We start from the raw sequence: 221754 nt of genomic DNA on the forward strand, positions 1-221754 counted from the left end.
ACGGCACGCGCTGCATGACGCATATCCTGGTCGCGACCGATGCGTGGCATCCCCAGGTCAACGGGGTTGTCCGCACGCTGACCATGATGGCAGAGGCGGCGAAATCGCTCGGCGTCGAGGTGAGCTTCCTGACGCCGGACGAGTTCCGCACCTTCGCGATGCCGAGCTATCGCGATCTCCGGCTGGCGCTGCCGTACCAGGCCAAGGTCGCCAGCCTGATCGAGGCGGCCAGGCCCGACAGCATCCATATCGCGACCGAAGGCCCGATCGGGCTGTCGGTCCGCCGCTATTGCCGCAAACACGGCCTGCCGTTCACGACGAGCTTCCACACCCGCTTTCCGGAGTACGTCTCGGCACGCACGCCTGTTCCGGAAGCCTGGGTGTGGCGTGCGCTGCGCTGGTTCCACAGGCCGAGCCGGGCGGTGATGGCCGCGACCCCGGCGCTGGCCGCCGAACTGCGCCAGCGCGGCTTCCGCAACGTGGTCCTGTGGTCGCGCGGCGTCGATACCGCGCTGTTCCACCCGCGCGATGTCGATCTCTGCCTGCCGCAGCCGGTCTATCTCAGCGTCGGCCGGGTGGCGGTGGAGAAGAACCTCGAGGCATTCCTCGATCTCGATCTGCCCGGCACCAAGGTGGTGGTCGGCGACGGCCCGGCGCGGGCGGCACTGGAGCGGAAATATCCCGAAGCCCTCTTCCTCGGCGCCCGTCATGGGGAAGAATTGGCCGAAATCTATGCCGCGGCCGATGTGTTCGTTTTCCCCAGCCGCACCGATACGTTCGGTTTGGTGCTGCTTGAAGCGTTGGCCAGCGGCCTGCCGGTTGCCGCTTTTCCGGTCACCGGTCCCCGCGACGTGATCGGCGCGGCGCCGGTCGGCGTCCTCGACGAGGATCTGCGCCACGCCTGCCTGGAGGCGCTCAGCATCCCGCGGCAGGCCTGCGTCGATTTCGCCGCGCTCCACACCTGGCAGGCGTCGGCCCGGGTGTTCATCGACCGCTGCATGAACGTCCGCCCCGCGGCGCCCGACGGCGAGGGCGAGGCGCTCGAATTCGGCGCCGAAGAGCACCATTTCGCGGCCTTGCCGGCGCCTCAGCCAAACTCACGCTAAAGCGTCTTGCCGGGTTACCCGCCGCCGCGATACAAATCGTGGATGACGGACATCACTCTCAATCCACCCGTCGATGCTGCGGACATCGATGCCGCCGCAAGGGTGGTCGCGCCGTTCGCGGTGCGCACGCCGCTCCTGACTTTCCCCGTTCTCAACGAACGCGTCGGCACCCAGGTCTTCCTCAAGCCCGAGATGCTGCAACGGACCGGATCGTTCAAGTTCCGCGGCGCCTTCAACAAGCTCGCCTCTATACCGCAGGACAAGCGGAGCGGGGGTGTCGTCGCGTTCTCCTCGGGCAACCACGCCCAGGGCGTTGCCGCGGCGGCAAAGATCCTCAACATGCAGGCGACCATCGTGATGCCTGCGGACTCGCCGATCACCAAGCGTGAGCGGACCGAGTCCTATGGCGCCGAGGTCGTGCTGTACGATCGTGATCGCGACGACCGCGAGGCGATCGCCAATGGCATCGCCAGCAAGCGCGGTGCGACCTTGGTGCGTCCCTATGACGATCCCTTCGTGATCGCGGGCCAGGGCACCGCCGGCCGCGAGATCGCCGAGGACATGGCCGCGCTCGGGCTCGTGCCCGACATCGTCGTCGCGCCGGCTTCCGGCGGCGGCCTGATCGCAGGTGTTGCGACCGCGGTGAAGGCGAAATATCCGCAGGCCCAGGTGATCGTCGCCGAGCCCGCGGGCTATGACGATCACGCTCTGTCGCTCAAGGTCGGCCATCGCGAGGCGCATGCGGTTGCGCCGCGCACCATCTGCGATGCGCTGATGGCGATGATGCCGGGCGAACTCACGTTTGCCATCAACAGCAAGCTGCTCGCGAATGGCGTCAGCGTCTCCGACGATGAGGTCGGCGCAGCCGTCGCGTTCGCCTATCGCGAGCTGAAGCTCGTGGTCGAGCCCGGCGGCGCGGTCGGGCTCGCGGCGCTGCTGGCGGGACGGATCGACGCCAAGGGCAAGAACGTCGTCATCGTGCTCTCGGGCGGCAATGTCGACGCCGACCTGTTTGCGAAGCTCGTCGCCTGAGACCAGCGTCTCGAAGAGAAATGGGGGCAGGGCGGTCGTCGCTCTGCCCCCGTTTCGTTGTGGAGCGCGGCTGATCAGTGCCTGAAGCCGCCACGGTGGCTGCCGCCCATTCCGCCGAGAGAGCCGGACGGACTTGGGTGAAACGCTGTATGGCTACCACCCGATCCCGTCCGGTTGACTCGCGTGCTCTGCCGCTCGGCGCGGAAGTGCTGCCCGCTGTTATCTTTCATGATCCGGTTCGACGTGGTGTTGCCGGCATTCGCGGCAGGAAGGCTTGCGACCTTGCCCTTGCCGATTGAGCTTGGCATGCCGACCGGCTTCGCTCCAGGCGCAGGCATGGTCACGATCTTGCCGACGGCACCTTGCGCGCCGGCATTGATCGGCCCGAAGGCTGGACGACTGGAAAGCCGCGTGAACTGCATCAGCGGGATTGCTTTCGGCTGCGCCTGCAGCTTCAACGCCGACTGCGTGTAGGGGCTGTTGCCGAAATTGTCGTGGAAGGTCTTGTAGGCGAACGGCGTGTTGGCGAGCACCGCCTTGTGCCAGGCCGCGACCTGCAACCAGTTCGTCAGCAGGAAGCGAATGCGGTCGCAGAGCGGATCGCGCGGATAGAGCCGGATGAATTCCTCATAGTATTCCGGCCGCCCCTCCGACAGCACGAAATCATAGGCCTGGCGCACCGACCGGTTCGGCAGGTTCGATGCCATCTGTACGACCGGACCATTCGCCGGTGCACGCGCCGACGCGACCGCGGTGTCGCCGAAGAAATAGAAGTCGGAGGTCAGCGACGAACTTTCCCAGGGTGTCTGCCGGCCGTCGGTCGTCGAGTTGACGTCGAGGCGAATGCGCTTGAACAGCTGCTCGATCGGCAGATTGGGCTCGCGCGCCAGACGCAGGAAGGCGTTGGTGTAGGGGCTGTGGCCGTTACTGCCGTCCTGCGCTTCCATGCCGGGCGCGGTCGAATAGCCGACGATCGAGCCGTTCGGGGCATCGACGACGGCAAGGCCGCGGCCGGCATCGCTGACGTTCGGAAACGGGTTGTTGCGGCAGGCATCGAGCACCACGATGCGCATCCGGCTCGGGACGTTCTCGAGCGTGCCCATCACGTCGACGAGGCGCACCGCATTGCCGTCGAGGTCGGACGGCGTTGCGATCTTGGCATCGACCGGAATCAGATAGTTCTCGCCGGCGAGCTGCACGCCGTGGCCGGCGTAATAGATCATCGCGACCGTGCCGGGGCCGCGCGCCGCGACCTTGTCGGAAAAATCCTGCAACACCTTCACCATGTCGCCCTGCCTGAGGTCGGTCGCGGCGATCACCTCGAAGCCGGCCGTGTTCAACAGCTCGGCCATCGACTGCGCGTCATTGCCGGGATTGGCGAGCTTCGGCGCATTCTCGTAGTTCGCATTGCCGATCACGAGCGCGACGCGCTGCTCGGGGCCGCGTCGCGCTGCCGGCGCTGCTGTGGCAGGCGTCGCCGGCGAAGCGGCTTGATCGATCGATTGTGCCGGCGTCTGCGTTGCATTGCCGACGGTGACGCCGCTGGTCTCGGCAGATGCTGTGTCCGATACACCGAGGCTCAGCAGACCGAGCAATGCGGCAGATATCATGATGGATGTCAGGCGGACCATCGCGCGCTCCCAAAAGCTGGTCCCGGTGCAGGACCGGTCGCGGGGAGGCTAGGCGCGGACACGCCCGCCGTACGTGAGCTGGGTCACGCTGCGCGGGTGGTCAATGGCAGAAAACCGCCTCAAGGGAAGCTGCGGATGACTTCGATCGGCCCGACGATTGCAGCATTGAACGCCGGCAGGTCGTCCGCAGGGATCCAGTATTCGAGATGCGCGTGGCCGCCAGCCTCTTGCACATCATAGCGATCGATGAAGCTTCGCTTGACCCGAAACCGTGTGACGAATCCGGTGCCACTTGCGGGCACGTTCCAGTCGCGCGCGATCTTTGCGGCGTACTCTTCCGTCAGGACCGGATAGAAGATCGGTTGATCGGGAAGCCGCGGCGGAAAGGCACGCATGCCACTCTGCTCGATCAGGGCGAGCTCCTGGGGGCCCACAGGTCGCCAAAGAGTGATCGTGTCGGCTTCGTCGGGCATCGGACCGCGCTTACGAGAAGAACGCGATTCTCTCGACCTGGGTCATGCGGCGGATCGGCGCGAGGGGATCGTTGGCTGCGACGCGCGGCTTTTTCAAAAGGCCGCTCGCGATGATGGTCGAACCGAGCGAGACTTCTGCTGCGGGAGCGACGGCAGCCTCCACGGTGGGTGGGAGGGGCGGCGGCACGGCTACCGGAGCCACAGCAATCGGTGCTGCGGCCATCGGTGGCGGCTCGACCTTGACCTCGATCGGCTCGGGCGCCGGTGCGGGCTCGGGCTGAATGGCCGGTGCGACCATCTCGGGCTCGTCAGCCATCGCCTCGGCGACGCGCATCTCCTCGGCAAGGTGCATCTCTTCGGCGATCGCTTCTTCGTCGATCGGATCGGGCGCGCCCATCTCCATCGCGATGAGGTCGAGCACCGCTTCGTCCTGGGCGTCAGCGGCGGCCTCGGTGACGCGGGCGAGCTCTGCGGCTTCGGCTTCGGCCAGCGCAGCCTCCGCCTTGAGCCATGCTTCGTTCGGCTCCGGCATTGCGGCCGCGGTAGCCTCAATGCTCGGCGGTGCAACGGCCTCCTGAGGCGGCGCCGGCGGCGTGGCGGCCATGGTGGCGTCGGGCGCAGCGCTCTCGGCGGCAGCGCTTTCCGCCACTGGTTGCGGCGAGGGGGCAGCAGCGAGCGGTTCCGCCACCGGTGCTTCGGTAACGTCAGGTTCGGCCGCAGGCGTTTCCGCCTTGTCCGGATCGAATTCGTTGAGCCGGCGGGCCAGCGCCGCGAAAGCGGCATCCAGCACGGCCTTGGCGTCGTCCATCGAAACCTGGGTCGCACCGGCCTCGATCGCGCTGGCCTGCGAATCGATGATGTCGCAGATCCGGCCGTCATTGCCGATCTCGCGCAGCCGCCAGGAGATCTCCCGAATCACCCGCACGCCCTTGCGAACCGGCGCGAGGTTTGGCTCGAAGCTGATGCCGTCGAGCGCCGCGATGGCCGAGGCCTGGGCCGCCTCGATCGCGCCGCGCAGGGCGGCCAGCGCCTGCGCCAGCTGCTCGTCCCTGATGGCCGCTGCGGCGGCTTGCCGCTGCGCGCTGAGACTGTCCTCGATCCGCGCCACGGCATCGAGCACCATGCGGGTGTCGGCGTTGCGGTTGCGCTTGGCGTATTCGCCGAGGAACCAGCGGCCCCGCGAGGTCTCCATGAAGGCCGCGCTGATCGCAGCATAGTCCTCCTCGCTCGGCAGGGCGGCGCGGGCGGATATCGGCGACAGGGCGAATGCTTCTTCGGCCATCACAATCTCTCCGCGCAAATCACTGCGCGTTACGCTAACGATCACCACGATATCGCGCGAATCGCAATTGAATTGATGTCTTCCGAATCACAAATCCCCATCGCAGCCAAAGTCGCGCCGCGGCGATTCGCGCGCAGCCTCGCGGCATTCTATGCCACGACGTTCGGGATGACCGGGGTCCACCTGCCGTTTTTCACGGTGTGGCTGAAGGCGATCGGGATCGATGCCACCTGGATCGGCCTCATCACGGCGGTGCCGCCGGTGACGCGCTTCACCGTGCTGCCGCTGGTCACCGCGGCGGCGGAGCGGCGCCAGATGCTGCGCGGCGCGATGATCGCCACGGGATTCGCCACCGCATTGGGCTTTGCCGTGATCGGCACCCAGCACCAGCCGTTGGTGTTGCTCGCGGTCTATGCGCTGACCTGCTGCGTGTGGACGCCGATGGTGCCGCTCACCGACGCCTACGCGCTGCGCGGCGTCAGGCAATTTGGCCTCAGCTACGGACCGCTGCGGCTCTGGGGCTCGGCCGCCTTCGCGGTCTGCGCGCTGATCAGCGGGTTCTTGCTCCGCTATGTCGCCGAGGTCAATTTGATCTGGATCATCACCGCCGTGACGGTGCTCGGCGCTCTCGTCGGACTGACACTGCGGCCGCTCGGCCGCCCAGCGGCCGCAGCTACGCCGGCGGCCGGCGCGCCGCGGCTGCTGCGCAATCCGACCTTCCTCGCGATCATCGTGTCCTCGGCGCTGATCCAGGGCAGCCACGGCGCCTATTACATCTTCGCATCGATTGCCTGGCAGCAGGCCGGCTTCAGCGGCCTGACCATCGCGGCTCTTTGGGTGCTCGGTGTGATCGCCGAGATCGTGCTGTTTGCGGCCTCGCCGCGCTTCAGGTTGCCATCGGCTGTCCTGGTGATGATCGCGGCCGCCAGCGCTGTGGCGCGCTGGGCGATCACCGCGCAGGATCCGCCGCTTGCCGTGCTCGCCGTGGTCCAGCTCGGCCACGGGCTGAGCTTCGGCCTCACCCAGGTCGGCATCATGGGGCTGATGGTGCATCACGTGCCGGTTCATGTAATGGCGCGCGCGCAGGGCTATCTCACCGCCTGCGGCGGCATTGTCGCAAGCACCACGGCGATCGTCAGCGGCGTGGTCTATGCGCGCTTCGGGCTCGGCGTCTACGACATGATGGCGGCGATGGCGGCCATCGGCGGCTTAGTGATGTGGCTGGCGCGGAGGCGACTAACCCATCATCCCCAGAGTGCGGCGTCGGGCGGATAGACCAGGCTGCCCTCGTAGCGCAGGCCGTGGTCGCGGTCCCTGGCCAGCAGCAGCGGGCCGTCGAGATCGACGAAGCGCGCGGCTTGCGCGATCAGCATCGCCGGCGCCATCGCCAGCGAGGTCGCGACCATGCAGCCGATCATGATCTCGAAGCCGAGCGCGCGGGCGGCGGCCGCCATCGCGAGCGCTTCGGTCAGTCCGCCGGTCTTGTCGAGCTTGATGTTGACGGCGTCATAACGGCCGCGCAGGCCCTCGAGTGAGGCGCGGTCATGCACGCTCTCGTCGGCGCAGACCGCAACCGGGCGCTTGATGCGCAGCAGCGCCTCGTCCTTGCCCGCCGGCAGCGGCTGCTCGATCAGCGTGACGCCGGCATCGGCGCAGGCCGCAAGATTGGCGGCGAGGTTGTCCTCGGTCCAGGCTTCGTTGGCATCGACGATCAGTTCGGATGCCGGCGCCGCCTTGCGCACGGCGGCGATCCGCGCGGCGTCGCCATCGCCGCCGAGCTTGATCTTGAGCAGCGCGCGGTGCGCGGCCTTCGCGGTGGCCTCCGCCATCGCCGCAGGCGTCCCGAGCGAGATCGTATAGGCGGTGGTGCGCGGTTCGGGCGCGGGGCGGCCGAGCAGGTTCCAGATCCGCCTGCCGGCGCGTTTGGCCTCGAGGTCCGCCAGCGCGCAATCCAGCGCATTGCGGGCGGCGCCAGCGGGCATGCCGGCCTGCAAGGCGATCCGGTCCATGCCACTGGCGAGCGGCCCCTGCATCGCCTGGATCGCCTGTAGCGTCGCTTCGGGCGTTTCGCCATAGCGCGGATAGGGCACGCATTCGCCGCGGCCGGTGAGGCCGCCCTGGCTCACCTCGGCCACCACGACGACCGCCTCGGTCTTGGCGCCACGGCTGATCGTGAAGGTTCCGGCGATCGGCCAGCGCTCGATCCGCCCTGTCAGGGAAACCGCTCCGGGAGGGGTGGAAGTCATTTTAAAGTCTACTATTTCCTGAACCGTAGCTTGCGACGCGCAACCAACTATGGCTGGTTAGCGGCAGATTCGACAAGCCGATCCGGCAAGCCGCCGGAGATCAACGGCCAGCCGGCTTGAGGGGTAGGCAAAAGGTGAGCGGCGACCCGACACTGGAGCGGATAGCCCAAGGCGAAGGACTGGCGTTGTGTGCGGCGGGCAACTGGACAGCCCGCTTTGCGCCCGCGCTCGAGCGGATCGTCTCCGACGCCGAGAAGCTGCGCGGCAGCCGTCCCCACATCTTCATCGACGTGTCGCAGGTCGCGAGCCTCGACACGTTCGGCGCGTGGCTGATCGAGCGGCTGCGCCGCAGCCTCAGCGATGCCAGCGCCGAAGCCGAGATCGCGGGCCTCTCGGCCAATTATTCCAGCCTGGTCGACGAGGTCCGCCGCGTCGGCCCCGCGCCCAAGGCCGCGAGCGAACCGCTGCTGATATCGGGCATGCTCGAGCAGATCGGGCGCACCGTGGCCGGGGTCAGCGGCACCATCATCGGCCTCGTTGATATGCTCGGTGCGGTGCTGGCCGCGGCCGCCAAGGTGCTGATCCATCCGCGCAGCTTCCGCTTCACCTCGACTGTGCATCACCTCGAGCAGGTCTGCTTGCGCGCGGTGCCGATCGTCGTGCTGATCACCTTCCTGATCGGCTGCATCATCTCGCAGCAGGGCATCTTCCATTTCCGCAGGTTCGGCGCCGATATCTTCGTGGTCGACATGCTGGGTGTGCTGGTGTTGCGCGAGATCGGCGTGCTGCTGGTCGCGATCATGGTCGCGGGCCGTTCCGGCTCGGCCTATACCGCCGAACTCGGCTCGATGAAGATGCGCGAGGAGATCGACGCGCTGCGCACCATGGGCTTCGATCCGATCGAGGTCTTGATCCTGCCGCGCATGCTGGCACTGGTGCTGGCGCTGCCGATCCTGGCCTTCCTCGGCGCGATGGCCGCGCTCTATGGCGGCGGCCTGGTGGCCTGGCTCTATGGCGGCGTCGATCCGGAGGCCTTCCTGCTCCGCCTTCGTGATGCCATATCGATCGACCATTTCATCGTCGGCATGGTCAAGGCGCCTGTGATGGCTGCGGTGATCGGCATCGTCGCCTGCGTCGAGGGACTGGCGGTACAGGGCTCGGCGGAGTCGCTCGGACAGCACACCACCGCGTCGGTGGTGAAAGGGATCTTCTTCGTGATCGTGATGGACGGCGTGTTCGCGATCTTCTTCGCCTCGATCGGGATGTGATCATGGCGGAGCAGGACATCGACGCCATCATCCGGGTCCGCGACATCACGGTCCAGTTCGGCAACACCCGTGTGCTCGACGGCCTCGACCTCGACGTCAAGCGCGGCGAGATCCTCGGCTTCGTCGGCCCGTCCGGCGCCGGCAAATCGGTGCTGACGCGCACGATCATCGGACTCGTGCCGAAAGTCTCCGGCCGCATCGAAGTGTTTGGCGTCGATCTCGATGCCGCGAACTCGGCGCAGCGCCGCGCCGTCGAGCGGCGCTGGGGCATCCTGTTCCAGCAGGGCGCGCTGTTCTCCTCGCTCACGGTGCGCCAGAACATCCAGTTTCCGGCGCGCGAATATCTGCGGGTCTCGCAGCGGCTGCTCGACGAGATCATGGTGGCGAAGCTGGTGATGGTCGGGCTGAAGCCCGAGGTCGCCGATCGCTATCCGTCGGAACTGTCCGGCGGCATGATCAAGCGCGTCGCGCTGGCGCGCGCGCTCGCGCTCGATCCGGAGCTCGTGTTTCTCGACGAGCCGACGTCGGGCCTCGATCCGATCGGCGCCGGCGATTTCGACGAGTTGGTGCGCACCCTGCAGCGCACTTTGGGGCTGACCGTTTTCATGGTAACCCACGATCTCGACAGTCTTTACACGGCGTGCGACCGTATCGCCGTTTTAGGGAACGGTAAGATCATTGCTGCAGGATCGATCGCCGACATGAAGGCATCGCAGCATCCGTGGTTGCAGCAATATTTCAACGGCAAGCGCGCCCGCGCCGTTGTGGCCTAGCCCATGATCCCGAAACGAAAAGACCGGTTTTCGGACGAGATCATGCGCCAACAGGGAATTCGACGGGTTCGAACGCAGGCCGACTGCGCGAGCGCCCAAGAGTGATGAACGCGAGCAATTGATGGAAACGCGGGCGAACTACGTCTTGATCGGGGCTTTCACGCTGGCGGTAATCGCCGCGGCGTTCGGCTTCGTGCTGTGGTTCCAGAGCCTGCACACCACCAAGCAGCGCAGCCCCTTGCGGGTGATCTTCGAGGGGCCGGCGTCGGGCCTGCGCAACGGCGGCAATGTCAATTTTAACGGTATCCGGATAGGGGAAGTGGTCTCGGTCAAGCTCGACAACCCCAGGCGCGTGGTCGCGCTGGCGATGATCGAGAACAACGCACCGCTGCGCAAGGACACCCTGGTCGGCCTCGAATTCCAGGGCCTGACCGGCGTCGCCGCGATCTCGCTGAAGGGCGGCGAGGAGGCCGCTCCGCCGGTGCCGCTGGATGAGGATGGCATCCCGGTTCTGACCGCCGACCCGAATGCGCTGCAGGATGTCACCGAAGCGATCCGCGCTACCCTGCAAAACGTCAACCGCATCGTCGCCGACAATCAGCAGTCGGTGAAGAATTCGCTGAAGAATCTCGAGGTCTTCACCCAGGCGCTGGCGCGCAATTCCGAGAAGATCGACAACGTCATGCTCAAGGTCGACGGCGTGATGGGCAAGGCCGACAATCTGATGCTGGGCCTCAATGCGATCGCGGGCGGCAACAATGGCAGCGAGCTGAACCTGATGGTGAAGTCGATCCGCGAGCTCGCCGACGATCTCGACAAGCGATCCAATCTCCTGATCAACGACGGCCGCCGCACGCTGTCCGACATCAGCCGCGCCGTGAACAATTTCGACCGCAACCCGAGCCGGGTGATCTTCGGCGGCAGCAACAATGCCGCACCAGAGCCCGCGCCGGCTCCGGCCGCAGCACCGGCCGGCCCGCGGCGCCGGCAGCAATAGGCTACGCGCCCTCCGTTCGTCCCGACGATCGTCGCAGTCCTACTGGGGCGCCGCCTCAGATGGCTCGGCTGCTTCAGGAACGAAGCGGCGATAGCGGTCGTCCGGATACGTCTGCTCGGAGTGAATCGTCAGGCTGCGTACGCGGTGGGGATCGGATGCCGCATCGACGACGCCGTTCGTTGCCGGCCATTCGCGACCGGACGCATCGCGAGTCTCACCGCCGGCCGGCCGGACGGGCGTCGTTCGAACGAGAGGCGTGTCGGCTGCCGGCTTGTTCGGCTCCTGTATTTTGATGGTCCGGATTTTGGACGGCTGGATCGGGTCCGCCGTCGCAACCGCGGCGACCCCAATTATCCCGAGCATCGTCAGCGCGACGATGGGCCGCCAGGGTGCGAGCAACATCTGAACCCTCCCAGCTCGTTCTCCCGCAAAACTTAGTCTTGCGGCGGTCAAAAGCAAAACGGAGGCATCGCTGCCTCCGTTTCTTGTACTGCGATGGTTCGAACGCTTACCCCAGCCGTCCCGCGGCGTGGGCAAGCAGGGTGTAGACCAGCCCGGTTTCCGAGGTCAGGTGGCCGCTCAGCTCCTGCTGGCCGCGACCTTCGCGGGCGACTTCGTCGAGCAGGCGCTCGAATTCCGCGATGTAGCGGTCGACCGTCTGCTTGAAGCCGCGGTCGGCGCGGTACTTGCGGGCCACCTCGTCGAAGGCCTTCTGGCCGGCCGGCGTGTAGAGGCGCTTGGAGAACGCCTTGTTCTCGCCGCGCTGGTAGCGATCCCACATCTCGGCCGCAAGCGTGCGGTCCATCAGCCGGCCGATGTCGAGCGACAGCGATTCCAGCGGATTGGCGGTCGGCTGCTGTTGCGGACGCGGGCGCTGCTGGGCGTCGCGGTTCTGCGGGGCAGGCGGCGGCGCGTCGCTGCGGTTGAGCAGGTCGGACAGCCAGCCATCGCCGTTGTTGGGGCCGGCCGGGCTGACCGACGGGGCCTCGGTGCGGCGCGAGGTGGTTGCCATGCCGAGATCCGGCGGCGGCAGCGTCGCGGCGCTGTTGCCATTGTCGCGCACGCTGTCCCGCATGCGCACGTCGGCGCGGCCGCCGGCGGCAGCCATCACCGGCTCCTCGTGGCGGACGCTGGCGCGGTTGGACGAGACCACGTCGAGCCCGCGGCCGTGATGGGCGACGATGCGGTTCAGCTCGGCCAGGGCCTCGATCTGGTCGACGATCACCTTGCGCATCTGCGCAGTGTTTTCGGCGGCCTCCTGCGGCATTTCCAGCACGCCGCGGCGCAGCTCGTTGCGGGTGGCCTCGAGCTCGCTGTGCATCTCGCTCGCCATCTGCTTCATCGCCGTGACCATCGCGGAGAACTTCTCCGTCGATTCCTTGAACATCGCATCGGTCTCGGCGTTGCTCTGCTGGTAGAGGTCGCTCATGGCGTCGACGGTCTGCTGACGCTCGTTCTCGGCGGCCATGCGCACCGCCTCGAACTGCTTGCTGATCGCAGCCGAACCGGCGCCTGCGGTCTCCGCCACCACGCGCGCGATGTCGCGGGCGCGTTCTTCGGCCGCGCCGAGCGATTCATCGAGCAGCCCGGTGAAGCGCGACAGCCGCTGGTCGAGATCGGTGGTGCGCAGATCGATGGTCGTGACCAGCGATTCCAGCGCCGACTTGCGCTCGCTGACGGAGGCCGTCGTTGAGCGGTTGGCCTGTTCGACCACGGCAGCCGCCTCGATCAGCGCCTTGCCATGGGTCTCGAACTGGCTCGACAGTGCGCCGAGATCTTCCAGCGCCTTGCCGGTCTTGCTGTTGAACACCGTGAGCTGGTCTTCCAGCGTCTGGGTCGCCACGCCGTTGCGCGAGGTGACGTCGTTCATGGCGGACACGAAGTCGGCCACGCGGGTCACCAGCGCGCGCTCCAGCGAGTTGAGGTTGTCGTGGGCGCCGGTCAGCACTTCCTGCAGCAGGATGTTGCCCTCGCGCAGCCGCTCGAACAGCGCCACCGTATCGGTGCGCAGGATCTTGCTGGTCTCCTGCATCTCCGTGACGGCCGAGATCGAGACCTGGCGCGACTGGTCGATCGCCGCGCGCGAGGCCTGCTCGAGCTCCTTGAGCGACTTCGCCACCGCGCCGGTCGCCTGATCGCCGGCCGAGGTGATGTTGCGCGCGACATCGCCGCCATGCGCCGCCATCGACTGCGAGAAGGCGAGGCCGCGGGTTTCGATCGCCCTCAGCGCGTCCGCGGTGGCGCGATCCATGTCGTTCGACAGCTGCGTGGTCTTGGCGGTCAGCGCCTCGACCAGCGAGCCGCGGCGACCGTCGACCATCTGCGACAGCCGCTCGGTCTGCTGCTGCACATAGGTGACGATCTCGTCGGTCTTGCCGGTCATCGCCGAGCCGAATGCGCTGGAAGCGGACAGCACCGAACGTTCGATGTCGGCGGAGGTCGTCTTGACCTTGGTCGAGACCTCGTTGGACATGGTGATCAGCGCGGCCTGTGCGTTCTGCGCAGAGGTCTGGATGTTGTCGGTGGTCTTGGCCGTGACCGAACCCAGCGCGCGCTCGATATCGGTCGAGAGCGTGCGGATCTGGGCGGCGGCATCGGCGGAGGTCGCCGCAAACGAGCTCTGGGCCTCGCGGGCGCTGCCCAGGATGGTCTGTGCAGTCTCCGCGCTGGTCGTGGTCAGCGAGCGCTCGATCTCGACCGAGATCGCGCGGATCTGGGTTGCGGCCTCGTTGGACGTTGCCACGAACGAGTTCTGGGCATCGCGGGCGCTGCCGAGGATCGTCTGGGCGGTGTTGGTGCCGACCGAGGTCAGGGTGCGCTCGACATCGGCTGCCAGCGACTTGACGTGGTTGGCTGCATCCGTCGACGCGGTGACGAGGGTGTTCTGCGCCTCGCGCGCGCCGGCCGTCAGCACCTCGACGGTGCCGGAACCGGCCATCGACAGCGCGCGCTGGATATCGGCAGCAAGCGCCGACACCTTTGTCGCAGACTCGGTCGATGCGTTGACCAGCATGCTCTGGGCTTCACGCGCGCCTGCCGTGATCGATTCCGCGGTGGCGGAGCCGGCCATCGACAGCGAGCGCTCCATGTCGGCCGCCAGCGTGCGGACCAGATCGGTGGCCTCGGTGGATGCGCCGGCCAGCGTGCTCTGGGCCTCGCGGGCGGAGGCGACGATGGCTTCCGCGGTGGCCGAGCCTGCCATCGACAGCGAACGCTCGATGTCGGCCGACAGGGTGCGGACCAGATTGGTGGCGTCGGTCGAGGCGCCGGCCAGCGTGTTCTGGGCCTCGCGGGCGGAGGCGACGACGGCTTCCGCGGTCGCGGTGCCGGCGGTCGAGAGCGAGTGCTGCATGTCGGCCGCGAGCGTGCGGACCAGGTTGGTGGCTTCGGTCGACGCGCCGGCCAGCGTGCTCTGGGCCTCGCGGGCGGAGGCGACGACGGCTTCCGCGGTCGCGGAGCCGGCCATCGACAGCGAGCGCTCGACGTCGCTGGCGAGCGACTTCACCTGACCGGTGACGTCGGCCGATGTCGCGATCAGCGTGGTCTGGGCCTCGCGGGCGCCGGTCATGATCGCTTCGGCAGCGGCAGAGCCGGACATCGACAGCGATTGCTCGACATCGGAAGCCAGCGACTTGACCTGGCTTGCGGCTTCGATCGAGGCCGAGACCAGCGTGGTCTGCGCGTCGCGGGCGCCCGACAGCACCGAGGCTGCGGTGGCGCTACCGGCCGCCTGCAGCGTGCGCTCGACGTCCTCCGACAGCGCCTTGATCTGCGAGGCGACGTCGCCGGAGGCGGAGACCAGCGAGACCTGGGCGTCGCGGGCACTGGTGAGGATCGAGTTGGCGGCGCTGGTGCCGACGGCGGTCAGCACGCTCTCGACCTCGGCGGAGCTCTGCTTGAGCTGGTTGCCGACATCCGCGGACACGGTGAGCAGCGCCTGCTGCGCGGTGCGCGCGCCGGTCTGGATGGTTTCGCTGGTGTTGACCACGAGGTTGGTCAGCGAGCGCTCGGCGTCCTCGACATGGGACTTGATGCTCGACGACAACATTTCGGCGCGGGACATCAGGTCCTCGCTCGCCTGGCGGCCGCTGCTCTCGATGCGGCCGGCGACGGCCTCGACGCGCGAGCCCAAGAGGTCCTCGAACTGCGCGACGCGGGTGTCGATGTCACCGGCGATGACGCCGACGCGGCTCTCGATGCCCTGCTGGATGTCGGCGAAGCGCGCCGAGATGGTGTCGGTCAGGTTCGAGCTATGACCGCTGATGGTGTCGACGAGGCGGCTGTTGTGACCGTTGATGGTATCGGCGAGGCGGGTGCTGTGGCCGTTGATGGTGTCGACCAGGCGGTTGCTGTGGCCGTCGATGGTCTCGGTGACGCCGTTGATGCGGTGGTCGACCGCGGCGATCGCCTGCACGGTGCCCTCGGTCAGGGTCGTGGTGAGCAGGCCGAGGCGCGAGTCGATCGAGTGGATCGCCTGGGTGGCGCCTTCGGTCAGCTGGGTCGCGAGCGTGCCGAGATGGCCGTCGATGGTGTCGGTGACCGACTTGGCGCGGCTCTCGAAGGTGACTTCGAGCGTCCGCATGCGGCCGTCGATCGCGTCATCCAGCGACTGCAGGCGGCCGTCGAACGAGCCGATCTTGGTGGCGAGCGATGAGTCGAACGACGACAGCTTGTCGGACAGCGAGGCGTCGAGATTGGTGACGCGGCTGCCCAGCGTGGTCTCGAATTGCAGCAGGCGCTGGTCGAGCGAAGCGGTGATCTCGCCGCTATTGCTGGTGACGCGATTGTCGAAGGTGTCGACATAGGTCTTCAGGCTGTCGGCGATGTCCTGGGTCCGCTGGCCCATGCGCTCGACGATGTCGCCGCCGAACGTCTTCACGGTGCGGTCGAATTCCGAGATGTGGCGGGTGATCAGCGCGCCGAGCGTGCCGGAGTCGCGGGCGAATTTCTCGGCGAGCTCGCTGCCGTGGTTCTTCACCAGGTCGTCGAACGCGCTCATCTGCAGCGACAGCGAGTCGTGCGCGGTCTCGGTCTGGCCCACCACCTTGGCGACCAGCGAATTGACGGTGACGTCGAGCGCTTCGCTCGCCCTGTCGCCGGACGTCATGATCTGGCCGGCGAGGCGGTTGCCGGCGTCGTCGATCTTGCTGACCAGGTCGTTGCTGCGCAGTTCGAGCTCGAGCAGCAGCGAGTCCGCGGAATTCTTCAGGGAGTCGTGGACCTCTTCGGTGCGGTCGGAGATGCCGTCGACGATCGCAGACGAACGCTGCTCGAACTCGCCGGTGATGCGGTCGATGCGCTCGTTCAGCATCTCGTGGACGCGGTCGGCCAGGTCGACGAACTCGTCATGGACATGGCCGGTCTTGAAGTTGAGGCTGGTGGTGAGCCGCTCGGAGGCGTCCATCACCGCGCGCGTGGTCTCGGCGCTGGCTTCCTCGAGGCGGTCGAGCAGGTCGCCGCCGCGCTCGCCGAGCGCGAGGATCATGTTGTCGCCGGCATGGCTCAGCGCAGTCGTGATGTGCTGGCCGCGCTCTTCGAGCGCGCCGGTGATGCTCTTGGCGACCTCGTCGACGCGCGAGGCAATCGCGTCCGAGATCAGCGCGATGTCGTGGCGCAGGTCGATCTGCACGCCGGAGATCGCGCTGCGCACCTGCTCGGCCTGGCCGACCAGATTGTCGCGCTGATGGGCGATGTCCTGCAGCAGCGCGCGGATACGCACTTCATTGTCGGAATAGGCGCGCTCCAGCGCCGCCACCTCGTTGGCAACCAGGGTCTCGAGCTCGCCGGCGCGCGCGATCGCGCGTTCGACGCCGTCGCCCATCGCCGCGACCTCGCGGCGGATCGCCTGGCCGACCGTCACCATGGAATCGGCGGCGGCGTTTTCCGGCTCGGAGAATCGCATTGCGACCTGCGCCATCGATTGCGCGATCATCTGCATGCGCTGACCGTGCGAGGCGAGGCTGGCGAGATAATAGAACAGCAGCACCGGAACGGCGAACAGCGCGGCGAGGCCGGCGAGCACCAGGACGCCGGTGCCCTGGGCCATCGAAGCCTGCAGGGCCGGCCAGAACGCGATGGTGAGGATGACGCCGCCGAGCAGCCAGGCGCCGGAGCAGACGAAAAACAGCGTGAAGGCGTTGCGGGCGCGGCCTCCCTGCAGCGTCTGCAGCATCTGGCCGATGGTCTCGCGATCATCATTGGCGGCGCGGCGCGGCGCGCGCGGCTCCTCGATCGGCTCGAACACCGAACGATCGGTATTCGCACGGGACTCGAACGATGCGGCCGAAAAATCCGGAGCTGACGGCGGCAGGCTCGGCGGCGCGGCGCCGTCGTTGAGGGGGCTGCGGCTCTCCGCGCCTTGCTCGCTGATGTTGAGGGCTTCCTGGATGGCAGAAAGCGCGACTTCGGTGGGATCTTTGACCTTCTTGGGAGTGTTCGCCATGTTCAGTCTGAGCCCTCTCACTATTTTACGCGTCGGCGAGCCTGCGATCGTCCCCACGCAAGCTCGAAGCCGGTGCCCACAAGCGGAGCGCAAGCGCCCCCTCGGCGGCTTGTCCGCTACATCCGCAAACATCCTATTGGGAGAGCGATGCGAATGAAATGCTTGCGATTAATACTTTCTTAATCATCGTTAACAGCTTTGCGCCATAAGGCCTTATGGGTACTCGAAATTCCTGCCGCAGAGGGCCGATTGTGTCCGGAAATTGTCCAGAATCGGGCGGTTTTGCCGATCGTCCCGACAACAATTCGTTAACCAGTTTCGTGATTGGCTGGGCGAACGGTCCGCCGGTGAAGCCCGGCAGAGACGACAGGGACAGGCCATGCCGCTTCATCTCGAACGGGTCGAATGGACGCAATCGCCGCCGCTCGCGCCGGGCGACGGGCCGATCGACGTCGATCACCTCAGGCGGATGACGCTGGGCGACCCGGGGCTGGAGCGGGAAGTGCTGGCGATGTTCTCGACCCAGTCGGCCCGGATCCTTGGCGAGCTGGCTGCCTTGCCGCCGGAGGCTCCGACCCACGCCCACACCCTGAAAGGATCGGCGCGGGCGATTGGCGCCTTCGGCGTTGCCGAGGCGGCCGCCAACCTGGAAACCGCGCTCACCGCCGGTTCCGACCCGGCCCAGCCGCTCGCCGCGCTCGGGGCCGCGATCGCCGAAGCGCGCACGGCGATCGAGCTGATTCTGGGCCGCTCCTAGCCTTATCGGCCCTCTCCACGGCCTGCGGCAACGGGTAGGGCGCCGCCCCTGGCCGGCCGGCAGGTTTTCGGTCTCCGTGCTAGCGCTGTACGGATCGACCCGTTATACGACTGCCGGGACCTTTCCAACCATCGTCCGGCGCATTCCGGCAGCACGAGCAATCATGGCCAAAATACACTTTATCGACCATTCCGGAGAGAAACGCTCCATTGATATCGAGAACGGCGCGACGGTGATGGAAGGTGCGATCCGCAACGCCATTCCCGGCATTGAAGCCGAATGCGGTGGCGCCTGCGCCTGTGCGACCTGCCATGTCTATGTCGATGACGCGTGGCGCGAGAAGGTCGGCGCGCCGTCGCCGATGGAAGAGGACATGCTGGATTTCGGCTTCGACGTGCGTCCGAATTCGCGGCTGTCCTGCCAGATCAAGGTGACCGACGATCTCGACGGACTGGTCGTGTCGACGCCGGAGCGGCAGGCCTGACCTGATTTATTCGCCGTCCGGGTTCACACCGCGACGGACCCAGCGGCGGAAGTTCTCTTTGACCTCCGCCGGCAGCGGTGTCGGTCTGCGCGTGGCCTCATCGATCATCACGGTGACCGCCCTCGCCGACGCCACGCATCTCCCTTCCGAAAATACCACCTGATCGAAAGTGGTCGACGTCCGTCCGAACTTGACGAGACCGAGCCCGAGCTCGATCTGTCCCGGCCAGTGCAGCTCGGCGCGGAAATGGATGTCGAGCCGCACCATGATCCAGCCAAGCCCGGCCGGCATCAGCCCCATGCTGAGGTCCTTCACCAGCGTGACGCGGCCGGTCTCAAAATAGCTCGCATAGACGGCGTTGTTGACGTGCCCGTTCGGGTCGAGATCGGCAAAGCGCACATTGTCGGACAGGCGATAGGGAAAGTCTTCCAGGCGCGGTGCATCGTCGGCGCGGACAGGGGCATTCACGAGGGGGATCTCCGTCGGTTTCCCGCCCATACAGCCGAGTTACGCAGGCTCGGCAAGGGGTTGCCGCGCCAGCCGCTGTCCCTATTATGCATGTCCCGATCCGGCCCACTCGGCTGGACAGGCGAGAGCCGTCCAGTCGATCTCAACTGAAAAGAAGCGGACATGAGCGAAGCGATCAAGACCGATGTGCTGATAATTGGCGCGGGCCCCTGTGGACTGTTCGCCGTGTTCGAACTGGGCCTGCTCGACATGAAGGTGCATCTGGTCGACATCCTCGACAAGATCGGCGGGCAGTGCGCCGAGCTCTATCCGGAGAAGCCGATCTACGACATTCCCGGGATTCCCTTTGTCACCGGCCAGGGCCTGACCGAGCAACTGCTGGAGCAGATCAAGCCGTTCGGCGCGACCTTCCATCTCAACGAGATGGTGGAGAGCATCGAGAAGATCGGCGATCCCCTGTTCCGCGTGAAGACCGATGCCGGCAAGGAGTTCGAGGTCAAGGTCGTCGTGATCTCCGCGGGCGGCGGTTCGTTCCAGCCGAAGCGCCCGCCGGTGCCGGGCATCGAGGCCTATGAGGGCACGTCAGTGTTCTATGCCGTGCGCAAGATGGAGCAGTTCCGCGACAAGAACATCCTGATCGTCGGCGGCGGCGACTCCGCGCTCGACTGGACGCTCAACCTGCATCCGATCGCCAAGCGCATCACGCTGCTGCACCGGCGCGACGATTTCCGCGCGGCGCCGCACAGCGTCGAGCAGATGCGTGCGCTGGTTGCCGACGGCAAGATGGATCTGAAGATCGGCCAGGTCACCGGGCTCGAAGGCGCCAACGGTCAACTCTCGGGCGCCGCGCTGAAGGGCAACGACAATGCGATGTCGACGATCGCCTGCGATACGATGCTGCCGTTCTTCGGGCTCACCATGAAGCTCGGTCCGGTCGCGAACTGGGGCGTAGCGCTGGAGAACAATCTGGTGCCGGTCGACACCGCAGCGTTCGAGACCAACGTTTCAGGCATCTTCGCGATCGGCGACATCAACACCTATCCGGGCAAGCTGAAGCTCATTCTCTCCGGCTTCCACGAGGGCGCGTTGATGGCGCAGAAGGCGCACCGCTACGTGTATCCCGACAAGCGGCTGGTGTTCCAGTACACAACCTCGTCATCAAGTTTGCAGAAGAAGCTTGGGGTGAACTGATTCCACTTCAGCAGCGACCAATGCCGGGGGCATGGGCCATTGCCCGTGCGGCGCGGGTACTGGAACACTCCGCGAAATGGCCGTAGTCTGCTCGTAATCGAGTTTGTCGATTGATCAGGTGATGATGATGCGGAACACGCTATCCAGACTTCGGCTGATCCTGGCGATCGCCACGGCCTTTGCGCTAGCTGCTCCGCTTGCAGCTTCCGCGGCCGAGCTATCGGCGGCCGGACTCTGGCAGAAGATCGAAGACGGCAAGCCCGAAGGCTGGTTCCTGGTGATCGAGCGCAACGGCCTGTTCGAAGGCATGATCGCAAAGATGTTCTCGGCGCCCGACGATCCGCCCAATCCGGTCTGCTCGAAATGCACCGACGATCGCAAGGACATGCCGTGGCTTGGCATTCCCCTGATCCGCGACATGAAGCGCAACGGGCTCGCCTATGAAGGCGGCAACGTGCTCGATCCGCGCAACGGCAAGGTCTACAAGGCCAAGATGACGCTGAGCGCCGATGGACAGACGCTGACCATGCGCGGCTATCTCGGCATCTCGCTGTTCGGCAAGGACGAGGTCTGGACCCGGCTGCCGGACACCGCGCTGGCGCAGCTCGATCCCACAATCGTCGCCAAATATCTGCCCGCACAAGCCGCAGCGATGAAGCCGCCACCGGCGCCCTTGCCCGCGACGAAGCGGCACTAGACATCCTCATTGGGATCACGTTGGTTCGCGGCCGCACGCGTGCGGCGTCGCGAGCGTGCAGCGTTCAGCGTTGCTCCGGTGCCGTCGGCAATGGCGCGACCGGCTCGGAGATCACTTCAGGCACCGTGGTGTTCAATCGCAGCACGGTGGCGGCTGCGGGGACCGCGGCATCGGCCATCGCCGCATGACCTTCGGCGCTGGGATGCACCGCGCCGCCATACACCGCCGACAGGATGCCCCATGTCGCATCGTGGATGTCGGTTGGCTGCATCGAGGACGGCAGGCCCTGCGGGTAGGTCATCGCCGCGAAATAGCTGTCATTGGCATCGCGGATCCAGCGCGCACGCGGCAGATAGGCGCGGTATTCGCCGGCGCTGCGGCCGCATTTGAGCGGCTGGTTGGCCGCGGCGACGATGTCGGAGACGAAGCTGTCGCCGTTGGCGGCGAAGCAGTCGCGGTCGAACTCCGGATCGGTCGACGCGCGTGCGCAGAAGCCGTGGCTTGCAAACGCATCCTGATGCGCATCGACGAAGGTCATGCGTTCGGCCTGCGGACTGCGGCAGATGATGCCGGACTGGCACTGCGCGATCGCCTTGAGCTGCGGCAAGAATTCGTTCTGCACGAAGCCCGAGACCGCCGCGAGCCGCTTCGGATCGGCGTTGAACGAGGGATGGACCTCGAAGCCGGCGCGGCCGCCGGGGCAGGGCGCGCCGCCATTGGCCAGCGCCGGATTGGCGTAGGCGGTGTAGACCACGTGCGAGAGGTCGCCGCCGACCAACGGCTTCAGCGCATCGCGCAGCTTGGCGAAATCGGCCGGCAGGTCGCGCGCCAGTGCCGAACGGGCATCGTCGACGCTGGCCATCGAGCCGCCCTGGCTGAACAGCGCGCGTTCGGTCGGCGTGTCGACGATCACGTTGGCGACGAGGCCGGAGAAATAGATGTCGTTGGCGCCGACCGACAGCAGCACGAGATCGAGCGTGCGGTCCGGCTGCCGGCGCTTGACGGCTGCGAGTGCCGTGCGCAGCTCCGCGATCTGGCCGTTGACGGTGCCCGAGCAGGTGTTGGCGGTTTTCGTCGGCAGACATTCCCGCGCCTGCTGCGAGCCGAGCAGGCCGTCGGCGATGGTGGCGCCGGTGCAGGCCAGCGGCAGATAGGTCACCGCGATGTGCGGGTATTGCACGGCGAGCGCAAGCGCGGTGCGGGTCTGGTAGCTGTACAGCGAACGGTGACAGGCCGAGTTGAGCCACAGCGCGCTTTGGCGCTGCCAGTTGGTCAGGGTGTCGGGCGCTTCGCAGGCGCGGCCGCCTTTGTAGCCGGCGCGGCTCGGCCGGTAGTATTGCGCGCCGCCGAGATAGGAGCGGAAGCAGAACCCTTCGTCGGAGAGGGCGATCGCGCGATCGGGATTGCCTTCGCCGGATGCGATGCTGTCGCCGAGGCCGGCGATCAGCAAATCGCGCACCGCGATCTGGGTCGTCACGCGCTGGTTTGCATCCGAGCCGCTGGCGACGTCGACGGTCGCGACCGTGGTGCGGCCGTAGCGGACGCGCAGATTGACCGGCTCGGCGCAATCGAATGTCGAGGATTGCGGCCCATCGCCGTCGTCGAACGACCAGGCGCAGGTCGCGCCGACCGGAACCGGACCCGTGAGCCGCACCACGATCGGGTGATCGATCGGCGTCAGATAGCTTTCCTTGACGTTGTCGCGGGTGCAGGGCTCGCTGACGCGGCCTTGCAGGTCGATGCAGAGCCGGTTGACCGTGTTGCGCGCCCAGCCGCGGCCGTCGCTTTGCATCTCCAGCGCCTGTTCCGAGGCCAGCACGCTGCGGCCGAGCCCGCTTTCGACATGCAGGCGGAAGTCGCGTTCCTCGCGGAACAGCCGGAAGCGGTTGCGGACCTCCCAGGAGATCGAGAGCTGGCTATCCTGCGCGTCCGCGGCTGAAGCCAATACCGCCGCGAGCGCGCTGCCGAGCAGCACGCTGCAGACCGTTGCGCGAAACGAAAATCGAACCAAAGAGCCAATCATGGCGCGGTTTGACGCGAGTGGTACGGCGAAAATAAGAGAAGCGGCTGCAGAGACCAACAATCCGGGATCGAAACCGGGACTCAAAACAGGGACTTCGGACCGATAACGTTCGCTGTTACCGTCTCAGCCGCCTGATCTGCTGCTGCCGGCTTTCGATCGGTTGCCGCACGGTCGCCGAAGCCGTGCAGGCTTGGCTGAGTCTTTTTCGTTCCTGCCAGGGCCGCACCACGTTGAGCCACAGCTCGCGCATGCCCATGATCGAGATCGAGATCCCGAACGGGATCAGGAAATAGAGGATACGGAACACGACCAGCGTCGCCAGCAATTGCTCCTTGCTGAACTCCGGCAGCGCCACCAGCATTGCAGCGTCGAACACGCCGATCGAGCCGGGGGCGTGGCTCGCAAAGCCGAGCAGCGTCGCCAGGATGAACACCACCGCCAGCGAGACGAAGTCGATATGCGGCTCGGTCGGCATCAGGAGATACATCGCAAGCGCGCAGAAGCCGAGATCGACCACGCCGATGATGATCTGCAGCAGTGTCAGCTTGGCCGAGGGCAGCACCACCTTCCAGCCGTTCTGGCCGAGCTCGCGGCGCTTCTCGCCGGTCAGGAGCCAGACGAAATAGGCGCCGATGCCGGCAAGGCAGCCGAGCGCGATCAGCCGGTTCATCGCCGGCGGCAGCAGGTCCATCGCCGATGCCGCCGCGGGGTGCCAGGCCATGCCGAAGCCGAGCACGAACAAATTGCCGAGCCAGAAGGTCAGGCCCGAGAGAAAGCAGATTTTGGCGACATCGATCGCGGAGAGGCCGTAATCGGAATAGATCCGGAAGCGGATCGCGCCGCCGGTAAAGACGGTGGCGCCGATATTGTGGCCGATCGTGTAGCTGGTGAAGCTCGACAGCGCTGCGATGCGGTAGGGGACGTGGGTCTTGCCGATCGTGCGCAGCGCGAAGAAGTCATAGAAGGTCAGCGTGCAGAACGCCCCGACCACGCAGAGCGCCGCCAGCGCGATCCGGTGCGGCGCGATGTCGGTCAGCGCGGTGAGGATGATACCGGTGTCGACGCCCTTCAGGGTGTGGACCAGCGTCGTGATAGCGAACGCGATGATGAGCACGCTCGCAGCGATCCCGAGCCGTTTCCAGCCGATCTTTTCCTTGAAGCCACGCCCAAGCGTGGTCAGCAGCCGAAGCATTCATCCTCCCGGCAGGGACAATTTCAGTGGGACCCGGTCACGGTCGGCGACGGGTGACGGGCAAACGCACCGTACGCGATGACCCATAAGGCAAAACCGATGCGTTGTGCAGCCCTTGACAATCCAACCTTCGGCTCCCGTTCAGCGTTGTTGTCACATTGGCTACATATGTTCTCGCGCTGCGGAATGTGAGTCGCAGCCATGTCGCCGTCCGCGGCGGGACCACTGCATGTTCCGCCTTCCTTCAGCCGTTCCCAGCGATTTCGTTGGTGTTTTTGCCGATTTTGCCGTCGTCGCAGCGCTGCTGCGGGGCCGTCGGAGCGGAGCGAATAGACGATATGCATCAGCGTGGGGGAGGTCCGGGCCGGCTGCGGCGTTTACCAAAGCGTGAAGTCGATGTGCGCATCTGCGTGATCCGGCTGTGGACCGCCGTTCGGGCCGGAATGAGGCGCCCGGGGGGCGGTCCGTAGGTCTATTGAGGCAAAACGCCGCGCAACATCGCCGTAGCCTCATGGTCCGGCCGGCACGACGATGCAACACTTCGATCCGCAGCGAAGTATCATTGAGAAACGAAGACCTATCTCTCGCATTGGTTGCGCAGAGCGAGGTCAAGACCATGCAACAGACATCCCTGAACCTCCGGCGCGTGCCGGACCAGCGCGCGGCGTCGCATCAGCCGTCGACCGGGCTTGCGGCGACGTTGACGCTCGCCGCGATGAGTCTCGGTTACGGCGTCGTGCAGCTCGACGTCACCATCGTCAACACGGCGCTCGACGCCATCGGCGGCTCGCTCGGCGGCGGCGTTGCCGAGCTGCAATGGGTGGTCAGCGCCTACACCATCGCGTTTGCCGCCTTCATCCTGACCGCGGGCGCGCTCGGCGACCGGATCGGCGCCAAGCGCATTTTCATGGCCGGCTTTGCCATCTTCACCACAACGTCGGTTGCGTGCGCCATCGCGCCTGATGCCGTGACGCTGATCGCCGCGCGCTGCGTGCAGGGGCTGGCCGCGGCCATCCTGGTGCCGAACTCGCTCGCGCTGCTCCGCCACGCCTATGCGGACGAGAAGGCGCGGGGACGCGCGGTCGGCGTCTGGGCCGCAGGCGCAAGCCTTGCGCTGACCGCAGGTCCGTTCGTCGGCGGCGGGCTGATCACGCTGGTCGGCTGGCGCGCGATCTTCCTGGTCAACCTGCCGATCGGCCTGGCCGGGCTGTGGCTCGCCTGGCGCTTTGCCGGCGAAACCACGCGCCATCACCAGCACCGGCTCGATCTGCCGGGGCAAATTGCGGCGATCGCCGCGCTCGGCACGCTGGCCGGCGCCCTCATCGAGGGCGGCGCGCTCGGCTGGGATAACCCGTTCGTGGTCGCAGGCTTCGCTCTGGCGGCCGTCTTCTCCGCGCTGTTCGTCTGGCATGAGGCGCGCACGGCGCAGCCGATGTTGCCGCTCTCGCTGTTTAGCAACAGGATGTTTGCCTTGACCTCGCTGGTCGGCCTGCTGGTGAACGTTGCGTTCTACGGGCTGATCTTCGTGCTCAGCCTCTACTTCCAGCAAGTCAACGGGCTGTCGGCGTTCGTCACCGGCCTCGCATTCGTGCCGATGCTCGGCGCCGTGCTGCCCGCCAATTTGATCGCGCCGCATGTCGCCGAGCGGATCGGCGCGCCGGGGACGATCGCGCTCGGCGCCGCGATCTCGGCCGCCGGATGCCTGGCGATGCTGTTCATCGGTCCCGGTACCGGCTATCTCGCGATCTGCCTGCAACTGCTGGCGATCAGCGGCGGCCTCGGCCTGCTGGTGCCGCCGCTGACATCGGCGCTGCTCGGCAGTGCCGAGCCGCAGCACGCCGGGATCGCGACCGGGGTGCTGAACGCGACCCGGCAGACCGGCAGCGTGCTGGGTGTCGCGTTGTTCGGCTCGATGGTCGGCCGGTCCGCGGCCTTCATCGCGGGCCTGCATGCGGCACTCGTGATCTCCGCGGGCGTATTGCTTGCCGCCGCCGCGCTGATCTGGATCGGCGCATCATCACAAGCGCGGCAATGAGCGAGGCGGTCGTTGCGCGGTCGCGGGGCGGCATCTAACTTTGCGCGATCGGGGACTGTCGCCGAGGGGGCTGATCAGATGCCTGCGCCAATCGACCGTCGTCTGTTGCTGCGCCGCGCCGCGATGCTCGGCGCCTCGCTGCCATTTGCCAACCTGATCGGTCCGGCCCGCGGCGAGGCGCCCGGCCTGATCGCGCGCAGGGTGTTCTTCGACAATCCCGATTACATCAATGTCCGTCTCAGCCCGGACGGGACGCAGCTGTCCTATGTCGCGCCGCTCGACGGTGTGAACAACCTCTGGGTCACCCCGCTGTCCGATCTCAAGGCGGCGCGGCCGGTGACCCGCGTCACCGATCGCAACATCTCGGGCGGCTATCGCTGGGCGCATACCAACCGCCATGTGGTGTTCTTCCGCGAGCGCGACGGCGATGAAAACTGGCGTGCCGCCAGCGTCGACGTCACCGACGGGAAGATTGTGCCGTTGACGCCGGAGACCGGCGTCAAAGCCTTCCTGCAGGAGTCCGACCGCAAATTCCCCGAGGAGATGCTGCTGCGGCACAACCAGCGCGACAAGCGCTACTTCGACATGTACCGCGTCAACATCGTGACCGGCGCCAGCGAACTCGTCTACGAGAACCACGACTATATCGCGCTGATCACCGACAGCACATTCCAGCTCCGCCTGGCGTCGCGCCTGATCGCCGACGGCTCCGCCGAAATGTTCGAGCGCGGTCCGGACGGCAACTGGGGCGCCGTTCATGACGGTGCCGATCGCCGAGACCGATACGACCCAGCTGCTGGATTTCAGCGCTGACGGCAAGACGCTGTACCTGATCGACTCGCGCGGCCGCGACAAGGCGGCGTTGTTCGCCCTCGACATGGCGACGCGCCAGACCACGCTGCTTGCCGCCGATGATGATGCCGACATCGTGCGGGCGATCTTCGACGAGAATCGCCGGCCATTGGCGGCGCTGGCGATCACAGACCGGATGCGCTGGCACGCCGTCGATCAAAGCGTCGCCAACGACCTCGCCGATCTCAGCCGCTATGGCGCCGGCGACATCAGCTTTGTCAGCAACAGCGACGATCTTCGGCTCGGAACGGTCCATTTCGAACGCGACACCGAGAGCGGTGAATACGCGCTGCTCGACCGCAAGACGCGCGAGGTGCGCAAGCTCTACACCCAGCACCGTGCGCTCGACGGTCTCGCGTTGCGCAAGCTCGAGCCGGTCGTGATCCCCTCTCGCGATGGCCTGCGTCTCAACTGCTACCTGACCCGGCCGGCCGAGGCCGCAGCCGGCACGGTGCCGCTGGTGCTGGTGATCCATGGCGGGCCGTATTACCGCGACACCTGGGGGTTCAGCCCGGTCCATCAATGGCTCGCCAACCGGGGCTATGCGGTGCTTGCCGTCAACTATCGCGGCTCGACCGGCTTCGGCAAAGCCTTCATCACCGCCGCCGACCACGAATGGGGCGGCAAGATGCATGACGACCTGATCGATGCGGTCGATTGGGCGATCGCGCAAGGCATCGCCGATCCGGAGCGCGTCGGCTTCTTCGGCGGCAGCTATGGCGGCTATTCGGCGCTGGTCGCCGCGACCAAGACGCCGGATGTCTTCGCCTGCATCGTCGATCTGTTCGGCATCTCCAATCTCGTCACCTTCATGGCGACGATCCCGCCCTATTGGGGCCCGTGGATCAGCGTCTGGAAAAACCGGCTCGGCGATCCCGGCACCGAGACCGGTCGCGCGTTCCTGGTCGAACGTTCGCCGCTCACCCACATCGACCGTGCCGTGAAGCCGATCCTGATCGCGCAGGGCATGCGTGACGTAAGGGTTGTGGCGGCCGAGTCCGAGCAGATGGTCAATGCGCTCAAGCAGCGTGGCGTGCCCGTGACCTACATCACATTCGCCGACGAGGGGCACGGCTTTGTGCGGCCGGAAAATCGGCTTGCCTTCTACGGCGTCACCGAAGCGTTCCTCGCCAAGCACCTCGGCGGTGGTTGCCAGCCGATCGGAAACGATTTCGCCGGCTCGTCGCTCAAGGTCGAGACCGGGGCTGAACTGGTACCCGGACTGCGCGGTTAGGGCCAATTACATCGGCAGATTGCGATTTTCGCTGGTTGTCTCGCGTGCATTCAAGGCTTTTTCACCATGCGTGAAGCCATGCTGCGGTGCGGTTACCGTTCGTACACGAATGCGCTTGTTCTTATAGGTCCATAAATGGGGCCTATAATGTATCGCGTTCTAACCTGTCTCACCTTGGAACATGACTGGCGGTTGGTCGTCCTCGGTGGCGTGATCTGCCTGCTCGCCAGCGCCGTCGCGATCAGCCTGTTTCACCGCGCTCGCGCCGCAGAAGGCCGAGCCCGCGAGATCTGGATCGGTCTCGATGCGGCGGTCGGCGGTTGCGGCATCTGGGCCACCCATTTCGTCGCCATGCTGGCGTACGATCCCGGCGTCGAGGCCGGATACAACATTCCGATCACGCTGCTGTCGCTGGTGCTCGCGGTTGCGATCCTGGCCGTCGGCCTGGCGGTCGCAACGCTCAACGAACGCTGGCAGACGGTCGCCGCCGGTGGCGCGATCGTCGGCGTCGGTGTCGCGGCGATGCATTACACCGGCATGCTGGGGCTGGAACTGCCCGCGCGCATCGTCTGGTCGCCCGGCATCGTCATCGCATCGATCGTATTCGGAAGCCTGTTTGGCGCGCTTGCGCTGGTCGTCGCCACGCGCGGCGAACGCCTTGGCAACACAGCGGCTGCGACCGGTCTTCTGACGGTTGCGATCGTCTCGCATCATTTCACCGGGATGGGTGCGGTGACGCTGGTCCCGGATCCGACGATCGTTCCCGACGGACTTTCGGTCTCGCCACGCGTGCTGTCGTTCATGACCGCGGTGGCTGCCTTCGCGATCCTCGGCCTCTCGCTGATCGCCTCGATCCTCGATCGTCGCGCGAAGACCGAGCTTCACAAGCAGAAGATGGTGCTGGATACCGCGCTCGAGAACATGTCGCAGGGACTGTGCATGTTCGATGCCGATGGCCGCATCATGCTGTTCAACGAGCGCTACAGCGAGATGATGGGGCGCAATCGCGTGCCGCTGCAGGGACGCCTCTTGATCGACGTTCTGCAGGACCTGCATTGCATCGGCGAGTGGGACGGCGATCCCGAGGAATTCTGCAATGCGCTCCTCGCCGAGGCCAGGGCCGGCCACAGCGCGACGCGGATCGTCAGCCGCAACGAGCGCGCGATTCGTGTCGTCGATCAGCCGATGAAGGGTGGCGGCTGGGTCGCGACCTTCGAGGACATCACCGAATGGCAGCAGGCCCAGGAACAGATTTCACACATGGCGCGGCATGACGCGCTGACCAATCTGCCGAACCGGACGCTGTTCCGTGAGCAGCTCGAGAAGGCTTCGAGACTGGCCAAGCGCTCCGACCAGCTGGCGGTGCTCTGCCTCGATCTCGATCATTTCAAGGAGATCAACGACACACTCGGACATCCGATCGGCGACGCGCTGCTGCGCGAGGTCGCGCGCCGGCTGGGCGAATGCGTGACCGAGCACGACACCGTGGCGCGGCTCGGCGGCGATGAATTCGCCATCGTGCAGTTCTGCAGCAACTGCGAGCCGTCGGTGGTGTCGTCGTTGGCAAGCGCGGTGGTCGAACGGATCGCCGCACCCTATGAGGTCGGGGGCCATCAGCTCGTGATCGGCGTCAGCATCGGCATCTCGCTCGCGCCCGAGGACGGCAAGGATCCCGACGAGCTGCTGCAAAAGGCCGATCTGGCGCTGTACCGCGCCAAGGCCGACGGCCGCGGCACCTATCGGTTCTTCGAGACCGGGATGGATGCGCGTGCGCAGGCGCGCCGCCTGCTCGAGCGCGACCTGCGGCTCGCGCTCCAGCGCGATGAGTTCGAGGTCTATTATCAGCCGATCCGCGATGTCGTGGGCGATCGGGTCGTCGCCTTCGAGGCGCTGGTGCGCTGGAATCATTCGCTGCGCGGACTGATCGCGCCGAACAATTTCATTCCGGTCGCCGAAGAAACCGGGCTGATCGTGCCGCTGGGCGAGATCGTGCTGCGCAAGGCTTGCGCCGAGGCGGTGAGATGGCCTGCGGACATCGCGGTCGCCGTTAACCTGTCCCCGGTGCAGTTCAAGAACCCGAATCTGGTGCCGTCGGTGAAGGCGGCGCTGGAGGCGTCGGGCCTGTCGGCGGATCGGCTCGAGCTCGAGATCACCGAATCGGTGCTGCTGCAGAACAGCGAGGCGACGCTCGCGGTGCTGCACGAGCTGCGTGGTTTCGGCGTCCGGATCTCGCTGGACGATTTCGGCACCGGCTATTCCTCGCTGAGCTATCTGCGCAGCTTCCCGTTCGACAAGATCAAGATCGACCGTTCGTTCGTGACCGACCTTGCGACGCGCGAGGACTCGATGGCGATCGTGCGTGCCGTCACCGGTCTCGGCAAGAGTCTCGGCATCGTCACCACCGCCGAGGGGGTCGAGACCGATACCCAGTTCGACCTGCTGCGTCGGGAAGGCTGCACGCAGGCGCAGGGCTATCTGTTCAGCCCGCCGCGGCCGGCGGCTGACGTCGCCAAGATGCTGCGCCGGGTACCGGAACGGTCGGTCGCCTAGTTCCTGCGCTGGGCAAAATAGGCGCCGCAAAACGCCATCACGGCGCCGAGGCACAGCGCGGCGAGACCGGCGAGCACGGCGGAAATGGTCGAGACCGTGCTCGGCGCCGCCGCGGCCTGGCCGGCGCCGGCCAGCATCAGCACGCCGACGACGATCAGGAACTGGCGCATCCGCTGCGGAATCTGGCCGGCCACCGCGCTGTGCATCAGATTGGCGGTGAAGTAGCCGCCCGAAAACCCGACGCTCGCGATCAGCCACCAGGCGATCGCCGCGCCTGCCGGCATGAACTCGTGGGTATCCGAGCGCCAAAGGCCGCCGAGATCGAGCCCATACCGCGCGCCGAGCATGTGCACGGCAAGCGCCAGCAGCACGCCGGATATCATCGCGCCGCCGAGGATGAGGTAACGCGGAAAATAGGTCGTCTCGGGCATGGCTCGCTTGTAGGATAAGCGTGACATCCCATGCAAGCGCGCGGATGTGTCTGAACAGGTGGAACGGCGGATTGCCAACAACGTTGCAGGACCGGCTGGAGGCAGGCGAGGGCACGCCGGTGCGCTATGCCTACAAGGCCTCATTGATCGGCTCGGCGCACCAGTTCGAGCTGACCGACGACGGGTTGTCGTGGCAGATCGCCGGCAGGTCGGGCGTGTGGGATTACGCCGACATCTCCGCCGTCAAACTGTCCTACCGTCCAGTCTCGATGCAGCAGCAGCGGTTTCGCGCCGACATCGACAATGCCAAAGGCGGGCGGATCGCGATCCTGTCGACCACCTGGCAGACCGCGACGCTCGTCGCACCGCAAGGACATCTCTACCGCGACTTCATCGTTGAGCTGCATCGCCGGATGCAGGCGGCGGGCAGCACGGCCAGGCTCGTCGGAGGCCTCGGGCCGAAGACATATACCGCGGCGCTGGCGCTGCTGGCATGCCTTGCGGTGGCAATGACCGGATTGCTGGTGATGGCGCTGCTGGCTGCGAACTGGATGGGCGCGCTGTTCCTGGTCGGCTTTGCCGCGCTGTTTACCTGGCAGGTCGGCGGCTTCGTCACCCGCAACCGCCCGCGGCGCTACCGCTTCGATCAATTGCCTGATGGGCTGTTGCCGAAGCCGGCTCGCAATCAGTGAGGCGGCCGCTCGTGCGACCGGACTGTAAGCGGGCTGTAAGCAACGCGCTGTAAACTCGGCAACCGATTTGCTTCAAGCTGGAGTGTCAGATGACAATCCGGACCCCCATTTTGGCTCTATGCCTTGTGCTCCTGAGCATCTCCCCGGCTCTTTCCAAGGGCAGCGTAGGCAACAAGCATGATCCGCTTGATCACAGTCACGTCGACAATCTGCCGCCCGACGTGCGGCAATACGTTGCCGGAATTTGCAAGGGAACGCCGGTCGCGCAGCACGACTTTGCGACGTACTCACCGCAAGAAAAGCGCTGGCGGATCAACCTGGAATATCTGCAATGCGGCGTGATCGGGGAATATCGCAGAGGCAACCAATGCCTGGATGTGGATTTCGTCTCCGAAGGCGCGCATTTTCGTCTCGTGAGAAAGACGTATGCGGCCTGTGGCTTTTGATGCTCTGGCGTTCCGATCAACGAGAATAGGCCGCTGCGAGTGCAGCGATCGCGAGTGCCACCTGTATTCGCTTCTGGACTGCTGCGCCGCTTCGGAGTGAGCGTGCGCTGTCATTCCGTCGAATCAAAATCCTCCTCGGTCGCGCTCAGCATTCCCGCCAAGGTCCGCAGGCCGAGGTCGAGTTGCTCCATCGGCGGGGCGGCAAGCGCGAGCCGCACCGCATTGGGCGCGTGTCCCGGCGTGGCGGCGAAGGTGGTCGACGGCGTCAGCGCGATGTCGCGGCGTGCCGCGGCCGCGACCAGGGTTTGCGAGCGCCAGTGCGGCGGCAAGGTCAGCCACAGATGATAGGATTTTGGGTTGGTCTGGATCTCGAAATCGGCCAGATGCTTGGCAGCGATCTGCTGGCGGCGGCCGGCGTCGATGCGCTTCAGCCGTGACAGTTCGGCGGCAGTGCCGTCGGCCATCAGCCGCTGCCCGGCGGCGAAGGCATAGCCCGACGCGGTCCAGCCGCCCGAGCGCACCGCGGCCATGATGCTTTCGCGGAGCCGCGGCGGCGGGACGATGAAGCCGAGCGCGAGGCCGGGCGCGACCTTCTTCGACAAACTGTCGAGCACGATGCAGCTGTCCGGCGCGAGCGCGGCCAGCGGCACCTCATCGTCGAGGAATCCGTAGACGCCATCCTCGATGACGACGAGGCCGAGCTTCTCCACCACGCGCAACAGCTCGGCGCGGCGCTCGGCCGGCATCGTGATGCTGAGCGGGTTCTGGATCGTGGGCTGGATATAGATCGCGGACAGATGCGCCTCGCGGTGCGCCTTCTGCACCGCGTCGGGGCGCACGCCGTGCTCGTCCATCGCCAGCGGCACCAGCGCGATGCCGAGCCGTGCGGCAATGCCCTTCACGAACGGATAGGTCAGCGCCTCGACGCCGCAGCGTCCGCCGGGCGGCACGACCGCGGCGAGCGCGGAGGCGATGCATTGCCGGCCATTGGCGGTGAACACGATCTGGTCCGGATTCGGCGCCCAGCTCTTGCGCGCCAGGAATTCCGCGGAGATCGTGCGCGCCGCCCGCGTGCCGAAACTGGTCGCCGGCCGCAGCGCGCCCTCGAGCACCTCGGGCCGCTCCAGCCCTTCGAGACTCTTGGCGATCATCGTCGCCTGATGCGGCAGCAGCGGATAGTTGAATTCGAGATCGATGCGGGCGCCGCGCGGCTCGGTCGGAGCGGCGATGCCGCGGCGCGCCTCGCCGGACACGAAGGTGCCGCGGCCGACTTCACCGACCACCAGTCCGCGCCGCAACAGCTCGGTGTAGACCCGGCTCGCAGTCGAGACCGCGATGTTGCGGTCATAGGCGAAATGGCGCTGCGGCGGCAGACGGTCGCCCGCCTTCAGCGCGCCGCTGGCGATCTCGGCGGCCACCGCATCCGCCAGCTTCAGATATTCGAACCTCGACATTATTGCACCGAGAGCAATGTTTTGCTTGCTCCGAGCAATGTACCGGATCATTTAAGAGGGAACAAGCCCATGATTGCACCGAGGAGCGCGCAGGCGATCCGAGGTTACGACGGCGCAGGTGTCGAAACGGCATTTGCGTCAACGGCATAGCTTTGCCGTTTGGGCATCGAAGGAGATGACAATGACGACGATATACTCAGCTGCGGCATCGCCCGCACGGTCCAGCATGATGGGCGGATTGCTCCGATTGCTCCGAGAGTGGGGCGATGCACTCGCGACCTATTGGGTGCGCCGGGAGGCGATCAAGACGCTGCGCCAGCTCGATGACCGGACGCTGCGCGATATCGGAATCTCGCGCTGCCAGATCGAACCCGCCGTCGCCGGCGACCTCGATATCGAGCTGGTGCGGATCCGCTGAACAGAAGTGTGGTGCGACGGCTTCGCGTGATCGGAGCGGTCGCATCGCAGACGGCCGCGATGGCTCGCTGCGCGGCTTCAACCAACCAGTGCTTGAGCGTGGCGAAGAACTGTTCAGGCTGGATCGCGTCGGGACACTTGGTGCCGGTTGCAGAATTCACCGAAACTACACCAAAGAAGCGGAACACCCCCGGTTTGTCGCCGCCGTCGCTCCAAGGTTGTGGCGCTCTATGCTAGCGTATTGGTTGCGTACGCTAGCGTTGTAGTTGGGGACCGATGGCCGCTCGCAAATTGTCGCAAGGGCAGGCCCCGACCCGGGAAGCGCGCCGCCGCTGGCATGAGGAGCGGTCTCTGCGGTGCGCCATCAGATTGGCCCGCATGGGCTACTGGGAGTCACAGAGCGCCACCGCGACCGATCTCTGGATATCGCCCGAGCTTGCTGCCTTCTACGAATTCGAGACAGTCGACGGCTACATCCCGATCGCCACGGTGCGTGCGCGCTATCTGCCTGAAAGCCGGAAGGTCCTGGAGGCGCATTACGCGGCCTGCTGGGCGGAGGGGCAGCCCTATGCGGTGCGGACGCGGCTCCGCAGTCCCGATGGCAGCCTGCTCGACTGCGTGGTGCATGGCGAGCCGGAATTCGACGCGCGCGGTCAGGTCCGACGCGTGTCAGGCATTGTCCGCGACGTCACGGAGGAGACCTCCGCGCTGCGGCGCCTGACGGAGAGCGAGCAACGGCTGGCCGATTTTGTCTCGACCGCCTCGGACTGGTGCTGGGAGAGCGATGCTGCCCACCGGCTGCTGCCCTATCCCAAATCGCTGGCCGGCAATGCGGCCTTCCAGACGGTGGCATCCGGCGGCAAGGCACGCTGGGAACTGGCTTATGCGCCCGAGGACGGCGAGGCCATGGCGCGGCACCGGGCCGACATGGAGGCCCATCACCCTTTTCGCGACTTCACCTATACGCTGATCGGCCAGGACGGGTCGCGCGTCAGTATCTGCACCAGCGGCAAGCCGATCTACGCCGATGACGGCACCTTTCTCGGCTATCGCGGCACGTCCAGCGACATCACCCAGCTCAGGGCGGCCAAGGCGTTGCTCGACCAGCGCACGCGGGCGCTGGAGGAAGCTCACCGGCTCGGCAAGATCGGCACCTGGAGCTACCGTCTGGACACCGGCCGTACGACCTGGGCGCCCGAGCTCTACCAGCTTCTCGGCTTCGATCCCGACACATTCCAGCCGACCGATGAGAGCATGAGGCCCTATTTCCTGGACGGCGACGCCGACCGCTTCAAGGAGCTGCAGAGGAGGGTCGTTCGCACCCGAAGGACCGAGGCCACCGACCTGCGCATCTTGCACGCGGACGGCACGGCCCGCGATCTGGCTGTGATCTGCAAGGCGGAGGTCGCCCACGACAAGGTCATCGGCATCATCGGCACCGTGCAGGACGTCACCGAGCGCAAGGAGGCTGAGCGCCAACTCGAACTGCTCGCCTATACCGACCCTTTGACCGGGCTCGCCAATCGCGCGCTGTTCACGCGCCAGCTCGCCGCCCTGATCGAGGGCTGCACCCGGCAAGACCGGCGCGCCGCGCTGCTGCTCATCGACCTCGATCGCTTCAAGGAGGTCAACGATTCCCTCGGCCATGCCGCCGGCGACAAATTGCTGATCCAGGTAGCGGCAGCACTGCGGCAGGAGCTGGGGCCGCGCGCCTTCATCGCCCGGCTCGGCGGCGACGAATTCGCCGTGCTGGCGGAGGGATGCGGCATGTCCGACGCCGCGCTGACCGGACTTGCCGATCGGCTCATCGGCAAGCTGTCCGTTCCCGTCGATCTCGCCGAGGGCGAGGCCTTCGTCGGCGCCACCATCGGCATCGCCCGCCTGCCGGAGCATGGGGCGACGGCGGAGACCGCCGTGCGCAATGCGGACCTGGCGCTCTATATGGCCAAGGAGGCCGGGCGCGGCCGGGCGCAACTGTTCGAGCCGGTCTATGCCCAGGCCGTCGATCAAAGGCTCGATCTCGGCCGGCATCTGCGCCACGCGGTGGAGGCCGGCACCCTCGAGGCCAATTACCAGCCGCAGGTGGACCTGAGGACCGGCCGCGTCACCAGCTTCGAGGCGCTGCTGCGCTGGACCCATCCCGAGCGCGGACCAATCTCGCCGGCGGAGTTCATCCCGATCGCTGAAAGCTCCGGGCTCATCGTCGATCTCGGCCTGTGGGTGCTGCGCGAGGCTTGCCGGCAGGGCCGCGCCTGGCTCGATGCCGGGTTGCCGCCGCGTTCCGTCTCCGTCAACGTCTCGCCGGCGCAGATCTGGAACGTGGATTTCGATGCGGCCGTCGCGGCGGTGCTGGCGGAGACCGGCTTTCCGGCGAAGCTGCTCTGCCTGGAGTTGACCGAAAGCCTGTTCGTGGATCATACCGAGCAGCGGATCAGCCGCACGCTGACGGCGCTCTCCGGCCTCGGCGTCCGGCTGGCGCTGGACGATTTCGGCTCGGGCTATTCCTCGCTCGGCTATCTGACGCGCCTGCCGTTCGACTGGCTGAAGGTGGACCGCGCCTTCGTGGACGGCATTTCCACCGCGCCGGAGAAGCGCAAGCTGCTCGGCGGCATCATCGCCCTGTCGCACGGGCTCGGCATGACGGTCGTGGCGGAGGGAGCCGAATTGCCGGCCGAAGTGGACGTGCTCGGCGGGCTCGATTGCGACCTGGTGCAAGGCTTCGTGTTTTCCCCGCCCGTCACCGCCGACAAGGCGCCGCTGGTGGCCGCCAGCATCGAGCGCGAGGCGTGCCGGATCCAGCCAAAACGGAATCGCCTCTAGGCGAACGCCTGCGAAGCCAAGGGCAAGATCACGGAAGACAACTGAGGCGGCCTATCTATTGTCGTTCAGGTTGAAGCCTCTGCGCTGACGAAAACATCGAACACCTCGTAAGCCTGCTGCGGCGTCTTTCCTTCCTTGAATGCGCTTGCGAAACTGAAGATCGCATCCGCCAAAAGGAATTCTTCCGGGACAGGAAACAGGGTGCGAAGTTCGGCGAGCCAGCTCGCGTAGGAAGGTGGGTTGAACTTACCCAAGGTGTAGTTATCGCTGAATGAGCTGCGCATTTAGGTCGGAGCCTTCAGGCCGGGCGAGGAAAGCCACTCGGTCATGTGCGAGGCGGTCTCAATCTGCCGTGCTCTCCGGATCAACCTCTCACGCTCAATACCTGGCGGAGTACCCCTCGCTAGCTTGCGCAGTCGCTCTGCCTCATCGGCAAGGCGGTTGTATAGAGGTTCGCCTTGTGGCTGGTAACGGCGTCGCTGCATGTCGCTGCTCCTCTGTTGCAGAAGGCGGGAGCGCGTGATGGCGTTCTCATCACCGATGGGGCCAATAAGGCGGTGCGGTGACGGGGTAATCTGGCATGTCCGGTAGCCGACATACTGGTCAATATTGATCACATCGACAAAAGTTAACGGCGCACATGAAATGGGACGCCATAACGATAGCCGGTTGCGTCTCGATCGCACTTACCTTGCTGATCCTAATCCTCGTCTTCGCCGTTTCCGGCCGGGAGAATCTTCACGTACGTCCCGCTCTTGTGGATTTCCAGCCAGCCTTGCGCGATGGTGTGCTTGAGGGCGGCGCCATATTCGCAGGTGTGCCCTTGTCCAGGTACAGGTAGGGCAGGTGCGATGCCCGGCGCGTCCGTGCAATTGGCTCTGAAGAGGTTAGTCGCCCCTAACGAGGCGGCGGTTGGCGTTGGCCCGCGACGCTTGAGGCGCAATTTTATCGTTTTACAATTCGCGCTTGATCTCGGGCTTGTCGTACAAGACCGCGTTCAGCAATGAACTGTTGACCTCGATTTTTCCGTTGTAGCTGATGAAGCCGAGCTTGCGGAATCTGTTCATGAAGAAGCTGACGCGGGATCGCGTCGTTCCAATCATTTCGGCCAATGTCTCCTGGCTGATATTTGGACTGATCGGTTGAGGGCTGCCCTCCTTGCCGAAATTCGCCAGCAGGAGCAGCAGGCGCGCCAACCGTTTTTCACTGGAGTTGAAGAGCTGGTCGATCAGGTCCTCTTCAATCCGGCTGTTGCGTGTCAGCAGATAGGCCATGAACAGCTCGGAAAATTTGGGTTCATCGTGCAATGCCGCGACCATGGCGGTCTTCGTTATCGCGGTCACCAGGCACTCCTCCATCGCTGTCGTCGTCGCGATACGCAGCGAATGGCCGTTCATGCAGCCTTCGCCAAAGAACTGGCCGGGCTCCAAAATGCCGACCACGGCTTCCTTGCCTTGCTCGGATATGACAACGACCTTGACCCGGCCTTTCTGGATATAGAAAACCGTATTTGCCACGTCGCCCTGCGCAAAGACGATCTCATCCTTGCGAAACTCAAGGATGGTCTTTCCTTCGCCTACCTTTGCGAGAAACTCCTTAGGATCAAATATTGCGTGGTTGGTATTTTCTGGCATGTCCCGTTTCGTCCCCGCGCGGTGGGACGCCTAGCTTACCATTCAGCCGCCGACGTTCGAAGTAAAAGTGCCGCACAACGGAAGCTTTCGCAGCCAGGATGGGAGCACCGGGCTGCCGACAGGCTGATGGAGCGGTCAGCAGGCGAAGTCCGAGCCGGACCCAACAGATCGCAAATACCGACTAGAGTGGCGGCTAGATCGCAACTGCAAAACTTCCAGTCGTCTTGCATTCCGGGCACTGGAAGGTGCGGACTTCATGACCGGGTTGAGCAGGTTCGATGCAAGCCAACCGCATAGGCTTGCCACACCTGGAGCACGGAAGAATTCCGATCTCCGCGCGACTGTATAGCGGATTTGGGTGGACAGATGACATCATGCTTTCCCCTGTATTGGGCGGGAGCATTACCGATCTCTCCGTCGCCGGTAACTGCCTATTCGGACGGCGATGAAGCCGGTCTAGCCCAATGCGCCAATGCGGGGCTGGTCAATATTGCTCACATCGGAAAAGTTAAACGAAGGCGCACGAAATCAACTCCAGCTCGCATATGAATAAATCCATTGTCGCAGGAACCTCTTATCGACTGACTCTAGTTGCGCTCTGCCTCTAACCGGGAGGTAGACAGATGACGATGGTGACGGTTGCTGTTATCGCATTCACTGCACCTTCATTCGCGCAGCAGGACAAAATCACCGGTCAGCGCCACCATCAGGTGCTTCCTCGTTCTACGTAGCTCAAGATACCGCGACGATGAAGTGTCAAATTGTCAATGCCCAGCCTGCCGCTGGTGGCAACATGAAGGTCATCGGTACGGCACATCCGACACAGGCATCAGCACAAACAGCCTTGATGGCTGATAAGACTTGCAAGGAATGAAGTGACGGCGCGAGTACAGGGTGGGTCTATTGGTTCCACAAAACTACTGACCCGCCCCGCTAACTATGTTGCCCGACGGATGCATTTTCGGACTTGCGCGCGCAGTTGCGAGGTCCGGGTGATACCGATGAGCCGACATCATCAGACCGCTCCCGTAGGTCCGAAGAGGGCCAAGAGGCGAAATGGCATCGCATCAATAGATGAAAGAGCTCGCCAACTTAGGCGGTCTCAGTGCACGATGAAGGCACCCGTAAGCATCACCGCGATAAGCAGTGTGCTGCCGAAAATAGCAATGCCAAGACTGACGCGTGCTGGGATTGAATATGAATCGAAATGGGGCTGTTCGATCATGCTACGCTCCCTTGTCTCTGGGCGGGGAGCGCGAACGCTCTCAGTCACCGGCAGACGCCGTTACAGGGCGGTGATAGCTCAAGGTTGGAACAAGCCGACGTTCCAGGGCTGGTCAATTTTGACCACTCTCGAAAAGAAATTAACGATTTGGGCGCAACTGCCGCGACCCGGAAGGCAAGGCGCGGGGCTCCAGAGCCCGCCTCTCCAGCCCCATAAAGCTCTCTATGACCGCGTCCTCAATGGCATCTTCGCGCGCAATTTCGGAATATTAGAAGAATATCCCTGAGTTGCCCGACGTGTCAAGTCGCCTGGTCGAACGCCGGCAGCCGCCGGTTACTTTGCATGGGGTTGTTTTCGATATTTTGGCAGCGCCGCCTGCGGCGGCCCCAAAACTCATCCCGCTTTAGTGCCGCACCACCAGCACCGAGCATTTGGCGTAGCGCACCACGTGCCCGGCATTGGAGCCGAGGAAGTAGGTGCGCATCGCCGGGCGGTGCGAGGTCATCACGATCAGGTCGGCCTTCATGTTCGCGGCCTCTTCGAGGATCTCGTGATAGATGCCGCCCTGGCGGACCACGCCGGAGATGCGCCCGGGCGCGATGCCGGATTCGCGCGCGACGATGGCGAGCGCTTCTTCCGATGTTTCACGCTGCTGGCTGTCGAAATCCGCCGGGACATATTCGGCGAGCATCACCGGCGTCATCGGCAATACGTTGAGCAGACGCACCGCGCCGTTCCAGGTTTGCGACAGCGTCGCAGCGGTTGCGATCGCAGGCTTCGCCAGATCGGTATCGGCGAGGTCGATCGGCACGAGAATGGACTTGTACATCTGCGCCTCCTGTCCGCGATTGGTCTGGAGCCGTTTGGTCCCTGTGCCGGGACGCGCGCCTTCTTCTTCTTGGATTAGCCTGTCGTGTCGCCGCGAACCGGTCCCCCTGTCGCGCCGAGATCAATATAGCATGGCAGAGCGGCGCTGTCCGCTTGCGTCAGCCGCGCGAGGCCTGCTTCAACAGTTTAGGGCTAACGAACAGCACGAGCTTGCCGCGCCGGAAGGAGACGTCGTTCCAGTCGTCGGTCGCGAAGTCGAAGACGGCGAGCCCCGAGGTCGGCAAATTGTCGCCGAGCGCGCGCTTGGCGGCCTCGTCGCCGCTGCCGGTCAGCGTCAGCGCGAGCTCGTGCATGCCGGGATTATGGCCGATCAGCATCAGCCGCTTTGGGTCGGTGACCGAGGCCATCCGGATCGCGGTGAGTAGATGCGCCGGATCGGCGCCGTAGAGTTCCGGCACGAATTCGACTTTCGGAGCAGGTCCGGCGCCCTTCAGCGCCTCGCGCACGATCTCCCAGGTCTGCGTGGTGCGGGCCGCCGGCGACACCAGCGCCAGATTGGGCAGGGGCGGGTGGCGGGCGATCCAGCCGCCGATCTCCGCCGCATCGCGGTGGCCGCGCTCGTCGAGACGGCGGTCCTGGTCCTGCCCCGAAGGCGCGTCGGTTTCGGTCTTGGCGTGACGCAGCAGCAGCAAACGGCGCATGGACTTCCATCTCGATTCGGTCTGGTCGCACTAAATTCTACAGGCGCATGCCCTGGACAAGGTGACAAGCGCCGCAGCGGTTCGTAAGAAACGACATGAGCGAGACTTCCACAAGTGCGGCGGACGGCCCCGACGAGGCGGCCCGCGACCGGCTGGCGTTCGACCTCGACGTCGACATTTGCGTGGTCGGGGCGGGGCTGGCCGGCTTGACCGTGGCACGCGAGGCGGCGCGGCTTGGCGCCAGCGTCGCCGTGCTCGAGGGCCGCCAGGTCGGCTGGAACGCCTCCGGCCACCATCTCGGCACCGTGATGCCGGGTTTCGGCCTGCCGATATCGGATGTGATCGAGCGCGTCGGCCTTGATGATGCCCGCGAATTGTGGGCGCTGTCGAAGCAGGGCGCCGATTATGTTCGCGCCACCGCCACCGAGGATCTGATCCCGGGCATCAACCCGAGCGACGGCGCGCTGGAGGTCTCCAATGTCGATGTCGGCGAAGCGCTGATCAGCCGTCTGCAGACGCTGGGCGAGGAATTTGCCACCGAAGTCGAAGGCTGGCAGGTCGATCGCGTGCGCAGCGTGCTCAGGACCGGCCGCTATTTCCACGGCATCTATTATCCGAAGGCGTTCCAGATCGACGGCCGCAAATATGTGCACGGTCTCGCCGCGCTGGCGATGCGGGCGGGAGTGCGGATCTTCGAGGAGACGCCGGTCGTCAGCATCGATTTCTCGGGCATCCGCAAACGCATCGTGACGCCGACGGCGCGGCTGCGTGCCAACCATATCGTCCTCGCCGGCAATATCCATCTCGGCGCGCCGCTGAAGCGCTTGTCTGATACGCTGCTGCCGGTGTGGCGCTACGCGGCGTTGAGCGAACCGCTCGGAGAACGGCTGGGGGAGACGATTGCGTTCTCCGGCTCGGTCGTCGACAGCGACGGCATCGACCATTTCCGTGTCGTCGATGGCGATCGCCTGTTGTGGGCCAGTCCCGAAACCACCTGGAACGCGCGGCCGGAGCGGCTTGGTGCAGCGGTGCAGCGTCGCATCGCGACGGTGTTTCCTCAGCTCGGCAAGGTTCCGATCGCCGACACGTTCGGTGGCGCGGTCGGCGTCACCGTGCATGGCATGCCGCAGATCGGGCAGTTGCGCAGGGGCCTGTGGGTGGCGAGCGGCTTCGGCCGGCAGGGGCTCAACACCTCGGCGCTCGCCGGGCAGTTGATCGCGCGCAGCATCCTGTGGGGCGACGACCGCTGGCGGCTGTTTTCGCCGTTCGAGCTGGTCTGGGCCGGCGGCACCACCGGCCGCGTCGCCGGTCATTTCATCAGCCTGTGGGCGAGGGGTGCCGCATCCGCGGCGGGCGTGCTGGCGCGCTACCGCGAAGGTGCTCGTGCGAAGGAGCGCCGCCGCGAGGCGCGGCTAGCCGAGGCCAATCTCAAGGCGGGAACCCGGGGACCGGCGCCCCGCCGCCCGCCGCCGTCGGCCGCGCGGCCGGTACCGCCGCCCGCGCCCCGGCAGGTTGAGGACGGTGAGCCGCCGTCTGCCCATCCCTCGCAAGAAAGTGAGCGGATCTCCGACGGGCGGATGTAACGTCTGGCGGCGGGGTTCGTATTTGGTGACGAGCCAGTTTGCCAGTCTTGTTCGCCAGCTTTGGCCGCCCGCATCGGAGATGATTGATGATCGATCGCCGCATCCTGCTTGCTTCCGTCGCCGGCCTGTTCGGCTTCGCCGCCTTCCGTTGGCTGCGCGCCTCGCCGGCGCAGGCCGCCGAGAAATTCGAGATCGAGAAGACCGACGCCGAATGGCGCGCGCAGCTGACGCCGCAGCAATACGAGATCCTGCGCCAGGAGGGCACCGAACGGCCAGGATCGAGCCCGCTGCTCAAGGAGCACCGCAAGGGCACGTTTGCCTGCGCCGGCTGCGACCTGCCGCTGTTCTCGTCCGAGACCAAGTATGAGAGCGGCACCGGCTGGCCGAGCTTCTGGAAGCCGCTGGACAATGCGGTCGGCACCACGTCGGACCGCACCTTCGGCATGCTGCGCACCGAGGTGCATTGCCGCCGCTGCGGCGGCCATCTCGGCCATGTCTTCGACGACGGCCCGAAGCCGACCGGGCTGCGCTACTGCATGGACGGCTTTGCGCTGGTGTTTCACCCGGCCGCGCCCTCGGCGACCTGACGGCGCCATAGCGTTCTCAAGCGAAGTGGGGTCCCGGTTCGCGTCAAGAGAACGCGTCACAACAGAAGGGAAGGAGCGCGGTCAGAACCGCGCCCCGTCCCGGCAATTGTTGCCTGCCCGGCAATTGTGCCCCGGTTAAACGGCCGGGGCTTTTTTTTCAAGCGCATGATTTTGTTACGTTTCGTTTCGTGGCACGACCCTTGCGTCATGCTCCGCCGATGCGGCCATTCCTGTGATTGCCAGCCGCCGGGAATCGAATTGGAGAACATGTCATGGGTATCTTCGGCGCTCTTACGACGGCGGTCGGTGGCTTGCGCGCAGGGTCGTACGCGCTCGAGAACATCTCCGGCAACATCGCCAACTCGCAGACCACGGCCTTCAAGCGCATCGATACCTCCTTTCTCGACCTCGTCCCGCAGACCGCGCTGACCGCGCAGCTCGCCGGCGGCGTCACGGCGCAGTCGCGCTCGACCAACTCGGTGCAGGGCGACGTGCAATCGGCGTCGGTCGCGACCTTCATGGCGATCAACGGCAACGGCTTCTTCGCGGTGCAAAAGCCGGGCAGCTTCACCGACGGCTCGCCGGTGTTCGACGGCGTCGACCGCTACACCCGCCGCGGCGATTTCCAGCTCAACAAGGACGGCTATCTCGTCAACGGCGCCGGCTATTATCTCGAGGGCGTGCCGATCGACCCGACCACCGGCAACCCCTCGGGCTCCTCGCCGCAGGTGCTGCGGTTCAAGAACGACTTCCTGCCGGCGCAGCAGACCACCAAGATCGACTACCGCGCCAACCTCGCGTCCTATCCGTTGACCACGGCGCACGACACCTCGGTTCCGGGCTCCGAGCTGATCCGGCCGGGCGCGTTCAGCGCCGGACATAACCCGCTGGTGCTGGGCACGCCGGCCGCGCCCTATACCGATTCATCGGTCACCGGCACCGCGCAGAACAACAAGGCGACGCCGTCGGTGGCCAATACCGCAGCGACCTTGCTGTCGGGCGCAGCCGGCAGCGATTCGATCAATGCCAACTTCAGCGCCGGCTCCGCCGGCCCCCCGGTCGTGCCGGCCGATACGATCACGGTCAACGGCACCGTCATCACCTTCGTGGCTTCGGGCGCGACCGGCAACCAGCTGAACGTCACCGACAGCATCGGGACGCTGCTCGCCAAGATCGACTCGATTACCGGCACCGCGACACCGTCGACGATCAGCGGCGGCAAGATCACCCTGCACTCCGGCACGACGGCCGACCTCAACGTGACGAGCTCGAACTCGACCGCCCTCGCGGCGCTCGGCTTCACCGGCTCGGCGGTTGCGACCCGCGGCGGCGGCGGCACCGTGGGCACCGGCCAGGTCGTCGGCAACGACAATTCCACCTTCCTGAACGAATCCGTCTCGGGCGGCGCCGTCACGGCCTACGACGTGTCGGGTGCGCCGGTGAACTTGCAATTCCGCTGGGCCAAGACCGACAGCTCCTCGCTGGGCTCCGGGCATACCGATAGCTGGAACCTGTTCTATCAGGTCAATCCCAATGCAACCGGCACGCAGGTCTCCTGGCAGAACGCCAACATCAACTTCACTTTCGGGGCGAACGGCCAGATGTCGCCGGCGATCTCCTCGGTCGCGCTCAACAACGCCGTCGTCAACGGCGTGTCGCTCGGCAGCCCCGTGATCAATTTCGGCTCCGGTGGCGTGACCCAGTTCGCGGACGCCAACGGCAACGTCCAGGTCAACCAGATCCAGCAGGATGGTTTCCCGGCCGGCCAGCTGCAGTCGGTCAGCGTCTCGACCAACGGCCGCATCGTCGGCAACTACACCAACGGCCGCAACATCGACCTCGCGGAAATCTCGGTGGCGACCTTCAACGGCACCAACTTCCTCAAGCGCATCGACGGCGGTGCGTTCGAGGCGACCGACGAGTCCGGCGCGGCGTTGTTCGGCAAGGCCGGCACCATCGTCGGTTCGTCGCTCGAGAGCTCGAACACCGATATTGCCGACGAGTTCACCAAGCTGATCGTGACCCAGCAGGCCTATTCGGCCAACACCAAGGTGATCACGACAACCAATTCGATGGTGCAGGACCTCCTGAACGTCGTGCGCTGATCGCAGCGGCGACGCACGTGTGAAGCAGTAAAGGCGAGTACACAACATGGGTTTGAGCCAAGCCCTTTCCACCGCAATGTCGGGCCTGCGCGCCACGCAGGCCTCGCTCTCGCTCGTGTCGTCGAACGTCGCCAACGCAGAGACGCCGGGCTACGTCAGGAAGACGCTCAACCAGGATACCGGCACCACCGGCCAGTTCGGGTCGAGCGTTCTCATCACCGGCGTCAACCGCCAGCTCGACGAATTCCTGCAGACCCAGCTTCGCACCGAGACGTCGGGCGCGTCTTACGCCGACGTCCGCTCGAGCTTCCTTGCCAATCTGCAGGGCGTCTACGGCAATCCCGACTCCACCGGCACGATCGAGGACGCCTACAACAAGTTCCTGACCGCGGTGCAGGGCTTGTCGACCAGCCCGGACTCGCAGTCGGCCCGGATCGGCGTCGTCAACGCCGCGCAATCCATGGCGCAGCAGCTCAACGCGACCTCGCAGGGCATCCAGACGCTGCGCGCCAACGCCGAGGCCGGCATCAGCGACTCCGTCAATACCGCCAACAATGCGATGCAGCAGATCGCGCGCCTCAATGTCCAGCTGCAGGCCAACGGCGGCACGACCGATGCGTCGACCGCGGCATTGCTCGATCAGCGCGATCGTTACGTCACCCAGCTTTCGCAGCTGATGGACATCCGCACCGTCACCAACAGCCAGAACCAGGTGACCGTGTTCACCAATTCCGGCGTGCAGCTGGTCGGCACCGAAGCGGCGACGCTCAGCTTCAATGCCCAGGGCACGATGACGCCCAACACGCAGTACAATACCGATCCGACCAAGAGCACCGTCGGCACCATCACCATCAATTTCCCGCATGGCGGCACCTATGACATGGTGTCGACCAACTCGATCCGGTCAGGCAAGATCGCCGCCTATCTCGAGTTGCGCGACAACACGCTGGCGCAGGCCCAGACGCAGATCGACCAGTTCGCCGCCGCGATGTCGAGCGCGCTGTCGGACAAGACGACGGCGGGCACCGCGGCGACGGCGGGGGCGCAGTCCGGCTTCGACCTCGATCTCTCGGGGCTGCAGAGCGGCAACACCATCCACGTCTCCTACAAGGACAACACCACCGGCATCACGCACAATCTGTCGATCGTCCGCGTCGACGATCCGAGCGTGCTGCCGCTGAGCAACACCGCGACCGTCAATCCGAACGACGAGGTGCTGGGCGTGGATTTCTCCGGCGGCATGAGCTCGGTGCTGTCGCAGCTCAACGGCGCGCTCGGCGGTACCGGCCTGCAATTCTCCAATCCGTCCGGGTCGACGCTGCGCGTGCTCGACGATGGCGCCGCCAACAAGGCCGATGTGACCGCGGCCTCGGTCACGTCGACCGTTTCGTCGCTGACGTCGGGCGATCCGCAGCTTCCGCTGTTCACCGACAATGGCGGGCTCTACACCGGCGCGATTACCGCGAACGGCTCGCAGTCGACCGGCCTTGCCGCACGCATCAGCGTCAACACCGCCCTGGTCGGCGATCCCTCGCGCATGGTCGTGTACGCGACCAATCCGCAGACGCCGGCCGGCGACACCACGCGCGCCAACCTCATTCTGAACCAGTTGTCGAACGCGTCGTACAGCTATTCGCCGAAGACCGGCCTCGGCACGTCGGGCGCGCCGTTCACCGGCACGCTGCTGAACTTCGCCAAGCAGTTCATCAGCCAGCAGGGCGAATCGGCGACGGCCGCCAAGCAACTGGCCGACGGTCAGGACGTCGTGCTGAATACGCTGCAGACCAAGATGGACTCGACCTCCGGCGTCAACATGGACGAGGAGATGGCGCATCTGCTGTCGCTGCAGAATGCCTATTCCGCCAATGCGCGCGTGATGTCGTCGATCAAGCAGATGTACGACGCGCTGCTGCAGCTCACGTGAGGGTAACATGTCGATCGACGGCGTAAGCGGCAGAACTTCCTACATCGGCACCACGATCCTCAACCTGCGCAGTCAGCTCAATGACCTGACGACGCAGCTTGCGACCGGCAAGGTATCGACGACCTATGCGGGGCAGGGGCTCGATCGCGGCTTCGCGCTCAGCCTGCGCGCCCAGATCAGCGGCATCAACGCGTTCTCCGACACGGCGACCAACCTCAACACGCGCCTCGGTGTCGCCAACCTCACTTTGCAGGGGTTGTCCGACGTCGGGAGCCAGGTGAAGAACGCCGCGACGACCGCGACGCTGACGCTCAACAACAGCGGGCAGACGTCGGGCCAGATCACGGCGCAGGCCGCGTTCTCCAATGCGGTCGCGATGCTGAACAGCCAGTCCGGCGACCGCTATCTGTTCTCCGGCCGTGCGATGGATACGCCCGCCACGGTGTCCGCCGACACCATGTTGAAGGGCACGGCAACCCAGGCCGGCCTCACCCAGCTCATCAATGAGCGCAAGCAGGCCGATCAGGGCACCAATTTGATGGGACGCCTGAGCGTCTCGTCGCCGCCGGCGACCACGACGGTGACCAGCGTCGCCGAGGACGGCTCGCCGTTCGGCCTGAAGCTGCTGTCGGTGCAGTCGTCATTGACCGGCGCCACCGTGACCCAGCCGGCCGGCGCGCCGAAGTCCGCCTCGGTCGATCTCGGCGCCGTCAATCCGAAGGATGGCGACAAGATCAAGTTCAACTTCACGCTGCCTGACGGCACCACCGACGCGATCGAGCTCACGGCGACGACGACGAACCCGCCGCCGGCCGGCTCGTTCCTGATCGGTGCCGACACCACGGCGACGACCGCCAATCTTCAATCGACGCTGACCTCCTCCATCAAGACGCTGAGCGACACGTCGCTGGTGGCGGCCTCCGCGGTCGCCGCGTCCAACAACTTCTTCAATCCGGTCGCGACCGTCGCGGGCGCCGCCGTCAACAACCAGAACACGCCGCCGGCGCCGATCAGCGGCGCCACGACCCTCTCGGGGGCGGCGGGTACCAACTCGCTGTCCACGAGTTTCGCGGCCGGCGACACCATCACGGTCAACGGCACCCCGATCACCTTCGTTGCCTCGGGCGCCACCGGCAACCAGCTCAACATCACCGACAGCGTGCAGACGCTGATGGCGAAGATCGACCAGGTCAGCGGCACCAAGAACGCCTCGACCATCAGCAATGGCGCGATCACGCTTCACGGCGCAGACGGCGCGAGCCTCTCGATCTCGAGCTCCAACACGGCCGCACTCGGCGCGCTCGGCATCGCCAACAACACGACCGCGACCCCGGCGCCGCTCAGGGTAGGGGGACCGCCGTTCGACACCGCGACCAACCTGGTCGCGGGCACGCCGGACAACACCGTGTACTGGTACACCGGCGAGAACGGCCCGGGATCGGCGCGCGGCACCGCCGTCGCGCAGGTCGATCAGTCGATCACCGTGCAGTATGGCGCGCGCGCCAACGAGCAGGCCTTCCGCTACCTGCTGCAGAACGTCGCGGTGTATGCGGCGGTGACCACCAACGCCAGCAATCCGAACGCAAGCGCGCAGGTGACGGCGCTCGCGCAGCGCGTCAGCGGGAATCTTGCGCCGCAGAACGGCCAGCAGCAGATCCAGGACGTGCAGGCCGAGTTCGCCGGCGCGCAGACGGCGACCAAGGCGGCCACCGATCGTCAGACCCAGCTCAAGGCCATGGCGGAAACGATGCTCGACTCGGTCGAGGGCGTCAACCAGGACGAGGTCGCGACCAAGATCCTGGCGCTGCAGACCAGCCTGCAGGCATCGTACCAGACCACATCGATGCTGTATCAGACCACGCTGTTGAAATATCTGCCGGTCGCCTGATCGCTTGCCCTTCATCTCCAGCCAGCAAAAAGGCCTCCCTCGCGGAGGCCTTTTTCGTACGGGCGGGGGTTAGAGCGTTTTCAAGCGAAGTGGATGCCGGTTCGCGTGAAGAAACGCGTCAAAGCAGGAAGCGCTACGCGCTCTTGCGGGTATCGTCCTGATTGCCGTTTCGCTGACCGCGCGCGGTTTCCAGCAGCTTCTCCTCATGCGCGATCAGCTTCTTGGACTCCTTCAGCGCGTGATAGAGATCGCCGTTGAGGATCAGGTTGTTGACGCTTTCGATGAACGGCCACGCGCTGGGCATCGCGGTGATGATGTCGCGCACCAGGCTGAAATAGGTCGGGTGGTGCGCCATCGGGTCCGGCGACAGATACATCAGCTGCACCGCGAGATAGATCAGCTTCGCCGGCGTGTCCGCGGTCTCCGGCGTCAGGATATCCTTCTCGCGCAGGATCGGGATGCGGTCGCCGTCGATCAAGAGGCGGGCGCGCTGATCAGTGTTGGTGATCACGCAATTGCCGACGATGATGCGCTCGTTCGGTTTGAGTTCGACCTTCAGGGCCATGACCGTTCTCCTTTGCCGGGCACTCGCGCGATATCGTTGCAGCGGAACGAAGTTGAGTACGGCACTGCTTAGCAGCCGCCGTTGCGGCCCGGGGCCGATGCGACAGCGATCCTTTCCCATGATGGTTAACGCTTGGTGAACAGCCGGGCCGTGCGAGTAGCGGCATTCAGCCGAAATCGGCAATCGTCTCAGTAGTTTTCACGGCGAACTTCGCCCAATGGCGACAATTTTATTCTTCGGCATTTGCCTTAAATGCCGTGCTGGAGATTTCTTTTTCCTTCGAGGCTTGACCGGCAGGATCGGCCATCCGCCCGATCAGAAAGGATTGGCGCGGTTTTTTCCTCAGTTTCACACCAGAAAGGTATGAAAATGTCCGGTATCATTCTCTCCTCCTCCGTTCGTCAGAACCTCCTCTCCCTCCAGTCCACCGCCGATCTGCTCTCCACCACGCAGAACCGTCTTGCCACCGGCAAGAAGGTCAACACGGCGCTCGACAATCCGACCAACTTCTTCACCGCACAGTCGCTCGACAACCGCGCCAGCGACATCAACAACCTGCTCGATGGCATCGGCAATGGTGTGCAGGTGCTGCAGGCTGCCAACACCGGCATCACCTCGCTGCAGAAGCTGGTCGATACCGCGAAATCGATCGCCAACCAGGTGCTGCAGAGCCCGACCGGCTACACCTCGAGGTCGCAGGTCACGTCCACCGCGGCGCTCGGCGGCACGGCAGCCAACCTCGTCGACGGCACCACGATCAAGAGCGGCGACGTGCTGGCGATCGCGGCCTCGGCCGGTCAGCCCGCCTTCAGCTTCACCTTCGGGGCCAGCAGCTCGCTGACGCAGCTGAATGCGTCGCTCGCGGCCAGCAACCTGACGGCGAGCCTCGACAGCTCCAACAAGCTCGTCATCACCACGACCAACGACGCGGCGTCCTCGACGATCGGTGCGGTGACCTTCACCAACACCGGCGGCGGCACTGCGACGTTCAGCGCAGCCGGCACGGCTCCGGTTGCCGATCCGGCCTCGCAGTCGGCGCGCGCCGCTTTGGTGACGCAGTACAACAACACCATCGCGCAGATCACGACGACGGCGCAGGACGCCTCGTTCAACGGCATCAACCTGTTGAACGGCGACAACCTGAAGCTGACCTTCAACGAGACCGGCAAGTCCACGCTGGCCATCAGCGGCGTCACCTTCAATGCCACCGGCCTCGGCCTGAACACGCTGGCCGCGGGCACCGACTTCCTCGACAACAACTCGGCGAACAAGGTGCTGACGGCGCTGGGCTCGGCGAGCTCCTCGTTGCGCAGCGAAGCTTCGACGCTGGGTTCGAACCTGTCGATCGTGCAGATCCGTCAGGACTTCTCGAAGAACCTGATCAACGTGCTGCAGACCGGCTCGTCCAACCTGACGCTGGCCGACACCAACGAGGAAGCGGCCAACAGCCAGGCGCTGTCGACCCGCCAGTCGATTGCGGTCTCCGCGTTGGCGCTGGCCAACCAGTCGCAGCAGAGCGTGCTGCAGCTGCTCCGCTAAACACGCCGACAAGTGCTTCAAGAGCGGCGGGGGAAACCCCGCCGTTTTTCTTTGTCTCCGGGATATTACGGTATCTTTCCATGCCGTCAGAACGGCGCATTTCGTAACGCCTGCTAACCATATTTAAAGGCGCCGGATGCATAAATATCGGGCGCTAGAATTGCGTCTCCGCGGCCCGAGAAATCCGCATCCCATCGAGGTCATTAATGTCGAATGCAGCCCAGGCCTACGCCCGTACGTCAACGACGACGGCCTCCCCACGTGAAATCGAAGCGCAGGCGCTGTTGAAGGCCGCGCGGCAGCTGCAGGAAGTCCAGGCGAACTGGAATGGGCCCGACAAGGCGCTCGATCACGCGTTGCTGTTCAATCGCCGCCTGTGGTCGATCTTCCTCAGCGCGGCAGAGGGCGCCGACAATCCGCAGCCGCTCGAGGTGCGTCAGAACATCGCGAACATCAGCGTGTTCGTGATGAAGCAGACCATCGACATCCAGATGAATCCGGATCCCGCGAAGCTGAAGTCGCTGATCGACATCAACTGCAACATCGCCGCCGGCCTTTCGGGCCGCGGCTGATCGGCCGGTTCACGACGGAGCCCTCGGCATGGCCGACGTGTTGAGCATCCTGTCCGCGAACTACAAGGCCGCCGGCCTGACGGTTCCGTCAAAGACGCCCTATGTGGCCGTCGACCCGAAGCTCTATGAGGGCAGCTGGAGCGGCAAGTACGCCAACAACAAGTCGTTCAACATCTCGGTGTCGAACGTCGACGGCTTCCGCGCCAAGGTCCATTATCAGAGCGATGCCACCAGCAAGTATCAGGACGTCCTGATCAAGGACGGCTCGTTCCGGGTCGGCGATACCAAGTTTTCGCTGGTGCAGCAGGGGACGGCATTGATCGCCAATGTCGTCACCGATCCGGCCACCGGATCGACCTATCTCGACAAGGCCTACGCCACACAGAAGTGAGGGTCCACTCCGCTTGCGTTATGCGCGGCGGTCGGTTGCGCGCGCCCGGGTCGGCGCGTCCTTGCTGAGATCGAGCGCGTGGAAATAGGCGCGGCGGCGCAATACGGCTTCTTCCGGAAACTGTCTCACCACCAGATTCGTGCGATTGTCGACCACCTGGTAGACCACGGCGCGCGCGTCGCGGTCGATGATGACCTGGTCGGTGACCGACGGCGCCTGATTTGAGAGCGACGCATTGACGGCGTTGGGGTCGATCGTGACGCGCACGCTCGGCTCCGGAGCGGTGACGCTCTGGCTTGTGGGCAATTCGGTCTTCACCGCCTTCTGCGCCGTATCACTCACGGGAGTGATCATCGGCGCTGCAACCGGTGCCCCCACCGGCTTGATGTTGAAATCTGTACTCATGGCAGCCTCGTAGTGCGCAGGCACTAGTTTGCTTGAGTCAAATCCCAACCCCTCACGATCCGCAACTCTACGGGGAACCTCTCAACAGGCTGTTAGGGAACACGCTGAATGCCGCGCTGCCGGGAGCGCGCCGAATTGAGCTAAATTGTCGGCGTGCGCGTCAGAGTGTGCGGCTGACGGCGATCGGCGTCATGTTGCGCGGGCCCGGCGTGGCGCGCTGCCCGTTCGCGGTATAGGTGTTCGGGATGTTGCGGCGCTGCACCTCGGCATTGACGCCGCGCACGATGCCTTCGGAGACCGCGTGTGCGGTCGCAAGCACCGTCAGGTTGACCTGCAGCATCGCGCGGAACGTCTCGTGATGACGCCGTAGCGTTGCGAGCAGTTCGGGGTCGGTCTGCGACAGCATCTTCTGCATCGATTTGAGGTGCTCCACCGCGAGCATGTAGCGCCGCGACAGCTCCGACTTCTGCGCCTCGAGCCGCATGGCCTCGCGGATCTTGCCGGCGCGGACGAACTCGGTCTCCTGCTCGACGACGGTGAGCAGCGCGCTCATCACTTCGGTCAGCTCGTTGGCGAGACGTGCGACATCGGGGGGCGTCGTCGTCGCGGGCCGCGCCGCGGGGGCGGCTGGCCGATGCTGCTGTGGACGCTGATTCATCGCGCTGCTCCTTGAAAACCGAATTAGCTCTTGTTGGCCTGCTGCAGGATCAGCGAGCGGAACACTTCGTTGGAAATGCCGACGCCGCCGGCCTTGGCGAAATTCTTCGAGTATTCGTCGGTCAGCATCGAGCGCCACGCGCCGGTGCCGACCGTGTCGCCGTAGGGGCCTTCACCCTTCAGGCCGGTCGTCATCTGCGAGAACATCGTGTTGAGGAACATCGATTCGAAGTCGGTCGCGGTCGCCTTCGCCTTGGTGAGTTGCTGCGGCGAGACCTTCTTCATCGCGTCCTGCAGCACGGGATCGGGGCGACCATTGAACATCGGCATCAGCGCCTTGTTCGGCATGCTGCCGGTGGTGCTGTTGATCAGGCTTCCCATCACATCACCTCGATATCGGCTTCGATCGCGCCGGCGGCCTTGATCGCCTGCAGGATGCTGATGAGATCGCGCGGTCCGATGCCGAGGCCGTTGAGGCCGTCGACGAGCTGCTGCAGCGAGACGCCGTCCTTGACCACTGCGAACTTCTTGCCGTCCTCGCTGACGCCGACGTTGGTGCGTGGTGTCACGACCGTGCGGCCGCGCGACAGCGGATTGGGCTGGCTGACCTGCGGGCTCTCGGAGATCGAGACGGTGAGATTGCCCTGCGCCACCGCGACGGTCGCGACGCGGACGTCGCGGCCCATCACGATGACGCCGGAGCGTTCGTCGATCACGATCTTTGCCACCAGATCGGGATCGACTTGCAACTGCTCGATCTCGGTCAGGAAGGCGACGACGTTGCCCTTGAACTCCGGCGGGATCGAGAGCTGCACCGTGGAAGGATCGATCGGCTCGGCGGTCTTGACGCCGAGATAGTCGTTGACCGCGGCGGCGATGCGCTTGGCGGTGGTGAAGTCGGCGTTGCGCAGCGCCAGGCGCACATTGGGCAGGCGGTTGAGCGCGAACTCGATTTCGCGCTCGATGATGGCGCCGTTGGCAATCCGGCCGACGGTCGGCACGCCGCGCACGACGCTGGCGGCGGCACCTTCGGCCGCGAAGCCGGCGACCGCTACGGATCCCTGCGCCACCGCGTAGACATTGCCGTCGGCGCCGAGCAGGGGGGTGACGAGCAGGGTGCCGCCTTGCAGGTTCTTGGCATCGCCGAGCGCCGAGACGGTGACGTCCATCCGGGTGCCCTGGGTGCCGAATGCCGGCAGATTGCCGGTGACCATCACGGCGGCGACGTTGCCGGTGCGGATGGTGGCGCCGCGGATGTTGACGCCCATGCGCTCGAGCATCGCCTGCAGCGACTGCTTGGTGAAGGGGATGTTGTTCAGCGTGTCGCCGGTGCCGTTGAGGCCGACCACGAGGCCGTAGCCGATCAACTGGTTCTGGCGCACGCCCTCGATGTTGGCGAGATCCTTGATCCGCGACGTCGCGGCCGCCGGCATGACCGAAGCCGCCAGCGCCAGCAGCGCGGCGCAGGCCAACCCGAATATGCTTACGATGCGGATGCCGGGCATCCAATGCTCCCCTCGAACTGCAACTCGCGGATCACACGACACTCCCATGACGGCGATCCGCCATTAACCATGCGAGCCGCGTGCCACTTCGTTTCGTTGGAGCAATGTATTGATATATTTATCGAAATTGTCTGGCCGCGATTCGGTTCCGGTTCGCCAGGGAGCGCGAAACTGCCGTGCGGCGGCAGAAATTGCCGGGTCGTTTACGCACCGTTAACCATAAAACGGCGATGCTCGCGGCATTCAGGCCTGCGGGATCATGACGATGCGCATCTACGGACCGAACGGCACCACGCTTGGCACGTCGACCAGCTCGACACGGCGCACCTCGTCGAGCGGCTTCTCGCTGCCGGATGCGACGAGCGCGCAGGAGGAGGTCCGCTCCACGGCCGCGCCGAAGGCCGCCACGAGCCTCGATGCGCTGCTCGCGCTGCAGGGCGTCGAAGACCCGACCGAACGCCGCAAGCGCTCGGTAGCGCGCGGCAAGGGCGCACTCGACGTGCTCGACGCGCTCAAGCTCGGACTGCTGTCCGGCAATTTCGATTCCTCCACCGTGAACCGGCTGCGCGATGCCGCGGCGAGCCTGAAGGAATCTTCCGGTGACCCAGGCCTCGACGCCGTGCTGGGCGAGATCGAGCTGCGCGTCGAAGTCGAGCTCGCCAAGGCCGGGCAGTACTAGGCTCCTCTCGATCAATTAACTTGCCTCAGGCGGCCCTCAGGCCGCCAGTGCTTTGCGCTGCGTGTCGTAGCGGCGCTGTGCGGCCAGCACTTCCTTCAGATTCTGCTCGGCCCAATCGCGCAGCGGATCGACCGCCTCGGCGAGCGTCGAACCGAGCGGCGTGATCGAATACTCCACGGTGACCGGAACGGTTGCGATCGCACGGCGGCGCAGCAGCCCGTCGCGCTCCAGGCTTTTGAGCACCTGCGACAGCATCTTTTGCGAGATGCCTTCGATGGCGCGGCGAAGCTGGTTGAAGCGCATCGGCTCGCTTCGCAGCAGCAGCAGGATCAGCACCGCCCATTTGTCGCCGACCCGGTCGAGGATCTGGCGCGTCGGGCAATTGGCGGCATAGGCGTCCGGCTTCAGGCTGGCGGCTTTCATCGGGTTACTCCGGCGTAATCAGGTGAGACAGGAGTGCCTTCTTCACACTTACATCCATTTCGCTATCTAGTCACCATCGGAAACTATCAATCGGAGACTTTGATGAAGATCGCCATCGCCGGCGCGTCCGGCCAGGCCGGCTCGCGCCTCACCGCGGAACTCGCTCGCCGCGGCCATGCCGTCACCGCCATCGCCCGCAACCCGGAGAAGATCGCAGCCCTGCCTGGTGTCACCGCCGTGAAGGGGGATGTGAACGACCAGGCCGCCCTGGCCGCACTGTGGGCCGGCCACGATGCCGCGATCAGTTCCGTCCATTTCACCGTCAGCGACCCGGCCAAGCTGATCGGGGCGGCCAAGGCGTCCGGGGTCGGCCGCTATCTCGTGGTCGGCGGCGCCGGCAGCCTCGAAGTGGCCCCGGGCGTCCGCCTGGTGACCACGCCGAACTTCCCGGCCCCGTACAAGGCCGAGGCCTCGAAGGGAGCCGAATTCCTCGACCTGCTGCGCCAGGAAAAGGACCTGAACTGGACCTTTTTGTCGCCCTCGGCGCTGTTCGTGGCGGGCGAGCGGACCGGCAAGTTCCGGCTCGGGACCGACCAGCTTTTGACCGCTGCGGACGGGAAGAGCTCGATCTCGTTCGAGGACTTCGCAGTTGCACTCGCCGACGAAATCGAGCGCCCGGCCCATATCCGCCAGCGCTTCACAGTCGGCTACTGACCGGCCGGGAGAGGGGAAAAGCCGGCCCCCGGGCAGCACGGATAAGTTTGCCTGTGCAAGGCCTTGGGGGCAGGCCGCCTTTCGCGGTGGCAGATATTGTCTGTCACATGACGTGGCTATATAAGGCGCCGCGCGGAGGGCTCTTGTTCCCTCCGCCTGACAGGGACATGGCTGCCTTTGGAAAAGCTGAAGAACTACCGGCCGACTGAAAAAGAGCCTTTCATGAATGAGCGGCAGCGCGACTATTTCCGCGCCAAGCTGCTGGCCTGGAAGGATGAGATCCTCCGCGAATCGAAGGTCACGCTGCAGACGTTGCAGGAAGAGAACGTCAATCACCCCGACCTCGCGGACCGAGCTTCCTCGGAAACCGACCGCGCGATCGAACTTCGTGCCCGCGATCGTCAGCGCAAGCTGATCTCCAAGATCGACGCGGCGCTCCAGCGCATCGAAGACAACACCTACGGCTATTGCGAAGAGACCGGTGACCCGATCTCGCTGAAGCGGCTCGAAGCCCGCCCGATCGCGACGCTGTCGGTGGAGGCGCAGGAACGCCACGAGAAGCGCGAGAAGGTCTATCGCGACGAATAGTGGCGGGTGGACCGCCACAGATTGATTCCGGCGCGCACCGGTCGTACGTTCGCGCCGCCATGATGACACGTACTCTCAACATCGCATCGGTTTTCTTCCTGGGCTGATCTCGTTTCCGCCAGGAAACACGCTTCCACGCGGAAGCGCTGATCGTCCCCGCGAGCCTGGGCTCGCGGGATTCCAGTGAACCGAATGAGCCGGCCAAACTGCGCGCCTTGCGGAGCGTCGACGGCTGGCGACGATTTGAGAGACAATCATGACCGATCGAGACGACACGCGTGCGCTCAGCGACGCGCAAATCGAGCAATTCATCGAACAGGGCTTTGTCCGGATCGACAACGCCTTTCCCCGCGAACTCGCCGATGCGGGACGTGCCATCATGTGGCGCGACCTGCCGTGCAGCGAGCATGATCCTTCGACCTGGACGCGCCCCGTGGTGCGGCTGCCCGGCTATGGCGAGGAGCCGTTCCGGCAGGCGATCAACTCGCCGCTGCTGTATCGGGCGTTCGACCAGATCGCCGGCCCCGGCCGCTGGTCTCCGCGCCACAACATCGGGACCTTCCCGGTGCGGTTCCCGCATCCGGACGATCCCGGTGACGCCGGCTGGCATGTCGATGTCAGCTTTCCCGGCGACGATTGCGACCCGCACGAACGGAGCGACTTCTCGGCATGGCGGGTGAACGTCAACTCGCGCGGCCGTGCGCTGCTGATGTTGTTCCTGTTCTCCGATGTCGGCGACGACGACGCGCCGACCCGGATCAGGGTCGGCTCGCATGTCCCGATGGCGCGTTACCTCGCGCCGGCCGGCGAGGCCGGACGCGGGCGCATGAACCTCGCGCAAATGGGCGCCGATTGCGAGCTCGCACTGGCAACCGGCGAGGCGGGCACGGTCTATCTGTGCCATCCATTCCTGGTGCATGCCGCGCAGAAGCACCGGGGAACGAGGCCGCGCTTCATGGCGCAGCCCTCGCTCAGTCCCGCCGAGCCGTACCGGCTCGATCGTGACGACGGCGCCTACTCGCCGGTCGAAATCGCGATCCGGCGCGCGCTTGGCATGGGTTGACGCTGTCGTTCCGCAAACTCGGTCCACCTCTCCCGCTAGCGGGGGAGGTCGGATCGCATCGTTAGATGCGATCCAGGTGGGGGCTCTCACCACGATGCGACTCGTGGAGAAACCCCCACCCCAACCCTCCCCCGCAAGCGGGAGAGGGGGCCCAGTCCCGATGCCGTCGCAGCTCGACGTCATTCAGCTGATCGCCGCCCCGACTGTCGTCTCGCTAACCTCCGCGTGGCGGCGCGGGCCGTAGGTCTTCGACCACGCCAGCAATTCGCGGAAGGCCGGCGTGAGGCCCCAGGCGGAATCCGTCAGCTCGTATTCGACCTGCAACGGCTTTTCGGCGAGCACCTTGCGCGACACCAGCCCGTCGCGCTCGAGCTCGCGCAGTTGCGCGGTCAGCATATGCTGGGTGATCGGCACCAGCGCGCGGCGCAGCGCGCCGAACCGCACGCCGCCGTTCATCAGCGTGAACAGGATCTCGAGCTTCCATTTGCCGCCGAGCGCGTGGATCGCGCGCTTGAACTCGATCAGCAGATTGGGGTCGGTCGGGCAGCTCTCGCATTCACCGCCGTCACACAGTTCGCTGGTATTGTTTTCCATACCGGTCTCGAATTTCATTCTACTTGTCTGACCATCAGATAGTGACCAGATGCGGCCTGTGCAGGGTGGGCGGTGCAATGTGTGCCCCACCTGCTGAACCATGAAGAGGGCAGCGACATGAGCACGGTTTTGGTCACGGGCGGATCCGGTTTCATCGGCGTGCATACAATTCTGCAGCTGCTTGCCGACGGGCATACGGTGCGAACCACGCTACGCAATCCGGATCGCAGCAAGGACGTGATCGCGATGCTGCGCGAAGGTGGCGCGCTTGCGGCCGACCAGGTCGGCTTTGCCACCGCCGACCTCACGCGCGATGCCGGCTGGCGCGAGGCGGTCACGGGGTGCGATTACGTGCTGCATGTCGCATCGCCGCTCGGCGCGCATGTGCCGGAGGACGAGAACGAGCTGATCGTTCCGGCGCGCGAAGGCACGCTGCGGGTGTTGCGCGCGGCGCGCGACGCCGGGGTCAAGCGCGTCGTCGTGACGTCGTCGTTTGCGGCGATCGGCTATGGCCACCCGCCGCAAGCCAAGCCGTTCGATGAGACCACCTGGTCCAACCTCGATGGCCCCGACGTGCAGGCCTATCCGAAATCCAAGACGCTGGCCGAGCGCGCCGCCTGGGATTTCGTCGCGCGCGAAGGCAACGGCCTCGAGCTCGCCGTGGTCAATCCGACCGCGGTGTTCGGCCCCGCGCTCGGGCCTGATTTCTCCGAGTCGATCGGCATCATCAAGGCGCTGCTCGACGGCGCGATGCCGGCGGTGCCTCGGATCCATTTCGGCCTCGTCGACGTGCGCGATGTCGCCGACCTGCATCTGCGCGCCATGACCTCGCCCAAGGCCGGGGGCGAGCGGTTCCTCGCGGTCGCCGGCGAGACCATATCGATCCTGCAGGTGGCCCGGCTGCTGCGCAGGAAACTCGGAAGCAAGGCGCGGCGGGTGCCCCGGTTCCAGGCGCCGGACTGGATGATCCGGCTCGCCGCGCGGCGCAACCCTTTGGCCCGCGCCACCCTGCCGCTGCTCGGCAAGGTGCGCCGCTCGACCAGCGCCAAGGCGCAGAACCTGCTCGGCTGGCGTCCGCGCGGCAATGAGGAGATGATTGTCGCGACCGCCGAGAGCCTGATCAGGCTCGGCCTGGTCAAGGCCTGACGGCCGCTTCCGTCCGGCGTGCTTGCCAGACGCGTCGGCGAGTGCTGAATTGCTGTGAGCAGACGGCGGCGCCACCGCGCCGCCGAGAACATCAGGGAGGCTGCGCAGATGGATCGGGTCCTCGCGGCCGCAAAGGCGATTGCCAGCGCGCGCCGCAGCCGCGCGCCGCTCAAGGCGCTCGCCAAAGACATCGTGCCGCTCGACGAGGCCGAAGGCTATCGCGTGCAGTACGCGCTGCACGATCTGCTGCAGCCACAGGTCGGCAGCCTGGTCGGCTACAAGATCGGCTGCACCAGCGCCGTGATGCAGGAGTACATCAACATCCCGCACCCTTGCGGCGGTGGCGTGTTCGAGAAGGTCGTGCATGACAGCGGCGTGCAGCTGCCGGCGGCCGACTTCGTCCATGTCGGCGTCGAATGCGAGATCGCGGTGAGGCTATCGCGCAGTCTCGCGCCCGGCGAAGGGCCGTTCACCGCCGAATGGGTCGCGGAGGCGATCGAGGCCTACCATCCGGCGATCGAGATCGTCGACGACCGCTACGTCAAATGGGAGACGCTCGGCGCGCCGACGCTGATCGCCGACGACTTCTTCGCCGCCGGCTGCGTGCTCGGCGAGGCCGTGCCACGCATCACCGTGCCCGATCTGCGCAAGGTCACCGGACGCGCGCTCGTCAACGGCAAGGAGGAGGGGCGCGGCACCGGCGCCGACGTGCTCGGCCATCCGCACAACGCGCTCGCCTGGCTCGCCAATCATCTCGCCGCCGAAGGCCGTGGCCTGCATGCCGGCCAGATCGTGCTGACCGGCAGCCTGGTCAAGACGATCTGGCTGAAGGCCGGCGACACGGTCGTGATGGAGCTCGATGGGCTCGGCAAGGTGGAAGCGACGTTCACGTGAGGTGACGTTGTGTTGACGAGCTTGTCTCCACATGAGGATGTCGTCCCTGCCTAGTGCGCGATTGCGCACGGGAGCAGGGACCCATACTCCGCGGCCGCTGTTGTGAACAGGGCTCGTCATTCCGCCGACGCGCAACAATTAGCATTCGTGGTTATGGGTCCCTGCTTTCGCAGGGACGACACTGAGTGTGCACGTAAGCGACGAGTGCGCACGTAAGCGACGGTCACCTGACTTTTCATCCTCCTCCAGCTTGAAGGTCACGGTTTCCTACAGTTGATCGTTCGTGCACATCAGAACCTTGCCGTCCCACAGGCTCCTGATCGCGTCGAACGGCACGGTCAGCCTCGCATATTTGCGATTGAACCAGACGCCGACCTCGAAGCCGTCATCCCGCACCGCGAGACGATCGAATTCGTGCTGCAGGATGATCGTGATCTCCTCGGGATATTGCTCGATCACGGCGGCGGGCAGCTTCACGCCGTCGGCCCGGGTTGCGAAGGTGATGTTGACCGGCCGGTCCTCCGCGGCATGGCGCAGCAACGCGGTCATTTCGATCCGCTTCTGCGCCGAATTGCAAGGTTCGACGCCGGCGCGCGCCGGCAAAGGGGCCACGAGCAGCAGCACTCCAGCAATCCATCCGCGCCGGCGCCACATCCGCCTTCTCCATGTCGCTCACGCGATGTCGTTCTTGGCTTCAGTGGTCGCAGGTGGCGCCGAGGTTCAAGTCGCCGGTCGCTTGACGTCCGTGACCAGCTCGACCTTGCCGTCGGTCAGCCGGTAGACCGCGCCGACGATCCGGAGCTTGCCCTGATCGACCGCGGCGCTAAGGATCGGCGTCGCCGACTTGAGCTTCGCGACGTTGTCGATGACGTTTTGCCTGATGGCGTTCGCGAGCCGGTCGCCCGGCTTGCCCTCGGTCGCCTTCACCGCAGGCGCGATCGCGGTGACCAGCGAGGGCAGATGGCCGGGCAGGGTGGTGTTGTCCTTCAGCGACTTGATCGCGGCGTCGACCGCCCCGCAGCTGTCATGACCGAGCACCATGAACAGCGGCACGCCGAGCACGGACTGCGCATACTCGAGGCTTGCGATCATCTCGTCGCTGGCGAAATTGCCGGCGACGCGGCAGACGAACAGATCGCCGCGGCCGGTGTCGAAGGCGTATTCCGGTGCGATGCGGGAGTCCGCGCAACTCAGGATGCCGGCGAACGGGTTCTGTCCGCCGGACAGCGCCTCGCGCTCGTGCTTGAAATCATGCCGCCGCGAAACGCCCTCGACATAACGGAGGTTGCCCTTCACCAGCCGGTCGAGCGCGGCGTCCGGCGGCAGCACGTTCTGCGGCTTCGGCGGCCGCTTTGTCTCTTTGGCTGTCACAGCCGGCGCAAAAGCGAGGCTGGCCGCGGCGCACGCCGCGCCAGCGAGGAAGACGCGTCGGGAGGTTCGGCTGGGAGGCGTGATTTCGCAGAGCTGGCACATCAAGGTTCTCCGTGAACAAGGACCGCGTCCGCGCGATATGTGTAGGTCATGCGCAGTGCCTTCGCAACGAGGCGAATTCGTACGCTTGCGACCGCCACGTCCACAACAATCGTCCCTGCCTAGTGCGCAATTGCGCACGGGAGCAGGGACCCATACTCCGCGGCCTTTGTTGTGAGCGGGACTCATCGTTCCGCCGTCGCGCAGCAATAACCATTCGTGGTTATGGGTCCCTGCTTTCGCAGGGACGACGCCAAGCATGTTGAACGGTCTGTGAGCCAACATCCGCATGCCCGCGATGAGTTGGGCGCCAGGCGGAATATTTTCTTATGCTGATATTGACAGGTTTTGCTGAGTCGCCCGACGGGCAACTCAGCGGCCTGGAGATAGCCAGTCAGTTATGAGTGCGTGGGCGCGGCCGATCTCCGCCAAACCAGCTGAGAATAGGGGCAGCCAAGACGCCGGTAGATTGTCTCAACTTCCCGCTTGACCAATCCATAGCTCGTCAGTTATACGTAAATCCATAGCCAACGGGTTATTGATCGCAAAATGCCGGACGCTCACGACGTGCTGTTTCGAACCCTCGCAGACCCGACCCGCCGGGCGATCTTCGAGCGCCTGTGCCGCGAGGGCGAGCAGACCGTCGGTGCGCTGACCGCGCGGGCAAAGATCTCGCAGCCGGCAGTGTCAAAGCATCTCGGCGTGCTGAAGCAGGCCGGGCTGGTGCGCGATCGCCATGAAGGAAGGCAGACGCATTACAGCGCGCAACTCGGCGCACTGGCGCCGTTGATCGACTGGACCAGCCAGATGGCGGGCTTCTGGCAGAACCGGTTCGACCACCTCGAAGATCTTCTCAAAAGGATGGACCAATGAACAAGACCACCCGTGAGACGCGCTCCGCCATCGTGGAGCGCGAATTTCCCCATCCGCCGGAAAAGCTCTGGCGCGCGCTGACGCAACCGCATCTGATGGAGGAGTGGCTGATGAAGAACGACTTCAAGCCCGAGGTCGGGCACAGCTTCAATCTGCGCGGCGAGTGGGGCGGCGTGCTGGACTGCAAGGTGCTCACTGTGGAGCCGCACAAGACGCTGTCCTACACTTGGAATTTCGCGCATGCGGATGCCGCCTACAATCTCGAGAGCGTGGTGGTCTTCACGCTGACGCCGACGGCGAAGGGCACCCATCTGCGCGTCGAGCAGTCCGGCTTCCAGCCGCATCAGAAGCAGGCCTATGGTGGCGCCCATGCCGGGTGGAAGCAGTTCCTGGAGAATCTCGATCAGCTGCTGGTGCGCGAAGGCTGATCGTCTCTCTCGCCATTGCGAGCCAACGGGGCGGCGCGTAGCGCCGCCCGATGACAGGCTCCGCGAAGCAATCCAGCGTGCAGCGCGCGGATAGATGGATTGTTTCGTCGCTTCAGCGCAAATTGCTCTGCAATTTTGTCGCGAGCTCCTCGCAATGACGGCCTAGTCAGACACACAATCCAACAGGAGGTCACATGAACTGGAATAACTGGATCAGGCAATTTCACCGCTGGCTTTCGATCGCCTTTACGGTTGCCGTCATCATCAACATCGTCGCGATGGTCCTGCAGCAGCAAGCCGTCTGGATCGGCCTGCTGGCGCTGTTCCCGCTGATCTTCATGCTGCTGAGCGGCCTGTATCTGTTTGCGTTGCCCTATCTGGCGCCGCGGCGGATGCAGGGGGGATCGACCTCCGCCTCACAAGTGTGATTGCATGGGACAGGCTCAGACCACGAGGCAGCAATGACGGCATCGGAACGTATCGACCAGATGATCGAGGATCTCACCGACTGGCGCGGCAAGACGCTCGCCAGCCTGCGCAAGAGCATCCTCGCCGCCGACTCGGAAATCATCGAGGAATGGAAGTGGATGGGCAGCCCGGTGTGGTCGCGCGACGGCATCATCGCGGTTGGCAACGCCCACAAGGGCAAGGTGAAGCTGACCTTCATGTATGGCGCGCAACTTCCGGACCCCGACAAGCTGTTCAACACCGGCTTCGAAGGCAATGTACGGCGCGCGCTCGATCTGTTCGAGGGCGACAAGATCAACGACCGCGCGCTGAAGGCCCTGATCCGTGCCGCGATCGAACTCAACCAGGCCAAATCCAGCAAAACTGCGAAGAAGCCGGCGAAGAAGGCGGCCGCGGGCGCTCGCGCAACCGTGAAGAAGGCATGAGCTGCACCGGCAGGCGGCCTGCCGATCCGGTCCGTCCCTAATGACCACGACCAGGCTCGCCACATCGTCGGATGCGGAAGCGATCTCAGCGCTGCTGACGGCCAACGCCGGCGACCGCGGCGGCATGCTGCTCGGGCAATGGCCGCGCGAGGTGATCGAGACGCGTATTGCACGCGGGCAATCGATCGTCATCGCGACCGGCGATGAGGGCAGGCTGCTCGGCGCGCTCCTGACGTCGGAGCAAGGATTCGGTGAGGCCCCGCCGGTGCAGGCCATGCTGAAGGCCTGGCCGGGCGGCCCCGGTGCGTATGTGTATGGCCCCGTGTGCGTCGCCCCGGACGCGCGCGGCCTCGGCGTCCTCGACGCGCTCTACGCCAGGCTTCAGGCAATTTTTCCCGGCCGCGAAGCGATCCTGTTCATCAGGGAAGACAATCCGCGCTCGCTCAAGGCGCATCTGCGGCTCGGCATGCGCGCGGTCGCGCGCTACAACTTCGGCGGCAAGGTTTTCGTGGTCCTGAGCGACAGGTCTGAGGAGCAAGCGTAGCCCGGATGAGCCAACGGGCCGGCTTCGCAGCAGCTATCTCGCGGGAGGAGAATGGGGCAGTTTGTCACCCATTTGGGTGATGGACGCCTATGGCGCGATGAACTATCTGAGGTCGCGCTCCGACGTCCGGCCCGACAGCATCGCCATCCTGGGGCAGTCATACGGCGGGATGGCCATGATGTTCACGATCGCCAATGGTGCATTGCCGAAGGGTATGGCGCCGGACAAGGATTTCCGGGCTGCGATCGCACTCTATCCGAACTGTCCGCCGGTTGCGGAAAAGGACCCGCATTGGCGGCCGCGCCAACCGATGTTGTTGTTGGTGGGCGAGGCAGACACCGCTACGCCTGCAGGGCCGTGCAGGGAGATGGTGGCGCGAGCAAAGGACGAGGGCGGCCCTCCTATCGACACGCACTTCTACCCCGACGCCTATCACGCCTTCGACCATCCAAACCTTCCGCGGATGGAGATGACCAGCCTGAAGCGGCCGGACGGCAGTTCGCCGATCGCGATGTCGAACCCGGAAGCCCGCGCGGATGCGATCAATCGCGTCACGCAGTTTCTGGCGAGTATGATGAAATAGGCTTGCGAACGCGCAGGCAGGTACGAAGCGCAGCGGGGGAGCTTCTGCAGGGCGAGGTTTGCTGGGCGCGCGGCCGTCACGCCTTGGTGTGCACGATGACCGGACCCGCGATCGCGGTGGCTTGGCCGATCAGCAATGGACCGAGATTGTCATCGATCCAGGCTAGTGCGCGGCGGTTGGCTTCCTCGGCCCCGGCAAAATTGTTGAAGACGCTGATCGCGGTGACCGTGTCGTCGCCGGCATAGACCACGTAATAGGCCATGAAGCCTTCGACATCGCTGATGATCGGAATTGCGCCTTCCTTGATCCGGCGCGCGAGTTCTTCGGCGCTACCAGTCTTCGCCTTGGCGTGACGGATGGCGGCATACATGTGTTCCTCCTTCCGGCTGCATCGATCGGGCTGCGCTTCGCGCATGCGCGATGGTACGCCTGAAGCGGCGGAGATGCCATCGGGATTGCGGACCGATCAGCTGAAACGCCGGGTCACGACGGTCGTGCGGCGGTCGGGGAGCTTCGGCAGCCTCGTCACATCCGCGCGCGTTGCCGTGGTTTTGGGGCCGGGGGCGGGCGGCTGCTCCTGTTGCTGCAGAAACAGCGTGGCTTCGAACAACACGCCGGGGGCCTGCTTGGCGGTGCCCGAGCACACCGCGCGATTGCCGCAGAAGGTACCGGTCAGCTGAGCCTCGACCTCGTCGCATCCGAACACGGTGGTGAACGGGCCGTCGGCATATCTGTGCGTCGTCAGGACCGCCGTGAAGCGGTCCTCATCGAGCTGATAGGAGCCGCCATAGGTGAACATGGCGTCGCCGCCTGAGATCCTGCCGTTTGCGAGCTGGACTATCCCGGTGCCTTCGCCGCGCGGCGTGCGAAACCACGCCGCATATTGACCGTCTCTTTGCATGACCGTCACGAACTGCAAACCCTGCGTTGTCGTCTAGCTACGTTGCAAGCGGAGGGACTGCTACTTAACCTTTGCCCAACGGTTAACGAACCGAGAAGGCGATCGCGCGACTTGCGCGAAGCGGTATTGGACTGGTGCGCGACGATTGGGCGAGAGCCCTTTTTCGTTCCGATGGAATCGGAACGGGCTCTCGATTGTTGTCTTGACGCGTTTTCTTCACGCGAACCGGTGTCCACTTCGCTCGAAAACGCTCTTGTGCATTCGACCGGTCACAAGAATGCCACGGCCCTCGCCAGGGGAGCTAGCGAGGGCCGTGTTGGTACACCGCGCCGCGCCTAGGTTCGCGACGAGATGTGGGAGCTCGAAAAAATCCTACTTAGGCATGATCGTTATCCGAAAACCGGTTTCCACTTTTCGGGATCATGCCCGTTAGAAGGGCAAGAGCACGTCGAGAACCTGCTGGCCGTAGCGCGGCTGTTGCACGTCGGTGATCTGGCCGCGGCCGCCGTAGGCGATGCGGGCCTGGGCGATCTTCGAGGAGTCGATGGTGTTGTCGCTCTGGATGTCTTCCGGGCGCACGATGCCGGCCACGATCAGCTCGCGGATTTCGTAGTTGACCCGGATCTCCTGCTTGCCTTCGACCACAAGGTTTCCGTTCGGGAGAATCTGGGTGACGACGGCGGCGACGCTGGTCTGCAGCGCTTCCTGGCGGTTGACCGAGCCCTTGCCGTCGCTCGAGGCCGTGGATTCGGCGGTCAGGATCTTGCCGGGCAGAATCTTGTTCGCTTGCGTGATGGTCTGCGAGCCCAGGAAGTTGGTCACCCCGGAGTCTTCGGAATTGCTGCGGCTGCGCTGGGTTTCGTTGGCGATCGCGGCCTTGTCGGTGAAGTTCACCGTGACCGTCAGGATGTCGCCGACGCGCGCGGCGCGCTGGTCCTTGAAGAAGGCGCGCGAGCCGCTGCGCCACAGCGAGTTGGGGCTGTAGGAGGCGACCTCGGGCTTCGGCATCGGCATCTGCACCGGCTTGTAGCCGGGCTGCGCCGTCGGGTTCTCGATCTCCGTCAGCTTCGGCTTTTCACCGATCTGGGAGAGACGGTCGATCGACGAGCAACCGCTGGCGATCGTTCCGAGCGCGAGCAGCGCACCGGTCAGGATGAGGCGGTTGATGCGGTACTGGGACATGAACTTTACTCGGCGTTTGGTGCGACTGAACTCAGCTTGACGGGAGCGGGATCTGAAGAGGCGGCGTCGGCGGCCGGCGCTGCGCGCGGGGTCGCGACCGAGATCGAAACCTCGCCGCGGCCGGTGACGACGCCGGAGACAGCGCGCTTGGACTGCAAATTCATCACGTTGACGACGTCGCCCTCGGCGCCGCCATCCATCGCCTTGCCGCGGATCGTGAGGTAGAGACCGGAGGTGCGGTAGACCAGCGTGACGTTCTGGTCGCGGGTAACGAGATCGGGTTTTGCCATGTCGGCCGTGCGCAGCGCCTGGCCGGCGCGGATCTGGCGGCGCATCTGCATGCCGACGGCGCCGTCGCGCACCGCGGCGTCGTTGCCGATTTCGGCTTTCGGACGGCGCTCGACCACAACGTCGGAGGCCTTCAGCACGTCGCCGCGTTCGACATTGCGCGTCAGCACGGCGGCCTCGATGGTCTCGATCGCGGTGCCGGTGAGGCGCAGCTTGTACGGAGCCGTGCCGGTTTCGTTGCTGACCTCGAAGGTGACGTCGAAACGCGTCGAGCGCTGGTCGTAGCGCACGGCGACGGGCTGCATCGCGCCGGTGCTGGTTGCCTCGATGCGGATATCGCCGGGATCGCGGTCGAAGGTCAGCGCGATGTTGCCGGCCTTGCCGAGTCCGTGGCGGCCCTCCAGCGCGCGCGACAGCTGCTGCTCGATCTCCTTGCTGTCGATGGTGCGCGCGAGCCGCGTGACGGTGATCTCCTTCAGCTCGCGGGTGTCGACGCCGATCACCTGGTGGGTACGCAGCACGTTCAGCACCTGCGCGACCGGCAGCGTACCTGTGGTGCCGAGGTCCGGTGCGCGGTAGATCGCGATGCTGCCGGCGCTGCCGGCATTGTCGATGAGGTCGCCGACCCGCACGATGTCGTCCGCGACCGTGACGCTGGCGCGCAGCGTCGGCACCGCGATGCTCTCGCCGCGGCTTTGCGCGGCGGCTGGCAGCGCGGTCACCGCGAGCAGCGCGGCTGCGATCAGGAGTGAGCGGGCGATCATCGACATCATCCTCAGCGGAACAGGTTGGAGGTCGACTGCATCATCTGGTCGGCTGCGGAGACCACCTTCGAGTTCATCTCATAGGCGCGCTGCGCGGCGATCAGGTCGGAGATTTCCGAGACCACTTCGACGTTGGCCTGTTCGAGGTTGCTCTGCTGCATGTCGCCATAGCCGTCGGTGTTGGCGATGCCGTCCTGCGGCTGGCCGGAGGCCGGCGTTTCCTGGAACAAATTGTCGCCGATCGGCATCAGGCCGGCCTTGTTGATGAAGCGGGTCAGGCCGACCTGACCGATGTTGGTCGATGCGGTCTGGCCCGGCAGCGTCACCGAGACCTGGCCCTGCGCGTTGATGGTGAGGCCGGAGGCGTTCTGCGGGATCGTGATCGTCGGCTGCAGCAAATTGCCCTGCGCGTTGACGATGCGGCCCTGGTTGTCCATCTGGAACGAGCCGTCGCGGGTGTAGGTGAAGGTGCCGTCCGGCATCAGGATCTTGAAGAAGCCTTCGCCGCGGATCGCGATGTCGAGATCGTTGCCGGTCGGCGACAGCGTGCCCTGGGTCATCATCCGCGGCGTGCCGACCGTCTTGACGCCGCCGCCGAGGTCGATGCCCATCGGCATGATGGTGTTCTGGTCGGATGCCTGCGCGCCGACCCGGCGCACATGGTCGTAGATCAGGTCCTGGAAGGCGGCGCGCTGCTTCTTGTAGCCGGTGGTACGCAGGTTCGCGATGTTGTTGGAGATCACCTGAACGCTGAGTTCCTGTGCCGCCATTCCGGTCGCCGCGGTATAAAGTGCGCGCATCGTTCAATCCCCCGGATCAGTTCGGCACGTCGGCGAGCTTCTCGATCGCCGATTTGTGCAGGTCGCTCTGCTGCTGGAGCAGCGAGGCGATTTGGGTGTAGGTCCGCGTGATCTCGATCATGCGGCTCATCTCGACGACGGAATTGACGTTCGACTTCTCGATGAAGCCCTGGCGGATCTGCGCCTTGGTGTCCGGCTGCGGCACCGCGCCTTCGCCCGGCACATAAAGGTTGGAGCCTTCCTTCAGCAGGCGCTGGGCCTGCGCGAACGAGACCAGGCGCAGCTTGCCGCGGATCGAGTCGAGGCGGGACGTGCCCTCGAGCACGCTGACGTTGCCGTCGGGGGCGATGTTGACGTCGTGATCGGTCTGCTGGAACGTGATCGGGCCGGCGGTGCCGAGCACCTGGTAGCCCGAGGCGGTGACGAGCTGGCCGCGATTGTTGATCTGAAGGTTGCCGTCGCGGGTGTAGCGCTCGCCGCCCGGCGTCTGCACCACCAGGAAGGCGTTGCCGTCGATCGCAACGTCGAGCGGGTTCTTGGTCTCTTCGGTCGGGCCCTGCGAGAAGTCGTGGAAGGTCGCGCGGTCCTGCACGAAGGAGACGCGGCGGTCGGAGGACGCGAAATTGTCTTCATGCGCGTTCGAGGACAGATATTCCTGGAACAGCGACCGGTCGGCCTTGTAGCCGTTGGTGTTCATGTTCGCGATGTTGTTGGAAACGACATCCATCTGCCGTTCCAGCACCATCTGCTTCGATAGTCCGACCAGAAGCGTATTCTGCATCGGTGGTTCTCCCCTGTGAGGTGATCCGATGCGAATGGTTCTCCCAAACCTTCACGCCGGACCGTCGGTAACCATTGGGTTCTCCCAAACCCGCCAGTCACGTCGTCCTCTCAGCGAAACCCGTGCCAACTTGAAATAATCAGATATTTGAATGGTTTAGGTGTTTTGCAGGGCGCCGTGCCGGGCGGCAGAAAGGTCTTGTTGACCATGTTTGCCCGGCAGTTTTTTCCTAGTTGAAGGTAAATCCTAATCTTCCGTTAACCATTATGACCCCAGTGTTGCCGGCATTGGGGCGCGTGTGCGCCGGCGGCCTTTGTATCGCGTCTTCAAGCCAAAGCTGGGGCAAATCGCGTTCGCATCCTTCAGGTTGAAGCGAGCGGACGATGGCGGACGAGGAAAAGACGGATAGCGGCGAGGGCGCGGCCGCTCCGAAGAAGGGCAAGCTCAAGCTGATCATTGCCGTCGTCGGCTTCCTCGTCGTGCTCGGCGCGGGGGCGGGCGGATGGTTCTTCTTCATGCGCGGTCACGGCGAGGAGCAGCACGCCGAAGCGCCGCCGCCGAAGCCGCCGAGCTTCGTCGACGTGCCCGACATGCTGGTCAATCTGGTCGGCGCGCCCGGCGAGCGGGTGCAATATCTCAAGCTGAAGCTCGTGCTCGAGATCAAGGAAGAGAAGCAGGTCGAGGCGATCAAGCCGGCGCTGCCGCGCGTCGCCGACCTGTTCCAGACCTATATGCGCGAGCTGCGCCCGAGCGATCTCAACGGCTCGGCTGGCCTGTTCCGTCTCAAGGAAGAGCTGACCAAGCGCGTCAACCTCGCGCTGGCGCCCAACCAGGTGAACGCGGTGCTGTTCAAGGAAGTCGTGATCCAGTGACGGGGCGGATGTAAAGCCATGGCCGGCAACGACCAGATGGACCAGGACGCCATTGCGGCCCAGTGGGAAGCCTCGCTCGATTCCGAGGACCCCGCGGCGGCTGCAGCGGAGGCTGCCAAGAACGAGCTCACCGAGAACATGGCGCTGCAATGGGCCGCCATGGTCGAGGACGGCAGCCGCGACTTCGGTGGCAAGAACACCAATGGCGAGCGCGTGCTGTCGCAGGAGGAGATCGATAATCTCCTGGGCTTCACGGTCGGCGACGTCAGCCTCGACGATCATTCCGGCATCCGCGCCATCATCGATTCGGCGATGGTGTCCTACGAGCGTCTGCCGATGCTCGAAATCGTGTTTGACCGCCTGGTGCGGTTGATGACGACATCGTTGCGCAATTTCACCTCCGACAACGTCGAAGTCTCGCTCGACCGCATCACCTCGGTGCGCTTCGGCGACTACATGAACTCGATCCCGCTACCTGCGGTGCTCTCGGTGTTCAAGGCGGAGGAGTGGGAGAATTTCGGCCTCGCCATGGTCGACTCCAATCTGATCTATTCGATGATCGACGTGCTGCTCGGCGGCCGCCGCGGCCAGACCCAGCTCAAGATCGAGGGCCGGCCCTACACCACGATCGAGACCAACCTGGTCAAGCGGCTGGTCGAGGTGGTGCTGTCGGATGCCGAGCAGGCGTTCCGGCCGCTGTCACCGGTGACCTTCACGATCGACCGGCTCGAGACGAACCCGCGCTTTGCCGCGATCAGCCGCCCGGCCAACGCCGCGATCCTGGTGCGCCTACGCATCGACATGGAAGACCGCGGCGGCAATGTCGAATTGCTGCTGCCCTACGCCACCATCGAACCGATCCGCAACGTCTTGTTGCAGATGTTCATGGGCGAGAAGTTCGGCCGCGACCCGATCTGGGAAGGCCATTTCGCCACCGAGGTGGCGCAGGCCGAGATTGCGGTCGATGCGGTGCTGTACGAGGCCGATATCCCGCTCAAGGAGCTGATGAAGCTCAAGGTCGGCGACACGCTGCCGCTGGATATCCGTTCCGACGCGCTGGTCTCGGTCCGTTGCGGCAATGTCACCCTGACGGAGGGCCGCATGGGCCGCGTCGGCGACCGCGTCGCGATCCGCGTCACCAAGAATTTGCGTAAACCCCAAACCACCTTCGCGATGTTCGAGAAGGCGGACGAGCGGACCAAGATGATGGAGGCACCATGAGTCATGTGCTTGGACTAGCAATCGAGAGTCTGGTAGCCGTGCTGCTGATGCTGACGATCGGCTATTGCTGGCTGCTCAACAAGCGGCTGCAGCGGCTGAAGGCGGACGAGCATTCGCTGAAGGCGACGATCGCGGAATTGATCACCGCGACCGAGATCGCCGAACGCGCGATCGGCGGGTTGAAGCATGCGGTGCGCGACGTCAACGAGAACCTCGGCAACCAGCTCGACGCGGCGGTGCAGATGTCGGCGCAGCTGAAGAACCAGCTGGCGGAAGGCGACCACGTGGTGCGCCGCCTGTCGAAGATCGCGCTGGCCGCGCGGCCGCCGGAGCCCGCGCACGCACCGGCAGCGGCGCCTACCGCACCGGTGGCGCAGGCGCCCAGGGTTTCGGCCGCGCGCGCGGTTGCTGCGGCGGCTGAAGCCTTCACCGAGCGCAGGAGGGCCGGCGGCCTCGCTGCATGAAGTTGCTTCGTGACATCAGAGTGATGCCCGTGGTGCTGGTCGCGATCTTCGGCCTGATGGTGCTGAAGGTCGCGGGCCTCGTGCTCGATGGCGGTTACGTGTTTGCCGACGACGCGCCGCCGGCCGGTCCATCCTGGGCGCAGCAGAATTTCAACTTCCCCGGCGCTCCCAAGGCGGTTGCCGACAGCAAGTTCAAGGCCGATCCCGGCGACATCACGGGATCGGTCGAGGGCAAGGACGCGAAGAAGGACGAGGCACCGAAACCGGCCGCACCGGCCGCCGAGGCGCCCAAGCCCGACGGCGTGGTGGTCAATCTGGATGCGCCGCCGCCGGTGTCGGCCTCCGAACGCGCGATCCTGGAACGGCTGCAGTCGCGCCGCCAGGAGCTCGAGACGCGCGCCCGCGAGGTCGAGATTCGCGAAAGCCTCCTGAAGGCCGCCGAGAAGCGCATCGAGGCCAAGGTCGAGGAGGCCAAGGCCAATGACGCCAAGACGAATGCCGATGCGGCGGCCAAGGCAGAAGCCGACGCCGCCCGCTTCAAGGGCATCGTCACCATGTACGAGAACATGAAGCCGAAGGACGCCGCAAAAGTGTTCGATCGGCTGGAGATGACCGTGCTCTACCAGATCGCCTCGCAGATCCAGCCGCGCAAGATGTCCGACATCCTCGGCCTGATGCAGCCCGAGGCCGCCGAACGGCTCACGGTCGAACTCGCCCGCCGCGCCGGCGGCGACAAGTCGGCATCGACAGACGATCTTCCCAAGATCGAAGGCAAGATGCTCACGCCGAAGACGAATTGACGGACGCTATCGGGAAATCCGTCAATTGGCAGTAGCGTCCTCAGCCGTAAGCCAGATCCGGCTTAACATCGGGTTGCCTGCATCTGATCCAGATCATCGCAATGACGGTCGCGCACATGAACGGACCGACGGGCACGAGTGCGACCGGGTAGGCAAACCCCGCCAGGACAAGCACGCCGAAGCCGATCCGGAGTTCGGAGCGATTCGAGAGAAGGGAGCCATGTTCGGCCACTGGCTCGTTCATGAGAAAAATGAGCGCGAGAGCCAGTATCGCCGTGTCGTAGATCGCGAAGTAGGGAGAGACAAGCAGGGTTGCGACGAGCAGGCTCGCGGCCTTGACGGCGAAGCTGACGTTGCGGCGCCATATGATCACGACCCACATCGCGGCTGCCGCAGCGACAGCGATGTGCAATGCCATGGCCGATCCGTAGCCAAAGCCGGCAAACCGAAGCACACCGTAGACGCTCTGCAGCTTGTACCAAGCCAGTGTGCCGGTGAGATGGAACTGCGTCGCCGCGACGACTGCCGCCTCACGGAATCCCTCAAAGGTATCCCAGCCGAAGGTAAGCCCGGCGAGCAGCATGAGGACCGGTATCACCAAACTAGCCGTGATGACGACGACCCAGCGTCCAGTGGCGATCAGAACGAGCGGAAGCAGGACGCCATATTGCGGCTTGAAGATCAACAGCGCGATCAGGAAGCCGCTCACGATCGGACGCCTGTCCAGCGTCAGCAGGATGACGCCGAGTAGCGATGCCGCGAGCAGGGAGCTTTGGCCGACAATGAAATCGTATAAGACGGCCGGCACGGCGAATGCCACCAGCAGCGCGGCGAAGCGCGGCCGGATAGCGGAAACAACGAGCGCCCAGCACAGCAGCTTTGCGGAGCTCCAGATCCAGAACGCGGTGGGATACGGCAGCAACGCCAGCAGTCCCGCCAGAAAGAAAAACACCGGCGGGTAGAAGAACGGTATAGGCACCTCGTAAACGGGATACGGAGCCAGGTTCAGGCTAGGATGGATCTGAAGGATCAGTTGCCGCAACTGCGGCCAATCGTAGGCGGTGGCGGCATGGCCATCGAGAGCCATTTTCCCCGCACTCCAAAAGCATGAAAAGTCGAGCCCGGTCGCGCCGGTACCGTCAACGACTTTCGGCACCACGGAGTATAGGGTGAAACTCAACACGATGAGGCTGGCAATGGCCAACGCACGGTCGAATTCGCTGCGCTCCGTACCGCGCGCCATTCCAAATCCATTCATGAAACTGCCAGAAGCTAAAAAATATTTGAAATGTAAGCCATTTTTATACCGCCATTGGCCGTGGCGCAAGCAAGTGGCCGGTCTCCGTGCAGGCTGAGGTTAATCGCCAGGAGTTCCGCGCGTGCCCGGTGGATCGGGCGGAAGCCGAGGCCACCCGCTTCAGGGCCATCGTCACCAAGTACGACAAAGACGCAGTCAGAGGCGCTGCAGTGCTATGTGCTGCCTGGCTGAAGCGGATGTTCGCCCGCCTTCGCGCGGTGCCCGATGGACACGATCGCCACGGAGCACCGAGGTTATGGTAGCGTTAAATGGTAGCCTTAAGTTGCAACCGATTTGTCATTTTGGAATTGAAGTCGCTACGTCCCAAGGTGGTGCTTGAGGAATTGCCAATGCTGAAAGACATGCCCTGGCTGACCGCGCGGCGCGCCCGATTGTACGTGAGTGGCGTCGCAATTGTGCTGGTGCTGACCCTTGCGAGGTCGCTTTTGCTATTTTACCGCGACGGCGGCTATGGCGTGAATAATTTTCTGCTCGGCTCGGACTTCCTGACGTTCTGGGCGGCCTCGCTTCAGGTTCTGGCCGGGCATCCCGCCGAGGTTTATGTACCCGAATTGCATCTGCTCGCGGAGGCTCCATACCTGCGAGACGGCTACGAGGCGTTCTTCTATCCGCCGACGATGCTGCTCGTGTGCCTGCCGTTCTCGCTCGTGCCGTATTTCGCCTCGCTGTTCGTGTTCATCAGTATCACGGCGGCGGCGTTCGCCGCGCTGATCTGGCGTATCCTGCGAACGCCTTGGTGCCTGGTCGCGACCTTCGCCTATGCGCCGGTGTATCTTAATGCCGTGGCAGGGCAGAACGCTTTTCTGACGGCTTCGATCCTTGGATGCGGTCTCGGCATCATGAACCGGAGGCCAAAGCTCGCGGGCGCGATCCTCGGGCTGATGGTGATCAAGCCGCACCTGGCGCTGGCCGTGCCGATCGCCCTGATCGTCACAGGTCGCTGGCGCACGCTGATCTGGGCAGGCATCTCGTCGATTTCGCTCGTCGTGCTGTCCGCGCTGCTGTTCGGCCTGGATACGTGGCTCAGCTTCCTCGACGTCTCTCACTCGGCCCGCCAGGCTCTGGAGAACGGCGACGTCGAGTTTTCATTGCTTCAGAGCGTGTACGCGACAGCGCGTCTGCTCGGCGCCGGCGTCAGCACTGCCTTTGTCATTCACGGCCTCGCGGCGCTGGCTATGGTGTGTGTGATGGTCTGGATGTTGCGGCGGAACGTCAGCGCCGCTGCTGAGCGCTCGATCATCGTGCTCGCCTGCCTCCTGATTACGCCGTTCTCACTGTTCTACGACATGCTCATTATGGCGTTGCCGCTGGCCTGGATGCTGCGCGAGTGGTTGAAGGTCGGCTTTCCGGCCTGGTCGAAAATGGTGCTTGGCGTGACGTTTCTCGCGCCGCTGGTCTTCTACCTGCCTGTCCTCTACCAACTGTCGGTCGTGAAGCCGCTGCCTTTTGGTGCTCCGGTCATCATCCTGTTCTGCTGGTTGCTGGTCCGGGAGAGCACGCAAACGCGGCAAGCGGCGCATGGCGAGCCAGAGGTCTCGGCGGTCCGAGTTTGACGGTCGGACGGAACTCCTCGGTAGCACCGGGATGCACGGACCAGCCATGCGGCGATCAAACCCGGAACCGGGCGCTATTGACCGCCGAACCCGACATCGCCCTGAACGAAATCAAAGGGGGTCGGTTTACGTTAACAGCTCCTTAACGCCGCCCGATCCAAGATCGGGACGCGTGGGCGAGGGCGCTTCGCGCTGGTATGGCTGAGGTCCGAGAAGACGTTTCGAGATGGCGCGAACGGCTGCCGCTGAAACATGGTCGCTAGGCCGCGCCTGGACGCGGACTGCCCGTCTGTGCCTGCTTGCCACTGGCCTTGCCCTTGCAACCCTCACATATCCAGCCACGGTGCCGGCCCAAGACCTGCCGCCGGTGCCGGGCGAGGCGACATTCTCGGCCGCGAACGGCTATGCCCGGCTGGTGCTGAAGCTGAAGGAGGATGTCGAGTCGGAGGTCACGACCGCCGGCTCGATCATCGTGATCCGCTTCAAGCGTCCGGTCGATATCCCGGTCGAGAAACTGTCGGATGCGGTGCCCGACTATGTCGGCGCCGCGCGCCGCGATCCGGACGGTTCGGCGATCCGCCTGTCGCTGGCGCGCCGCGTCACCGTCAATACCATGACCGCCGGCGAGCGCATCTTCGTCGACTTTCTGCCCGACAGCTGGACCGGCCCGCCGCCCTCGCTGCCGCAGGAAGTGATCCGCGAGCTGGCGGAGCGCGCCCGTGCCGCCGAGCGTCTGCTGCGCATCCAGCGCGCGGCCGATGCCGCCAAGAAGAAGCCGCCGATCCGGGTTCGCGCCCTGGTGCAGCCCACCTTCGTCCGTTTCGTGTTCGAGGTTCCCGACGGGGTCAGCGTCTCCTCGGTGCTCAACGAGCAGAAGCTGACGCTGTCCTTCAACTCAGTCCTGAGCTTCGACCTGGCCGATGCCAAGGTCGCCGCTCCCCCGAACGTCGCCTCGATCAGCTCGCGCGCCGACACGGATACCTCGGCGGTCGACGTGACGCTGATTGGCGATGTCGACGTGCATTCGTTCCGCGACGAGAAGAACTACATTGTCGATGTCGCCTTCCAGCAGAGCGAGCAGCAGCAGGCGGCGAAGCCCTCGCTGAGCTCGTTGTTGCCGACGCCGCGCGGCAAGCCGAGGGGTGCCACTGCGATCGCGCCGGTGACGTCGGAGAGCATCGCGCAGCAGGCCAAGATCGAGATCAAGTCCGAGCAACCCAAGTCCGAGCAACCCAAGGCAGAGCAACCCAAAGCAGAGCCCAAGTCGGAACAGGTAAAGTCCGAGCCGGCAAAGTCCGAACAGGTGCAGTCGGAGCCGGTCAAGCCCGAACAGGCCACGACCGAACAACCGGCGCCCGCGCCCGCCAAATCGGAACAGCCGAGATCCGAGCTGCTCAATTCGGAGCTGCCGAAGGTCGCAGCGGCGCCGGCGGCTGACGTCGAGAAAGCCGCTGCGCCGGCCGCGCCGCGCGAGGGCAGCGCTGCGACCGAACAGAGCGACGCGCCGAAGCCTGCGCCTGCTGTTGCGGCCGCGTCGGCCATGGAAGCGCCGAAGCCAGCGGCGCCATCGCCGCCTGCAGAGGCCCGCACCAGCGCCGGGTCCGCGGTCGAAGCCCAGCGCGACAGCGACGGGTTGCGGGTGACGTTCTCATTCCCCGGCGTGACGCCGGCGGCATTATTCCGTCGCGCCGACACGGTGTGGATGGTGTTCGACACGCCTGAGGCGATCGACATCGATCCGATCCGCGTCAAGGCCGGCTCGCTGATATCAGATGTCAGCCGGATCGCGCTGGAGAAAGGGCAGGCGGTGCGCTTCCGCCTCAACCGGCCGCAGATGCCGTCACTCGAGAGCGACGACCGCTCGCGCGGCGTGAGCTGGACGCTGACCTTCGCCGACCGGGTGCAGAAGCCGCCGCTGCCGCTCAGCGTGGTGCGCAACATCAGCGAGCCCTCGCTTGCCAATGTCAGCGTGCCGCTCGCCAATCCCGGCCAGCTCCACAGACTGATCGATCCCGATGCGGGCGATACGCTCTGGGTCGTGACCGCGCCGCCGCCGACCCGCGGCATCATCAAGCGGCAGGACTTTGTCGAGCTCTCGCTGCTGGAATCGATCCACGGCGTCGTCGTTCATCCGAACGCCGACGACGTCAAGGCCGAGGTCGGCGCCGACAAGGTGATGCTGGGCCGGCCCGGCGGCCTGACGCTGTCGTCGGCCGACGTCGCCGCCGAGCGCGCGACCGCGGCGGTGAAGCCGCTGTTCGATCCGGACGAGTGGCGCAAGAACCAGTCGGAGAATTTCCTCAAGCAGCTCGACGGCCTGATTGCGGCGGCTTCGACGGCCAATGCCGAGCAGCTGCCGCAGGCGCGGCTCGATCTCGCCGATTTCTACATGGCGCGCGGCATGTACCAGGAAGCCCATGGTGTCGCTAATCTGATGCTGTCCGAGAGCAAGCGCGGCAGCGAGGGGGCGTCCGTGGTGATGGTGCGCGCGGTTGCCAGCATCCTGATCGGGCACCCGGCGCAGGGCCTCAAGGACCTCGCCAATCCCGTGATCGGCAACGGTTACGATTCCCAATTGTGGAAGGGGCTCGCCTTCGCCCGCGAGGGCAAATGGCCTGAGGCGCGCGAAAAGTTCAAGAACGCCGAATTCGCGGTCGCGACGCTGCCCCCCGATCTGCAGCGCATCGTCACGATCGACTCGATGAAGGCCTCGCTCGAGGTCAAGGACTATGCCGGCGCCGCGCGGCGCAAGAGCGATCTCGACGTGGTCGGCGTTCCCGACGCGCTCAAGCCCGCGGTTGCGGTGCTGCGCGGCCGGCTCGCCGAAGCGCTCGGCCAGGAGAAGGATGCGCTCGACGCCTATCGCTTCGCCGCCAGTTCGTCCGATCGTCAGGCCGCCGCCGAAGGCAGACTGCTGGAGACGCTGCTGCGGCAGAAGCGCGGCGAGATCGGCCGCGACGATGTGCTGAAGGAGCTCGAGCTCTTGTCGATGCTGTGGCGCGGCGACAATATCGAGCTGAAGACGCTGTATGTGCTGTCGAAGATCTATGCCGAGACCGCGCGCTACGCCGATGCCTTCGCGGTGACCCGTGCGGCGACCCGGCTGCAGCCGAACGCGCCGGAATCGCGCCAGGCGCAGGATGCCGCCTCGGCGCTGTTCGTGCAGCTCTATCTCGGCCCGAAGGGCGACGAGATGGCGCCGATCGATGCGCTCGGCACCTTCTACGATTATCGCGAGCTGACGCCGATCGGCCGCCGCGGCGACGAGATGATCCGCCGTCTCGCCGACCGTCTCGTCGGCGTCGATCTGCTCGACCAGGCCGCCGACCTCCTGCAGTACCAGGTCGACAAGCGGCTCGAAGGCGCGGCGCGCGCCCAGGTCGCGGCGCGGCTTGCGATGGTCTATCTGATGAACCGCAAGCCCGACCGTGCCATCGGCGCGCTGCGCTCGACCCGGATTGCGGATCTCTCCGGCGAACTGCGCCAGCAGCGGCTGCTGCTCGAGGCGCGCGCGCAGAGCGACGTCGGTCGGCACGACCTCGCGCTCGACATCATCTCGAACATCACCGGCCGCGAGGCGATCCGGCTGCGTTCGGACATCTATTGGGCGTCGCGGCACTGGCGCGAGGCGTCCGAGCAGATCGAGCTCTATTACGGCGACCGCTGGCGCGATTTCACGCCGCTCAACCCGAGCGAGAAGGCCGACATCATCCGTGCCGTGGTCGGCTACGCGCTCGCCGAGGATGCCATCGGACTGTCCCGGTTCCGCGAGAAATACGCGCCGCTGATGTCCGGCGATGCCGACAGACTGGCGTTCGACGCGGCCAGTAAGCCGGTCGCCACCTCGAGCGCCGAATTCGCCCAGATCGCGCGGATGGCCGCGAGCGTCGACACGCTCGACGGCTTCATCCGCGAGATGAAGACCCGCTTCCCCGACGCCACCGCCCGCGCGCCGCTGCCCGATCCGGTCACGACCGGATCGCTGCCCGACGGGCCAAAGGCCGCGCCGGTCAGCACGCTTCCGGTCATCAAGGGCGAGCGCCGCGCCGGCGTGACGCCGTAGCGGCACGGGCTGTTACGGGCCGGGAGTCACCCATGCGGTCGAAATGATCCCCTTGTCGTCAAGCGCGATGCGCCAGTGCGCAGCACCGTTCGCCTGTCTGACGCTATAGACGTCTTCGCCCTGCTCGCCGACACCGAGAAAGCGGATCGCCTGGATCGTGCCGAGGTCCGCGAGGGGCTGAAGCCACGTCATCTGCTTGCGGGTCGCCGCCGCCAGCGCCGGGCTCATCTCATCATAGTTGGGATTCCCCGAGGCGATCCCATCGATCAGGCGGTGCAGCGCAGCCTCGGTTCCAGGGCTGGCCGACTGGTTCTTGACGCGCTCCGCCGTCTGGTCGGCGATCTTCCTCGCCGTCGCGGTGTCGATGCGCGCCATCGCAATATCGCTGCCGTTCTGATGCAGAATCAGCGAGGTGGCTCGTCCGTCCGGTCCGACGACGAAGCTGACCTGCGCGTCGACGATCTTGGCGAAGAATTCGGTCACGCTCTCCGCAAAGAACCGCACCGAGCGCTGTCCGGTCAGTTGCATCACCAGATGATGTTCGTCGGGGGTCACCGTGAACACGGCGCGGTCGTTGAGCTGATAGAACCCGGCATAATTGTCGAGCGTGGCTGAATCCACGGCGGTCTCCTGCCGCGCGGCGATCGGCGGTGATTCTGCAGTGAAGTCTGCAGCCGGCGCCGGCGTGCTCGGCGGTCCGGCGGCCTGTATCCGGGCGGACAGCGTGTTCCAGTCACGCAGACCGAGGACGTTGGCGATCAGCTCCAGGCTGTCGCTGTGGGTGAGGGGGACCGATTTGGCGGCGAGCGCTTCGCGCAGCGTCTGCGCCATGGCCTTGGCATCACGAAAGTCGCGCATGGGATCAACCTTTGCATCGACGAACGGAAAGCGTCAGGGGCTTGCGTTGCTGACCCGTTCGCGCGGGCAAAGGAAGCCTGAAACCTGGCTTGATACGTTCACCGTCCCCGGGCGGGGTGCAAGCGGCGGGTGGTATCGACCCGGACTAATGTTCGCCGGGGACCTGCAATTTGTCAATTGCAACAGCCCGTGATCGGGTGCGTCCTCTCGACATTCCGTTGCCAAATCGGCAACCATGGCTGATATCGCCAGCCGGGAGGACGTCGTCACATGAGCAAGCCGATCAAGACCGAAGCCGAACTCATCGCGATGGCGCGGGCCGAGTTGAAAGTCCATGTCGACTGCCCCGACGGCATCGACATCTCGGTGCTGCGCGACGGCGACAGCTGGGAATTCCGCGCCAGTGCCAACGAAGCCACGGTGGCGCGGCCCGGCTACCCCGAATGCGTCGCGATGCTGGTGCAGATCGGCGACCATCTCAGCAAGCAGTATGACGTGAAGGCCGACTAGCGCATGAATGTCCGTGGCCGCTTGCCCCAGGGGCGGCACGCAGGCGGACAGACATGCCAATGTTAACGCGATGGGCCACAGGCGACATTCCCGACCTCGATTGTTCAACTGAATTCGTGCTATCGCTTAGAGCTCTATTGAATCTAAGCATTCCCGTCCCATGCTTGCAGTCTTACGCAGCCGGAAAGCAATGCTCCTCCTCGCTTTGGCGGGTTCGCTGGCGATCTCGCTCGGACAAGCCTTTGGCGATGACGAACAGGTCTGGGCGGCATTGAAGCGAGGCGGCATGGTTGTCCTGCTGCGCCATACCCACGTCGATATGCGAGAAGGAATAGGGCACCTCGCGCCCGGAAACTGCGCCGAGGAAGTAAACCTTTCTTCCCGCGGCGTTGAGCAGGCCAAGCGGATTGGCGAGGCGTTCCGTGCGCACGGCATTGCCGTCGGAGAGGTCCGGACCAGCCCGTATTGCCGTTGCATCGACACCGGCAAGCTTGCGTTCGGTCGCGCGATGCCTTTCCAATATCTTATGCCGCCAGGCGTCTTATCCGAGAGCCAGGCGACATCGAATGAGGAGCGGGTCTTGCAAGACATCCATGCGTACCGGTCGTCTGCGAACTTGGTGATGATCACCCACGATCTCAACATCTCAAACATCGTTCTTGAACCATCGATCGCCATGGGGGATTTCTTTGTTCTTCAGCCCAATGGGACGAATTTCGATGTCGTCGGCAGCATTCAAATGGGCGGCAAGTAAGAGGTCGATCTCAGAGTTGATCAGGTTGCCTCCAGCGAAAGAGTCGTAATGGACCGCATCGACGCCATGAAGGTCTTCGTCGCGGCGGTCGACGAGGGCAGCCTTGCCGGAGCGGGGCGGAAACTGCGGCGCTCGCCGGCGGCGGTCAGCCGGGCGATCGCGTTCCTCGAACATCATGTCGGCGCCGAGCTGCTTCATCGCACCACGCGGTCGCTGAAGCTGAGCGACGCCGGCCAGCGTTACGCGGCGGCCTGCCGGCGGATCCTCAGCGAGCTCGAGGAGGCCGACATCTCGGCCGGCGGCGAGCGGTCGGCGCCGCGCGGCACGCTGACCATCACCGCACCCGTCGTCGTCGGCGAGGACGTGCTGCGGCCGCTGCTCGACGCCTTCATGACGGAACATCCGGCGGTGACGGTGCGGCTCGTGATGCTCGATCGCACCGTCAATCTGATCGACGAGGGCATCGACGTCGCGCTGCGCATCGCGCAGCTCGCCGATTCCAATTTTGTCGCGATCAGGCTGGGCGAGGTGCGCCGCGTGGTCGCGGCGTCGCCCGGCTATCTCACGCGGCACCCTGATATCAGCGAGCCGGCTGATCTCGCAAAGCACCAGATCATCGCGATGACGCATTTCGGGCTCGACTCCTGGAGCTTTCCGCCGGCCGCGAAGTCGAAGGTGGCGCGCGCGGTCCAGTTCGCGCCGCGCCTGGTCGTCAACACGGTGCGGGCGGCGGTCGCCTCGGCCAGCGAAGGGCACGGCGTCACCCGGCTGTTCTCGTATCACATTGCCGAGGAAATCCGTGACGGGCGATTGCAGATCCTGCTTGCCAAGGACGAGCATCCGGCTTTGCCGGTGCATCTGTTGGCGCCGCAGGGTCGCTTCGATGTGCCGAAGGTGCGCGCCTTCGTCGATTTCGCGACGCCGCGGCTGAAGCGCTATTTCGAGCGGCTGACGCGTGAGGCCAGCCAGGCCAGTCGTTCGCGTCGCGGAAGAGTGTCTGCCGAATAGCGGGCATTCGCACGAAATGCGGATGTATCTAGGTTGCTCTCCATCGAGGCGGTGCTGATGCCGCTTCAGCAACAGATGGAGAGAGATCATGGGTGCAGAGCAGAAGGTTGCGATCATCACCGGCGCGTCGCAGGGAATCGGCGAGGCGCTCGTCAGGGGCTACCGCGACCGCAACTACCGCGTCGTCGCCAATTCCCGCAGCATCAAGCCGTCGACCGATGCCGATGTGCTGGCGGTCCCGGGCGATATCGGCGATGCCGAGGTGGCCGATCGCATCGTCAAGCAGGCCCTCGCACGCTTCGGCCGCGTCGACACGCTGGTCAACAATGCCGGCATCTTCGTCGCCAAGCCGTTCACCGATCACACCGACGAGGACTACGCGTCGGTGCTCGCAACCAACCTCAACGGCTTCTTCTACATCACCCGCCGCGTGGCGAAGGAGATGGTGAAGCAGGGGTCGGGGCATATCGTTCAGATCACGACCAGCCTGGTCGACCATGCCAACAGCAATGTGCCTTCGGTGCTGGCTTCCCTGACCAAGGGCGGGCTGAGCGCGGCGACCAAGTCGCTCGCGATCGAATATGCCGCCAAGGGCATCCGCGTGAACGCAGTTGCACCCGGCGTGATCAAGACGCCGATGCACGCCCCCGAGACCCACGACTTCCTCGCCAAGCTGCATCCGGTGGGCCGCATGGGCGAGATGAAGGACATCGTTGACGCCGTGCTGTTCCTGGAAGGCGCGGGCTTCGTCACCGGCGAGATCCTGCATGTCGACGGCGGCCAGAGCGCCGGTCACTGACGAGCACGATCGGGAGCGTGTGATGCCTGTTGTCACCATCCAGGTCACGCGTGAGGGGACGACGCCGCGTGCGTCGTCCACCACGCCGGAGCAGAAGGCGGCGCTGATCAAGGGCGCCAGCGAATTGCTGCGCGACGTGCTCGGCAAGCCGATGGAATCGACCTTCGTCATCATCGAGGAGGTCGATACCGACAATTGGGGCTGGGGCGGGCTGCCCGCGCTGGAATATCGCAAGAAGCGCGCGGCCGCTGCGGCGGCGAAATCTTCCGACTGACGGCCCTTGCCACATCGAACTGGGCGCCTCTCCCGATCGGGAGAGGCAAGGCGTGATCGCTGTGAGCGATTGCTGCGATCGCAACTAATCATTTTTCACGAACGGTCGGAGGGCCTACTGCGATGTCCATGTCAGCCAATGTCGATCATCACAGGCGCCATCACGCCGAGCCGCATCGCGATGCAGGGGGGCCGCTGTGGCTGTCTGCAGCCGCGGGGCTATGCGCCTCGTTGGTCGGGCTCGGGCTGGCGCGCTTTGCCTACACGCCGCTGATTCCGGCGCTGATCGCAGAGAAATGGTTCACGCCGGCGGAAGCGGTGTATCTCGGTGCCGCCAACCTTGCCGGCTATCTCGCCGGCGCGCTGATCGCCCGCGATCTCGGCGCGCGCATCGGCTCGGTGTGGGCGCTGCGCGGTATGATGGTTCTGGCGGCCGCCACCTGCTTTGCCTGCGCGGTGCCGATCTCCTTCGTCTGGTTCTTCGGACTTCGCTTCCTCGCCGGCATCAGTGGTGGCGTGATCATGGTGCTGGCGGCGACCGCGATCCTGCCGCACGTCGCGCCAAGCAAGCGCGGTTTGATCAGCGGCGTGATCTTCGCCGGCGTCGGACTGGGCGTGGCAGCGTCAGGCACACTGGTGCCGCTGTTGCTGCAGCAGGGCATCAAGCAGGCCTGGTACGGCCTTGCCGTGCTGTCGGCGGTGCTGACATTGATCAGCTGGAAGGCATGGCCCGCGGAAGTGCCTGCCGCGCATGCTGCGGCCGAGCAGCCCGTTGCTGTGCAGAGTGTGCGCTCGCCGCTGGTGATCGCGCTGTGCGTGGAATATGGCCTCAATGCGCTGGCGCTGGTGCCGCACATGGTGTTCCTGGTTGATTATGTCGCCCGCGGCCTCGGGCAGGGGATCGCGGCAGGGTCGTACTACTGGGTGCTGTACGGCATCGGCGCCGTGATCGGCCCGCTGCTGACAGGGCATCTCGCCGATCGCGCCGGCTTCGCTGCGGCGCTGCGCGCTGCCTTCCTGATCGAGGCGGTTACGGTCGCGCTGCCCGCCGTGACGAACTCGCCCGCCGCGCTGATCGTGTCGAGCCTCATCGTCGGCGGCTTCACGCCCGGCATCGTGCCGCTGGTGATCGGCCGTATCCACGAGCTGATCCCGCACTCCGCTGCGAGCCAGCGCTCAGCCTGGGCACAGGCGACCACGACCTTCGCACTGTTCCAGGCGGCGGGCGCCTACGGCCTGTCCTATCTGTTCGCGCAGAGCGGCGGCGATTATGCGCTGCTGTTCGTGATCGGCGCGGCGGGCGTCGCTGTCGCGCTGGCGATTGAATTGTTCAGCGTCGTGGCGCTCGGACCCAAGCGCGGCTAGCCGCGCAGCGCTTTGGTCAAGACGGCGACGAGGCGGTCGACATCGGCCTCGTCGTTGAACACGTGCGGCGAGATCCGCATCCGGCCGAGCCGCAGCGCGACATGGATGTTCTCCGCGGCGAGCCGCGCGATCAGCTCCTTCGGAATTCCGCCGGCCATGCCGAGGCTTAGGATGTGCGGCGCGCGCAGGCCGCGCGCCAGCTGATTGAGCCCGAGATCGCGCACCCCATCGGCGATCCGCTCGTTCAGCATCGCGAGCCGCGCGCTGACGGCGGCAGCGCCCCATTCCGCCATCATCTCCATGCCGATCGAAGCCATCTCCAGCGTGATGAAATGATCGCGCTCGCCCATGTCGTAGCGCCGGGCATTGTCGACATAGCCGAGATCGCCGAAATAGACCGGGTTCTCGGAATTGACATCGCGGCGGCCGGCGGAGGTCTGCTCCAGCGGCACACCGTTCTGGTGGCGTTTTGCAACGTAGAGAAAGGCGCGGCCGTAGGGGCCGATCAGCCATTTGTAGGTTGGGAAGATCACGGCGTCCGGATCGAGCCGTGTCACATCCATCGCCACGACACCCGCGCTCTGCGTCGCGTCGATCACGAACATCGCACCATGCCGCCGCAGCGCCGCCTGCACCTTGTCGACGTCGATGATGCCGCCGTCGGACCAGTGCACCGACGAGATCGAGGCGAGGCCGACCGGCGGCGCGCCCGAGCGGTCGATCGTTGCTAGCACCGCCGATGTCCAGTCGCCGTCGGCGGGCTGGCGCACGGTGTCGACGACAAAACCCTGCGCCTCGGCGCGGGCGTGCCATTCCAGCACCGGCGAGGAGTGATCGTTCTCCAGCACGATGACGCGGGTGCCGCGCGGAACGGTCAGCGCCTTCGCCACGGTCGCTATGCCGTAGCTGATCGCCGGGATCAGCGCGACGTCATCAGGATCGGCATTGATCAGGCGTGCCGCCGCGCTGCGGGCGCGCTCATGCTGGCGGCCGGCGAAACCGGCGTCGATGGTCCAGGGCTGGCCCTTGCGTCCGACCGCGGCGCGGCCAGCGTCGAGCGTTTTCAGCGGCAGCGGGCTGTAGGACGCGGAGTTCAGGTAGCAGACCTCGCGTGGGATCTCGAACAGATGGCGCTGGGAGGGAAGCATGTCGTCTCGTGGCTGGGATTGCAGGTGATGTCGCGATGCGGACGAGCGCGCGCGCTCAACCGTCGTACTGGTCCGGCCCCATCGCCCATGGCGCCTGGTCGTAGCCGTTGGCGAAGGTGCGGTTGGTCTGCGCCGGATTGCGGTTGACCAGCGGCCGTAGATACATCGGATGGGTGGCGCTGCGAACCTCATGCTCGACGGTGAACAGATGCCGGCCGTTGGCGGGATCGACGATGTCGCAGAAGCGGTACTGGTACTGATTGTCCTCGCGGGACACCAGGTTGCGCGCGCGCAGCCGCTTGTAGGGGCCGGAGAAGTCCGTGATGTAGATCTGGACGTGATGGCCGTCGAACTCGCCGTGCGCCTGGTCGGTCTCGCGGAATTGCAGATACTGGTCCTTGCCGACTTTTGCGCGCGCGACGACGGCATCGCCGTTCACGACGCTGGCGGGGATGCCCATGATTTCGGGATAGAACCGGCTGATCGCCTCGGCGGTGCCGCGCGGCACCTCGAACTCGACATAGGGCATGCCGAGCGCGATGCGCCCGAACCGCGCGGCGTCCGGTTCAAAGCAGCGCAGCCGGTTGCCCCAGGGGCAGGTAGCCTCGACGTGATCGTTGTGCTCGCGATAGCCGAACGCGGTGCCCTCGAGCTTGGGCGCGACCGCAGCGAGCCGCTGGAGCAGGGCCTGCCGTCCGGCGATCACGATTCCCGTGTGGCCGCGCAACACCTGCGGCCGGCCGCTCGGCAGATGAAACTGGCTGCGGCCGGCATTGACCCACATGTTGCTGTCGGAGACCATCAGATAGGGATCGCGGGTCAGCCCGATGCCGGCGACGTAGAACAGCGTGGCGAGGCGCTGGTCCGGCACCTGCACGTTGACGTGCTCGAGATGGATGGCGTTGCCGAGGTCTTCTGCGGCGCGGTCGAATGGCTGCTGCACGGCGCGGCTCCCTGGATGCGGTGCCGCGCATGATAGTGCAACGGCACGGCCGATCCAGCTGACGGGCCATGAATGTTTCGCGGGGCTGCTACCCCCCGTAACTCTGCACCAGGCTGCCGGCGACCAGCGCCCAGCCGTCGACCAGCACGAAGAAGATCAGCTTGAACGGCAGCGAGACCACCACTGGCGGCAGCATCATCATGCCCATCGACATCAAGACCGAGGCGACCACGAGGTCGATGATCAGGAACGGCAAGAACAAGAGGAAGCCGATCTCGAAAGCGCGCTTCAACTCGGAAATCATGAAGGCCGGCACCAGGATGCGCAGCGACATCTCCTCCGGCGTCGCCGGCGGCGGCTCGCCGGAGAGGTCCATGAACAGCTTCAGATCCTTCTCGCGGACGTTCTTCTGCATGAAGCCGCGCAAGGGGACCGAAGCGCGCTGCAAGGCTTCCTCGACGCCGATCTGGTTGGCGACCAGCGGCTTGATGCCGTCGTCATAGGATTTCTGCAGCACCGGCCCCATCACGAAGGCGGTGAGGAACATCGCAAGCGCGATCATCACCGAGTTCGGCGGCGCGGTCGCGGTGCCGAGCGCGGTGCGCAGTAGCGACAGCACAACCACGATGCGCGTGAACGACGTCATCATGACCAGGATCGACGGCGCGATCGACAGCACCGTGAGCAGCGCGATCAGCTGGATCGCGCGCTCGGTCACGCCGCCATTGCCGCCGCCGAGATTGATGCTGATATCCTGCGCCATCGCCGGATCGGCGAAGGATCCGGCGGCGATCAGGACAGCGATGAAAAAAACTCTACGCGGGACCGCCCCGAACCTCACGAAGGATTCTTCGGTCGGCCGAGCAGCGATGCCATCTCGTCCTCGAGATTCTCGAAGCCGCTCTTCTGTCCGCCGGCGGGTGGGGCAGGCGGCTCGCTGCGCGGCGCGCGAACCGGCGGCGCCTCGGGCGCAACCGGCGGCGCGACGGTCTCGCCGGCGCCGGTCGGGCGGCGCAGTGCCGCCTCGAGCCGCTGCGCCATCTCGGCCAGATTTGCATCGGCGTTCGATGCCGGCGGCACCGGCGGAGGCGCCTGGGTTGCGACCGGCGGCGGAGCAGGGGGAGGCGGTGGCGTGACGGCACGCTCGGGCGCCCGCGGCGGCGCCTTCGGCGGCTCGGCAGCGCGCGGCGGACGCGGGATGACGGGTTCGGAGCGCGGCGGCAGGCGCGGCGGCATCGGATCGGGCCGCGGTTCGCTGCGCTCGGCCGCAAAGCCCGTCAGCGGATCGTTGCGACGCTCGGCGATCGGCGGCGGAGGCCGGCGCAGCTCGTCGGCGAAGGAGGGCCGTGCCTGACGCGGCGGCAGCTCCGGCTCGGGAAGTTCGAAATTGTCTGAGCGGGCGGCTTCGCTCTCGTTCCAGGCGGCATCCGGAAGCGGCGCCACGCGCGGCGGCGCGGCATCGGCTGCGACCGCGGGGCGGGTCGACATCTGATCGCGCCCCGGCATCGCGCGGACGATATTCGGCTCGACGACGATGTCGGTCGGGCCACCGATCATCAGCAGATGCTCGATGTTGTCGCGGCGGACCAGCACCAGCCGGCGGCGGCCATCGACGGCAGCCGCGTCGATCACGGCCAATCGTGGCATCCGTCCGCGATTGGCGTTGGCCCCGAGCCGGTTTCCGGCGAAGCGGCGGACGAGCCATGCGGTGACGCCGATCAGCGCCAGCACGACAACGAATGCCAAGACGAATGTAATGACCTGCATATTGGAGTCCCCGGCCATCGTGGCCTTCCTCAGCTTCCGCCATCAACGAGCGCGGATTGATAGGTGCGGTTTTGCGCAGCGAATCGCGCCCGAGATTCGCCTTATTTCTTAATTCCCAGCGGCTTGCAGCCGGCTGTTCTATTAATAAACCAAGAATCGCTTGTCCCAAAACGACTTCTCAGCGCCCCACGCTGTCTTGGTTTGTGCTGGTTAACGCAGCATTCGTGGCGAAAATGCGCTCGCCGGCCGCAGTTGCGGCGTTCTCCACGGCTCCGTCCGACATTTTAACCACCCGTTAACCATACACCGGGCAAATTCTGCCTACCTCGGAAGGCCCAAAGGGTCGTCCAAGAGGTTAACGGAGCCGCGGCGATGTCCATGAACGATCTGCCGATCCTGTCGGCGTTGCGCAGCAAGATGCAGTGGCACCAGGAACGCCAGCGGGTGCTCGCCGAGAACATTTCCAATTCCGACACGCCGAACTTCCGGCCGCGCGACCTGGTCGAGCCGAAGTTCGACCGTGCCGGCACCACGATCGGCGGCGGCATGGGGACGCTGCCGATGATGCAGACCAGCGCGACCCACATGGCGGCGTCCGGCGCGCCGGACACATTCGATAATGATCGCGGCAGGAGTGGGTTCCAGACCCGCCCGGCCGGCAACGCGGTCAATCTCGAGGAGCAGATGCTGAAAGTGTCCGCCAACCAGATGGACTTCGCGGCCGCCACCTCGCTCTACAGCAAGAGCCTGCATCTGCTGAAAACCGCGATCGGCAAAGGCTAGAGCATGATCCGGAAAAGTGTGAAGCGGTTTTCCGAAATGATCATGCTCAAACCAGCTACCGCCTGACGGCGCAAGGAGGATCCCATGGCAGATGGAACAAGCGATTTTGCCCGCTCGATGAGCATCGCGACCTCGGGCCTGCGCGCGCAGGCAGGGCGGATGCGGGTGATCTCGGAAAATATCGCTAACGCCGATTCGACGGCGCAGACCGCGGGCGGCGATCCCTACCGCCGTAAGGTGCCGACCTTCTCCTCCGCGCTCGATCGTTCGCTCGACGCCCAGGTCGTGACGCTCGGCCGGATCCGCCCCGACCAGTCGTCATTCCGCATCAAGCAGGAGCCGGGCAATCCGGCGGCGGACGCCTCCGGCAACGTCAAATATCCGAACGTCAATCCGATGGTCGAGATGACCGACATGCGCGACGCCCAGCGCTCCTACGAGGCGAACCTCAACATCATCAGCGCGACGCGGCGGATGATCCAGCGCACGCTCGACATCCTCAAATCCTGACGCAACAAGAACAGGGAACGTAAATCATGGCTACACCGACAGTCGCCGCCAACGCCTACGCCAACCTCGCGAAACTGATGGAGCGCGGCGGTGTCGAGAAGGCCGGGCAGGCCGTCGCCGGCCCGTCCTTCAGCGCGTTGCTGAAGGACTCCGTCGGCAGCGTGCTGGAGGCGGGCAAGAAGTCCGACGCGCAGACCATGGCGATGGCCTCCGGCAAGGCCAATGTGATGGATGTGGTGACCGCGGTCGCCGACACCGACGTTGCGGTGTCGACGCTGGTCTCGGTGCGCGACCGTGTGATCCAGGCCTATGAAGACATCATGAAGATGCCGATTTAGCCGTCATTCCGGGATGGTCCGAAGGACCATGCCCGGAATCCATAACCACGATCGGGAGTATGGATTCTCAGATGTGCAATTGCACATCCTAGCTCTCGCTTCGCGAGCCCCGGAATGACGAAAACAAACAACTGAAGGCGAGAACAACAATGACCGGCCCTGAAACTCTCGACGTGGCGCGCGATGCGATCTGGACCATCGTGCTGGTGTCGTCGCCTTTGATGGTGGTCGGCCTCGTGGTCGGCGTCGTGGTGTCGCTGTTCCAGGCGCTGACCCAGATCCAGGAACAGACGCTGGTCTTCGTGCCGAAGATTCTCGCGATCTTCGTCACATTACTGCTGGCGCTGCCGTTCATGGCGGACGCGCTCTCCAGCCACATGATGCGGATTTCGTCGCGAATCATCGGCGGTTGATGCACTAATGCCGCGGTCATGCGCATCGATGTCTCCCTGCTTCCGGCGCTGGCCGCAATCTTCGTGCTGGTCTTCGCGCGCGTGGGCGCGATGGTGATGCTGCTGCCCGGCTTCGGCGAGAGCAACATCCCGGCACGGGTCAAGCTGTCGATCGCGCTGCTGCTGACGCTGATCATCCTTCCCCTGCATCGCAACGCCTATCATGTCGACCTGACGTCGATCTCCTCGCTCGGCGTCCTGATGGTGCATGAGCTGATCATCGGCATCGTGCTCGGCGCGACCGCGCGGGTAACGCTGTCGGCGCTCAACGTCGCGGGCTCCGTGATTGCGCAGCAGCTCGGGCTCGGCTTCGTCACTGCGGTCGACCCGACCCAGGGACAGCAGGGCCAGATCGTCGGCAACTTCCTCACCATCCTCGGCCTGACGCTGCTGTTCGCCACGGACAGCCACTATCTCGTCATCGCGGCGCTCAGCGAAAGCTACCGCATCTTCTCGCCGGGCGAGATCATGCCGACCGGCGACGTCGCCGCGCTTGCGACCTCCGCGTTCTCCGCCGCCTTCAAGATCGGCCTGCAGCTGTCGGCGCCGTTCCTGGTGTTCGGCCTCGTCTTCAACATCGGGCTCGGCGTGCTGGCGCGGCTGATGCCGCAGATGCAGGTCTACTTCGTCGGCGTGCCGCTCGCGATCATGGTCGGCTTCCTGATCTTCGGCGTCGTGCTCGCGGCGATGATGAATACCTATTTCGACTACTTCAACGGCGTCATGCGCCAACTCGCTCCAATGAATTGATGAGTTAGAGCGTTTTCGAGCGAAGTGGGAATCGGTTCGCGTGAAGAAAACGCGTCAAAAATAGGGGCCGCAGAACATGATGCGATCAAGTCGCATCATGTTCTAGGGAGAAGAGATGGCCGACGATACCGAAGACAAAACAGAAGACCCTACGCAAAAACGTCTCGATGACGCTCTTGAGAAAGGCGACGTCGTCAAGAGCCAGGAGGTCAACACCTGGTTCATCATCGCCGGCGCCACGTTGGTGCTGTCGACCTTCTCGGGCTCGATCGGCGGCGGCATCTTGATGCCGCTGCGCAATCTGATCGCCAATTCATGGATGATCCGCACCGACGGTGCCGGCCTGCTGCAACTGACCCAGACGCTTGGTTACGCGGTGGTCGCCGCGATCGGCGTGCCGTTCCTGATGCTGGCGCTGGCCGCGATCGCGGGCAACATGATCCAGCATCAGCTGGTGTGGTCGGGCGAGCAGCTCAAGCCGAAATTCTCCAAGATCTCGCCGGCGGCCGGCTTCAAGCGGCTGTTCGGCAAGCAGGCGGTGGCGAACTTCCTCAAAGGCCTGTTCAAGCTGATCGCGCTCGGCGTCGTGATGGTCATGGTGCTGTGGCCCGATCGGCTGCGGATGGAATCGTTCCTGCGGGTCGACCCGGCCGAGCTGCTGCCGGCCATCACCGGCATGACGGTGCACCTGCTGGCGGCGGTGGTCGCCCTCCTCGCCGTGGTTGCGATCGCCGACTACTTCTTCCAGTACCGGACCTGGTACGAGCGTCACAAGATGTCGCTGCAGGAGATGAAGGAGGAGTTCAAGCAGTCGGAAGGCGACCCGCACGTCAAGGGCAGGATCAAGCAGTTGCGGGTCCAGCGCGCCAAGAAGCGCATGATGGCCCAGGTTCCGAAGGCCTCGGTGATCATCACCAACCCGACCCACTATTCGGTGGCGCTGGCCTATGATCGCAGCATGTCGGCGCCGATCTGCGTCGCCAAGGGCGTCGACAGCCTCGCCTTCAAGATCAGGGAGATCGCCAAGGAGCACGACATTCCGATCGTGGAGAACGTGCCGCTGGCCCGGGCGCTCTATGCGACCGTCGAAATCGACAAGGAAATCCCGGTCGAGCACTACCATGCGGTTGCCGAAATCATCGGCTACGTGATGCGGCTGAGGCGCGGCCTGTCCGGCCTGCGCCAGTAAGGGGCGGAAAACCGCTTGAAATGCGCGTAACTTGCGAAATTGCCGCCTGATGGACTTGCGTTTTCGGGTCCGATTCAGGCACTCAGGGGCGAGGTGGCCGGCCGGTCGCCTTCGTGATGCAGACGAGCCATGTCTCTCCAGATGACCGCCGATAGCAACGATCCTCCCGCGACCGAGCCGTTCGTGGCTCACGGGCCAGCGCGGCGGAGCGGCAGTATCCTGCTGGTGCTCCTGATCGCCACCGGCATCGTCGCGGTGGCCGTCTGGCTCATGACCATCGGCCGGACCCAGGCGCAGCCCTATATCCTCTTTGTGCTGGCGCTGCTCGCCACCGTCGGGCTGTTCAACCTGTTCGCCCTTGCCGCCGGCATCATCCGCTTCTCCGACCGCACGAGCGACGACCCGGTGATGGGCCGGATCGCCGACCACGCCCACGAAGGGCTCGTCGTCACCGACTCCCGCGGCCACGTGGTCTATTCCAATGCCGCCTATCTCACGCTGACCGGCGCGGCCGGCCCGCAGGACGTCCGCCCCGTCGAACGTGTCTTCATCGGCAATCCCGACGTCTCCGAGGCGGTGTTCCGCCTCCTGAAGGCGGCGCGCGAGGGCAAGCGGCAGCAGGAGGAGGTCCGTGTCGCCGGGCACGAGGCCGGGCAAGGTAGCGGACAAGGCCGCTGGCTGCGGCTCAGGGTCCGCCCGCTCGGCGAGGGCAAGCGCGATGCGAGATATGCGGTGTGGTCGATCGCCGACGTCACCCGCGACCGCGAGCGCCAGGAAGACGTGTTCCAGGAGCTGCGGCACGCGATCGAATATCTCGATCATGCGCCGTGCGGCTTCTTCTCGGTCAATCCGGCCGGCGAGATCGCCTATATCAACGCCACGCTGGCCAACTGGCTGGACTACGATCTGGCCGAGATCGGCTCGGGCGGCCTGAAGCTGACCGACATCGTCTCGGGCGACGGCGCGGCGCTGCTGACCTCGATCGCGGCGGTGCCCGGCGAGGTCAAGACCGAGGTGTTCGACATCGACCTGCGGATGCGCGGCGGCAAGACCGTGCCGGTGCGGCTCTATCACAAGCTCGCCTTCGGCGCCGACGGCGCGGCGGGCGCCTCGCGCACGCTGGTGATCAGCCGTGCCCGCGACGAGCATTCCGATCCGGAGCGCGCCGCCGAGGTGCGCTTCATGCGCTTCTTCGACCATACGCCGATGGCGATCGCGACCGTCGATCGCGGCGGCAACGTGGTCGGCGCCAATGCGCGGTATGCCAAGCTGGCGCAGGGGCTGGACGGCGACGGCGGCGCGGCTAAGTCGATATTCCGCGCGGTCAATCCGCGCGACCGGGGCCTGTTGATCGCCGCGATCAACCAGGCTGCCGAAGGCCAGGGCGACATTGCGCCGGTCGAGGTGATGCTCGACGGGCCTAAGGAGCGCTCCGCCCAGTTCTTCGTCACCACCGTCGAGAAGGACGAGCGCGACGCCGAGACCGCGATCGTCTACATGCTCGAGACCACTGAGCGGCGCGCGCTGGAAAACCAGATCAACCAGTCGCAGAAGATGGAGATGGTCGGCCAGCTCGCTGGCGGCATCGCGCACGACTTCAACAACGTGCTGTCGGCCATCATGATGGCGAACGACTTCCTGCTGAACGCGCACAAGCCGACCGACCCGTCGTTCCAGGACATCATGCAGATCAAGCAGAATGCCACCCGCGCCGCGACGCTGGTGCGGCAGCTGCTTGCGTTCTCGCGCCGCCAGACGCTGCGGCCGCAGGTGCTCGATCTCGGCGACGCGCTCTCCGACCTCACCATGCTGCTGCGCCGGCTGATCGGCGAGAAGGTCAAGCTCGACGTCGTGCATGGCCGCGATCTGTGGCCGGTCAAGGTCGACGTCTCGCAGTTCGAGCAGGTGGTGGTCAATCTCGCGGTGAACGCGCGCGACGCGATGCCCGACGGCGGCAAGCTGATCATCCGCACCACCAATGTGCCGACCGAGGAAGCCGCCCAGCTCGCCAACAAGGGCATGCCGGCTGCGGACTATGTGAAGATCGAGATTTCGGACACCGGCACCGGCATTCCGCACGAGATCATCGACAAGATCTTCGAGCCGTTCTTCTCGACCAAGGAAGTCGGCAAGGGCACCGGCCTCGGCCTGTCCACGGTCTACGGCATCGTCAAGCAGACCGGCGGCTTCGTCTATGTCGATTCCGTGCCGGGCGGCGGCACCACGTTCCGGATCTATTTGCCGCGGCATCACCAGGAGCAGGAGGTTGCACCGGAGACGCATGCCGGCAACGGCGCGGCAAAGGAGACTGCTACCGCAGAAGCGGCCAAGCCGAAGCCGGATCTCACCGGGCAGGGCACCATCCTGCTGGTCGAGGACGAGGACGGCCTGCGCTCGCTAAATGCGCGCGGCCTGCGTTCGCGCGGCTACAGCGTGATCGAGGCGGCGAACGGCGTCGAGGCGCTGGAGGCGTTCGAGGAGAACAACGGCAAGGTCGATCTCGTCGTCTCCGACGTCGTGATGCCGGAGATGGACGGGCCGACGCTGCTGAAGGAAATGCGCAGCCGCAATGCGGAGCTGAAGATCATCTTCGTCTCGGGCTATGCCGAGGACGCGTTCGAGAAGAGCCTGCCGGAGAACCAGCAGTTCGCGTTCCTGCCGAAGCCGTTCACGCTGACGCAGCTGGTTGCCGCGGTGAAGGAAACCATGACGGCGAACTAGGCCCGGGCGACGAGCCATGATACCCCTTCGCTTCCCGCAGGGCAGGGCAATGTTGCAATGCGGTCGCGGTTGAACCTGAGCCCCATCTCGCGCTAGGACGCGCTGTCGCATCCACAAGGACCATAGTGTCACATCGCCGCGACCGAGGGCCGCAGCCGCGGTTCCCGTTTCCCGCTTCACTTTTATCGGGCCCTGCCCATGTTAGGGGCGTTTCCCCATGCCGGGGAATCCTTTGAGGAAACCAACATGAATTTCTCGCAACGCACGCGTGGAATTGTCCGGGCGATCGCCGTCGCGATGGCGCTGGCGCTGCCGGTGATGATGACCGTTTCGGCGGCCGACGCCCGCGTTGGTGGCGGCGGCTCGCGCGGCTCGCGGACGTTCTCCGCGCCGCCCTCGACCAGCACCGCGCCGGGTTCTGTGGCTCCGATGAACCGTACCTTCAGCCAGCCTGGTAGCCCTGGCATGGGCTCGCCGGCGGCGGCGAATTCCGGCGGCCTGTTCGGCCGCGGCGGAATGGGTCGCGGCCTGCTCGGCGGCCTGGCCGCGGGCTTCCTTGGCGCCGGCCTGTTCGGCATGCTGTTCGGCGGTGGCCTGTTCTCGGGTCTCGGCGGCCTGTCGTCGATGCTCGGCCTGCTGCTGCAGATCGGTCTGATCGTGCTGGTGGTCCGGCTCGCGATGTCGTGGTGGCAGCGGCGCAATACGCCGGCGGCCGCCTACGCGGGTGGCCCCGACGTCGGCCCTGGTCCGCAGGCCAACGCCCGTTCGGGCTTTGGCTTTGGCCTCGGCGGCGGCTCGAACGCGCCGGTCGAGATCACGCCTGGTGACTACGAGACGTTCGAGCGGTTGCTCGGCGACATCCAGGCGGCATGGTCGAACGAGGACATCGCGAAGCTGCACACGCTCGCGACGCCGGAAATGGTGTCGTACTTCTCGAAGGATCTCGAGGAGAACAAGGCGCGCAACGTCACCAACAAGACGTCCAACGTGAAGCTGTTGCAGGGCGATCTGGCGGAAGCTTGGCGCGAAGGCGACAGCGAATATGCGACGGTCGCGATGCGCTACGCGCTGGTCGACACCATGCTGGAGCGCGGCACCGGCCGTCAGGTCAGCGGCGGGCAGCCGGAGGAGGTCACCGAGGTCTGGACCTTCGTGCGCCAGCGCGGCGGCAACTGGGAGCTTTCGGCGATCCAGCAGACCAACTGATCGATAGCCGGTCACGACAAGTACAATGCGCCGCGGCATTAACCGCGGCGCTTTTGTTTTGTGGGCTTCATTCGCGTGTCGTGGTGCCGGAATATCCGGACACGCTGCGGGTTGATGTCAGCGGGCTAAAGCAACCATCGGGAGAACGAGATGAAGTTCACTGCGCATATCGCGGTTCCTGCCTGTCTTGCGTTCGTCGTCATGGCCGCGCCGCCGGTTGTGGCGCAGACCGCCGACACCAGCTTCTTCGTGACCAGCAACGGCATCGGCAACGGCGGCAATCTCGGCGGGCTCGCCGGCGCCGACAATCATTGCCAGACCCTGGCGCAGGCCGCGGGCTTCGGCGCGCCGAAGACATGGCGCGCCTATCTCTCGACCCAGGCGGCCGATGGCCAGGTAGCGGTGAACGCGCGCGATCGCATCGGCAAGGGCCCATGGAAGAACGTGAAGGGCGTCGTGGTCGCCAAGGACGTCGCCGATCTGCACAGCGCCGGCAACAATCTCACCAAGCAGACCGCGCTGTCCGAAAAGGGCGAAATCATCAATGGTGCCGGCGACACGCCGAACCGCCACGACGTGCTGACGGGATCGCAGGCCGACGGTACGGCGTTTGCGGCCGGTGAGGACCGCACCTGCAAGAACTGGACAAGCAGCACGCAAGGCGCCGCGATGGTCGGACATTTCGACCGCAAGGGCCTGCGCGACGACGAACCGTCAAAATCCTGGAATACGTCGCATCCTTCGCGCGGTCCTGACGGCGGCTGCTCGCAAGCCGACCTGAAGAGCACCGGCGGCGACGGCCTGCTGTACTGCTTCGCGGCGAATTGACGGGACAGGTGGGCGGCGCGTGACAATCCGTCGTCATTGCGAGGCGCAATAGCGACGAAGCAATCCATCTTTCCGCGCATGCGGCGCGATGGATTGCTTCGCTTCGCTCGCAATGACGAGGAGAGCGTCCCAGCGGCCGCGCTCAGCTCTTTTTGCGCTTGCCGGCCTTCTTGGCGGTCTTCTTCGCAGTCTTCTTTTTCTTCGCGGTTTTCTTCTTCTTCGCGAAATAGGCCTCGACCTTCTTCGAGGAATGTCCGACCTCGGCCACCGCGGCCTTGAGGCGGGCAGGGGTTACCTTGAACTTCTTCGACCAGTAGCGGACCTCGTAGGGCTCGCTGATCGCGATCCGCGCGCGATCGGCGGCCATGTGCCGCTGCTCCTTGAAATGGGCTTCCACCTTCTTGGCGGAATGCCCGACCTTCTTGACGGCCGCCTTGAGCTTTGCCGGCGTGACCTTGAACTTCTTGGACCAGTACGCAACTTCGTAGGACTCGCTCAACGCGATCAGAGCGCGATCTTGTGCGCCCCGCTTCTTCTTGTTGTCCGCCATAAGTTGACCCTTCATCGAAGATTCGATGCTGGAACCTTAGCAGTCTCCGCGCAGTTCGGACAGACGCGCGGTGCGCGGTGGACGATCTGACCACACCACGGCTACGATCACCGTGAAGCAAAGCGATGCGGTGAAGTTTGTGGAGGTAAGTGCATGCACTATCAGCTTTACTACTGGCCAATGATCCAGGGCCGCGGCGAATATGTCCGGCTCGCGCTCGAGGACGCGGGCGCTGAATATACCGATGTCGCGCGCGGCAAGGGCGGCACCGGCGCCATGATGAAGATGATGGACGCGCACAAGGGCACGCCGCCCTTTGCGCCGCCATTCCTCAAGGCCGGCCAGCTCGTGATTGGGCAGACCGCCAACATCCTGCTCTATCTCGGCCCGCGCCATGGCCTCGCGCCGAAGGCGGAGGCGGGAAAGCTCTGGGTGCGCGAGGTGCAGCTGACGATTGCGGACTTCGTGCTGGAAATCCACGACACCCACCACCCGCTCGGGCCGTCGCTGTATTACGAGGACCAGAAGGCGGCGGCGAAGAAACGCACGGAAGAGTTCTGGAAATCGCGGGTGCCGAAATATCTCGGCTATTTCGAGGATCTTGTACGGGCCAATGGCGGCGGCTTCGTCACCGGACGCCGGCTGACTTACGCCGATCTGTCGTTGTTCCAGATCGTGGAAGGCCTGCGCTACGCCTTTCCGAAGCGGATGGCGGCATTCGAGAAGAAGGTCCCGCGCCTGATTGCGCTGCGCGACCGCGTCGCCGAGCGGCCGAACATCAAGACGTATCTGGCAAGCGAGCGGCGGATTCCGTTCAACGAGGAGGGGATCTTCCGGCGCTACAAGGCGCTGGATATGTAGGCATAGTCATTCCGGGGCACGCGAAGCGTGAACCCGGAATCCAGAGGTGTGGCGCGAGATTCCGGGTTCGACGCTGCGCATCGCCCCGGAATGACTGCTTCGTAGTCACCTGTTCCGCCCGTCCACCGGCGTCATCGCGATCTTCGACAGGTCGATGCCGTCGATGCAGTTGACATTGAGCGCGACGATGTCGGCCCCATCGGGCTTCTTGCCGCGTGCGAACACGTCGACGCCGCAATCGACGCAGAGCTGGTGGCGGATCGCATGGCGGTTGAAGAGATATTCCTTCAGGTTCTCGGCGCCGGCGCGAAGCTGGAAGCTCGATGGCGGCATGAACACGAAGTGCAGGCCCTTCTTGGTGCAGATCGAGCAGTTGCAGGCGGTCACCATGGCCATGTCGGTGGTGCATTCGAAGCGCACCTGGCCGCAATGGCAGCCGCCGGTGTAGGTCTTGCTCTCTGCCATGATGGTCCCTCACCACAGTCCGGGCACGAGGCGATAGCGCACCCGCGCCGCGTAATCGGCATAGCCTGACAACCCCGCCATCAGCGTGCGCTCCTCGATCCCGGTGCGGAACGCGAACATCGCGAAGAACACCGGCACGAAGGCAAGGCCCCACCAGGAGCCGAGCGTCAGCGGCACGCCGATGAAGAACAGCATCACGCTCGCATACATCGGATGGCGGACCAGCGCGTAGGGCCCGGTCGAGATCACGTGATGGTCGCGCTCGGTCTGCACCTTCACGACCGGCGCGGCGAACGAATTGGTGCGGAACACCCAGAGGATCAGCGCGGTCGAGGCCAGATACAGCACCAGGCCGAGCACGATCAGCAGCACGCCGGCGTTGGCGCCGCCAAAGCGGCGATCGAGCCCCATCGCGACGAACCACAGCACGGCAATGATCAGGAACACCAGCATGAAGCGCTTGTCCTCGGCGGGCTGGCCCTCACGCGCGGTGAGCCGCATGCGCTCGGCCAGCAGGCCGGGATCGACCTTGGCAAGCCACAGCCCGCAGCCCGGGCCGATCAGCGCCGAGGCGATCAGGTAAGCCCACGCGCCGGGCCAGTGCAGCGTGCCGGCGAAGCCAAACAGCAGCGCGGCCATGGCGAGGACGAACAAGGTGTTCTGCAGGAGGAGCTTTGCGATCATGGGCGGGCTCCGTGATTCCAGCCGCGATTATCGCACCCTTTTTCCGGCAAACCTGCGACCGCAGTGATCAACTTTCGGAGCAGGTGAGGTGTTCCTGCTCCGTCCCTGCATCATCTCTGCATTGACATTCGCATAAGTCATCACTTATATATTTCTATGACCGCCGCCATGCAGCTGACCAATGTGCTCAAGACCCTCGCGGACCCGACGCGGCGGGCGGTGTTCGAGCGGATCATCCGGGAAGGGGAGATCGCCGCGACCGGTCTGGTGCAGGGCTCCAAGGTGTCGCAGCCGGCGGTGTCGCAGCATCTGCGCGCGCTGCGCGATGCCGGCCTCGTCGCCGAGCGGCGCGAGGGCCGGCACATCCATTATCGCGTCGCGCCGAAGGGGCTCAGTCCGCTGATCGACTGGCTCGGCCATTACGAGACGTTCTGGGCCGAGCGCTTCGCAAATCTGGAACGGCTGTTGAAGGAGAGTGAGTGATGGGTGAGACGCACGCGATCACGGTCGAGAAGGTGCTGCCTTATGCCGCCGACAGGATCTGGCGGACGCTGACCACGAGCGAGTTGCTGATGAAATGGCTGATGCCGAACGATTTCCAGCCGAGCGTCGGACACAAGTTCAACTTCCGCACCAAGCCGATCGGCGATTGGGACGGTGTCGTGCATTGCGAGGTGCTGGACTGCGATCCGCCGCGCCTGCTGCGCTATTCCTGGAAGGGGGGCGCCGACACCAATCCGGAATTCGGCTCGAAGCTCGACTCGATCGTCACCTGGACGCTGACGCCGGTCGAGGGCGGCACGCAGGTCCGCATGGTGCATGACGGCTTCGTCTTCCCCGGCAACCGCTATGCCTTCGACATGATGAGCCCGGGCTGGGGCAAGATCGTCGATGCGATCGGTCGGGTCACGGCGGAAGCCTGACGGATCACTCGTTCTTGCCGCGCCGGACCGTGATCGATGCATCGGTCCGGTTGCGCGTGCATTCGAGGTTGAGGCGGCGGTAGCGCATCGTGATGGTGTTGCCGCGCAGGATGCCCATGCGCTTCAGGCAGCGCGAGGTGCCAGTGGTGGCGTCGTCCTTCGGCACGGTGAAGACCAGCGCGGTAGCGGAGCCGACCAGGTTGAAGAACTCGGGCTTCATCTTGCGATCGGTCTTGGCAAAGAGCTCGATCGAATAGTCCTTGCCGCGGCAGCCGAGCGACAATTCCTTCGCCGCCGGATGTGTGAGGTATGTGATGTTGGCGGCGCTGAAATTGACCTTCAGCCCGTCGATCTGGCCGGCGAGCTGCTTGGCGATGTCCTCGCAGGGATCGGCATGCGCAGGCGCCGCGGCGAGGGCCGTCGCCAGCGCGATCAGCGCGGCCGGCATGAAAAAGCGGATGCTCAAGGCAAAGCGTCGGCGCAACGGTGCAGTCACGAAATACCCCCGCGGTATGAAAATACGCGAAGCTACATGCAGGCTCCCGCGCAGCGCGTCAATATGGCCGGTCCGTCAGGATGCGCACTTGCCGTCCTGCGCCTTGGAGGCTCCGGCGGCGCGGCGTTCGCAATCATTGCCATAGGTCTTGCCGTCGCAGCCGCACACCGGCTTGAAAATCTTGTTGCAGATCGTTGGCCGGAACGCGCAGGTGCCGGTCTGGTCGGCTCGGCCGCATTGTCCCGGCTTGAACTGGCAGAACTGGCCGCTACGGCTGCATTGAACGCCGGCAAGGCCGCCGCACGGTCTGCCGAGGCGGGCCGCATCGGCACCGGTCGGGACCGCGATCAACAAGGCCAGCGCCGCGAACGAGATCAAAAGCGCTGTCTTCATGATGGTCTCCTGATGGCTTCCGCGGTGGTTTCGCGGATCGCTGAAGCGTTGTGGCAACCAGAGATTACGGAGGGATGAAACATAGCACGCGGATTGCCGGTCCCGCGCATGGCTGGAAGGCGGCCGGCTTCCCTTTCCTTTGTCCGAAAAAGGCTTAGAACGGCTCTACATTGCCGGTGGCCCCCGCGGCCGGACCGGCCTAACGAACCCGACCTGCAAGCCCAAAGAGCAGCTCATGAACGCCCCCTCAGCCTTCCCCGACCAGAAGCCCGTTCCGCCCTACAAGCACACCCCGCTGTTCCCGCTGGGTGCCGACACCACACCCTACAAGAAAGTGACGAGCGAGGGCGTCCGGGTCGAGAAGGTGTTGGGCAAGGACATGCTGGTGGTGTCGCGGGAGGCGCTGCGGGCGCTGTCCGAGGCCGCCTTCGGCGACATCAACCACTATCTGCGGCCGGGCCATTTGAAGCAGCTGCGCTCGATCCTCGAGGACAAGGAAGCCAGCGACAACGACAAGTTCGTCGCCTTCGACTTCCTGAAGAACGCCAACATCGCCGCCGGCGGCGTGCTGCCGATGTGCCAGGACACTGGCACCGCGATCATCATGGGCAAGAAGGGCTGCAACGTTATCACCGACGGCGACGACGAGGCCGCGCTCTCCGAAGGCGCGCGCGACGCCTATCTGCGCCGCAATCTGCGCTACTCACAGGTCGCGCCGCTGTCGATGTATGAGGAGAAGAACACCGCCAACAACATGCCGGCGCAGTGCGAGATCTACGCCGAGGGTGATGATGCCTACAAGTTCATGTTCATGGCCAAGGGCGGCGGCTCCGCCAACAAGAGTTTTCTGTTTCAGGCGACGCCCTCGGTGCTGACCAGGGATCGGCTGCTGGCGTTCCTGAAGGAGAAGGTGCTGACGCTCGGCACCGCGGCATGTCCCCCGTATCACCTCGCTATCGTGATTGGCGGCACCTCGGCCGAGCTCTGCATGAAGACCGTGAAGCTCGCCTCCGCGCGCTATCTCGACGCGCTGCCGACCCACGGCTCGGCCGACGGCAACGCATTCCGCGATCTCGAGATGGAGCAGGAAATCCTCAAGATGACGCAAAGCCTGGGGGTAGGCGCGCAGTTCGGTGGCAAGTATTTCTGCCACGACGTGCGCGTGATCCGGATGCCGCGCCACGGTGCCTCGCTGCCGATCGGCCTCGGCGTATCCTGTTCGGCGGACCGCCAGGTGCTCGGCAAGATCACCAGGGACGGCGTCTATCTCGAGGAGCTCGAGCACAATCCGGCGCAGTATCTGCCCGCGGTCGAGCAGTCGCTCGGCGGCGATGTCGTCAAGATCGACCTCAACCAGCCGATGAAGGATATCCTCGCGACGCTGTCACAATATCCGATCAGGACCCGCGTCTCGATGACCGGCACCATGATCGTGGCGCGCGACTCTGCCCACGCCAAGTTGCGCGAGCGGCTGGAGAAGGGCGAGCCGCTGCCGGATTATTTCAAGAACCATCCGGTCTACTACGCCGGCCCGGCCAAGACGCCCGACGGCTACGCCTCCGGCGCGTTCGGCCCGACCACCGCCGGCCGCATGGATTCCTTCGTCGACCAGTTCCAGGCCGCGGGCGGATCGATGGTGATGGTCGCCAAGGGCAACCGCGCGGTCGCGGTGCGCGAGGCCTGCAAGAAGCACGGCGGCTTCTATCTCGGCTCGATCGGCGGCGCGGCAGCGAACCTCGCCGAGCACTGCATCAAGAAGGTCGAGGTGGTCGAGTATCCCGAGCTCGGCATGGAAGCGATCTGGCGCGTCGAGGTGGTCGACTTCCCGGCCTTCATCATCATCGATGACAAGGGCAACGACTTCTTCAAGGAATTGAATCTGGGTTGAGGGCAACAGGCCTCGACGGATTCTCCAAAGGCTGGGTCGCCGTCAGCATCGACGGCGACCAGCGCACGCTTTCCTTTCACGGCGACATTGCGGACGCGCTGGCGCGTCCGTTCGATCGCGCCGGGATCGATATCCCGATCGGAATGAGCGATGACGGCCAGCGCGATTGCGATCGTCTGGCCCGCGAGCGGCTGCGTCCGCACACCTCGCGCGTCTTCACCGGTGCGCGACGCTGGCTGTGGCAGGAATTCCGTGATCCCGGTCAAGCGAACGAAGAAGCGCTGCGCCGCGGCCAGACCCGCGTCTCGCGCCAGCTCTGGCACCTCGGCAACAAGATCATGGAGGTCGACGCGTTCGTCCGCGCGAACCCCGCATGCGACATCCGCGAGGTGCATCCCGAACTGGTGTTCCTGCGGCTGAACGGCGGCACGCCACTGCCGCGCAAGAAGTCGGAGGAGGGCGATGCGCTCCGCCGCAGGCTGCTGAAGCGGTCAGGCTTTCGCGAGATCGATCGCTGGCTCACCGAGACGCGGATCGGCACCGGCGCCAAACGCGACGATGTGCTGGATGCCTGCGCGGTGGCTTTGGCTGCTCATCAACCAAGCGGCTGCGTTCCCGGGGGACCGCAGCCGCTGGATGGACATGATCTGCCGATGCAGATCTGGTTCTAGAGCGTTTTCGAGCGAAGTGGACACCGGTTCGCGTGAAGAAAACGCGTCAAGGCAAAAAGCTGGAGCGCTTACGCCCGCGTGCCGGTGAAGGGGAAGCTGCCCATCGGGCCGATGCCCATCTCGCCGGAGATGCCGTCGCCTGCGACCGTGCCGGAAAATTCGAGCGTCAGCGGCATCGGATTGGTGATCGAGACCTTCCAGGCGACGCTGTCGCCGTTCACGGTGCCGTCGAAGATTTCGGTGGAGTTGCCCTCGGCGCCCTGCGTGCCGGTGAGCGTGCCGCCGGAGCTCGCCAGCGACAAGGTCGCCTTGCGCTCGCCCATCGGCGTCGTCATCGTGAGATTCCAGTTTCCGTCCACCGCCATTGATGTCTCCCCTCCGGTAAAAAAGCGTGCGCGGGTATAGCCTATCTTGGCGCGCGCGCCTAGTTCGCGGCTGCGGCGATCAGGCGCGGGCGGCGGCGCGCAGCCGGTTGCCGACCAGGAAGCGGAAAGCGACGTACTGGATCGCGAACGCGGCGATCTTGGCCCCGACCAGCACCACCGACACGTAGAACGCCCACAGCTTCATGTCGCCGGTCGCAGCGATCGCGATGGTGCCGGCGGCGAGGATGAACATCAGCCCGGCCCAGGCGTAGCCGGCGAGAGTGGCGTATTCCGGAATGGTCTCGGTCACGATCGGCGGCAGATAGCGCAGCATCCAGCCGCGCTTGAGCATGATCGTGCCGATCGCGATGTGGCCGATCGCGGGCTTCGCCAGCACGAAGCGCGGATCGTTGGTGAGCAGCGTCGCGCCGCCAAGCACGATCACCAGTCCAAGGCTCGCCCAGGTCATGTAGCCGAGCGCCTGTCCCCTGACGCGCGCATAGACCACTTGGGCAACCGCACCCACGATCGCAACAGCGGTGGCGATCAGGACATTGTTGGTGGCGAGATAGACCACCAGGAACACGATGGTGGAGAAGAAGTCGCTCGCGAGCCTGGCAAATACGCTCTTCATCGTCGTGGTTTCCGTTTCCTCAGGCAGGATGATCGTTGTGATCTTGGTATGTTGCGTTCAGCGTGACGGCAGCGCGCCAGCCGGCGGCGTCCCGTACTTGGCCGCGCGATATTGCGGATACCAACGGGTGAAGCCCACCGCGGCGTTGCGCGCGGCGAAGGCGATCAAGAGGCCGGTCCACAGCGGCAGGGCCGGCACATAGAGCACCGCGATGTTGCCGATCAACATCAACAGCGTCGCGGCGGTCCAGGCTCCGGTGATCAGGTAGTTGGCAGTGAGGAAGCCCGGCTGCTTCGCGATCTCGGCATCGACCTGCTCCAGCGCATATTGCCGCGTGAAGGGATGGCCGATCAGGATCGAGCCGAACGACACCAGCAGGATGCCGGCATCGACGGCGATCTTCACCGCGATTGTGCTTGGCGTCGGATCGACGAAGGTGAGGTAGCTGCCGACCGCGGTGAACACGATCACCGAACCGACGCCGAGGATCTTGATGCTGCGGCCGCGCGCGATATCGAACGCGATGACGGCAAGGCAGATCAGCGCGGCAGCGAGCAGGCTCACCGTGGCCGAGGTCACCAGCATCAGCGTGGCAAAGGCGCCGTAGGGAGCGAGGATCAGGAAGATCGTCATTCGGAGCCTCGAAGGCTTATCTTTACACCGTAAAGATACCGTAGAGGCGGGCAGAGGGAGCGTCAAGCGAAATCTTTACAGTGTCAAAATCGTGATGTGATGCTGAAAATGTGAGTTATTCCAATTGAATGGGGCCGTGATGGTTCGCTTGCTGTGTTCTTCGCGGTCGTCATGGCCGGGCTTGTCCCCGGCCATCTTCGTCTTCCGTTCAACAGGCGACAAAGGCGTGGATGTCCGGGACAGGCCCCGCGTTTTGACCGAGACGGTCGAGCTTGAAACCGGGCTTGCCGGTGCGGTCGACCCAGTTGAGGATGGCGCCGAGATCGGCCGTGGAGCGTAATCCGAAGATCAGGGCCGAAGCCGCGCAGCGCGGGTGCGATAGCGCCAGCCTTGAAGGTTTGACGTCGGTCCGGTCCACTCGCAACAGGCAGCAGCTGTCCTTGACCGTGAGTTGCTTGCGCTTTGGAAAGCGTGATTAGCTGCAAGCGAGGAAGTGCGAGGACGCGAGCGACCGCGATGGATAAGGCAACGCTAGTCACGGCCTTTGATCAAAGAGGTGACGTCGCTCCAAGGTTCGTACCGCATGGACGAAAATAACGATGAGTGGTTCAAACATGGCGGCGGCGAGTTGCAAGACAAGGCTCACAAAGGCGTGCAGTGCGGCGATGTTGATGGCCCTTCTCATGGATCCATTTCCAAAGGTCGCGGCGCAAGAGGGTATCTTCCGCTGGCGAGTCAATCGAACAGAGAAACAGTCCGTCCTCGTTCAAGCTGCGTCTGATGCAACCGATGATTTCGGTCGTGTGGTTCTTTCCTGTGAACTTACATCTGGGAACGTCGAAGTCTCGGTGATGATGGAGGACGATCAGCGTGCCAAATTTGCGGAACTTTTGAAGAGCGAACGCTATCCAACTGTTACGCTATCGAACGGCGGTGAGAACAATAGGTCGGTGATCGATAAGCTAGTATTCAGTGACGTGGGTGGTTGGTCGTATGCCTTTCATGTTCAGGATGATGACGAGTGGTTGGCCGATTTCGAAAAGACCGGAACGCTACGCTTTACGGTGGGAGACACCATAAACGACAGCGATAGTTTGAACGTCGGTCTCGACGCGATCGCGGCCTTTCGAGATCAGTGCAGAAAACCGCCGCAGGCATTACCCCCATCGAATCACTCCGGCGGCTCGTTGCCGTGGACCAAGCCGAATCCAAACGCATTCCCGCCGCCTCCGGTGCCCTCCGGCCAACGCGGGCAGTAACTCTTGATCGGGTGGTCCTCTGCGGCAGGCTTTGAATCTCGACGGCCAACAAGTGTCGGTCTTGGTCAAAGCCTGCCCGGGCGTGACAGTGGAGGAATTAGCTCGTGCTGGAGAGGGCGCGCGTCGCCTACTCCGCCCCCACCCAATTGCCGTGGAATCCATCCGGCACGCGGTGGCCGAGATGAACCAGCGCGGTCGGGCCGGCCTCGACGTCGGTGGCGTTGAAGACGGCGAGGTCGCTGCGGTTTTCGCGGGCGCGCCAGACCGCGGCGAGCAGCCAGCCGTCGCCCTCGGCAGCGCCCGAGCCGCGCTCGACGAAGACAGGCTCGGAGATCGTGTCGCCGGCCGGCAAGAGATATTTGCCGAGCCGCTTGCCCGCGCCGTCGACATGCACGATGCCGGACAGCGCGCCGGCCAGCGGCACGTCAGGGTCGGTGCTTGCGTGCCAACCGTGGCTATTCCTGAGACCGGCGCGGCGGTCGTCGATGCGCGGGAATTCGCCGGTCAGATCGTTGAGATAGGTTTGCGTGAAGCTGTCGGTATTCCCGGCCAGATCAAAGCTCCAGCGGCAGAGCCGGGCGCTCGATTTCTTCTCATCCGTCGGCGAGCCGTCGGGATGGGTGAACAGCGGCGGCTCCTCGTACTGCATCACGTCGGCGACGATGCGGTTGCCGTCTTCCCATGCGTTCATGACGTGGAAGACATAGCAGTTCTCGGCGCGGAACCAGACCAGATCGCTGGCTGAGCCGTTGCGCTTCATGACGCCGACATAGGCGCCTTTTCCCGGCTCCCAGGCGTAGGGCGGCTTGCCACGCATCGCGCGTTCCATGCTGCCGGTGATCGGCAGGATCGGAAACAGCACGTGGTTCTCGGTGACGATGAAGTCGTGCACCATGCTGGCATAGGGCGCCTCGAAGCGTTCGAACCGCGTCACCACGCCGGATGAATTGACCGCGCCATACGACAACGCCGGCGTCAGCGGACCGGCGGCGTTGTAGCCGAAGAACACCATCTCGCCGGTGACCGGATCGATCTTGGGATGGGCGGTGAAGGGGCCCGATATCGCGCCCTTGTAGTCGCAATAGCCGAGGCGGTCGAGCGTGCCGGGATCGATCTCGGTCGGCAGATGGCCTTCCTCGAGCGCGAGCAGGCGGCCGGCGTGGAAGATGATGTTGGTGTTGGCGACGCCGCTGTCGGTGAGGGTCGTTTCCGGCGCATCAGGCAGCTTGCGGCCGAAGCCGCCGAACAGTGCGCGTCCGGCGTCGTGCTCGGCCTGCCATTTCGGGGTGCGTACCCAGCGATTGCGATAGCTGGCGCGGCCGTTCTCGAGATGGAAGGCGTGCAGCATGCCGTCACCGACGAACCAATGCGCGCCCGGCACATTGAACTGCGGATTGGGGCCGTTGCGGTACAGCGTGCCGTTCAGCTCGCGCGGCAATTCGCCTGTGATCTTCAGAAACGGCGCGTCGGCTTCAAATGGAATCGGCGCCAGATTGCTTCGCGCCGTGTTGGATGTGACCTGATCGAGCATTCCGCATCTCCCTGCATTATAATCTTTACACCGTAAAGATATCAGTAGGAGTGACGCCGCCGATCGTCAAGCAAAATCTTTACAGTGTAAAAATTGCGACATATAAGGGCCGCATGGCAAGATTATCCAAAGAAAACAAGGCGACTCGTCCAACACGGGCTCCGACCCGCCGGGTTGCGCGTGCCGCCAATCGCTCGGCACCGCGGCGCCGGACCAATGACACGCCGTATCATCATGGCGATCTGCATGAAGCGCTACTGAAGGCCGCGGAGCGCGTGCTCGAGTGTGATGGACTGGCCGGACTGACACTGCGTGCGGTGGCACGCGAGGCCGGCGTGTCGCATGCCGCGCCCACGCATCATTTCGGCGATCTCACCGGATTGCTCAGTGAGCTCGCGGCGATCGGCTTCCGGCAGTTCGGCCAGGCGATGGCAGCGGCGGACGCTTCAGCGGCGACACCGCCCGAAAAGGGAGTGGCGAGCGCCAAGGCTTATGTCGCCTATGCGCAGGCGCATCCCGGCATGTATGGGCTGATGTTTCGCAGCGAGCGGCTCGATCATGAGCGGCCGTCGCTGCACGAGGCGTCCGAGGCGTCGTTCGCCGGGCTGACCCGCGGCGTCGGCGCCAGCCGACAAGAGCAGATTTCCAAGGAGCAGCTTACATTGGACCAGGCGGCCGCGATCGCGTCGGCCTGGTCGCTGGTGCATGGCTTTACCATGCTGCTGCTCGACGGCCGCCTCAAGACGATTCTGGATCGGTCGCCCGAGGGCACATCAGTGGAAGCGTTGTTGACCGCGATGCTGCGTTTGTCTGCGGGCCGCTCAGCGCGGCTGTAACCGATATTGCGCCTGCGGCGGCGTTCTAGCGTTTCGTCAGCGATGTCGAGCGGCCGCTCTGTCCGATCGTCTTCACCTGATCCGCGCCGCATTTGAAATCGCGGGCGAAATCATCGGCGGCCTGCCGCGCCAGCTCGTTGGCGTTGGGATTGGCGGCAACGTCGACATAGGCGACATGACAGACCTCGCCCGGCGGCAGCCGCGTTACGGCGAGCATCGCCCGTGAGACCGGGCCGCCGCGCTTGTCCTGCTCGCTGCTGTCGGCGATCTGCCAGCGCTGGATGATCGCGAAGGGTTTGCTGCCGGCGGCACGCCATTCGACCGTATCGCCGGTCGAGCTGAACGGGCCGAACCAGGCCTGCGCCGCCGGTTCCCTGGCTGCTGCCGCGCGGTTTCGGCCCACCGAGACTACTTCGCGCAGATCGCCTTCATTGATCAGCACCACAAGGCCGGATTTCCCCGGGCAGACGCGCGTGGCGCTGCCGTCCTCCTCGTTGGGCTTGCCGATCATCCGGCAGGCCTTCGGCGCGGTCGAGGTATAGCTGCTGCTGATCGTTTGGGCGGCAGCCTGACCAGGATTTGCGCTGGCGAGCGCCGCAACGATTGTTGCAAAAGCAGGATATTTCATCGGGGGAAACCTGCGATCCGGACGTTACTTTATGTCTGACATATGCAATCTGGGGAAGGTTCAACAGACACGCTGGAAACACCTGACAGGCGCGCGGAATCGTCCTAGAAGGGCGGCTTCGCAACTTCTGTCGCGTGCACCTTGCGTGCCTTAGCCTCGATCGTCATGCCCGCATCATCATCGCAAAAGCCCTATCGTGTCGGCCGTTCCCGTACTGGCCTTGGCCTTTTCGCCACCAAGCCGATCAAGAAAGGCACCAAGATCATCCGTTATTTCGGGCCGTTGCTCGACTCGAAGAAGAAGGATGAGGACGCGATCGAGAACAAATATCTGTTCGAGCTCACCAACCGATGGACCATCGACGGCTCGATCCGCGAGAACGTCGCCCGCTACATCAACCATGCCTGCAGGCCGAACGCGGAATCCGACGTCAAGCCGCGCAAGCGCAAGGTGTTCATCCGCGCCATCAAGGACATCGAGCCGGGCGACGAGATCAACTACGATTACGGAACCGACTATTTCAAAGCCTATCTGAAGCCGATCGGCTGCAAGTGCGATGCCTGCGAGAAGAAGCGCAAGAAGAAGCGCGCGGAGGCGAGGGCGGAGCGGCTGCGGCTGAAGGAAAAGGCCGAGCGGAAAGCCAAGCGCGAGGCCGAGAAGCTCGCCGAGCAACCGGCCAAGGCCAGGGCAAAGAAGACGAACGGCGCCAAGGCAAACGGCAAGCTGAACGGCACGCAACTGAACGGTCATTCTCTCGTCAAGGCTGCCGGCAGGAAGGCTGCCGCCCCGAAGCGAGGCGCCGCGCGGGTGCTCCAAGCCTGACGCCGCGCTCCGGAATCGGGGCGTGTACTCATAACGTCTTGCGCGGCGAGATCGACTACGTCGCCTCGCGCCGAGGCACTGACCCGCGCGGCATCCGGTCCGGCGATTGGCTGCTATACGTCCCAACGATGGACGGCCAAATTGGGCCCATCGACTTCCGATCGGGCGCAAAGCCAGCAATGCTGTGACCAGGACCCCTACCCATAAAGGCGCAGACGTCAGTTTCGGACAGCCAAGCGAAATCTTACGATCAGCCAGAGCATTACCGCTCGGGACCCTGACCCGACATCACTCTTTTGCTCCCTTTGGTGCCACGGCGGCGTCGCGTAGGCTATCGCGAGCTGCCGTGAAGCGAGAGCTGCCGAGGTGCTCGCTTGGGGATTGGGCAGTGATCATCTTGCAAGCAGTAGCACTCTGAAAAGTGGAGCAATCATCGCAGGGAGGACCTCATGAAAAAGCTTCTGACTTTGGCAGCCTTGATCGCACTGGCGGGTTCGGCGCTGGCGCAAGATGCCGGGACCATCGTCAAACCAGATGCTCTGACGTGGAAGGACAACCCGAACGTTCCGAAGGGTGGCCAGGTCGCGCTCCTGGCAGGTGATCCAACGAAAGCTGGCAGCGTGGTGGTTCAGCGCATCAAGCTTCCTCCCAACTATAAAGTTCCGCCGCACACTCATCCCTATGCCGAGACCGTCACGGTGATCAGCGGTAGCGTCGGCTGGGGCATGGGCGAAAAGTTTGACCCTACCAAAGGCGAGATGGTCAAGGCGGGTGCCTTGGAGATGATGCCGGCGAGACACGCTCATTATGTTTGGACGGAAAACGAGGGGGCGATCCTCCAGATTCAATTCACCGGCCCAGGAGGCATCGACTACATCGATCCGGCCGATGATCCCCGCAAGAAGACGCATTGAAGCATTGAGGTCCGCTCCGCCATCAGGGGCACAGCGGACCTCATACGCGTCCTGACTACGGCACGGGTTATGATGGGTACACGCCCGAAGCACGAGGTTCCTGACCTCTGCACCCCTATGAGTGCACACCCCAGCCGCCGGGCTTGCGCGCCGATGCGGGCAGCGGGGCATCGCCGAAATCGAGCGTCGAGCGTTGAAGGATAGTGCCGCGCTCGTCGATGACAAGGCGGAAACGGCGGTGTTCCGAGAAGAAGGTCAACCGATGTCGACCGGCATCGTTGTCGACCCCGCGTTCCGACAGCGTCGTGATTTTGCCGGATCGCATTTGGTCCTGTAGCAGCCGCACAGTGATGCCGAGGCCGTCGGCGACGATATCGGCATCGACCTCGAACGTGCTGTCAGTGAATGCGATCGTCGTCATGATGCCCTTGCAGGATGACGCGCCGGACGCGCGAGATAGGCGCATTCGGCGAGCGTGGTTCCATCGAGCTCGCGCATGAAGGCCTCGCGGGCCGCCGCGAGCCTCGCCTTCAGGCGGCAGCGCGGCAGCAGCACGCATTCTCCGCCATCATCCCTGAAACATTCGACCAGTACGCTGCCGCCCTCGAGCGCGCGCACCACCTCGCCGAGCGTGATCGCCTGCGGGGCGCGCGCCAGCGAAAACCCGCCGCCGGCGCCGCGCTGGGTCGCGATGAAGCCGGCCTCGGCGAGGTCGCGCACCACCTTGGCGAGATGATTGCGGGAAATGCCGAACTCGGCCGCGATCTCGCTGGTGGCAAATGAGCGGTCCGGCTCGCCGGCCAGCCGCATCAGCGCGCGCAGCGCAAAATCCGTGAATGATGTCAGGCGCATGGAAGCCCTTCGAAATCAGCACTTGGCGGATCCGCTATAGCAATCTAAATGGGCATTTAAAATACCTATTTAGGATGTGAGGCATGACAGCAGCAGAGCGCCGCGAGCAGATCACCGCCGAGATTGTCGCGCGGACCAGGATCACCGAGGGAATGATCGAGCAGCTGGTGCACGGCTTCTACGCCAAGGTCCGCAAGGACCCGATGATCGGGCCGGTGTTCGAGGCCAGGATCACCCATTGGGAGCCGCATCTGGCCCAGATGTGCGCGTTCTGGTCGTCGGTCGCACTGATGACCGGGCGCTATCACGGCACGCCGATGGTCAAGCACATGAAGCTGCCGGTCGATGCCGCGCATTTCGACCGCTGGCTCGAACTGTTCGAGGCGACGGCGCATGAACTGTGCCCGCCGGTCGCAGCGCTTCATTTCATCGAGCGCGCGCGGCGCATCGCCTCGAGCCTCGAGATGGGCGTCGCCAGCGGGCAGGGCGTGATGCTCGGGGTTGGCGAACGTTACAGGCGAAGCGAAGCAGGCGACACTGCAATGACTTTGTAGGGTGGGTAGAGCGCAGCGAAACCCACCATCTCTGCCGCGGAACGAAGCCGATGGGTTTCGCTTCGCTCGACCCATCCTACGCAGCTACGCAGCTGTCATCGCCCGCGAAAGCGGGCGATCCAGTATTCCAGAGGCGTCAACGATTGATCCGATGGGCCGCAGCTTACTGGATCCCCCGCATACGCGGGGGTATGACAGCGTTGTGTTGGCTGCCGTTACGCCGCCACCACGCCCTGGCTCTTCCGCAAGCCCATGTATTGCAGCTCGGCGAACACGCCGGTGGCGATCGCCTGGGCGAGGATCACGATGATGCCGAGCAGGTTCGGCGACACCGCGCCCGAGAGCAGCAGCGCGATGCTGGCAAGCGTCCAGGCCGCATTGCCGGCGACCACCAGGATCACAGGTCCCTTCGGCAGCGAGGTTCGCGCGCCGAGCCAGCCGACCAGCGCGGTGTAGGCGATCAGGAACAGCCCGGTCTCGCGCAGCAGGGCGTCCGGCAGGCCGAGCAGCGAGGCCAGCGCGCCGGTGTCGAGCACCATCGCGATGGCGGATACGCCGCTGAACACGGCATCGGCAAGCAGGGCGCGGCGCAGCAGCTGGGACGAATGGAACATGGCAGTGTCTCCTCGGGTTGGGATGGGTTTTCAGCGCATCAGGGACTGCAGCTGGCGCCACAGGCCCTTGCCGACCCTCATCTCGACCGCATAGACCTGCGCGAACACGAACATGCTGGTCGCGTGCACGATCGGCTGGGGTATGTTGAGCGAGCGCGCGACCAGCCAGGTGGCCAGATGGACCAGCCACGGGGCCAGGACGGCGAGGGCGCGGATTAGGGACAGCATCAGCATGGTCATCTCCTGTGCCGTGGAAGATGAGCCGGCCCGCGCGCCAATTCGATTACCTCAGGCGTAATGGAACGGGCGAATTTCGCATGATAGGTTTTGCACCATGAACGCACATGCATCCATGGCGCGGGCCGAGCCCGCAAAACCCGTCCTGATCGGCGAGCACCTGCGCGAGTGGCGGCAGCGCCGCCATCTCAGCCAGCTCGACCTTGCCGTCGATGCCGAGGTCTCGGCGCGGCATTTAAGCTTCGTCGAGACCGGCCGCTCGGCGCCGTCGCGCGACATGGTCCTCAAACTGGCGGAGCGCCTCGATGTGCCCCTACGCGAACGCAACGTGCTGTTGGTCGCCGCGGGGTTCGCACCCGCATTCCCGCAACGCTCGCTGGAGGATCCCGCGTTGAAATCGGCGCGCGAGGCGATCAACCTGGTGCTGAAGGCGCATGAGCCCAATCCGGCGCTGGCCTATGACCGGCACTGGAATCTGGTCACCGCCAACCGCATGGTGGCGCCGCTGCTCGAGGGCGTGCCGCAGCGGCTGCTCGGGCAGCCCTTCAACATCCTGCGGTTGGCGTTCCACCCGGAGGGCCTGGCGCCGCGCACCGTGAACCTGGCGGAATGGGCAGCGCATCTGTTGGAGCGGCTGCATCGGCAGTGCGAGGCAACGGCTGATCCGGAGCTGCTCAAGCTCTATCAGGACCTGAAATCCTATCCGATCCCGGCGCGGGCCGCCCCGATCACCCCCGACAACAACGTCGCGCTCCCGTTCAAGCTCCGCCTCAATGGCGAGATCCTGAGCTTCATCTCGACCACCATGGTGTTCGGCACCCCGGTCGACATCACGCTGCAGGAACTGGCGCTGGAGACCTTCTTCCCGGCCGATGAGCTGACCGCCGAGCGGATGCGGCAGATGGCCAGCGCTCTGGGCTGAACGAACCGATACGCGAACTTTGCAGCCGGAGCCGCCTGGCGGCATAATCCGCTCATGAACACCCATTCGACCCCGGCCCGCGGCGCACGACCTCATCCCGTGGGCGACCTCCTGCGTGATTGGCGCGGGCGACGCGCCATGAGCCAGGCCGACCTCGCCTTCGAGGCCGGCATCTCGATCAAGCATCTGAGCTTCGTCGAAACTGGCAAGGCCGTCGCGAGCAGGGACATCCTGCTGCAGCTTGCCGCAGCGCTCGGTCTCTCGCTGCGCGATCGCAATGCGCTGCTGGAGGCCGGTGGCTTTGCTCGGCAATATGGCGAGCATGATCTGGCGGCGCCGGAGCTCGCCGACGCCAGGCGCGCGATCGACCTGCTGCTGCGCCGGCACGAGCCGTTTCCGGCCATCGTGACCGACCGGCAGTGGAACGTGATCGTGGCCAATCGCGCGGCAGCGCGGCTGATCACGATGCTGCTTGGTCCGGTGCGCATGCAGCGGCCGCTCAATCACATGGCGATGTTTTTGTCGCCGGACGAGCTGCGTCCCTACGTCGAGAACTGGTCGAATCTCGCTGCGGCGCTGCTGGCGCGGGCGCGTCACGAGGCAATGGCGGCACCGCTCGACCTCGCGTTGCAGTCGACCTGGCGCAAACTCCTGAAACTCCCCGATATCCCCGTGCCGCACCTCAACGAAACCGCGGCGCCGGGGCCACTGTGCGAGGTGCGGTTACGCAAGGGCGAAGTGATGCTTGGGCTGGTCGGCACGGTGCTGACGCTCGGCACGCCTCAGGACGTGACGTTGCAAGAGATGCGCGTCGAGATGTTCATGCCGGCCGACGAAGCCTCCGAGGCTGTGCTGACGGCGCTTGCGGCTCAGGACGCTTGAGCCGATCCGGCGCGGCGTTCGAAGCTCATCGCCTGCATCACCTCGGCGAACGGGCCGCCGCGATCGCTGAGGGTCGCGGTCGTGAGCCCGGCTCCGCCGGTCCCGACGCGGGTGCGCGAGCGGATCAGGATCCACTCGCCCTCGGGCGGGCGGAAGTAGTAGAGGCTGATCTCGGGATTGACGAACGTCCATTCGCGCATGTCAACGATCTGCGCGACGCCGCTGGAAAAGTCCGCGGCCTGCACCGACTGCAAGAGCGGCGTGTTGAGCTCACCGGCGACGAGCGGTACGTCGAGGCGCATCCAGGCGGCGGCAGGGCCGGGCTTCTCAAGCGCGCCCTCGATCAAGCGCACCGAGACGTTCTGGAAATAGCGGCTCCAATTCTGCGCAAAGGCCGGCGGCGGCGTCCCGGCCTCGGGGGCGGTGTCCGGGCTTGCCGGATGCGAAAACGGATCGCGCGGCGATTCTTCGCCTGGCGCCGTCACCAGCGCCGTACAGCGGCCGATCTCGATGTCGCCGTCCAGGAGACTGACCTGGATCGTCTTGGCCTTGCGGCCGTCGCGCAGCACGGCTGTTTCGACCGCGAAGGCGCGCAAGCCGGCCGGCCGCCAGAGATCGAAGGTCAGGCGGCGGATCGCGAAACCTGTGCGGAGCGCCAGCCGTTCGACTTCGCGCGCCATCAGCGCGGCGGTGGCGCTGCCTTGCAGCATGTCCGGCGACCATGGCCCTCCGGCGTGCTCGGTGGCACGAAACAGATTGCCTTCTGGCAGAAAAATGGCGGTCATCGGCGGGTCTCTGCGGGCTGTTGTGACAGGCCGCTGTCTAGAAGGCGGGCGTTCTTCCCACAATAACCGCCGAGGTTATGTGATGCGAGACATGCGGCCGACGCCCTTGTGCTGCAGAGCGGGGGGCTTACCTTGGGGCCACAATCCGGAGGACGCCATGAGCACCCTGAAGCCGCTTCGCCTCGATATCGTCTCCGACGTCGTTTGCCCCTGGTGCTACATCGGCAAGCGTCGCATCGAGGATGCGCTCAAGCTGGTGCCCGATGTGCCGGTCGAGGTGCACTGGCGGCCGTTCTTCCTCAATAATTGGGTGCCGCGCGAGGGCATCAGCCGTGAGGAATATCTCACGGCCAAGTTCGGCTCGGTCGACGCCTACAAGGGCATCGCCGGCCGCGTGGTCGCCGCCGCCAATGAGGAGGGGCTGACCTACCATCCCGAGCTCGTCAAGCGGCAGCCCAACACGATCGACTGCCATCGCCTGATCCACTGGGCCGAGGCCAAGGGCAAGGCGGCCGAGATGAAGCAGCGGCTGATGGAGCTGTATTTCCGCGACGGCGGCGATCTCACCGACACCAATGTGCTGGTGCAGGCGGCAGCCGACGTCGGGCTCGACGCCGACGACGTGCGCAAGCGTCTTGCCACCGACGAGGATGTGGCGCTGGTGTCCGCGCAAGCGCAGGAAGCCTCCGAGAAGGGCATCTCCGGCGTGCCGACCTTCGTGTTCGCGCAGAAATACGCGGTGTCCGGCGCCCAGCCGGCCGAGCAGCTCGCCCGCGCTATCCGCGAGGTCTCGGCCGAGATCAACGCGCAGGCGGCCGAGTAGTCCGCAGTCGTTCACGGAAGCCCGGCTCATGCCGGGCTTTTTCGTTTGCCCACACGATCCATCGGAAACAACCAGGGAGACCATCATGATCTATGAGCTGCGCACCTACACGGTACGTCCAGGGACCGTCGGCGAGATGGTGAAGGCGGCGAGCACGATCTCGCGCGACATCCGCGCCGACAATTTCGGCAAGCTGGAAGGCTACTGGATCACCGAGATCGGGCCGCTCAATCAGGTCATGCACATGTGGAGCTACGCCGATCTCAACGAGCGAGCCCGGCTGCGTGCCGAGCTTGCGAAGAATCCGCGCTGGACCGGCGAGTACATTCCGGCGATCCGTCCGCTCTTGGTGCGCCAGGAGGTCCGGCTGCTGAATGCGATCATTCCGCCGGTGGCGCCTGCCACCAAGGGCAACATCTACGAATTCCGTAACTATCGCGCAAAGCCGCTCGGCGGCGTCAAGCAATGGCTCGATCTGATCACCGGCGTGCTGCCGGAGCGCGAGAAATATTCCAAGATCGTCGGCCTCTGGCACACCGATTCCGGCCAGCCCAACGAGGTCTGCCACATCTGGGCCTATCCCGATCTCAACGCCCGCGCCGCGGCGCGCGGCGGTGCGATGAAGGATCCGGCTTGGCTGGAATTCCTGGGCAAAGGCACGCAGCTGCTCGAGGAGATGCACTCGACCATCATGCTGCCGGCCCCGCATTCGCCATTGCAGTAACGCCGAGGATGGTTGGGCCGGGCATACAGCGGCAGAAAGCCTCACCCGATGTTTCCATCAGATGAGGCTTTCCAGGCAAGGGCATGCGCTGCCTGAGAAACAGCGCGCCGCAACGCTAGAAGGGCTAGCTGACACCAACCTGACGCCGGGAACTTATTGTTTCCCGGTGTGTCTGCATGGCTACGAAATGGTAAACCGTGGGTCGCGGTGAGGGAGGCGAGCTCGGTGCGCCGTTCCGCCGGGCCACCCGGCGCATTACGAAAGCCAGGGCGGCATCAAGTTGCGTGATGCCGCTTCGTCCAGCACGGCGAACCGGTCCGAGCCATCCTCGAACGCCGCGACCACGTCGGCGAGCCGGTCGAGCTCGGCAAGGGCGTCGACCTTCAAGACCTTGCTGGCCGGCGCCGCGTCGCGCCAGCTATCCCAGGCCGACATTTGCCGGTTCGTGAGCGCCAGCAGGTCGCGGTAGACGTTGACGTGAAGAAACCACAGGCCAGTGGCCGCGCCGTGTCCGAACGCTCCGGCAGCCACCGCGTTGCTTCTCGCCATCCGCCAGGCCTGCGATGCCGTCAGAAACGCATCGCGCGGCAGGTTCGCGCCGTCGAACCTGATTTGCAACTGGTCAATCTGAAGCGCATCGAGCTGCGCGTCGGCCTGCAGCCAGCGCCGGTCGGATGGTGACCAATATTCGCAGATCCAATGATCATGATAGATGTCGTCGCCGATGTAGGTCGCAAAGCCGCAGCGGACCCGCGCCGGGATCGATCGGTTTCGGAGCATGCTGCACAGCAGGAGCGCGTAGTCGCGACAGGTGCCGAACGTCCGGCTGCGCGGCGGGCGTGCCGCGGTGAGCGATCCGGCGCACGACGCCTGGATCAGCTTCAACCGATCCGCGACCGGTTGGGTTTGCCGGACCATCGGGAAATCAGGCGGAATGCCGTACCGCTCCGCCCAGGCGACGTGCATGATCAGCCCCGAGACGACCTCGCACAGTCCGGAGACCGTTGTGGGCAAATCGTCATACGCACCGGCCAACTCACCGGGGTCGGTCAGCGCGTCCTGCCGGACGTAGCATTCCTGGATCGTCACGTTCCCGCCCGATCATGACGTCATCGGCTCGAGGCCGTCATGTGCAGCCTATCGATCCGCGCGGGCTTGTGTAAGGGGGACCGTGTTCTCCGGGCTTGGCGCGCCGGCTGCGGATGAAGTGGACGGCGCCGCGCGCGGCCTCGTAGGCGAGATTGTTCAGGGTCAGCGCGGCATGAACGGCGGCAACCAGCGGATCGCGCCGCCGCAGCGGCAGCAGCACGTCGCCGATCGCGAAGCGGCCACGCCAGATCGGGTCGATCATAGGATGGCCGGGCGCTGCGGTGGAATCGGCCGAATTGATCGCGGGATCGGCGCAGAGATGGCGCGTCAGCTCCAGCGTCAATTGCGCGCCCGGCGAATGCTTCGCAAAGCGCTCGTCGATGCCGATCTTGAAAAAGAAGGCGCGGTCCTGATGGCGCACCACGATGCCGCCCGCAACCGCCGTGCCGCCCGCATGCAGCATGACGATCTCGCAGCGGCCGGTCTCGGCCAGCGCCGACGTCGCGCGGCGGATGAAGGCTGCGTCGCCGGCATGCTGGCTGAGCGCGGTGCCGCGCTGGCCCTTCCAGCCACCGGCTTCGAGCGCAAGGAAGATCTCGAGCGCCGCCGCAACCTCGCGCGGCGTGCGCGCGACATCGAAGCGCACCGCGCCGTGGTCGGACAGGCGATGGCGCTGCCGGCGCAGCTCCTTCAGCTTCTTGGGCCCGAGCGCGTCGCGCAGCAATTCATCGGCATCGCGCATCGCATCGAGCTGCGCGCGTTGATAGGTGCTCAGCAGGCGCGGCTGCAAGCCGTCGCGCGCGAGCACCGCGCGGATCGCCGCCATGGCCGGGCCCTCGAGCGACATGGTGCGCAGGATCAGCGCGTGCGCGCCCGCATTGCGTGCCTGCTGCAGCATCTTGCCGGCGGCCTGCTCGGCGGCATTGCGGTCGAGCAGCGGCGTGCACAGCGTGCCGTAGGGTTCGGCGCCGACCAGCGCGGGCAGGGGGATCCGGTAGATTCGCCGCAACGGCACGACCGGCAACAGCCCGATCAATTGCCCGGCATCGCCGGTGGCGCTGAGCAGCGATGCACCGGTGCGGCCGCGCGCGGAGGCATCGACCGCCAATTCCCAGTCGGGTTGGTAGTAGCCATTGGGCTCGATCGCGCGCTCGGCAAGCGCCCGCCATGCGCCGACCGGCGCGGCCGACAGCGGCGGCAACGCGCGATCGTCCATGGCATCCTTGCGCGATGCACGGCGGATCATTGCCTGGTCAGCAATATCGGCCACGTCCCATGTTTCCCCGGTCTGCAGGGCTGATCGGCCTTGCGTTCATCGCGGGCAACGCTAGCGGAAAGAAATGGAAAATGCCGTTGAGGCCATCCGGCAATTTGAGCGGTCACGTTAACAGGGCGTTCAGCATACTGCGGCTGTGCGCTTTGGTGGTTGCGACAACGTGGCGCCGGAGATCGCGAGAGCTCACAACGATGCGCTGACAGCGCTGCGCATGAAGACGCTACGGCTTGGGGCTCCGTTGCGCTTCGGCCGTCACGGAGCTTTCGACCGGCTCGTAAGTCTCGGTCACGCAGTTGTCGTCGGCCTCCACCTGCCGGCGATCGAAGATCGCGCCGTCATTGATGAAGACGCGATAGGTCTGCGTCCCGAGCGGCTTGCCGATCACCGAAGTCAGTTCGGCGCGCACGCAGGCGGTCCAGCCGGTGCCGCGGGGGTCGTGCAGCGGAGCGGAGACCCGCACATGGGTCGGCTGCGAGCCGGCTGTGAACACCGAATCCAGCTTGCCGGCCATCAGCCGCTTGAGGTCTGGAGGCGTTTCGAGCGGCGCCGGCTCGGTGGCCTTGACCTTCAATACGTCAGGCCATACCGCGTGGCTGTCCGCCAGCCCGCAGCCGCTCAACATCAAGGCGGCGCCGGCCAGCAGCGCCGCCACTTGTACTTGTCCCTGTCCCATTGAGCTAATTTAATGTGCCGCCGCCCATATTGCGCCCCCCTGGTGGCGCTGAATTCGCATCGCGCGGCGCTTTGTCGATCAACAAATGTCGAGCGACAAGCTATCTTGGGGTAGAGGTGTTGCCGGATGTTTCTACGGCGGCGGGGGAGAGAGACTGACATGAAGAGCTTCACGGTTGCTGCCGTCATTCTGGCGTTGATCGCGACACCGACCCTGGCCCAGGGCCGGCGAGGCGGCGGGGGCGACGATAGGAAGACGGAGAAGAAGCCCCAGATCGACGAGAAGGCCTACAAGGCCGCACTCGATCGTATCCCCGAGCCCAAGGAGAAATACGATCCCTGGGGCGTCACCAAGCCGGCCGCCGATCCAGCCAAGAAGCCGAAATAGCTGGGCCCATCCGATCCCGCGACGATTCCGGCGTGAGAACCGGTTCCGGCGGCAGCAGATTGCCGCACGGCATGAACCTCCACCTGACGGCTATCGACCCATCTCCGATGTCATTGTCGGAGGCCGCCATGCTTCGCCGTTCCCTCTTCAGCCTGATCGTTCCGGCTGCGATCCTGTTCGGTGCCGTGCCGGCATGGGCGGAAAGCCGTCTGGCGCTGGTGATCGGGCAGTCCGCCTACAAGTCGGTGCCTGCACTTCCCAACCCCGCCAACGACGCCAGGGCCATGTCACAGATGCTGACCGACGCCGGCTTTGCCGTGACGACGGCATCGGATCTGTCCCAGGACGAGATGCGCGCGAGGATCAGCGACTTCGCCGGCCAGGTGGCGGCGAAGGGCGCCGATACCGTGGCGCTGGTGTTCTATGCCGGGCATGGCCTGCAGATCGATGGCGAGAACTATCTGGTGCCGGTCGATGTCGATCCGAAGCGCGAGGCCGATATCCCGATCCAGGCGGTTCGCCTCAACGACATCCTGAACACGCTGACCTCGGTGCCGAGCCGGATGCGCATCGTGCTGCTCGATGCCTGCCGCAACAATCCTTTCCCGGAACTCAGCAAGACCGCTGGACATGGGCTTGCCATCATTGATGCCAAGATCGGCGCGCCCGGCACCTTTGTCTCGTTTTCGACGTCACCGGGCGCCGAAGCCGAGGACGGCAGCGGCGCCAACAGCCCCTATACGACCGCGTTGCTGGCCTCGGCGAAGGAGCCGGGGATTCCGATCGAGGACACCTTCAAGCGCGTCCGCCTTGCGGTGAACAAGGCGACCGATGGCCGCCAGACGCCGTGGGACTCCTCGTCGCTCACCGACGATTTCCGATTCATGGCAGGTTCGTCTGCCTCGCCCGCGGCCGCGCCGGCGCCGGCCAAGCGCACCGTCGACGAATGGAAGCGCGAATTGCAGGGCAAGCCGATCGAGGTTGCAAACGAGCTGATGGTGGTCGACGGCACCGATGAAGCCTATGAAGCCTTCGCCGCGATCTTCGCCGGCACGCCGCGCGGCCTGCAGGCGCGCGACTGGCTCGACCGGCATCGCCGCATGGTGGCTTGGAACGATGCCATCCTCGCCAACACGGCGGCGGCCTATCGCAGCTTCCTCGTGCTGTACCCCGACAGCGATCTGACAGCGACCGCGCGCAAGATGATCGAACGGTTGCGCTACCGTCCCGATCTGACACCGGCCGCTGCGCTCAGCGTGCCCGCGACCAACGTTGCGCTGGCGGCGCCGACCTGTCCCTGCAACGCCGCGCCGCCGCAGGAGCAGCAGAAGGCCGCAGCGCCCGTGAAGAAACGTGCCGATCCCGATCCGCCGCGGCGCGCCGGCAAGCGCCCGCCGCGCGTCGTGGTCGAGGACGATGTCGTGGTGGTGCGTCGGCCGCCTCCGGCCGTGGTCTACGAGCCGGTTGGGCCGCCGATCGGAATCGGGATCGGCATCGGCGGCGGTGGTTATCGCGGCCATTATGGCGGCGGCTATCGCAGGGGTGGATACTGACGCGCCAATCGCGTAAAGGGTTTTCCCGCATGAGATGCGGCGTTTGATGGTCGCATCTCGCGGGAGGACGCAATGCGGTCGCTGTTTCGCCTGCTCGTCGCGCTGCTGCTGTGTACTCAACCTGCGTTCGCTTGGGAGTATTGGGGCGGCGACCGCGGCGGACAGCGCTTCTCGCCGTTGACGCAGATCACGTCAGACAATGTCGGCACGCTGGTGCGCGGCTGGGAATTCCGCACCGGCGATCTCGACGCGCGCCCGCCCGAGGTCATGAAACGCACCAAGTTCGAGGTAACGCCGCTGTTCGTCGAGGACAGCCTGATCTTCTGCACGCCGTTCAACGAGGTGATCGCGCTCGATCCCGGCAGCGGTGCGCAGAAATGGCGTTTCGATCCGAAGATCAGCATGGCGCAGCGGCCGGCCAATCGGTTTGTCTGCCGCGGCGTCGCGCACTGGACCGATGATCGCGCGGCTGATGGTGCGGCCTGCAAGTCGCGCATCTTCACCGGCACCAATGACACGCGCCTGATCGCGCTCGATGCCAGGACCGGCAAGCCCTGCGCCGATTTCGGCAACAATGGCGAGATCAAGATCGACGCCGGGATGAAGCTGGAATGGCCGGGCGAGTTTCAGATCACGTCGGCGCCGGTGACGGGACGCGGTGTGGTCGTGGTCGGATCCGCGATCGGTGACAACCGGCGGGTCGATGCGCCGGTCGGCGTGGTGCGCGCCTTCGATGCACGGACCGGCCAGCCGCGCTGGACCTTCGATCCGCTCGTGCATGACAGCGTCGAGGCCGGCCACAGCAACGTCTGGGCGCCGATGTCGGTGGACGAGGAGCGCGGCCTGGTGTTCCTGCCGACGACATCGCCCAGCCCTGATTTCTGGGGCGGCAAGCGCCCGGGCAATGACGAGCACGCCAATTCCGTCGTCGCGCTGCGGATCGAGAGTGGGGAGCTCGCTTGGGCATTCCAGACCGTGCATCACGACGTCTGGGACTACGACCTGCCGGCACAGCCGACGCTGGCGCGGATCGACACTGGCAACGGCATGCGCGATGTCGTGATCCAGCCGACCAAGCAGGGCTTTGTGTTCGTGCTCGATCGCGACACCGGCAAGCCGGTGTGGCCGGTCGAGGAGCGCGCGGTGCCGCAGAACGGCGCCGAAGGCGAGACACTGTCGCCGACACAGCCGTTCCCGACCCATGTGCCGCCGCTGCTGACGCAGCGGATGACGGCCGATGATGTCGGCGGCCTGCTGCCGGGCGTCGGCAGCGCGGCGTGCGACAAGCTGTTCGCGCAATCCCGCAATGAGGGGCTTTACACGCCGCCGTCGACGCAGGGCACGATCATCTATCCGATGACCGGCGGCGGCGTGAACTGGGGCAGTGCGGCATTCGATCCAGTCAACCAGATCCTCTACGCCAATGTCAGTCATGCGGCGCACATCGTCACCCTGATTCCGCGCGACCAGGCCAAGGGCTTCAATCCGCCGCCGGGCCATGAATTCGGCCAGCAGGAAGGCGCACCGTTCGCGATGTCGCGGGCGCTGGCGAAGTCGGCGGCCGGGTCGCCCTGCAACAAGCCGCCATGGGGCGAGACGGTGGCGGTCGATCTCAAGGCCGGCAAGATCCTCTGGCATACGTCGGTCGGCACCAGCGAGGATCTCGCGCCGCTCGGCATCGCGCTCAACACCGGCACGCCGCTGGTCAACGGCGTCGCGATCACCGCGGGCGGACTGGTGTTCACCGGCGCGATGGATGCCTATCTGCGCGCGTTCGATGCGAGGTCGGGCCGGCAGTTGTGGCTCGGCCGGCTTCCGGTGCCGGGCGTCGCCAATCCGATGACCTATCTCTGGAAGGGCGAGCAGTACGTCGTGATCGGCGCCGGCGGCCATTCCGAGGCCGGCACATCGATCGGCGATAGCGTGGTGGCGTTTCGCCTGCCGCGCCAGGGCGAGGGGGCATCGTTGTGGACCTGCCTGATCGATCGGCCCGGCGGGCGGTTCACCGCCAAGGCTGTGGCCGCCGGACTCGTGCTCGTGGCCCTCATTGCGCTGTTGTGGCGCTGGCGGCACAGCCGTCGCTCGCGATCCGCTTAGGTGCTCCCTGCTGCAGGTGCGCGCCTCCAAAATATCGAAAACAACCCCATGCAAAGGTGCCGGCGGCTGCCGGCGTTCGAAAAGCAACTTGACACGTCGGGCAACTCAGGGGTATTTTTCTAATATTCAGAAATGATGCAAGCGCCGCCCTCGCTCCGCTAAGGCGCGATGAATTCAGGTTGAATCGGCTTGGCGGCATTCGCTGCATCTTCCCCCGCAACCGGCAGGGCAATCGCATACTAAAAAATCTGTCGGGCAGCGTCCTCGCGGCCATCTTTCGAGACGCCGCTGCGCGGCTCCTCAGGATGACGGGTCTTGTTTTGCGGCACAGTAGTAGACCCTCATGGCGAGGAGCGCCGCTTGCGGCGCGTCTCGAACCACGAGGCCGAGTTACCTCCGTAGCCGCTGAAGGGTCTTATGCGATTGCCCTACCGCAACCAGAGAGGGAGCGCAGGTTGTTCGCGGATGCAATTGAACCTGGGGGGTGGACTCATCCGGGATATCGCTTCCGAGAGGAAATCCGGGCGCGCGGCGTGGACCGCGGGGATGTCGCCCTGTGGACCAACTTCGCCGCCTCCGACTGGTCCGTTGTTGGGTGCAGTCCGGACTTCTCACCAACGATCCCCGACCGCCGCATTTGACCCGAAGCAGACATTTAACAAAGCAACTCGACGAATTTCTAAGGAATTGCCGTATAGTCGTAACGGCTGAACTCGAACGGTATTCAGAGGTCAAGGAATGCAAAACGCGACAGTGGCCGCGCTCGTATACGAGCTTCTGTTCGAGGTTTACCGAAAGATTGATCTCGACCGAAAGCAAGGTTGGCTCCAATCGCTTCCTGATGAAAATGGCACGCTGCATGAGGCGTTCTATGTCGAGGGTTCAGGGCACTGGGAATGGCCTGCCGGAGTGCTGAACCAAGTTGGTGCTCTGAAGCCGCTTTACGAGCCGAACCCGCCTCATTGGACAACTCGCCTTCCCGGCCGATCGAAAATCTTTTTTGAACCCGTTATGACCTTAGACGAATGCGAGGCCGCTAACTTTCTGAAATTCGAGACTTTCGACAACTACTGTGTTGCGATGTTCTCCTTTGAGTACCTGCACAGCCATTTCGCGTACCGTGGAGGGTTAGTAAATCTCGACATTCGCTCGCATCGCTTTCTGAAAGCCGTCGCGTCGCAGGACGATATTTTCGCAATCGAGGGTCCCGACCGCGTCAGATTTGACGAGGCGCGCTACCAAGAAAAAGTCATGACCCGGTGGAGGGACGGACTAGATGATCGCAACATACGACCGAAGACGGGAGCTTCGCATGGAGGAGGCGATCTAGAGGGGAAAGTCCGCTCCTGGCCCTGAGCGGACATTCACCACAGCATCGCCGAGGTCGGTTTCTGAGAGCGACATGGACCTCGCTAGTACGCGCCCTGTTCTCATCACGCTTTAGCGCGACCCGTCACAAATCACGAACACGAATTCTCAATCCGTGCACTGAAGCGACGTGCAGGCAAAGTTGCGCGATGTCTCGCTTGCGTTCGTCGCGACGCTTCACTTACGAGGTCGCGAGCGGAGCCGCCGGGGCTTCCGGCGCCTGTTCATTTTCAGATCATTGCCCAAGGAGATTGCGATGAAGATCACTGCCTCGATCATGCTTGCCACTGCACTCGCGCTGTCGTCCGCGCCGGCCAACGCCACCGTCCTCGATCTCTCGACCATGACCTGCAAGCAGTTCGTCGAAGGCGGCGACGACACCATCAAGATGGTGCTGGTCTGGATGGATGGCTGGTACAAGGGCGATTCCGACGAGGCGATCATCGACACCGAGGTGTTCGTCGAGAGCGCCAAGAAGTTCGGCACCTATTGCGGAAAGAATCCGACCATCAGCATCGTCAACGCCGCCGAGGCCGTGCTCGGTAAGTAGTTATCCCGGCAGCATCGCGAACGCGCTCGACACCATCGCCACCGGCTTGTTGTCGGTGGCGGAGAGCAGCGTGACGCGGCCGAAGCTCATGGTGCGGCCGAGCCTGACCACGCGGGCGTCGGCCAGCACGTCGGACGCGGTCACCGCGCGCATGAAATGCGTGGTCTGGTCGACCGTCGTCATCGGACGATAGCCCTTGTTGGCCGCGAGATTGGCCAGCACCATCGCGGTGTCGGCGAACGCCATCAGCGCCTGGCCGCAGACGATGCCGCCGTTGCGGCACAAGCGCTCGGAAAACGGCATGCGCAGGATCGCGCCGGGCTGCCAGTCGGGATTACCACCGGCGGGCGGCGCAACGTCGAACTGCTCGACCGCCAGATTGAGGTCCTGCACCCAGGGCGCAAAGACGTCGCCGAGCACGCGTTTCGCGTCGTCGATCCCGAATTCATTGGCCTGCTGCATGGCGTCCCGTTTCCTCTCTTGTTGCCCGTCTTGTTCTAGTACTCAGTATCGCTGAAATGTGAATCGCGTTCGGTTGTCATTGCGAGGAGCGACAGCGACGAAGCAATCCATGCCTCCGCATATGCGGGCAGATGGATTGCTTCGCTTCGCTCGCAATGACGATGGTGTCTCACGAATTTAGGATTCCGGGTACTAGTTGCGCGTGACATGCACGTCGGGCGTCTTGCCGTCATTCCACTTGCCGTCGATCGCCCGTTCGATCTGGGCGGCGAGCTGTAGCAGCAGGCCGTCATCGGCCTGCTTGCCGATCGCCTGGATGCCGAGCGGCAGGCCGTGCTCGTTGGTCGCGAGCGGCAGCGAGATCGCCGGGATGCCGCAGAGATTGGCGAGCGGCGTGAAGGCGAAGTTGCGCCAGAGATTGCCGAACCAGTCCAGCACCGACGGGTTGTCGCTGATGGTGAGATATTCCGTGGTGCCGATCTTCGGCGTCGGCAGCGCCGTGATCGGCGTCAGGATGATGTCCCAATCCGCGAAGAAGGCGCCGAAGCCGCGCGCCGTGGTGTTGAACACGGCCTGCATGCGGGCGCGGTCGGCGAAGCTAAAGTCGCGGCCATGCTCCCAGATCCGGATGTTGATCGGCTCGATCAGGTCCGCAGGCGGCCGCGTCAGTCCGCGCGCCGCGAGCATGTTGCCGATCACGACGGCGAAATTGCTGATGTAGCAGGTGGTCTGCGCCGCGAAGGCTTCCGCGTAGTCGATCGAGGGCAGTGCGTAATCGACCTGATGGCCGAGGCCTTCGAGGAAACGTCCGACCCGCTCGAGCTCGGCTGCGATGTGCGGCGTCGCGCGATAGTCGCCCCAGGTGTGCGACAGCGCGATCTTGAGCCGGCCGGGGTCGCGCGCGATCATCGCTGTATAGGGCTCCGGCGGTGTCCAGAACGGCATGAACTCGCCGGGCGCCGGGCCACGGCAGCTATCGACGAAGGCTGCGGTGTCGCGCACCGAGCGCGACTGGCAGCCCTGGATCGAGACGAGGCCGGTGAGATCGGACAGATGCGGCGCGAGCGAGAACACGCCGCGCGACACTTTCAGCCCGATATTGCCGTTGACGCCGGCCGGAATCCGGATCGAGCCGCCGCCGTCGGTCGCATGTGCGATCGGGACGGCGCCGGCGGCGACCATCGCCGCGCTGCCGGCCGACGAGCCGCAGGTGGTGTAGTCGGTGTCCCAGGGATTGCGCGTGACATAGACCGCGGGGTTCTCGGCCGAGCTGCAGACCCCGAACTCCGGCGTGGTGGTGCGGCCGATCAAATTGAGACCGGCCTTGCGCAGCTTCGTGGTCAGGAAGGTGTCGGCCGCGGCGCGGTTGCCGCGCATCATCAGCGAGCCCATCTCCTGCAACCGGCCCTTCAGCGTCGGGCCGAGATCCTTCATCAGGAAGGGCAGGCCGGCGAACCGGCCGTTGAGATCGGCGCCGTCGCGCGCGGGATCGGCGATCACGTCGTCGAACAGCTCGACCACGCCGGAGAGCGCGGGATCGACCTTGGCTGTGGCGGCGGCAGCCTGCGCCGCGAGCTCCCGTGGCGTCAGCTCGCCGTTCCGGACGCGCTCGGCGAGCGCCGTCCCGTCGTGCCGCGTCCATTCGTCCCAGCTCATCGCCAAAGTCATGTCGTCGATTCCTTTTCTGCTTTGTTGCGCAGTGTAGTTTGGGGGGCCGCCCGGTCAAACCATCGCGCGGACGCTGCGCTCGGGCGCGCCGGCGCTGCTGTCCGACGCGCTTGCGCGGCGTTGCAAGCGCCGTGCCCGGCTTGAAAATGCCCCAGTTTCGGCGCCCAATTGCCCCTCGTCAGTGGTGGGGGCGTCCATGTTCCGCAGGTTGGTATTGCTGGGCGGCATGATCGCGGTCGGGCTTGCGCTTGGTGGCTGCACGCGATGCGGGCCGATCTGGGACGACTGGATGCAGTCGCCGAAATCCTGCAAGTCAGACCACCTCTAGGGCAGGGACGGGCGCGCTTGGCGGCGGCTTTCTTGGGGTGATATACCGCTGACGAAAATGCATGGAGCGTTCTTATGAGAGTTTTGAGCGCAGTTGCGGTTGCGGTGCTGCTGTCGGCGCCGGCCTATGCGCAAATGCCGAACGTCAATCTGATGCCTGAGGTCAAGACCAAGACCCAGGAGGAGAAGGATCGGGACGCGATCAACGACAAGGCCTACAAGGACTCGTTGAGCAAAATTCCGGATGCCAAGGGATCGGCCGATCCCTGGGGCGCGGTGCGCAGCGATGCGCCGAAGGCGGCTGCTCATCCTCCCGCCAAGCCGAAGACCAAGACCGGGAGCTCCGCGCAGCCCGGAGGCTCCGCGCAGCGCAGCCAGTAGGCCCCGTTCGGGCCGGCTTCGCCGGTTTCCCGCAGACTCGGATTCTTGTGGCGCCGCCCCTATGTTGGGGGCGTCGTCAGTTGGAGCGTTTTCGAGCGAAGTGGATACCGGTTCGCGTGAAGAAAACGCGTCAAAACTAGAATCTAGAGCCCGGTTCCGATTCAATCGGAACGGGGCTCTATTCCGGAGTTGCGGCAATGGTGTTTCGTCCGCGCGATCTCGCCAGCCGGATGGCCGAGCGGCGCAAGCCGGATGACGGCTATCTGCGCGAGACCTTCAGCCTTCCGCGCGACCAGGCCCGCCTGCGGGCGCGCGACTTTCTCAAGCGCTACCCGAAGGCCGCCTATATGAGCGCGGTCGAGAGCTGGCGCGAGCTGCCCGGCGGCGAGATCGAGTTCACGATGCGGCGGCTGGCCAGCGCGGACTGAAGCTCGCCGGCTTGCCGGACAGACTGCGCCTCAGTCCTGATCGCGGTGCCCCCGGGTCCGTCCGAGCCCGAGATTGTTCAGCTCGCGGTCGATCCGCAGCTGCACGCGGCGGATCGCCAACAGGTCGAGCTTTGCTTCGGTCTTGCCCGTGAAGACCCGATCGCCGATCTGGAAACGCCATTTCCAGACGCCGGGCATGAGCTGCGTGACGCTGAATTCGACGCCCTTGTGAATCATCTGGAACGGTTCCGCGAATGAATGGCGGTCGTCGATATTTAAATCAAAGGTTGTACTAATAATTAACACCCGTCAAAGGATGGAGTGAATCGTCGCGCCCCTTTGGACGTCGTTGCGGATCCCGAAGTGGATCCGTTCGCCGGCGGCGTCGCCTTGCCTCGCGATGCGCAATCGGTGCGTCGGCCGGACAAGTCAATGTTACGAACACTGCCGGAACCCGAGTCTTCCCTCGAACGCTACGTAGTTTTTTTGGGCGTCAGGAGGGGTACCAAGGTAGTATGCAGATTGTGCCAATCGTGATCCGGCTTCGCCAAATCCTTCGGTAACTCGTTGATTATCTGATGAGGTCGAGACGAAGGCGGAGCCGCCTGCTCGCGGAACTTTGTTCTGCCCCGGAGAACTACGGATCGCGCCGCGCCGCCGCTCAAACGCTTCGATAACGGCTTCCGTCGGCGTGTTCGGATCCGCCCGGGTTCATCTGGGCTGATGCCTGACAGCACAACGCCGCCCGCTTGAAATGCTTGCGGACGGCGCTGGCCCTAGCCCCACGAAGGTGTGCAAAATCCTGATAGCTGGGAGCCTATACAATTTGTGCCACGGGACATGTCCCAAATTGGCTATCACGGCGATCAGTCCGGACCGCGCTGCCTCGGCGCTTCATCGCGTTGGCGTCGCCGATGGCGCTGAGGTCGCGCGGAAGCGTGCCGTTCGATTCGCGAGCGAAGAGGCGGCCTCTAAGGCTAGAACTAGATGACAATCGCCAGAATGACGGCGTTCTACGTTGGGGCAACCGCGCTAATGGGAGCGCTCGGACTCGTATCTTCGGCAATATATTTGTCGGTTCTTAGCTCGTGCACTGGCGACGCGGAATGCATCGGGACTGAGGCAACTTTCTTGGTATACGCCCTACTACTCGCTATCCCCGGCGCTCTCCTGGTATTCGTCGGTCGCAGGTCCTTTCCGTCCGCCTCTAAATCCGCCGAGCGGGACGACCCCGAGCAAGGAACGGATGGCGTCCAATCGAAATTTATAAGCCCAGAACAGTGAATAGGCTTTCTCGGTAGTCCTACTGAGAACATTGGCTAAGCTATGGTTTCCGTTCGCTTAATCGGATTCAGGACACTCTAGAATTCAAACTAAGACACAGGGGCTTAAACGCGGACAACGCTGATACGCCGAAAAGAACATATTGCGAACATAGAACAAACGTGGTACGAGGTTCCTATCAACAAACGCGTTCCGCCTGATCGCATCGCCCGTTTTTCCCGCTAGCGAATCCCCGCCATAAGGAGCACATCCCAAATGTCCGCTACTGCACTGCGTATCGTCGAAGGATCCTCCATGGACAAGTCCAAGGCCCTCTCAGCCGCGCTCTCCCAGATCGAGCGTCAGTTCGGCAAGGGCTCGGTGATGAAGCTCGGCAAGAACGACCGTTCGATGGATGTCGAGACGGTGTCCTCGGGATCGCTGGGGCTCGACATTGCGCTCGGCGTCGGCGGTCTGCCGAAGGGACGTGTCGTCGAGATCTACGGGCCGGAATCGTCGGGCAAGACCACGCTGGCGCTGCACACCGTGGCGGAAGGCCAGAAGAAGGGCGGCATCTGCGCCTTCATCGACGCCGAACACGCGCTCGACCCGGTCTATGCGCGCAAGCTCGGCGTCAACATCGACGAGCTCCTGATCTCGCAGCCCGACACCGGCGAGCAGGCGCTGGAGATTTGCGACACGCTGGTGCGCTCCGGTGCGGTCGACGTGCTGGTGATCGATTCGGTCGCGGCGCTGGTGCCGAAGGCCGAGCTCGAGGGCGAGATGGGCGATGCGCTGCCGGGCCTGCAGGCGCGCTTGATGAGCCAGGCGCTGCGCAAGCTCACCGCCTCGATCAACAAATCCCACACCATGGTGATCTTCATCAACCAGATCCGCATGAAGATCGGCGTGATGTACGGCTCGCCGGAGACCACGACCGGCGGTAATGCGCTGAAATTCTATGCCTCGGTCCGCCTCGACATTCGCCGCATCGGCGCGATCAAGGAGCGCGACGAGGTGGTCGGCAACACCACCCGCGTCAAGGTGGTGAAGAACAAGCTGGCACCGCCGTTCAAGCAGGTCGAGTTCGACATCATGTACGGCGAAGGCGTCTCCAAGATGGGCGAGATCCTCGACCTCGGCGTCAAGGCCGGCATCGTCGAGAAGTCGGGCGCCTGGTTCTCCTATGACAGCCAGCGGCTCGGCCAGGGCCGCGAGAACTCCAAGGCGTTCCTGAAGGCGAATCCCGACATCACCGCCAAGATCGAAGCTGCGATCCGCCAGAACTCCGGCCTGATCGCCGAGCAGATCCTTGCCGGTACGCCCGAGCGCGATGCCGAGGGCGAAGAGCCCGCCGAGGAGTAAGCCTCAAGCATGATCCGGAAAAGTGCGAAGCGGTTTTCCGAAAAGATCATGCTCGAACGATCAAATCATTTCGCTGCAAGCGGGCGCTGAGGACGTTGAGTTGCCGACGTCTTCGGCGCCTGTTTGGTTTTGTAGCCGGTGTTCAGTGAGTTGATGCGGTGAAGCGCCTGATCTTGGGTAATCCATCCGGGCTCGACCTGAAACGCGCAGGTCTGGGCGACGCGGTGCTTCCGCTTTCATTTCGCTTCGCCTGGGGCGTGCTGCCTTCGTCACAAGAGCTGGCGGCCTATTTCGGCGTGCGAGCGGGCCAGAAGCCGGGGAATCATTGGTCGGATTGGATTTCCCCGTCCGCGAAGCGCGCAACTTGGAAGGACCTCGCGTTCAACGATTATTGCCAGTCGTTCGACGTCATCGAATTGTGGTTTGACCCTGATCCAAACGATCAGCTGCAGTTGATCTGGGTACTCGACCAGTTTCATGCTCAGCCGGACATGTTAGCGAAGCTGAAATTGCGTCAAGTCGGCTTCAGCCTGCTAACGATGGACCCGGCATGGCGCGGTTGGAACGAGGTCCCGCTGGCTAACATCCGAGCTGTGGATATCGAGACTGCAAGCATGTGCTGGCAGGCGTATCGGGCGACAACTCCGCAGACGTGTTTCGATGTGGTGCACCGCGACCTGAGCGCGTTTCCCTTGCTGAGGCCGGCGCTGCTTGATCTGCTTCGTGAGCTGCCATGGAGCAGATCGGGACTAGGCGCGACCGAGATGCGACTGCTGGAGCTGATCGCGGCGGGATTCATGGGGACCAACGCGCTATTCTACCTCCGCGGCTTTCGCCAGCGCGGCGTCTTCAACGACATGGAAATCGGCAGGCTGCTCGAGGGCCTTGCGCATGGACCGCAGCCGGTGATCGCCGGGCTCGACGATGGCTTGCGCTCTATCGACCCGAACAATGCGAAAGGTCGCCTGGAGGCCTTCCGGCGAAGCCGCTTGTCGGTGACAGAGTTTGGCAAGGCGGTGCTCGCCCACAAGGCGGACTTCAGCGATCACAATCCGATCAATCGCTGGTGGGGCGGCACGCACCTCACCAACGACAACCTCTGGCGCTGGAGTCCGGCGGTGACTGGCCATAGCACGTAGTGGGAGCCTCGCGCATCGTGACAAGTTTGATCCTTGCGACAAGCGATCTCGCGAGCTACCGCCTGAGACAGGCGCGAAGGGCCGATATCGTCGTCGGTTTGAGACCGCGCTTCGTTTGGGGGAAAATGCCCTCATCAGCTGAGCTCGCGACCCTCCTGGAAGCGCGTTCCGAAAAGCATGTCCATTTCGACACGCACTGGCTCGACTTCGCCAGTTCGAGATGGACTGGCTCGATCGGTCGGGACGTCGGTCTTGTCGAGCTCTGCGAGCGTTGCGACGGCGTCGAGCTATGGGCTGATCCCCGGCCGAACGACCAGCTGGTGCTGGTCTGGTTGCTCGACGTGCTCCGTCCGCACCGGCACGTCGTAGCGAAGCTCAGTCTGGTCCAGACCGATGTCGAGATCGGCATATACCGAAGCGAGAGCTCGGCGAAATGGCGATTGCCGGCACTTGCGGTAACCGATGATCGGTTGGAATTGGCCAGTCGCGCCTGGAATGCCTATTGTGCTCCGACGCCCGAGCCTTGTTTCGACCTTCTCATGCAGGATCTGTCGGCGATACCGCAGTTGCGCGCGGCCCTCATTGCGCTGCTTGAAGAGCTTCCCGGGCAGGAAACCGGCCTCGGCGCGTCCGAGTTGTGGATGCTGGATCTCGTCGCCGAAGGCGAGGCAAGGCCACAAGTCCTTTCAAGCGAGTTGAACAGAGAACGCGGCGTGTTCGATTTTCAGGAAGCGGAGCTGATCCTGGACCGGCTCGCTTATTGTCCATCGCCGGTCCTGACCGGATTCCCCGCCGAGATCGAGGGGCCAGACGATTTGAAGGCCCGACGAGAACGGCTCCTGTACAGTCGGCTGTCGCTCACCGATTTCGGCCGCGAAGTGTCGGATCGCGAGCTCGACTTCAGCCAGTACAATCCAATCCATCGCTGGTGGGGCGGCGCCGAGCTGACCAATGACCGGCTGTGGCGCTGGCATGCCGAGAGCCGCACCCTGGTCGCTCCATAGGTCTACGCATTGGATCGAAGCCGGAGGCTCACAATGTGTCGTTCAGCAAGTTGGACCGATGAATCCCGTGACCGCGAATGAGCTGTTATGAGCCGACTCATCCTCACATTCACTGATAGCGGCGCTGGCGCGCTGAAGGTCGCACGGCTCGCCGATTGCGTCGTTGGCGTCGAGCTGCGGTTCGTTTGCGGAAAATTGCCGGCATCAAGCGAACTGGATGCCTTGTGCTCGCCGCGCGCGGCTTCGCACCGCGCCGGAGCACACTGGCTGGACAATCTCACCGGCGGATTGCTTGAGGACGCGCATCGTCAAGGTCTCGGATTGATCGAATTTTGCGAGCTCTTTGATGCCGTCGACCTTTGGGTCGATCCCGATCCGAACTCACAACTGCAATTGATCTGGCTGCTGGATCACTTGCGCCCGCATGCGGGCGTCACAACAAGGCTTGTGATACTGCAAGCGGATCAGGCCATCGGCGAGCAGCAGCCGGCTAAATTAGCCGCCTGGCCGCCGCGCCTCGCGCCCATCCGTAGCCATCATCTCAAAACCGCTAGCGACGCGTGGACCGCTTGGCGCGCATCAACGCCGGAAAGCTGGTTCAATCTGTTGACGCACAATCTGCGCGCGCTTCCGCAATTGCGAAATTCAGTCGTCGCGCTGCTGGAAGAACTTCCCGGGCGTAGCTCCGCGCTCGGCGCAACGGAAATGCGAATGCTGGGGCTGCTGTCAGCGGGACAGGTCCATCCGTACGATCTGTTTCCCGGGCACGAGAAACCCAATCGCCGGCGGACGTTCGGTTATTGGGAAACGGGGGCCTTGCTGGACGGGCTGGCTCACTGTCCAATGCCTGCCATCTCCGGCCTCGATGACGGGCCGTTCGATCTCGACATGCACGAGGACCCGGAACGTCACCAACGCTACAAGCGGAGCCGGCTCGCGCTGACCGGCCTCGGCAGGGCAATCGTCGCGGGCTCCGGCGATTTCAGCCAGCACAACCCGATCCATCGCTGGTGGGGCGGCACCGAGCTGGCCAATGACCGGCTATGGCGCTGGGACGCCGAGAGCCGCACTTTGGTCACCCCGTAAGGCCTGCATCTACGCCAGCGCCGTTTCCCGGCTCGCAATCAGCGCGCGCAGGTCTTCCGTCACGGCGACCGATTGATGGGTCTTCTGGTCGGTCGCAACCCAGATGATTTCGCCGGTCGCGCGCAGGTCCTCGGAGCCCTTGGCGAAGATCGCGAGGGTAAGCACGATCGAGGAACGGCCGATCCGCGCGACTCGCACGCAGACCTCGATGTCCTCGTCGAACCGGATCGGCGCCTTGTACTCGACCACCGATTTCACGGTGTGAAAGTCGATTCCGGTCCGCGCCACCTCGCCGAGATAGTCGTAGCCGAGCGCGCGGAAATACTCTGTTATCGCGGTGTCGAAGTAGGTCAGGTAGTGCGCGTTGAACACCACGGCCTGCGCGTCGACCTCGGAATAGCGGACGCGAAACGGGAAGTGAAACCAGAATTCCTCGCGCATGTTTCCTCCTGCCGCGGCGCTGCTTCTTATCGTTCGTCCGCCGCCAGTGGGGACGTATGGTGGCCGGATGTAGGATGGGTAGAGCGAAGCGAAACCCATCACTTCACAGTCCGGATGCAATTGATGGGTTTCGCTGCGCTCTACCCATCCTACATGAGTGGCTAGAGCAATGGCCGCTTTACTCCGCCGCCTGCGCGTAATCCTCGATCGGCGGGCACGAGCACACCAGATTGCGATCGCCGTAGACATTGTCGACGCGGCCGACCGGGCTCCAGTATTTGTCGGACCGCGACACGCCCGCGGGGAAGCAGCCCTCGGCGCGGCTGTAGGCCCGGTTCCAGGCGTCGTCGGCGATGTCGTGGACGGTGTGCGGCGCGTGGCGCAGCGGCGACGCCTCGACCTTCCAGCGGCCCTTCTCGATCTCCGCGATCTCGCCCCGGATCGCGATCATGGCGTCGCAGAAGCGGTCGATCTCGAACTTCGATTCCGATTCCGTCGGCTCGATCATCAGCGTGCCCGCCACCGGGAAGCTCATGGTCGGCGCATGGAAGCCGTAGTCGATCAGTCGCTTGGCGATATCGTCCACCGTGACGCCGCTGGTCGTCTTCAGCGCCCGCGGGTCGACGATGCACTCATGCGCGACGCGGCCGCGCTCGTTGCGGTACAGCACCGGGAAGTGCGGCTGCAGCCGCGCTGCGATGTAATTGGCATTGAGGATCGCAACCTCAGTCGCCCGCGTCAGCCCTTCGCCGCCCATCATCAGGATGTAGATGTAGGAGATGGTCAGGATCGACGCCGAGCCGAACGGCGCGGCCGACACCGGGCCGATGGCGTGTGCCGTCGCCCCGTCGGTTGCGGGATGGCCGGGCAGATAGGGCGCAAGATGCGCCTTCACGCCGATCGGGCCCATGCCGGGGCCACCGCCGCCATGCGGGATGCAGAAGGTCTTGTGCAGATTGAGATGGCTGACGTCGGCGCCGTAGTCGCCGGGCCGCGACAGGCCGACCTGCGCGTTCATGTTGGCGCCGTCGAGATAGACCTGGCCGCCATGCGCATGCACGATGTCGCAGATATCGCTGATATGCTCCTCGAACACGCCGTGGGTCGACGGATAGGTGATCATGACCGCGGCGAGATTGGCGGAATGCTTTTCCGCCTTGGCGCGGAGATCATTGACGTCGACGTCGCCGCGCGCGTCGCACGCGACAACCACGACGTCCATGCCGACCATCGCGGCCGAGGCCGGATTGGTGCCGTGCGCGGAGGAGGGGATCAGGCACACCTTGCGGTGCGGCTCGCCGCGCGCGAGGTGATAGCCACGGATCGCCAGCAACCCGGCATATTCGCCTTGCGCACCGGAGTTCGGCTGCAGCGAGATCGCGTCATAGCCGGTGATGTCGCACAGCCACTGCTCCAGCCGCTTGAACAGCGCGTGATAGCCCTTGGCCTGATCCGCGGGCGCGAACGGATGCAGATTGCCGAACGCCGGCCAGGTCAGCGGGATCATCTCGGTGGTGGCGTTGAGCTTCATCGTGCAGGAGCCGAGCGGGATCATCGCGCGGTCGAGCGCGAGGTCGCGATCGCTGAGCTTGCGCATGTAGCGCAGCAGCTCGGTCTCCGAGCGGTGGGTGTTGAACACCGGATGGGTGAGGAACGCGCTGGTGCGGCGCAGCTCCTTCGGCAGCGCCTCGCGCGCGGCCGCCTCGATCTCGGCAAAGCTGAGCTTGCCGCCGAACACGCGCCACACCGCTTCGACCGTCTCCGGCGTCGTGGTCTCATCGAGCGCGATGCCGAGCGTGGTCGCGCCGATGCGCAGATTGATCCGCTCCGCCTGCGCGCGGGAGACAATCTCGATCTGCTTCGCTCCGGCCTCGACTGTCATGGTATCGAAGAAGGCCTCGCTGGTCGGCGCAAAGCCGAGCTTGCGCAGGCCCGCGGCGAGTACGGTGGCGCGGCGATGCACGCCGCGTGCGATATAGGTCAGGCCTTCGGGGCCGTGATAGACCGCATACATCGAGGCGATCACGGCGAGCAGCACCTGCGCGGTGCAGATGTTGGAGGTGGCCTTCTCGCGGCGGATATGCTGCTCGCGGGTCTGCAGCGCGAGGCGATAGGCCGGTGCACCGCGCGAATCCACCGAAAGGCCGACGATGCGGCCGGGCAGCGAGCGCTTCAGCGTGTCGCGCACCGCCATGTAGGCGGCGTGCGGTCCGCCATAACCCATCGGCACGCCGAAGCGCTGCGCCGAGCCGATTGCGATGTCGGCGCCGAGCTCACCGGGCGAGGTCAGCAGGGCCAGCGACAGCAGGTCCGCGGCGACGATCGCAAGCGCGCCCTTGGCGCGCAGCGATGCGATCGCCGGCCGGAGGTCGCGCACCGCGCCCGTCGTGCCGGGATATTGCAGCAGCGCGCCGAGCACGTCGGCCTTGTCGAGCTCGGTCAGGGGATCGCCGACGACGAGCGCCCAGCCCAATGGGGCGGCGCGCGTGCGCATCACAGCCAGCGTCTGCGGATGCACTTCCTTGTCGACGAAGAACACCTTCGCCTTCACCTGCGAGTGGCGTTCGGCGAGCGCCATCGCTTCGGCCGCCGCGGTCGCCTCGTCGAGCAGCGAGGCGTTGGCGACATCGAGCCCGGTGAGATCGCAGATCATGGTCTGGAAATTGAAGAGGGCCTCGAGCCGGCCCTGGCTGATCTCCGGCTGATACGGCGTATAGGCGGTGTACCAGGCCGGGTTCTCCAGGATGTTGCGCTGGATCACCGCGGGCAGGATGGTGCCGGAATAGCCCTGGCCGATCAGCGAGGTGAACACCTGGTTCTGCGCGGCGAGCTCGCTCATATGCGCGAGCGCTTCGGTTTCGCTCAGCGCCCGGCCGAGATCGAGCGGCGCCTTCTGAAGGATCGACGCCGGCAGCGTCTCATTCATCAGCGCCTGCAGGCTCGCGGCGCCGACCGTCTCCAACATCGCGTTGATGTCGCGCGGGGATGGTCCGATGTGTCGGCGGACGAAATCGGTGGCGGCTTCGTTGATCGGCTTGAAGGGCGCGTTCATGGGCTAATCCTTGGGGTGATCCTCAGGCGGTGTGCGCGGCGTAGGCGGCCTCATCCATCAGGCCGCCGAGTTCGCCCTTGTCTGATATCTTCAGCTTGAAGAACCAGGCCTTGCCGCCGGCATCCGAATTGACCAGCGCGGGCTCGGCCGCGAGCGCCTCGTTGACCTCGATCACTTCGCCGGTGATCGGCGCGTAGACGTCGGAGGCGGCCTTGACGGATTCGACGACGGCAGCGGCCTCGGCCTTCTTCAGGCTGCGGCCGACCTTGGGCAGCTCGACGAACACGACGTCGCCGAGCTGCGACTGCGCGTAATCGGTGATGCCGATCGTGGCGACGTCGCCCTCGATGCGGAGCCATTCGTGGTCGGACGTGTACAGCGTCGTCATGGGGATCGGTCCTTTGGCGTTTAGCGTTTGTAGGTATTGGGAACGAAGGGCGTGGCGGCGACCTTGAGCGGCAGCCGCTGGCCGCGCACTTCGGCGAAAACCGTGGTGCCGACGGCGGAGAGGGCGGTGGGCAGATAGCCCATCGCAACCGGCGCATTGAGGCTCGGGCCGAAGCCGCCCGAGGTCACCTTGCCGATTGGCTCGGTTGAGGTCGGATCGGCAAACAGCGCGGCGCCTTCGCGCACCGGCGCGCGGCCATCGGGCTTCAGGCCGACACGGCGGCGGGAAGCGCCTTGTGCGAATTGGGTGAGAATCTTGTCAGCGCCCGGAAAACCGCCGGCGCGGGCGCCGCCGCTGCGGCGAATCTTCTGCACCGACCATTCCAGCGCGCCTTCGACCGGCGTCGTCGTGGTGTCGATATCGTGGCCATAGAGGCAAAGCCCGGCCTCGAGCCGAAGGCTGTCGCGTGCGCCGAGCCCGATCGGCAGTACATCGGGATTGTCCAGCAGTGCAGTGACCAGAGCCTCCGCCTTGTCTGCGGGCGCGGAAATCTCAAAACCGTCCTCGCCGGTATAGCCGGAGCGCGAGACGAAACAGTCAATGTCACTGAGGCGGCGCGGTCCGGCGTCCATGAATTTCATCGAACTGACATCTGGGCAAAGTTTCGCCAGCGCCGATTCGGCTTTCGGCCCCTGCAGCGCGATCAGCGCGCGATCGGCCAGCGACACGATTTCGCACGCTTCGGAGAGATGCGCGCGCAGATGGGCCTCGTCCTCGGCCTTGCAGGCGGCGTTGACCACCAGGAACAGGTGATCGCCGAAATTCGCCACCATCAGGTCGTCGAGCAGGCCGCCGTCGTCGTTGGTGAATTGCGCGTAGCGCTGCCGTCCCGGCGCGATGCCGGCGATGTCCTGCGGCACCAGTTTTTCCAGTGCGAGCGCCGCGTCGCCGACCTTGCCGGATTTGGCCTTCAGCACGAGCTGTCCCATGTGGGACACGTCGAACAGGCCGGCTTCCTTGCGGGTGTGGAGATGTTCCTTCAGCACGCCGGCGGTGTATTGCACCGGCATGTCATAGCCGGCGAACGGCACCATCTTGGCGCCGCGCGCCAGATGCAGCGCGTGCAGCGGGGTCTGTTTCAGCGGGGAGGTTTCGCGCGCAAGCATCACAGGGCCCTCGCGGTTCCCGCCGGGGACCTATTTCCCCTTGAGAAACCTGCAGAAAGCCCCATCTGTCGCTGTGCCTGAGAGTATTATCCCGTCGGCGGACGCATCGGGGAGAACCCCAGCGCCTCTTTCCAGATGTTAGACGTCACGCGGTCCTTTTGCCTGAGAGTTTCCGGGGCGGTTGCTCCTTCGGCGCCGGCGGTAAGGCCGGTCTCTCCCGACGTGACTAATAACAGGTAGGTAGAAAACACGGCGCCACCAAGACTGTCAACGCAGCTCTCGCTGCTATCCAATGGGCTTTGTGCTGCCGCGGCAAGCCCATGATCCGCCTGCACAGTTTCTGGACACCGCAGCTGGCAATGTCTAAAAGCGTTCGGCCGGAAAATGACGCCTTTTTGCGGCTGGCCGGCCCCTTTTTCCGATTGGATGAACATGAGCAGCGTCAACGACATCAGGTCGACATTTCTGAACTTCTTCAAGGAGAACGGCCACGAGATCGTGGCGTCGTCGCCGCTGGTTCCGCGCAACGACCCGACCCTGATGTTCACCAATGCCGGCATGGTGCAGTTCAAGAACGTCTTCACCGGCGTCGAGAAGCGCGGCTATCAACGCGCCACGACGTCGCAGAAGTGCGTGCGCGCCGGCGGCAAGCATAACGACCTCGACAATGTCGGCTACACCGCGCGGCATCTCACCTTCTTCGAGATGCTCGGCAACTTCTCGTTCGGCGACTACTTCAAGGAGCGCGCGATCGAGCTCGCCTGGAATCTGATCACCAAGGATTTCGGGCTGAAGAAGGACAAGCTGCTCGTCACCGTCTACCACACCGACGACGAGGCCGCCGGCTACTGGAAGAAGATCGCGGGCTTCTCGGACGATCGTATCATCCGCATCGCGACCTCGGACAATTTCTGGGCGATGGGCGATACCGGCCCGTGCGGTCCGTGCTCCGAGATCTTCATCGATCGCGGCGAGCATATCTGGGGCGGACCTCCGGGCAGCCCGGAGGAGGACGGCGATCGCTTCCTCGAATTCTGGAATCTGGTGTTCATGCAGTACGAGCAGGTGACGAAGGAGGAGCGCGTGGCGCTGCCGCGTCCCTCGATCGACACCGGCATGGGGCTGGAGCGCATGGCGGCCATCCTGCAGGGCGTCGAGAGCGTGTTCGAGACCGATCTGTTCCGCCATCTGATCGATGCGGCCGCCTCGGCCCTCGGCCATGGGCCGAACGCGCAGAACGTGGCGTCATACCGGGTGATCGCCGACCATCTGCGCTCCTCGGCGTTTTTGATTGCCGACGGCGTGCTGCCGTCGAACGAGGGCCGCGGCTATGTGCTGCGCCGGATCATGCGCCGCGCGATGCGCCACGCGCAGCTCCTGGGCGCGAGCGAGCCGCTGATGCATCGCCTGGTCTGGGCGCTGGTCCGCGAGATGGGCCAGGCCTATCCGGACCTGGTGCGCGCGGAGAAGTTGATCGAGGAGACGCTGCAGCTGGAAGAGACCCGCTTCCGCAAGACGCTGGTGCGCGGCCTGTCGATCCTCGACGAGAAGAGCGCCGGCCTCAAGAAGGGCGACATGTTCGACGGCGACACCGCGTTCACGCTGTACGACACCTATGGCTTCCCGCTGGACCTGACGCAGGATGCGCTGAAGTCGCGCGGCATCAGCGTCGACCAGGCCTCGTTCACCGATGCGATGAACCGCCAGCGCGAAAAGGCGCGTGCCTCCTGGGCAGGCTCCGGCGAGGCGGCAACCGAGACGATCTGGTTCCCGCTGCGCGAGAAGCTCGGCGCAACCGAATTCCTCGGCTATGAGACCGAGAGCGCGGAAGGCGTGGTGACGGCGCTGGTCAAGGACGGCGCCGAGGTCGACGGCCTCAAGGCCGGCGAGAGCGGCGCGATCGTGCTGAACCAGACGCCGTTCTATGCCGAGTCCGGTGGTCAGGTCGGCGACGTCGGCGTCCTCACGGGCGAGGGCGTCAAGTTCCGTGTCACCGACATGCAGAAGAAGGCCGGCGACCTGTTCGTGCATGTCGGCACGGTGGAGCAGGGCACCCTGAACGTCGGCACCGCGCTGCAGCTCGAGGTCGACCACGCCAGGCGTTCGTCGATCCGCGCCAACCACTCGGCGACGCACCTGTTGCATGAGGCGCTGCGTCAGGTGCTCGGCGATCACATCGCGCAGCGCGGCTCGCTGGTCGCGCCCGATCGCCTGCGCTTCGATTTCGTGCATCCGAAGCCGATCACGCCGGAAGAGCTCGCCAGGGTCGAGGACATCGCCAACGATGTCGTGCTGGAGAATGACGAGGTGACGACCCGCGTCATGGGTGTCGACGACGCCCGCGAGGCCGGTGCGCGCGCACTGTTCGGCGAGAAGTACGGCGACGAGGTTCGCGTCGTCTCGATGGGGAAGAGCGCCCGCGAGCACGGCCAGAACGCGCTCGGCTGGTCGGTCGAGCTCTGCGGCGGCACCCATGTTCGCCGCACCGGCGACATCGGCTTGATTTCGGTGACCAGCGAGAGCGCCGTCGCCTCCGGCGTCCGCCGCATCGAGGCGCTGACCGGACATCATGCGCGCAAGCACGCCAATGACACCATGACGCTGGCGAAGACCGCGGCGGCCGAGCTGCGCACCTCGATCGAGGATGTCCCGGCACGCATCGCGGCTCTGATGGAGGAGCGCAAGAAGCTCGAGCGCGACCTGTCGGATGCCCGCAAGAAGCTCGCGATGGGCGGCGGAGCGTCGTCGAACGGTGCCGCCTCCGGCGTTCGCGAGGTCGGCAACGTCAAGCTGCTCGCGCGCGCGGTCGAAGGCGTCGAGACCAAGGACCTCAAGAGCCTCGTCGACGACGGCAAGAAGCAGATCGGCTCCGGCGTGGTCGCGATCGTCGGCGTCACCGAGGACGGCAAGGCCGGCATCGTGGTCGGCGTCACCGCCGACCTCACTTCGCGCTTCAACGCGGTCGAGCTGGTGCGCAAGGGCTCCGAGGTGCTCGGCGGCAAGGGCGGCGGTGGCCGGCCCGACATGGCGCAGGCCGGCGGGCCGGACGGTGCCAAGGCGGACGCCGCGCTGTCGGCGATCGAGCAGGCCATGACTCAACAGGCATCGGCCGGCGCCTGACGGAGAGGCTGATCGTGGCGACGGCTCCGCTTAAGCCTACGATCAGCGACCCCGGACTGCGCGAACGTCTCTACGAGCTACTCGAGCAGGATCACCTGCCATATTCGGTCGGCTCGCGCTTCGTCCGGCTTGTCGTCGCGATCATCACCGTCGACGTGCTGGCGGCGATCCTGGCGTCGGTGCCGGAGATCGATGCCCAGTTCTGGTGGCTGTTCACGGCGATCGAGATCGCCGCCGTGATTGCCTTCGCGCTGGAATATGCCGCGCGGCTCTGGAGCGTGGTCGGCCGCTCGCTGCGCGACATGACGCCGTCGCAGGCGCGGCTCGAATACGCCTTCTCGGCGCTCGGCGTCATCGACCTGCTCGCCTTCCTGCCGTCGGCCATCGCGCTTGCGATCGGTGACAAGACCGCGCTGGTGCTGTTCGGCATGCTGCCGTTCCTGAAGCTGGTGCGCTATTCGACTGCGATGCGCTCGCTGCTGGCGGCGCTACATGCCGAGCGGCGTACGCTGTTCGGCTGCGTCGTGATCCTGACCGGCGCGGTGCTGCTGTTCGCCTCGCTGCTCTATGCCATCGAGCACAAGGTGCAGCCGGACAAGTTCGGCACCATGCCGCAGGCGATGTGGTGGGCGATCGTGACGCTCGGCACCGTCGGTTACGGCGACGTCGTCCCGGTGACGCCACTCGGCCGCATCGTCACGGTGGTTGCAATCGTGGTCGGCTTTGCGATGATCGCGCTGCCGGTCGCGATCGTCTCGACCGCGTTCGCCGATGAGGTGCGGCGCCGCGACTTCGTCGTGACCTGGGGCATGCTGGCGCGGGTGCCGCTGTTCTCCCATCTCAACGCCGCCGATATCGCCGACATCATGCGCCTGCTGCGGTCGCAGACCATCGAGGCCGGCGAGGTGCTGGTGCGGCGCGGCGATGCAGCGTCGTCGATGTATTTCATCACCGCCGGCGAGGTCGAGATCGACCTGCCGAGCCAGCGGGTGCGGCTTGCCGACGGCTCGTTCTTCGGCGAGATCGCGTTGCTCCGGCGCACCAACCGGTCCGGCACGGTGACGGCGATACGGAAGACCAAGCTGCTGCTGCTCGATGCGCAGGACTTCCATGCCCTGATCGAGCGGATGCCGGCGCTCGCCGCGCATGTCAGGGAGACGGCGGAGGCGCGGCTGGCCGATCCGCTCACGGCCGGTGGCGACCTTGCCGCCAGCGAGATTGCCCAGTCGCCGCACGAGACCGACGGCGGCATCCGCGATTAGTCGCGGCGCAGAAACACGTAATCCGCCGAATACGCCGCGCTCTTCAGTGCGCCTGATTTGTCGCAGGCGCCGCTGAGCTCGCCGCCCGAGGTGTTGATCCGCTGCACGGTGGCGACGCTCGAGAGCAGGCCGTTGCCGCGGTGGGAGATCACCTCGAGCTTCAGCCAGGGAATGTCCGCTGGCGTCGCGCCGGGCGCGCTGCCGGCGGTGCGGGCGGTCACGGCGCTGCCGTCGACATGCTCCCAGTTCGGTCCCGCATAGTGCCGGCCGACGGTGCGGCCTCCGGCGATCAGGGTGGCGACCGGTTCGCGGAACGACCAGGCGAGCTTGCCGTCGGTGACCGGCTTGCACTCATAGACCTGCACGCCCTCGGCATGGGCGGTGAGGACCGCGGTCTCGTCGGGCGCCGCAACGGGGGCGGGCAGCGGATCGGCAGCGAGCGCCGCCGATCCGGTCAGCAACAAGGATGCGAGCGTCACCCGGCCGGGAAAGGTCATGGTCACGCTCGCTATTGTGTTCGGCAACAGGCGGCCGTCAGGCCGCCATCGCCTTTCCGAGATTCTCGGCGACCTTGTCGAGGAAGCCGGTGGTGGAGAGCCAACGCTGGTCGGCGCCGACCAGGAGCGCGAGGTCCTTGGTCATGTAGCCCTCTTCGACGGTCGCGACGCAGACCTTCTCCAGGGTGGTGGCGAACTTCGCCAGTTCCGGGTTGTTGTCGAGCTTGGCGCGATGGGCGAGGCCACGGGTCCAGGCGAAGATCGACGCGATCGAGTTGGTCGAGGTCTCCTTGCCCTTCTGGTGCTCGCGGTAATGGCGGGTCACGGTGCCGTGGGCGGCTTCGGCTTCCACCGTCTTGCCGTCCGGGGTGAGCAGCACCGAGGTCATCAGGCCGAGCGAGCCGTAGCCCTGGGCCACGGTGTCGGACTGCACGTCGCCGTCATAGTTCTTGCAGGCCCAGACATAGCCGCCCGACCATTTCAGCGCCGAGGCCACCATGTCGTCGATCAGGCGGTGCTCGTAGGTCAGGCCCTTGGCCTCGAATTCCTTCTTGAACTCGCGGTCGTAGATGTCCTGGAAGATGTCCTTGAACCGGCCGTCATAGACCTTGAGGATGGTGTTCTTGGTCGAGAGGTAGACCGGGTAGTTGCGCAGCAGGCCGTAGTTGAGCGAGGCGCGGGCGAAATCGATGATGGAGTCGTCGAGATTGTACATCTCCATCGCAACGCCGGCGCCGGGCGCCTTGAACACTTCCCGCTCGATCACGGTGCCGTCCTCGCCGACGAACTTCAGCGACAGCGTGCCCTTGCCGGGGAACTTGATGTCGGTAGCGCGGTACTGGTCGCCATAGGCGTGGCGGCCGATGATGATCGGCTTGGTCCAGCCGGGAACCAGGCGCGGCACGTTCTTGCAGATGATCGGCTCGCGGAAGATCACGCCGCCGAGGATGTTGCGGATGGTACCGTTCGGCGACTTCCACATCTGCTTCAGGCCGAACTCCTTCACCCGGGCCTCGTCGGGGGTGATGGTGGCGCATTTGACGCCGACGCCGACCTTCTTGATGGCTTCGGCCGCGTCGATGGTCACCTGGTCATTGGTCTCATCGCGGTATTCCATGCCCAGATCGAAATAGAGCAGTTCGACATCCAGGAACGGGTTGATCAGCTTGTCCTTGATGTACTGCCAGATGATCCGGGTCATCTCGTCGCCATCGAGCTCGACGACGGGGTTGGATACCTTGATTTTTGCCATGACGGGGAGGCCTTCTTGGGAACGGCGCGCTTTTGACGGCGGGGGTGGAATACGCCTGCGCTATAGCACCGCCCGGGGACGGGCGGAAGCGCACCGGTTATGCACTTTCAGCCCATCTTTTCACCTAAAATGAGACCTGCGTGGCGGTCCCGGCCACGATGTACCAGGTCACGAACAGGCCCGCTATCAAGGCCCCCGGCAGGCTCGATCCGGTCCGCCGCCATGTGAAGGTCGCGATCACGGCGACGATTGCCAGGAGCGGCACGAACTGGATCGCGACGATGGTCGAAAGCGGCACGAAACCCGGGTCCGGGATCGGGTTGAACAGCTTTCCGGTCAACCACAGCGTGCCGTATTGCAGCACCAGCAACACGATGAAACCGAGCGTCAGCGCCAGGATATTGGTCAGATAGAGCGCTGCGCGCGGCGCCCATGGTCGAGAAATTCCGGTGCAGCACGTGCAGCGCCACGACGAAAAACGCCGTGAACGGAATCAGATAGATCAGGAAGATGAGGAATTGCTTCGCGCTCATCAATTTGAGTGCGACGATCCAGAATCTGAAGTCGATCTTCAAGGCGAGGTCGGCGAGCCAGAGCGCGGCGTAGCCGACCGCAACCGAGGCCACCGCGATCACGACGGATTGACCGACGAGGCCGGCCCGGCTGGCGCGCTTCGGGGCGAACCACATCAGCGCCAGCGTGATCAAGCCGTTGATGATGGCCCAGACCAGGATCTGGTTGGTGATGCCCTGCGGCAGGAACGCGCTCGGGGTCACGAATGTGCCGCCCAGCCCGAAGGCCGGATAATAGGTCAGCGCCGGGATGAGGGCGGACAGGACGAACGCCGCGGTCCAGCGCCGGCCTTTGGCGGCCTCGTGCGGCGGCATGGTGCCGTCGGCAACCGCCGGCAGCCGCAAGCGCGAGAACATCGGTGCCTCCAGCAGCCCGTCGAATGTCCCGATCACAAGGGCAACGAAGCCGATCAGCGCGATCAGGGTGCCGATCTCCTTGCGAAACCAGATCTGGTCGTCGACCGGACGAGGGGTGCCGCCCTTCAACGTCCTGGCGAACCAGTCGAGGCTGTAGCCGATCGCCTCGTGCGAGATGTGCTCGGCCGGATGGGTCATCGCCGGCGTGTACAGCACCCTTGCGGAGCCGTTGGCCGGATCGCCATAGACCTTGCCCGGTTCGATCGCGCCTTGCGTGCCGAACAGTGCCCAGAGCTTCGGGCTCATGGTGACGTCGCGGGCGAGGTCGACGCCCCACATCAGTTCGGGGAATTCCTCGTACTGGGCGAACACCAGCGCGGTGTTGCGCGGCCATGTCGTGGTGCCCTCGGCGGCGAACGGCTTGCCGGTGGATGAGCCCTCCAGCACCATCGATTTGTAGTCGTTGGGCATGGCTGTGGCCGCCGCCAGCACGGTCCAGCCGCCCATCGAATGGCCCTCGAGCCCGATGTTCTCTTTGTCGACGAAGGGCAGGCTGCGGAGATAGGCGAGGCCGTCGGGTCCGCCAAAGCCGTTTGCGAAGGAGGGCGGCTCGCTGTAGCCGTGGCCGGTCTGATCGAGCGCCAGCACGACATAGCCGCGGCGGGCGAACTCGATGGCAAAGCCGTCCTGGGTCTCGCGCGAATTGATGTAGCCGTGGACCGCGAGGATGCCGGGCGCCGGGATCTGCGGCGTCGCGTTCGGCGGGACGTAGAGCAGGGCGCTCATGGTGTTGCCCTTGGCGCCCTTGAACCTGACATCCTCGATCCGGATGCCGCCTGCGGTCTGCGTGAGGTGGGCGAGCAGGCCCCCCGCCACGATCAAGACCACGCCCACAATCGCCAGCGTCCATCTGCCCCGCATCATCGTCCCCCCAAGGTGCCTCGCCGCTCAAGCGGCGTCTCAAGCGTGCCTTTACAGCTTCGCTTTGATTGTGGTTGATAGCCTATCCGAAGGCAAAGCGCGCGCAAGCGGCTGCCTTCGCTCTGTGCGTTCGGGATTCCGATTGAGGATTCGCAAACGCCGCTAACCCTGTTATCTCCTTGGAGAAAATGGTCCCGCGCAAAACCGGTGCAAAGCTGGTTGCGCCGCCCTGCATGAGAGTTTGAATCAGCCGCTTCGGAAGCTGATTCAAAATCTTCAGACGTTGAATCAGAAAGTGAAGTGAGATGTCCGGCACCGACAAGACCAAGGCAGGGCACGACCTTGCCGGTCCCGTCGTCATCCTGGTCGAGCCGCAGCTTGGCGAGAACATCGGCATGGCCGCGCGCGCGATGGGTAACTTCGCGCTGACCCGGATGCGCATCGTCAATCCGCGTGACGGCTGGCCGAATGTCGCCGCGCAACGCGCCGCCGCCGGCGCCGACCACATCATCGGTTCCGTCGAGCTGTTCGACACCGTCGAGCAGGCGATCGCGGATCTCACGCTGGTGTTCGCGACCACCGCGCGCGCCCACGACCAGGCCAAGCCGGTGGTCGGGCCGGAAGGCGCGGCAAACGCGATCGTCAGCCATGTCGCCTCCGGCGGCGGAGCCGGCATCCTGTTCGGGCGGGAGCGCTCCGGCCTGACCAATGAGGAAGTCGCGCTCGCCAACCGCATCGTCACTTTCCCGGTCAATCCGGGCTTCGCCTCGCTCAACCTCGCGCAGGCAGTGCTGCTGATGGGGTATGAATGGTTCAAGCTTTCGACCGCGGGCGCGCTTCCCTTCGCGATGCCCGAACGGTCCGAGCCGGCCTCCCAGCACCAGATGCAGGCGTTCTTCGACAACCTCGTTGCCGAGCTCGACAAGGTCGAGTTCCTGCGTCCGGCCGAAAAGCGCGACACCATGCTGGTGAACCTGCGCAACATCTTCACCCGGATGGATCCGACCAAGCAGGACATGCACACGCTGCACGGGGTGGTGATGGCGATCGCCGAGGGCCGCAAGGGCCCGGCCAAGGGCGGCGTGCTCGACGGCGCCCAGGCAACCCGGCTGCGGGCGCTGCTCGCCGAGCAGGGAGGGGGCGGCGCCGCCTCCGACAACTCCAGCACCGTGCGCGGGCTCGCCCGGCTGCTCCGCCGCAACCCGACCGACGCCGAGCGGATCCTGTGGCAGGCGCTGACGCGGGACCGCCGCTTCGCCGGCCAGTTCAAGCGCCAGACCCCGGTCGGCCGCCACATCCCCGACTTCGTCTCCTTCGTGCACCGGCTCGCGATCGAGCTGGTCAATCCTGGCGAGAGCGACGCCATCGTCGCCGACCGCGCCAAGCGACGCGCTTGGCTCGAGGCGCGCGACTATCGGGTGGTCGACATGCAGGTGGCCGATGTCGAGCGCGACCTCGACGGCGAATTGGCGCGGCTGGAGGGGAGTTTGCAGCAGGAGCGGTGAGTCCTGGCCGTCGTTCTGTCTGCTCGGCAAGCGTGAGTTCGATGCACGACTCTCTCCGCGCGTCGTCCCTGCGAAAGCAGGGACCCATACTCCGCGGCCCGAATTGTGAACGGGACTCGTCGTTCCACAATCGCGCAACAGTGACCATTCGTGGTTATGGGTCCCTGCTTTCGCAGGGACGACCCCGATTGTGTTGCGCCGCTTGTGAGTCACGCATCCGGGGCGCGGCCCTTCTGTCTGCCCGCTGACCCGCACCAGTCCTCGAGCAGTAGCGATTGGTCGGTGAGGTGTTGATCCCGATAATCTGCGCCTCGTATGTCGGAATGGTCATGCTGCCTTCTCAAGCGCGTGAAATCTGCTAGATTTTGTCTGGCCAGCCCTTCGGCAATCGGATGCGCCAAAAAGAGGGGCGGCGATCGTACCATCGATCCGCGCGCGGCATTTCTTGCGCGCCGGCTACTAATTTTGCACATGGCCTTCGCACCGTTGAACACCGGTGTGCACATTTCGCTGACGTACGTTTTTGAAGCCAGAAATCGATCTGAGTCCTATCGCCATACTTAATTGATTGGAGGCGTCGTCATGATCCGTATCGGATCGTTAGCGCTCGTTATCGGCGTACTATTGAGCAGCCCGGTCAGCGCAGAATCGGAATTGGTCGCGCGCGGTGATTACCTCGTCAATGGCATCCTGACCTGCGGCAATTGCCATACTCCGAAGGGACCGTCAGGAGAGATCAGCGACAAGGCTTTTTCCGGCGGTGCGTCATGGGATGAGCCACCGTTCAAGGTCACGGCCCCGAACATCACCCAAGACACGGAAACCGGCATCGGCAATTACACCGACGCCGAACTCAGACAACTGCTGCGCAAGGGCATCAAGCGCAACGGCGCGCGGGTCGCCATGATCATGCCGAGCGGCTTCTACGAGATCATGACCGATCGCGATCTCGATGCGGTGATCGCTTATCTGCGCACGATCAAGCCGATCAGGAATGCGGTGCCGGAGCCGGTCTACAAGATGGCACAAGGACATCCTGTTCCCCCGGGCGGTGAAGGCCCGTACACCGAAGCGATGTTGGGCGACAAGGTGCAGCAAGGATTTTACCTCACCACGATTGCGCATTGCATGGAGTGCCACACGCCGATGGGTCCGCAAGGGCGAGAATATGCAACCAGCATGGGCGCCGGCGGCGGCAAGTTTCATGGACCTTGGGGCGTCTCGGTTTCGCGGAACATCAGCTCCAGCAAGACCAAAGGCATTGGCAGCTGGACTGATGACGAGATCAAACGCGCGATCACTCAGGGCGTCAGCAAGGACGGCAGCAAGCTCAATCCGCCGATGGGCTTCCATTACTACGCCACTGTGTCGGCTGCCGATCTCGACGCCATCGTCGCCTATTTGCGCACGGTGCCGCCAAAGGAATAGCCTGAAAGCCGCGACACGCCCTGCTGAAGCGCAGCTCAGGCGGCGCTGTAGCCGCCGTCGACCACCTGCGATGCGCCTGTCATGAAGGACGCCTTGTCCGAGCACATCCAGACCACGGCCTCCGCGATTTCCTCTGGTACCCCCAGGCGACGTGCGGGCACCTTGGCGATGATCTCGTCGTAACGTTCGTCCATCGTCTCCTTGGTCATCGGCGTCTTGATGTATCCGGGATTGACGCAATTCACGCGGATGCCGTCCTGGGCGTATTCGATCGCAGCAGACTTGGTCAGCCCGACGACGCCGTGCTTGGCCGCGACATAGTGGGCCGACGTGGCAAGGCCGACCAGCCCGGCGATCGAGGCGGTGTTGACGATCGCGCCGCCGCCGCCTTGCTTGAGCATCTGCGCGATCTCGGATTTCAGGCACAGGAACACGCCCATCAGATTCACCGAAAACATCTTCGCCACGGAGGGCTGCGTGAGCTCATGGATGCGCTGGCCGGGCGGGCCGACGGAGCGCCCGGCCACGCCGGCATTGTTGAACGCGCAATCGATGCGCCCAAACGCCGACACCGTGCGTGCCACCATATTGGCGACATCGGCCTCGTCGGTGACGTCGCCCTGGATCGCGATCGACTGGCCGCCTGCGGCGTTGATGAGAGCGACCGTCTGTTCGATGCCGTCCTTTGACAGGTCGGACACCGCGACGCGCGCGCCTTCGCGCGCCATGGCAATCGCCGTTGCCCGACCGATGCCCGAGCCGCCGCCCGTCACCAATGCGGCCTTGCCGTCCAGAATGCCTGCCATCAGAAGCTCCTCTAGCGCTTGCCTTCGATTGCGATCTCGACGAGGTACGGCCGCCGGGCCGCGACGGCCTTGGCGACTGCGCCGGCGATGTCGTCCGCCTTCTCGACCCTGACCGCCTCGACGCCCATGCCGGCCGCGAGGTGCACGAAGTCGAGCGCGGGACCGGTGATATCCATGTTCTGATAGGGATGCTGGGTGCCGGGCTCGAAATTCTGTCGCCAGACGTCCACATTGTGCTTGAGGATGCGGTACTCGCGGTTCGCGAGCACCACGAACACGATCGCAAGCTTGTGGTGCGCGGCGGTCCACAGCGCCTGAATCGCATACATCGCCGAGCCGTCGCCGGAGATCGCGACAACGGGACGATCCGGCATCGCGACCTTGACGCCGATCGCGCCGGCAAGACCCTGGCCGATGCCGCCGCCACGACCGCCGAAATAATCGCCGAAGCCGCGATAATCGAAGGCGCGGGCGAGATCGAGGCTCGCGGTGATGCTCTCATCGACGATGACCACATCGTCAGGCAGGCCGCGACGCAGTTCCGCGGTGACGCGCGGCATCGAGCTCGGCTCGCGGTTCCAGCTCTTCTCGACGCGCGCGCGATAGGCTTCCTTCTCTTTCGCCTGCAGTTCGGCCAGCGCAGCGTTGCGGTTTTGCGCAGCCTGCCTGAAGTCCGCGCTCGCCTTGGCGCGCAACGCGTCGGTCAATGCACTGATGCTGACAGCGATGTCGCCGACGATGCCGGCATCGAGCCGGTTGTTGAGCGCCAAACGCTCGGCCGAGGCTTCGATCTGGAGCACGGACGCGCCGTGGGGAATGTGGCTATCAGGCGCAAACCAGATGTCCTCGAAGAATGGACCGCCGATCAGCAGCACGAGATCGGTCTCGCCGAGCACCTTGCGCACCTGCCGGGCGTCGCCAGGGAGCGACTGACGATAGCTCGGATGGCTGGTCGGGAAGGACGCGTGATGTCGCAACCCTTCGAACCACACGGTCGCGCCGATCGTTTCCGCAAGCGCGACCAGGGCTTGCTCGCCGCCCGATCGCGCGACGTCGTCGCCGGCGATGATGGCCGGATTTTTCGACTTCAGAAGCAGCGCAAGCATCGCTTCGATGCCTGCCGGATCGGGGCGTGTCGACCGCCACAAATTGTCCGGTGCCGATGCATCGACCGCGGTCTCCTGTTCCAGGACGTCGATCGGAAGCGAAACGAACACCGGCCCCTGAGGCGCGTCGGTCGCCACCTTGAACGCGCGTCGCATGATCGGGGCGATCTCGTCGGCGCGCTCGATCTGAACGCTCCACTTCGTCACGGGCGCCGCCATCGCAACGAGGTCGTGGCCGAGCAGCGGATTGTTGAGCCGCATGCGCGTGTCCTGCTGACCCGCCGTCACGACCACAGGCGAATTTGCTTTCAGCGCGCCATAGAGCGAGCCGATACCGTTGCCGAGGCCAGGAGCGACGTGCAAATTGGCAACGGTGACGCGTCCCGATGCCTGCGCATAGAAGCTGGCGGCGCTGACCGCGACACCTTCATGCAGCGCCATGATGTATTCGAGTTGCGGAAATGCCGGCAGGCTGTCGAGCAGCGGCGTTTCGGTCGTGCCGGGATTGCCGAAGATGTGGCGCACGCCGTGCGACACGAACGACTCCATCAGCACACGGCGTCCGCGCATTCACTTCCTCCCGGTTGGTTCGGATCCGCTTTGCGCATCATCGGCCGATGAGAGGCCGATGGCAACTGCGAGACGGTTCGCGTATGCCGCGCTGGTTTTCACGGAATGCCGTGGACGATCACGCCTTCGAGATGCCGCCGTCGATCACCGGTCCCATCGGCTCGTAGCGCTCGCCGCTGAAGCGCGTCAGTTGCAGTTGCTCGAGCGGATAATAGTCGGTCGGCGAGGTGTTGATCTTGATGCCCGGCAGCAGCATGTCGGATTCGACCTCCCTGAGGTTCGCCGCCTGCTTGATGATGTTTTCGGGCGAAACGTCGTCGCCGCATTGCTTGAGCACCTGAACCAGGATCTGGCTGGTGAGATAGCCGGTGACGGCGTAGATGTCGTTCCTGGCTGCCGCTGGATCGTATTTGTCGAGGAAGGCGCGCCATTTCTGAATGGCGGGATCGCTGTCCCAGGCGGCGTCGACGGGATCCTTCAAATAGGCGCTCGAGATGATCCCCTTGGATACGTCGAAGCCCGCGGCCTTCAGGGTCGAGCCGGCGGAGGAGGCATTGTTGCCGATGTAATGCGCCGGCTGCCAGCCGAGTTCGGCGATCTTCTTGATGCCTTGCGCGGCGAATTTCGGCGTGGTCATGCTCATGAACACGTTGGCACCCGCGGATTTGCAGCGGACCACCTGGCTGTCGATGGTCGGATCCGCGGTCTCATAGGACAGCTCGGCGACGATTGCGGAGGTCTTGGCGCCAAGTCCGTCCTTGAAACCCTTCAGCACGTCGCGTCCGAAATCGTCGTTCTGGTAGACGATGCCGATCTTGGGATCACTCTGCGTCGACAGGACGTGTTGCGCGAAGGCCCGGCCCTCGATTTGGTAGCAGGGCTGGAAACCCATCGTGTACGGGAAGTTCTTGTAGTCGCCGAACTTGGTGGCGCCCGAGGCGATGAAGAGGTGCGGGACCTTCTTCTGGTTCATGTACTTCATGATCGCCGCATTGGTCGGCGCACCGAGCGGCGCAAACAGCACGTCGATCTCGTCGCCTTCGACCAGCTTGCGCGCCTGCTCGACAGTCTTGGCCGGGCTGTAGGCGTCGTCATAGGTGATGTACCTGATCATGCGGCCGTTGATGCCGCCTTGCTCGTTGATCATCTTGAAATAGCCGCCGGGCGTGCGGCCGATCGATGAATAGACCGCAGCCGGTCCCGAATAGGCGTCGATATTGCCGATCACAATCTCGGTCTTGCCTTTAGCAATCGCGGGCTTGCCGAGCAGCAGTGTGGCCGACGTGGCGGCGGCACCCTTGATGAGATGACGGCGGGTGAGTTGGGGGGAACGGTTCCTTGGCATTTTGGTTCTCCGCTTCTTGTTGTTGGCCGTTTTGGCAGCCTCTGACGGGCATGTCGGCCTGAAGCATTCCACAGCGCTCAAGCCGGATCAAACCAGTCTATGAGCGCTGCGCAGCGGAACTTGTGCGCAGTCGCTACCATCAGGAATATTGCTGCGGTGTCAGGGTCCGGCGCGGCGCGACAGATCACATGATCCGAAGCGCCACGCCGAGTACCGATCAGGCCGGCAGGGCCCGGCTCGCCGTGCGGCCGTGCGTGCTGAGCTCGCGCACCGGAAACACGCGATCGTAAGCGATGTTGAAGACGAACGCGTAGACCAGATAGAACGCGACGATGGAGATATCCATCATGAGCGCGGCCCACAGCGAGATGCCGAGATACCAGGCGACGAACGGGATCAGCAGCACGATCAGGCCGGCCTCGAACAGCATCGCGTGCGCGACGCGGATCGGCATCGTCTTGATGACACGGCCGGTGACGCGGACCAGCGCGTGGTCGAAGCCGAGGTTGAACAGCAAGTTCCAGATCGTCGCCACCGTCGCCGAGACGACGCCGATGACGCCCATATGGGCGACCGGCTGATTGAACAGCCAGGCGGCTGCCGGCGTGAAGATGGCGATACCGATCAGTTCGAACAGGACTGCGTGCCTGATCCGGTCGGAGAAGGAACGCATAGACATTTTGAAACCCTTTCTTGATTCTTGTTTTGACGCGTTTTCTTCACGCGAACCGGAATCCACTTCGCTTGAAAACGCTCTCGTCGTTGCGACCGGGTTTCTATCTGATATTGTGGGATTACAAAGTTAGGTAATATCTGGAAAAGCGATAGATGGCCGTTTCCATGGACCAGCTCGAATCCTTCGTGGCGGCGGCCGAGCAGGGCTCGTTCTCCGGCGCGGCCCGGCTTCTGAAGAAGGCGCAATCGGCGGTCAGCACCCACGTCGCCAATTTAGAGACGGACCTCGGGATTGCGCTGTTCGACCGGACCGGGCGCAACCCGGTGCTGACCGAAGCCGGTGCGCGGCTGTTGCCGGAAGCAAGATTGATCCTCGATCGCCGTGAACACCTGATCGGCGTCGCCAGCAGTTTCGAGGCGCATGTCGAGAAGCGCCTGGTGGTGGCGATCGACGAGCTCTATCCGGAGAGCGCGGTCGGGGAGCTGTTTGCGGAATTCGCCAAGCGCTTTCCCCATGTCGAAGTGGAGCTGCTGTTTCCGATCATGGAGGACGTCAGCCGCCTCGTGCTCGACGGCAAGGCCGATGTCGGCGTGATGTGGCGGCAGGAGCATTTGCCGCCCGAGCTCGGCTTCAAGACCATCGGCTGGGTGCCACTGCAGCTCGTCTGCGGCAAGAACCATCCGCTGGCGCATGGCCGGGTGGATTGGGAGGAGCTGAAGCGGCATCGCCAGATCATGGTCACGGTGCGCAACGAAGGCACCGAGCGGCACCGGCTGCGTGTCGCCGCGGAGGTGTGGTGGGTGGAGAGCCATTGGGTGATCCTGCAGATCCTCAAGCAGGGCGTCGGCTGGGCGCTGATCCCGGGGCACATCATGGCGAGCTCGCAAATTGCCGACGAACTGGCAATTCCCGATCTGGAATTCGACGAGGGCGCACATCCCGTCGCGCTCGAAGTGGTCTGGCACAAGCAGCGGCCGGCCGGGCCGGCGGCAAAATGGCTGCGTCGCCGCTTCGCCACGCGACCGCCGATGCTCCGCATGTGACAGACATGCGCGCCGCCGTTCATCGCATGGTGAGCTGACATCGCGGCCGCGATGTGTTGCCATGCGTGCCGCACTGACCGGACAGGGTGGAGACGATGGCGAAGCAATTGGAAAGCAAGGTCGCGGCCGTGACCGGGGCGGCGTCGGGCATTGGACTTGCGAGCAGCGAAGCGATGCTGGCCGCGGGCGCGCGCGTGGTGATGGTCGACCGTGACGCGGCCGCGCTGCAAGCGCTCGCCGGCAAGCATGGCGATGCGGTGATCCCGCTGGTCATCGACCTGCTCGATCCGAAGGCCTGCGCGACGCTGTTGCCCGCGATCCTCGAGAGGGCCGGCCAGCTCGACATCCTGCACGCCAATGCGGGGATCTATGTCGGCGGCGATCTCGTCGATGCCGATACCGGCGCGATCGATCGGATGCTGAACCTCAACGTCAACGTCGTGATGAAGAATGTGCACGACGTGCTGCCGCACATGATCGCGCGCGGGACCGGCGACATCATCGTCACGAGCTCGCTCGCCGCGCATTTTCCGACGCCGTGGGAGCCGGTCTATGCCTCGTCGAAATGGGCCATCAACTGCTTCGTCCAGACGGTGCGGCGCCAGGTGTTCAAGCACGGTATCCGCGTCGGCTCGATCTCGCCGGGGCCCGTGATCAGCGCGCTGCTCGCGGACTGGCCGGCGGAGAAGCTCGAGGAGGCCAAGGCTTCGGGCAGCCTGCTGGAGGCCAGTGAAGTGGCCGAGGTCGTGATGTTCATGCTGACCCGGCCGCGCGGCATGACCATCCGCGACGTCGTGATGTTGCCGACGAACTTCGATCTGTAGGCAACATCGCGCCAATACCGTCGCGGGCCTGCCGTTGTGGCACAGGCAACGGAAGGTTGTGTTGCGGGCAGGGGCTTTGCTACTAGTCTCCCGTCGGGCGTGGGGGACAAAGTGACAGAACGGGCAAAACGTGCATTCGCCGCCAGGGCGATGATGATCGCGCTTGGCGTGCTGCTGGCGCCGATTCCGGCTGCTCGCGCACAACCTCTCCTGCCGGCCAAGTGCACCGTGGCCGGAAATATCAGCCTGGATGATCGCATCGCAGGTTGCACTGCCTTGATCGAGGCGATGTCGACCAATTTGCAAGGGGCGATCTCCGCACATTTTCGACGCGCCGCGCTCTATCTTGATAAGGGCGACGTTGATCGGGCAATCGAGGACTACAATTACGTCATCGAGCGCGATCCGAACAATCTGATCGCCCTTCTCCGCAGGGCATGGGCGCATAAACGGAAGGGCGAGGTCGACACAGCGCTCGCCGACTACGGTCGAGCCATAGAACTCGCTCCAAAAGACACCTACGCATACCTGGGACGGGCTGACGCCTACCTGATCAAGAAGGATGTTGACAGCGCGATCGACGACTACGGCCGAGCCCTTCTAACCCATCCCGACAATGTGGCTGCGTATGTCGGCCGCGGGCGCGCCTACAATCTCAAGGACGAGCCCGATCGGGCGATAGCTGACTGCAATCGTGCGATCGAGATCAGCCCGGAACGCGGGGCGGGGGTGGGCCTCATTTGCCGCGGACACGCCCACATGATCAAGGGCGACATCGAGCTCGCATTGGGCGACTTCAATCAAGCTATCGGTTTCAGTCCAAAGAATCCCCTGCCTTATGTTGGCCGCGCCAGCATCCTTCGCGCTCGCGGCGACCTCGAACTGGGACTATCCAACATCAAGCAGGCGATCGAACTGACCCCGAACGATCCGCAACTTCATCGCTGGGCGGGGAGCGCTTACTTTCAAGGCGGGCTCCTGTCGGAAGCGAACGACGAGTTCGTCCGCGCCAGCGAGCTCGATCGGAAGGATGTTTACACGCAGCTATGGCTCGACCTCGTGCGCCAGAAGACCGGCCAACCACGCGGACTTGATGAGGCCTCCGGGCGGCTCGACCAGTCGCAATGGCCGGCGCCGATCGTTCGCTTGTTCCTCGGCACCACAACGCTGGAGGCGGTTATTAAAGCCGCCGACGATGCCAATCCGGTCAAGGTGAGAGGGCGGCTTTGCGAAGCCCATTTCTATGCCGGTGAGCTGGCGCTGGCGAAAGGTGCGACGGACGAAGCCGTGCGGCTGCTTCGCCTCGCCGCGGACGGATGCCCGAGGATCTACTTTGAATGGGCGCCAGCCAATGCCGAGTTGCGCAAGCTCGACACCAGACACTGACGGCGTTTGCCGGTCGCTGGGCCTGCCGGACGTCGTCTCAGGCGGCGCCGCGATCGAGCGCCGGCGTGGGGTCCATTTTCGTCAGCCGCCGCAGCGCCGCGACATTGGTGGCGACGGATGCCAGGCGGCATTGTGCCTTGCCGTCGGATTTGGCTTCATAGAGCGCGGCATCGGCAACGGCCAGGAGCTCCTCGGCCTCGGTGCCGTGCTCGGGCGACACAGCGACGCCGACGCTGACGCCGACCTTGGCGAAGATGCCGTCGGCGAGCCGGTAGGGCATCGTGACAGCCTGGATGATGCGCTGGCCGATCCCGAGCGCCTGCTCGGCGGTGACGCCGTTCGCCAGCACCACGAATTCATCGCCGCCGAGTCGCGCGATCACCGCGGTCTCCGGCAGAGCGCGCCGCAGCCGCTCGGCTGCCAGCATCAGCACCTGGTCGCCGGCCGCGTGGCCATAGGTGTCGTTGATCGGCTTGAAATTGTCGAGGTCGAGGAACAGCAGCGCGATCGGCCGGCCATTTGCGGCCGGAGCCGCCAGCTTCGTGTTCAGCGCGGCGACGAAACCGGCGCGATTGCGCAGGCCGGTGAGGGTGTCGTGATGGGCAAGATGGCCGTTCTCGCGCTCGGCGCGCATCGTTGCGATCAGCATCTTGTTGAGGCGGAAGGCCGCGACCGACATCGCCGCGAGATACATCGGCACCTGCAGGAACACGATGAACAGCAGCGGCTCGCCGGCCAGCGCTGCGCCAGGCACGATCGGGCCGAGGCTGAGCAGGATCATGGTGCCGGCCAGGCGCGGCGCGCTGAAGTTGCGGAAGCAGATGCCGCCGACCATCGCCGCCGCCGACAGCGAGGCCAGCATCGCAACCACCCAGTCGCCGCTTGCAAGGCTGATCAGGATGCCGAAGCCGACGCTGGCGCTCCAGGCGACCGCAAGGACGAGGTGTGGATCGGTCGGCGTCGGCCGCCCTTCGCGTGCCGCGCGATGCGCAGTCACGAGCACCGCCAGTCGCGAGAGGCAGATGACGAGTTCGAGGATGACCCAGGCGATGAACGGCGCGGTCGGTTCGCGGATCGCAATCACGGCCGCGACGGCGACCGTATTGACCGCGCCGGCCGCGAACACCGGCAGCGAGCCATAGAGATCTCCGATCAGCGCCGAGCGGATGTCGTCGGGCACGCCCGGACCCGCATCGGCGAGCCAGCGCGTCACGCCCCAGCGCGGCTGGCTGTATCGTCCTTTTTCGGACTGCATTGTTCTTGCCCCGTACTTTCACGTGGCAACTGACCCGGCCGGAGCTAACAGGCGTTTAAGGCCGCCGCGGATCGCACGGTGTGATTGACGACAGGTAAATCCGGCGGGCGATCGCGCCGCCGAATACCGATGCCGGAGGCTGCGATGCGGCGGTTGGTCGCGACGTCCATTCGGCCGGCGGTTGATTTTCGGGCGGGCGTGCCGATCAGGGCGGGCAACGAGGTGATCGGGGGCGTCGCTCTATCGCGGCGTCTTTCGCTGTCAGACTGCCATGAGTTCGTCCGCGCGGCCCGTGCGCTTCGCCTTCTTCAGCTTGGCCGGCGCGAACAGATTGCTGGCGGCAAGGCCCGCGGTGTCGGCGACACCGGGATCGCACGACACCATGGCGGCGACGATGGCGCCGTCGATCAACAGCGCGAGCTGATGCGCGAGCACTGCCGGTTCGCTCGCGCCCATCTCGCCGGCAAGCTTCTCGATATGCGCCAGCACCACCTTCTTGTGCTTCAGCGCGATGTTGCGGAACTGCTTGGCGTCCTTGTCGTGCTCGGCGACCGCGTTGATGAAGGGGCAGCCGTAGAACCGTTCCTCGGCGAACCAGCTCTTCAGGGCGGGGAAGATCCGCGCCAGCTTGGTCTGCGGATCGCCGCCGCCGGCCTCGATCGCGCCGATGAACCACTCACGCCACTGCTTGCCTTCGCTCTCCAGCACGGCATGCACAAGGTTGGTCTTCGAGCCGAACAGCTTGTAGAGCGTGGTCTTGGCGGTTCCGGCCTCGTCGATGATCGCATCGATGCCGGTGGCGTTGATGCCGTTCTTGCAGAACAGATGCGTCGCCGCGCTGAGCAGGCGGCCGCGCGCGGATTCGTCGTCGCCGGCGGCGAACGCGGCGGCAGGTTTTTTCTTCGCAAGCGATTTGACCATGCGCGGCAGTAAATCGGAGCGCGGCGAAATCATCAAGCCGCATCTTCACGGGGGCGGGCATGTGCGCCGTCCTGCGCTCAAAATAATCGCTGCGGCGCGGCAGATGCACCGCGTTTGAGCAGCCGCGCCCTGATCAATCCGCAGGCAGGCACAGCTAAGCGTCTGCGGGATTTCGCCTTTTGATTTGGCGGGAGACTGGCACGCTTCGTGCAGGAAACAGACCGTTCGGTATCCTTACCCAATCCATCGCTCCCAGGGAGAAAACTGATGACCGCTGTCGCTCAAAAAACCGCACTGACCGGCTGCCTCGCGCCGATCGACAGAGGCGGGCTCGAGCAGCTGATTGCCAACGGCAAGGCCAACCCGAAGGTCATCAAGACCTTGAAGTGCAGGACGGTGGCCGAGGGCAAGTTCCGTCACGCCAACTACATCCGCAACCTCGCGCCCTACATCGTCGACGAGCCGCCGGGCCTGCTCGGCGACGACACCGCGCCCAATCCCTCCGAGGCCTCGCTCGCCGCGCTCGGCTCCTGCCTTGCGGTCGGTCTGCACGCCAACGCGGTGCATCGCGGCTGGATCGTCAACAAGCTCGAGCTGGAGCTCGAGGGCGATCTCAACATCACCGCGGTGTGGGGCACCGGCGACGTCAGCGAGAAGCCGGTCGGCTTCACCGACGTCCGCGTCAAGGTCGACATGGAATGCGAGGGCGTCGCGCAGGACGAGATCGACGCGCTGGTGGCGCATGTGAAGAAGTGGTCGCCGGTCGCCAACACCTTCACCCGCCCCGTCAATCTCGAGGTCAGCGCGTAAGGCTCGATCGGCAATTCCAGGTGCGGAGACCAACCATGGGTTCACTGGCTTTATCGCGGGTCGCAGCTCAAGATCCCGCACCGACCATCACGGACGAGGTCGCGCGCCTCGCCCGTCAGGAGCTGGCACCGCTCGCATCCGCGATCGATGCCGGCTCGGTCTATCCCGGCGAATTCCTGCGCCGGCTCGGCAAGGTCGGGGCATGGAGCAGCCACGTGCCGCAGGAGGGGCCTGCCGACCTGCGTTGGGCGATCCAGTCGATGGCCGCGCTCGGCGAGGTCTGCGGCGCCACCGCCTTCATGGCGTGGTGCCAGAACACGCTGGTCTGGTACGTCGCCAATTCCACCAACATGAAGCTCGCCGCGCGCTTCGGCAACTGCTTTTCCAGCGGGCGCGCGCTCGGCGGCACCGGGCTCTCCAACCCGATGAAGAGCTTCTTCGGCATCGAGCGGCTGAAGCTGAAGGGCCGCAAGGTCGATGGCGGCTACATCGTCCGCGGCGCGCTGCCCTGGGTGTCCAATCTCGGCCCCGACCATTACTTCGGCACGATCTTCGAGCGCGAGGATGAGGGCAGCAAGGGTGAGCCGGGCAGCACCGTGATGTTTCTTGCCGATTGCTCCGATCCCGCGATCACGCTGACGCCGTGCAAGCCGTTCCTGGCGATGGACGGCACCGGCACCTACGGCGTCCAGTTCCGCGACGTGTTCGTGCCGGACGAGCTGATCCTCGCCGAGCCGGCTGCGCCGTTCGTCAAGAAGATCCGCGCCGGCTTCATCCTGCTGCAGGCCGGCATGGGCCTCGGCCTGATGAAGGACTGCATCAACATCATGGACGAGGTCCATGCGCCGCTCGGTCACGTCAACCGCTATCTGCCGCAGCAGCCGCTGCAATTCCGCGAGCTCTATGCCGAATTCGAGAAGGAGGCGATGACGCTGGCAAGCGATCCCTACAACACCGATGACAGCTATTGGCGCCGCGTCGTCGCGCTGCGCCTGCGGATCGGCGATGCCAGCGTCGCGGTCGCGCATGCGGCGATGCTCCATTGCGGCGCGCGCGGCTATCTGATGAGCCACCGCGCCCAGCGCAGGCTGCGCGAGGCCTATTTCGTCGCCATCGTCACGCCTGCCACCAAGCAGCTGCGCAAGATGCTGGCGGACGGCTGAAGCATGATCCGGAAAAGTGGAAACCGGTTTTCCGAAAAGATCATGCTCAAACAGGTTCGGGACCACCACAACTGCAACCACAAACAGGAGAGAGCCATGACGGACGTTCTGATCACCGCCGGCGAACTTGCCGAGCTCGTCAAGAAAGAGCCGTGTGTCATCATCGACACCCGGAATCCGGATGCCTATGCGGCCGGCCATTTGCCCGGTGCCGTCAATGTGCACGACATCTTCACATTCCTTGCGACCTCGACACCTGAAGGCATCCACGAGCTGAAGACCAAGTTCGCTGACGCGTTCGGCGCCGCCGGTCTCTCCGGCAAGGAGATCGCCGTGATCTACGAGCAGTCGATGAATTCCGGCTTCGGCCAGTCCTGCCGCGGCTACTACCTGCTGACGATGCTCGGCTATCCCAAGGTGAAGGTGCTGCACGGCGGCTTCGATGCCTGGAAAGCGGCGGATCTGCCGGTCACCACCGACGTTGCGGTGCCGCCAAAGGCCTCCTTTGCGATCGTCCCGGAGGCCGGCGACATCATGATCGACGCCAAGGCAATGCTGGCCGCGGTCGGCAAGCCCGGCGTCGCGATCCTCGACGTGCGCGACGTCGACGAGTGGATCGGCGAGAGCTCCTCGCCCTACGGCAAGGATTTCTGCCCGCGCAAGGGCCGCATCCCCGGCGCCGTCTGGCTGGAATGGTACCGGATGATGAAGCCGACCGGCGAGGGTCCGCGCTTCAAGTCGAAGGACGAGATCCTGGCGGAGTGCGCCACCGTCGGCATCTCGCAGACCACGCCGGTCTATCTCTACTGCTTCAAGGGCGCGCGCGCCTCGAACACCTTCCTGGCGCTGAAGAACGCCGGCGTGAAGGACGTGCGGATGTACTTCGGCTCCTGGAACGAATGGTCGCGCGACCCGGCGCTGCCGATCGATGAGGGTCTGCCGACCGCGGCCGTCGTCACGGACAAGGCGGCATAGAACCTGCATATTTGTCGGCGTCCGGCGGCGCAAAACGCGGCCGGACGCCGATCAATGAACGGGATCGCGGAGCTCTCCGTGGTTCGGTGCGACAATGGGGCGCAGCATGTCCACGTCAGATGATCCCTTCGACGCCGACCGCGCGCTCGTGCGATCCGGCTGCGCTTGTGGCCGGCATCGCTCAACCGCCGAGCATGCGCATGCCGCGCGCACGCTGCGCTGCGAGCCGGTCGCCGATCTCAGCGAACAGAAGCGTTACGAAGGCATCGTCGCGTCGGCGGTGATGCGGGCGGTGTTTCCGCAGGATGTCGCACGCCGCGCCTTCCTGAAATCGGTTGGCGCTGCGACCGCGCTTGCCGCGCTGTCGCAGTTCTTCCCGCTGAAGACCGCGACGGAGGCGTACGCCGACGCCGGACCGCCGGAGAAGAGGGACCTCAAGGTCGGTTTCATCCCGATCACCTGCGCCACCCCGATCATCATGGCGGCGCCGCTCGGCTTCTATGCCAGGCAGGGCCTCAACGTCGAGGTGGTGAAGACCGCCGGCTGGGCCGTCATTCGCGACAAGACCATCAACAAGGAATACGACGCCGCCCACATGCTGGCGCCGATGCCGATCGCGATCTCGCTCGGGCTTGGCGCCAACGCGATACCCTTCACCGTGCCCGCGATCGAGAACATCAACGGGCAGGGCATCACGCTTGCCATCAAGCACAAGGACAGGCGCGATCCGAAGGATTGGAAGGGCATGAAATTCGCCATTCCGTTCGACTACTCCATGCACAATTATTTGCTGCGCTATTATCTCGCCGAGCACGGGCTCGATCCGGATACCGATGTGCAGCTCCGGTCGGTGCCGCCGCCGGAAATGGTCGCCAATCTGCGCGCCGACAACATCGACGGCTTCCTCGCGCCCGACAACATCTGCCAGCGCGCGATCTATGACGGGGTCGGCTTCCTGCACATCCTGTCTAAGGAGATTTGGGACGGCCATCCCTGCTGCAGCTTTGCCGCCAGCCGCGAATTCATTGCGACGGCACCGAATTCCTTCGCGGCGCTGACCCGCGCGATCGTGGACGCCACCGGCTTTGCTGCGAAGGCCGAGAACCGCAAGCAGATCGCGGAGGCGATCGCGCCGGCCAACTACATCAACGCGCCGGTGACGGTGCTGGAGCAGGTCCTGACCGGCACCTATGCCGACGGCCTCGGCGGCGTGAAGACCGATCCGAAGCGCGTCGACTTCGATCCGTTCCCCTGGCAGTCCTTTGCGGTGTGGATGCTGACGCAGATGAAGCGCTGGGGCCAGATCAAGGGCGACGTCGACTACAAGGCGGTCGCCGAGCAGGTCTATCTCGCCACCGACACGAAAAAGGTGATGGCCGAGATGGGGCTTGCGCCGCCGACGAGCTCGTACAAGTCGTTCTCGGTGATGGGCAAGACTTTCGATCCGGCCAAGCCCGACGATTATCTCGCGAGCTTCAAGATCAGGAAGTCGTCGTGAGGGGGCGTGCCGACGACCTATCCACGTCGTCCCGGCGAAAGCCGGGACCCATAACCACTGTCCTCGGTGATTCGGCACGGCGTCTCCCCGCGTGCCTCACCGATACGGCACGGCGTATGGGTCCCGGCCTTCGCCGGGACGACGGGTTGAAAGAGTGGGCGCGATGACGCTGTCCCTCCGTCTCCGCGCCGCCATCGTCTCGATTGCGCTGCTCGCGGCCTTCCTCGGCGCCTGGCACCTCGCCACACGCGGCAGCGGCGCGACGGCGAACATGAGCCCGGAATACGCCAGGCTGATGGGGCTGACGGCGACGCAGGGCAAGTCGGCGATGCCCGGGCCGCTCGATGTCGGCGCCAAGCTGTGGGAGCACCTGAAGCGGCCGTTCTACGACAACGGGCCGAATGACAAGGGGCTCGGCATCCAGCTCGCCTATTCGATCTGGCGCGTCGGGCTCGGCTATCTCATCGCGGTCATCGTCGCGATCCCGCTCGGCTTCATGATCGGGATGTCGCCTTTGATCAGCAAGGCGCTCGATCCCTTCATCCAGCTGCTGAAGCCGATTTCGCCGCTGGCCTGGATGCCGCTCGCGCTCTACACCATCAAGGATTCCTCGATCTCGGCGATCTTCGTGATCTTCATCTGCTCGGTGTGGCCGATGCTGCTCAACACCGCGTTCGGCGTTGCCAGCGTGCGCAAGGAGTGGATCAACGTCGCGCGGACGCTCGAGGTCGGCACCATCAGGCGCGCCTTCACCGTGATCCTGCCGGCCGCAGCGCCGACGATCCTGACGGGCATGCGGATTTCGATCGGGATCGCCTGGCTCGTGATCGTTGCCGCCGAGATGCTCGTCGGCGGCATCGGCATCGGCTATTTCGTCTGGAACGAGTGGAATAATCTGTCGATCACCAATGTGATCATCGCGATCCTTTTGATCGGCCTCGTCGGCATGCTGCTCGACCAGGTGCTGGCGCGCTTCACGCGCATGGTGACGTTTCCGGAGTAGCGATGACCGACAAGTTCATCTCCATCGAGGGAATCGCCCGGCGCTATCCCGGCGCCGGCGGCGGCACCACCACGGTGTTCGAGAATTTCTGGCTGTCGATGACGCGCGGCGAATTCGGCTGCGTGATCGGCCATTCCGGCTGCGGCAAGACCACGGTGCTGAACATCCTCGCCGGGCTCGACGAGCCGAGCGAGGGGACTGTCATCGTCGACGGGCAGGGCATCGAGGGCACCAGCCTCGATCGCGCCGTGATCTTCCAGAGCCATGCGCTGCTGCCGTGGCGCACGGTGCTCGGCAATGTCGGCTATGCCGTCAGCTCGAAATGGCGCAAATGGGACCGCGCCCGGGTCAGGGCCCACGCGCAGAAATTCATCGATCTCGTTGGGCTGACCGGCTCCGAGCACAAGCATCCGTCGGAGCTGTCGGGCGGCATGAAGCAGCGCGTCGGCATTGCGCGGGCGCTGTCGATCACCCCGAAGATCATGCTGATGGACGAGCCGTTCTCGGCGCTGGACGCGCTGACCCGCGGCACGTTGCAGGACGAGGTGCGGCGCATCTGCCTGGAGACCGGGCAGACCACCTTCATGATCACCCACGACGTGGATGAGGCGATCTTCCTCGCCGACAAGATATTCCTGATGACCAACGGGCCCGGCGCGGTGCTGGCCGAGATCGTCGAGAACCCGCTGCCGAAGGAACGCGGCCGCATCGACCTGCACCGCCATCCCTACTACTATGCGCTGCGCAACCATATCGTCGATTTCCTGGTCAGCCGCAGCAAGAGCTTTGCCGCTGAGGTGACCGATCACGATCCCCGCCATGTGCCGACGGTGCGGCCGGGTGTCGGCGAACCCGTGATCGTCTCGCCGCCACGCGTCGTTGAACCCAATCCCGCGCAGAGCGTTGCGCGCTGAACCGAAGGAGGAAACCCCATGAAACGCGAAGACCTCACCGAAAAGCTGCTCGACATCAAGCGCGAGAAGGGCTGGAGCTGGAAGCATATCTGCGAGAAGATCGGAGGCTATTCCGAAGTGCTGATCGTGGGCGCGATCCTCGGCCAGATGAAGCTGACAAAACCGCAGGCGGCGAATGCCGGCGAGCTGTTCGGGCTGTCGAAGGCCGAGACCGCGATGCTCAACGAGGTGCCGATGCGCGGCGCCGGCACACCGATGCCGCCGACCGATCCGCTGATCTACCGCTTCTACGAGATGGTGATGGTGAACGGCCCGGCGTGGAAGGCGCTGATCGAGGAGGAGTTCGGCGACGGCATCATGTCGGCGATCGACTTCGACATGGCGATGGAGCGCGTCGCCAATCCGAAGGGCGACCGCGTCAAGATCACAATGTCAGGCAAGTTCCTGCCCTACAAATATTACGGCGCAAGCGGCAACGTGCCGGAATACGGCTTCAAGGAGGAGTGAGAAAGGCGCGAATGGTGAATTGCGAATAGCGCATGGAATCCTGTCGATTCGCTATTCGCTATTCGCTACTCACTATTCGCGAATTCTTCTCACTGTTCGGCGCGCCTCGACCTCACAGGATCGTGCCCGGAGCGTAGCTCGCCGCTTCGGGCTTGGCGCGGGCCAGCGCTTCGACTTGCTCGGCGAAGAAATCAACCTGGGCGCCGGCGTCGCCAGAGTTGGCGCGACCCTGCGCGAGCACGAGCTGCAATTCGGCTTCGCTTAAGCCAAGCCGTTGGTCGGCGGCGAGACGCTGCAGCAGGTCATTCTGCACGATCTTGCCGGTGCGCAGGTCGCCAATGGCGGCGACGGCGTGCTCCTTGATCGCCTCGTGGGCGCCTTCACGACCGGCGCCCTTCTTCACGGCTTCCATCATCACCGTGGTGGTCAGCAGGAAGGGCAAATAGCGGTTGAGCTCGGTCGCGACGACGGCTTCGAACACCTCCATCTGATCGAGTACGGTGAGCAGGGTTTCGAGCAAGCCATCCATGGCGAGGAAGGTATCGGGCAGCATGACGCGGCGGACGACGGAGCAGGAGACGTCGCCTTCGTTCCACTGATCGCCCGCGAGCCCGGCAGCCATCGCGAGATAGCCCTTCAGGATCACATGCAGGCCATTGATGCGCTCGCAGGAGCGGCTGTTCATCTTGTGCGGCATGGCCGAGGAGCCGACCTGGCCCTTGGCAAAGCCTTCGCTGGCGAGTTCATGGCCCGCCATCAGGCGGATGGTCTTGGCGAAGTTGCCGGGACCGCTGGCGAGCTCGGTGAGCACGCTGACCGCACGGAAGTCGAGGCTGCGCGGATACACCTGGCCAACGGCGTCGAGCGCTTTCGGCAAGCCGAGGTGAACGAGGATGCGCTCCTCGAGCGCGCGCGCCTTGCCGGCATCGCCATTGAAAAGGGTGATCTGGTCGAGACGCGTGCCCACTGCGCCCTTCAGGCCGCGAGCGGGGTAGGTTTGCAGCACATGGACCAGGCTCTGATGCGCCAGCAGCATTTCTTCGCCTGACATGGCGATGCGCTTTCCGAGCGTCGTGACTTGCGCGGCCACGTTGTGGGTGCGCGCGGTGAACGGGATGTCGCGCAATTGCTGGGCGCGCTTCGCAAACCGAATCAGCGCGGCAATGCTCTTGGTCTCGACCAGCTGCAACGCGCGGTAGACCTGCAATTGCTCCACGTTTTCCGTGAGGTCGCGGCTGGTCATGCCCTTGTGCAGGTGCTCATGGCCGGCAAGATCGCAGAACTCCTCGATGCGCGCCTTGACGTCGTGGCGGGTGACGCGCTCGCGTTGCATGATAGAGGCCAGGTTGATCTGGTCCTTGACGCGCTCATAGCTTTCGATCACGCCGTCCGGAACCGAAATCCCGAGATCGCGCTGGCCCTTCAGCACGGCGATCCAGTAGTCGCGTTCGAGGCGAACCTTGCCCTCGCCACTCCAGATGGCGCGCATGGCGGGTGAGGCATAACGTTCAGCGAGAACGTTGGAAATGTGATCCTGGGACATGATCCCGCTCTCTTGGCATTGCCTGAGGCTGCCTGCAAGTCGCGACCTGTCATGAATCGTCAGGTCTGATAGCGCCTTGGCCGGACTTGCGGTGTTGGCGCTACCATACCAGATCCTTGCAGCCGCCGCCTCTGGCGATCCGGGGCGGCGCCGGCATGCTTCGCGGGGGCCAACGGCTCGTCGCCGGCGCCCTTGCGATGACCGGCGGCGGTTAGGTCATGCCTGACCAGCTGCAAACATATCCCTTATCTCCTTCACCGGCGCCATGTCGCGCACGAAACTGAACGTTCCCTGATCCTTCATCTCGCGGGCAGCGCGCAGGAACGCGGCCAGCGCGTGCCGCTCCATCGCACCACCGACGCTGATGCGCTTGACGCCGGCGGCGGAGAGTTGCCCGACCGTCAAGGTCGGATCCGCAAAGCCCATCACGAGATTGAACGGTCGCTTCACGGCCGAAACCACGGTCTTGATGGTGCCGATGTCATACAGACCAGGCGAATACAGCACGTCGGCGCCGGCGGCCTCGAACGCCTGCAGCCGCTTGGTCGTGTCGTCGAGATCCTTGCGGCCGTGCAGGAAGTTCTCCGCGCGGGCGGTCAGCGTGAATGGGAACGGCAGCGCCCGCGCGGCCTCGACGGCGGCCTGCACCCGCTCCACCGCGAGCGAGAAGTCGTAGATCGGGCGCTGCGGATTGCCGGTCGAATCCTCGATCGAGCCGCCGACGACGCCGACTTCGGCGGCGCGGGTGATCGCCTTTGCCGCGGTCTTCGGATCATCCGCGCCGCAATTCTCCAGATCGGCGTTGACGGGGAGGTCGGTGGCCTCGGCGATCACCCGGCAGTTCTCGATGATGGCATCGAGGCTGACGGTCGCGCTGCCGAGCGTGTTGGCGAGTCCGAGGCTCGTGGTCGCGAGCGCCTCGAAACCCATCGCCGCGAGCAGCTTCGCCGTGCCGGCATCCCAGGGATTCGGGATGATGAAGGCGCCGGCGCGCTGATGCAGCTCGAGAAACCGTGCTGCCTTGTCTGCCTGGGTGCGCATGTGAACTCCTGATGATTGGAAAAAGCGACTGGCCCAGCGATAGGGCGGTTTCGGTCATCAGACAAATTTGTTATTTTGTTCGATATCATCAGTTTTTTGCATGAGGTGAGGGATGGACAGCGACGCGCTCAACACGTTCCTGGTGGTGCATCGCCGCGGCGGAATCTCGAATGCCGCCAAGGCGCTGCATCGCTCGCAGCCGGCGATCTCGCGGCGCATCGCGCTGCTCGAGCAGGAGCTCGGCGTGCCGTTGTTCGAGCGGATCGCGGGCAAGACCAGATTGAGCGATGCGGGTCGGGTGATGGTGCCCTATGCCGAACGCGCGGTGGCGGCGGCGCAGGATGCCGAGAATGCGGTGCGCGCGCTGCTGCGCGACAATTCCGGTCCCGTGGCGCTGGCGGTGACCGGCACGCTTGCGGGCGAGCGGCTGTCGAAGGTGCTGAAGCGCTTTGCCCGCCGGCATCCGGATGTCGCGCTGACGCTGCGCACCGCGACCAGTGCCGAGGTCAGCGATCTGATCCGGCGCGGCGAGGCGACGATCGGGCTGCGCTACGACCGCGACCGCTCGGGCGACCTCGATTGCGAGGTGCTGTTCGCCGAGCCGCTCGGGGTGGTCTGCGCGCCGGACCATCTGCTGGCGGGACGCCGGGTCGGCAAGCTCGCCGATCTCAGGGACGAGCGCTGGATCGCCTTTCCCGAGGTGCCCGGACGGCGCGAGATCACCGCTTCGCACGTGTTCGCCCTGTTCCTGACGCACGGGCTCGGCGAGGTCGGCTGGACACCGGTCGACAGCCTCACGGCGCAGAAGCGGCTGGTCGAGGCCGGGCTCGGGATCGCGCTGCTGTCACGAAGCAACGCGGCAGAGGAGCTGCGTGCTGGGTCGATCGCGACGATCCGCGTCGGCAATCTCACCGCAAGTCATGAGGTCGTCGCGGTGACGCGGCATGGCGGCTTCCTCAGCGCCGCGTCGCGCCGCCTGCTCGACATCATCCGGGCCGACTTCACCAAAGCGAGGGGCACAAACACGTCGCGCCGGAACGGTGTCCGGCGCGCGTAAAAAGTCGAATTGGAGCTCAGGCGGCGCGAGAACTTAGGTTCCTGCCTTTACCTGGGCCGCAGCCACGGCCAGCAGTTCGTCCATTTTGGCGCGGACGTCGCGCTCGGTGACGGCCTGGCCCTTGGCGGTGAGGTCCTTCAGAACCTTGTGCAGGACGTCATTGTCGCCGGCTTCCTCGAAGTCGGCGGCCACCACTTCCTTGGCATAGGCGTTGGCGGCATCGCCCGTGATCCCGAGCTTCTCGGCGGCCCACAGCCCGAGCAGCTTGTTCCGGCGGGCTTCGGCCTTGAACTTCTGCTCCTCGTCGAGGGCGAACTTCTTCTCGAAACCTTCCTCGCGCTTGTTGAATTCGTTCATGGCCGAAGTTCCAATTCCCTGCTGAATGGCGGGCCGCAGCTCATTGCGACGGCCCCGATGCCTGCCTAGATAAGTTGGAGGAATCGGCAAGACAACGAGCCGTTAAGCCGCAGGTAAAACAGCCGGAATCGGCCCTTTGTGATAGGTTGGTATAAGTGCCCTGAAGAGGGCACTATCGATTGTGCTGGATGGGCCAATCGGATAGGTTGCCAACAGGCATGGTTCTTGTTCTGTTTCCAGTTGGATTGCCCAGGTTCCAGGCCTCCGCGGCAGCTCCGTCGTGGGTCGTAACCCCAAGTCATCCGGAGCACCCAAATCCATGGATTTCAACAAAACACGGTACATCCCAATGAGCCGTCGACGCCGTATTTATGAAGGCAAGGCCAAGGTGCTTTACGAAGGCCCCGAGCCGGGAACCCTGATCCAGCACTTCAAGGACGACGCGACCGCGTTCAACGCCAAGAAACACCAGGTGATCGAGGGCAAGGGCGTCCTCAACAACCGGATTTCGGAGTACCTGTTTCAGCACCTCAACGACATCGGGGTGCCGACCCACTTCATCCGCCGCCTCAACATGCGCGAGCAGCTGATTCGCGAGGTCGAGATCGTGCCGCTCGAGGTGGTGGTGCGGAACGTCGCCGCCGGCTCGCTGTCGCAGCGGCTCGGGATCGAGGAGGGCACCCAGCTGCCGCGCTCGATCATCGAGTTCTATTACAAGAACGACCAGCTCAACGACCCCATGGTGTCGGAAGAGCACATCACCGCCTTCGGCTGGGCCACGCCGCAGGAGATCGACGACATCATGGCGCTCGCCATCCGCGTCAACGACTTCCTGACCGGTCTCTTCCTCGGCATCGGCATCCGCCTCGTCGACTTCAAGATGGAGTGCGGGCGGCTGTTCGAGAACGAAATGATGCGGATCATCGTCGCCGACGAGATCTCGCCGGACTCCTGCCGGCTGTGGGACATCAAGTCGAACGAGAAGCTCGACAAGGACCGTTTCCGCCGGGATTTGGGTGGCCTGCTCGAGGCCTACACCGAGGTCGCGAAGCGGCTCGGCATTCTGATCGAAAACGAGCGGCCGGCCGGCAGCGGCCCGGTGCTGGTGAAGAGCTAAGCTTAAGGGGCGACCGTGAAGGCACGTGTAACTGTGACATTGAAGTCGGGCATCCTCGATCCGCAGGGCAAGGCGATCGAGGGCGCGCTGAAATCGCTCGGCGTCGACGGCGTCGCCAGCGTTCGCCAGGGCAAGGTGTTCGACATCGAACTTGCTGCGACCGACAAGGCCAAGGCGGAGGCGGCGCTGAAGGCCGCCGCCGACAAGCTGCTGGCCAATACCGTGATCGAGAACTACCGGGTCGAGGTTCTGAGCTAGCGAGCGCGCCAAATGATAACAGCCGCTCCCGCCGCTGCTCGCCGTGACCGAATCTTCGTCGGAGCGCTCCTGGTTGGCTTGCTGACCGCAGCTGGAATCGGCGGGGCCTCGGCTCAACCGGCACCGGCAGCGCCTGCCGCGACGACGCAGCCGCCGCCGTTCACGGTCAGCGGATGGAGCTACGAGCGCCGCGGCTCCGATGTGCATATGTTCCGCTGCGCGCAATCGTCCTGCGGTGCGGGCTCCAAGGTCAGCTACCGATATTATACCGGCGGAAAGCAGATGACGCTCGACCAGTTCCGCGAGGGGCAGGAGCAGATCATCAAGGCGCTGGAGCAGCGGGCGCCGGGGCAGCGCATTACGCTGCTCGGCGTTGATGGCGACAAGGGCACCGCGGGGCCGCGCATGTTCAAGGCACGGCGCCTGACCGTGACAGCCAACGGCGCAAGCGAGTATCAGGTCAGCGGCTTGTTGCTTGCCGGACAGGGCTCCGCCAGCCTGATCAGCTCGGCGCGGGACGAAAAGGCCAGCAACGACAATTACGCAAAGTTCGCCGCCGCAGTTAAGCTCGTGCTGGCACCCAAAACCAGGTGATGCAATGAAATCAGCCGTCCTCGTCTTCCCCGGCATCAACCGCGAGCGCGACATGGCGCGCGCGCTCAAGCTTGCATCCGGCAACGAGACCGCGATGGTCTGGCACGCCGAGACGGCGCTGCCCAAAGGCACCGACCTCGTGGTGGTGCCCGGCGGCTTCTCCTATGGCGACTATCTGCGCTGCGGCGCGATCGCGGCCCGCGCGCCCGTGATGGACGCGGTGCGTGACTTCGCAGCCTCGGGCGGGCTGGTGCTCGGCGTCTGCAACGGTTTTCAGATCCTCTGCGAGTCCGGGCTATTGCCGGGCGTGCTGATGCGCAATGCCGGGCTGAAATTCGTCTGCCGCGACGTGCATATGCGAATCGAACGCTCCGACACGCCGTTCACCCGCGGCTATAATGCCGGCCAGGTGATCCGCGTGCCGGTCGCGCATGGCGAAGGCAATTACGAGGCGGACGAGGAGACGCTGAAGCGGCTCGAGGGCGATGGGCGGGTGCTGTACCGCTACTGCTCGGCCGAAGGCGTGGTCGACGAGACCTCCAACTTCAACGGCGCGGCGCATTCGATCGCCGGCATCGTCAACGAGCGCGGCAACGTGCTCGGCATGATGCCGCATCCGGAAAACCACGTCGAAGAGATCATGGGCTGCACCGACGGCCGCGGCCTGTTCGCAGGGCTGGTCCAGCAGTTCGACAAGGCGGCGTAGTCATCATGCTGCGAAGGTGCCTTGCCGTGGCGACAGCCGCGGTCCTGCTGCTTGCAACGGCGGCCCACGCCCAAGATACCTCGAAGCTGGACTTCCCGAAGCGTCCGATCACGATGATTGTGCCGTTCGCGGCCGGCGGCACCTCGGATGTGATCGCCCGCGCGGTGGCCGACCAGATGAGCGCCGCGCTCGGCCAGACCATCATCATCGAGAATGTCGGCGGCGCCGGCGGCTCGACCGCGCTGACTCGCGCCGCACGTGCCGAGCCGGACGGCTACACGATCGCGATCGGCAACGCCGGCACCAATGCCGCGACCTACACGATCTATCCAAAGCTTTCGTTCACGCCCGACTCCTTCGCGCCGATCGCCGTGGTCGCCAAGACCTTCGGCATCGTCGCGCTGCGCAAGGATTTTCCGGCCAAGGACCTCAAGGAATTCATCGACTACGCGAAGAAGAATCCGGGCAAGGTCAATCTCGGCCATGCCGGCGTCGGCTCGTCGAATTATTTGATCTGCAAGAGCTTCGTGCATGCCGCCGGGATCGACGTGCAGCTGGTCGGCTATCGCGGCGCGGCGCTCGCGCTGACGGACGCGATCGGCAGCCAGATCGACGGCGTCTGCGATGCTGCTGCCTCGGTGTCGCAGGCGATCGACGACAAACTGGTGAAGGCGGTCGTGGTCGGCTCGACCGTGCGGCTCGCCTCGCTGCCGGACCTGCCGACCTCGGCAGAGGCTGGCCTAGCCGAGTTCGAGGCGCAGGGCTGGAATGGCCTGTTCGCGCCGAAGGGCACCCCGGGCGAGATCATTGCCAAGCTCAACGCCGCCGCGCGCACCGCGGTTGCGAGCGAGGCGGTGAAGAAGCGCTTCGTCGAGCTGTCGACCGCTGCGCCCGATGCCGACGAGCTCGCACCCGAAGTGCTGCAGCAGCTCGTGACCCGCGACGTCGCGAAATACCGCGCGTTGCTGGCGGACGACAAGAAGTAGCCGGAAGACTATCGTCGCAACCGGCCTAGCCAGCGCTTCACGGCTTCGCCCGGGATTGTCATCGCAGCGACGCCGGCCATGACCAGCAGGAGGCCGAGCGCGAGGTTCGACGGCACGGATTCCCCGAGCAGGATCACCGACAACGCGACGCCGATCGGAATCCGCAAGTAACCTTGCGCATTTGTCGTGAGCGTGCCGAGCCGCGTCAGGCACATGTAGAACAGCATCAGGCCGAACGCGCTGGAGAAGATGCCCATCACGACGGTGGCGACCAGCGCCTGCGGCGTCGGGTGTAGCGTCCAGGGGTGGTCGACGATCAGGGCGACCGGCAGCAGCACGGTGCCGCCGAACAACAGCGAGCCGGCGGCCACCACCATGGGGTCATAGTCGGAGAGGCGAAGCCCGAAGATCGTGGCGCAGGCGAACGAGACGGTGGCGAGCAGGATCGCGATCTCGGCGACAATCTCCTTGCCGAAGCCGGAGAGCGCGTCGAGGCCGATGATCGCGACCGTGCCGGCGAGGCCGAGGACCGCGCCGACGAACTTGAGCGGCGAGGCCGGCTCGTGCCGCGTGATCGCCCACGTGATCAGGAAGGAGAAGATCGGCGTCGTCGAGGCCAGCACCACCGTGCTGGATGCCGGCACATAGAGCTGGGCCCAGGTGATCACCAGGAACGGGATCGTCGAGTTGATGGTCTGCTGGAAGGCGAACAGCTTCCAGGCCTTGATGTCGGTCGGGATGCGGATGCCGCGGAGCCGCAGCACCACGAGCAGGAAGGCTGCGGCGACCAAAGAGCGTGCCGAGATGAAGGTGACCGGCGGGATCGAGCCGAGCCCGATCTTGGTCAGCGGATAGGTCGAGCTCCAACAGCAGGCCAGCGCCAGCAGCAGCGCATAGTCGCGCCAGCTGCGCGCACCGGGCGCGGTGGTCGAAGTCGGCGTGATCGCGGGAGCCGTCACGCCACCCGTCCTGGCTGTGCTCTTCGGCACCTTGATTTGGCTCCCCCGCGCATTGCCGCGCATCAAAACTGATACTTCGGGAGCTTATCCGATGCCAGCGCTAGTTTGACGGCGCTTCGTGCCGTTCAATCCCGCGAGACGGTATTCGGAATGACCGGCTCGGCATCCGCGGAGCCGGACTGTGCTCCGGCATCCGACGTCGTTTCCCACCATTCACCTAGCGCGTCGATCAGCGGCACCAGCCGATGGCCGGGCGGCGTGAGCTGGTATTCGACGCGCAGCGGATAGCCTTCGAATTCGGTGCGCTCGACGATGCCGGCGTCCTCGAGCTTGCGAAGCTCCAGGGTCAGCATCTTGTGCGAGATGGTCGGGTTGTCGCGGCGCAGGTCGCTGAAGCGTTTGGTGCCCTGCTTCAGATAATAGATCAGGAGCGTCGGCCAGCGGCCGCTCAGGATCTGCATCACTTCCTCGATCGGGCAGCGGGAGACGAGAGATTTCATGGCGGCTCGTGGTTACAAAAAGGTGCGTAATTTACTTCACGGTTGTGGCGAATAGGGTCCGGCTCCGCTGCGCAGCGTGATCGTCTGACATCACCGGAGACCACATCATGGAACCTATCCTCATCTATGGCTTCCCGTTGGGAAGCTCCATGGGGCTCGTTGCAGCTCTCGAATGGCTGCGCAAGCCCTATCGCCTTTGCCGCGTCGACATGCTCGGCGAGATGCGCGATCCCTCCTATGCGCGGATCAATCCGCGGCATGAGACGCCGGCCTTCGTCACGGATCACGGCAAGGTGCTTACCGAGAACATGGCGATCGCAAGCTGGCTCGCGGCACGCGATACCGAGCGTCGCATCAGCTTCGACCCGTTGTCGCCGCAGGCCGACCAGATGTGTCAGCTGATGGCCTTCGTGAACACCGGCTTCACCGCGGCGTTCAGTCCGCTGTGGGCGGCGCTGGAGATGCAAACGCCGAACCCGGCGATGCAGTCCGCGCTGCGGCAGTGGGGGAAGGGCAATGTCGTGCAGCGCCACGACAGGCTCGAGGAACTGATCGGCGATGCGCCGTTCCTGCTCGGCGACCATCCGACATTGGCGGATGGGCTGTTGATCGGTGTCGCGCGCTGGCTCGATTTCCACGCCGTCGCCGACCGCAATCGCTGGCCGAAACTGGCCGCACTTCGCGCGCGACTGGAGGCCGATCCGGCTGTGATCTACGCGACGGCGCTGGAGAGCGGCGAGAGCAGCCCGGGATCCGGCGCCTGCGCCGGTCACGTTTCGCTCGCCGAGGTGATCGAGCGGTTCGGCACGCCGCGCGTGTGAGGATTCCGGGCTGTGATTGGCGAGGCGGTGGACGCCGGTCTGACGTCCACCGCAAATAAATTTGCGCGAGTATCCTAGCGCAGGACCTCGCTCAGCACCTCGCCGTCGACCTGGTGCGGTGTGGTGCCGAGGAGCCGCATGATGGTCGGCGCCACGTCGATATTGCGCATGTGCCGTACCACGGTGTCCTTTCGGATCTGCGGCCCCGCGGCGATGAAGGTCGCGCTCATCACCGGAAGCTCGGGATCGTGACCGTGGGCGCCGTAGAAGTTCGGCATCGACAGCGCGGTGGTTGCCGAGTTGAACGGCGCATCGCCCTGGCGTGCGACGCCGGGGTTCTGGATGCCGTCGAAATTATACCCGGGCGCCATCAGCGCGAACACGTCGCCATAGTCCTGGCCGACGGTCTTGCTGGTGCACCGTCCGGTACCGGCGTCGCATTGCAGCGGCCGGGTCTCGACGACGGTGAAGATGCGCTGCTCCTTGAGCGAGTAGTTGAAGCGCGCATTGGGGTCGACCGCGTTCCTCACCGCATCGGTGATTTGCGCCACCAGGCTACGGTAGGTCGCCAGATCGACGGTGCCGCCGAGTTCGCGGTTCTGCAGGTTGACGTAGATGTCGGCGGCCGGGCCGGAGGTGCGGATCCCGACCTTGCTGGTGTCGATGCCGGCGTTGCGCAGGATGTTGGTGAGATTGACCGAGGTGTGGAACGGCGCGAAGCCGTGGTCCGACACCACGACGACGTTGCTGTCACGGCCCGCCGCGTCGGCAATCTGCTTCACGGCCTTGTCCGCCGTCTGGTAGGCGAAGCGGATGTAGGAGGCGTAGCGCTTGACCTTGGCGGGATCCTGGTTGGCGCCGATCGAATTCGGGTCGGTCGGGTTGCTGCCCTGGCGCGGGTCGGTCAGCAGGAACTGGTGCTCGGAGCCGTCGGGTTGCTCGATATAGACCATGACGAGGTCGGCGTCCGGATGGGTCTTGATCGCGCGCTCGCCGATATTGGCCTGGTAGCGCACGAAGGTCTTCACCATGTCCTCGTACATCGTCTCGATCTCGACGTCGGGGAAATTGGTGAAGCCCGGGCTCAGGCGCTCCGGAATGCGGAAGTCGGCCTGCGGACGCCAGAACCCGATATTGTTGTTGATGTCGTCGACATCGGCGAGCACGGGCGTGTTGCGCGGGATGAAGTTGGCGCCGTAGCGGGCGAAGCGCACCACCGAGAGGTCCGGCGAGAGCGCCGAGACGAAGTAGGCGGCGCCGACCTTCGCGCCGCTGCCTTCGAAGAAGAACGGTGCGTTCTCGCCACCGAACTTGACGTAGGCCGGCCCGGTCGACGGTGCGTGGAACGGTCCTGCGGTGATGCCGCTGTTCGCATCGAAGAACACCAACGTGTCGTAGTTCACCTTGCGGTCATTGGTGGTGTCGATGGCGGCGACGCGCATCGAATATTTGACGTCGAGCGTCGCGGCATTGGTGCAGGTCGCGGTCGCCGCCGCGGAACATGAGAACGTCTCGATCGGCGCCGAGGTCACCAGCACCGGGCTGAACGAGAAATGGCCGGCAGCCTGCAGCGCCGCCACGATGCCCGGATCGGTCGTGAAGTCGCTGCGCGACAGCGTGAAGCCCTGGGCACCGATGCCGCCGAACGCGCCGAACGGCACCGTGAAGTCGGTCACGCGGGTGGGCTGGGCCGGCTGCACCACGGTCTTGTTGATCGAGATGTCGGCGCCGTCGCCGCCGGGCCACGTCGCGGTGATGACCTTCTTGCCCTGCTGGCGCAGTTGCACCCAAAGGGGCTGTGCCGTCGGGTGCGCCGACGGCCCGAGCGGGCTTTCGTTGTAGCCCCCGATCGGCGCCGCGAAGCCGCTGATGCTGCTGGAGATCGGGCCGACGATCGGCTCGAACGTGTTGGAAGGGATGTCGTTATGGACCGCCGTCGAACCGGTCGCGATCGCAATGTGCGAGACCGCGGTGAGCGACGGTGACGCCGTCACGTTCTGCAGCGCCACCGCGCCGCGCCGGCTGAGCCGGGCGAGGCCGCCGTCGCGCGGCAGCACGCCTTCCTCGATGAATTTCTGGATGAAATCGGGCTTGGCACCATCGAGCGAGATCATCACCACGCGTGGCTTGCGGCCATGATGCTCGCCGTCATGGTCCTGATCCTGATCGTGACCGCGAGACTCGCCGACACCGCGATCGCCATTGTCGCCGTCCTGGCCGGCGCGCGCCGGAGTTGCAACGCACGCCAGCGATGCGACAAGCGACATCACCGACGTGACGGAAACAAACGTCTTCAATTTCATGAGAATGCCCCAACCTCGCTGCGCGAATGCACAAACAGAAACCGTTCAGCAATCTTCAGGGGCTTGGCTGACGAGCATGTGACGCGCGCGCGACGCCGCAACGACAGCATGTCGTCGCGTCACAACTGGCATTTGAATGCTTCACGCGACAAACGCGCGTGAACACAACGCGCTAGCGCGGTGCTGTCGATTCAACCCGCGGCGATGTAACGGCTGGATGACGGCGTGCGTCCACAGACGCGAAGCGTTTTCGAGCGAAGTGGGTAGCGGTTCACGTGAAGAAAACCGCGTCAAAGAAAAATCCGGAGCCCGTTCCGATTCAATCTGAACGGGCTCCTAGCGCGCTTTACGCTGTCGTCGCCGCCGGCGCCTTGCGCTTCGTCCGCTTGATGGTGCCGGAGAAGCTGAACAGCGGCCGCTCGGCCGATGTCAGCATGCCGCGCACGAAGATCAGCGATCCGCCGGCGCGGGTGACCTCGCCGGTGCATTCGATCAAGGCACCCTCGCGGGCCGCATCGAGGAATTCCGAGGCGAACGAGACCGTGACCCCGGGGCCCTGGAGCACCGGGGAGGCGAGCGCGAACAGGCAATAATCCGCGAAGGTCATGAGGCAACCGCCATGGACGTTGCCGGAGCCGTTGAGGTGCTTCGGGCCGACCCGGAACGCGCAGGCGATGCGGCCGTTCTCGTCCATGCGGTGGTAGAATGGGCCGGTATGGGTCTCGAAACTGTCCCGGGTCCAGGTTCGCCAGCCGACGAATTCGCCTTCGGTCTCGATGTGCAGGTCGGGGCGGCGGTTGAATGCCGTGGTGAGTGCGGTCTTGGCGAGCTCGTTCACGAAATCTGGCCTTCAATTATCGGGTTCGGGACCTTAAATCCGATCCATCCCCATTGTGCAAATCCCAGGTGCAATTCCGGGTTGCAAATCCCGGGCCGCGCCAAACCGCCGCAAAGCTCTGGACAGGCCGGAAATGGGCCGTAAAAGGCCTTTTCGCCCCCGTTCGATCTACCTATTAAGGGTCCCATGACCGCGCCCAAGAACGACCCCAAGAACGAGCCTCAAATCACCCCCGAACTCGTCGCCGCCCACGGGCTGAAGCCGGACGAGTACGAGCGCATCCTGAAGCTGATCGGGCGGGTTCCGACCTTCACCGAGCTCGGCATCTTCTCGGCGATGTGGAACGAGCATTGCTCGTACAAGTCGTCGCGCATCCATCTGCGCGGGCTGCCCACCAAGGCCCCCTGGGTGATCCAGGGCCCCGGCGAGAATGCCGGCGTGATCGATATCGGCGACGGCCAGGCCGTGGTCTTCAAGATGGAGAGCCACAACCACCCGAGCTACATCGAGCCCTACCAGGGCGCGACCACCGGCGTCGGCGGCATCCTGCGCGACGTCTTCACCATGGGCGCCCGCCCGATCGCCTGCCTGAATGCGCTGAGCTTCGGCGCCCCCGAGCACCCCAAGACCCGGCATCTGGTGTCCGGCGTGGTCGCGGGCGTCGGCGGCTACGGCAATTCGTTCGGCGTGCCGACGGTCGGCGGCCAGGTGCGCTTCCACACCCGCTATGACGGCAACATCCTGGTCAACGCGATGGCGGTCGGCCTCGCCGACGCCGACAAGATCTTCTACGCGGCGGCCTCCGGCGTGAACATGCCGATCGTCTATCTCGGCTCCAAGACCGGCCGCGACGGCATCCACGGCGCCTCGATGGCCTCGGCCGAATTCGACGACGCATCCGAGGAGAAGCGCCCGACCGTGCAGGTCGGTGATCCCTTCGCCGAGAAACTGCTGCTGGAAGCCTGCCTCGAGATCATGGAAGCCGACTGCGTGATCGCGATCCAGGACATGGGCGCGGCCGGCCTGACCTGCTCGGCGGTCGAGATGGGCGCCAAGGGCGATCTCGGTGTCGACCTCGATCTCGACGCGGTGCCGACCCGCGAGACCGGCATGAGCGCCTATGAGATGATGCTCTCGGAGAGCCAGGAGCGCATGCTCATGGTGCTCAAGCCCGAGAAGGAGAAAGAGGCCGAGGCGATCTTCCGCAAATGGGGGCTCGATTTTGCCATCGTGGGCTACACCACGCCGAGCAAGCGCTTCGTCGTGAAGCATGGCGGCGACGTGATGGCCGACCTGCCGATCAAGGAGCTCGGCGACGAGGCGCCGGTCTATGACCGCCCGCATGTCGCCTCCAATGCGCTGCCGGTGATCCGCGGCCAGGACGTCAAGCCGCCGCTCGGGATCGCAGAGGCGCTGACCAAGCTGATCGGCACGCCCGAACTGTGCTCGAAGCGCTGGGTCTGGGAGCAGTACGACCACGTCATCCTGGGCAATACCATGCAGCGTCCCGGCGGCGATGCCGCGGTGGTCCGCGTCGAGGACGGGCCGAAGGGGCTCGCGCTCACCGTCGACGTCACGCCGCGCTATTGCGAGGCCGATCCGTTCGAGGGCGGCAAGCAGGCGGTGGCCGAAGCCTGGCGCAACATCACCGCGGTCGGCGGCCGGCCGCTCGCGATCACCGACAATCTCAATTTCGGCAACCCCGAGCGGCCCGAGATCATGGGCCAGTTCGTCGGCTGCCTGAAGGGCATCTCGGAAGCCTGCCGCGCGCTCGACTTCCCGGTCGTGTCCGGCAACGTCTCGCTCTACAACGAGACCAACGGCCGCGGCATCCTGCCGACGCCCTCGATCGGCGGCGTCGGCGTGCTCGACGACTTCACCAAGTCCGCGACCCTGGCCTTCAAGGCGGCCGGCGAGGCGATCCTGCTGGTTGGCGACACCCAAGGCTGGCTCGGCCAGTCGGTTTACCTGCGCGATGTCTGCGGCCGCGAGGAGGGCGCTCCGCCGCCGGTCGATCTCGCCACCGAGAAGCGCAACGGCGACGTGGTGCGCGGCATGATCCGCGCCGGCACCGCGACCGCGGTGCATGACGTGTCCGACGGCGGGCTCCTGATCGCGCTCGCCGAGATGGCGATCGCAAGCGGCATCGGCGCGCAGCTCTTGGCGGCGCCGTCCTCGATCGTGCCGCATGCCTATTGGTTCGGTGAAGATCAGGCCCGTTACATCGTCACCGTGCCCGCGGCCGACGCAGGCCTCGTGCTGGCCAAGATGAAGGGCGCCGGCGTGCCGTGCGCACGCATCGGCACCACCGGCGGCGAGGCGATTGCGGTTGCCGGCGAGCCGCCTGTGACGATCGAAAGCCTGTCCCGCGCCTTCGAGCACTGGCTGCCGAACTACATGCACAGCACTGCTGCCTGATCCGGTCGGATCAGGCGCTACAAGCGTCAAGCGAGCAAGATCTCAATAGCGCGATGAACCCATCATCGCGCTGTTGTCTTATGTCCCGGCGCGATCCTTCCGGATCAGGCGCTAGGTTGCGCCGCGGATCGCGCGCCAGGCAAAGATGATAATCACTGCGCCGATGAAGCCGGCGACGAGATAGCCGATCCATCCTCCGCCGAGCGATACGCCGAGCAGACCCAACAGCCAGTTCGCCAGCGCGGCGCCGACGATGCCGAGGATGATATTCATGAAGATGCCGGTTCCGGTCTTCATGAACATCTCGGCGAGCCAGCCGGCCAATCCGCCGACGATGATTGCGGCGATCCATCCAACTTGAGGGTCGTTCATCTCAGGACTCCCTAGGGTCAGCAGTCCGGCCAGCATACCTGAGAATCACGTCGCGGCATGTGACCAATGGCAGGTTGTGCGCAACTTGTCGGCCGCGACGATGCCGTCAGCGTTGCAGTCAGCCTTGCCGCCCACGGCGCTGCCGCCGTTCGGCCGCCGTGATCAGGACACGGGGGCCCGGGCCCTGGGCGCCGAGCCTGTCGTCGCCGTTGCGCAGCGGGCAATCGGTGACGGACAGGCAGCCGCAGCCGATGCAGCTGAACAGCTTGTCTCGGAGGTCCGTGAGATCGCTGATGCGCTGCTGCAGCGCCGCGGTCCAGGCGCGCATCGCGCGCTCCCATTCGCGCATGGTCGGGGCGCGATCGAGCGGTATCGCGGCGAAGGTTTGCCTGATCTCCTCCAGCGGAATCCCGGCGCGCTGCGCGATCCGGATCACCGCGATGCGCCGCAGCACGCCGCGCATGTAGCGGCGCTGGTTGCCGCTGGTGCGCCGGCTCGCGATCAGCCCCTTGCTCTCGTAGAAGTGAAGGGTGGAGACGGCGAGGCCGCTGCGCCGCGCCACTTCGCCGACCGAAAGCTCCTGAGGAAGCGTCATCGATCCGAAATCCCGGATTAGAAGTCCTGCAAGCTGCCGGCCTTGACCTCAACTATACTTGAGGTTCTATAACAGTTGCGGGCTTGCAGGGGCAAGCTTCCGGCCGAGATGCCGGGGTTCATTCTTGGAAGCGAAATGCCGTCCGCATCATCCTCGTCGCGCCGCTGGCTCGGGCTTCGCGCCAAGCCGCTCGGCATCACCCTTGCCCTGCTGATCTGTGCCGCGGCCGCCTTGTTCGCCTGGCGAGCCGGCGGCTCCAGTGCGTCCGCCAAGGCCACGACCGAGGCCCCGCCGACGCCGGTGGCGGCCATGGTGGTGCGGACCGAAACCTTGCCGCGCGCGATCGAGGCGATCGGCTCGTTGCAGGCAGTGCGGCAGGTGATTCTGGCGCCCGAAGTTGCCGGCCGCGTCACCGCGATCAATTTCGATGCCGGCACCGATGTCGCCGAGGGCGCGGCGCTGGTGCAGCTCTATGACGCGCCGCTGCGCGCCTCGCGCGCGGTTGCGGTTTCCAAGGGTCGGTTTGCGCAATTGCAGGAGAAGCGTTCGCAGGGCCTCGCGCCCTCCGGCTTCGTGACCCAGGAGACGCTGCAACAGCGGCAGGAAGACCTGAAGCAGGCCGACGCCTCGGTCGAGCAGCTCGATGCGCAGATCGCGCAGACAACGATCCGCGCGCCGTTCGCAGGCCAGATCGGCCTGCGCAAGGTCAATCTCGGCCAATACGTCAATGCCGGCGATGCGCTCGCCACGCTGACCGCGCTCGACCAGCTCTATGCCAATTTCACCGTTCCGCAGCAGCGCCTGTCAAATCTGAAGGTGGGAGGCACGGTGACGATCCGTACCGATGCTTTCCCCGATCGGGTGTTCGAGGCCAAGATCAACGCCATCGAACCGCAGGTCGCCGAGGACACCCGCAATGTCCTCGTGCAGGCTTTATTCAGCAATCCCGACCGGCTGCTGCGGCCTGGGCTCTTCGTGATGGTGAACGTCGTGCTGCCGCCGCAGCTCGACGCCATCGTGGTGCCCGTCACCGCGATCCAGACCAGCGCCTCCGGCGAGAGCGTGCTCGTGGTGCGCGACAACAAGGCGATCGGCGTCGCCGTCAGGACCGGGCAGCGCATCGGCGAGCGCGTCGTGGTGGAGCACGGGCTTTCGCCGGGCGATCACATCGTAACCGCGGGCCAGCTTCGCGTCATGCCCGGTGCTGCCGTCCAGATGACCATGGCGGAGACGCCGGAGAAGGGGCGATGAGCATGATCCGGAAAAGTGCGAAGCGGTTTTCCGGAGAGATCATGCTCAAAAAAGAACTGAACTACCTCGACGCTCGCGCCTGAGCACGATGGTCTAAGGCAGGCATCATGCATTTCACCGACATCTTCATCCGCCGGCCGATTCTTGCGACGGTTGTCAGCCTGCTGATCCTCTTGATCGGCACCGCGGCGATGGTCTCGCTGCCGGTGCGGCAATATCCCAGCATGGAGAGCGCCACCATCCAGGTCGACGTGTCGTTTCCCGGCGCGACCCAGGACGTCATGCAGGGCTTCGTCACCTCGGTGATCGCGCAATCGATCGCGACCGCCAACGGCATCGAATACATGACCTCGAATTCGACGCTGGGCACAAGCCAGATCAAGGCCAAGCTGGTGCTCAACGCCAATGCCGACCGCGCCATGACGGAAGTGCTCGCCAAGGTGCAGCAGGTCAAGTACCGCATGCCGGCCGGCGTGTTCGACCCCGTCATCACCAAGATCACCGATGGCGCATCGGCGGTGCAGTACATTGCCTTCACCAGCGACACGCTGACGCCGGCGCAGATCACCGACTTCGCCACCCGCGTGGCGCAGCCGTTGTTGACTTCGGTGCCCGGCGTCGCCTCGGCCGACACGTCAGGCGGATCGTCGCTTGCGATGCGGGTGTGGATCGATCCGTTCAAGCTGGCATCGCGCGGCCTGACCGCGGCCGATATCGCCGCTGCGCTGCGCTCCAACAATGTGCAGGCGGCGCCCGGACGGCTGCGCGGCGAGATGACCGTGACCAACATCACGGCGGCGACCGACCTGCGCAATCTCGACGATTTCCGCAAGATGGTGATCAAGACCGGCGCCGGCGGCGGCCTGGTGCGGCTCGGCGATGTCGCGACGCTCGAGATCGGCGGCGAGAATTACGATTCCAATGCGCGCGACAGCGGCAGGCCCACCGTCTATATCGCGGTGCAGCCGACGCCTGACGGCAACCCACTGGAGATCGTCGCCGCCACCGCCAAGGTGATCGAGGACCTCAACCGCGTCGCACCGCCCGGTTTGAACGTCGCCGACGTCTTCAACATCGTGCACTTCGTCAAGGCCTCGATATCAGAGGTGCAGCACGCGCTGGCCGAGGCGATCCTGATCGTCGTGGTGGTGATCCTGCTGTTCCTGGGATCGTTCCGCTCAGTACTGATCCCGGTCGTCACCGTGCCGCTGTCGCTGGTCGGTACCGCGGCGATGATGCTGGCGCTCGGCTTCTCCATCAATCTGTTGACGTTGCTCGCGATGGTGCTGGCGATCGGGCTGGTGGTCGACGACGCCATCGTCGTCGTGGAAAATATCCATCGCCACATCGAGGAGGGCTTAAGTCCCGGCGACGCAGCCCTGATCGGGGCGCGCGAAATCATCGGCCCCGTGATCGCGATGACGATCACGCTGGCCGCGGTCTATGCGCCGATCGGCCTGATGGGCGGCCTGACCGGCAGCCTGTTCCGCGAATTCGCCTTCACGCTGGCAGGCTCGGTGGTGGTCTCGGGCGTCATCGCGCTGACCCTGTCGCCGATGATGAGCGCGCAGCTGCTGGGCGAGGCGACCTCGCACGGCCGGTTTGCCCGCTTCGTCGAGCATCAGTTCTCAAAGCTGTCGCGCGGCTACAGCCGGCTGCTGGCTGCGACGCTGAAGATGCGCGCCGCGGTGCTCGTGGTTGCGGTCAGCGTGCTGGCGGCGATCGTGGTGCTGTTTCTCGGCAGCCAGCGCGAGCTCGCGCCGTCCGAGGACCAGGGCTACGTGTTCACCGTGCTCCGCGCGCCGCAATATGCCAGCGTCGACTACACCACGCGCTACACCGACCAGGTCGAGCAGCTGTTTCGCTCGTTCCCGGAGTATCATGCGAGCTGGGTCATCAACGGCACCGACGGCCAAAACCATGCTTTCGGCGGCATTACGCTGACCGATTGGGACAAGCGCAAGCGCTCGGCCAACGACATCCAGAACCAGCTCTACGGCATGTCCTATGGCGTGCTCGGCGCCAGCGTGACGCCGTTCCAGCCCGCCGCTTTGCCGGCCGCGACCGGCGGCCTGCCGTTCCAGATGGTGGTGCGCTCGGCCGGTGATTTCTCAACCATCTATCAGGAGGTCGAGACGCTGAAGCAGGCGGCCTGGAAGAGCGGGCTGTTCGTCTTCGTCGACAGCGATCTTGCGTTCGACAGCCCGACTGCGCGGATCACCATCGATCACGCCAAGGCGGCCGAGGCCGGCGTCAGCATGCAGACCATCGCCGATACGCTCGCGGTGTTGGTCGGCGAGAACTACGTCAACCGCTTCAACTTCTTCGAACGCTCCTACGAGGTGATCCCGCAGGTGCGCCAGGTCGACCGGGTCACGCCGGACAGTCTCGGAAACTTCAATGTCCGTTCGAGCTCGGGGCAGATGTTCCCGCTGTCGACGGTGATCAAGGTCAACGTCAAGCCCGAACCGAACCGGCTGCCGCAGTTCAACCAGATGAATGCGGCGACGATCTCGGCCGTGCTCAAGCCCGGCGTCACCATGGGGCAGGCGGTGTCGTTCATGCAGGCGCAAAAACTGTCGCCGGGCATGACCGTCGACTGGCTGTCGGACAGCCGGCAATATGTCCAGGAGGGCAACCGCCTGATCGTCACCTTCGGCATGGCGCTGATCGTGATCTTCCTGGTGCTGGCGGCGCAGTTCGAGAGTTTCCGCGATCCGCTGGTTATCATGGTCACGGTGCCGCTCGCGGTCTGCGGCGCGCTGCTGCCGCTGTATTTCGGCTTCACCACGCTGAACATCTACACCCAGATCGGCCTCGTCACCCTGATCGGGCTGATCTCCAAGCACGGCATCCTGATGGTGAGTTTCGCTAACGAGATCCAGCACCATGAGGGGCTCGACCGCGTCGCCGCGATCCAGAAGGCGGCCGCGGTGCGGATGCGGCCGGTGCTGATGACGACGGCCGCGATGGTCGCGGGCCTTGCGCCGCTGCTCTATGCCGACGGCGCCGGCGCGGCGAGCCGCTTTGCCATCGGTATCGTCGTGGTGATGGGGATGCTGATCGGCACGCTGTTCACGCTGTTCGTGCTGCCGACCTTCTACATCCTGATCGCCCGCGACCACCGCGCGGCGGCCGCCCCGCGTCTCGAAAGCGTGGCGGCCAGGGGTGAGATCGCGGCGTAGGGAGCGGTAGTCTCTTTGACTGAAGCGGTCCTTCGACGAACTCGCTTCACCTCTCCCGCTTGCGGGGGAGGTCGACGCGCGTAGCGCGGCGGGTGGGGGCTCTCTCCACGATGTGACTCGCGGAGAGAGCCCCCACCCTAGCCCTCCCCCGCAAGCGGGAGAGGGGACGCAGCTCAGATGCCGCAATGTCAATGCTCTAGCTAAAGAACGTATTTGGCGCCCGGCAGCTTGCGCAGCACGGCTGTCGCGGCCCAGCTCAGCGCCACGGTGGCGAAGAACGCGATGGCGGCCTTGGCGATTGCCGGCAATTCCATATCGAACAGCCAGTATTGCAGCCACAGCACGATCGGATAATGCACCAGGAACATGCCGTAGGCGTCGCCCTGCATGCGGTCGAGCAGCGTCGGTCCCGGCGCTTTCGATTGCAGGAAGTAGGCCAGGATCGCAAACAGGATCGAGGCGCTGAACAGCACGTAGAAGGTGCCGTAGGACGCGAGATACCAGCCCGGCAGCGGATCGGGGTTACCGATGATCCCGCGCTTGATGTAGATCATCACCCACATCAGACAGTAGGGGATCACCGTGATCCCGGTCCAGAACCAGCGGCGCTCGGTCAGCCGTCCGTGGGCGCTGAGCAGGCCGCCCTCGAGGTTTGCCGCCCCGATCCCTGCACCGATGAAGAAGTAGGACGCATACAGCAGCACCCGGCTCGCCTGCACCGAGAACGGTCCGAGTTCGAACCAGTAGTTCTGGCCGTAATGGACCAGCATCGGCAAATAGGCGGCGGCACTGACGACGACCAGGAACAGCCAGAACTTCGAGGGACGTTGAAATCCCTTGATCGACAGACGGTTGATCGGCTCGAGCAGGCGCGACGACACCCGGTACAGCACGCTCGCCGTCACGTCGAAGGTCATCAGGACCCAGACGAACCAGATCGGGCCGCTTGGCCAGGGCCCGAAAATCATGGTCTTCCACCAGAATTCGGAGAAGGTCAGGTCCGGGGTCGCACGCAGCGCGATCGCGTAATAGGCGATCGGAATCACGGTGAACGCGCAGATCACGAAGGGCAGGCCGAGCCGCAGCAGCCGGTCGCGCAGGAAGATCAGCCACGGCTTGTGGCCGAGCCCGGGCCAGACGAACAGCCCCGACAGGAAGAAGAACATCGCCATGAAAAAGCTGTCGGTGGCGAGCACGACGCAGTCGAAACCGATCCAGGACGTCGGGTCGGTGTGCCCGAAATGGGTGTAGGGGATCACCGCGTGATGCAGCAGAACGACCAGCGTCAGGAAGGTGCGTGCGCGGTCGAGGGCGACGTTGCGCTTGTGAAGCTTCGGTGCTGCCTGGACGTCGACGGCCGGAGCCGCGTGAGCAATCGATTTCATGGTGCCCCCAGCCGGGTCTGCACCCGGATGTTGCAATCGGGAACCCGATTCAGCAAGGCCCAATTGTCCCGATTCCGTGGTGTCGAGGTCGGTCATTTCAGTGGATCTGTTTCGTTCTGGAACCGGGGTCGGTGGCGGGCGTTGTCGGGCGGACGCGCTGAGCGCGCGGTTTGTGGAGCGAGCAATGACACTGCTGAAATGGGCGTTGATCTTCCTTGTCGTCTCGATCATCGCGGGCCTGCTCGGCTTCACCGGCATTTCCGCCGCCTCCGCCGACATCGCGCGCTTCCTGTTCTACGTGTTCGTCGTGATCTTCCTGGTGCTGCTGATCCTTGGGCTCACGATATTCAGGGTCTAGCAGCGATCCGGCCGAACACTCCCGTCGTCATGCCCGGGCCTCACCCAGGCATTTCCGTTTTTTCAGGCCGGGCGGGCACGCGCCGAAACGGCCGGGCGAGGCCCGGCGCGTGCGGCAGGCGCGATGGTCTAGGCGACTTCCTCGATCTTCACCTTGTCCGGATAGAAGGCGAGGTGGCCGGCGATCTCGGTCATGGCCGGGAACGGCGCCTCATAGGTCCAGATCGCATTGTCCAGCGTCTTGCCGTTGGCCTTGATGCTGAAATAGTTCGCATCCCCCTTGTAGGGGCAATGCGTGGTCCGCTCGGTGCGGGCCAACAGCTCCATGTTGGCGTCCTGCCGGGGGACGTATTGCACGGCCGGATAGCTCGCTTCCTTCAAGGTCAGCGCATGGGTGGTCTCGGCGATGACGACGCCATCGGCGGTGATGCGGACACGCTTCGCATTGGGCGTGATCGTGATCGGATGGTCGGGGCCGGGGAGCTTCATGATTCTGCGCCTCTTCTGGTCATTTCGGCGTGATGGCTTGTGACCGATTGATGCAGGTTTAAATCGCTGGGAATGGGAATATAGTGTGCCCCAGGATGACCTAGAAGACCTCAAGCGTCGGGTTTTATCTGAGGTTTTATCTTGGGTTTTGTCTTGGTTTTCCTGGCCGAATCGGCCCTGATTCGAATGACCTGACGGAGGTGGACTGGGATGCCGATGGACGCCCGTGATATCGAATCGATGATCAAGGCAGCGATCCCTGATGCCGAGGTGACGATCCGTGATCTGGCCGGCGACGGCGACCACTACGCGGCCACTGTCGTTTCCGAGTCATTCCGCGGCAAGTCCCGCGTTCAGCAGCACCAGATCGTCTACCAGTCGCTGAAGGGCCAGATGGGCGGCGTGTTGCACGCGCTGGCCCTGCAGACCGGCGTGCCGGAAGGCTAGTCCCCGGCAGCAGGGCGGGGGCCCCAAGCGATGGCAGATAATCCTCGCGGCGCGATGTTTCGCGTCATCGTGCCGAACCAGCACAGCCGCGTCACCAATGCCGAGCTGTTCTTCGACCTCGTTTTCGTCTTCGCCGTCACGCAGCTGTCGCACACGCTGCTGCACCACTTCACCCCGCTGGGCGCGGTGCAGGTCACGGTGCTGTTCCTTGCAGTGTGGTGGGTGTGGGTCTACACCACCTGGGTCACCAACTGGCTCAATCCCGACCTGACGCCGGTTCGCCTGTTGCTGTTCGTCCTGATGCTGGGCGGGCTACTGCTGTCGACCTCGATCCCGTCCGCCTTTGAGGGCCGCGGGCTGTGGTTTGCCGGGACCTATGCAGCGATGCAGGTCGGCCGCACCGCGTTCTGGCTGCTGGCGACGCCGCGGAACCGGACCGCGGTGCGCCACAACGCAATCCGTATCCTGACCTGGCTGTCCTGCTCGGCCGTGCTCTGGGTTCTCGGCGGCTTCGCCGAGCACGAGACCCGGATGTGGCTCTGGATCGCGGCGCTGGCCATCGAGTATGTCGCGCCGGCTCTGCGGTTCTGGACCCCTGGGCTCGGCTTCTCCTCGATGGAGGCCTGGTCGGTCGAAGGCGGCCACATGGCCGAGCGCTGTGCCGGCTTCATCATCATTGCGCTCGGCGAGGCGATCGTGGTCGACGGCGCGACCTTTGCCGAGCTGACCTGGACGCCGGAGAATGTCGCCGCGTTCATCTCGGCGCTGGTCGGCAGCATCGCGATGTGGTGGATCTATTTCCACAAGGGCGCCGAGGCCGGCGCGGACATGATCTCCAAGTCAGAGGAATCCGGCCGCGTGGCGCGGATCGCCTACACCTATCTGCACATGCCGATCGTCGGTGGCATCATCCTCACCGCAGTCGCCGACGAACTGGTGCTGAAGCACCCGTCCGGCCATTCCGACCTGAAGACCATCGTGAGCTCGGTCGGCGGCCCCGCGCTGTTCCTGGTCGGGACCATCCTGTTCAAATACGTGATCCGCAACTTCCTGCAGCTCTCGCATGGCGTCGGCATCGTGGCGCTGGCGATCACGGCCTATTTTGCCCGCGAGATGTCGCCGCTGGTGCTTTCGATCGTCACCACCGCGATCATGATCGTGGTCGCGGCGTGGGAATCGATCTCGCTGCGGTCGAGCGGGGAGGAAGAATAGTCGGGGCGCTACCGGCGACCGGCCGTGGCCACGCGGTGCTGCCAATAGACGAACAGCGGCGCGCCGATCACTTCGAGCGCGGTGAAGCCCACGAAGGGCAGCGGCGGCAGGCCAACCATCACCATCGACAGCATCCTGCCGATGCCGCCGAGGAAGATGCCGCCCCAGACCACGCGGAACAGCACGGTCTCGCTTTCGATCCGCGGCACCAGCCAGAGCAGAGCGAGGCCGAGACCAAGCCAGACCCCGCCGAAGAAGCGCAGATTGCTGTCGAGCACCGGCAGCATTGGCACGCCCGACGAGGCGTAGAGCGGGTCGCTCACGCCGAGCATTGTGATGATGCCGGTCAGGATCGGGACGAGGGCGAGCAGGGCCGTCGCGATCTGCAGCGCACGCCGGCCCATGATTGTTGCCCCGTTCGGTTTGGTCTTAGTCCGCAACCAGCGCGTGCACCGAGAACATGGTGTTGGCGTCGGTCCAGCTGTCGCGCACCGTCCAGCCCGCGCTGCGGGCAAGCGCGGTGAACCGCTCGAGCGAGTATTTGTAGCTGTTCTCGGTATGAATGCTCTCGCCGGGGCGGAATGCGAAGGTGTTGCCGAGGATGCGCACGGTCTGCGCCTTGCGGCTGATCAGGTGCATCTCGATGCGATGGCGGTCGCGGTTGTAGATCGAGCGGTGGGTGAAGCCCGACAGGTCGAAATTACCGCCGAGCTCGCGGTTGATCCGAACCAGCACATTGAGATTGAAGCGCGCGGTGACGCCGGCCGCGTCGTTATAGGCGTCGTACAGCACGCGCTCGTCCTTCTCGAGGTCGACGCCGATGATCATCTGCGCGCCATGACCGAGGATCTTGCGGGCACTGCGCAGGAAGGCCAAGGCCTCGCTTGGCTCGAAATTGCCGAGCGTCGAGCCCGGGAAGAAGCCGACCTTCGGCATGGCGGCGACCGCCTCCGGCAGCACGAACGGCGCGGTGAAATCGGCCGCGACCGGATAGATGCCAAGACCCGGGAAATCCCGGCGCAACCCGTCGGCCTGGGCCTTGAGGAAATCGCCGGATATATCGACCGGCACATAGGCGGCGAATTCGCAGTGCTCCAGCAGCAGGCGCACCTTGGTGGTCGCGCCGGCGCCGAACTCGACCAGCGCCGCGCCGTCCGGAATGATTGCGGCGATCTCGCTGCCGCGGTCGCGCAGGATGCCGAGCTCGGTGCGCGTCGGATAATATTCCGGCAGCACCGTGATCTGCTCGAACAGCTCCGAGCCGGTGGCGTCGTAGAAATATTTCGGCGACAGCCGTTTCGGGTGACGGGCGAGATCGCCGATCACATCGCCGGCAAACGCCGAGGTCGCTTCGTCGAACGGATACGCTTTGGCCAAAGCGGCGGCATGCACATTCATGATACTCTCCCGAACGCGCTTACCGACGCGTTATCGATGTCGACAGGACTCAATCAGGCATAGTCGGCGAGGCGTAACCCCGTGAATTGCCAGCGATGGTGCGGATAGAAGAAGTTGCGGTAGGTGACACGGCTGTGACCGGCCGGCGTCGCCAGCGACGAGCCGCGCAGCACGAGCTGGTTGACCATGAACTTGCCGTTGTATTCGCCGAGCGCGCCTTCGATCGCGCGGTAGCCCGGGTAGGGCGAATAGGCGCTGCGGGTCCATTGCCAGACGATGCCGTAGGCGTCGTTAAGCAGGCCGGCGCGGGCGGCGACCTCCCATTCCATCTCGGTCGGCAGATGCTTGCCGGCCCAGCGGGCGAAGGCGTCGGCTTCGTAGTAGCTGACGTGGCAAACCGGAGCCTGCGGATCGATCGGCTGCAGACCACCGAGCGTCATGATCTTCCATTCGCCGTCGATCTCGCGCCAGTGGCCCGGCGCCTGCCAGCCCTCGTTGGTCACAGTGCCGAAGCCGTCCATCAGCCACAGCGTGGCGGTGGAATAGCCGCCGTCCTTGATGAAGGCGAGCCAATCGGCATTGGTGACGAGGTTTTTCGCGAGCTTGACCGGGCCGACCAGCGCGCGATGCGCGGGCTTCTCATTGTCGAAATGGAAGCTGTCATCGGCGTGGCCGACGGTGTGGATGCCCTCGTTGAGCGTCACCCATTCCTCGGGCCCGCGCTGCGATGCCGGGAAGCGCCACGCCTGATCGTAGGCCGGCGGGATCGGGTTCTGTGCGAAGGCATGCAGGATGTCGGTGTACATCAGCTCCTGATGCTGTTGCTCGTGATTGAGGCCGACCTCGACCAGCGGCACCAGCGCCGCGAGCTTGTCCGTGGTGGCGGTCTGGAAGAATTTCACCACCTCGGCGTCGACATGGCGGCGGTAGGCGGTGACTTCGTCTGATGTCGGGCGGGTCAGATGGCCGCGCTGGTGGCGGGCATGGCGGGGGCCGGCGCTGACGTAATAGGAATTGAACAGATAGGCGTAGTCTGGGTGGAATGGCGTGTAGCCCTTGACGTGCTCGCCGAGCAGAAACTGCTCGAAGAACCAGGTCGTGTGGGCGCGGTGCCACTTGGCGGGGCTCGCATCCGGCATCGACTGGATCAGCTGGTCTTCCGCCGACAGCGGCGCGGCCCGGCGCTCGGTCTCGTCGCGGACCGCGCGATAGGCGTCCACCAGCCGCTGCGCGAGCGACCCGGATTCGGAGGACAATGACGGGGAGGTGCCGGGAATGGCGGCCGCGGCAGAGGCTGGTTTCGTCAACGATGGTCTCCGATTCAAGGGGAGAACGTTGCTTCGGTAAACTGGTTCCAGACGGACAGTTCGTCCTAGATAGGGGCTCCGTTACGGGAAAAAAGCCTCCCCCATGATGATATTGGGCCCGTCAGATAATCCCGGCCCTTTTTGCGGTGCCGTCCGGCCCCCGCCGCATGCCAGATTTTCGCCATTTTGCTTTGGATGCACAATGGTTTGAGCTACATATATAGCCAGTCACGGGTTAGAAGGGTGGGCCGGCCCACAAGGCTTGAGAGCGCCGCCCCCGAAGGAAGCGAAAATGAGCATCGAGCAATTCATCGACAACGAAGTGAAGTCGAACGACGTCGTGCTGTTCATGAAGGGCACGCCGCAATTCCCGCAGTGCGGGTTTTCCGGTCAGGTCGTGCAAATCCTCGACCACATCGGTGTCGGCTACAAGGGCCTCAACGTTCTCGAATCGGCCGAGCTGCGCGACGGCATCAAGGTCTATTCGAACTGGCCGACGATTCCGCAGCTCTATGTGAAGGGCGAGTTCGTCGGCGGTTGCGACATCATCCGCGAGATGTTCCAGGCCGGTGAATTGCAGCAGCTGTTTGCCGACAAGGGTATCCCGGTCGACGTGGCTGCCTGACCTTGACGGCGCGCCAGATCGGCAAGGCGCGGCTCGAAGTCATCGTTACCGACATCACGACCCTGCGCGTTGACGCCATCGTCAACGCGGCCAATTCGTCGCTGCTTGGCGGCGGCGGCGTCGACGGCGCGATCCACCGCGCCGCTGGGCCGGATTTGCTTGCCGAATGCCGCGCGCTGCATGGCTGCGAGACCGGCGATGCCAAGATCACGAAGGGCTACCGGCTCCCTGCCAGGTACGTGATCCACGCCGTCGGGCCGATCTGGCATGGCGGCACCCAGAACGAGGATGCGCTGCTCGCATCCTGCTATCGTCGCGGCATCGAGTTGTGCCACGCCAACGGGCTCGGCTCCGTCGCTTTTCCCGCCATCTCGACCGGCGTCTATCATTTCCCGCCGGACCGTGCCGCCGCTATTGCGGTCAAGGCCGTCGTCGATGCCCTGACGGCTGCACCCGGCGTCACGCAGGTGATCTTCTGCTGCTTCTCGGCCCAGAGCGGCGAGCTGCATCAGGAGGCCCTGGACGCCTTCGGTAGCCCTTGTGCCCGATGATACCGCCGCTACACTTCCCCGTGATTTCCGGGGAGGGATAGTTCAAATGCAGTCATTTCGTTTGAGGTGCGCCGCCGCAGCCGGTGCGGTGTTGCTGGCGGCTTCGTTGGCGTACGCGCACACCGAGGGCACCTACGAGATTCCGGCGGGCGCGCATTTCAACCCCGACAAGCTCGCCAGGATCAGCGAGTTCTTCAAGAACGAGGTCGCGACCGGAAAGATTCCCGGCGCCATCGTCCTGATCCAGCAGCATGGCAAGCCGGTGTATCACGAGGCCTTCGGTGTGCAGGACGTGGTCAGCAAGGCGCCGATCACCGACCAGACCATCTTCCGCTTGGCCTCGATGTCCAAGTCGATCACCGCCGTGGTCTCGATGCAGCTGCTGGAGGCGGGGAAATACAAGCTCGACGATCCCGTCTCGAAATACATCCCGTCCTTTGCCGATGTGAAGGTCGGCGTCGAGAAGAAGGCCGAGGACGGCACCAAGACGCTCGAACTGGTGCCACTGAGCCGGCCGATGACGATCCTCGATCTGATGACGCATACGTCGGGTATCACCTACGGCTTCTATGGCGACAGCCTGGTCCGCAAGGCCTACAAGGAAGCCGATATCTACGGCGGAGATTTCGATCTCGCCGAATTCGCCGAGCGGATCGCCAAGCTGCCGCTGCACAACCAGCCCGGCGCGCTCTGGCAATACGGCCATTCTACCGACATTCTGGCGCGCGTGATGGAGGTGACCACCGGCGAGAAGCTCTCGACGATCGAGCGCGAAAGGCTGCTCGACCCGCTCGGCATGAAGGACACCGGCTTCTTTGTCACCGACCCCGAGAAGCAGAAGCTGATGGCCCAGCCGATGCCGAACGACAGCGACTTCCGGGTCGGCCGGGTCAACGATCCGACCAAGGTCAAGAAATGGGAGTCCGCCAGCGGCGGCATGGTCTCGACCATGGCGGATTATTCGCGCTTCGCGCAAATGCTGCTCAACGGCGGCACCCTCGACGGCAAGACCATCCTGAAGCCCGAGACGTTCAAGGAATTGACGACCGATCGTGTCGGCCCGGCCTCTGGCGTTGCGCGCGACGTATTCTATTTCCCCGGCGACGGCTTCGGCTTCGGGCTCGGGATCGCGGTGCGCACCGATCCGGGCAATGCCAAGCCGCCGCCGCCCGGCGATCTCGGCGAACTGAAATGGGATGGTGCCAGCGGCTGCTACTACATCATCGACCGCAAGCAGGACTTCTTCTTCATCCTCCTGGAGCAGACGCCGACCGAGCGTCAGCGCATCCAGCGGACGTTGAAGCAGCTCGTCTATGAAGCCATGGAGAATTGATATGCGTGGGTGCCGCGCGTTCGTCGCGGCACTCGTGCTCGCGTCCGTTGCGACTGCTGCGCAGGCCGGCTCCGCAGGGCCAGCCGCGCACAGCTTTTCTCCGAAAGGCCTCGCCAAGGTCTCCGACTATGTCAGGAACGAGGTCGCGACCGGGAAGATCCCCGGGGCGATCCTGCTGCTGCAGCAGCACGGCAAGCCGGTCTACTACGAGAATTTCGGGGTTCGCGACGTCGCAACCGAATTCTCGATGAGCGCGGAGACCATCTTCCGCCTCTATTCGATGTCGAAGCCGATCACGTCAGTCATCGCGATGATGCTGGTGGAGGAAGGCAAGCTCGCGCTCAGCGATCCGGTGTCGAAATACATCCCGGCCTTTGCCGACATGAAGGTCGGCGTCGAAAAGCGCGGCGATGAGGGCAAGGCGACGATGACGTTGGAGCCGCTCAAGCGTCCCGTGACGATCGAAGACCTGATGCGCCACACGGCAGGACTGCCTTATGGCTATTATGGCGGCGGCGTGGTGAACAAGACCTACGCCGATGCCGGCCTGTTCGACAACGATCCCGACAATGCCGAATTCACGGCGCGGCTCGCGGCACTGCCGCTCGCCGAACAACCCGGCACGCAATGGGATTACGGCCATTCCACCGACGTGCTCGGCCGCATCATCGAGGTGATCACAGGGAAATCCCTGTTTCAGGTCGAGAAGGAGCGGCTGCTCGGTCCGCTCGGGATGAACGAGACCGCATTCTATGTCGCCGACCGGGCGAAATGGCCGCTGATCGCCGAGCCGATGCCGAAGGATCGCATCATCAGCCCGGTCGCCGACGTCAGTGACCCGCGCCAGCCGCTGCGACGGGAATCCGGCGGCGGCGGCATGGTCGGCACGGTCGGCGACTATGCACGCTTCTCGCAGATGCTGTTGAACGGCGGCAGCTATGGTGGGAAGCGCTATCTGAAACCGGAAACCATCGCGCTGATGGCGTCCGATCACATCGGTCCCGAAAGCGGTGTCGTGCGCGACAAGAACTATTATCCGGGGCCGAACTCCGGCTTCGGCCTCGGTTTCGCGGTCCGAACCTCGGTGCCGCCGAACACGTCCTGGCCGCTCGGCGAATATCGCTGGGACGGCGTCGGCGGCACGTTCTTCTTCATCGACCCCGCCGACGATCTGTTCGGGATCTTCATGGTGCAGACGCCGTCACAGCGCGGCCGGATCCAGCAGGAGCTGAAGACGCTGATCTACCAGGCGATGGGGCGGTAACCGGCTTCGTAGCCCGGATGGAGCGCAGCGCAATCCGGGGACGGTCTCGTCCGAGGCGCCAATCACCCCGGATTACGCTTCGCTGCATCCGGGCTACAATCCGCGGCCGTAGCTACGCCCCGCGCACGATGTCCCTGACGTGACCGACGGCTTCCTCGATCATCGCGGCCGTGACATCGAGATGCGTGCAGGCCCTGATCCGGCCGTCCATCATCGCGAGCGTCACCCCGCGCTTGCGCAGCTCGGCGACCATCTTGTCGCCGGAGACGCCGGCGCCGTCGGGCCTGAAGAACACGAGGTTGGTCTCGGGCGCCTGCACCGCGATGCCGTTGATCTGCGCCAGCCCGCGCGCCAGCGCCCGCGCATTGGCATGGTCGTCGGCGAGACGATCGACATGGTGATCGAGCGCATAGATGCAGGCGGCGGCACAGATGCCGGACTGCCGCATCGAGCCGCCGAGCCGCTGCTTCCAGCGCCAGACGTCGTCGATGAAGGCGCGGGTGCCGGCGATCACGCCGCCGATCGGCGCGCCGAGGCCCTTGGAGAAATCGATCCAGACCGAATCCCAGCCCGCCGTCATGTCGCGCGGCGAGATGCCTGAGGCGACGGTCGCGTTCAGGAGTCGCGCGCCGTCCATGTGGGTCACAAGCCCGTGGTCCTTGGCGATGCGCACGACCTCATCCAGCGCGGTCTTCTTCCAGATCGTGCCGCCGCCGATATTGGCGGTCTGCTCGACGCTGACGAGCACCTGCGGCGGCTGGTAGCGGGTGCGCGGATGCAGCGCGGCGCGGAAGGTCTCCGGCGTGAACTGGCCGTCATCGCCTGGCAGTTGCGTGATCTGGAAGCCGCCGAGCGCGGCATGTGCGCCGCCCTCGCGGGCGATGATATGCGCGGTCGCGTGCGCCAGGATCTCGTCGCCGGGGCGGCAATAGGCCAGCGTCGCCGCGACGTTGCACATGGTGCCCGACGGCATGAAGACGGCGGCTTCCTTGCCGAGCAGATCGGCGACGCGGGCGTTGAGCTCGTTGGTGGTCGGATCGTCGCCGACCTGCTCGTCGCCGACCTCGGCCCTTGCCATCGCCTCTCGCATCCCGGGCGTCGGCTTCGTCTGTGTGTCCGACAGCAGGTTGATGCGGACGGCGGGCGCCTTGGGATCGGGCCGGGCAGGGGTGTAGTGCATGATGGTTCTCTCGGTCGGTGTGCACTGACTTTAGCCAAACAAAAAGGCCCCGGCAAAACCGGGGCCTTTCGGATCTCGCATGCGTGCCGTGATCAGCGCGAATAGAATTCGACGATCAGATGCGGCTCCATCTGCACCGGGAACGGCACGTCGCCGAGCGCCGGGATGCGGACGAACTTCGCGGTCATCTTGCCATGATCGACCTCGAGGAAGTCGGGCAGGTCGCGCTCGGGCAGCTGGGCGGCTTCCAGCACCGGGGTCAGCTGCTTGGAGGATTCCTTGACCTCGATGGTGTCGCCGACCTTCAGCTTGTAGCTGCCGATGTTGACCTTGCGGCCGTTCACCTTGACGTGGCCGTGGTTGATGAACTGGCGCGCGGCGAACATCGTGGCGACGAACTTGGCGCGATAGACCACGGTGTCGAGACGGCGCTCGAGCAGGCCGATCAGGTTCTCGCCGGTGTCGCCCTTCAGGCGGCTGGCCTCGACATAGATGCCGTGGAACTGGCGCTCGGAAATGTTGGCGTAGTAGCCCTTCAGCTTCTGCTTGGCGCGGAGCTGCACGCCGAAGTCGGAGAGCTTGCCCTTGCGGCGCTGGCCGTGCTGGCCGGGGCCGTATTCGCGGCGGTTCACGGGGCTCTTCGGGCGGCCCCAGATATTCTGGCCCATGCGGCGATCGATCTTGTACTTCGCCTCACTGCGCTTTGTCATCGCGTCCTCTTTGATAGCCGTCGCACGAAGCGCCCGGCGTTTTGTCAGTTTCAGGTTTGAGGAGACGCGCCCTCCTGTGTACCGGCCAAAAGGCCCGTACCGACAGGTCCGCCTCGAAAGCTCGGGGAGAACCACGGGTCGCGAAACGCATCGCGGGCCGAAACCGGCCCGCGAGCAAGGGTGGTCTTAAGGAGAAAGTCGGGCTCTGTCAAACAAAACGCAGGCCGATTTGGGCCGAATCGGCGTCAAAATCGGTCCCTTTCGTCGCTCAAAGCCGGGTTCCGGCGGCCCGGACCGGTCGGGCGTCGGCTTGCGGCCGGATCGCGCCCAATTCCACGGCGATTTCGCCGCCGAGCACCTGCTCGGGCCGGGTCAGGGTTTTGGCGATCAGGGCGGCGTCGCAGACCAGATGGTCCCAGCGCAGCACCACATCGACGGTGTGGTCCGGCTTGATCACGCCATAGCTCAGCAGGAATGGCCCGGGGCTCAGCGCGTGCAATTCGCCCGGGCCGTAGGCCGCGACCGAGGTGACGCCGAAGCTTCCGCAGAAATTGGCGCGCTGCCGGCCGAAATTCATCCCGATCGCCCATGCCAGGCGGCGCAGCGGAAACGGCAGGCGCGTCACACAGAGCATCTTGCGGAACGAGGGGATCTCATGCAGCGGCGGCAAAAATCAAAGGCCCGGCGAGCTCGAATTGTTGCTCGCCGCACCTGAAGCCAACATGAACCGACTGGTCGGAGGCCAACAGGTTCGGCCTACGGCGCTGGTTTCGCCAACGGCTCGCCGGCCTTGACCACGTAGACCCCTAGCACCTTGAGCGGTTTGTCGCCGGAAGTTTTGGCATCGTGCACCGCACCTTCCGGGATCTGGTAGGAATCGCCTGCCTTCAGCTTCAACGGTGGCTTGCCGTCGATCACAAGTTCCAGCTCGCCCTCGAGCACATAGCCGGTTTCAGCGCCGGGATGGCTGTGACGACCCGACGCACCCCCGGCCGGAACCTCGGCAATCGCCGTGACCGTGTTGTAGCCCGCCGGGAAATCGACCTTCTGCAGCGGCGTCCGCTTGATGCCGCTCTGCTGCGCAAAGGCAGCGCCGGCACCGGCAAAGGCAATCACGGTGAGACCAAGCAGCAATTTCCTGAACATGCATTTTCCTCCCAAGGCGGGAAAGTCTAGCACGCGCAATCGCGGCGGAAAGCCGGCGAAGTGTGATCTATGCTTGCGACGTTCGGATAAGCCCGTTCATCTCGCGGTGCGATGCGCCCGAGTTTTTGGATCGTCGGTTCGCCCACGATTGTCGGAGGGCGCAGGGAAAGCCGGGTGCCGATCGCACCCATGGGTCCCGTGCAACAAAAAGCACGGGAGGCAGGACCACAGGTGTAACCGGGAACTCCGGCTTTCCCTGCGCGATGGTTTGACGGCTTATACGTGCTCTCCCCGGTGAGACCGGGCTTGTTTGTCACCGCCTCGCGAAGATGCTTCGCATCTCGCGGGGGACACCTGCCACTGGGGCGTCAGGACCACACGATTTCGCCGTACACATCAATCACGCTTCGTCGGTCGTGACATCAGCGTCCACCGCATCTCACCGCACACCCGTGACGATGCGCAAGCGCCCCTCGATCGGGTGAGACGCGCACACCATACAGTGAGTTGTTCTTCTGATAAAGCGAAATATTTTTGTCGCGCAGGCTTGCCACGTCGGGCTCAGTGATTGCGATTTCGGATGACGCCGGCATCTCCTTCGATGCACAGCGCGATGCACTCCCGCTTCGTGCGGGCGTTCAATTCGTCCGGGATTGAGACAAGTCATATGTCGAGCAAGTCTGCGTGCGCCCCGATTGCACATCCACAAGGGCAGCGCGATTGATCGACTGGGCACAGTGCGTGAAGTCAGTACAATGCGCCCCCTGCGACATCGTGCCTCGATTGGTTTGATCCGCATCGCGAACTCGTGCAGCGCATCTGCAAACGAGCGGATTTTCGCTTGTTTTCTCGCAAAACCAAATCCGGCGACAGCATCGGATTGATGGAATTGGGACATCCTTCGTTAAGGCTGCACGCCTTGGGGTTGCGATTGGCACAAATTGCACATCACACGCAAGACGCGTTGCGCTATCGTTTGATCGCAAAGCGAAACAGCTCGTGGCAACGTCCGGCGGGACGGATCACGCGCCGCAGGAGCGGCCGCGCGCACAGACGACGAGGAGGGAAGGGGAAGAAGGCCTGACGTAATCAACGCTGCCGAAAAAGTGCAGCACTGAAGAATGGAAGGGCGCGATAATGCAATCGAGCACGACGTTCGATCCCCAAGAACCCGAGTCCGTGATCCACAAGGCTGCGATCGTCAGCAAGATTTTCCGCGTAGCACTCATCGGAATCATCGCCCCATCGAGAATACAGGGCTTCAGGGACTATTGCCCACGCTAGTGCGCGAACAGGTGCATCGCCATGTTTCGCACAGAGACCGCCGCCGCTGAACCAGAGCAGGACGACCGGATGCAGACCGACGACATGGTCTGGATTCCCGGCGGCACGTTCCGCATGGGCTCGGACCATCATTATCCCGAGGAGGCGCCGGCGCACCGGGCCTCGGTCGATGGCTTCTGGATCGACCGCACGCCGGTGACCAACGCCCAATTTCGTGACTTCGTGCAGGAGACCGGTCACATCACCGTCGCCGAGCTGCCGCCCGATCCCGCGCAATATCCGGGTGCACTGCCGCATATGCTCTACGCCGGCTCGTTGGTGTTTTCGCCGCCGCGCCGGGTCCACACGCTGCGCGACTGGAGCCAATGGTGGACCTTCCTGCGCGGCGCGAACTGGCGCCGCCCGTATGGCGCGCGCAGCAACATCAACGTGCTCGGCAGCCATCCGGTCGTCCACGTCGCCTATGCCGACGCGCTCGCCTACGCCAAATGGGCCGGCAAGGAGCTTGCGACGGAAGCGGAATGGGAGTTCGCGGCGCGCGGCGGGCTCGAAGGCGAGGAATATGCCTGGGGCAATGCCCTGACGCCCGGCGGCAAGCACATGGCCAACATCTGGCAGGGCAACTTTCCGCTGCAGAATCTCTGCGAGGACGGTTTTGACCGAACCTCGCCGGTGACCGCATTCCCGCCGAACGGCTATGGCGTCTACGACATGATCGGCAATGTTTGGGAGTGGACCGCCGACTGGTGGTCGGCCCGCCACGAGGCCGACGCGGCCAAACCCTGCTGCATCCCGCAGAACCCGCGCGGCGGCCGCGAGGATGCGAGCTACGACGACGGCCAGCCCGCAATCAGGATTCCGCGCAAGGTGCTGAAGGGCGGCTCGCATCTCTGTGCGCCGAACTATTGCCGCCGCTATCGCCCCGCCGCCCGTCACGCCGAGCCGATCGATACCTCGACCAGCCATGTCGGCTTCAGGTGCGTGGTGCGGTCATCCGCAGCCGTTTCTCACCCGCCGAAATGAATGCCTTGCAATGAAGGGAGTGTCTGATGAGCAACGACGCCGAGAGCAACAAGCAGAACGGCACGAGGCAGGCGATTGACCGCCGCAATCTGTTGCTGGGGACATCGACCCTGGTGGCCGCGGCGGCACTGACGTCAGATGCGCTGGCGCAGGCGCAGAAGGCCGCCCCGGCCGCGAGTCCCGCGCCCGCGGCACCATCCGGCCGCAAGCCGAACATCCTGATCATCTGGGGGGACGACATCGGCATCGCGAACATCAGTGCCTATTCGAATGGCCTGATGGGATACGAGACGCCAAACATCGATCGCATCGCGCGCGAAGGCCTCAAGATGCAGCACTACTACGGCGAGCAGTCTTGCACGGCCGGCCGCGCGGCGTTTCTCACCGGCCAGCATGGCATTCGTACCGGCTTGACCAAGGTCGGCTTTCCCGGTGCGCCGATGGGAATGAGCCAGCTCGATCCGTCGGTCGGCGGTCTGCTCAAGAATCTCGGCTATGCCACCGGCCAGTTCGGCAAGAATCACGTCGGCGACCGCAACGAGTCGCTGCCGACCGTGAACGGCTTCGACGAGTTCTTCGGCAACCTCTACCATCTCAATGCCGAGGAAGAGCCGGAGCTGCCTGACTATCCCAAGGATCCAGCCTACCGCGCCAAGTTCGGCCCGCGCGGTGTGCTGCGCTGCAGGGCGACGGATCGCGACGATCCCACGGTCGATCTGCGATTCGGCAAAGTCGGCAAACAGACCATCGAGGACACCGGCGCGCTGACCAAGAAGCGCATGGAGACGGTCGATGACGAGACATCCGCGGCGGCGATCGATTTCATCAAGCGGCAGCAGGCGGCCGGCAAGCCGTTCTTCTGCTGGTTCAACGCCACCCGCATGCATCTGCGCACCCATGTGCGCGCCGAGCATCGGGGCCGCTACACCCACGGCGACAGCGAGTATGTCGACGGCATGATGGAGCACGACGACACCGTCGGGTCGCTGCTCAAGACGCTGGACGATCTTGGAATCGCCAACGACACCCTCGTGGTCTATTCGAGCGACAACGGTCCCCACATGAACACCTGGCCGGACGGGGCCATGACCTGGTTCCGCTCCGAGAAGAACACCAACTGGGAGGGCGCCTTCCGCGTGCCGTGCTTGGTGCGCTGGCCGAGCACGATCAAGCCCGGTACGGTCAGCAACGAGATCATGAGCCACAACGACTGGATTCCGACGCTGTGCGCGATTGCCGGCGAACCCGACATCGTGGGCAAGCTGAAGGCTGGCTACACCGCGAACGGCATCAACTACAAGGTCCACCTCGACGGCTACGACCAGTCCGCATTCCTCCGCAACGTCAGCGGGACCGCCGCCAACAACAACGGCACCAAGAGCGCGCGCGACAAGTTCTTCTACGCGGACGACGACGGCCTGTTGGTGTGTTTCCGGCAGGGCGACTACAAATACGTCTTCTCCGAGCAGCGCAAGGAAGGGACGATGGGGCTGTGGGCCGAGCCCTTCACCACGCTTCGCCTGCAGAAGATCTTCAACCTGATGCAGGACCCCTTCGAGCGCGCCGACATCACCTCCAACACGTTCTGGGACTGGAACATCAATCACGTCGGCTCCGCCTATGGCATGATGGATGAGGTGTTTCAGTTCGTCGCAACATTCAAGGAGTTTCCGCCGCGTTCCTTCCCGCCGAGCTTCAATCCCGCCAACATCCTGGAAGGCATGATGGACGGAATCAAGCAGAAGAAGGCGCTGGCGGAAGGTGTCGATGTCGAGAAGGTCCGCGCCGGATTGAACCGGATCATCCAGCAACAACTTCAGAATCGCTGACGTTGCGTGCCCGGCCCATCTCCCGATGGGCCGGTGACTTTCGCCAGGAGGTCGCTCAAGATCATGTTCGCCTTGCTCGCCCGCTTCGCTCGGCAGGCAGTCTTCGTGACGCTGCTCGCGTTCGGTTGTGGCGTCATTCAGTGCCGCGAGGTGCGTGCCCAAGCCGATCCGCTGCCGTCCTGGAATGACGGCGCGGCGAAGACGGCGATCACCGATTTCGTCGCGCGCGTGACAAGGCAGGGCAGCGCGGACTTCGTAGCGCCGGCCGAGCGCATCGCCACGTTCGACAATGACGGCACGCTCTGGACCGAGCAGCCGTTCTATTTCCAGCTCGCCTTCGCGCTCGACCGCGTCAAGGCGATGGCGCCGCAGCATCCCAAGTGGAGGACGCAGCAGCCGTTCAAGGCGCTGCTGGAGAAGGACGCCAGCGCGCTTGCCGCCACCGGCGAGCAAGGGCTGCTGCAGATCATCGCGGCGACCCATGCCGGCATGACCACGGAGGCGTTCGCGCAATCCGTCCGCGACTGGCTCACGACATCAAGGCATCCGCGCTTCAACCGTCCTTACGACAGCCTGGTCTATCAGCCGATGCTGGAGCTGCTCGCTTACCTGCGCGCCAATGGCTTCAAGACCTTCGTCGTCTCCGGCGGCGGCGTCGAGTTCATGCGGCCGTGGATGGAGAAGGTCTACGGCATTCCGCCGGAGCAGGTGGTCGGCTCGTCGGGCGCGGTGAAATTCCAGATCGGTGCCGACGGCAAGCCTGATCTGATGAAGGAAGCCAAGGTCGAGTTCATCGATGACGGCCCGGGCAAGCCCGTTGGCATCAACCGCTTCATCGGCCGCCGTCCGATCTTTGCCTTCGGCAATTCGGATGGCGACCTGCAGATGCTGCAATGGACCGCGGCGGGCCAACACGCGCGCTTCGCCGGCATCGTGCATCATACAGATAGCGTCCGCGAATATGCCTATGACCGGCAATCGAAGATCGGCAAGCTCGACAAGGCACTCGATGCGGCCGCTGCGGGCGGCTGGACCGTGGTCGATATGAAGCAGGACTGGAAGGAGGTCTTTCCGAATGACAACCGTTCGCAATGACGACGCTGCATCCACAGGCAACAACATCGCGAACGACATCGGAGCGAGAAAGGAAGCTTGAGTGATTAAGGCTGTCTTCAAACTGATCCCGTTTGCGCTCCTGGCGCTGATGGGCTCCGCATCGGCGCAGAACCTTTCCGAACAGGAGGCCTACGCTATCGCCAAGGATGGTTATGTCTACGCCTACCCGTTGATGTTGACGCACGCGACCGTGCAGAGGCTTAGCAATTTCGCGCAACCCGTCGAAGGTGATGCCTATGGGCCGCCCAACCAATTCCACCATGTGCGGGCCTTTGCCAACCCCGAAGCAAAGCTCGTCATCCGTACCAATGTGGACACGCTGTACTCGGCTGCGGTTCTCGACCTGAAGGCCGAGCCGATGGTGCTCTCGGTGCCGTCGGCCGACCGCTACTTCATGCTGCCGATGTTGAGCCTGTGGAGCGATGTATTCGCTGTGCCCGGCACGCGCACCACGGGCAGGAATACGGCGCGCGATTTCCTCGTCGTGAGCCCGCAATGGCGCGGCGATGCGCCGGCCGGCTTGGAGGTGATCAAAAGCCCGACGCGCTATGTATGGATCATCGGCCGTACCCAGACCAATGGGATCGCTGACTACGCGAACGTTCATAAGGTTCAGGACAGCATGAAGCTCATGCCGCTCGCGGCCTGGGGCAAGTCCGACTATGTGCCGGCCAAGGGCACGGTCGATCGCAACATCGACATGAAGGTGGCGCCGCCGGTAGCGGTCGACAGGATGGACGCAGCGACCTATTTCGGCAGCTTCGCCGAATTGCTCAAGGAGAATCCGCCAAACCAGGTCGATTATCCGATCATCCATCGCCTCGAACGCGTGGGCTTCAAGGTCGGCCAAAGCTTCGATCTTGCGAAAGCGCCCGCATACATCCAGCAGGCATTCAACCGCGGCTCTGCCGACGGCAAGGCGCTGGTACTGGCCGAGGGCAAGAAGGCCAGCGGCATCGGTGGCAAGGGCTGGATCTACACCACGCGCAGCGGCGCCTATGGGGTGGACTATCTGTACCGCGCCGCGATCGCGCAGTGCTGCCTCGGCGAGAACCTGCCGCAGGACGCGGTCTATCCCGCGCTGTCAATCGACAGCGATGGCCGCGCGCTCGATGGCGCCAACAAGTATTTGCTGCACTTCGACAAGGGCAAGCTGCCGCCGGTCGACGCGTTCTGGTCGGTGACGGCCTATGACATCGAGGGCTACTTCATCCCGAACCCGATCAAGCGTCAGGCCATCGGCGATCGCGACAAGCTGATTACGAACGCCGACGGCTCCGTCGATCTCTACCTCCAGGCCGAATCGCCAGGAATGGAGAAGGAGTCCAACTGGCTCCCCGTCGGCAAGGCGCCGTTCACGCTGCTGATGCGCCTGTATTCGCCACGCGAGGAGTTCTTGGAGGGCAAGTGGGCGCCTCCGGGCGTGGTGCGAGCAAATTGAGGTTCGGGTGGGCGACAGGACATCCGGCTACCCTGTTATTGTGTGAGGCGATTGCATGAACGGCTACGACATCTTCGCCTGGATCGTGCTGGTCATCCTTGTTGCCAGCGCGATCGGCGTGTTCTGCATCGCGGGCTGGCTGCCCGGGCATATCGCGAAGTCACGCAATCATCCCTACGCGCAGGCCGTGACGGTGGCAGGCTGGATCACGCTGCTCTGCGGCTTCGCACTGTGGCCGGTCGCGCTGATCTGGGCCTATGTCGACGTGCCCCAGCGCAAGACGGGAGATGCGTGATGGGCATCGCCATCATCAACACCTATCTGGTGCTGCTGTTCCTGCTGGTGCATTTCAAGGTCGTGCGCTTCAACCTGTTCTGGAAGCTGTCCCCGTTCATCGTGCTGATCCTGGTGTTGTTCGGGCTGCTGGTCCCGATGAACTGGGGCGCGCCGCAGGGCTCGGCGCTGGTGGTGCGCAATGCGGTCTCGATCGTGCCCGACGTCGCCGGCGAGGTGACCGAGGTGCCGGTCGTCGCCAACGCACCTTTGAGGGCCGGCGACGTCCTCTTCAGGATCGATCCGACGCCCTATGACGCGCAGGTCAAGGCGATCACGGCGCAGCTCAAGCTGTCGAAGACGCGGCTGGCGCAGATGACGACGCTCTATGAGCGCGATGCCGGGCGGGGCTTCGACGTCGAGCAGCGGCAATCGGAGGTCGACCAGCTCAGCGGTCAGCTCGAGGTCGCGCAGTGGAACAGCGACAAGACGGTGGTCCGCGCGCCGGCCGACGGCTACGTCACCAACGTTGCGCTGCGCAAGGGCGCGCGGGTGGCCAACCTGCCGCTCTCGCCGGTGATGGCGTTCATCGATACCTCGAGCACGATCATCGGCGTCGAGATCAACCAGATCGACGCCCGCTACGTCGCGCCGGGGCAGGAGGTCGAGGTCACCTTCAAGTTCGCGCCCGGGCAAATCTATTCCGGCAAGGTCGAAAGCGTGTTGCAGGCGATCGCGACCGGCCAGGCGCAGACCTCCGGCACCGCGGTTACGCCGAAGGCGATCGAGGCGGCGCCTTTCGTGGTCCGGGTCAGGCTCGACGATGCCGCCTTCGCAAATCGGCTGCCTGCGGGCAGCGCCGGGACGGCTGCGATCTATACCGAGCACTTGAAGCCGACGCATGTGGTTCGCCGGGTGCTGCTGCGCCAAGTCGCGATCCTCAATTATGTCAATCCGTTCTGAGGGGAGCGGGCTGACCAATGAAGGAGAAGACGGTGAGACGGATTTCCAAAGCGGTCGCGGCGGCATTCTACGTAGCGACGGTTCTGATTGTGGCGAACTCGCCGGCTGCCGCGCAGCCGCAGGCGGCCACGGCGCCAGACGAGAAGACCATCGCCGACGCCTATATCTATCTGCTCGGGCGCGTGCTCGTGATCCGGCAGGAGCACATGGATCGCAAGGGCGAGGGCTTCGCCTACAACAAGGTCAAGTACAATCCGCTCGGCTCGGCCGATTTCGTCAACCCGAATTTCGATGTCGCCTATCTGGAGGCGTGGTTCGCGGTTGACGACAGGACGCCTGTCATCCTGGAGGTACCCGAGATCAAGGGGCGCTACTACACCGCGCAGATTCTGGACGAATGGGGCGAGGTGATCGCCAATATCAACGAGCGCACCTTCCCGACCAAGCCATACGGCAAGTTCGCGTTGGTGAAGCCGGGCTCCACCGCAAAGATCCCCGCTGACGCCGGCCGCATCGAACTGCATTCGAGCAAGGCAAAAATGCTCGGTCGCATCGAGCTGAAGGGCGATCCGGACGGCGCGGCGAAGCTTCAGCATGCGTTCAAGGTGACGGCGCTGGGCAAGCCGGCGATCGCGTCGCCCCCGGCCATTCCGATGTTTGGCAATGCAGACCTGATCGGCGCCGAGATATTTGACGATGTCGATGCCAGGCTCGGGAGCGCGCTTGATGTCGCGCCGAACGCCGCGGAGATGCAGCAGAAGGTCCGCGCCGTCGCCGCCTATGTCGCATCGGGCAAGGAGGCGCGCGGCTCGGTCGATGCGCAGCTCAAGAAGGTCTCGGCGCAGTTTCGCGAAGACGCCTTGACCAAGACCGCGCCGTACGTGAACCATTGGCTATGCGCGTCATCGGGCGGCAACTATGGCGCAGGCTACCGGCTGCGCTCGTCGGCCAACTATGCGGGAATCTGGGCCAACAACGCCGCCGAGGTCGTCTACTTTCCGGCGACCCGCGATGCCGACGAACAGCCGCTCAACGGCAGCAACAGCTACGTCATGCACTTTCCGGCCAACGGACTGCCGCAATCGGTCGTTGATGCCTACTGGTCAGTGATCCTGGTCGGCGTGCCGGACTATCGCGTCGTGCAGAATCCGCTGAAACGATACAATTTCAACAATCACTCGCCCTTGGTGAAGGAGGCGGATGGTTCGCTGAAGATCGGCATCGGACCGAAACCGGTGGCCGGCGTCCCCGAGTCCAACTGGCTGCCTGCCGCCGCAGGCAGGCCGTTTTCGCTGACGTTCCGGACCTATGTGCCGAAGGAGCCGGCAAGGAAGTGCGAATGGACGCCACCGGCTCTCGCCAAGGTCAATTGAGCTTTCGGGGCCCGGACCGATTCGGAGCCCCAAGGCAGGTTCTCGTTCCATGCGCAGGAAATGGAGATAATTGATGACGATCAGGAAGATTGCTTCCGGCCTGGCGACTTTCGCAGCGATCACGGGCGCACAGGCGCAGTCTCCCGCGGGCGGCGCAGTGCCCGTCACGGTCGACAACTTCGTTCGGGCCGAGTCGGATCTCTACCTCGGCAACATCGCCAAGGAGAGTGGCTTCGGCAAGTTCAACCATCGCCGTGAGCCTGCCGCTATCGACAAACAGGCCGTCATCCGCCTCAACCGCGACACGCTCTATTCCAGTGCGGTGTTCGATCTCGACGCGGGGCCGGTTTCGATCACACTGCCGGATGCGGGCAAGCGGTTCATGTCGATGCAGGTGATCAACGAAGATCATTATGTGCCTGAGGTCGCCTACGGCGCCGGCACGCGGACCCTGACCAGGGAGAAGGTCGGCACGCGTTATGTCGCCGTCGCCATCCGCACGCTGGTCGATCCAGCGGACGCCAAGGATGTCGATCAGGTCCACATGCTGCAGGACGCCATCAAGGTCAGCCAGAAGAATGCCGGCAAGTTCGAGGTGCCGAGCTGGGATCCGGCCAGCCAGAAGAAGGTCCGCGACGCGCTGCTTGTGCTGGGGTCCACGATTCCCGACTTCAAGAAGGCGTTCGGCACCAGGCAGCAGGTCGACCCTGTCAGGCATCTGGTTGGGACCGCTGCCGCCTGGGGCGGCAATCCGGACAAGGACGCGACCTATCTCAACATCACGCCGGCGAAGAACGACGGCACCACGGTCTACATGCTCAAGGTCAAGGACGTGCCGGTCGACGGCTTCTGGTCGGTCAGCGTCTATAACGAGCAGGGCTATTACGAGAAGAACGCCTTCAACGTCTATACGCTGAACAACCTCACCGCCAAGCGCGGTGATGATGGCGCGATCGCGATCCAGTTCGGCGGCTGTGACGGCAAGATTCCGAACTGTCTGCCGATCACGAAGGGCTGGAACTACACGGTGCGGCTGTATCGGCCGCGCGCGGACATCCTGGACGGCAAGTGGAAATTCCCGGAGCCGCAGCCGGCGAGCTGATGCGAATCCGCTACGATGTCTTGAACGAGGTGGGAAGGTCGGAATGATGATGATCCAACATCACAAGCGCGGTTTACTCGGCGTTGTTGGCGCGCTCGCGTTGTCGGCGATGCCACGTACCGCGTTGGCCGACGCCGGTGGATTGAGCTTCTGGCTTCCCGGCTCGTTCGCGAGCCTGACGGCGGCACCGGTGATGCCCGGTTGGGCGTATGAGACGATCTACATTCACCTCGATCAAAGCGCCAACGCGAGCAAGAATTTCGTCATCGGCAACCGCGTGCCGGGGGCGGTCGTCGCCGGTCTCATCGCCCATGCGGACGCCCTCGTCGAGGGGTTCACCTATACCTGGGCGCAGTCCGTGCTCGGCGGGCAGGCGGCCATCACCTTCCTTGCCGCGCCGGGAAATATCGGTGTCGGCGTCGACGCGACGCTGACCGGCCCGCGCGGCAACACGCTCTCGGGCGTCGCAACCGACAACCGCACCACGGTCTCCGACGTCTTCTACCAGGGCACGCTGAAATGGAATCAGGGTGTCAACAACGAGATGTTCTACATCATGGGCAACATCCCGAGCGGGACCTATGACAGCACCCGCCTCGCCAATCTCAGCTTCGGATTCGTCGCGGTCGATGTCGGCGGCGCCTACACTTATCTCGATCCGAAATCCGGCCAGGAGTTCTCGGTGCTGGCCGGCGTCACCTACAACGGAAAGAACAACGACCTGCAGTACCAGAACGGCATCGACTTCCACGTCGACTGGGGGCTGTCGCAGTTCGTCGCCAAGAATGTGCATGTCGGCGTCGCCGGGTACTATTTCCAGCAGATCACCGGCGACAGCGGCGCCGGCGCCAAGCTCGGCGATTTCAAGGGACGCGTCGCCGGGATCGGCCCGCAGGTCGGATTCATCTTTCCGGTCGGTGAGAGCTATCAGGGCTATCTGAACCTCCGGGGCTACAAGGATTTCGCTGCTGAGAACCGCGCGGAGGGGTGGACGGCCTGGGTCACGTTCCAGCTCTCGACCGCCGCGCCGGAGACGGCGCCGGCGAAGCCGATCGTGCGCAAATATTAGAGCTTCGGTTCTGATTGAACCGAAGCTCCACCTTTTGTTTGACGCGTTTTCTTCACGCGAGCCGGAGCCCGCTTCGCTCGAAAGCGCTTTAGAGGAGGTGAACGACAAGCCCGATGAGTGATGCGCGCACGACCAGCCGGCGGCCGGTTCGGATCGGCTTCCGCACCTCGATCATCACGGTGTTCATCGCCGCCGTGCTGGTGGTCGGTCTGACGCTGGTCTATCTCAGCTTCAGGCGGGTCTCGTCGATCACGCAGATGGCCGCGAGCACCTTCATCGACAAGGTCGGGCAACTCGGCGCCGACCGCATCGACGCGCAGTTCAAGAATGGGCGCGACAATCTCGAGATTCTGGCAGGGCTGTCGGTCATCCAGGAGGCCGACATCGCCGACAACACCCGGCTCTACGGCCTGCTGGCCTCGATGCTGCGCAACAATCCGCAGATCTTCAATCTCTATGTCGGCTATGACGACGGTTCGTTCCTGGAGATGGACGTCATCGATCGCGCCAAGCCGCAATTCCGCACGGCGCTGAATGTCGACGCCGACGCCGTCTACCGCCTGGTCGTGATCGCTCGCACCGGGGCGGTGGCGGCTGCGCCAGTGACGCTGTTCCTGTCGGAAAACCTGATCCAGGTCGCGGAGGTGGCGGGGCCGCAAAGCTACGACCCGCGGCAGCGGCCCTGGTATGTCGAGGCCTTCAAGGATCGCAAGACGCTGCTCACCGGGCCCTATGTGTTCTATGCGACCGGCGAGCCCGGCTACACGCTGCGCATCCCGCTCAAGCAGGGTCGCCGCGGGGTGGTGGCCGCCGACCTCCTGCTCAATCGGCTCGAGGAGATGCTGAGCCGGCAAAAGCTCGGCAAGTCCGGGCAGGCGTTTCTGTTCAACGATGCCGACCGCATCGTCGGCCATCCCGAGATGCGCGATCTGATGGCTGAGCGCCGCGACGCGCTGCCCCGGATCGACGCCCTCAAGCTTCCCGGCCTGTCTGCGGCGATCCAGTCCTGGCGCAGCGATGGCAGCGCCCAGCAGTTCTTCACCGACGCAGACGGACGCACGCTGGTCGCGGCCTTTCACCGCATCGAGACGGCCGGGGCCGCCAACATCCACCTCGCGGTGATTGCACCGCTCGACGAATTCTTCGCCAAGATCATCTCGGAGCGACGCGCGCTGTTTGCCATCGCGCTCGGCTTTGTGGTCGCGATGCTGCCATTCGCGTTCTGGCTCGGCTCGCTGCTCGCCCGGTCGCTGCGCGAGCTGGCGCGGCAGACCGACGAGATCCAGCGCTTTCAGCTCGCCGACCGGCCGCGGATGCAATCGGCGATCGACGAGATCGACGAACTCGGCCGTTCGGTGTTCACGATGCGCACCGTGGTGCGCAACTTCTCCAGCTTCATTCCGCAGCCGATCGTCCGTCAGCTGATGGCGTCGGGGGCCTCGTTGCAGCTTGGCGGTGTCAGGCGCGAAGTCACGGTGCTCTTCACCGATGTCGCCGACTTCACCGCGAAGACGGAGAAGGCGGACCCGTCGCAGGTCATGATCTTCACCTCGCGCTATTTCGCCGCGATGTCGGCGGCGATCATGAAACACCATGGCACGATCGACAAATTCATCGGCGATGCCGTGATGGCGCTGTGGAACGCGCCGGACGAGGATCCCGATCACGTCATTCATGCCTGCGAGGCCGTGCTGGACTGCCTGAACCGCAATGCCGAGCTCAACCTAGCGTTCCGGAGCGAGGGCTGGCCGGCCTACACCACGCGGTTCGGCCTGCATCTCGGCGATGCCGTGGTCGGCAATGTCGGCTCCGCCGACCGCATGAACTACACGGCGCTCGGCGCCACCATCAATCTGGCCTCGCGGCTCGAAGGCCTCAACAAGAACTACGGCACGCAGGTCCTGGTCAGCGCGGCCGTGCGGGCGCGCGCCGAGCACGCCTTTGCGTTCCGAAGCGTCGACCAGATCCGGCCGAAGGGCTTTGCCGAGGCGATCACGGTCTACGAGCTCTGCGGCGCGCGCGGCGATTCCGAGCTGGCGTTCTGCGCATTCTGGGAGGCCGTCTACGCTGTGATCCGCGGCGCGGAACCCGCCACGGCGCTGCTGCACATTGCCGACTTCCTGGCCGAATATCCCGGAGACGGCGTCGCGCAATACCATGCCGAACGGCTGCGCCATGCCGTTCAGCAACCGCTGTTCGATCATCCGGTGCACTGAGATGCCGATCGAGGCCTGCCTGCCGCTCCGCAAGATCAGCCGGCGACGTCTCCTCGGCGGAAGCATCGGGGCGGCGCTGAGTGCCGCGGCGATGGGCGCGCCCGCAATCGCGCGAGACCGCGCCCGGCTACGGCTCGGCTACCTCCATGTCGTCGCCGTCGACGGCCAAATTCTGACCGGCCTCGACCGCGGCTCGTTCGACCGCGAAGGGATCGATTTCGATCTGGTCGAGTTCAACACCGGCCTCGAGGTGGTGCAGGCGATGGCCGCCGGCAAGCTCGACGTGCTCTCCGCCGGCGCCGTGATCTCGAGCCTGCTGCCGCGCGGCGGTTACACCGCGTTCCTCGTCAACGACATCGAGATCGCGACCGCACAGCTCTGGGTGCGGCCCGACAAGGGCGTGCGGACCTTCGCTGACCTTCGCGGCAAGCGCATCGCGACCGCCAGGATGACCACGGCCCACATCTTCCTCGATCGCGCGCTGCGCGCCAACGGTCTCTCGGCAACCGATGTCGAGATCGTCAACAGCAATATGTCGACGGCGGTGGACGCGTTCATCGCAGGCGAGGTGGCCGCCGTGGCGCTGTGGGTCCCATTCAATATCGCGGTGCGCGAAAAGGTCCCCGGCGCCGTCAAGCTGGTCGACGCATCCGCCTACTATCCGCAATCCGCGGTGGTCGGCGGCTGGGTCGCCCGGCAGGACTATTTCGCCGCCAACCGCGACGTCTTTGCCCGGATCATCCGCGGCTGGGCCGACGCCAACGACCACATGCTGCACAACGGCAAGGCCGCGGCCGGTGCGTTGCAGAAGAACTATTATCCGCAGGCGTCGCTCGCCGATATCGAGGAAGCGCTGGCCGCGCAGAAGATGTTTTCCTCGCGCGAGTGGAAGCGGCTCTATGCCGACGGCACCGTTGCGAGATGGCTGCAGCAGGTCAGCGATTTCTTTGTCACGGAATCCGCGCTCGCGGCCGCGACGCCGGCCACGCAATATTTCGATCCGAGTCTTTACCTGGCGACGATCTAGCGCCTTCCTATCGCTTGATCCCGGCGAACGCGGCGGCGATGCCGCGCTGGAACAGCGACCAGTCGAAGCCGAGTGCGAGCGCGAGGTAGCCGCGGTCGATCATCGCATTGGCCTGCTCGGCGGTGCGCGCGACGCCGCCGATCGGCACGCCGCTCTTCATGATGCCTTCTTCGGCGCGCTGCATCAGCGCAACCACTTCGGGATCGTCGGGGCCGCGCTTGTTGATCGAGGTGGCGAGATCGCCGGGCCCGATCACCGCGAGGTCGATGCCTGGTGTCGCCATGATCTCGTCGATCCTGTTCACGGCATCGACATGCTCGATCGTGATCATGCAGATCATGTCGTCGTCGGCGGTCGCCATATAGTCGTTCATCGAGACGCCCCAGCGGAACGGCGCATGGAACGGGCCCCAGAGCCGGTCGCCCTTCGGCGGATAGCGCACGCTGCGCGCGGCCTTCTCGGCGTCGCCGCGATTGCAGATCATCGGAAAGTTGATGCCGAGCGCGCCGATGTCCATCGGCGCCTTGGCGAGGTGCGGCTCATTGGCGGCGATCCGCACCATCGGCACGCATGGCGTGCCAGACGTGGCCACGATCATCGCATGCGCGGTACTGAGATCGATCGGGCCGTGCTCGAGATCGACGATGATCCAGTCCAGCGACTGCGCCATGATCTGCACGGTCTGGATGCTCGGAATGGTCGCGATCGCGCCGAAGGTCGGGTGCTTGTCGCGCCACGCCTGGCGCAGGCGGTTGAGCGGCGTCAGCGGTGCTGAGGTCAATGCAGTGCTCCCTCGATGAGGCGAGGGGAAGCTAGCAGCACATGGTGACGGCGAAAAGGATCAGGCCGGGACGCGGCCGCCGAAGAAGGGCGTCAGCGCTTCTGTCAGTCTGTGCGGGCGCTTCGAGGTGAAGATCATCTCGGCGCCGGCCTCATCGCTCTCCATGCCGGCAGGACCGAGCAAATCGGCGACGCGGCGGGCGATCGCGGGCGCCGGATCGATCCAGTCGACCGGCCAGGGCGCGAGCCGCGTCAGGTGCTCCAGCAGCAGCGGATAATGCGTGCAGGCGAGCACGACGGTATCGGTGCGGGCGGGGTCATTGGCGCCATCGCCGACGAAGCAGGGCGCGAGCTCGGCCGCGATGTCCCCGTCGCGCACGCTCTCGCCGCTGAGGGCGGCTTCCGCCAGCGAAGCCAGCTCGCCGGAGCCGACCAGGGTGACTTCGCAGCCCTGCGCGAAATCCGAGATCAGCTTGCGGGTATATTCGCGCTTCACGGTGCCTCTGGTGCCGAGCACCGAGACGCGCCTGGTCTTCGACGAGGCGCAGGCCGGCTTGATCGCCGGCACCGTGCCGACGAAGGGCAGGCGATAGGCGTCGCGCAGATGCGACATCACCAGTGTGGATGCCGTGTTGCAGGCGATCACGACGAGGTCGGGCGCATGGGCCTCGATCAGCTCGCCGACCAGCGGCACCACCCGGGCGATGATCTCGTCCTCGGTGTGGTGGCCATAGGGGAAGAAGGCGTCGTCGGCGACATAGACATAGTGCGCGTCGGGCCGGGCGCGGACGATCTCGCGCTGCACGGTGAGGCCGCCGAGGCCGGAATCGAAGACGAGGATGGTCGGGGGAGTGGACACGGTGAAAAGTCTATCCGAAGCAGGGTTACCATTCAGTTGTTTTGGCTACCCGGCCTCTGCGGCCGA

At 64.8% G+C, this 221754-nt stretch carries 219 protein-coding genes, 1 pseudogene and 1 riboswitch (1 of these 221 cut by a window edge); of the genes and pseudogenes, 127 read left to right on the forward strand and 93 right to left on the reverse strand.

The features are described from left to right. The 3 genes in view from AAFG07_RS15335 to AAFG07_RS15345 are tightly spaced (at most 42 nt apart) and all read left to right on the forward strand, a layout consistent with a single transcriptional unit that may run on beyond the window. Positions 1 to 18, forward strand: the end of a protein-coding gene (locus AAFG07_RS15335) for a UDP-2,3-diacylglucosamine diphosphatase (RefSeq protein WP_050403538.1). It extends 795 nt beyond the left edge of the window; the window shows 18 of its 813 coding nt (coding positions 796-813); the start codon falls outside the window, past its left edge; it ends in the stop codon at positions 16 to 18. Beyond that, positions 15 to 1106, forward strand: a complete 1092-nt coding sequence (locus AAFG07_RS15340) for a glycosyltransferase family 1 protein (RefSeq protein ID WP_212310111.1) — start codon at positions 15 to 17, stop codon at positions 1104 to 1106. Before AAFG07_RS15335 ends, AAFG07_RS15340 begins: the two co-directional genes overlap by 4 nt. A 42-nt stretch (positions 1107 to 1148) precedes the next feature. Then, the gene (locus AAFG07_RS15345) at positions 1149 to 2138 is read left to right on the forward strand and encodes a threonine/serine dehydratase (protein ID WP_342728010.1); all 990 of its coding nucleotides are present in this window, start codon (positions 1149 to 1151) and stop codon (positions 2136 to 2138) included. A gap of 74 nt (positions 2139 to 2212) precedes the next feature. Here AAFG07_RS15345 and AAFG07_RS15350 read toward each other — a convergent pair whose 3' ends face one another. The 3 genes from AAFG07_RS15350 to AAFG07_RS15360 all read right to left on the reverse strand — a co-directional run bounded on the left by AAFG07_RS15350 (position 2213) and on the right by AAFG07_RS15360 (position 5524). Further along, complete coding sequence (locus tag AAFG07_RS15350; protein ID WP_342728011.1) at positions 2213 to 3769, reverse strand: caspase family protein; 1557 nt, start codon at positions 3767 to 3769, stop codon at positions 2213 to 2215. A 119-nt stretch (positions 3770 to 3888) separates the two neighbouring features. Further along, on the reverse strand, positions 3889 to 4242 hold the full coding sequence (locus tag AAFG07_RS15355) for an ADP-ribosylation/crystallin J1 (RefSeq protein WP_342728012.1): 354 nt from the start codon (positions 4240 to 4242) through the stop codon (positions 3889 to 3891). A 10-nt stretch (positions 4243 to 4252) separates the two neighbouring features. Further along, entirely contained in the window at positions 4253 to 5524 is a 1272-nt protein-coding gene (locus AAFG07_RS15360) for a hypothetical protein (RefSeq protein WP_342728013.1), read from the reverse strand. 75 nt (positions 5525 to 5599) lie between these two features. On the opposite strand from AAFG07_RS15360, the gene AAFG07_RS15365 reads away from it, so the two are divergent. Further along, positions 5600 to 6799: an MFS transporter gene (locus tag AAFG07_RS15365; protein ID WP_342728014.1), complete on the forward strand. Its 1200-nt coding sequence runs from the start codon at positions 5600 to 5602 to the stop codon at positions 6797 to 6799. Here AAFG07_RS15365 and dgcA read toward each other — a convergent pair. Then, complete coding sequence (gene dgcA, locus AAFG07_RS15370) at positions 6769 to 7770, reverse strand: N-acetyl-D-Glu racemase DgcA (protein WP_342728015.1); 1002 nt, start codon at positions 7768 to 7770, stop codon at positions 6769 to 6771. The two genes, AAFG07_RS15365 and dgcA, sit on opposite strands and share 31 nt — an antisense overlap. A 134-nt stretch (positions 7771 to 7904) precedes the next feature. On the opposite strand from dgcA, the gene AAFG07_RS15375 reads away from it, so the two are divergent. The 3 genes from AAFG07_RS15375 to AAFG07_RS15385 all read left to right on the forward strand — a co-directional run bounded on the left by AAFG07_RS15375 (position 7905) and on the right by AAFG07_RS15385 (position 10808). Next, complete coding sequence (locus tag AAFG07_RS15375; protein WP_342728016.1) at positions 7905 to 9038, forward strand: ABC transporter permease; 1134 nt, start codon at positions 7905 to 7907, stop codon at positions 9036 to 9038. 2 nt (positions 9039 to 9040) lie between these two features. Beyond that, positions 9041 to 9811 carry an ABC transporter ATP-binding protein gene (locus tag AAFG07_RS15380; protein ID WP_092115459.1) on the forward strand — a complete coding sequence of 257 codons (771 nt, stop codon included), beginning with the start codon at positions 9041 to 9043 and terminating at the stop codon, positions 9809 to 9811. Positions 9812 to 9932: 121 nt separating this feature from the next. Beyond that, on the forward strand, positions 9933 to 10808 hold the full coding sequence (locus tag AAFG07_RS15385) for an MlaD family protein (RefSeq protein WP_106328293.1): 876 nt from the start codon (positions 9933 to 9935) through the stop codon (positions 10806 to 10808). Positions 10809 to 10847: 39 nt separating this feature from the next. Here the strand turns inward: AAFG07_RS15385 and AAFG07_RS15390 are convergent, their stop codons facing one another. Next, complete coding sequence (locus tag AAFG07_RS15390) at positions 10848 to 11210, reverse strand: hypothetical protein (protein WP_342728017.1); 363 nt, start codon at positions 11208 to 11210, stop codon at positions 10848 to 10850. A 106-nt stretch (positions 11211 to 11316) separates the two neighbouring features. Then, on the reverse strand, positions 11317 to 17250 hold the full coding sequence (locus tag AAFG07_RS15395) for a negative regulator of septation ring formation (RefSeq protein WP_342728018.1): 5934 nt from the start codon (positions 17248 to 17250) through the stop codon (positions 11317 to 11319). A gap of 379 nt (positions 17251 to 17629) precedes the next feature. Here AAFG07_RS15395 and AAFG07_RS15400 point away from each other — a divergent pair, with 379 nt between their 5' ends. Then, positions 17630 to 18007 carry an Hpt domain-containing protein gene (locus AAFG07_RS15400; protein ID WP_092115455.1) on the forward strand — a complete coding sequence of 126 codons (378 nt, stop codon included), beginning with the start codon at positions 17630 to 17632 and terminating at the stop codon, positions 18005 to 18007. Positions 18008 to 18170: 163 nt separating this feature from the next. Then, complete coding sequence (locus AAFG07_RS15405) at positions 18171 to 18491, forward strand: 2Fe-2S iron-sulfur cluster-binding protein (protein ID WP_092115454.1); 321 nt, start codon at positions 18171 to 18173, stop codon at positions 18489 to 18491. Positions 18492 to 18497: 6 nt separating this feature from the next. On the opposite strand, the gene AAFG07_RS15410 is transcribed toward AAFG07_RS15405, so the two are convergent. Further along, positions 18498 to 18959 (reverse strand): thioesterase family protein, encoded by a 462-nt coding sequence (locus tag AAFG07_RS15410; RefSeq protein WP_342728019.1) that lies wholly within the window; start codon positions 18957 to 18959, stop codon positions 18498 to 18500. Between the two features lie 162 nt (positions 18960 to 19121). On the opposite strand from AAFG07_RS15410, the gene AAFG07_RS15415 reads away from it, so the two are divergent. Together AAFG07_RS15415 and AAFG07_RS15420 are read left to right on the forward strand one after the other, a co-directional pair. Beyond that, positions 19122 to 20150, forward strand: coding sequence for an NAD(P)/FAD-dependent oxidoreductase (locus AAFG07_RS15415; RefSeq protein WP_342728020.1), 1029 nt, complete (start codon positions 19122 to 19124; stop codon positions 20148 to 20150). Between the two features lie 127 nt (positions 20151 to 20277). Continuing rightward, positions 20278 to 20847 (forward strand): DUF2147 domain-containing protein, encoded by a 570-nt coding sequence (locus AAFG07_RS15420; protein ID WP_342728021.1) that lies wholly within the window; start codon positions 20278 to 20280, stop codon positions 20845 to 20847. A gap of 64 nt (positions 20848 to 20911) precedes the next feature. On the opposite strand, the gene AAFG07_RS15425 is transcribed toward AAFG07_RS15420, so the two are convergent. Continuing rightward, a complete protein-coding gene (locus AAFG07_RS15425) occupies positions 20912 to 22870 on the reverse strand; it encodes a hypothetical protein (RefSeq protein ID WP_342728022.1) in 1959 nt (652 codons plus the stop codon). A gap of 115 nt (positions 22871 to 22985) precedes the next feature. Then, a complete protein-coding gene (locus tag AAFG07_RS15430; RefSeq protein ID WP_342728023.1) occupies positions 22986 to 24062 on the reverse strand; it encodes a YbhN family protein in 1077 nt (358 codons plus the stop codon). Between the two features lie 616 nt (positions 24063 to 24678). Between AAFG07_RS15430 and AAFG07_RS15435 the strand changes: the two genes are divergently transcribed. From AAFG07_RS15435 to AAFG07_RS15450, 4 genes are all read left to right on the forward strand, one after another. Then, positions 24679 to 26097 (forward strand): MFS transporter, encoded by a 1419-nt coding sequence (locus AAFG07_RS15435; protein ID WP_342728024.1) that lies wholly within the window; start codon positions 24679 to 24681, stop codon positions 26095 to 26097. 78 nt (positions 26098 to 26175) lie between these two features. Continuing rightward, the gene (locus AAFG07_RS15440; protein ID WP_342728026.1) at positions 26176 to 26910 is read left to right on the forward strand and encodes a hypothetical protein; all 735 of its coding nucleotides are present in this window, start codon (positions 26176 to 26178) and stop codon (positions 26908 to 26910) included. Continuing rightward, positions 26855 to 28183: a S9 family peptidase gene (locus tag AAFG07_RS15445; protein ID WP_342728027.1), complete on the forward strand. Its 1329-nt coding sequence runs from the start codon at positions 26855 to 26857 to the stop codon at positions 28181 to 28183. The genes AAFG07_RS15440 and AAFG07_RS15445 overlap by 56 nt, the downstream gene beginning before the upstream one ends. A gap of 147 nt (positions 28184 to 28330) precedes the next feature. Beyond that, positions 28331 to 30733 carry an EAL domain-containing protein gene (locus AAFG07_RS15450; RefSeq protein WP_342728028.1) on the forward strand — a complete coding sequence of 801 codons (2403 nt, stop codon included), beginning with the start codon at positions 28331 to 28333 and terminating at the stop codon, positions 30731 to 30733. Here AAFG07_RS15450 and AAFG07_RS15455 read toward each other — a convergent pair. Further along, positions 30730 to 31164, reverse strand: coding sequence for a hypothetical protein (locus AAFG07_RS15455; protein WP_092115447.1), 435 nt, complete (start codon positions 31162 to 31164; stop codon positions 30730 to 30732). The two genes, AAFG07_RS15450 and AAFG07_RS15455, sit on opposite strands and share 4 nt — an antisense overlap. 71 nt (positions 31165 to 31235) lie before the next feature. Here AAFG07_RS15455 and AAFG07_RS15460 point away from each other — a divergent pair, with 71 nt between their 5' ends. Both AAFG07_RS15460 and AAFG07_RS15465 read left to right on the forward strand, forming a co-directional pair. Beyond that, positions 31236 to 31856 (forward strand): hypothetical protein, encoded by a 621-nt coding sequence (locus AAFG07_RS15460; protein WP_342728029.1) that lies wholly within the window; start codon positions 31236 to 31238, stop codon positions 31854 to 31856. 89 nt (positions 31857 to 31945) lie between these two features. Further along, positions 31946 to 32302: a hypothetical protein gene (locus AAFG07_RS15465; RefSeq protein ID WP_342728030.1), complete on the forward strand. Its 357-nt coding sequence runs from the start codon at positions 31946 to 31948 to the stop codon at positions 32300 to 32302. Positions 32303 to 32412: 110 nt separating this feature from the next. Here the strand turns inward: AAFG07_RS15465 and AAFG07_RS15470 are convergent, their stop codons facing one another. Further along, positions 32413 to 33756 (reverse strand): PLP-dependent aminotransferase family protein, encoded by a 1344-nt coding sequence (locus AAFG07_RS15470; protein WP_212310091.1) that lies wholly within the window; start codon positions 33754 to 33756, stop codon positions 32413 to 32415. A 181-nt stretch (positions 33757 to 33937) separates the two neighbouring features. On the opposite strand from AAFG07_RS15470, the gene AAFG07_RS15475 reads away from it, so the two are divergent. Together AAFG07_RS15475 and AAFG07_RS15480 are read left to right on the forward strand one after the other, a co-directional pair. Then, positions 33938 to 34174, forward strand: a complete 237-nt coding sequence (locus AAFG07_RS15475) for a DUF1127 domain-containing protein (protein ID WP_342728031.1) — start codon at positions 33938 to 33940, stop codon at positions 34172 to 34174. A gap of 377 nt (positions 34175 to 34551) precedes the next feature. Beyond that, positions 34552 to 36993 carry an EAL domain-containing protein gene (locus tag AAFG07_RS15480; RefSeq protein ID WP_342728033.1) on the forward strand — a complete coding sequence of 814 codons (2442 nt, stop codon included), beginning with the start codon at positions 34552 to 34554 and terminating at the stop codon, positions 36991 to 36993. Positions 36994 to 37058: 65 nt separating this feature from the next. On the opposite strand, the gene AAFG07_RS15485 is transcribed toward AAFG07_RS15480, so the two are convergent. The 5 genes from AAFG07_RS15485 to AAFG07_RS15505 form a co-directional block, all read right to left on the reverse strand. After that, positions 37059 to 37277, reverse strand: a complete 219-nt coding sequence (locus AAFG07_RS15485) for a hypothetical protein (RefSeq protein WP_342728034.1) — start codon at positions 37275 to 37277, stop codon at positions 37059 to 37061. Positions 37278 to 37946: 669 nt separating this feature from the next. Next, on the reverse strand, positions 37947 to 38627 hold the full coding sequence (locus tag AAFG07_RS15490) for a Crp/Fnr family transcriptional regulator (protein ID WP_342728035.1): 681 nt from the start codon (positions 38625 to 38627) through the stop codon (positions 37947 to 37949). Positions 38628 to 39729: 1102 nt separating this feature from the next. Beyond that, positions 39730 to 39852 (reverse strand): hypothetical protein, encoded by a 123-nt coding sequence (locus tag AAFG07_RS15495; protein ID WP_342728036.1) that lies wholly within the window; start codon positions 39850 to 39852, stop codon positions 39730 to 39732. A gap of 403 nt (positions 39853 to 40255) precedes the next feature. Next, positions 40256 to 40681, reverse strand: coding sequence for a universal stress protein (locus tag AAFG07_RS15500; RefSeq protein ID WP_163159795.1), 426 nt, complete (start codon positions 40679 to 40681; stop codon positions 40256 to 40258). Between the two features lie 157 nt (positions 40682 to 40838). Beyond that, complete coding sequence (locus AAFG07_RS15505) at positions 40839 to 41381, reverse strand: histidine phosphatase family protein (protein ID WP_342728037.1); 543 nt, start codon at positions 41379 to 41381, stop codon at positions 40839 to 40841. A gap of 95 nt (positions 41382 to 41476) precedes the next feature. Between AAFG07_RS15505 and AAFG07_RS15510 the strand changes: the two genes are divergently transcribed. From AAFG07_RS15510 to AAFG07_RS15530, 5 genes are all read left to right on the forward strand, one after another. Then, positions 41477 to 42964, forward strand: coding sequence for an FAD-binding oxidoreductase (locus AAFG07_RS15510; RefSeq protein ID WP_342728038.1), 1488 nt, complete (start codon positions 41477 to 41479; stop codon positions 42962 to 42964). Positions 42965 to 43050: 86 nt separating this feature from the next. Then, a complete protein-coding gene (msrB, locus tag AAFG07_RS15515; protein WP_342728039.1) occupies positions 43051 to 43551 on the forward strand; it encodes a peptide-methionine (R)-S-oxide reductase MsrB in 501 nt (166 codons plus the stop codon). Positions 43552 to 43823: 272 nt separating this feature from the next. Next, the gene (locus tag AAFG07_RS15520; RefSeq protein ID WP_342728040.1) at positions 43824 to 45656 is read left to right on the forward strand and encodes a flagellar hook-basal body complex protein; all 1833 of its coding nucleotides are present in this window, start codon (positions 43824 to 43826) and stop codon (positions 45654 to 45656) included. A gap of 46 nt (positions 45657 to 45702) precedes the next feature. Then, positions 45703 to 47580 carry a flagellar hook-associated protein FlgK gene (flgK, locus tag AAFG07_RS15525; RefSeq protein WP_342728041.1) on the forward strand — a complete coding sequence of 626 codons (1878 nt, stop codon included), beginning with the start codon at positions 45703 to 45705 and terminating at the stop codon, positions 47578 to 47580. Between the two features lie 7 nt (positions 47581 to 47587). After that, positions 47588 to 49468, forward strand: a complete 1881-nt coding sequence (locus AAFG07_RS15530; protein ID WP_342728042.1) for a flagellar protein — start codon at positions 47588 to 47590, stop codon at positions 49466 to 49468. Between the two features lie 133 nt (positions 49469 to 49601). Here AAFG07_RS15530 and flbT read toward each other — a convergent pair whose 3' ends face one another. Further along, the gene (gene flbT, locus AAFG07_RS15535; RefSeq protein ID WP_212310072.1) at positions 49602 to 50033 is read right to left on the reverse strand and encodes a flagellar biosynthesis repressor FlbT; all 432 of its coding nucleotides are present in this window, start codon (positions 50031 to 50033) and stop codon (positions 49602 to 49604) included. Between the two features lie 369 nt (positions 50034 to 50402). On the opposite strand from flbT, the gene AAFG07_RS15540 reads away from it, so the two are divergent. From AAFG07_RS15540 to AAFG07_RS15550, 3 genes are all read left to right on the forward strand, one after another. Beyond that, positions 50403 to 51572, forward strand: coding sequence for a flagellin (locus tag AAFG07_RS15540; RefSeq protein ID WP_342728043.1), 1170 nt, complete (start codon positions 50403 to 50405; stop codon positions 51570 to 51572). Between the two features lie 206 nt (positions 51573 to 51778). Further along, positions 51779 to 52144, forward strand: a complete 366-nt coding sequence (gene flaF / locus AAFG07_RS15545; RefSeq protein ID WP_342728044.1) for a flagellar biosynthesis regulator FlaF — start codon at positions 51779 to 51781, stop codon at positions 52142 to 52144. A 28-nt stretch (positions 52145 to 52172) separates the two neighbouring features. Then, complete coding sequence (locus tag AAFG07_RS15550) at positions 52173 to 52535, forward strand: hypothetical protein (RefSeq protein ID WP_298377117.1); 363 nt, start codon at positions 52173 to 52175, stop codon at positions 52533 to 52535. 18 nt (positions 52536 to 52553) lie between these two features. Here the strand turns inward: AAFG07_RS15550 and AAFG07_RS15555 are convergent, their stop codons facing one another. From AAFG07_RS15555 to AAFG07_RS15570, 4 genes are all read right to left on the reverse strand, one after another. Further along, on the reverse strand, positions 52554 to 52940 hold the full coding sequence (locus AAFG07_RS15555) for a hypothetical protein (protein ID WP_342728045.1): 387 nt from the start codon (positions 52938 to 52940) through the stop codon (positions 52554 to 52556). Between the two features lie 160 nt (positions 52941 to 53100). Beyond that, positions 53101 to 53598 (reverse strand): hypothetical protein, encoded by a 498-nt coding sequence (locus AAFG07_RS15560; protein WP_176530215.1) that lies wholly within the window; start codon positions 53596 to 53598, stop codon positions 53101 to 53103. A gap of 23 nt (positions 53599 to 53621) precedes the next feature. Continuing rightward, the gene (gene flgJ, locus AAFG07_RS15565) at positions 53622 to 53945 is read right to left on the reverse strand and encodes a flagellar assembly peptidoglycan hydrolase FlgJ (protein WP_249131788.1); all 324 of its coding nucleotides are present in this window, start codon (positions 53943 to 53945) and stop codon (positions 53622 to 53624) included. 32 nt (positions 53946 to 53977) lie between these two features. Then, the gene (locus tag AAFG07_RS15570; protein ID WP_342728046.1) at positions 53978 to 55102 is read right to left on the reverse strand and encodes a flagellar basal body P-ring protein FlgI; all 1125 of its coding nucleotides are present in this window, start codon (positions 55100 to 55102) and stop codon (positions 53978 to 53980) included. 265 nt (positions 55103 to 55367) lie between these two features. Here AAFG07_RS15570 and AAFG07_RS15575 point away from each other — a divergent pair, with 265 nt between their 5' ends. After that, positions 55368 to 55781, forward strand: coding sequence for a flagellar assembly protein FliX (locus AAFG07_RS15575; protein WP_212310064.1), 414 nt, complete (start codon positions 55368 to 55370; stop codon positions 55779 to 55781). 36 nt (positions 55782 to 55817) lie between these two features. Here the strand turns inward: AAFG07_RS15575 and AAFG07_RS15580 are convergent, their stop codons facing one another. Further along, entirely contained in the window at positions 55818 to 56204 is a 387-nt protein-coding gene (locus AAFG07_RS15580) for a helix-turn-helix domain-containing protein (RefSeq protein ID WP_029085377.1), read from the reverse strand. A 102-nt stretch (positions 56205 to 56306) separates the two neighbouring features. Here AAFG07_RS15580 and AAFG07_RS15585 point away from each other — a divergent pair, with 102 nt between their 5' ends. From AAFG07_RS15585 to AAFG07_RS15595, 3 genes are all read left to right on the forward strand, one after another. Further along, positions 56307 to 56918, forward strand: a complete 612-nt coding sequence (locus AAFG07_RS15585) for an NAD(P)-dependent oxidoreductase (protein WP_342728047.1) — start codon at positions 56307 to 56309, stop codon at positions 56916 to 56918. 222 nt (positions 56919 to 57140) lie between these two features. After that, positions 57141 to 57506: an RNA polymerase-binding protein DksA gene (dksA, locus tag AAFG07_RS15590; RefSeq protein ID WP_021077973.1), complete on the forward strand. Its 366-nt coding sequence runs from the start codon at positions 57141 to 57143 to the stop codon at positions 57504 to 57506. Positions 57507 to 57762: 256 nt separating this feature from the next. Next, on the forward strand, positions 57763 to 58569 hold the full coding sequence (locus AAFG07_RS15595; protein ID WP_342728048.1) for a phytanoyl-CoA dioxygenase: 807 nt from the start codon (positions 57763 to 57765) through the stop codon (positions 58567 to 58569). Positions 58570 to 58752: 183 nt separating this feature from the next. Here AAFG07_RS15595 and AAFG07_RS15600 read toward each other — a convergent pair whose 3' ends face one another. Then, a complete protein-coding gene (locus tag AAFG07_RS15600) occupies positions 58753 to 59163 on the reverse strand; it encodes a helix-turn-helix domain-containing protein (protein ID WP_342728049.1) in 411 nt (136 codons plus the stop codon). Between the two features lie 117 nt (positions 59164 to 59280). On the opposite strand from AAFG07_RS15600, the gene AAFG07_RS15605 reads away from it, so the two are divergent. Together AAFG07_RS15605 and AAFG07_RS15610 are read left to right on the forward strand one after the other, a co-directional pair. Then, positions 59281 to 60309, forward strand: a complete 1029-nt coding sequence (locus AAFG07_RS15605) for an aldehyde reductase (protein ID WP_342728050.1) — start codon at positions 59281 to 59283, stop codon at positions 60307 to 60309. Between the two features lie 108 nt (positions 60310 to 60417). Beyond that, a complete protein-coding gene (locus AAFG07_RS15610; RefSeq protein WP_342728051.1) occupies positions 60418 to 61203 on the forward strand; it encodes a fumarylacetoacetate hydrolase family protein in 786 nt (261 codons plus the stop codon). Between the two features lie 267 nt (positions 61204 to 61470). Here the strand turns inward: AAFG07_RS15610 and AAFG07_RS15615 are convergent, their stop codons facing one another. Both AAFG07_RS15615 and AAFG07_RS15620 read right to left on the reverse strand, forming a co-directional pair. After that, complete coding sequence (locus tag AAFG07_RS15615; protein WP_342728052.1) at positions 61471 to 61827, reverse strand: ClpXP protease specificity-enhancing factor SspB; 357 nt, start codon at positions 61825 to 61827, stop codon at positions 61471 to 61473. Positions 61828 to 61923: 96 nt separating this feature from the next. Beyond that, a complete protein-coding gene (locus AAFG07_RS15620; protein WP_342728053.1) occupies positions 61924 to 62676 on the reverse strand; it encodes a carbonic anhydrase in 753 nt (250 codons plus the stop codon). A 546-nt stretch (positions 62677 to 63222) separates the two neighbouring features. Here AAFG07_RS15620 and AAFG07_RS15625 point away from each other — a divergent pair. The 6 genes from AAFG07_RS15625 (at position 63223) to AAFG07_RS15650 (ending at position 65994) form a co-directional block, all read left to right on the forward strand. After that, the gene (locus AAFG07_RS15625; RefSeq protein WP_050403489.1) at positions 63223 to 63546 is read left to right on the forward strand and encodes a metalloregulator ArsR/SmtB family transcription factor; all 324 of its coding nucleotides are present in this window, start codon (positions 63223 to 63225) and stop codon (positions 63544 to 63546) included. Next, complete coding sequence (locus AAFG07_RS15630; RefSeq protein ID WP_342728054.1) at positions 63543 to 63974, forward strand: SRPBCC domain-containing protein; 432 nt, start codon at positions 63543 to 63545, stop codon at positions 63972 to 63974. The genes AAFG07_RS15625 and AAFG07_RS15630 overlap by 4 nt, the downstream gene beginning before the upstream one ends. 194 nt (positions 63975 to 64168) lie before the next feature. Then, on the forward strand, positions 64169 to 64402 hold the full coding sequence (locus tag AAFG07_RS15635) for a hypothetical protein (RefSeq protein ID WP_092115417.1): 234 nt from the start codon (positions 64169 to 64171) through the stop codon (positions 64400 to 64402). 33 nt (positions 64403 to 64435) lie between these two features. After that, on the forward strand, positions 64436 to 64867 hold the full coding sequence (locus AAFG07_RS15640; RefSeq protein WP_342728055.1) for a DUF1801 domain-containing protein: 432 nt from the start codon (positions 64436 to 64438) through the stop codon (positions 64865 to 64867). 40 nt (positions 64868 to 64907) lie between these two features. Further along, positions 64908 to 65411, forward strand: a complete 504-nt coding sequence (locus tag AAFG07_RS15645; RefSeq protein WP_342728056.1) for a GNAT family N-acetyltransferase — start codon at positions 64908 to 64910, stop codon at positions 65409 to 65411. Between the two features lie 97 nt (positions 65412 to 65508). After that, positions 65509 to 65994: a dienelactone hydrolase family protein gene (locus tag AAFG07_RS15650; protein ID WP_342729162.1), complete on the forward strand. Its 486-nt coding sequence runs from the start codon at positions 65509 to 65511 to the stop codon at positions 65992 to 65994. Between the two features lie 76 nt (positions 65995 to 66070). On the opposite strand, the gene AAFG07_RS15655 is transcribed toward AAFG07_RS15650, so the two are convergent. From AAFG07_RS15655 to flgF, 6 genes are all read right to left on the reverse strand, one after another. Next, positions 66071 to 66364, reverse strand: a complete 294-nt coding sequence (locus AAFG07_RS15655) for an antibiotic biosynthesis monooxygenase (RefSeq protein ID WP_342728057.1) — start codon at positions 66362 to 66364, stop codon at positions 66071 to 66073. A gap of 96 nt (positions 66365 to 66460) precedes the next feature. Continuing rightward, positions 66461 to 66895: a hypothetical protein gene (locus AAFG07_RS15660; protein WP_342728058.1), complete on the reverse strand. Its 435-nt coding sequence runs from the start codon at positions 66893 to 66895 to the stop codon at positions 66461 to 66463. 429 nt (positions 66896 to 67324) lie between these two features. Beyond that, positions 67325 to 68077 (reverse strand): flagellar basal body L-ring protein FlgH, encoded by a 753-nt coding sequence (gene flgH, locus AAFG07_RS15665; RefSeq protein WP_092115413.1) that lies wholly within the window; start codon positions 68075 to 68077, stop codon positions 67325 to 67327. Between the two features lie 5 nt (positions 68078 to 68082). After that, positions 68083 to 69129: a flagellar basal body P-ring formation chaperone FlgA gene (gene flgA / locus AAFG07_RS15670; protein ID WP_342728059.1), complete on the reverse strand. Its 1047-nt coding sequence runs from the start codon at positions 69127 to 69129 to the stop codon at positions 68083 to 68085. A gap of 11 nt (positions 69130 to 69140) precedes the next feature. After that, positions 69141 to 69929 (reverse strand): flagellar basal-body rod protein FlgG, encoded by a 789-nt coding sequence (gene flgG / locus AAFG07_RS15675; RefSeq protein ID WP_092115411.1) that lies wholly within the window; start codon positions 69927 to 69929, stop codon positions 69141 to 69143. A gap of 16 nt (positions 69930 to 69945) precedes the next feature. After that, positions 69946 to 70710, reverse strand: coding sequence for a flagellar basal-body rod protein FlgF (gene flgF / locus AAFG07_RS15680; RefSeq protein ID WP_092115410.1), 765 nt, complete (start codon positions 70708 to 70710; stop codon positions 69946 to 69948). Between the two features lie 383 nt (positions 70711 to 71093). Here flgF and fliL point away from each other — a divergent pair, with 383 nt between their 5' ends. Genes fliL through AAFG07_RS15700 form a run of 4 tightly spaced genes read left to right on the forward strand, consistent with a single transcriptional unit; the run spans position 71094 to position 74067 of the window. Continuing rightward, the gene (fliL, locus tag AAFG07_RS15685; protein ID WP_342728060.1) at positions 71094 to 71582 is read left to right on the forward strand and encodes a flagellar basal body-associated protein FliL; all 489 of its coding nucleotides are present in this window, start codon (positions 71094 to 71096) and stop codon (positions 71580 to 71582) included. Between the two features lie 18 nt (positions 71583 to 71600). Next, positions 71601 to 72803, forward strand: a complete 1203-nt coding sequence (gene fliM / locus AAFG07_RS15690; RefSeq protein ID WP_092115408.1) for a flagellar motor switch protein FliM — start codon at positions 71601 to 71603, stop codon at positions 72801 to 72803. Beyond that, on the forward strand, positions 72800 to 73267 hold the full coding sequence (locus AAFG07_RS15695) for a DUF6468 domain-containing protein (RefSeq protein ID WP_342728061.1): 468 nt from the start codon (positions 72800 to 72802) through the stop codon (positions 73265 to 73267). Before fliM ends, AAFG07_RS15695 begins: the two co-directional genes overlap by 4 nt. Beyond that, entirely contained in the window at positions 73264 to 74067 is an 804-nt protein-coding gene (locus AAFG07_RS15700) for a flagellar protein FlbB (RefSeq protein ID WP_342728062.1), read from the forward strand. Before AAFG07_RS15695 ends, AAFG07_RS15700 begins: the two co-directional genes overlap by 4 nt. A 40-nt stretch (positions 74068 to 74107) precedes the next feature. Here AAFG07_RS15700 and AAFG07_RS15705 read toward each other — a convergent pair whose 3' ends face one another. Continuing rightward, positions 74108 to 75310: a glycosyltransferase family 87 protein gene (locus AAFG07_RS15705; RefSeq protein WP_342728063.1), complete on the reverse strand. Its 1203-nt coding sequence runs from the start codon at positions 75308 to 75310 to the stop codon at positions 74108 to 74110. 404 nt (positions 75311 to 75714) lie between these two features. Between AAFG07_RS15705 and AAFG07_RS15710 the strand changes: the two genes are divergently transcribed. Then, entirely contained in the window at positions 75715 to 76938 is a 1224-nt protein-coding gene (locus AAFG07_RS15710) for a glycosyltransferase family 87 protein (RefSeq protein WP_342728064.1), read from the forward strand. 226 nt (positions 76939 to 77164) lie between these two features. Then, positions 77165 to 81001, forward strand: coding sequence for a tetratricopeptide repeat protein (locus tag AAFG07_RS15715; protein WP_342728065.1), 3837 nt, complete (start codon positions 77165 to 77167; stop codon positions 80999 to 81001). A 12-nt stretch (positions 81002 to 81013) separates the two neighbouring features. Here AAFG07_RS15715 and AAFG07_RS15720 read toward each other — a convergent pair whose 3' ends face one another. Continuing rightward, positions 81014 to 81832 carry a glyoxalase superfamily protein gene (locus AAFG07_RS15720; protein ID WP_342728066.1) on the reverse strand — a complete coding sequence of 273 codons (819 nt, stop codon included), beginning with the start codon at positions 81830 to 81832 and terminating at the stop codon, positions 81014 to 81016. Between the two features lie 297 nt (positions 81833 to 82129). On the opposite strand from AAFG07_RS15720, the gene AAFG07_RS15725 reads away from it, so the two are divergent. The 6 genes from AAFG07_RS15725 to AAFG07_RS15750 all read left to right on the forward strand — a co-directional run bounded on the left by AAFG07_RS15725 (position 82130) and on the right by AAFG07_RS15750 (position 86568). Beyond that, positions 82130 to 82369: a hypothetical protein gene (locus AAFG07_RS15725; RefSeq protein WP_342728067.1), complete on the forward strand. Its 240-nt coding sequence runs from the start codon at positions 82130 to 82132 to the stop codon at positions 82367 to 82369. Positions 82370 to 82559: 190 nt separating this feature from the next. After that, entirely contained in the window at positions 82560 to 83123 is a 564-nt protein-coding gene (locus AAFG07_RS15730) for a histidine phosphatase family protein (RefSeq protein ID WP_342728068.1), read from the forward strand. A gap of 48 nt (positions 83124 to 83171) precedes the next feature. Next, on the forward strand, positions 83172 to 84131 hold the full coding sequence (locus AAFG07_RS15735; protein ID WP_342728069.1) for a LysR family transcriptional regulator: 960 nt from the start codon (positions 83172 to 83174) through the stop codon (positions 84129 to 84131). Between the two features lie 88 nt (positions 84132 to 84219). Further along, positions 84220 to 84930: an SDR family oxidoreductase gene (locus AAFG07_RS15740; protein WP_342728070.1), complete on the forward strand. Its 711-nt coding sequence runs from the start codon at positions 84220 to 84222 to the stop codon at positions 84928 to 84930. A 22-nt stretch (positions 84931 to 84952) separates the two neighbouring features. After that, positions 84953 to 85204, forward strand: a complete 252-nt coding sequence (locus AAFG07_RS15745; protein ID WP_342728071.1) for a 4-oxalocrotonate tautomerase family protein — start codon at positions 84953 to 84955, stop codon at positions 85202 to 85204. Positions 85205 to 85326: 122 nt separating this feature from the next. After that, positions 85327 to 86568, forward strand: coding sequence for a YbfB/YjiJ family MFS transporter (locus AAFG07_RS15750; protein ID WP_342728072.1), 1242 nt, complete (start codon positions 85327 to 85329; stop codon positions 86566 to 86568). Here AAFG07_RS15750 and AAFG07_RS15755 read toward each other — a convergent pair. The 4 genes from AAFG07_RS15755 to AAFG07_RS15770 all read right to left on the reverse strand — a co-directional run bounded on the left by AAFG07_RS15755 (position 86565) and on the right by AAFG07_RS15770 (position 90426). Continuing rightward, positions 86565 to 87716, reverse strand: coding sequence for an aminotransferase class V-fold PLP-dependent enzyme (locus AAFG07_RS15755; protein WP_342728073.1), 1152 nt, complete (start codon positions 87714 to 87716; stop codon positions 86565 to 86567). The genes AAFG07_RS15750 and AAFG07_RS15755 overlap by 4 nt on opposite strands. A gap of 55 nt (positions 87717 to 87771) precedes the next feature. Then, complete coding sequence (locus AAFG07_RS15760; RefSeq protein ID WP_342728074.1) at positions 87772 to 88659, reverse strand: hypothetical protein; 888 nt, start codon at positions 88657 to 88659, stop codon at positions 87772 to 87774. A gap of 88 nt (positions 88660 to 88747) precedes the next feature. Beyond that, positions 88748 to 89500 carry a flagellar type III secretion system pore protein FliP gene (gene fliP, locus AAFG07_RS15765; protein ID WP_050631029.1) on the reverse strand — a complete coding sequence of 251 codons (753 nt, stop codon included), beginning with the start codon at positions 89498 to 89500 and terminating at the stop codon, positions 88748 to 88750. Next, positions 89497 to 90426, reverse strand: a complete 930-nt coding sequence (locus AAFG07_RS15770; RefSeq protein ID WP_342728075.1) for a flagellar biosynthetic protein FliO — start codon at positions 90424 to 90426, stop codon at positions 89497 to 89499. The genes fliP and AAFG07_RS15770 overlap by 4 nt, the downstream gene beginning before the upstream one ends. A gap of 372 nt (positions 90427 to 90798) precedes the next feature. On the opposite strand from AAFG07_RS15770, the gene flgB reads away from it, so the two are divergent. From flgB to AAFG07_RS15815, 9 genes are all read left to right on the forward strand, one after another. Next, positions 90799 to 91209, forward strand: coding sequence for a flagellar basal body rod protein FlgB (gene flgB / locus AAFG07_RS15775; protein WP_342728076.1), 411 nt, complete (start codon positions 90799 to 90801; stop codon positions 91207 to 91209). Between the two features lie 84 nt (positions 91210 to 91293). Further along, positions 91294 to 91719: a flagellar basal body rod protein FlgC gene (gene flgC, locus AAFG07_RS15780; protein ID WP_223970258.1), complete on the forward strand. Its 426-nt coding sequence runs from the start codon at positions 91294 to 91296 to the stop codon at positions 91717 to 91719. 26 nt (positions 91720 to 91745) lie between these two features. Continuing rightward, the gene (fliE, locus tag AAFG07_RS15785; RefSeq protein ID WP_092115393.1) at positions 91746 to 92057 is read left to right on the forward strand and encodes a flagellar hook-basal body complex protein FliE; all 312 of its coding nucleotides are present in this window, start codon (positions 91746 to 91748) and stop codon (positions 92055 to 92057) included. 149 nt (positions 92058 to 92206) lie between these two features. Further along, positions 92207 to 92470 (forward strand): flagellar biosynthesis protein FliQ, encoded by a 264-nt coding sequence (gene fliQ / locus AAFG07_RS15790; RefSeq protein WP_050401183.1) that lies wholly within the window; start codon positions 92207 to 92209, stop codon positions 92468 to 92470. Between the two features lie 18 nt (positions 92471 to 92488). Next, complete coding sequence (gene fliR / locus AAFG07_RS15795; protein WP_166207227.1) at positions 92489 to 93259, forward strand: flagellar biosynthetic protein FliR; 771 nt, start codon at positions 92489 to 92491, stop codon at positions 93257 to 93259. 115 nt (positions 93260 to 93374) lie between these two features. Next, positions 93375 to 94448, forward strand: a complete 1074-nt coding sequence (flhB, locus tag AAFG07_RS15800; RefSeq protein ID WP_342728077.1) for a flagellar biosynthesis protein FlhB — start codon at positions 93375 to 93377, stop codon at positions 94446 to 94448. 141 nt (positions 94449 to 94589) lie between these two features. After that, a complete protein-coding gene (locus AAFG07_RS15805; RefSeq protein WP_342729163.1) occupies positions 94590 to 97169 on the forward strand; it encodes a PAS domain-containing protein in 2580 nt (859 codons plus the stop codon). A gap of 246 nt (positions 97170 to 97415) precedes the next feature. After that, the gene (locus AAFG07_RS15810) at positions 97416 to 98375 is read left to right on the forward strand and encodes a Tim44-like domain-containing protein (RefSeq protein ID WP_342728078.1); all 960 of its coding nucleotides are present in this window, start codon (positions 97416 to 97418) and stop codon (positions 98373 to 98375) included. Between the two features lie 201 nt (positions 98376 to 98576). Continuing rightward, positions 98577 to 99203, forward strand: coding sequence for a lectin (locus AAFG07_RS15815; protein ID WP_342729164.1), 627 nt, complete (start codon positions 98577 to 98579; stop codon positions 99201 to 99203). 142 nt (positions 99204 to 99345) lie between these two features. On the opposite strand, the gene AAFG07_RS15820 is transcribed toward AAFG07_RS15815, so the two are convergent. Continuing rightward, a complete protein-coding gene (locus AAFG07_RS15820; protein WP_342729165.1) occupies positions 99346 to 99753 on the reverse strand; it encodes a DUF3606 domain-containing protein in 408 nt (135 codons plus the stop codon). A gap of 153 nt (positions 99754 to 99906) precedes the next feature. Here AAFG07_RS15820 and AAFG07_RS15825 point away from each other — a divergent pair, with 153 nt between their 5' ends. Beyond that, the gene (locus tag AAFG07_RS15825) at positions 99907 to 100614 is read left to right on the forward strand and encodes a glutathione S-transferase (protein WP_342728079.1); all 708 of its coding nucleotides are present in this window, start codon (positions 99907 to 99909) and stop codon (positions 100612 to 100614) included. Between the two features lie 105 nt (positions 100615 to 100719). Here the strand turns inward: AAFG07_RS15825 and AAFG07_RS15830 are convergent, their stop codons facing one another. Further along, positions 100720 to 101079, reverse strand: a complete 360-nt coding sequence (locus tag AAFG07_RS15830; RefSeq protein WP_298377242.1) for a GFA family protein — start codon at positions 101077 to 101079, stop codon at positions 100720 to 100722. A gap of 9 nt (positions 101080 to 101088) precedes the next feature. Further along, positions 101089 to 101763, reverse strand: coding sequence for an isoprenylcysteine carboxylmethyltransferase family protein (locus AAFG07_RS15835; protein WP_342728080.1), 675 nt, complete (start codon positions 101761 to 101763; stop codon positions 101089 to 101091). A gap of 156 nt (positions 101764 to 101919) precedes the next feature. On the opposite strand from AAFG07_RS15835, the gene AAFG07_RS15840 reads away from it, so the two are divergent. Both AAFG07_RS15840 and AAFG07_RS15845 read left to right on the forward strand, forming a co-directional pair. Further along, positions 101920 to 102246 carry a metalloregulator ArsR/SmtB family transcription factor gene (locus AAFG07_RS15840; protein WP_050421144.1) on the forward strand — a complete coding sequence of 109 codons (327 nt, stop codon included), beginning with the start codon at positions 101920 to 101922 and terminating at the stop codon, positions 102244 to 102246. Beyond that, positions 102246 to 102686: an SRPBCC domain-containing protein gene (locus tag AAFG07_RS15845; protein WP_342728081.1), complete on the forward strand. Its 441-nt coding sequence runs from the start codon at positions 102246 to 102248 to the stop codon at positions 102684 to 102686. The genes AAFG07_RS15840 and AAFG07_RS15845 overlap by 1 nt, the downstream gene beginning before the upstream one ends. Positions 102687 to 102690: 4 nt before the next feature. Here AAFG07_RS15845 and AAFG07_RS15850 read toward each other — a convergent pair whose 3' ends face one another. After that, positions 102691 to 103134 carry a hypothetical protein gene (locus AAFG07_RS15850; protein WP_342729166.1) on the reverse strand — a complete coding sequence of 148 codons (444 nt, stop codon included), beginning with the start codon at positions 103132 to 103134 and terminating at the stop codon, positions 102691 to 102693. 123 nt (positions 103135 to 103257) lie between these two features. After that, positions 103258 to 103575, reverse strand: a complete 318-nt coding sequence (locus AAFG07_RS15855) for a Kazal-type serine protease inhibitor family protein (RefSeq protein ID WP_342728082.1) — start codon at positions 103573 to 103575, stop codon at positions 103258 to 103260. A gap of 235 nt (positions 103576 to 103810) precedes the next feature. Between AAFG07_RS15855 and AAFG07_RS15860 the strand changes: the two genes are divergently transcribed. Both AAFG07_RS15860 and AAFG07_RS15865 read left to right on the forward strand, forming a co-directional pair. Further along, positions 103811 to 105463, forward strand: a complete 1653-nt coding sequence (locus tag AAFG07_RS15860) for a fumarate hydratase (protein ID WP_342728083.1) — start codon at positions 103811 to 103813, stop codon at positions 105461 to 105463. After that, positions 105460 to 106134, forward strand: a complete 675-nt coding sequence (locus AAFG07_RS15865) for a DUF429 domain-containing protein (RefSeq protein ID WP_342728084.1) — start codon at positions 105460 to 105462, stop codon at positions 106132 to 106134. Before AAFG07_RS15860 ends, AAFG07_RS15865 begins: the two co-directional genes overlap by 4 nt. Before the next feature lie 68 nt (positions 106135 to 106202). Here the strand turns inward: AAFG07_RS15865 and AAFG07_RS15870 are convergent, their stop codons facing one another. The 4 genes from AAFG07_RS15870 to AAFG07_RS15885 form a co-directional block, all read right to left on the reverse strand. Further along, positions 106203 to 106499, reverse strand: coding sequence for a hypothetical protein (locus AAFG07_RS15870; RefSeq protein WP_092115378.1), 297 nt, complete (start codon positions 106497 to 106499; stop codon positions 106203 to 106205). Positions 106500 to 106578: 79 nt separating this feature from the next. Continuing rightward, positions 106579 to 107133 (reverse strand): septation protein IspZ, encoded by a 555-nt coding sequence (locus AAFG07_RS15875; protein ID WP_342728085.1) that lies wholly within the window; start codon positions 107131 to 107133, stop codon positions 106579 to 106581. Between the two features lie 57 nt (positions 107134 to 107190). Beyond that, a complete protein-coding gene (locus tag AAFG07_RS15880; RefSeq protein ID WP_342728086.1) occupies positions 107191 to 107766 on the reverse strand; it encodes a hypothetical protein in 576 nt (191 codons plus the stop codon). Between the two features lie 208 nt (positions 107767 to 107974). Then, positions 107975 to 108184, reverse strand: a complete 210-nt coding sequence (locus AAFG07_RS15885; RefSeq protein ID WP_342728087.1) for a hypothetical protein — start codon at positions 108182 to 108184, stop codon at positions 107975 to 107977. A gap of 181 nt (positions 108185 to 108365) precedes the next feature. Here AAFG07_RS15885 and AAFG07_RS15890 point away from each other — a divergent pair, with 181 nt between their 5' ends. Then, a complete protein-coding gene (locus AAFG07_RS15890; protein WP_342728088.1) occupies positions 108366 to 109025 on the forward strand; it encodes a hypothetical protein in 660 nt (219 codons plus the stop codon). Positions 109026 to 109152: 127 nt separating this feature from the next. On the opposite strand, the gene AAFG07_RS15895 is transcribed toward AAFG07_RS15890, so the two are convergent. Continuing rightward, positions 109153 to 110556: a carotenoid oxygenase family protein gene (locus AAFG07_RS15895; RefSeq protein ID WP_342728089.1), complete on the reverse strand. Its 1404-nt coding sequence runs from the start codon at positions 110554 to 110556 to the stop codon at positions 109153 to 109155. A 113-nt stretch (positions 110557 to 110669) separates the two neighbouring features. Here AAFG07_RS15895 and AAFG07_RS15900 point away from each other — a divergent pair, with 113 nt between their 5' ends. Next, the gene (locus AAFG07_RS15900; protein ID WP_342728090.1) at positions 110670 to 111392 is read left to right on the forward strand and encodes a TetR/AcrR family transcriptional regulator; all 723 of its coding nucleotides are present in this window, start codon (positions 110670 to 110672) and stop codon (positions 111390 to 111392) included. Between the two features lie 25 nt (positions 111393 to 111417). Here AAFG07_RS15900 and AAFG07_RS15905 read toward each other — a convergent pair whose 3' ends face one another. Next, positions 111418 to 112020, reverse strand: coding sequence for a hypothetical protein (locus tag AAFG07_RS15905; protein ID WP_342728092.1), 603 nt, complete (start codon positions 112018 to 112020; stop codon positions 111418 to 111420). 165 nt (positions 112021 to 112185) lie between these two features. Between AAFG07_RS15905 and AAFG07_RS15910 the strand changes: the two genes are divergently transcribed. Together AAFG07_RS15910 and AAFG07_RS15915 are read left to right on the forward strand one after the other, a co-directional pair. Further along, positions 112186 to 112842: an SET domain-containing protein gene (locus AAFG07_RS15910; RefSeq protein ID WP_342728093.1), complete on the forward strand. Its 657-nt coding sequence runs from the start codon at positions 112186 to 112188 to the stop codon at positions 112840 to 112842. A 449-nt stretch (positions 112843 to 113291) separates the two neighbouring features. Continuing rightward, positions 113292 to 113756 (forward strand): cupin domain-containing protein, encoded by a 465-nt coding sequence (locus AAFG07_RS15915; protein ID WP_342728094.1) that lies wholly within the window; start codon positions 113292 to 113294, stop codon positions 113754 to 113756. A 115-nt stretch (positions 113757 to 113871) separates the two neighbouring features. On the opposite strand, the gene AAFG07_RS15920 is transcribed toward AAFG07_RS15915, so the two are convergent. Together AAFG07_RS15920 and AAFG07_RS15925 are read right to left on the reverse strand one after the other, a co-directional pair. Beyond that, positions 113872 to 114177 (reverse strand): DUF6522 family protein, encoded by a 306-nt coding sequence (locus AAFG07_RS15920; protein ID WP_342728095.1) that lies wholly within the window; start codon positions 114175 to 114177, stop codon positions 113872 to 113874. Next, positions 114174 to 114608 (reverse strand): Rrf2 family transcriptional regulator, encoded by a 435-nt coding sequence (locus AAFG07_RS15925; RefSeq protein ID WP_342728096.1) that lies wholly within the window; start codon positions 114606 to 114608, stop codon positions 114174 to 114176. Before AAFG07_RS15925 ends, AAFG07_RS15920 begins: the two co-directional genes overlap by 4 nt. A gap of 83 nt (positions 114609 to 114691) precedes the next feature. Here AAFG07_RS15925 and AAFG07_RS15930 point away from each other — a divergent pair, with 83 nt between their 5' ends. Further along, the gene (locus AAFG07_RS15930; protein ID WP_342728097.1) at positions 114692 to 115162 is read left to right on the forward strand and encodes a group III truncated hemoglobin; all 471 of its coding nucleotides are present in this window, start codon (positions 114692 to 114694) and stop codon (positions 115160 to 115162) included. A 215-nt stretch (positions 115163 to 115377) separates the two neighbouring features. Here the strand turns inward: AAFG07_RS15930 and AAFG07_RS15935 are convergent, their stop codons facing one another. Both AAFG07_RS15935 and AAFG07_RS15940 read right to left on the reverse strand, forming a co-directional pair. Further along, complete coding sequence (locus tag AAFG07_RS15935; RefSeq protein WP_342728099.1) at positions 115378 to 115776, reverse strand: hypothetical protein; 399 nt, start codon at positions 115774 to 115776, stop codon at positions 115378 to 115380. 30 nt (positions 115777 to 115806) lie between these two features. Continuing rightward, positions 115807 to 116016: a hypothetical protein gene (locus AAFG07_RS15940; protein ID WP_342728100.1), complete on the reverse strand. Its 210-nt coding sequence runs from the start codon at positions 116014 to 116016 to the stop codon at positions 115807 to 115809. A gap of 94 nt (positions 116017 to 116110) precedes the next feature. Between AAFG07_RS15940 and AAFG07_RS15945 the strand changes: the two genes are divergently transcribed. Beyond that, a complete protein-coding gene (locus AAFG07_RS15945; RefSeq protein WP_342728101.1) occupies positions 116111 to 116935 on the forward strand; it encodes a helix-turn-helix transcriptional regulator in 825 nt (274 codons plus the stop codon). A gap of 138 nt (positions 116936 to 117073) precedes the next feature. Continuing rightward, complete coding sequence (locus AAFG07_RS15950; RefSeq protein WP_342728102.1) at positions 117074 to 117817, forward strand: helix-turn-helix domain-containing protein; 744 nt, start codon at positions 117074 to 117076, stop codon at positions 117815 to 117817. Here AAFG07_RS15950 and AAFG07_RS15955 read toward each other — a convergent pair. Next, complete coding sequence (locus tag AAFG07_RS15955; RefSeq protein ID WP_342728103.1) at positions 117805 to 118602, reverse strand: thioesterase family protein; 798 nt, start codon at positions 118600 to 118602, stop codon at positions 117805 to 117807. The two genes, AAFG07_RS15950 and AAFG07_RS15955, sit on opposite strands and share 13 nt — an antisense overlap. A 157-nt stretch (positions 118603 to 118759) precedes the next feature. Here AAFG07_RS15955 and AAFG07_RS15960 point away from each other — a divergent pair, with 157 nt between their 5' ends. Both AAFG07_RS15960 and AAFG07_RS15965 read left to right on the forward strand, forming a co-directional pair. Continuing rightward, a complete protein-coding gene (locus tag AAFG07_RS15960) occupies positions 118760 to 119425 on the forward strand; it encodes a DsbA family oxidoreductase (protein ID WP_342728104.1) in 666 nt (221 codons plus the stop codon). An 85-nt stretch (positions 119426 to 119510) separates the two neighbouring features. Then, positions 119511 to 120149, forward strand: coding sequence for an NIPSNAP family protein (locus AAFG07_RS15965; RefSeq protein WP_229169821.1), 639 nt, complete (start codon positions 119511 to 119513; stop codon positions 120147 to 120149). A gap of 255 nt (positions 120150 to 120404) precedes the next feature. Here the strand turns inward: AAFG07_RS15965 and AAFG07_RS15970 are convergent, their stop codons facing one another. The 3 genes from AAFG07_RS15970 to AAFG07_RS15980 all read right to left on the reverse strand — a co-directional run bounded on the left by AAFG07_RS15970 (position 120405) and on the right by AAFG07_RS15980 (position 123166). After that, on the reverse strand, positions 120405 to 121238 hold the full coding sequence (locus AAFG07_RS15970; protein WP_342728105.1) for a transglutaminase-like domain-containing protein: 834 nt from the start codon (positions 121236 to 121238) through the stop codon (positions 120405 to 120407). A gap of 37 nt (positions 121239 to 121275) precedes the next feature. Continuing rightward, positions 121276 to 122508: a GNAT family N-acetyltransferase gene (locus AAFG07_RS15975; RefSeq protein WP_342728106.1), complete on the reverse strand. Its 1233-nt coding sequence runs from the start codon at positions 122506 to 122508 to the stop codon at positions 121276 to 121278. A 226-nt stretch (positions 122509 to 122734) separates the two neighbouring features. Next, positions 122735 to 123166, reverse strand: coding sequence for a hypothetical protein (locus AAFG07_RS15980; protein WP_342728107.1), 432 nt, complete (start codon positions 123164 to 123166; stop codon positions 122735 to 122737). 180 nt (positions 123167 to 123346) lie between these two features. Between AAFG07_RS15980 and AAFG07_RS15985 the strand changes: the two genes are divergently transcribed. The 5 genes from AAFG07_RS15985 to AAFG07_RS16005 all read left to right on the forward strand — a co-directional run bounded on the left by AAFG07_RS15985 (position 123347) and on the right by AAFG07_RS16005 (position 129142). Beyond that, complete coding sequence (locus AAFG07_RS15985) at positions 123347 to 123574, forward strand: hypothetical protein (RefSeq protein WP_097676049.1); 228 nt, start codon at positions 123347 to 123349, stop codon at positions 123572 to 123574. A 128-nt stretch (positions 123575 to 123702) separates the two neighbouring features. Continuing rightward, positions 123703 to 125127, forward strand: coding sequence for a caspase family protein (locus AAFG07_RS15990; protein ID WP_342728108.1), 1425 nt, complete (start codon positions 123703 to 123705; stop codon positions 125125 to 125127). Between the two features lie 72 nt (positions 125128 to 125199). After that, a complete protein-coding gene (locus AAFG07_RS15995; protein ID WP_342728109.1) occupies positions 125200 to 127224 on the forward strand; it encodes a pyrroloquinoline quinone-dependent dehydrogenase in 2025 nt (674 codons plus the stop codon). Between the two features lie 738 nt (positions 127225 to 127962). Beyond that, entirely contained in the window at positions 127963 to 128580 is a 618-nt protein-coding gene (locus AAFG07_RS16000) for a hypothetical protein (RefSeq protein WP_342728110.1), read from the forward strand. Positions 128581 to 128848: 268 nt separating this feature from the next. Further along, positions 128849 to 129142, forward strand: coding sequence for an HdeA/HdeB family chaperone (locus AAFG07_RS16005; protein ID WP_342728111.1), 294 nt, complete (start codon positions 128849 to 128851; stop codon positions 129140 to 129142). Here AAFG07_RS16005 and AAFG07_RS16010 read toward each other — a convergent pair whose 3' ends face one another. The 3 genes from AAFG07_RS16010 to AAFG07_RS16020 form a co-directional block, all read right to left on the reverse strand. After that, positions 129143 to 129604, reverse strand: coding sequence for a PaaI family thioesterase (locus tag AAFG07_RS16010; protein WP_342728113.1), 462 nt, complete (start codon positions 129602 to 129604; stop codon positions 129143 to 129145). It lies immediately after the preceding gene. 192 nt (positions 129605 to 129796) lie between these two features. Then, positions 129797 to 131272 carry an amidase gene (locus AAFG07_RS16015; RefSeq protein ID WP_342728114.1) on the reverse strand — a complete coding sequence of 492 codons (1476 nt, stop codon included), beginning with the start codon at positions 131270 to 131272 and terminating at the stop codon, positions 129797 to 129799. A 54-nt stretch (positions 131273 to 131326) separates the two neighbouring features. Continuing rightward, positions 131327 to 131584 carry a hypothetical protein gene (locus AAFG07_RS16020; protein ID WP_342728115.1) on the reverse strand — a complete coding sequence of 86 codons (258 nt, stop codon included), beginning with the start codon at positions 131582 to 131584 and terminating at the stop codon, positions 131327 to 131329. A 90-nt stretch (positions 131585 to 131674) separates the two neighbouring features. On the opposite strand from AAFG07_RS16020, the gene AAFG07_RS16025 reads away from it, so the two are divergent. Both AAFG07_RS16025 and AAFG07_RS16030 read left to right on the forward strand, forming a co-directional pair. Then, positions 131675 to 131980, forward strand: coding sequence for a hypothetical protein (locus AAFG07_RS16025; protein ID WP_092115351.1), 306 nt, complete (start codon positions 131675 to 131677; stop codon positions 131978 to 131980). A 197-nt stretch (positions 131981 to 132177) separates the two neighbouring features. Then, complete coding sequence (locus tag AAFG07_RS16030; RefSeq protein ID WP_342728116.1) at positions 132178 to 132408, forward strand: hypothetical protein; 231 nt, start codon at positions 132178 to 132180, stop codon at positions 132406 to 132408. A 30-nt stretch (positions 132409 to 132438) separates the two neighbouring features. Here the strand turns inward: AAFG07_RS16030 and AAFG07_RS16035 are convergent, their stop codons facing one another. Beyond that, positions 132439 to 132645 (reverse strand): hypothetical protein, encoded by a 207-nt coding sequence (locus tag AAFG07_RS16035; RefSeq protein ID WP_092115349.1) that lies wholly within the window; start codon positions 132643 to 132645, stop codon positions 132439 to 132441. A 1302-nt stretch (positions 132646 to 133947) separates the two neighbouring features. Here AAFG07_RS16035 and recA point away from each other — a divergent pair. From recA to AAFG07_RS16055, 4 genes are all read left to right on the forward strand, one after another. Beyond that, positions 133948 to 135036 carry a recombinase RecA gene (gene recA, locus AAFG07_RS16040; RefSeq protein ID WP_212310002.1) on the forward strand — a complete coding sequence of 363 codons (1089 nt, stop codon included), beginning with the start codon at positions 133948 to 133950 and terminating at the stop codon, positions 135034 to 135036. A 158-nt stretch (positions 135037 to 135194) separates the two neighbouring features. Next, on the forward strand, positions 135195 to 136175 hold the full coding sequence (locus tag AAFG07_RS16045) for a hypothetical protein (protein WP_342728117.1): 981 nt from the start codon (positions 135195 to 135197) through the stop codon (positions 136173 to 136175). Then, the gene (locus AAFG07_RS16050; protein WP_342728118.1) at positions 136175 to 137179 is read left to right on the forward strand and encodes a hypothetical protein; all 1005 of its coding nucleotides are present in this window, start codon (positions 136175 to 136177) and stop codon (positions 137177 to 137179) included. The genes AAFG07_RS16045 and AAFG07_RS16050 overlap by 1 nt, the downstream gene beginning before the upstream one ends. Before the next feature lie 87 nt (positions 137180 to 137266). Next, positions 137267 to 138265, forward strand: coding sequence for a hypothetical protein (locus AAFG07_RS16055; protein ID WP_342728119.1), 999 nt, complete (start codon positions 137267 to 137269; stop codon positions 138263 to 138265). A gap of 9 nt (positions 138266 to 138274) precedes the next feature. Here AAFG07_RS16055 and AAFG07_RS16060 read toward each other — a convergent pair whose 3' ends face one another. The 4 genes from AAFG07_RS16060 to gcvT form a co-directional block, all read right to left on the reverse strand. Continuing rightward, the gene (locus AAFG07_RS16060) at positions 138275 to 138706 is read right to left on the reverse strand and encodes a thioesterase family protein (protein WP_342728120.1); all 432 of its coding nucleotides are present in this window, start codon (positions 138704 to 138706) and stop codon (positions 138275 to 138277) included. Between the two features lie 178 nt (positions 138707 to 138884). Further along, entirely contained in the window at positions 138885 to 141758 is a 2874-nt protein-coding gene (gcvP, locus tag AAFG07_RS16065; RefSeq protein ID WP_342728121.1) for an aminomethyl-transferring glycine dehydrogenase, read from the reverse strand. Positions 141759 to 141780: 22 nt separating this feature from the next. Further along, on the reverse strand, positions 141781 to 142146 hold the full coding sequence (gene gcvH, locus AAFG07_RS16070) for a glycine cleavage system protein GcvH (protein ID WP_074124812.1): 366 nt from the start codon (positions 142144 to 142146) through the stop codon (positions 141781 to 141783). 20 nt (positions 142147 to 142166) lie between these two features. Continuing rightward, positions 142167 to 143312, reverse strand: a complete 1146-nt coding sequence (gene gcvT / locus AAFG07_RS16075; protein WP_342728122.1) for a glycine cleavage system aminomethyltransferase GcvT — start codon at positions 143310 to 143312, stop codon at positions 142167 to 142169. 141 nt (positions 143313 to 143453) lie between these two features. After that, a riboswitch (glycine riboswitch) is annotated at positions 143454 to 143542 on the reverse strand. Between the two features lie 202 nt (positions 143543 to 143744). Between gcvT and alaS the strand changes: the two genes are divergently transcribed. Next, positions 143745 to 146432, forward strand: coding sequence for an alanine--tRNA ligase (gene alaS / locus AAFG07_RS16080; protein ID WP_342728123.1), 2688 nt, complete (start codon positions 143745 to 143747; stop codon positions 146430 to 146432). An 11-nt stretch (positions 146433 to 146443) separates the two neighbouring features. Then, positions 146444 to 147694 carry a cyclic nucleotide-gated ion channel gene (locus AAFG07_RS16085; RefSeq protein WP_342729167.1) on the forward strand — a complete coding sequence of 417 codons (1251 nt, stop codon included), beginning with the start codon at positions 146444 to 146446 and terminating at the stop codon, positions 147692 to 147694. Here the strand turns inward: AAFG07_RS16085 and AAFG07_RS16090 are convergent. From AAFG07_RS16090 to AAFG07_RS16100, 3 genes are all read right to left on the reverse strand, one after another. After that, positions 147691 to 148191 carry a DUF3455 domain-containing protein gene (locus AAFG07_RS16090; protein ID WP_342728124.1) on the reverse strand — a complete coding sequence of 167 codons (501 nt, stop codon included), beginning with the start codon at positions 148189 to 148191 and terminating at the stop codon, positions 147691 to 147693. The two genes, AAFG07_RS16085 and AAFG07_RS16090, sit on opposite strands and share 4 nt — an antisense overlap. Positions 148192 to 148228: 37 nt before the next feature. Continuing rightward, a complete protein-coding gene (locus AAFG07_RS16095; RefSeq protein ID WP_092115336.1) occupies positions 148229 to 149443 on the reverse strand; it encodes an NADP-dependent isocitrate dehydrogenase in 1215 nt (404 codons plus the stop codon). Positions 149444 to 149550: 107 nt separating this feature from the next. Further along, on the reverse strand, positions 149551 to 151296 hold the full coding sequence (locus tag AAFG07_RS16100) for an alpha/beta fold hydrolase (RefSeq protein WP_342728125.1): 1746 nt from the start codon (positions 151294 to 151296) through the stop codon (positions 149551 to 149553). Between the two features lie 302 nt (positions 151297 to 151598). Between AAFG07_RS16100 and AAFG07_RS16105 the strand changes: the two genes are divergently transcribed. Together AAFG07_RS16105 and AAFG07_RS16110 are read left to right on the forward strand one after the other, a co-directional pair. Continuing rightward, complete coding sequence (locus AAFG07_RS16105) at positions 151599 to 152798, forward strand: TrmJ/YjtD family RNA methyltransferase (RefSeq protein WP_342728126.1); 1200 nt, start codon at positions 151599 to 151601, stop codon at positions 152796 to 152798. Positions 152799 to 153380: 582 nt separating this feature from the next. Then, complete coding sequence (locus AAFG07_RS16110) at positions 153381 to 154226, forward strand: c-type cytochrome (protein ID WP_342728127.1); 846 nt, start codon at positions 153381 to 153383, stop codon at positions 154224 to 154226. 35 nt (positions 154227 to 154261) lie between these two features. Here the strand turns inward: AAFG07_RS16110 and AAFG07_RS16115 are convergent, their stop codons facing one another. From AAFG07_RS16115 to AAFG07_RS16130, 4 genes are all read right to left on the reverse strand, one after another. Then, positions 154262 to 155032, reverse strand: coding sequence for a glucose 1-dehydrogenase (locus AAFG07_RS16115; protein ID WP_342728128.1), 771 nt, complete (start codon positions 155030 to 155032; stop codon positions 154262 to 154264). An 11-nt stretch (positions 155033 to 155043) separates the two neighbouring features. Continuing rightward, positions 155044 to 156708 (reverse strand): thiamine pyrophosphate-binding protein, encoded by a 1665-nt coding sequence (locus AAFG07_RS16120; RefSeq protein ID WP_342728129.1) that lies wholly within the window; start codon positions 156706 to 156708, stop codon positions 155044 to 155046. A 118-nt stretch (positions 156709 to 156826) separates the two neighbouring features. Next, on the reverse strand, positions 156827 to 158053 hold the full coding sequence (locus AAFG07_RS16125; protein ID WP_342728130.1) for an ABC transporter substrate-binding protein: 1227 nt from the start codon (positions 158051 to 158053) through the stop codon (positions 156827 to 156829). Positions 158054 to 158270: 217 nt separating this feature from the next. Beyond that, a complete protein-coding gene (locus AAFG07_RS16130; RefSeq protein ID WP_342728131.1) occupies positions 158271 to 158732 on the reverse strand; it encodes a PACE efflux transporter in 462 nt (153 codons plus the stop codon). 149 nt (positions 158733 to 158881) lie between these two features. On the opposite strand from AAFG07_RS16130, the gene AAFG07_RS16135 reads away from it, so the two are divergent. From AAFG07_RS16135 to AAFG07_RS16145, 3 genes are all read left to right on the forward strand, one after another. Then, positions 158882 to 159772: a LysR family transcriptional regulator gene (locus AAFG07_RS16135; RefSeq protein ID WP_342728132.1), complete on the forward strand. Its 891-nt coding sequence runs from the start codon at positions 158882 to 158884 to the stop codon at positions 159770 to 159772. Positions 159773 to 159867: 95 nt separating this feature from the next. After that, positions 159868 to 160596 carry an SDR family oxidoreductase gene (locus AAFG07_RS16140; RefSeq protein ID WP_342728133.1) on the forward strand — a complete coding sequence of 243 codons (729 nt, stop codon included), beginning with the start codon at positions 159868 to 159870 and terminating at the stop codon, positions 160594 to 160596. 111 nt (positions 160597 to 160707) lie between these two features. Further along, positions 160708 to 161982 (forward strand): tetratricopeptide repeat protein, encoded by a 1275-nt coding sequence (locus AAFG07_RS16145; RefSeq protein ID WP_342728134.1) that lies wholly within the window; start codon positions 160708 to 160710, stop codon positions 161980 to 161982. Between the two features lie 37 nt (positions 161983 to 162019). Here the strand turns inward: AAFG07_RS16145 and AAFG07_RS16150 are convergent, their stop codons facing one another. Together AAFG07_RS16150 and AAFG07_RS16155 are read right to left on the reverse strand one after the other, a co-directional pair. Beyond that, on the reverse strand, positions 162020 to 163237 hold the full coding sequence (locus AAFG07_RS16150; protein ID WP_342728135.1) for a GGDEF domain-containing protein: 1218 nt from the start codon (positions 163235 to 163237) through the stop codon (positions 162020 to 162022). Positions 163238 to 163498: 261 nt separating this feature from the next. Beyond that, the gene (locus AAFG07_RS16155; protein WP_229169861.1) at positions 163499 to 164158 is read right to left on the reverse strand and encodes a TetR/AcrR family transcriptional regulator; all 660 of its coding nucleotides are present in this window, start codon (positions 164156 to 164158) and stop codon (positions 163499 to 163501) included. A 267-nt stretch (positions 164159 to 164425) separates the two neighbouring features. Between AAFG07_RS16155 and AAFG07_RS16160 the strand changes: the two genes are divergently transcribed. From AAFG07_RS16160 to cynS, 7 genes are all read left to right on the forward strand, one after another. After that, positions 164426 to 164968: an OsmC family protein gene (locus AAFG07_RS16160; protein ID WP_050402025.1), complete on the forward strand. Its 543-nt coding sequence runs from the start codon at positions 164426 to 164428 to the stop codon at positions 164966 to 164968. A 35-nt stretch (positions 164969 to 165003) separates the two neighbouring features. Continuing rightward, positions 165004 to 166131 (forward strand): acyl-CoA dehydrogenase family protein, encoded by a 1128-nt coding sequence (locus AAFG07_RS16165; RefSeq protein ID WP_342728137.1) that lies wholly within the window; start codon positions 165004 to 165006, stop codon positions 166129 to 166131. Between the two features lie 96 nt (positions 166132 to 166227). After that, complete coding sequence (locus AAFG07_RS16170) at positions 166228 to 167106, forward strand: sulfurtransferase (protein ID WP_342728138.1); 879 nt, start codon at positions 166228 to 166230, stop codon at positions 167104 to 167106. A 106-nt stretch (positions 167107 to 167212) separates the two neighbouring features. After that, positions 167213 to 168604, forward strand: a complete 1392-nt coding sequence (locus tag AAFG07_RS16175; protein ID WP_342728139.1) for a CmpA/NrtA family ABC transporter substrate-binding protein — start codon at positions 167213 to 167215, stop codon at positions 168602 to 168604. A gap of 163 nt (positions 168605 to 168767) precedes the next feature. Beyond that, entirely contained in the window at positions 168768 to 169607 is an 840-nt protein-coding gene (gene ntrB / locus AAFG07_RS16180) for a nitrate ABC transporter permease (RefSeq protein ID WP_342728140.1), read from the forward strand. 2 nt (positions 169608 to 169609) lie between these two features. Further along, the gene (locus AAFG07_RS16185) at positions 169610 to 170521 is read left to right on the forward strand and encodes an ABC transporter ATP-binding protein (protein ID WP_342728141.1); all 912 of its coding nucleotides are present in this window, start codon (positions 169610 to 169612) and stop codon (positions 170519 to 170521) included. Positions 170522 to 170539: 18 nt separating this feature from the next. Further along, positions 170540 to 171028: a cyanase gene (cynS, locus tag AAFG07_RS16190; protein ID WP_092115321.1), complete on the forward strand. Its 489-nt coding sequence runs from the start codon at positions 170540 to 170542 to the stop codon at positions 171026 to 171028. A gap of 112 nt (positions 171029 to 171140) precedes the next feature. Here cynS and purB read toward each other — a convergent pair whose 3' ends face one another. Together purB and AAFG07_RS16200 are read right to left on the reverse strand one after the other, a co-directional pair. Beyond that, positions 171141 to 172574: an adenylosuccinate lyase gene (gene purB / locus AAFG07_RS16195; protein ID WP_342729169.1), complete on the reverse strand. Its 1434-nt coding sequence runs from the start codon at positions 172572 to 172574 to the stop codon at positions 171141 to 171143. 213 nt (positions 172575 to 172787) lie between these two features. After that, complete coding sequence (locus AAFG07_RS16200) at positions 172788 to 173612, reverse strand: isocitrate lyase/phosphoenolpyruvate mutase family protein (RefSeq protein WP_342728142.1); 825 nt, start codon at positions 173610 to 173612, stop codon at positions 172788 to 172790. Between the two features lie 112 nt (positions 173613 to 173724). Here AAFG07_RS16200 and AAFG07_RS16205 point away from each other — a divergent pair, with 112 nt between their 5' ends. Continuing rightward, positions 173725 to 174669: a LysR family transcriptional regulator gene (locus AAFG07_RS16205; RefSeq protein ID WP_342728143.1), complete on the forward strand. Its 945-nt coding sequence runs from the start codon at positions 173725 to 173727 to the stop codon at positions 174667 to 174669. 33 nt (positions 174670 to 174702) lie between these two features. On the opposite strand, the gene AAFG07_RS16210 is transcribed toward AAFG07_RS16205, so the two are convergent. Continuing rightward, complete coding sequence (locus AAFG07_RS16210) at positions 174703 to 175026, reverse strand: DUF1476 domain-containing protein (RefSeq protein ID WP_207831000.1); 324 nt, start codon at positions 175024 to 175026, stop codon at positions 174703 to 174705. 349 nt (positions 175027 to 175375) lie between these two features. On the opposite strand from AAFG07_RS16210, the gene purC reads away from it, so the two are divergent. The 5 genes from purC to AAFG07_RS16235 all read left to right on the forward strand — a co-directional run bounded on the left by purC (position 175376) and on the right by AAFG07_RS16235 (position 178687). After that, entirely contained in the window at positions 175376 to 176143 is a 768-nt protein-coding gene (gene purC, locus AAFG07_RS16215) for a phosphoribosylaminoimidazolesuccinocarboxamide synthase (RefSeq protein ID WP_016843454.1), read from the forward strand. A gap of 15 nt (positions 176144 to 176158) precedes the next feature. Further along, positions 176159 to 176401: a phosphoribosylformylglycinamidine synthase subunit PurS gene (gene purS / locus AAFG07_RS16220; RefSeq protein ID WP_029083848.1), complete on the forward strand. Its 243-nt coding sequence runs from the start codon at positions 176159 to 176161 to the stop codon at positions 176399 to 176401. A gap of 282 nt (positions 176402 to 176683) precedes the next feature. Continuing rightward, entirely contained in the window at positions 176684 to 176995 is a 312-nt protein-coding gene (locus AAFG07_RS16225; RefSeq protein WP_342728144.1) for a hypothetical protein, read from the forward strand. A gap of 4 nt (positions 176996 to 176999) precedes the next feature. Continuing rightward, on the forward strand, positions 177000 to 177701 hold the full coding sequence (gene purQ / locus AAFG07_RS16230) for a phosphoribosylformylglycinamidine synthase subunit PurQ (protein ID WP_092115316.1): 702 nt from the start codon (positions 177000 to 177002) through the stop codon (positions 177699 to 177701). 5 nt (positions 177702 to 177706) lie between these two features. Beyond that, positions 177707 to 178687 (forward strand): tripartite tricarboxylate transporter substrate-binding protein, encoded by a 981-nt coding sequence (locus tag AAFG07_RS16235; RefSeq protein ID WP_342728145.1) that lies wholly within the window; start codon positions 177707 to 177709, stop codon positions 178685 to 178687. Between the two features lie 8 nt (positions 178688 to 178695). Here the strand turns inward: AAFG07_RS16235 and AAFG07_RS16240 are convergent, their stop codons facing one another. Next, positions 178696 to 179676, reverse strand: coding sequence for a DMT family transporter (locus tag AAFG07_RS16240; protein ID WP_342728146.1), 981 nt, complete (start codon positions 179674 to 179676; stop codon positions 178696 to 178698). Positions 179677 to 179771: 95 nt separating this feature from the next. After that, entirely contained in the window at positions 179772 to 180146 is a 375-nt protein-coding gene (locus AAFG07_RS16245) for a helix-turn-helix domain-containing protein (RefSeq protein WP_342728147.1), read from the reverse strand. A gap of 107 nt (positions 180147 to 180253) precedes the next feature. Between AAFG07_RS16245 and AAFG07_RS16250 the strand changes: the two genes are divergently transcribed. After that, complete coding sequence (locus AAFG07_RS16250) at positions 180254 to 180967, forward strand: glutathione S-transferase family protein (RefSeq protein WP_342728148.1); 714 nt, start codon at positions 180254 to 180256, stop codon at positions 180965 to 180967. A gap of 74 nt (positions 180968 to 181041) precedes the next feature. On the opposite strand, the gene AAFG07_RS16255 is transcribed toward AAFG07_RS16250, so the two are convergent. After that, positions 181042 to 183270 carry an alkaline phosphatase family protein gene (locus AAFG07_RS16255; RefSeq protein ID WP_342728150.1) on the reverse strand — a complete coding sequence of 743 codons (2229 nt, stop codon included), beginning with the start codon at positions 183268 to 183270 and terminating at the stop codon, positions 181042 to 181044. A gap of 346 nt (positions 183271 to 183616) precedes the next feature. Next, a complete protein-coding gene (locus tag AAFG07_RS16260; RefSeq protein WP_342728151.1) occupies positions 183617 to 184108 on the reverse strand; it encodes a PaaI family thioesterase in 492 nt (163 codons plus the stop codon). Between the two features lie 186 nt (positions 184109 to 184294). Between AAFG07_RS16260 and purL the strand changes: the two genes are divergently transcribed. Continuing rightward, positions 184295 to 186526, forward strand: coding sequence for a phosphoribosylformylglycinamidine synthase subunit PurL (gene purL / locus AAFG07_RS16265; RefSeq protein ID WP_342728152.1), 2232 nt, complete (start codon positions 184295 to 184297; stop codon positions 186524 to 186526). 111 nt (positions 186527 to 186637) lie between these two features. Here the strand turns inward: purL and AAFG07_RS16270 are convergent, their stop codons facing one another. Together AAFG07_RS16270 and soxR are read right to left on the reverse strand one after the other, a co-directional pair. Beyond that, a complete protein-coding gene (locus AAFG07_RS16270; protein ID WP_223976144.1) occupies positions 186638 to 186898 on the reverse strand; it encodes a GlsB/YeaQ/YmgE family stress response membrane protein in 261 nt (86 codons plus the stop codon). Between the two features lie 118 nt (positions 186899 to 187016). Beyond that, positions 187017 to 187493, reverse strand: a complete 477-nt coding sequence (gene soxR / locus AAFG07_RS16275; protein WP_342728153.1) for a redox-sensitive transcriptional activator SoxR — start codon at positions 187491 to 187493, stop codon at positions 187017 to 187019. A gap of 135 nt (positions 187494 to 187628) precedes the next feature. Between soxR and AAFG07_RS16280 the strand changes: the two genes are divergently transcribed. Next, positions 187629 to 188744 (forward strand): efflux RND transporter periplasmic adaptor subunit, encoded by a 1116-nt coding sequence (locus tag AAFG07_RS16280; RefSeq protein ID WP_342728154.1) that lies wholly within the window; start codon positions 187629 to 187631, stop codon positions 188742 to 188744. A 107-nt stretch (positions 188745 to 188851) separates the two neighbouring features. After that, complete coding sequence (locus tag AAFG07_RS16285) at positions 188852 to 191929, forward strand: efflux RND transporter permease subunit (protein WP_342728155.1); 3078 nt, start codon at positions 188852 to 188854, stop codon at positions 191927 to 191929. Between the two features lie 200 nt (positions 191930 to 192129). Here AAFG07_RS16285 and AAFG07_RS16290 read toward each other — a convergent pair whose 3' ends face one another. Further along, positions 192130 to 193314 (reverse strand): acyltransferase, encoded by a 1185-nt coding sequence (locus tag AAFG07_RS16290; RefSeq protein WP_342728156.1) that lies wholly within the window; start codon positions 193312 to 193314, stop codon positions 192130 to 192132. 184 nt (positions 193315 to 193498) lie between these two features. Between AAFG07_RS16290 and AAFG07_RS16295 the strand changes: the two genes are divergently transcribed. Continuing rightward, positions 193499 to 193672, forward strand: a complete 174-nt coding sequence (locus AAFG07_RS16295; protein WP_074128140.1) for a DUF1328 domain-containing protein — start codon at positions 193499 to 193501, stop codon at positions 193670 to 193672. 128 nt (positions 193673 to 193800) lie between these two features. On the opposite strand, the gene AAFG07_RS16300 is transcribed toward AAFG07_RS16295, so the two are convergent. Next, the gene (locus tag AAFG07_RS16300; RefSeq protein WP_342728157.1) at positions 193801 to 194160 is read right to left on the reverse strand and encodes a DUF427 domain-containing protein; all 360 of its coding nucleotides are present in this window, start codon (positions 194158 to 194160) and stop codon (positions 193801 to 193803) included. Positions 194161 to 194370: 210 nt separating this feature from the next. Here AAFG07_RS16300 and AAFG07_RS16305 point away from each other — a divergent pair, with 210 nt between their 5' ends. Next, entirely contained in the window at positions 194371 to 194607 is a 237-nt protein-coding gene (locus tag AAFG07_RS16305) for a BolA family transcriptional regulator (protein ID WP_021077843.1), read from the forward strand. A 30-nt stretch (positions 194608 to 194637) separates the two neighbouring features. Further along, entirely contained in the window at positions 194638 to 195819 is a 1182-nt protein-coding gene (locus tag AAFG07_RS16310) for a low temperature requirement protein A (protein ID WP_342728158.1), read from the forward strand. Positions 195820 to 195827: 8 nt separating this feature from the next. Here the strand turns inward: AAFG07_RS16310 and AAFG07_RS16315 are convergent, their stop codons facing one another. Genes AAFG07_RS16315 through egtB form a run of 3 tightly spaced genes read right to left on the reverse strand, consistent with a single transcriptional unit; the run spans position 195828 to position 198524 of the window. Continuing rightward, positions 195828 to 196223, reverse strand: coding sequence for a DUF4345 domain-containing protein (locus AAFG07_RS16315; protein ID WP_342728159.1), 396 nt, complete (start codon positions 196221 to 196223; stop codon positions 195828 to 195830). 25 nt (positions 196224 to 196248) lie between these two features. Continuing rightward, positions 196249 to 197217 (reverse strand): L-histidine N(alpha)-methyltransferase, encoded by a 969-nt coding sequence (egtD, locus tag AAFG07_RS16320; protein ID WP_342728160.1) that lies wholly within the window; start codon positions 197215 to 197217, stop codon positions 196249 to 196251. Positions 197218 to 197270: 53 nt separating this feature from the next. Continuing rightward, positions 197271 to 198524, reverse strand: coding sequence for an ergothioneine biosynthesis protein EgtB (gene egtB, locus AAFG07_RS16325; protein ID WP_342728161.1), 1254 nt, complete (start codon positions 198522 to 198524; stop codon positions 197271 to 197273). Between the two features lie 292 nt (positions 198525 to 198816). Between egtB and grxD the strand changes: the two genes are divergently transcribed. From grxD to AAFG07_RS16345, 4 genes are read left to right on the forward strand one after another with little or no spacing between them, the layout of a single operon-like run. Then, a complete protein-coding gene (grxD, locus tag AAFG07_RS16330; protein ID WP_028336765.1) occupies positions 198817 to 199149 on the forward strand; it encodes a Grx4 family monothiol glutaredoxin in 333 nt (110 codons plus the stop codon). Further along, positions 199146 to 199700 (forward strand): O-acetyl-ADP-ribose deacetylase, encoded by a 555-nt coding sequence (locus tag AAFG07_RS16335; RefSeq protein ID WP_342729170.1) that lies wholly within the window; start codon positions 199146 to 199148, stop codon positions 199698 to 199700. The genes grxD and AAFG07_RS16335 overlap by 4 nt, the downstream gene beginning before the upstream one ends. Before the next feature lie 46 nt (positions 199701 to 199746). Beyond that, entirely contained in the window at positions 199747 to 201033 is a 1287-nt protein-coding gene (locus AAFG07_RS16340; protein WP_342728162.1) for a serine hydrolase domain-containing protein, read from the forward strand. 1 nt (position 201034) lies between these two features. Continuing rightward, a complete protein-coding gene (locus tag AAFG07_RS16345) occupies positions 201035 to 202297 on the forward strand; it encodes a serine hydrolase domain-containing protein (protein ID WP_342728163.1) in 1263 nt (420 codons plus the stop codon). A 112-nt stretch (positions 202298 to 202409) separates the two neighbouring features. On the opposite strand, the gene AAFG07_RS16350 is transcribed toward AAFG07_RS16345, so the two are convergent. The 4 genes and pseudogenes from AAFG07_RS16350 to AAFG07_RS16365 form a co-directional block, all read right to left on the reverse strand. Continuing rightward, complete coding sequence (locus AAFG07_RS16350) at positions 202410 to 203477, reverse strand: threonine aldolase family protein (protein WP_342728164.1); 1068 nt, start codon at positions 203475 to 203477, stop codon at positions 202410 to 202412. Between the two features lie 92 nt (positions 203478 to 203569). Then, complete coding sequence (gene rpsD, locus AAFG07_RS16355) at positions 203570 to 204187, reverse strand: 30S ribosomal protein S4 (protein WP_176530327.1); 618 nt, start codon at positions 204185 to 204187, stop codon at positions 203570 to 203572. A gap of 268 nt (positions 204188 to 204455) precedes the next feature. Then, a pseudogene (locus tag AAFG07_RS16360) lies at positions 204456 to 204851 on the reverse strand (acyltransferase); the annotation flags it as partial. A gap of 92 nt (positions 204852 to 204943) precedes the next feature. Then, positions 204944 to 205333, reverse strand: coding sequence for a cupin domain-containing protein (locus tag AAFG07_RS16365; protein ID WP_298374840.1), 390 nt, complete (start codon positions 205331 to 205333; stop codon positions 204944 to 204946). 1305 nt (positions 205334 to 206638) lie between these two features. Between AAFG07_RS16365 and AAFG07_RS16370 the strand changes: the two genes are divergently transcribed. From AAFG07_RS16370 to AAFG07_RS16420, 11 genes are all read left to right on the forward strand, one after another. Continuing rightward, positions 206639 to 207640 (forward strand): formylglycine-generating enzyme family protein, encoded by a 1002-nt coding sequence (locus tag AAFG07_RS16370; RefSeq protein WP_342728165.1) that lies wholly within the window; start codon positions 206639 to 206641, stop codon positions 207638 to 207640. Between the two features lie 26 nt (positions 207641 to 207666). After that, positions 207667 to 209469 (forward strand): arylsulfatase, encoded by a 1803-nt coding sequence (locus AAFG07_RS16375; RefSeq protein ID WP_342728166.1) that lies wholly within the window; start codon positions 207667 to 207669, stop codon positions 209467 to 209469. Positions 209470 to 209532: 63 nt separating this feature from the next. After that, on the forward strand, positions 209533 to 210564 hold the full coding sequence (locus AAFG07_RS16380) for an HAD family hydrolase (RefSeq protein ID WP_342729171.1): 1032 nt from the start codon (positions 209533 to 209535) through the stop codon (positions 210562 to 210564). Between the two features lie 61 nt (positions 210565 to 210625). Further along, positions 210626 to 212026: a DUF1254 domain-containing protein gene (locus AAFG07_RS16385; RefSeq protein WP_342728167.1), complete on the forward strand. Its 1401-nt coding sequence runs from the start codon at positions 210626 to 210628 to the stop codon at positions 212024 to 212026. A 55-nt stretch (positions 212027 to 212081) separates the two neighbouring features. Then, a complete protein-coding gene (locus AAFG07_RS16390; RefSeq protein ID WP_342728168.1) occupies positions 212082 to 212321 on the forward strand; it encodes a DUF3302 domain-containing protein in 240 nt (79 codons plus the stop codon). Beyond that, positions 212321 to 213262 (forward strand): biotin/lipoyl-binding protein, encoded by a 942-nt coding sequence (locus AAFG07_RS16395; protein WP_342728169.1) that lies wholly within the window; start codon positions 212321 to 212323, stop codon positions 213260 to 213262. The genes AAFG07_RS16390 and AAFG07_RS16395 overlap by 1 nt, the downstream gene beginning before the upstream one ends. A gap of 32 nt (positions 213263 to 213294) precedes the next feature. Next, on the forward strand, positions 213295 to 214635 hold the full coding sequence (locus AAFG07_RS16400; protein ID WP_342728170.1) for a DUF1214 domain-containing protein: 1341 nt from the start codon (positions 213295 to 213297) through the stop codon (positions 214633 to 214635). A 73-nt stretch (positions 214636 to 214708) separates the two neighbouring features. Then, positions 214709 to 215737, forward strand: coding sequence for a DUF1254 domain-containing protein (locus AAFG07_RS16405; protein ID WP_342728171.1), 1029 nt, complete (start codon positions 214709 to 214711; stop codon positions 215735 to 215737). A gap of 43 nt (positions 215738 to 215780) precedes the next feature. Beyond that, positions 215781 to 216806, forward strand: a complete 1026-nt coding sequence (locus AAFG07_RS16410) for a transporter (protein WP_342728172.1) — start codon at positions 215781 to 215783, stop codon at positions 216804 to 216806. A 113-nt stretch (positions 216807 to 216919) separates the two neighbouring features. Then, positions 216920 to 219022 carry an adenylate/guanylate cyclase domain-containing protein gene (locus AAFG07_RS16415; RefSeq protein ID WP_342728173.1) on the forward strand — a complete coding sequence of 701 codons (2103 nt, stop codon included), beginning with the start codon at positions 216920 to 216922 and terminating at the stop codon, positions 219020 to 219022. A gap of 1 nt (position 219023) precedes the next feature. Beyond that, positions 219024 to 220049 (forward strand): ABC transporter substrate-binding protein, encoded by a 1026-nt coding sequence (locus tag AAFG07_RS16420; protein ID WP_342728174.1) that lies wholly within the window; start codon positions 219024 to 219026, stop codon positions 220047 to 220049. Positions 220050 to 220056: 7 nt separating this feature from the next. Here the strand turns inward: AAFG07_RS16420 and AAFG07_RS16425 are convergent, their stop codons facing one another. After that, positions 220057 to 220830 carry an aldolase/citrate lyase family protein gene (locus AAFG07_RS16425; protein WP_342728175.1) on the reverse strand — a complete coding sequence of 258 codons (774 nt, stop codon included), beginning with the start codon at positions 220828 to 220830 and terminating at the stop codon, positions 220057 to 220059. Positions 220831 to 220890: 60 nt separating this feature from the next. Beyond that, the gene (murI, locus tag AAFG07_RS16430; RefSeq protein WP_342728176.1) at positions 220891 to 221688 is read right to left on the reverse strand and encodes a glutamate racemase; all 798 of its coding nucleotides are present in this window, start codon (positions 221686 to 221688) and stop codon (positions 220891 to 220893) included. Positions 221689 to 221754 lie beyond the last annotated feature (66 nt).

It is taken from the genome of Bradyrhizobium sp. B097 (genome assembly GCF_038957035.1).
Lineage (GTDB): Bacteria > Pseudomonadota > Alphaproteobacteria > Rhizobiales > Xanthobacteraceae > Bradyrhizobium.

Excerpts from the sequence above, each read along its gene's own strand:
- AAFG07_RS15340 (WP_212310111.1), top strand. The coding sequence starts at position 15 with ATGACGCATATCCTGGTCGCGACCGATGCGTGGCATCCCCAGGTCAAC.
- AAFG07_RS15345 (WP_342728010.1), top strand. The coding sequence starts at position 1,149 with ATGACGGACATCACTCTCAATCCACCCGTCGATGCTGCGGACATCGAT.
- AAFG07_RS15350 (WP_342728011.1), bottom strand. The coding sequence starts at position 3,769 with ATGGTCCGCCTGACATCCATCATGATATCTGCCGCATTGCTCGGTCTG.
- AAFG07_RS15355 (WP_342728012.1), bottom strand. The coding sequence starts at position 4,242 with ATGCCCGACGAAGCCGACACGATCACTCTTTGGCGACCTGTGGGCCCC.
- AAFG07_RS15360 (WP_342728013.1), bottom strand. The coding sequence starts at position 5,524 with ATGGCCGAAGAAGCATTCGCCCTGTCGCCGATATCCGCCCGCGCCGCC.
- AAFG07_RS15365 (WP_342728014.1), top strand. The coding sequence starts at position 5,600 with ATGTCTTCCGAATCACAAATCCCCATCGCAGCCAAAGTCGCGCCGCGG.
- dgcA (WP_342728015.1), bottom strand. The coding sequence starts at position 7,770 with ATGACTTCCACCCCTCCCGGAGCGGTTTCCCTGACAGGGCGGATCGAG.
- AAFG07_RS15380 (WP_092115459.1), top strand. The coding sequence starts at position 9,041 with ATGGCGGAGCAGGACATCGACGCCATCATCCGGGTCCGCGACATCACG.
- AAFG07_RS15385 (WP_106328293.1), top strand. The coding sequence starts at position 9,933 with ATGGAAACGCGGGCGAACTACGTCTTGATCGGGGCTTTCACGCTGGCG.
- AAFG07_RS15390 (WP_342728017.1), bottom strand. The coding sequence starts at position 11,210 with ATGTTGCTCGCACCCTGGCGGCCCATCGTCGCGCTGACGATGCTCGGG.
- AAFG07_RS15395 (WP_342728018.1), bottom strand. The coding sequence starts at position 17,250 with ATGGCGAACACTCCCAAGAAGGTCAAAGATCCCACCGAAGTCGCGCTT.
- AAFG07_RS15400 (WP_092115455.1), top strand. The coding sequence starts at position 17,630 with ATGCCGCTTCATCTCGAACGGGTCGAATGGACGCAATCGCCGCCGCTC.
- AAFG07_RS15405 (WP_092115454.1), top strand. The coding sequence starts at position 18,171 with ATGGCCAAAATACACTTTATCGACCATTCCGGAGAGAAACGCTCCATT.
- AAFG07_RS15415 (WP_342728020.1), top strand. The coding sequence starts at position 19,122 with ATGAGCGAAGCGATCAAGACCGATGTGCTGATAATTGGCGCGGGCCCC.
- AAFG07_RS15420 (WP_342728021.1), top strand. The coding sequence starts at position 20,278 with ATGCGGAACACGCTATCCAGACTTCGGCTGATCCTGGCGATCGCCACG.
- AAFG07_RS15425 (WP_342728022.1), bottom strand. The coding sequence starts at position 22,870 with ATGATTGGCTCTTTGGTTCGATTTTCGTTTCGCGCAACGGTCTGCAGC.
- AAFG07_RS15430 (WP_342728023.1), bottom strand. The coding sequence starts at position 24,062 with ATGCTTCGGCTGCTGACCACGCTTGGGCGTGGCTTCAAGGAAAAGATC.
- AAFG07_RS15435 (WP_342728024.1), top strand. The coding sequence starts at position 24,679 with ATGCAACAGACATCCCTGAACCTCCGGCGCGTGCCGGACCAGCGCGCG.
- AAFG07_RS15440 (WP_342728026.1), top strand. The coding sequence starts at position 26,176 with ATGCCTGCGCCAATCGACCGTCGTCTGTTGCTGCGCCGCGCCGCGATG.
- AAFG07_RS15445 (WP_342728027.1), top strand. The coding sequence starts at position 26,855 with ATGACGGTGCCGATCGCCGAGACCGATACGACCCAGCTGCTGGATTTC.
- AAFG07_RS15450 (WP_342728028.1), top strand. The coding sequence starts at position 28,331 with ATGTATCGCGTTCTAACCTGTCTCACCTTGGAACATGACTGGCGGTTG.
- AAFG07_RS15455 (WP_092115447.1), bottom strand. The coding sequence starts at position 31,164 with ATGCCCGAGACGACCTATTTTCCGCGTTACCTCATCCTCGGCGGCGCG.
- AAFG07_RS15465 (WP_342728030.1), top strand. The coding sequence starts at position 31,946 with ATGACAATCCGGACCCCCATTTTGGCTCTATGCCTTGTGCTCCTGAGC.
- AAFG07_RS15470 (WP_212310091.1), bottom strand. The coding sequence starts at position 33,756 with ATGTCGAGGTTCGAATATCTGAAGCTGGCGGATGCGGTGGCCGCCGAG.
- AAFG07_RS15475 (WP_342728031.1), top strand. The coding sequence starts at position 33,938 with ATGACGACGATATACTCAGCTGCGGCATCGCCCGCACGGTCCAGCATG.
- AAFG07_RS15480 (WP_342728033.1), top strand. The coding sequence starts at position 34,552 with ATGGGCTACTGGGAGTCACAGAGCGCCACCGCGACCGATCTCTGGATA.
- AAFG07_RS15485 (WP_342728034.1), bottom strand. The coding sequence starts at position 37,277 with ATGCGCAGCTCATTCAGCGATAACTACACCTTGGGTAAGTTCAACCCA.
- AAFG07_RS15490 (WP_342728035.1), bottom strand. The coding sequence starts at position 38,627 with ATGCCAGAAAATACCAACCACGCAATATTTGATCCTAAGGAGTTTCTC.
- AAFG07_RS15495 (WP_342728036.1), bottom strand. The coding sequence starts at position 39,852 with ATGATCGAACAGCCCCATTTCGATTCATATTCAATCCCAGCACGCGTC.
- AAFG07_RS15500 (WP_163159795.1), bottom strand. The coding sequence starts at position 40,681 with ATGTACAAGTCCATTCTCGTGCCGATCGACCTCGCCGATACCGATCTG.
- AAFG07_RS15505 (WP_342728037.1), bottom strand. The coding sequence starts at position 41,381 with ATGCGCCGTTTGCTGCTGCTGCGTCACGCCAAGACCGAAACCGACGCG.
- AAFG07_RS15510 (WP_342728038.1), top strand. The coding sequence starts at position 41,477 with ATGAGCGAGACTTCCACAAGTGCGGCGGACGGCCCCGACGAGGCGGCC.
- msrB (WP_342728039.1), top strand. The coding sequence starts at position 43,051 with ATGATCGATCGCCGCATCCTGCTTGCTTCCGTCGCCGGCCTGTTCGGC.
- AAFG07_RS15520 (WP_342728040.1), top strand. The coding sequence starts at position 43,824 with ATGGGTATCTTCGGCGCTCTTACGACGGCGGTCGGTGGCTTGCGCGCA.
- flgK (WP_342728041.1), top strand. The coding sequence starts at position 45,703 with ATGGGTTTGAGCCAAGCCCTTTCCACCGCAATGTCGGGCCTGCGCGCC.
- AAFG07_RS15530 (WP_342728042.1), top strand. The coding sequence starts at position 47,588 with ATGTCGATCGACGGCGTAAGCGGCAGAACTTCCTACATCGGCACCACG.
- flbT (WP_212310072.1), bottom strand. The coding sequence starts at position 50,033 with ATGGCCCTGAAGGTCGAACTCAAACCGAACGAGCGCATCATCGTCGGC.
- AAFG07_RS15540 (WP_342728043.1), top strand. The coding sequence starts at position 50,403 with ATGTCCGGTATCATTCTCTCCTCCTCCGTTCGTCAGAACCTCCTCTCC.
- flaF (WP_342728044.1), top strand. The coding sequence starts at position 51,779 with ATGTCGAATGCAGCCCAGGCCTACGCCCGTACGTCAACGACGACGGCC.
- AAFG07_RS15550 (WP_298377117.1), top strand. The coding sequence starts at position 52,173 with ATGGCCGACGTGTTGAGCATCCTGTCCGCGAACTACAAGGCCGCCGGC.
- AAFG07_RS15555 (WP_342728045.1), bottom strand. The coding sequence starts at position 52,940 with ATGAGTACAGATTTCAACATCAAGCCGGTGGGGGCACCGGTTGCAGCG.
- AAFG07_RS15560 (WP_176530215.1), bottom strand. The coding sequence starts at position 53,598 with ATGAATCAGCGTCCACAGCAGCATCGGCCAGCCGCCCCCGCGGCGCGG.
- flgJ (WP_249131788.1), bottom strand. The coding sequence starts at position 53,945 with ATGCCGAACAAGGCGCTGATGCCGATGTTCAATGGTCGCCCCGATCCC.
- AAFG07_RS15570 (WP_342728046.1), bottom strand. The coding sequence starts at position 55,102 with ATGCCCGGCATCCGCATCGTAAGCATATTCGGGTTGGCCTGCGCCGCG.
- AAFG07_RS15575 (WP_212310064.1), top strand. The coding sequence starts at position 55,368 with ATGCGCATCTACGGACCGAACGGCACCACGCTTGGCACGTCGACCAGC.
- AAFG07_RS15580 (WP_029085377.1), bottom strand. The coding sequence starts at position 56,204 with ATGAAAGCCGCCAGCCTGAAGCCGGACGCCTATGCCGCCAATTGCCCG.
- AAFG07_RS15585 (WP_342728047.1), top strand. The coding sequence starts at position 56,307 with ATGAAGATCGCCATCGCCGGCGCGTCCGGCCAGGCCGGCTCGCGCCTC.
- dksA (WP_021077973.1), top strand. The coding sequence starts at position 57,141 with ATGAATGAGCGGCAGCGCGACTATTTCCGCGCCAAGCTGCTGGCCTGG.
- AAFG07_RS15595 (WP_342728048.1), top strand. The coding sequence starts at position 57,763 with ATGACCGATCGAGACGACACGCGTGCGCTCAGCGACGCGCAAATCGAG.
- AAFG07_RS15600 (WP_342728049.1), bottom strand. The coding sequence starts at position 59,163 with ATGGAAAACAATACCAGCGAACTGTGTGACGGCGGTGAATGCGAGAGC.
- AAFG07_RS15605 (WP_342728050.1), top strand. The coding sequence starts at position 59,281 with ATGAGCACGGTTTTGGTCACGGGCGGATCCGGTTTCATCGGCGTGCAT.
- AAFG07_RS15610 (WP_342728051.1), top strand. The coding sequence starts at position 60,418 with ATGGATCGGGTCCTCGCGGCCGCAAAGGCGATTGCCAGCGCGCGCCGC.
- AAFG07_RS15620 (WP_342728053.1), bottom strand. The coding sequence starts at position 62,676 with ATGTGCCAGCTCTGCGAAATCACGCCTCCCAGCCGAACCTCCCGACGC.
- AAFG07_RS15625 (WP_050403489.1), top strand. The coding sequence starts at position 63,223 with ATGCCGGACGCTCACGACGTGCTGTTTCGAACCCTCGCAGACCCGACC.
- AAFG07_RS15630 (WP_342728054.1), top strand. The coding sequence starts at position 63,543 with ATGAACAAGACCACCCGTGAGACGCGCTCCGCCATCGTGGAGCGCGAA.
- AAFG07_RS15635 (WP_092115417.1), top strand. The coding sequence starts at position 64,169 with ATGAACTGGAATAACTGGATCAGGCAATTTCACCGCTGGCTTTCGATC.
- AAFG07_RS15640 (WP_342728055.1), top strand. The coding sequence starts at position 64,436 with ATGACGGCATCGGAACGTATCGACCAGATGATCGAGGATCTCACCGAC.
- AAFG07_RS15645 (WP_342728056.1), top strand. The coding sequence starts at position 64,908 with ATGACCACGACCAGGCTCGCCACATCGTCGGATGCGGAAGCGATCTCA.
- AAFG07_RS15650 (WP_342729162.1), top strand. The coding sequence starts at position 65,509 with ATGAACTATCTGAGGTCGCGCTCCGACGTCCGGCCCGACAGCATCGCC.
- AAFG07_RS15655 (WP_342728057.1), bottom strand. The coding sequence starts at position 66,364 with ATGTATGCCGCCATCCGTCACGCCAAGGCGAAGACTGGTAGCGCCGAA.
- AAFG07_RS15660 (WP_342728058.1), bottom strand. The coding sequence starts at position 66,895 with ATGCAAAGAGACGGTCAATATGCGGCGTGGTTTCGCACGCCGCGCGGC.
- flgH (WP_092115413.1), bottom strand. The coding sequence starts at position 68,077 with ATGTCCCAGTACCGCATCAACCGCCTCATCCTGACCGGTGCGCTGCTC.
- flgA (WP_342728059.1), bottom strand. The coding sequence starts at position 69,129 with ATGATCGCCCGCTCACTCCTGATCGCAGCCGCGCTGCTCGCGGTGACC.
- flgG (WP_092115411.1), bottom strand. The coding sequence starts at position 69,929 with ATGCGCGCACTTTATACCGCGGCGACCGGAATGGCGGCACAGGAACTC.
- flgF (WP_092115410.1), bottom strand. The coding sequence starts at position 70,710 with ATGCAGAATACGCTTCTGGTCGGACTATCGAAGCAGATGGTGCTGGAA.
- fliL (WP_342728060.1), top strand. The coding sequence starts at position 71,094 with ATGGCGGACGAGGAAAAGACGGATAGCGGCGAGGGCGCGGCCGCTCCG.
- fliM (WP_092115408.1), top strand. The coding sequence starts at position 71,601 with ATGGCCGGCAACGACCAGATGGACCAGGACGCCATTGCGGCCCAGTGG.
- AAFG07_RS15695 (WP_342728061.1), top strand. The coding sequence starts at position 72,800 with ATGAGTCATGTGCTTGGACTAGCAATCGAGAGTCTGGTAGCCGTGCTG.
- AAFG07_RS15700 (WP_342728062.1), top strand. The coding sequence starts at position 73,264 with ATGAAGTTGCTTCGTGACATCAGAGTGATGCCCGTGGTGCTGGTCGCG.
- AAFG07_RS15705 (WP_342728063.1), bottom strand. The coding sequence starts at position 75,310 with ATGGCGCGCGGTACGGAGCGCAGCGAATTCGACCGTGCGTTGGCCATT.
- AAFG07_RS15710 (WP_342728064.1), top strand. The coding sequence starts at position 75,715 with ATGCTGAAAGACATGCCCTGGCTGACCGCGCGGCGCGCCCGATTGTAC.
- AAFG07_RS15715 (WP_342728065.1), top strand. The coding sequence starts at position 77,165 with ATGGCGCGAACGGCTGCCGCTGAAACATGGTCGCTAGGCCGCGCCTGG.
- AAFG07_RS15720 (WP_342728066.1), bottom strand. The coding sequence starts at position 81,832 with ATGGCGCAGACGCTGCGCGAAGCGCTCGCCGCCAAATCGGTCCCCCTC.
- AAFG07_RS15725 (WP_342728067.1), top strand. The coding sequence starts at position 82,130 with ATGAGCAAGCCGATCAAGACCGAAGCCGAACTCATCGCGATGGCGCGG.
- AAFG07_RS15730 (WP_342728068.1), top strand. The coding sequence starts at position 82,560 with ATGCTCCTCCTCGCTTTGGCGGGTTCGCTGGCGATCTCGCTCGGACAA.
- AAFG07_RS15735 (WP_342728069.1), top strand. The coding sequence starts at position 83,172 with ATGGACCGCATCGACGCCATGAAGGTCTTCGTCGCGGCGGTCGACGAG.
- AAFG07_RS15740 (WP_342728070.1), top strand. The coding sequence starts at position 84,220 with ATGGGTGCAGAGCAGAAGGTTGCGATCATCACCGGCGCGTCGCAGGGA.
- AAFG07_RS15745 (WP_342728071.1), top strand. The coding sequence starts at position 84,953 with ATGCCTGTTGTCACCATCCAGGTCACGCGTGAGGGGACGACGCCGCGT.
- AAFG07_RS15750 (WP_342728072.1), top strand. The coding sequence starts at position 85,327 with ATGTCCATGTCAGCCAATGTCGATCATCACAGGCGCCATCACGCCGAG.
- AAFG07_RS15755 (WP_342728073.1), bottom strand. The coding sequence starts at position 87,716 with ATGCTTCCCTCCCAGCGCCATCTGTTCGAGATCCCACGCGAGGTCTGC.
- AAFG07_RS15770 (WP_342728075.1), bottom strand. The coding sequence starts at position 90,426 with ATGCAGGTCATTACATTCGTCTTGGCATTCGTTGTCGTGCTGGCGCTG.
- flgB (WP_342728076.1), top strand. The coding sequence starts at position 90,799 with ATGTCCATGAACGATCTGCCGATCCTGTCGGCGTTGCGCAGCAAGATG.
- flgC (WP_223970258.1), top strand. The coding sequence starts at position 91,294 with ATGGCAGATGGAACAAGCGATTTTGCCCGCTCGATGAGCATCGCGACC.
- fliE (WP_092115393.1), top strand. The coding sequence starts at position 91,746 with ATGGCTACACCGACAGTCGCCGCCAACGCCTACGCCAACCTCGCGAAA.
- fliQ (WP_050401183.1), top strand. The coding sequence starts at position 92,207 with ATGACCGGCCCTGAAACTCTCGACGTGGCGCGCGATGCGATCTGGACC.
- fliR (WP_166207227.1), top strand. The coding sequence starts at position 92,489 with ATGCGCATCGATGTCTCCCTGCTTCCGGCGCTGGCCGCAATCTTCGTG.
- flhB (WP_342728077.1), top strand. The coding sequence starts at position 93,375 with ATGGCCGACGATACCGAAGACAAAACAGAAGACCCTACGCAAAAACGT.
- AAFG07_RS15805 (WP_342729163.1), top strand. The coding sequence starts at position 94,590 with ATGACCGCCGATAGCAACGATCCTCCCGCGACCGAGCCGTTCGTGGCT.
- AAFG07_RS15810 (WP_342728078.1), top strand. The coding sequence starts at position 97,416 with ATGAATTTCTCGCAACGCACGCGTGGAATTGTCCGGGCGATCGCCGTC.
- AAFG07_RS15815 (WP_342729164.1), top strand. The coding sequence starts at position 98,577 with ATGGCCGCGCCGCCGGTTGTGGCGCAGACCGCCGACACCAGCTTCTTC.
- AAFG07_RS15820 (WP_342729165.1), bottom strand. The coding sequence starts at position 99,753 with ATGGCGGACAACAAGAAGAAGCGGGGCGCACAAGATCGCGCTCTGATC.
- AAFG07_RS15825 (WP_342728079.1), top strand. The coding sequence starts at position 99,907 with ATGCACTATCAGCTTTACTACTGGCCAATGATCCAGGGCCGCGGCGAA.
- AAFG07_RS15830 (WP_298377242.1), bottom strand. The coding sequence starts at position 101,079 with ATGGCAGAGAGCAAGACCTACACCGGCGGCTGCCATTGCGGCCAGGTG.
- AAFG07_RS15835 (WP_342728080.1), bottom strand. The coding sequence starts at position 101,763 with ATGATCGCAAAGCTCCTCCTGCAGAACACCTTGTTCGTCCTCGCCATG.
- AAFG07_RS15840 (WP_050421144.1), top strand. The coding sequence starts at position 101,920 with ATGACCGCCGCCATGCAGCTGACCAATGTGCTCAAGACCCTCGCGGAC.
- AAFG07_RS15845 (WP_342728081.1), top strand. The coding sequence starts at position 102,246 with ATGGGTGAGACGCACGCGATCACGGTCGAGAAGGTGCTGCCTTATGCC.
- AAFG07_RS15850 (WP_342729166.1), bottom strand. The coding sequence starts at position 103,134 with ATGCCGGCCGCGCTGATCGCGCTGGCGACGGCCCTCGCCGCGGCGCCT.
- AAFG07_RS15855 (WP_342728082.1), bottom strand. The coding sequence starts at position 103,575 with ATGAAGACAGCGCTTTTGATCTCGTTCGCGGCGCTGGCCTTGTTGATC.
- AAFG07_RS15860 (WP_342728083.1), top strand. The coding sequence starts at position 103,811 with ATGAACGCCCCCTCAGCCTTCCCCGACCAGAAGCCCGTTCCGCCCTAC.
- AAFG07_RS15870 (WP_092115378.1), bottom strand. The coding sequence starts at position 106,499 with ATGGCGGTGGACGGAAACTGGAATCTCACGATGACGACGCCGATGGGC.
- AAFG07_RS15875 (WP_342728085.1), bottom strand. The coding sequence starts at position 107,133 with ATGAAGAGCGTATTTGCCAGGCTCGCGAGCGACTTCTTCTCCACCATC.
- AAFG07_RS15880 (WP_342728086.1), bottom strand. The coding sequence starts at position 107,766 with ATGACGATCTTCCTGATCCTCGCTCCCTACGGCGCCTTTGCCACGCTG.
- AAFG07_RS15890 (WP_342728088.1), top strand. The coding sequence starts at position 108,366 with ATGAGTGGTTCAAACATGGCGGCGGCGAGTTGCAAGACAAGGCTCACA.
- AAFG07_RS15895 (WP_342728089.1), bottom strand. The coding sequence starts at position 110,556 with ATGCTCGATCAGGTCACATCCAACACGGCGCGAAGCAATCTGGCGCCG.
- AAFG07_RS15900 (WP_342728090.1), top strand. The coding sequence starts at position 110,670 with ATGGCAAGATTATCCAAAGAAAACAAGGCGACTCGTCCAACACGGGCT.
- AAFG07_RS15905 (WP_342728092.1), bottom strand. The coding sequence starts at position 112,020 with ATGAAATATCCTGCTTTTGCAACAATCGTTGCGGCGCTCGCCAGCGCA.
- AAFG07_RS15910 (WP_342728093.1), top strand. The coding sequence starts at position 112,186 with ATGCCCGCATCATCATCGCAAAAGCCCTATCGTGTCGGCCGTTCCCGT.
- AAFG07_RS15915 (WP_342728094.1), top strand. The coding sequence starts at position 113,292 with ATGAAAAAGCTTCTGACTTTGGCAGCCTTGATCGCACTGGCGGGTTCG.
- AAFG07_RS15920 (WP_342728095.1), bottom strand. The coding sequence starts at position 114,177 with ATGACGACGATCGCATTCACTGACAGCACGTTCGAGGTCGATGCCGAT.
- AAFG07_RS15925 (WP_342728096.1), bottom strand. The coding sequence starts at position 114,608 with ATGCGCCTGACATCATTCACGGATTTTGCGCTGCGCGCGCTGATGCGG.
- AAFG07_RS15930 (WP_342728097.1), top strand. The coding sequence starts at position 114,692 with ATGACAGCAGCAGAGCGCCGCGAGCAGATCACCGCCGAGATTGTCGCG.
- AAFG07_RS15935 (WP_342728099.1), bottom strand. The coding sequence starts at position 115,776 with ATGTTCCATTCGTCCCAGCTGCTGCGCCGCGCCCTGCTTGCCGATGCC.
- AAFG07_RS15940 (WP_342728100.1), bottom strand. The coding sequence starts at position 116,016 with ATGACCATGCTGATGCTGTCCCTAATCCGCGCCCTCGCCGTCCTGGCC.
- AAFG07_RS15945 (WP_342728101.1), top strand. The coding sequence starts at position 116,111 with ATGAACGCACATGCATCCATGGCGCGGGCCGAGCCCGCAAAACCCGTC.
- AAFG07_RS15950 (WP_342728102.1), top strand. The coding sequence starts at position 117,074 with ATGAGCCAGGCCGACCTCGCCTTCGAGGCCGGCATCTCGATCAAGCAT.
- AAFG07_RS15955 (WP_342728103.1), bottom strand. The coding sequence starts at position 118,602 with ATGACCGCCATTTTTCTGCCAGAAGGCAATCTGTTTCGTGCCACCGAG.
- AAFG07_RS15960 (WP_342728104.1), top strand. The coding sequence starts at position 118,760 with ATGAGCACCCTGAAGCCGCTTCGCCTCGATATCGTCTCCGACGTCGTT.
- AAFG07_RS15965 (WP_229169821.1), top strand. The coding sequence starts at position 119,511 with ATGATCTATGAGCTGCGCACCTACACGGTACGTCCAGGGACCGTCGGC.
- AAFG07_RS15985 (WP_097676049.1), top strand. The coding sequence starts at position 123,347 with ATGAAGAGCTTCACGGTTGCTGCCGTCATTCTGGCGTTGATCGCGACA.
- AAFG07_RS15990 (WP_342728108.1), top strand. The coding sequence starts at position 123,703 with ATGCTTCGCCGTTCCCTCTTCAGCCTGATCGTTCCGGCTGCGATCCTG.
- AAFG07_RS15995 (WP_342728109.1), top strand. The coding sequence starts at position 125,200 with ATGCGGTCGCTGTTTCGCCTGCTCGTCGCGCTGCTGCTGTGTACTCAA.
- AAFG07_RS16000 (WP_342728110.1), top strand. The coding sequence starts at position 127,963 with ATGCAAAACGCGACAGTGGCCGCGCTCGTATACGAGCTTCTGTTCGAG.
- AAFG07_RS16005 (WP_342728111.1), top strand. The coding sequence starts at position 128,849 with ATGAAGATCACTGCCTCGATCATGCTTGCCACTGCACTCGCGCTGTCG.
- AAFG07_RS16010 (WP_342728113.1), bottom strand. The coding sequence starts at position 129,604 with ATGCAGCAGGCCAATGAATTCGGGATCGACGACGCGAAACGCGTGCTC.
- AAFG07_RS16015 (WP_342728114.1), bottom strand. The coding sequence starts at position 131,272 with ATGACTTTGGCGATGAGCTGGGACGAATGGACGCGGCACGACGGGACG.
- AAFG07_RS16025 (WP_092115351.1), top strand. The coding sequence starts at position 131,675 with ATGAGAGTTTTGAGCGCAGTTGCGGTTGCGGTGCTGCTGTCGGCGCCG.
- AAFG07_RS16030 (WP_342728116.1), top strand. The coding sequence starts at position 132,178 with ATGGTGTTTCGTCCGCGCGATCTCGCCAGCCGGATGGCCGAGCGGCGC.
- AAFG07_RS16035 (WP_092115349.1), bottom strand. The coding sequence starts at position 132,645 with ATGATTCACAAGGGCGTCGAATTCAGCGTCACGCAGCTCATGCCCGGC.
- recA (WP_212310002.1), top strand. The coding sequence starts at position 133,948 with ATGTCCGCTACTGCACTGCGTATCGTCGAAGGATCCTCCATGGACAAG.
- AAFG07_RS16055 (WP_342728119.1), top strand. The coding sequence starts at position 137,267 with ATGAGCCGACTCATCCTCACATTCACTGATAGCGGCGCTGGCGCGCTG.
- AAFG07_RS16060 (WP_342728120.1), bottom strand. The coding sequence starts at position 138,706 with ATGCGCGAGGAATTCTGGTTTCACTTCCCGTTTCGCGTCCGCTATTCC.
- gcvP (WP_342728121.1), bottom strand. The coding sequence starts at position 141,758 with ATGAACGCGCCCTTCAAGCCGATCAACGAAGCCGCCACCGATTTCGTC.
- gcvH (WP_074124812.1), bottom strand. The coding sequence starts at position 142,146 with ATGACGACGCTGTACACGTCCGACCACGAATGGCTCCGCATCGAGGGC.
- gcvT (WP_342728122.1), bottom strand. The coding sequence starts at position 143,312 with ATGCTTGCGCGCGAAACCTCCCCGCTGAAACAGACCCCGCTGCACGCG.
- alaS (WP_342728123.1), top strand. The coding sequence starts at position 143,745 with ATGAGCAGCGTCAACGACATCAGGTCGACATTTCTGAACTTCTTCAAG.
- AAFG07_RS16090 (WP_342728124.1), bottom strand. The coding sequence starts at position 148,191 with ATGACCTTTCCCGGCCGGGTGACGCTCGCATCCTTGTTGCTGACCGGA.
- AAFG07_RS16095 (WP_092115336.1), bottom strand. The coding sequence starts at position 149,443 with ATGGCAAAAATCAAGGTATCCAACCCCGTCGTCGAGCTCGATGGCGAC.
- AAFG07_RS16100 (WP_342728125.1), bottom strand. The coding sequence starts at position 151,296 with ATGATGCGGGGCAGATGGACGCTGGCGATTGTGGGCGTGGTCTTGATC.
- AAFG07_RS16105 (WP_342728126.1), top strand. The coding sequence starts at position 151,599 with ATGTCCGGCACCGACAAGACCAAGGCAGGGCACGACCTTGCCGGTCCC.
- AAFG07_RS16110 (WP_342728127.1), top strand. The coding sequence starts at position 153,381 with ATGATCCGTATCGGATCGTTAGCGCTCGTTATCGGCGTACTATTGAGC.
- AAFG07_RS16115 (WP_342728128.1), bottom strand. The coding sequence starts at position 155,032 with ATGGCAGGCATTCTGGACGGCAAGGCCGCATTGGTGACGGGCGGCGGC.
- AAFG07_RS16120 (WP_342728129.1), bottom strand. The coding sequence starts at position 156,708 with ATGCGCGGACGCCGTGTGCTGATGGAGTCGTTCGTGTCGCACGGCGTG.
- AAFG07_RS16125 (WP_342728130.1), bottom strand. The coding sequence starts at position 158,053 with ATGCCAAGGAACCGTTCCCCCCAACTCACCCGCCGTCATCTCATCAAG.
- AAFG07_RS16130 (WP_342728131.1), bottom strand. The coding sequence starts at position 158,732 with ATGTCTATGCGTTCCTTCTCCGACCGGATCAGGCACGCAGTCCTGTTC.
- AAFG07_RS16135 (WP_342728132.1), top strand. The coding sequence starts at position 158,882 with ATGGCCGTTTCCATGGACCAGCTCGAATCCTTCGTGGCGGCGGCCGAG.
- AAFG07_RS16140 (WP_342728133.1), top strand. The coding sequence starts at position 159,868 with ATGGCGAAGCAATTGGAAAGCAAGGTCGCGGCCGTGACCGGGGCGGCG.
- AAFG07_RS16150 (WP_342728135.1), bottom strand. The coding sequence starts at position 163,237 with ATGCAGTCCGAAAAAGGACGATACAGCCAGCCGCGCTGGGGCGTGACG.
- AAFG07_RS16155 (WP_229169861.1), bottom strand. The coding sequence starts at position 164,158 with ATGGTCAAATCGCTTGCGAAGAAAAAACCTGCCGCCGCGTTCGCCGCC.
- AAFG07_RS16160 (WP_050402025.1), top strand. The coding sequence starts at position 164,426 with ATGACCGCTGTCGCTCAAAAAACCGCACTGACCGGCTGCCTCGCGCCG.
- AAFG07_RS16165 (WP_342728137.1), top strand. The coding sequence starts at position 165,004 with ATGGGTTCACTGGCTTTATCGCGGGTCGCAGCTCAAGATCCCGCACCG.
- AAFG07_RS16170 (WP_342728138.1), top strand. The coding sequence starts at position 166,228 with ATGACGGACGTTCTGATCACCGCCGGCGAACTTGCCGAGCTCGTCAAG.
- AAFG07_RS16175 (WP_342728139.1), top strand. The coding sequence starts at position 167,213 with ATGTCCACGTCAGATGATCCCTTCGACGCCGACCGCGCGCTCGTGCGA.
- ntrB (WP_342728140.1), top strand. The coding sequence starts at position 168,768 with ATGACGCTGTCCCTCCGTCTCCGCGCCGCCATCGTCTCGATTGCGCTG.
- AAFG07_RS16185 (WP_342728141.1), top strand. The coding sequence starts at position 169,610 with ATGACCGACAAGTTCATCTCCATCGAGGGAATCGCCCGGCGCTATCCC.
- cynS (WP_092115321.1), top strand. The coding sequence starts at position 170,540 with ATGAAACGCGAAGACCTCACCGAAAAGCTGCTCGACATCAAGCGCGAG.
- AAFG07_RS16200 (WP_342728142.1), bottom strand. The coding sequence starts at position 173,612 with ATGCGCACCCAGGCAGACAAGGCAGCACGGTTTCTCGAGCTGCATCAG.
- AAFG07_RS16205 (WP_342728143.1), top strand. The coding sequence starts at position 173,725 with ATGGACAGCGACGCGCTCAACACGTTCCTGGTGGTGCATCGCCGCGGC.
- AAFG07_RS16210 (WP_207831000.1), bottom strand. The coding sequence starts at position 175,026 with ATGAACGAATTCAACAAGCGCGAGGAAGGTTTCGAGAAGAAGTTCGCC.
- purC (WP_016843454.1), top strand. The coding sequence starts at position 175,376 with ATGAGCCGTCGACGCCGTATTTATGAAGGCAAGGCCAAGGTGCTTTAC.
- AAFG07_RS16225 (WP_342728144.1), top strand. The coding sequence starts at position 176,684 with ATGACGCTCGACCAGTTCCGCGAGGGGCAGGAGCAGATCATCAAGGCG.
- purQ (WP_092115316.1), top strand. The coding sequence starts at position 177,000 with ATGAAATCAGCCGTCCTCGTCTTCCCCGGCATCAACCGCGAGCGCGAC.
- AAFG07_RS16235 (WP_342728145.1), top strand. The coding sequence starts at position 177,707 with ATGCTGCGAAGGTGCCTTGCCGTGGCGACAGCCGCGGTCCTGCTGCTT.
- AAFG07_RS16245 (WP_342728147.1), bottom strand. The coding sequence starts at position 180,146 with ATGAAATCTCTCGTCTCCCGCTGCCCGATCGAGGAAGTGATGCAGATC.
- AAFG07_RS16250 (WP_342728148.1), top strand. The coding sequence starts at position 180,254 with ATGGAACCTATCCTCATCTATGGCTTCCCGTTGGGAAGCTCCATGGGG.
- AAFG07_RS16255 (WP_342728150.1), bottom strand. The coding sequence starts at position 183,270 with ATGAAATTGAAGACGTTTGTTTCCGTCACGTCGGTGATGTCGCTTGTC.
- purL (WP_342728152.1), top strand. The coding sequence starts at position 184,295 with ATGACCGCGCCCAAGAACGACCCCAAGAACGAGCCTCAAATCACCCCC.
- AAFG07_RS16270 (WP_223976144.1), bottom strand. The coding sequence starts at position 186,898 with ATGAACGACCCTCAAGTTGGATGGATCGCCGCAATCATCGTCGGCGGA.
- soxR (WP_342728153.1), bottom strand. The coding sequence starts at position 187,493 with ATGACGCTTCCTCAGGAGCTTTCGGTCGGCGAAGTGGCGCGGCGCAGC.
- AAFG07_RS16280 (WP_342728154.1), top strand. The coding sequence starts at position 187,629 with ATGCCGTCCGCATCATCCTCGTCGCGCCGCTGGCTCGGGCTTCGCGCC.
- AAFG07_RS16285 (WP_342728155.1), top strand. The coding sequence starts at position 188,852 with ATGCATTTCACCGACATCTTCATCCGCCGGCCGATTCTTGCGACGGTT.
- AAFG07_RS16290 (WP_342728156.1), bottom strand. The coding sequence starts at position 193,314 with ATGAAATCGATTGCTCACGCGGCTCCGGCCGTCGACGTCCAGGCAGCA.
- AAFG07_RS16295 (WP_074128140.1), top strand. The coding sequence starts at position 193,499 with ATGACACTGCTGAAATGGGCGTTGATCTTCCTTGTCGTCTCGATCATC.
- AAFG07_RS16300 (WP_342728157.1), bottom strand. The coding sequence starts at position 194,160 with ATGAAGCTCCCCGGCCCCGACCATCCGATCACGATCACGCCCAATGCG.
- AAFG07_RS16305 (WP_021077843.1), top strand. The coding sequence starts at position 194,371 with ATGCCGATGGACGCCCGTGATATCGAATCGATGATCAAGGCAGCGATC.
- AAFG07_RS16310 (WP_342728158.1), top strand. The coding sequence starts at position 194,638 with ATGGCAGATAATCCTCGCGGCGCGATGTTTCGCGTCATCGTGCCGAAC.
- AAFG07_RS16315 (WP_342728159.1), bottom strand. The coding sequence starts at position 196,223 with ATGGGCCGGCGTGCGCTGCAGATCGCGACGGCCCTGCTCGCCCTCGTC.
- egtD (WP_342728160.1), bottom strand. The coding sequence starts at position 197,217 with ATGAATGTGCATGCCGCCGCTTTGGCCAAAGCGTATCCGTTCGACGAA.
- grxD (WP_028336765.1), top strand. The coding sequence starts at position 198,817 with ATGAGCATCGAGCAATTCATCGACAACGAAGTGAAGTCGAACGACGTC.
- AAFG07_RS16340 (WP_342728162.1), top strand. The coding sequence starts at position 199,747 with ATGCAGTCATTTCGTTTGAGGTGCGCCGCCGCAGCCGGTGCGGTGTTG.
- AAFG07_RS16345 (WP_342728163.1), top strand. The coding sequence starts at position 201,035 with ATGCGTGGGTGCCGCGCGTTCGTCGCGGCACTCGTGCTCGCGTCCGTT.
- AAFG07_RS16350 (WP_342728164.1), bottom strand. The coding sequence starts at position 203,477 with ATGCACTACACCCCTGCCCGGCCCGATCCCAAGGCGCCCGCCGTCCGC.
- rpsD (WP_176530327.1), bottom strand. The coding sequence starts at position 204,187 with ATGACAAAGCGCAGTGAGGCGAAGTACAAGATCGATCGCCGCATGGGC.
- AAFG07_RS16365 (WP_298374840.1), bottom strand. The coding sequence starts at position 205,333 with ATGTTCAGGAAATTGCTGCTTGGTCTCACCGTGATTGCCTTTGCCGGT.
- AAFG07_RS16370 (WP_342728165.1), top strand. The coding sequence starts at position 206,639 with ATGTTTCGCACAGAGACCGCCGCCGCTGAACCAGAGCAGGACGACCGG.
- AAFG07_RS16375 (WP_342728166.1), top strand. The coding sequence starts at position 207,667 with ATGAGCAACGACGCCGAGAGCAACAAGCAGAACGGCACGAGGCAGGCG.
- AAFG07_RS16380 (WP_342729171.1), top strand. The coding sequence starts at position 209,533 with ATGTTCGCCTTGCTCGCCCGCTTCGCTCGGCAGGCAGTCTTCGTGACG.
- AAFG07_RS16390 (WP_342728168.1), top strand. The coding sequence starts at position 212,082 with ATGAACGGCTACGACATCTTCGCCTGGATCGTGCTGGTCATCCTTGTT.
- AAFG07_RS16395 (WP_342728169.1), top strand. The coding sequence starts at position 212,321 with ATGGGCATCGCCATCATCAACACCTATCTGGTGCTGCTGTTCCTGCTG.
- AAFG07_RS16405 (WP_342728171.1), top strand. The coding sequence starts at position 214,709 with ATGACGATCAGGAAGATTGCTTCCGGCCTGGCGACTTTCGCAGCGATC.
- AAFG07_RS16410 (WP_342728172.1), top strand. The coding sequence starts at position 215,781 with ATGATGATGATCCAACATCACAAGCGCGGTTTACTCGGCGTTGTTGGC.
- AAFG07_RS16415 (WP_342728173.1), top strand. The coding sequence starts at position 216,920 with ATGAGTGATGCGCGCACGACCAGCCGGCGGCCGGTTCGGATCGGCTTC.
- AAFG07_RS16420 (WP_342728174.1), top strand. The coding sequence starts at position 219,024 with ATGCCGATCGAGGCCTGCCTGCCGCTCCGCAAGATCAGCCGGCGACGT.